At 73.4% G+C, this 165,958-nt stretch carries 158 protein-coding genes and 2 pseudogenes; 59 read left to right on the top strand and 101 right to left on the bottom strand.

From position 1 onward, the window contains the following. Window positions 1-156 precede the first annotated feature (156 nt). The gene (gene metH / locus ACIQG9_RS23430; RefSeq protein ID WP_400406023.1) at window positions 157-3,672 is read right to left on the bottom strand and encodes a methionine synthase; all 3,516 of its coding nucleotides are present in this window, start codon (window positions 3,670-3,672) and stop codon (window positions 157-159) included. Between the two features lie 259 nt (window positions 3,673-3,931). On the opposite strand from metH, the gene ACIQG9_RS23425 reads away from it, so the two are divergent. Continuing rightward, window positions 3,932-4,801, top strand: coding sequence for a PAC2 family protein (locus tag ACIQG9_RS23425; RefSeq protein ID WP_400406021.1), 870 nt, complete (start codon window positions 3,932-3,934; stop codon window positions 4,799-4,801). 233 nt (window positions 4,802-5,034) lie between these two features. Beyond that, complete coding sequence (locus ACIQG9_RS23420) at window positions 5,035-5,826, top strand: GntR family transcriptional regulator (protein WP_400406019.1); 792 nt, start codon at window positions 5,035-5,037, stop codon at window positions 5,824-5,826. A 254-nt stretch (window positions 5,827-6,080) separates the two neighbouring features. Here ACIQG9_RS23420 and ACIQG9_RS23415 read toward each other — a convergent pair whose 3' ends face one another. The 7 genes from ACIQG9_RS23415 to ACIQG9_RS23385 all read right to left on the bottom strand — a co-directional run bounded on the left by ACIQG9_RS23415 (window position 6,081) and on the right by ACIQG9_RS23385 (window position 11,912). Beyond that, entirely contained in the window at window positions 6,081-6,251 is a 171-nt protein-coding gene (locus ACIQG9_RS23415) for a serine dehydratase beta chain (protein WP_400406055.1), read from the bottom strand. A gap of 182 nt (window positions 6,252-6,433) precedes the next feature. Then, window positions 6,434-7,672 carry a cysteine--1-D-myo-inosityl 2-amino-2-deoxy-alpha-D-glucopyranoside ligase gene (mshC, locus tag ACIQG9_RS23410; RefSeq protein ID WP_400406017.1) on the bottom strand — a complete coding sequence of 413 codons (1,239 nt, stop codon included), beginning with the start codon at window positions 7,670-7,672 and terminating at the stop codon, window positions 6,434-6,436. Window positions 7,673-7,739: 67 nt separating this feature from the next. Next, window positions 7,740-8,555: an SCO1664 family protein gene (locus tag ACIQG9_RS23405; RefSeq protein ID WP_400406015.1), complete on the bottom strand. Its 816-nt coding sequence runs from the start codon at window positions 8,553-8,555 to the stop codon at window positions 7,740-7,742. Continuing rightward, entirely contained in the window at window positions 8,552-9,133 is a 582-nt protein-coding gene (locus ACIQG9_RS23400) for a DUF3090 domain-containing protein (RefSeq protein ID WP_400406013.1), read from the bottom strand. Before ACIQG9_RS23400 ends, ACIQG9_RS23405 begins: the two co-directional genes overlap by 4 nt. Window positions 9,134-9,245: 112 nt before the next feature. Further along, window positions 9,246-9,950, bottom strand: a complete 705-nt coding sequence (locus ACIQG9_RS23395; RefSeq protein WP_400406011.1) for a histidine phosphatase family protein — start codon at window positions 9,948-9,950, stop codon at window positions 9,246-9,248. 76 nt (window positions 9,951-10,026) lie between these two features. After that, window positions 10,027-10,863 (bottom strand): undecaprenyl-diphosphate phosphatase, encoded by an 837-nt coding sequence (locus ACIQG9_RS23390; protein ID WP_400406009.1) that lies wholly within the window; start codon window positions 10,861-10,863, stop codon window positions 10,027-10,029. Then, window positions 10,860-11,912, bottom strand: a complete 1,053-nt coding sequence (locus ACIQG9_RS23385) for an LLM class F420-dependent oxidoreductase (protein ID WP_400406007.1) — start codon at window positions 11,910-11,912, stop codon at window positions 10,860-10,862. Before ACIQG9_RS23385 ends, ACIQG9_RS23390 begins: the two co-directional genes overlap by 4 nt. Before the next feature lie 197 nt (window positions 11,913-12,109). Between ACIQG9_RS23385 and ACIQG9_RS23380 the strand changes: the two genes are divergently transcribed. The 6 genes from ACIQG9_RS23380 (at window position 12,110) to ACIQG9_RS23355 (ending at window position 16,884) form a co-directional block, all read left to right on the top strand. Then, window positions 12,110-13,081 carry an aldo/keto reductase gene (locus tag ACIQG9_RS23380; protein ID WP_400406005.1) on the top strand — a complete coding sequence of 324 codons (972 nt, stop codon included), beginning with the start codon at window positions 12,110-12,112 and terminating at the stop codon, window positions 13,079-13,081. Window positions 13,082-13,500: 419 nt separating this feature from the next. Beyond that, window positions 13,501-13,623: a hypothetical protein gene (locus tag ACIQG9_RS23375; RefSeq protein WP_400406003.1), complete on the top strand. Its 123-nt coding sequence runs from the start codon at window positions 13,501-13,503 to the stop codon at window positions 13,621-13,623. Between the two features lie 68 nt (window positions 13,624-13,691). After that, a complete protein-coding gene (locus ACIQG9_RS23370) occupies window positions 13,692-14,795 on the top strand; it encodes a HesA/MoeB/ThiF family protein (RefSeq protein WP_400406001.1) in 1,104 nt (367 codons plus the stop codon). Beyond that, window positions 14,792-16,006 carry a PqqD family protein gene (locus tag ACIQG9_RS23365; RefSeq protein ID WP_400405999.1) on the top strand — a complete coding sequence of 405 codons (1,215 nt, stop codon included), beginning with the start codon at window positions 14,792-14,794 and terminating at the stop codon, window positions 16,004-16,006. The genes ACIQG9_RS23370 and ACIQG9_RS23365 overlap by 4 nt, the downstream gene beginning before the upstream one ends. Further along, window positions 16,003-16,572, top strand: coding sequence for a DUF3105 domain-containing protein (locus ACIQG9_RS23360; protein WP_400405997.1), 570 nt, complete (start codon window positions 16,003-16,005; stop codon window positions 16,570-16,572). Before ACIQG9_RS23365 ends, ACIQG9_RS23360 begins: the two co-directional genes overlap by 4 nt. A gap of 120 nt (window positions 16,573-16,692) precedes the next feature. Continuing rightward, window positions 16,693-16,884 carry a DUF5703 family protein gene (locus ACIQG9_RS23355; protein ID WP_400405995.1) on the top strand — a complete coding sequence of 64 codons (192 nt, stop codon included), beginning with the start codon at window positions 16,693-16,695 and terminating at the stop codon, window positions 16,882-16,884. Between the two features lie 123 nt (window positions 16,885-17,007). Here ACIQG9_RS23355 and ACIQG9_RS23350 read toward each other — a convergent pair whose 3' ends face one another. After that, window positions 17,008-17,670 carry a hypothetical protein gene (locus ACIQG9_RS23350; RefSeq protein WP_400405993.1) on the bottom strand — a complete coding sequence of 221 codons (663 nt, stop codon included), beginning with the start codon at window positions 17,668-17,670 and terminating at the stop codon, window positions 17,008-17,010. A gap of 46 nt (window positions 17,671-17,716) precedes the next feature. After that, window positions 17,717-19,045, bottom strand: coding sequence for a M20/M25/M40 family metallo-hydrolase (locus ACIQG9_RS23345; RefSeq protein WP_400405991.1), 1,329 nt, complete (start codon window positions 19,043-19,045; stop codon window positions 17,717-17,719). Window positions 19,046-19,198: 153 nt separating this feature from the next. Between ACIQG9_RS23345 and ACIQG9_RS23340 the strand changes: the two genes are divergently transcribed. The 3 genes from ACIQG9_RS23340 to ACIQG9_RS23330 all read left to right on the top strand — a co-directional run bounded on the left by ACIQG9_RS23340 (window position 19,199) and on the right by ACIQG9_RS23330 (window position 21,133). Beyond that, a complete protein-coding gene (locus ACIQG9_RS23340) occupies window positions 19,199-19,819 on the top strand; it encodes a hemerythrin domain-containing protein (protein ID WP_400405989.1) in 621 nt (206 codons plus the stop codon). 62 nt (window positions 19,820-19,881) lie between these two features. Beyond that, a complete protein-coding gene (locus tag ACIQG9_RS23335; RefSeq protein WP_400405987.1) occupies window positions 19,882-20,877 on the top strand; it encodes a LysR family transcriptional regulator in 996 nt (331 codons plus the stop codon). 19 nt (window positions 20,878-20,896) lie between these two features. Further along, a complete protein-coding gene (locus tag ACIQG9_RS23330; protein ID WP_400405985.1) occupies window positions 20,897-21,133 on the top strand; it encodes a hypothetical protein in 237 nt (78 codons plus the stop codon). A gap of 52 nt (window positions 21,134-21,185) precedes the next feature. On the opposite strand, the gene ACIQG9_RS23325 is transcribed toward ACIQG9_RS23330, so the two are convergent. From ACIQG9_RS23325 to ACIQG9_RS23315, 3 genes are read right to left on the bottom strand one after another with little or no spacing between them, the layout of a single operon-like run. Continuing rightward, entirely contained in the window at window positions 21,186-21,536 is a 351-nt protein-coding gene (locus ACIQG9_RS23325; RefSeq protein WP_400405983.1) for a DUF3140 domain-containing protein, read from the bottom strand. Then, window positions 21,536-21,700, bottom strand: coding sequence for a hypothetical protein (locus ACIQG9_RS23320; RefSeq protein ID WP_400405981.1), 165 nt, complete (start codon window positions 21,698-21,700; stop codon window positions 21,536-21,538). The genes ACIQG9_RS23325 and ACIQG9_RS23320 overlap by 1 nt, the downstream gene beginning before the upstream one ends. A gap of 14 nt (window positions 21,701-21,714) precedes the next feature. Continuing rightward, on the bottom strand, window positions 21,715-24,267 hold the full coding sequence (locus ACIQG9_RS23315) for an ATP-dependent Clp protease ATP-binding subunit (protein ID WP_400405979.1): 2,553 nt from the start codon (window positions 24,265-24,267) through the stop codon (window positions 21,715-21,717). A gap of 122 nt (window positions 24,268-24,389) precedes the next feature. Here ACIQG9_RS23315 and ACIQG9_RS23310 point away from each other — a divergent pair, with 122 nt between their 5' ends. The 5 genes from ACIQG9_RS23310 (at window position 24,390) to ACIQG9_RS23290 (ending at window position 29,630) form a co-directional block, all read left to right on the top strand. Next, window positions 24,390-24,767, top strand: a complete 378-nt coding sequence (locus ACIQG9_RS23310) for a hypothetical protein (protein ID WP_400405977.1) — start codon at window positions 24,390-24,392, stop codon at window positions 24,765-24,767. Window positions 24,768-25,043: 276 nt separating this feature from the next. Next, entirely contained in the window at window positions 25,044-25,304 is a 261-nt protein-coding gene (locus ACIQG9_RS23305; RefSeq protein WP_400405975.1) for a hypothetical protein, read from the top strand. A 9-nt stretch (window positions 25,305-25,313) separates the two neighbouring features. After that, window positions 25,314-26,297, top strand: a complete 984-nt coding sequence (locus ACIQG9_RS23300) for a hypothetical protein (RefSeq protein ID WP_400405973.1) — start codon at window positions 25,314-25,316, stop codon at window positions 26,295-26,297. After that, the gene (locus tag ACIQG9_RS23295; RefSeq protein ID WP_400405971.1) at window positions 26,290-28,974 is read left to right on the top strand and encodes an FtsK/SpoIIIE domain-containing protein; all 2,685 of its coding nucleotides are present in this window, start codon (window positions 26,290-26,292) and stop codon (window positions 28,972-28,974) included. The genes ACIQG9_RS23300 and ACIQG9_RS23295 overlap by 8 nt, the downstream gene beginning before the upstream one ends. Further along, a complete protein-coding gene (locus tag ACIQG9_RS23290) occupies window positions 28,971-29,630 on the top strand; it encodes a hypothetical protein (protein ID WP_400405969.1) in 660 nt (219 codons plus the stop codon). Before ACIQG9_RS23295 ends, ACIQG9_RS23290 begins: the two co-directional genes overlap by 4 nt. Before the next feature lie 31 nt (window positions 29,631-29,661). On the opposite strand, the gene ACIQG9_RS23285 is transcribed toward ACIQG9_RS23290, so the two are convergent. The 13 genes from ACIQG9_RS23285 to ACIQG9_RS23225 form a co-directional block, all read right to left on the bottom strand. Then, entirely contained in the window at window positions 29,662-30,933 is a 1,272-nt protein-coding gene (locus tag ACIQG9_RS23285; protein ID WP_400405967.1) for a cupin domain-containing protein, read from the bottom strand. A gap of 8 nt (window positions 30,934-30,941) precedes the next feature. After that, window positions 30,942-31,247, bottom strand: a complete 306-nt coding sequence (locus ACIQG9_RS23280; RefSeq protein WP_400405965.1) for a hypothetical protein — start codon at window positions 31,245-31,247, stop codon at window positions 30,942-30,944. A gap of 224 nt (window positions 31,248-31,471) precedes the next feature. Further along, a complete protein-coding gene (locus tag ACIQG9_RS23275; RefSeq protein ID WP_400405963.1) occupies window positions 31,472-32,695 on the bottom strand; it encodes an ice-binding family protein in 1,224 nt (407 codons plus the stop codon). A 264-nt stretch (window positions 32,696-32,959) separates the two neighbouring features. Beyond that, complete coding sequence (locus tag ACIQG9_RS23270) at window positions 32,960-37,273, bottom strand: discoidin domain-containing protein (RefSeq protein ID WP_400405961.1); 4,314 nt, start codon at window positions 37,271-37,273, stop codon at window positions 32,960-32,962. Window positions 37,274-37,489: 216 nt separating this feature from the next. Next, a complete protein-coding gene (locus ACIQG9_RS23265) occupies window positions 37,490-40,402 on the bottom strand; it encodes a discoidin domain-containing protein (RefSeq protein WP_400405959.1) in 2,913 nt (970 codons plus the stop codon). 365 nt (window positions 40,403-40,767) lie between these two features. Further along, entirely contained in the window at window positions 40,768-42,396 is a 1,629-nt protein-coding gene (locus tag ACIQG9_RS23260; RefSeq protein ID WP_400405957.1) for a glycoside hydrolase family 13 protein, read from the bottom strand. 153 nt (window positions 42,397-42,549) lie between these two features. Beyond that, a complete protein-coding gene (locus ACIQG9_RS23255) occupies window positions 42,550-43,437 on the bottom strand; it encodes a carbohydrate ABC transporter permease (RefSeq protein ID WP_400405955.1) in 888 nt (295 codons plus the stop codon). A gap of 13 nt (window positions 43,438-43,450) precedes the next feature. Next, a complete protein-coding gene (locus ACIQG9_RS23250; RefSeq protein ID WP_400405953.1) occupies window positions 43,451-44,407 on the bottom strand; it encodes a carbohydrate ABC transporter permease in 957 nt (318 codons plus the stop codon). An 83-nt stretch (window positions 44,408-44,490) separates the two neighbouring features. Then, window positions 44,491-45,870, bottom strand: coding sequence for an ABC transporter substrate-binding protein (locus ACIQG9_RS23245; RefSeq protein WP_400405951.1), 1,380 nt, complete (start codon window positions 45,868-45,870; stop codon window positions 44,491-44,493). Between the two features lie 675 nt (window positions 45,871-46,545). Further along, window positions 46,546-47,172 carry a response regulator gene (locus ACIQG9_RS23240; protein ID WP_400405949.1) on the bottom strand — a complete coding sequence of 209 codons (627 nt, stop codon included), beginning with the start codon at window positions 47,170-47,172 and terminating at the stop codon, window positions 46,546-46,548. Further along, entirely contained in the window at window positions 47,169-48,383 is a 1,215-nt protein-coding gene (locus tag ACIQG9_RS23235) for a sensor histidine kinase (protein WP_400405947.1), read from the bottom strand. The genes ACIQG9_RS23240 and ACIQG9_RS23235 overlap by 4 nt, the downstream gene beginning before the upstream one ends. 52 nt (window positions 48,384-48,435) lie before the next feature. Further along, entirely contained in the window at window positions 48,436-48,891 is a 456-nt protein-coding gene (locus ACIQG9_RS23230) for an ABA4-like family protein (RefSeq protein WP_400405945.1), read from the bottom strand. After that, entirely contained in the window at window positions 48,888-49,817 is a 930-nt protein-coding gene (locus ACIQG9_RS23225) for a hypothetical protein (RefSeq protein WP_400405943.1), read from the bottom strand. The genes ACIQG9_RS23230 and ACIQG9_RS23225 overlap by 4 nt, the downstream gene beginning before the upstream one ends. 600 nt (window positions 49,818-50,417) lie before the next feature. On the opposite strand from ACIQG9_RS23225, the gene ACIQG9_RS23220 reads away from it, so the two are divergent. Genes ACIQG9_RS23220 through ACIQG9_RS23205 form a run of 4 tightly spaced genes read left to right on the top strand, consistent with a single transcriptional unit; the run spans window position 50,418 to window position 54,174 of the window. After that, a complete protein-coding gene (locus ACIQG9_RS23220) occupies window positions 50,418-52,811 on the top strand; it encodes a nitrate- and nitrite sensing domain-containing protein (protein WP_400405941.1) in 2,394 nt (797 codons plus the stop codon). After that, window positions 52,808-53,239 carry a roadblock/LC7 domain-containing protein gene (locus ACIQG9_RS23215; RefSeq protein ID WP_400405939.1) on the top strand — a complete coding sequence of 144 codons (432 nt, stop codon included), beginning with the start codon at window positions 52,808-52,810 and terminating at the stop codon, window positions 53,237-53,239. Before ACIQG9_RS23220 ends, ACIQG9_RS23215 begins: the two co-directional genes overlap by 4 nt. Next, window positions 53,236-53,601 carry a DUF742 domain-containing protein gene (locus tag ACIQG9_RS23210; protein WP_400405937.1) on the top strand — a complete coding sequence of 122 codons (366 nt, stop codon included), beginning with the start codon at window positions 53,236-53,238 and terminating at the stop codon, window positions 53,599-53,601. The genes ACIQG9_RS23215 and ACIQG9_RS23210 overlap by 4 nt, the downstream gene beginning before the upstream one ends. 18 nt (window positions 53,602-53,619) lie before the next feature. Beyond that, window positions 53,620-54,174 (top strand): GTP-binding protein, encoded by a 555-nt coding sequence (locus ACIQG9_RS23205; RefSeq protein WP_400405935.1) that lies wholly within the window; start codon window positions 53,620-53,622, stop codon window positions 54,172-54,174. 69 nt (window positions 54,175-54,243) lie between these two features. Here the strand turns inward: ACIQG9_RS23205 and ACIQG9_RS23200 are convergent, their stop codons facing one another. The 10 genes and pseudogenes from ACIQG9_RS23200 to ACIQG9_RS23155 form a co-directional block, all read right to left on the bottom strand. Continuing rightward, the gene (locus ACIQG9_RS23200; protein WP_400405933.1) at window positions 54,244-55,650 is read right to left on the bottom strand and encodes a tryptophanase; all 1,407 of its coding nucleotides are present in this window, start codon (window positions 55,648-55,650) and stop codon (window positions 54,244-54,246) included. A 20-nt stretch (window positions 55,651-55,670) separates the two neighbouring features. Further along, window positions 55,671-56,810: a tryptophan dimethylallyltransferase family protein gene (locus ACIQG9_RS23195; protein ID WP_400405931.1), complete on the bottom strand. Its 1,140-nt coding sequence runs from the start codon at window positions 56,808-56,810 to the stop codon at window positions 55,671-55,673. Window positions 56,811-57,106: 296 nt separating this feature from the next. Further along, the gene (locus tag ACIQG9_RS23190; RefSeq protein WP_400405929.1) at window positions 57,107-57,535 is read right to left on the bottom strand and encodes a DUF2267 domain-containing protein; all 429 of its coding nucleotides are present in this window, start codon (window positions 57,533-57,535) and stop codon (window positions 57,107-57,109) included. Window positions 57,536-57,850: 315 nt separating this feature from the next. Beyond that, window positions 57,851-57,955, bottom strand: a pseudogene (locus tag ACIQG9_RS23185) (DUF72 domain-containing protein); the annotation flags it as partial. A gap of 19 nt (window positions 57,956-57,974) precedes the next feature. Continuing rightward, window positions 57,975-58,373: a TraR/DksA family transcriptional regulator gene (locus tag ACIQG9_RS23180; protein WP_400405927.1), complete on the bottom strand. Its 399-nt coding sequence runs from the start codon at window positions 58,371-58,373 to the stop codon at window positions 57,975-57,977. A gap of 135 nt (window positions 58,374-58,508) precedes the next feature. After that, window positions 58,509-59,201, bottom strand: a complete 693-nt coding sequence (locus ACIQG9_RS23175; RefSeq protein WP_400405925.1) for a uridine kinase — start codon at window positions 59,199-59,201, stop codon at window positions 58,509-58,511. Between the two features lie 45 nt (window positions 59,202-59,246). Next, entirely contained in the window at window positions 59,247-59,855 is a 609-nt protein-coding gene (locus tag ACIQG9_RS23170) for a winged helix-turn-helix domain-containing protein (RefSeq protein ID WP_400405923.1), read from the bottom strand. Between the two features lie 280 nt (window positions 59,856-60,135). Then, window positions 60,136-60,726, bottom strand: coding sequence for a winged helix-turn-helix domain-containing protein (locus tag ACIQG9_RS23165; protein WP_400405921.1), 591 nt, complete (start codon window positions 60,724-60,726; stop codon window positions 60,136-60,138). A 52-nt stretch (window positions 60,727-60,778) separates the two neighbouring features. Further along, window positions 60,779-61,270, bottom strand: a complete 492-nt coding sequence (locus ACIQG9_RS23160; RefSeq protein WP_400405919.1) for a rhodanese-like domain-containing protein — start codon at window positions 61,268-61,270, stop codon at window positions 60,779-60,781. 53 nt (window positions 61,271-61,323) lie between these two features. Next, window positions 61,324-61,776: a cysteine dioxygenase gene (locus tag ACIQG9_RS23155; protein WP_400405917.1), complete on the bottom strand. Its 453-nt coding sequence runs from the start codon at window positions 61,774-61,776 to the stop codon at window positions 61,324-61,326. 166 nt (window positions 61,777-61,942) lie between these two features. Here ACIQG9_RS23155 and ACIQG9_RS23150 point away from each other — a divergent pair, with 166 nt between their 5' ends. Next, a complete protein-coding gene (locus tag ACIQG9_RS23150; protein ID WP_400406053.1) occupies window positions 61,943-62,866 on the top strand; it encodes a DUF3500 domain-containing protein in 924 nt (307 codons plus the stop codon). A 30-nt stretch (window positions 62,867-62,896) separates the two neighbouring features. Here the strand turns inward: ACIQG9_RS23150 and ACIQG9_RS23145 are convergent, their stop codons facing one another. From ACIQG9_RS23145 to ACIQG9_RS23125, 5 genes are all read right to left on the bottom strand, one after another. Beyond that, window positions 62,897-63,406: a methyltransferase domain-containing protein gene (locus ACIQG9_RS23145; RefSeq protein ID WP_400405916.1), complete on the bottom strand. Its 510-nt coding sequence runs from the start codon at window positions 63,404-63,406 to the stop codon at window positions 62,897-62,899. A 117-nt stretch (window positions 63,407-63,523) separates the two neighbouring features. After that, entirely contained in the window at window positions 63,524-64,027 is a 504-nt protein-coding gene (locus ACIQG9_RS23140; RefSeq protein ID WP_400405912.1) for a DUF2231 domain-containing protein, read from the bottom strand. 75 nt (window positions 64,028-64,102) lie between these two features. Continuing rightward, the gene (locus ACIQG9_RS23135; protein WP_400405908.1) at window positions 64,103-64,840 is read right to left on the bottom strand and encodes a GAF and ANTAR domain-containing protein; all 738 of its coding nucleotides are present in this window, start codon (window positions 64,838-64,840) and stop codon (window positions 64,103-64,105) included. A 173-nt stretch (window positions 64,841-65,013) separates the two neighbouring features. Next, complete coding sequence (secA2, locus tag ACIQG9_RS23130) at window positions 65,014-67,305, bottom strand: accessory Sec system translocase SecA2 (protein WP_400405904.1); 2,292 nt, start codon at window positions 67,303-67,305, stop codon at window positions 65,014-65,016. A 294-nt stretch (window positions 67,306-67,599) separates the two neighbouring features. Beyond that, window positions 67,600-68,253, bottom strand: coding sequence for a TetR/AcrR family transcriptional regulator (locus ACIQG9_RS23125; protein WP_400405899.1), 654 nt, complete (start codon window positions 68,251-68,253; stop codon window positions 67,600-67,602). Between the two features lie 130 nt (window positions 68,254-68,383). Between ACIQG9_RS23125 and ACIQG9_RS23120 the strand changes: the two genes are divergently transcribed. Both ACIQG9_RS23120 and ACIQG9_RS23115 read left to right on the top strand, forming a co-directional pair. Then, window positions 68,384-69,265, top strand: a complete 882-nt coding sequence (locus ACIQG9_RS23120) for a virginiamycin B lyase (RefSeq protein ID WP_400405894.1) — start codon at window positions 68,384-68,386, stop codon at window positions 69,263-69,265. A 268-nt stretch (window positions 69,266-69,533) separates the two neighbouring features. Next, on the top strand, window positions 69,534-70,994 hold the full coding sequence (locus ACIQG9_RS23115) for a hypothetical protein (RefSeq protein WP_400405890.1): 1,461 nt from the start codon (window positions 69,534-69,536) through the stop codon (window positions 70,992-70,994). 23 nt (window positions 70,995-71,017) lie between these two features. Here the strand turns inward: ACIQG9_RS23115 and ACIQG9_RS23110 are convergent, their stop codons facing one another. The 5 genes and pseudogenes from ACIQG9_RS23110 to ACIQG9_RS23090 all read right to left on the bottom strand — a co-directional run bounded on the left by ACIQG9_RS23110 (window position 71,018) and on the right by ACIQG9_RS23090 (window position 72,639). Beyond that, the gene (locus ACIQG9_RS23110; RefSeq protein WP_400405884.1) at window positions 71,018-71,209 is read right to left on the bottom strand and encodes a DUF397 domain-containing protein; all 192 of its coding nucleotides are present in this window, start codon (window positions 71,207-71,209) and stop codon (window positions 71,018-71,020) included. Window positions 71,210-71,287: 78 nt separating this feature from the next. Beyond that, a complete protein-coding gene (locus tag ACIQG9_RS23105) occupies window positions 71,288-71,479 on the bottom strand; it encodes a DUF397 domain-containing protein (RefSeq protein WP_400405882.1) in 192 nt (63 codons plus the stop codon). After that, window positions 71,470-71,574: pseudogene (locus tag ACIQG9_RS23100) on the bottom strand (XRE family transcriptional regulator); the annotation flags it as partial. The gene ACIQG9_RS23105 and the pseudogene ACIQG9_RS23100, both read right to left, overlap by 10 nt. Before the next feature lie 115 nt (window positions 71,575-71,689). Further along, window positions 71,690-71,881, bottom strand: a complete 192-nt coding sequence (locus tag ACIQG9_RS23095) for a DUF397 domain-containing protein (protein ID WP_400405879.1) — start codon at window positions 71,879-71,881, stop codon at window positions 71,690-71,692. Continuing rightward, window positions 71,872-72,639, bottom strand: coding sequence for a DUF5753 domain-containing protein (locus tag ACIQG9_RS23090; protein WP_400405877.1), 768 nt, complete (start codon window positions 72,637-72,639; stop codon window positions 71,872-71,874). Before ACIQG9_RS23090 ends, ACIQG9_RS23095 begins: the two co-directional genes overlap by 10 nt. A 190-nt stretch (window positions 72,640-72,829) precedes the next feature. Between ACIQG9_RS23090 and ACIQG9_RS23085 the strand changes: the two genes are divergently transcribed. The 8 genes from ACIQG9_RS23085 to ctaD all read left to right on the top strand — a co-directional run bounded on the left by ACIQG9_RS23085 (window position 72,830) and on the right by ctaD (window position 79,468). Next, window positions 72,830-73,015, top strand: coding sequence for a hypothetical protein (locus ACIQG9_RS23085; protein WP_400405874.1), 186 nt, complete (start codon window positions 72,830-72,832; stop codon window positions 73,013-73,015). Window positions 73,016-73,139: 124 nt separating this feature from the next. Next, window positions 73,140-73,307, top strand: coding sequence for a hypothetical protein (locus ACIQG9_RS23080; RefSeq protein ID WP_400405871.1), 168 nt, complete (start codon window positions 73,140-73,142; stop codon window positions 73,305-73,307). Further along, window positions 73,304-73,555, top strand: coding sequence for a flavin reductase (locus tag ACIQG9_RS23075; protein WP_400405863.1), 252 nt, complete (start codon window positions 73,304-73,306; stop codon window positions 73,553-73,555). The genes ACIQG9_RS23080 and ACIQG9_RS23075 overlap by 4 nt, the downstream gene beginning before the upstream one ends. Before the next feature lie 267 nt (window positions 73,556-73,822). Beyond that, the gene (locus tag ACIQG9_RS23070) at window positions 73,823-74,803 is read left to right on the top strand and encodes a glucosyl-3-phosphoglycerate synthase (protein WP_400406051.1); all 981 of its coding nucleotides are present in this window, start codon (window positions 73,823-73,825) and stop codon (window positions 74,801-74,803) included. Window positions 74,804-74,837: 34 nt separating this feature from the next. Next, a complete protein-coding gene (locus ACIQG9_RS23065; protein WP_400405861.1) occupies window positions 74,838-75,995 on the top strand; it encodes a glycosyltransferase in 1,158 nt (385 codons plus the stop codon). Window positions 75,996-76,080: 85 nt separating this feature from the next. Further along, window positions 76,081-76,545 (top strand): DUF4383 domain-containing protein, encoded by a 465-nt coding sequence (locus ACIQG9_RS23060; RefSeq protein WP_400405858.1) that lies wholly within the window; start codon window positions 76,081-76,083, stop codon window positions 76,543-76,545. A gap of 92 nt (window positions 76,546-76,637) precedes the next feature. Beyond that, window positions 76,638-77,366 carry an ATP-binding protein gene (locus ACIQG9_RS23055; protein WP_400405855.1) on the top strand — a complete coding sequence of 243 codons (729 nt, stop codon included), beginning with the start codon at window positions 76,638-76,640 and terminating at the stop codon, window positions 77,364-77,366. 89 nt (window positions 77,367-77,455) lie between these two features. Next, on the top strand, window positions 77,456-79,468 hold the full coding sequence (gene ctaD, locus ACIQG9_RS23050; RefSeq protein WP_400405852.1) for a cytochrome c oxidase subunit I: 2,013 nt from the start codon (window positions 77,456-77,458) through the stop codon (window positions 79,466-79,468). Between the two features lie 80 nt (window positions 79,469-79,548). Here ctaD and ACIQG9_RS23045 read toward each other — a convergent pair whose 3' ends face one another. The 4 genes from ACIQG9_RS23045 to ACIQG9_RS23030 all read right to left on the bottom strand — a co-directional run bounded on the left by ACIQG9_RS23045 (window position 79,549) and on the right by ACIQG9_RS23030 (window position 85,819). Continuing rightward, window positions 79,549-80,688, bottom strand: a complete 1,140-nt coding sequence (locus ACIQG9_RS23045; RefSeq protein WP_400405849.1) for a SigB/SigF/SigG family RNA polymerase sigma factor — start codon at window positions 80,686-80,688, stop codon at window positions 79,549-79,551. Window positions 80,689-81,001: 313 nt separating this feature from the next. Further along, window positions 81,002-82,414: a hypothetical protein gene (locus ACIQG9_RS23040; protein WP_400405846.1), complete on the bottom strand. Its 1,413-nt coding sequence runs from the start codon at window positions 82,412-82,414 to the stop codon at window positions 81,002-81,004. A 524-nt stretch (window positions 82,415-82,938) separates the two neighbouring features. Next, window positions 82,939-84,708 (bottom strand): thiamine pyrophosphate-binding protein, encoded by a 1,770-nt coding sequence (locus tag ACIQG9_RS23035; RefSeq protein WP_400405843.1) that lies wholly within the window; start codon window positions 84,706-84,708, stop codon window positions 82,939-82,941. Next, window positions 84,701-85,819, bottom strand: a complete 1,119-nt coding sequence (locus ACIQG9_RS23030) for a Vms1/Ankzf1 family peptidyl-tRNA hydrolase (protein ID WP_400405840.1) — start codon at window positions 85,817-85,819, stop codon at window positions 84,701-84,703. The genes ACIQG9_RS23035 and ACIQG9_RS23030 overlap by 8 nt, the downstream gene beginning before the upstream one ends. Before the next feature lie 139 nt (window positions 85,820-85,958). Between ACIQG9_RS23030 and ACIQG9_RS23025 the strand changes: the two genes are divergently transcribed. Beyond that, window positions 85,959-86,504, top strand: a complete 546-nt coding sequence (locus ACIQG9_RS23025) for a hypothetical protein (RefSeq protein ID WP_400406049.1) — start codon at window positions 85,959-85,961, stop codon at window positions 86,502-86,504. A gap of 57 nt (window positions 86,505-86,561) precedes the next feature. Here the strand turns inward: ACIQG9_RS23025 and ACIQG9_RS23020 are convergent, their stop codons facing one another. Further along, on the bottom strand, window positions 86,562-86,900 hold the full coding sequence (locus tag ACIQG9_RS23020) for a DUF3817 domain-containing protein (RefSeq protein ID WP_400405837.1): 339 nt from the start codon (window positions 86,898-86,900) through the stop codon (window positions 86,562-86,564). A gap of 162 nt (window positions 86,901-87,062) precedes the next feature. On the opposite strand from ACIQG9_RS23020, the gene ACIQG9_RS23015 reads away from it, so the two are divergent. Continuing rightward, the gene (locus tag ACIQG9_RS23015) at window positions 87,063-88,541 is read left to right on the top strand and encodes a glutamate--cysteine ligase (protein ID WP_400405834.1); all 1,479 of its coding nucleotides are present in this window, start codon (window positions 87,063-87,065) and stop codon (window positions 88,539-88,541) included. 154 nt (window positions 88,542-88,695) lie between these two features. On the opposite strand, the gene ACIQG9_RS23010 is transcribed toward ACIQG9_RS23015, so the two are convergent. Next, the gene (locus tag ACIQG9_RS23010) at window positions 88,696-91,248 is read right to left on the bottom strand and encodes a LuxR C-terminal-related transcriptional regulator (RefSeq protein WP_400405832.1); all 2,553 of its coding nucleotides are present in this window, start codon (window positions 91,246-91,248) and stop codon (window positions 88,696-88,698) included. An 8-nt stretch (window positions 91,249-91,256) separates the two neighbouring features. Then, on the bottom strand, window positions 91,257-92,522 hold the full coding sequence (locus ACIQG9_RS23005) for an Hsp70 family protein (protein ID WP_400405830.1): 1,266 nt from the start codon (window positions 92,520-92,522) through the stop codon (window positions 91,257-91,259). Between the two features lie 302 nt (window positions 92,523-92,824). Here ACIQG9_RS23005 and ACIQG9_RS23000 point away from each other — a divergent pair, with 302 nt between their 5' ends. The 3 genes from ACIQG9_RS23000 to ACIQG9_RS22990 all read left to right on the top strand — a co-directional run bounded on the left by ACIQG9_RS23000 (window position 92,825) and on the right by ACIQG9_RS22990 (window position 97,144). Beyond that, window positions 92,825-93,709, top strand: a complete 885-nt coding sequence (locus ACIQG9_RS23000; RefSeq protein ID WP_400405827.1) for an IniB N-terminal domain-containing protein — start codon at window positions 92,825-92,827, stop codon at window positions 93,707-93,709. A gap of 115 nt (window positions 93,710-93,824) precedes the next feature. Next, complete coding sequence (locus tag ACIQG9_RS22995) at window positions 93,825-95,678, top strand: dynamin family protein (RefSeq protein ID WP_400406047.1); 1,854 nt, start codon at window positions 93,825-93,827, stop codon at window positions 95,676-95,678. Continuing rightward, window positions 95,675-97,144 (top strand): dynamin family protein, encoded by a 1,470-nt coding sequence (locus ACIQG9_RS22990; protein ID WP_400405825.1) that lies wholly within the window; start codon window positions 95,675-95,677, stop codon window positions 97,142-97,144. Before ACIQG9_RS22995 ends, ACIQG9_RS22990 begins: the two co-directional genes overlap by 4 nt. Before the next feature lie 12 nt (window positions 97,145-97,156). On the opposite strand, the gene ACIQG9_RS22985 is transcribed toward ACIQG9_RS22990, so the two are convergent. After that, window positions 97,157-97,702, bottom strand: a complete 546-nt coding sequence (locus tag ACIQG9_RS22985) for a gluconokinase (protein WP_400405823.1) — start codon at window positions 97,700-97,702, stop codon at window positions 97,157-97,159. Then, on the bottom strand, window positions 97,692-98,921 hold the full coding sequence (gene manD, locus ACIQG9_RS22980) for a D-mannonate dehydratase ManD (protein WP_400405820.1): 1,230 nt from the start codon (window positions 98,919-98,921) through the stop codon (window positions 97,692-97,694). Before manD ends, ACIQG9_RS22985 begins: the two co-directional genes overlap by 11 nt. Window positions 98,922-99,162: 241 nt before the next feature. On the opposite strand from manD, the gene ACIQG9_RS22975 reads away from it, so the two are divergent. After that, window positions 99,163-99,921, top strand: coding sequence for a FadR/GntR family transcriptional regulator (locus ACIQG9_RS22975; protein WP_400405817.1), 759 nt, complete (start codon window positions 99,163-99,165; stop codon window positions 99,919-99,921). 88 nt (window positions 99,922-100,009) lie between these two features. Here ACIQG9_RS22975 and ACIQG9_RS22970 read toward each other — a convergent pair whose 3' ends face one another. Beyond that, the gene (locus tag ACIQG9_RS22970) at window positions 100,010-100,492 is read right to left on the bottom strand and encodes a nuclear transport factor 2 family protein (protein ID WP_400405815.1); all 483 of its coding nucleotides are present in this window, start codon (window positions 100,490-100,492) and stop codon (window positions 100,010-100,012) included. A gap of 57 nt (window positions 100,493-100,549) precedes the next feature. Here ACIQG9_RS22970 and ACIQG9_RS22965 point away from each other — a divergent pair, with 57 nt between their 5' ends. Next, window positions 100,550-101,203 carry a MarR family winged helix-turn-helix transcriptional regulator gene (locus ACIQG9_RS22965; RefSeq protein WP_400405812.1) on the top strand — a complete coding sequence of 218 codons (654 nt, stop codon included), beginning with the start codon at window positions 100,550-100,552 and terminating at the stop codon, window positions 101,201-101,203. A 55-nt stretch (window positions 101,204-101,258) separates the two neighbouring features. Further along, window positions 101,259-103,529, top strand: a complete 2,271-nt coding sequence (locus ACIQG9_RS22960) for a hypothetical protein (protein ID WP_400405810.1) — start codon at window positions 101,259-101,261, stop codon at window positions 103,527-103,529. A gap of 118 nt (window positions 103,530-103,647) precedes the next feature. Here ACIQG9_RS22960 and ACIQG9_RS22955 read toward each other — a convergent pair whose 3' ends face one another. Genes ACIQG9_RS22955 through ACIQG9_RS22945 form a run of 3 tightly spaced genes read right to left on the bottom strand, consistent with a single transcriptional unit; the run spans window position 103,648 to window position 107,005 of the window. Beyond that, window positions 103,648-105,807, bottom strand: a complete 2,160-nt coding sequence (locus ACIQG9_RS22955) for an FtsX-like permease family protein (protein ID WP_400405807.1) — start codon at window positions 105,805-105,807, stop codon at window positions 103,648-103,650. Further along, on the bottom strand, window positions 105,804-106,484 hold the full coding sequence (locus ACIQG9_RS22950) for an ABC transporter ATP-binding protein (protein ID WP_400405805.1): 681 nt from the start codon (window positions 106,482-106,484) through the stop codon (window positions 105,804-105,806). Before ACIQG9_RS22950 ends, ACIQG9_RS22955 begins: the two co-directional genes overlap by 4 nt. Further along, entirely contained in the window at window positions 106,481-107,005 is a 525-nt protein-coding gene (locus tag ACIQG9_RS22945) for a PadR family transcriptional regulator (RefSeq protein WP_400405802.1), read from the bottom strand. The genes ACIQG9_RS22950 and ACIQG9_RS22945 overlap by 4 nt, the downstream gene beginning before the upstream one ends. Window positions 107,006-107,243: 238 nt before the next feature. Between ACIQG9_RS22945 and ACIQG9_RS22940 the strand changes: the two genes are divergently transcribed. After that, complete coding sequence (locus ACIQG9_RS22940) at window positions 107,244-107,738, top strand: hypothetical protein (RefSeq protein WP_400405800.1); 495 nt, start codon at window positions 107,244-107,246, stop codon at window positions 107,736-107,738. Between the two features lie 27 nt (window positions 107,739-107,765). Here the strand turns inward: ACIQG9_RS22940 and ACIQG9_RS22935 are convergent, their stop codons facing one another. Continuing rightward, window positions 107,766-108,005 (bottom strand): hypothetical protein, encoded by a 240-nt coding sequence (locus ACIQG9_RS22935; protein ID WP_400405797.1) that lies wholly within the window; start codon window positions 108,003-108,005, stop codon window positions 107,766-107,768. A gap of 119 nt (window positions 108,006-108,124) precedes the next feature. Here ACIQG9_RS22935 and ACIQG9_RS22930 point away from each other — a divergent pair, with 119 nt between their 5' ends. After that, on the top strand, window positions 108,125-108,325 hold the full coding sequence (locus ACIQG9_RS22930) for a hypothetical protein (RefSeq protein ID WP_400405794.1): 201 nt from the start codon (window positions 108,125-108,127) through the stop codon (window positions 108,323-108,325). 143 nt (window positions 108,326-108,468) lie between these two features. On the opposite strand, the gene ACIQG9_RS22925 is transcribed toward ACIQG9_RS22930, so the two are convergent. Beyond that, entirely contained in the window at window positions 108,469-108,849 is a 381-nt protein-coding gene (locus ACIQG9_RS22925; RefSeq protein ID WP_400405792.1) for a hypothetical protein, read from the bottom strand. 527 nt (window positions 108,850-109,376) lie between these two features. Between ACIQG9_RS22925 and ACIQG9_RS22920 the strand changes: the two genes are divergently transcribed. Beyond that, complete coding sequence (locus tag ACIQG9_RS22920) at window positions 109,377-110,939, top strand: polysaccharide lyase family 1 protein (protein ID WP_400405790.1); 1,563 nt, start codon at window positions 109,377-109,379, stop codon at window positions 110,937-110,939. A 193-nt stretch (window positions 110,940-111,132) separates the two neighbouring features. Here the strand turns inward: ACIQG9_RS22920 and treZ are convergent, their stop codons facing one another. Genes treZ through glgX form a run of 3 tightly spaced genes read right to left on the bottom strand, consistent with a single transcriptional unit; the run spans window position 111,133 to window position 117,321 of the window. Next, on the bottom strand, window positions 111,133-112,866 hold the full coding sequence (treZ, locus tag ACIQG9_RS22915) for a malto-oligosyltrehalose trehalohydrolase (RefSeq protein WP_400405788.1): 1,734 nt from the start codon (window positions 112,864-112,866) through the stop codon (window positions 111,133-111,135). After that, complete coding sequence (gene treY, locus ACIQG9_RS22910; protein ID WP_400405786.1) at window positions 112,863-115,199, bottom strand: malto-oligosyltrehalose synthase; 2,337 nt, start codon at window positions 115,197-115,199, stop codon at window positions 112,863-112,865. The genes treZ and treY overlap by 4 nt, the downstream gene beginning before the upstream one ends. Window position 115,200: 1 nt before the next feature. Then, a complete protein-coding gene (gene glgX / locus ACIQG9_RS22905) occupies window positions 115,201-117,321 on the bottom strand; it encodes a glycogen debranching protein GlgX (protein ID WP_400405784.1) in 2,121 nt (706 codons plus the stop codon). Window positions 117,322-117,641: 320 nt separating this feature from the next. Between glgX and ACIQG9_RS22900 the strand changes: the two genes are divergently transcribed. Next, window positions 117,642-119,048, top strand: a complete 1,407-nt coding sequence (locus ACIQG9_RS22900; protein WP_400405782.1) for a glycosyltransferase family 4 protein — start codon at window positions 117,642-117,644, stop codon at window positions 119,046-119,048. 187 nt (window positions 119,049-119,235) lie between these two features. On the opposite strand, the gene ACIQG9_RS22895 is transcribed toward ACIQG9_RS22900, so the two are convergent. From ACIQG9_RS22895 to ACIQG9_RS22880, 4 genes are all read right to left on the bottom strand, one after another. Further along, on the bottom strand, window positions 119,236-120,519 hold the full coding sequence (locus ACIQG9_RS22895; protein ID WP_400405780.1) for a citrate synthase: 1,284 nt from the start codon (window positions 120,517-120,519) through the stop codon (window positions 119,236-119,238). Window positions 120,520-120,706: 187 nt separating this feature from the next. Then, the gene (locus ACIQG9_RS22890) at window positions 120,707-122,770 is read right to left on the bottom strand and encodes a sulfatase-like hydrolase/transferase (protein ID WP_400405778.1); all 2,064 of its coding nucleotides are present in this window, start codon (window positions 122,768-122,770) and stop codon (window positions 120,707-120,709) included. Next, entirely contained in the window at window positions 122,763-124,184 is a 1,422-nt protein-coding gene (locus tag ACIQG9_RS22885; protein ID WP_400405775.1) for a methyltransferase, read from the bottom strand. The genes ACIQG9_RS22890 and ACIQG9_RS22885 overlap by 8 nt, the downstream gene beginning before the upstream one ends. 16 nt (window positions 124,185-124,200) lie before the next feature. Next, window positions 124,201-124,434, bottom strand: coding sequence for a hypothetical protein (locus ACIQG9_RS22880; protein WP_400406059.1), 234 nt, complete (start codon window positions 124,432-124,434; stop codon window positions 124,201-124,203). 191 nt (window positions 124,435-124,625) lie between these two features. Here ACIQG9_RS22880 and ACIQG9_RS22875 point away from each other — a divergent pair, with 191 nt between their 5' ends. Next, complete coding sequence (locus ACIQG9_RS22875) at window positions 124,626-125,024, top strand: VOC family protein (RefSeq protein WP_400405772.1); 399 nt, start codon at window positions 124,626-124,628, stop codon at window positions 125,022-125,024. A gap of 111 nt (window positions 125,025-125,135) precedes the next feature. On the opposite strand, the gene ACIQG9_RS22870 is transcribed toward ACIQG9_RS22875, so the two are convergent. The 6 genes from ACIQG9_RS22870 to ACIQG9_RS22845 form a co-directional block, all read right to left on the bottom strand. Next, window positions 125,136-125,825: a helix-turn-helix domain-containing protein gene (locus ACIQG9_RS22870; protein WP_400405770.1), complete on the bottom strand. Its 690-nt coding sequence runs from the start codon at window positions 125,823-125,825 to the stop codon at window positions 125,136-125,138. 50 nt (window positions 125,826-125,875) lie between these two features. Then, window positions 125,876-127,099 carry a glycosyltransferase gene (locus tag ACIQG9_RS22865; protein ID WP_400405768.1) on the bottom strand — a complete coding sequence of 408 codons (1,224 nt, stop codon included), beginning with the start codon at window positions 127,097-127,099 and terminating at the stop codon, window positions 125,876-125,878. A gap of 3 nt (window positions 127,100-127,102) precedes the next feature. Further along, window positions 127,103-129,319 (bottom strand): ArnT family glycosyltransferase, encoded by a 2,217-nt coding sequence (locus tag ACIQG9_RS22860; RefSeq protein WP_400405765.1) that lies wholly within the window; start codon window positions 129,317-129,319, stop codon window positions 127,103-127,105. A gap of 44 nt (window positions 129,320-129,363) precedes the next feature. After that, on the bottom strand, window positions 129,364-130,878 hold the full coding sequence (locus ACIQG9_RS22855) for an ATP-binding protein (RefSeq protein WP_400405762.1): 1,515 nt from the start codon (window positions 130,876-130,878) through the stop codon (window positions 129,364-129,366). Beyond that, window positions 130,856-131,602: a response regulator transcription factor gene (locus tag ACIQG9_RS22850; protein WP_400405758.1), complete on the bottom strand. Its 747-nt coding sequence runs from the start codon at window positions 131,600-131,602 to the stop codon at window positions 130,856-130,858. The genes ACIQG9_RS22855 and ACIQG9_RS22850 overlap by 23 nt, the downstream gene beginning before the upstream one ends. 138 nt (window positions 131,603-131,740) lie before the next feature. After that, complete coding sequence (locus tag ACIQG9_RS22845) at window positions 131,741-131,974, bottom strand: hypothetical protein (protein ID WP_400405755.1); 234 nt, start codon at window positions 131,972-131,974, stop codon at window positions 131,741-131,743. Between the two features lie 188 nt (window positions 131,975-132,162). Here ACIQG9_RS22845 and ACIQG9_RS22840 point away from each other — a divergent pair, with 188 nt between their 5' ends. Both ACIQG9_RS22840 and ACIQG9_RS22835 read left to right on the top strand, forming a co-directional pair. Beyond that, window positions 132,163-133,113, top strand: coding sequence for a serine/threonine-protein kinase (locus ACIQG9_RS22840; RefSeq protein WP_400405752.1), 951 nt, complete (start codon window positions 132,163-132,165; stop codon window positions 133,111-133,113). Window positions 133,114-133,187: 74 nt separating this feature from the next. Continuing rightward, a complete protein-coding gene (locus ACIQG9_RS22835; protein WP_400405749.1) occupies window positions 133,188-133,613 on the top strand; it encodes an OsmC family protein in 426 nt (141 codons plus the stop codon). 2 nt (window positions 133,614-133,615) lie between these two features. On the opposite strand, the gene ACIQG9_RS22830 is transcribed toward ACIQG9_RS22835, so the two are convergent. Then, window positions 133,616-134,563, bottom strand: a complete 948-nt coding sequence (locus ACIQG9_RS22830; protein ID WP_400405746.1) for an endonuclease/exonuclease/phosphatase family protein — start codon at window positions 134,561-134,563, stop codon at window positions 133,616-133,618. A gap of 514 nt (window positions 134,564-135,077) precedes the next feature. On the opposite strand from ACIQG9_RS22830, the gene ACIQG9_RS22825 reads away from it, so the two are divergent. Next, entirely contained in the window at window positions 135,078-135,923 is an 846-nt protein-coding gene (locus tag ACIQG9_RS22825) for a hypothetical protein (protein WP_400405743.1), read from the top strand. A gap of 15 nt (window positions 135,924-135,938) precedes the next feature. Here ACIQG9_RS22825 and ACIQG9_RS22820 read toward each other — a convergent pair whose 3' ends face one another. The 4 genes from ACIQG9_RS22820 to ACIQG9_RS22805 all read right to left on the bottom strand — a co-directional run bounded on the left by ACIQG9_RS22820 (window position 135,939) and on the right by ACIQG9_RS22805 (window position 138,904). Beyond that, on the bottom strand, window positions 135,939-136,478 hold the full coding sequence (locus ACIQG9_RS22820; protein ID WP_400405740.1) for an ATPase: 540 nt from the start codon (window positions 136,476-136,478) through the stop codon (window positions 135,939-135,941). 153 nt (window positions 136,479-136,631) lie between these two features. After that, window positions 136,632-137,078 carry a response regulator gene (locus ACIQG9_RS22815; protein WP_400405737.1) on the bottom strand — a complete coding sequence of 149 codons (447 nt, stop codon included), beginning with the start codon at window positions 137,076-137,078 and terminating at the stop codon, window positions 136,632-136,634. A 72-nt stretch (window positions 137,079-137,150) separates the two neighbouring features. Next, window positions 137,151-137,498, bottom strand: coding sequence for an STAS domain-containing protein (locus ACIQG9_RS22810; RefSeq protein WP_400405734.1), 348 nt, complete (start codon window positions 137,496-137,498; stop codon window positions 137,151-137,153). Window positions 137,499-137,584: 86 nt separating this feature from the next. Continuing rightward, complete coding sequence (locus tag ACIQG9_RS22805) at window positions 137,585-138,904, bottom strand: PP2C family protein-serine/threonine phosphatase (protein ID WP_400405732.1); 1,320 nt, start codon at window positions 138,902-138,904, stop codon at window positions 137,585-137,587. A 212-nt stretch (window positions 138,905-139,116) separates the two neighbouring features. On the opposite strand from ACIQG9_RS22805, the gene ACIQG9_RS22800 reads away from it, so the two are divergent. Next, on the top strand, window positions 139,117-139,503 hold the full coding sequence (locus ACIQG9_RS22800) for an STAS domain-containing protein (RefSeq protein WP_400405729.1): 387 nt from the start codon (window positions 139,117-139,119) through the stop codon (window positions 139,501-139,503). 61 nt (window positions 139,504-139,564) lie between these two features. On the opposite strand, the gene ACIQG9_RS22795 is transcribed toward ACIQG9_RS22800, so the two are convergent. Then, the gene (locus tag ACIQG9_RS22795) at window positions 139,565-139,879 is read right to left on the bottom strand and encodes a hypothetical protein (RefSeq protein ID WP_400405726.1); all 315 of its coding nucleotides are present in this window, start codon (window positions 139,877-139,879) and stop codon (window positions 139,565-139,567) included. Window positions 139,880-140,065: 186 nt separating this feature from the next. Here ACIQG9_RS22795 and ACIQG9_RS22790 point away from each other — a divergent pair, with 186 nt between their 5' ends. The 3 genes from ACIQG9_RS22790 to ACIQG9_RS22780 all read left to right on the top strand — a co-directional run bounded on the left by ACIQG9_RS22790 (window position 140,066) and on the right by ACIQG9_RS22780 (window position 143,044). Beyond that, complete coding sequence (locus tag ACIQG9_RS22790) at window positions 140,066-141,034, top strand: DUF2267 domain-containing protein (protein ID WP_400405723.1); 969 nt, start codon at window positions 140,066-140,068, stop codon at window positions 141,032-141,034. 68 nt (window positions 141,035-141,102) lie between these two features. Further along, window positions 141,103-141,897 carry a spermidine synthase gene (locus ACIQG9_RS22785; RefSeq protein ID WP_400405721.1) on the top strand — a complete coding sequence of 265 codons (795 nt, stop codon included), beginning with the start codon at window positions 141,103-141,105 and terminating at the stop codon, window positions 141,895-141,897. 64 nt (window positions 141,898-141,961) lie between these two features. Further along, window positions 141,962-143,044 (top strand): AI-2E family transporter, encoded by a 1,083-nt coding sequence (locus ACIQG9_RS22780; protein ID WP_400405719.1) that lies wholly within the window; start codon window positions 141,962-141,964, stop codon window positions 143,042-143,044. 76 nt (window positions 143,045-143,120) lie between these two features. On the opposite strand, the gene ACIQG9_RS22775 is transcribed toward ACIQG9_RS22780, so the two are convergent. From ACIQG9_RS22775 to ACIQG9_RS22750, 6 genes are all read right to left on the bottom strand, one after another. After that, window positions 143,121-144,422: an NAD(P)/FAD-dependent oxidoreductase gene (locus ACIQG9_RS22775; protein WP_400405717.1), complete on the bottom strand. Its 1,302-nt coding sequence runs from the start codon at window positions 144,420-144,422 to the stop codon at window positions 143,121-143,123. A gap of 248 nt (window positions 144,423-144,670) precedes the next feature. Next, on the bottom strand, window positions 144,671-144,964 hold the full coding sequence (locus ACIQG9_RS22770; protein ID WP_400405715.1) for a DUF6510 family protein: 294 nt from the start codon (window positions 144,962-144,964) through the stop codon (window positions 144,671-144,673). Window positions 144,965-144,980: 16 nt separating this feature from the next. Continuing rightward, complete coding sequence (locus ACIQG9_RS22765) at window positions 144,981-145,742, bottom strand: ferredoxin reductase (protein WP_400405713.1); 762 nt, start codon at window positions 145,740-145,742, stop codon at window positions 144,981-144,983. Between the two features lies 1 nt (window position 145,743). Further along, on the bottom strand, window positions 145,744-146,334 hold the full coding sequence (locus ACIQG9_RS22760; protein WP_400406045.1) for a sulfite oxidase-like oxidoreductase: 591 nt from the start codon (window positions 146,332-146,334) through the stop codon (window positions 145,744-145,746). Between the two features lie 99 nt (window positions 146,335-146,433). Beyond that, complete coding sequence (locus ACIQG9_RS22755) at window positions 146,434-147,453, bottom strand: TerC/Alx family metal homeostasis membrane protein (protein ID WP_400405711.1); 1,020 nt, start codon at window positions 147,451-147,453, stop codon at window positions 146,434-146,436. A gap of 241 nt (window positions 147,454-147,694) precedes the next feature. Continuing rightward, entirely contained in the window at window positions 147,695-148,108 is a 414-nt protein-coding gene (locus ACIQG9_RS22750; RefSeq protein ID WP_400405708.1) for a DUF2267 domain-containing protein, read from the bottom strand. Between the two features lie 153 nt (window positions 148,109-148,261). On the opposite strand from ACIQG9_RS22750, the gene ACIQG9_RS22745 reads away from it, so the two are divergent. Together ACIQG9_RS22745 and ACIQG9_RS22740 are read left to right on the top strand one after the other, a co-directional pair. Next, window positions 148,262-148,534 (top strand): DUF2795 domain-containing protein, encoded by a 273-nt coding sequence (locus ACIQG9_RS22745; RefSeq protein ID WP_400405706.1) that lies wholly within the window; start codon window positions 148,262-148,264, stop codon window positions 148,532-148,534. 32 nt (window positions 148,535-148,566) lie between these two features. Next, window positions 148,567-149,223, top strand: coding sequence for a DUF1345 domain-containing protein (locus ACIQG9_RS22740; RefSeq protein WP_400405704.1), 657 nt, complete (start codon window positions 148,567-148,569; stop codon window positions 149,221-149,223). Window positions 149,224-149,410: 187 nt separating this feature from the next. Here ACIQG9_RS22740 and ACIQG9_RS22735 read toward each other — a convergent pair whose 3' ends face one another. The 5 genes from ACIQG9_RS22735 to ACIQG9_RS22715 form a co-directional block, all read right to left on the bottom strand. After that, window positions 149,411-150,076, bottom strand: a complete 666-nt coding sequence (locus ACIQG9_RS22735; protein ID WP_400405701.1) for a hypothetical protein — start codon at window positions 150,074-150,076, stop codon at window positions 149,411-149,413. A 20-nt stretch (window positions 150,077-150,096) separates the two neighbouring features. Continuing rightward, entirely contained in the window at window positions 150,097-151,068 is a 972-nt protein-coding gene (locus ACIQG9_RS22730; protein ID WP_400405698.1) for a pirin family protein, read from the bottom strand. A gap of 56 nt (window positions 151,069-151,124) precedes the next feature. Then, window positions 151,125-152,087, bottom strand: a complete 963-nt coding sequence (locus tag ACIQG9_RS22725; protein WP_400405695.1) for a hypothetical protein — start codon at window positions 152,085-152,087, stop codon at window positions 151,125-151,127. 282 nt (window positions 152,088-152,369) lie between these two features. Further along, window positions 152,370-152,963 carry a hypothetical protein gene (locus tag ACIQG9_RS22720; RefSeq protein WP_400405693.1) on the bottom strand — a complete coding sequence of 198 codons (594 nt, stop codon included), beginning with the start codon at window positions 152,961-152,963 and terminating at the stop codon, window positions 152,370-152,372. Window positions 152,964-153,642: 679 nt separating this feature from the next. After that, on the bottom strand, window positions 153,643-154,098 hold the full coding sequence (locus ACIQG9_RS22715; protein WP_400405691.1) for a MarR family winged helix-turn-helix transcriptional regulator: 456 nt from the start codon (window positions 154,096-154,098) through the stop codon (window positions 153,643-153,645). 277 nt (window positions 154,099-154,375) lie between these two features. Here ACIQG9_RS22715 and ACIQG9_RS22710 point away from each other — a divergent pair, with 277 nt between their 5' ends. Continuing rightward, complete coding sequence (locus ACIQG9_RS22710) at window positions 154,376-155,227, top strand: SDR family NAD(P)-dependent oxidoreductase (protein ID WP_400405689.1); 852 nt, start codon at window positions 154,376-154,378, stop codon at window positions 155,225-155,227. A gap of 53 nt (window positions 155,228-155,280) precedes the next feature. Here the strand turns inward: ACIQG9_RS22710 and ACIQG9_RS22705 are convergent, their stop codons facing one another. Further along, complete coding sequence (locus ACIQG9_RS22705; protein ID WP_400405686.1) at window positions 155,281-156,084, bottom strand: DedA family protein; 804 nt, start codon at window positions 156,082-156,084, stop codon at window positions 155,281-155,283. A 300-nt stretch (window positions 156,085-156,384) separates the two neighbouring features. On the opposite strand from ACIQG9_RS22705, the gene ACIQG9_RS22700 reads away from it, so the two are divergent. After that, the gene (locus ACIQG9_RS22700) at window positions 156,385-157,176 is read left to right on the top strand and encodes an alpha/beta fold hydrolase (protein WP_400405684.1); all 792 of its coding nucleotides are present in this window, start codon (window positions 156,385-156,387) and stop codon (window positions 157,174-157,176) included. A gap of 157 nt (window positions 157,177-157,333) precedes the next feature. Here ACIQG9_RS22700 and ACIQG9_RS22695 read toward each other — a convergent pair whose 3' ends face one another. The 4 genes from ACIQG9_RS22695 to ACIQG9_RS22680 form a co-directional block, all read right to left on the bottom strand. Then, window positions 157,334-157,537, bottom strand: coding sequence for a hypothetical protein (locus tag ACIQG9_RS22695; protein WP_400405681.1), 204 nt, complete (start codon window positions 157,535-157,537; stop codon window positions 157,334-157,336). Between the two features lie 2 nt (window positions 157,538-157,539). Next, the gene (locus tag ACIQG9_RS22690; RefSeq protein WP_400405679.1) at window positions 157,540-158,595 is read right to left on the bottom strand and encodes a LacI family DNA-binding transcriptional regulator; all 1,056 of its coding nucleotides are present in this window, start codon (window positions 158,593-158,595) and stop codon (window positions 157,540-157,542) included. Between the two features lie 129 nt (window positions 158,596-158,724). Continuing rightward, window positions 158,725-158,895, bottom strand: coding sequence for a zinc-binding dehydrogenase (locus tag ACIQG9_RS22685; RefSeq protein WP_400405676.1), 171 nt, complete (start codon window positions 158,893-158,895; stop codon window positions 158,725-158,727). Between the two features lie 43 nt (window positions 158,896-158,938). Continuing rightward, window positions 158,939-159,115, bottom strand: coding sequence for a hypothetical protein (locus ACIQG9_RS22680; protein WP_400405674.1), 177 nt, complete (start codon window positions 159,113-159,115; stop codon window positions 158,939-158,941). Between the two features lie 35 nt (window positions 159,116-159,150). Here ACIQG9_RS22680 and ACIQG9_RS22675 point away from each other — a divergent pair, with 35 nt between their 5' ends. Next, window positions 159,151-159,309, top strand: coding sequence for a winged helix-turn-helix transcriptional regulator (locus tag ACIQG9_RS22675; RefSeq protein WP_400405671.1), 159 nt, complete (start codon window positions 159,151-159,153; stop codon window positions 159,307-159,309). A gap of 21 nt (window positions 159,310-159,330) precedes the next feature. On the opposite strand, the gene ACIQG9_RS22670 is transcribed toward ACIQG9_RS22675, so the two are convergent. From ACIQG9_RS22670 to ACIQG9_RS22660, 3 genes are all read right to left on the bottom strand, one after another. Continuing rightward, on the bottom strand, window positions 159,331-160,179 hold the full coding sequence (locus ACIQG9_RS22670; protein WP_400405669.1) for an SAM-dependent methyltransferase: 849 nt from the start codon (window positions 160,177-160,179) through the stop codon (window positions 159,331-159,333). Window positions 160,180-160,276: 97 nt separating this feature from the next. Continuing rightward, complete coding sequence (locus tag ACIQG9_RS22665) at window positions 160,277-161,158, bottom strand: helix-turn-helix domain-containing protein (RefSeq protein WP_400406043.1); 882 nt, start codon at window positions 161,156-161,158, stop codon at window positions 160,277-160,279. Between the two features lie 140 nt (window positions 161,159-161,298). Then, window positions 161,299-161,538: a DUF397 domain-containing protein gene (locus tag ACIQG9_RS22660; RefSeq protein ID WP_400405666.1), complete on the bottom strand. Its 240-nt coding sequence runs from the start codon at window positions 161,536-161,538 to the stop codon at window positions 161,299-161,301. Between the two features lie 269 nt (window positions 161,539-161,807). On the opposite strand from ACIQG9_RS22660, the gene ACIQG9_RS22655 reads away from it, so the two are divergent. Next, window positions 161,808-162,458, top strand: coding sequence for a GGDEF domain-containing protein (locus ACIQG9_RS22655; RefSeq protein WP_400405664.1), 651 nt, complete (start codon window positions 161,808-161,810; stop codon window positions 162,456-162,458). A gap of 145 nt (window positions 162,459-162,603) precedes the next feature. Here ACIQG9_RS22655 and ACIQG9_RS22650 read toward each other — a convergent pair whose 3' ends face one another. Beyond that, the gene (locus ACIQG9_RS22650) at window positions 162,604-163,098 is read right to left on the bottom strand and encodes a type II toxin-antitoxin system PemK/MazF family toxin (protein ID WP_400405661.1); all 495 of its coding nucleotides are present in this window, start codon (window positions 163,096-163,098) and stop codon (window positions 162,604-162,606) included. A 39-nt stretch (window positions 163,099-163,137) separates the two neighbouring features. Continuing rightward, entirely contained in the window at window positions 163,138-163,875 is a 738-nt protein-coding gene (locus ACIQG9_RS22645) for a methyltransferase domain-containing protein (RefSeq protein ID WP_400405659.1), read from the bottom strand. 52 nt (window positions 163,876-163,927) lie between these two features. On the opposite strand from ACIQG9_RS22645, the gene ACIQG9_RS22640 reads away from it, so the two are divergent. Next, on the top strand, window positions 163,928-164,443 hold the full coding sequence (locus tag ACIQG9_RS22640) for an NUDIX hydrolase (protein WP_400405656.1): 516 nt from the start codon (window positions 163,928-163,930) through the stop codon (window positions 164,441-164,443). Between the two features lie 41 nt (window positions 164,444-164,484). Then, window positions 164,485-165,723, top strand: a complete 1,239-nt coding sequence (locus ACIQG9_RS22635) for a hypothetical protein (protein ID WP_400405653.1) — start codon at window positions 164,485-164,487, stop codon at window positions 165,721-165,723. The last annotated feature ends 235 nt before the right edge of the window (window positions 165,724-165,958 follow it).

The raw sequence follows: 165,958 nt of genomic DNA, 5'->3' as shown, positions 1-165,958 counted from the left end.
CCCACCCCGCGTAAACGCCGGGCGACACACCCACCCCCCCCCCCCCCCCCCCGGCCGGCCCCCCCCCCCCCCCGGGGGGGGGGGGGCCCGGCCCGGGCCCCCCCCGCCGCCCCCACACCCGAACAGCGTTCGCACAGCTCAGGGGAGGTTACGGCGTCACTTGGCGTTGAAGTAGTTCGCCTCCGGGTGGTGCACCACGATCGCGTCGGTGGCCTGCTCTGGCACGAGCTGGAACTCCTCCGACAACTGCACCCCGATCCGGTCCGCGCCGAGCAGGTCCACGATCTTCGCCCGGTCCTCCAGGTCAGGGCAGGCCGGATAGCCGAACGCGTACCGACAGCCCCGGTAGTCGTTACGCAGCAGGCCGGCCAGGTCGGCCGGATCGCCGGTGGCGACCGTGCCGCCGCCGGGCAGGGTCAGCTCGGACCGGATCCGCCGGTGCCAGTACTCGGCAAGGGCCTCGGTGAGCTGCACGGACAGGCCGTGCACCTCCAGGTAGTCGCGGTACTCGTTGGCGGCGAACATCTTCGCGGTGTACTCACTGATCGGCTGCCCGACGGTGACCAACTGCAATGCCACCACGTCCAGGCCCTCCCCCTTGGGACGGAAGAAGTCGGCCAGACACAGCCGCCGCTCCTGCCGCTGCCGGGGGAACGAGAAACGGGCCCGCTCGCTGTTGCCGTTCTCGTCCAGCACCACCAGATCGTTGCCCTCGGCGTACGCCGGGAAGTAGCCGTACACCACGGCCGCCTCCAACACCTGGTCGGAGATCAGCCGGTCCAGCCAGTACCGCAGCCGGGGCCGCCCCTCGGTCTCCACCAACTCCTCGTACGACGGGCCCTTGCCGCCCCGGGCGCCGCGCAGCCCCCACTGGCCGAGGAAGGTGGCCCGCTCGTCGAGCAGCGCCGAGTAGTCGGCCAGCGGCACCCCCTTGACCACCCGGGTGCCGAAGAACGGCGGGGTGGGCACCTCCACACCGGTGGCCACATCGGAGCGGACCGAGGCGTCGTGCAGCTCAGGCAGCGCCTCGGTGACCATCGTGCGCTGCTTCTCCCGACGGGCCCGCCGGGCGGCCAGCGCGGCCTCCCGCTCCGGGTCGACCACCGGCGCGCCACCGCGCTTGGCGGTCATCACCCGGTCCATCAGGGCCAACCCCTCGAAGGCGTCCCGGGCGTAGTGCACCTGGCCGGGGAACATCGACCGCAGGTCGTCCTCCACGTACGCGCGGGTCAACGCCGCCCCACCGAGCAGCACCGGCCACCGCTCCGCCACCCCGCGCGACGCCATCTCGGCGAGGTTCTCCTTCATGATGACGGTGCTCTTGACCAGCAGGCCGGACATCCCGATCGCGTCGGCGCGGTGCTGCTCGGCGGCGTCGAGGATCGCGTTGATCGGCTGCTTGATGCCGATGTTGACGACCTCGTAGCCGTTGTTGGACAGGATGATGTCGACCAGGTTCTTGCCGATGTCGTGCACGTCGCCACGGACGGTGGCCAGCACGATGCGGCCCTTGCCGCCGTCCTCGACGCTCTCCATGTGCGGCTCCAGGTAGGCCACCGCCGTCTTCATCACCTCGGCCGACTGGAGCACGAACGGGAGCTGCATCTGACCGGAGCCGAACAGCTCACCGACGACCTTCATCCCGTCCAGCAGGATGTCGTTGATGATGGACAGCGGGGACCGGCCCTCGGCCATCGCCGTGTCCAGGTCGGCCTCCAGGCCGTTGCGCTCACCGTCGATGATCCGCCGCTTGAGCCGCTCGTCCAACGGCAGCCCGGCCAGCTCCTCCGCGCGGGTGGCCCGCGCCGAGGCGGCGTCGACGCCCTCGAACGCCTCGATGAACCGCTGCACCGGGTCGTAGCCCTCGCGGCGGCGGTCGTAGACCAGGTCGAGAGCGACCTCACGCTGCGCGTCCGGAATCTTCGACATCGGCAGGATCTTGCTGGCGTGCACGATCGCCGAGGTCAGCCCGGCCTGTACGCACTCGTGCAGGAAAACCGAGTTGAGCACCTGCCGGGCGGCCGGGTTGAGGCCGAACGACACGTTCGAGATGCCGAGCGTGAAGTTGACCCCCGGGTAACGGGCGGCGATCTCCCGGATCGCCTCGATCGTCTCGATGCCGTCCCGGCGGGTCTCCTCCTGACCGGTGGCGATCGGGAAGGTCAGCGCGTCGATGAGGATGTCCGCCCGGTCCATCCCCCACCGGCCGGTCAGGTCGTCGATCAGCCGCGCCGCGACCCGTACCTTCCACTCCCTGGTACGGGCCTGGCCCTCCTCGTCGATGAGCAGCGCGACCACGGCCGCGCCGTGCTCGGCGATCACCGGCATCACCCGGGCGTACCGGGAGTCGGGGCCGTCGCCGTCCTCGAAGTTGACCGAGTTGACCACGCAACGCCCACCGAGCATCTCCAGCCCGGCCTCGATGACCTGCGGCTCGGTGGAGTCCAGCATGATCGGCAGGGTGGAGGCGGTGGCGAACCGGCCGGCCAGTTCCCGCATGTCCTGGGTGCCGTCCCGACCGACGTAGTCGACGCACAGGTCGAGCAGGTGCGAGCCGTCCCGGGCCTGGCTGCGGGCGACCTCCACACACGCCTGCCAGTCGCCGGCCAGCATCGACTCCCGGAACGCCTTGGAGCCGTTGGCGTTGGTCCGCTCCCCCACCATCAGCACCGAGGCGTCCTGGGCGAACGGCACCGGGTGGTAGATCGACGAGACACCGGCCTCGTGCCGGGGCTCACGCGGCGTCGGGGCGGTGCCGTGCAGCCGCTCGGCCAGCGCCCGGATGTGCTCCGGGGTGGTGCCGCAACAGCCGCCGATCAGCGCGACGCCGTACTCGGTGACGAAGCGTTCCAGGGCGTCGGCAAGCTCCACCGGGGTCAGCGGGAAGTAGGCCCCGTCGGCGGTCAGCACCGGCAGGCCCGCGTTCGGCATCACCGACAGCGGGATGCGCGAGTGCTGGGACAGGTACCGCAGGTGCTCGCCCATCTCGGCCGGGCCGGTGGAGCAGTTCAACCCGATCAGGTCCACCCCCAGCGGCTCGATGGCCGCCAGCGCCGCCCCGATCTCGCTGCCCACCAGCATGGTGCCGGTGGTCTCCACCGCCACGTGGCAGATGATCGGCACCCGCTGGCCGAGCGCGGCCATCGCCCGGTGCGAGCCGACCACGGCCGCCTTGACCTGGAGCAGGTCCTGGCAGGTCTCGATGATCAGGGCGTCCGACCCGCCGGCGATCAGGCCGGCGGCGTTCTCCTGGTACGCGTCGCGCAGCGTCGCGTACGGGGCGTGACCGAGGGTGGGCAGCTTGGTGCCGGGGCCGATGGAGCCGAGCACGAAGCGCGGCCGGTCCGCGGTGGCGTACGCGTCGGCGGCCTCCCGGGCGATCCGCGCGCCGGCCTCGGAGAGTTCCCGGATGCGGTGCGGGATGTCGTACTCACCGAGGTTGGCGAGGTTGGCGCCGAACGTGTTCGTCTCGACGCAGTCCGCCCCGGCGGCCAGGTACGCCTCGTGCACTCCACGCACCACGTCGGGCCGGGTCACGTTGAGGATCTCGTTGCAACCCTCCAGCCCTTCGAAGTCGTCGAGGCTCAGGTCGGCCGCTTGCAGCATCGTCCCCATCGCGCCATCGGCGATGAGGATCCGGTCGGCTAGCACATCCAGCAACGAAGTCCGCACGGCTTCAGGTTAGTGCGAAAATCCCGGCCACTGTTGCGCCCCGGTGCTGTCCCACAATGTGTCAGCCGAATCACCGTACCGGTTCGTGCCGGTTCGTCGGCCCGGCGCGGCGGCGGAACGGCGCGGCCGACGGGCCACGCACCGCCCCGGCACGTAGGCTGGCGGACGTGAAGGACATCAGGGACGGCACCGTGCACGGCGGGCGGGTGACCGGGCCGACGCCCGGCGCCGTCCGCGACGAGCAGGGCGAGGTGACGGCGTGACCGAGTTCGACGGGCTGCCGGTGCTGCGGTCCCCGGTGGCGATCGCCGCCTTCGAGGGCTGGAACGACGCCGCGGACGCCTCCACCGCCGCCGTGGAACACCTGGAGCAGGTCTGGCAGGCCCGCCAGATCACCGAGATCGACCCGGAGGAATTCTACGACTTCCAGGTCAGCCGCCCGACCATCACGATGTCCGACGGCGAGACCCGCCGGGTGGAGTGGCCCACCACCAAGTTCATGGTCGCCAGCCCCGAGGGCACCGACCGCGACGTGGTGCTGATCCGCGGCATCGAGCCGAGCATGCGCTGGCGCACCTTCTGCGAGCAGGTGCTGGAGCTCTGCCACAGCCTGGAGGTGGAACGGGTGGTGCTGCTCGGCGCGCTGCTGGCCGACGTGCCGTACACCCGGCCGTTGCCGATCAGCGGCAGCGCCTCCGACGCCGGGGCGGCCGAGCGCTACCAGCTCACCCCCACCCGCTACGACGGCCCCACCGGCATCGTCGGCGTGCTCCAGGACGCCTGCACCCGGGCCGAGGTCGACGCGGTGTCGTTCTGGGTGCACGTGCCGCACTACGCCAACAACCCGCCCTGCCCGAAGGCCACCCTCGCCCTGCTGCACCGGGTCGAGGACGTGCTCGACCTGCCGGTGCCGATGGCCGACCTGGCCGAGGAGGCCGCCGAGTGGGAGCAGCGGGTGCGCAGCGCCGCCGAGCAGGACGCCGAACTCGGCGAGTACGTCCGTGAGCTGGAGGAACGGGTCGGCGACGCGGGCATCACCCCGCTGACCGGTGACGAGATCGCCCAGGAGTTCGAGAAGTACCTGCGCCGCCGGGGCGGCTCCGCCGGCCCGACCGCCGGTTCCTGGTAATCCCCTGCCCCGATCACACCGGGCCCGGACGCGTCGTCGTCCCGGGCCCGGTTCCGTCCGGCCCTGACATCGACGCTCCGCCCGGCCCGACATCGACGCTCCGTCCGACCCTGACATCGACGCTCCGCCCGACCTTGACATCGACGCAAGCCGGTGGCCGTTCTGCGTGTCCGGGTGGCGGCGTCACCCGCTCTAGGGCATCCTAGGAACCTAGCTGTCAGGAGGAGGCAGGCGTGCAGATCAACCCGGGAGCCGCCGAGTTCCCGCACCGGCAGATCGCCGCGCAGCTCAAGGCCCAGGTGCGCCGGGGCGACTGGGCGCCCGGCGAGCGGCTGCCGTCCATCCCGGCCATCGCCGAGATGTTCGGCGTCGCCAAACAGACCGTGCAGCGCGCCGTCGACCAGCTACGGGTCGAGGGAATCCTGATCACCAAACCCGGCTCCGGCACGTACGTCCGGGGCACCCGACGCCGGCTCAACCGGCTCTCCCGGGGCCGGTACGGCGGCTTCCGCGGCTACCACACCGACCTGGCCGCCCGGTACCGCCAGCAGCTCGTCTCCGTCGGCCGCGCCCCCGCCCCGCCGGAGGTGGCCGACGCGTTCGGCGTCGCCGACGGCACCGAACTGCTGTGCCGCCGCCACCTGGTCCGCACCGACGAGTCGCCGGTCGAGGTGGGCGCCTCCTGGTTCCTGCCGAAGGACACCACCGGCACCTCGCTGGAACGGGCCGAGGCGTTCGGCCGCCCGCTCTACCAGGAGGCCGAGGAGGCCACCGGCCGGCGGTACACCACCGCCGCCGACACGATCAGCGCCCGCCAGCCCAGCCGGGAGGAGGCCGAGACCCTCCAGATCCGCCCGGACACCCCCGTGCTGCACCTGCTGCACGTCGCCTACGACGCCCACCGCAAGCCGATCGAGGTCGCCCAGGCCACCTGGCCCGGCCCGATGACCACGCTCACCGAGGAGTACCAGGTCCCCGGCCCCGCACCCGAACCGGATCCCGACCCCGGCCTGGTCCTCGGCTGACAGCCGGCCCGCCCGGCTCGGGCTCGGCCCGGGCTGGCTCGGCCCGGGCTGGCTCGGCCCGGGCTGGCTCGGCCCGGGCTGGCTCGGCCCGGGCTGGCTCGGCCCGGGCTGGCTCGGCTTAATTCGCCCTGTCGCTCGCCTAGTCCGTTGAGCAGAGGACTTGCAGTTCTTCCCGTGCGTGCCGTCGATCCCCGCACTGAGCGAAGCCCTTGGGACGACCACCGTCCGAGGAGCCGTATGCCACTCAGTCATATTTATGCCGGAGTGGCATACCGGATGCCAGGCACATACTGCCGCCAGGCGAGAAGCCAAGCCGGGCCAAGCCGTGTCGGGGCCGGGCCAAGCGGGGCCGGGCCAGGCCAAGCCGCCACGAACATCCGCGCCGCCCGCATCGGACCCACCGTGTGCGAACTCGACGGCCCGATACCGTGTCGGGCCAGGCCAGGGCCAGGCCAGGGCCAGGTCGGGGCCAGGCCAGGTCGGGGCCAGGCCGGGTCGGGGCCAGGCCGGGTCGGGGCCAGGCCGGGTCGGGGCCAGGCCGGGTCGGGGCCAGGCCGGGTCGGGCGCAGCCAGCCCCGCCGGCCGACCTGCGCCCGGTTCCGGTCGGTCAGAGGCGGATGCCGAGGAGGGCGTCGACCGTGTCGGCGAACAGGGCGGGCGCCCCCGGGTCGTCCCCGCCGCCGGCGAGAGCCCGGTCGGCCCAGTCGTCGGCCAGGGCGAGGGCACCGGGGGTGTCGAGGTCGTCGCCGAGCCGGGCACGTACCCCGGCCAGGAAGTCGGCCCCGGACGGCCCGGCGGGCGCGGCGGCGGCCCGCCGCCAACGGCCGAGCTGCTCCTGCGCGGCGACCAGCAGTTCGTCGGTCCAGGCCCGGTCGGCGCGGTAGTGCCCGGCCAGCAGCCCGAGCCGCACGGCCATCGGGTCGACCTGGTCGGCGCGCAGCCGGGAGACGAAGACCAGGTTGCCCTTGGACTTCGACATCTTCTCGCCGTCCAGGCCGATCATGCCGGCGTGCACGTAGTGGGCGGCGAACGGGGCCGCGCCGGTGAGCCGCTCGGCGTGCGCGGCGGAACACTCGTGGTGCGGGAAGAGCAGGTCGTTGCCGCCGCCCTGCACGTCGACCCGGTCGCCGAGCAGGTTGAGCGCGATCACCGTGCACTCGATGTGCCAACCGGGACGACCCGCGCCCAGCTCCCCGCCCGGCCAGGACGGCTCGCCGGAACGGGCGCCGCGCCACAGCAGCGGGTCGAGCGGGTCGCGCTTGCCGGCCCGGTCCGGGTCGCCGCCGCGTTCCGGGAAGACCTCCAGCATCTGTTCCCGGGTCAGGTTGGACTCGTAGCCGAACGCCGGGACCGCGCTGATGTCGAAGTAGACGTCGCCGGTGCCGTCGTCGAGCTGGTACGCCGCGCCGTCCTTGAGCAGCACCTGCACCTTGTCGGCGATGTCCGGGATCGACTCCACCGCGCCGACGTAGTACGCCGGCGGGATGATCCGCAGCGCCTCCATGTCCTCCCGGAACAGCGCCGTCTCCCGCATCGCCAGGACCTTCCAGTCCTCGCCGTCACGCGCGGCGCGCTCCAGCAGCGGATCGTCGATGTCGGTGACGTTCTGCACGTACCGGACGGTCAGGCCGGCGTCGCGCCACATCCGCTGCACCAGATCGAAGGTGATCATAGTGGCGGCGTGGCCCAGGTGGGTGGCGTCGTACGGGGTGATGCCGCAGACGTACATGGTCGCCGGCCCGGCCGGCCGGCTCGGGTGGACACCGCGCCGCGCCGAGTCGTACAAGCTCAGTGGCCCGCCGTCACCCGGCAGCCGTGGCACCTCGTGTCCCGCCCAAGACTCCATGACCGTCAGCCTAACGAGCCGTCAGGCGACCGGGAGCCGCCGCCCGGGTGATCAACGCGACAACGGCTCACATGGGCGGCCACGGCATCGCCGGCCAGTCCTCCGGCGGCAACGGGAAGCGCCCGGTCGCGCGCAACCGCTGCACCCGGGCCGCCAGCTCGGCCACCTCGCCGAGGGTGAGGTGCTCGGCCAGCTCCTCACCCAGCTCACCGGCGACCTGCCCGGCGAGGGCGTCCAACGTCTGCACCGCGTCCGGCGGGAGCTGCCGGCCGGCCCAACCCCACAGGACGGTGCGCAGCTTGCCCTCGACGTGGAAGCAGAGCCCGTGGTCGACCCCGTAGATCCGGTCGTCCGGGCCGACCAGCACGTGACCGCCCTTGCGGTCGGCGTTGTTGAGCACCGCGTCCAGCACGGCCAGCCGGGCCAGCCGGGGATCGTCGGCGTGCGCCAGGGCGTACGCGGCCCCGTCGTCGTCGCGGGCCGCGGCGACCGGGAACCAGCGCGGCGGCACCGCCTCGGCGGGCACGAAACCGACCAGCGACTCGGCGTCGTCCGGCTCGTCGATCCAGAGCTGACAGGAGCCCGGCCCGAACGGCCCGTCGCGCAGCACCGTCGGCGGGACCAGGTCCCAGCCGGTGGCCCGGGACACCAGGTAGGCCGAGACCTCCCGGCCGGCCAGGGTGCCGTCGGGGAAGTCCCACAGCGGTCGCTCGCCCCGCACCGGCTTGTAGACGCAGCGGGCCGTCCGCCCGTCCAGGGTCAGGATCCCGCGCAGGGTGGTGTTGGAGGCGTCGACCAGCCGACCCTCCAGGTCGATCTCACCGTCGCGCAGCAGGCGGAGCGCGGCGCTGGCGTCCTGGCGCCGCAACTCCGACGAGGTCACCGGTGGTAGCCGTTGTGCCGGGGGCAGAGGTGACCGGCCGGGTCGAGCGGCTGGCCGCACAGCGGGCAGGGCGGCCGGCCGGCGTTGACCACCCGGCGGGCCCGCTCGATGAACTCGCGGGTCGCCTCGGGGGTCAGTCGCACCCGCAGCCGGTCGAGATCCTCGTCCGGCTCCTCGTCCTCGTCCTCGTCGGCCTCGTCGTCGTCGCCGCCCAGCTCGACCTCGACGTCCGCCTCACCGGCGGCGATCGCCTCGATCACCACGGTGGCGGTGTCCACGTCGAAGGCGAGCCCGAGGGTGCCGACCCGGAACTCCTCGTCGACCGGAGTGTCCAGCGGCTCGTTGTCGCCGACGGCCGGCGGCGCCTCCGGCAGCTCGACACCGAACCGCCGGCGCGCCTCGGAGAGCAACTCCTCCAGCTTCTCGGCGAGCAGGGACACCTGCACCTTCTCCAGCGCGACGCTGACCAGCCGGCCGCCGCCACGCGCCTGGAGGAAGAACGTACGCTCCCCGGGCGCCCCGACCGTCCCGGCGACGAACCGCTCCGGCGGCTCGAAGGCGTGCACCTGGTGGGTCATACCCACGACCCTATCCGGCCCGTGGAAGCGTCGCGCAACGCACCGACGCCGAATCAGCCGAGGGCGAAATGCCGGCGGCCACCCGGGGCGACGACGGGCGGGACGGCCCGGTTCACCCGGCCGCCCCGGCACCCCCGCCCACGGCGGCGTCCGAGTCGACGGCCCGGGACGACCGGCGTCGCCGCCTGCGGGGTGGCGGCACCAGGCCGGACAGGTCGCCGCCGGTGTCGTTGAGCCGGACCAGGAACGGCCGCAGCGGGGTGTAACGGATCGCGGTGACCGAGGCCGGGTCGGCGACGATGCGCTGGAAGAGGTCGAGGTGCACACCGAGCGCGTCGGCCACGATGGCCTTGATCACATCGCCGTGGCTGCACGCCAGCCAGACCGCCTCCGGCCCGTGCTCGGCGGTCACCCGGGCGTCCCAGGAGCGCACCGCGGCGACCGCCCGGGCCGCCATCTGCGCCATCGACTCGCCGCCGGGGAAGACGGCGGCGCTGGGGTGCTGCTGCACCACCGGCCAGAGCGGCTCCTTGGCCAGCTTCTTCAGCGGCTGCCCCTCCCAGGCGCCGTAGCCGCACTCGATCAGGCCCTCCTCGACGACCGGCTCGGCCTGCGGCAGTGCCAGCGCGAGGGTCTGCCGGCAACGGATCAGCGGGCTGGTCACCACCGCCGCCAGCGGCAGGCCCCGCAGCCGCCCGCCGACCGCGTCCGCCTGCGCCCGACCGGTGTCGTCCAGCTCGACCGGCTGACGGCCGGCCAGCCCCCCGTCGGCGTTCGCCGTCGTCCGGCCGTGTCGCAGAAGCAGAAGGGTCGCCACGACACCACCCTAGGCGCAGCCCGCCCGCGACGGCCCCCGACACCGCGGTGTCGGGGGCCGTCGGCAGGCCGGCCCGTCAGGTGGCGCTGATCCTGCCGGTGAGCAGCAGCGACAGCACCAGCGTGCCGAGCGCCACCCGGTAGAGGACGAAGACGTACAGGGTGTGGTGGGCCACGTAGCGCAGCAGCCAGGCGATGGCGGCGTAGCCGATGGCGAAGGCGATGACCGTGGCCACCACGATCTGCGCCACGGTGGGCACCGAGGTGCCCGGCGCGGCCGGTTCGAACACGTCCCCGACGCTGAACACCCCGGACATCACCACCGCCGGGATGGCCAGCAGGAACGAGTACCGGGCGGCGGCCTCCCGGGTGAGGTTCAGCAGCAGGCCGGCGGTGAGCGTGCCGCCGGAGCGGGACACCCCGGGAATCAGCGCCATCGCCTGGGCGAAGCCCATCACCACGCCGTCGCGCATCCGGAAGTTCTCCAGGGTGCGGGTCTGCCGTCCCCAGTACTCGGCGAAGGCCAGCACGAAGGCGAAGACGATCAAGGTGGTGGAGACCACCCACAGGTTGCGCCCGGCGGTACGGATCTGGTCCTTGAACAGGAAGCCGAACAGCCCGATCGGGATCGAGCCGACGATCACGTACCAGCCCATCCGGTAGTCGAGGCTGGAACGCACCGAACGGTCCCGGATGCCGACCAGCCAGACCCGGGTGATCCGCCAGATGTCCTTGGCGAAGTAGATGAGCACGGCCGCTTCGGTGCCGAGCTGGGTGACCGCGGTGAACGACGCACCCGCGTCGCGGCCGAAGAAGAGCGCCGAGGTGATCCGCAGATGCCCCGACGAACTCACCGGGAGGAACTCGGTGAGCCCCTGGACGATGCCCAGGACGATGGCCTCGACCCAGCTCACTCGCCGACTCCGGAAAGGTCGAGGGCCTCGGCGACGGTGCGCAGGGTCCGCACCCCACTGTCCCGGTCGGCGACGAAGAGGGTGACCGACAGGGTGCTGACGCCGGCCGCCGCGTACTCCCGCATCCGCTCGGCGATGCGCTCCTTCGGGCCGAGCAGCGAGGTCCGGTCGATGAACTCCGTCGGCACCGCCGCCGCCGCGTCGCGCTGCCGCTTCGCCAGGTAGAGGTCCTGCACCTCCCGGGCGGCGTCGCCGTAGCCCATCCGGGTGGCGAGCTGGTTGTAGAAGTTCTGCTGCCGGCTGCCCATGCCGCCGACGTAGAGCGCGGCGTACCAGCGGACCAGCTCGGCGCAGGAGGCCACGTCGTCGCCGACCACCACCGGCACCGAGGGGACCACGTCGAAGCCGGCCAGCTCCTTGCCGGCCTTCGCCCGGCCGGCCCGCACCGAGGCGAGCTGCTCGTCGGCGAACTCCGGGGCGTAGAAGACGGCCAGCCAGCCGTCGGCGATCTCGCCGGCCAGCTCCAGGTTCTTCGGGCCGACGGCGGCCAGGTAGATCGGGATGTGTTCGCGCGGCGGATGGAAGCCCAGCCGCAGGGCTTTGCCGGGACCGTCGGGCAGGGGCAGCGTGTAGTGCTCGCCGTCGTACGCGACCTCCTTGCGGGCCACCGCCAGCTTGACGATGTCGACGTACTCCCGGGTGCGGGCCAGGGGCTTGCCGAACCGGACGCCGTGCCAGCCCTCGGAGACCTGCGGGCCGGAGACGCCCAGGCCGAGCCGGAACCGGCCGCCGGAGAGCGCGTCGATGGTCGCCGCGGTCATCGCGGTCATCGCCGGGGTACGGGCGGGAATCTGCATCACCGCGCTGCCCACGTCGATCCGCTCGGTCTGGCCGGCCATCCAGGCCAGCATGCTCGGGGAGTCCGAGCCGTACGCCTCCGCCGCCCACACCACCGAGTAGCCGAGCCGGTCCGCTTCCTGGGCAAGCGCCAGGTGGTCTGCCGGCGTGCTCCACGCCGTCTGGTATCCGAGGCTGAGCCCGAGTCGCACTGATCCTCCCCATCCCGCACCACAGGTCGCACCAGGTTACGCAATGGCGTGGGCCGGTCCGCTCACCGGCTCGCCACCGGCCTCCGGGCGGACAACGAGTGGCCGGGCCGTCGGTCACGGTCGGATCGGCGACGCTACGGGCAGAGATGCCGGGAGCGAGGATATCGGTTGCGCCGGGTTCGAAATAAGGTTCACCCATGCAACAGCGACCGCTCGGCCGAAGCGGGCTGGCGGTTTCCCGGCTCGCGCTCGGCACCATGACCTGGGGTCGGGACACCGACGCCGACGACGCGGCCGCCCAGCTGAAGAGTTTCCTCGACGCGGGCGGCAACCTGGTCGACACCGCCGACGTGTACGCCGACGGGGACGCCGAGTCGGTGCTCGGGTCGCTGCTGGGCACCCTGGTCCCCCGCGACGACCTGCTGATCGCCACCAAGGCCGGCCTGCGGCCGGGCAGCGGCCGGCGGCGCGACGGTTCCCGCGGTCACCTGCTGCGCACCCTGGACGCCTCGCTGCGCCGGCTCGGCACCGACCACGTCGACCTGTGGCAGGTGCACGGCTACGACCCGGACACCCCGCTGGAGGAGACCCTCGCCGCGCTGGACCACGCGGTCGCCTCGGGCCGGGTCCGCTACGTCGGCGTGTCGAACTTCTCCGGCTGGCAGACCGCCCGCGCCGCCGCCTGGCAGGCCGCCTGGCCGGGGCGCGCCCCGGTGGTCGCCGCCCAGGTCGAGTACTCGCTGCTGGAGCGGGGGGTGGAGCGGGAGGTGCTGCCGGCCTGCGCGGCGCTGGGGCTGGGCGTGCTGCCCTGGTCGCCGCTCGGCCGGGGGGTGCTGACCGGCAAGTACCGCAACGGCCGGCCGGCGGACTCGCGGGCCGCCTCGCCGCACTTCGAACGGTTCGTCGCCACCTACCTGGAGCCGCGCTGCTCCAGCATCGTGGAGGCGGTGACCATCGCCGCCGGCGGGCTGGGCGTGTCACCGATGGAGGTGGCGCTGGCCTGGATCCGGGACCGGCCGGGGGTGACCGCGCCGATCCTCGGGGCCCGCACGGTCGGGCAGTTGCTGGGCGCGTTGCAGGTGGACCGGATGACCCTGCCGGAGGAGATCACCACGGCCCTGGACGACGTGTCCGCCGGGCCGGTCGGCTACCCGGAACGCGAGGGCTGACCCGCCGGCCTCCCGACCGGCTCCCGCGCGTGCCGCCGACGGCGTCCGACCGGACGGCCGCCGGGGTGGGCCGCCGGGGTGGGCCGCCGGGCGCGTCGACAAGGTGGCGGACCGCCCCAAAGGCCACCGGAGCGCGTCAATCCCACCGATCACCCTTTACCAACTGTCACCCGCTCATAATTCGATCCACCCGCTCTGGATGATGTGCCCGAATAGGCGGCTTCGGCGGCCCTGGCGCGCTTTGGACCGTCTTTCTCTGTCCGCTTTTCGGCGGCCCCGCCCGAAAAGGGATTCGACCCGCCGGCGGTAATCCGATCCGACGCCGACAAACATTGTGACGAACCAATGACGGTGCTCTAATTATGGCGGCGTGAGCGACCCCCCGCCGCGTCGTTTCTCCTATTCCGTTGGAGGACCCTGTGGACCGTAAGATCGACGTCAAGCGCAAGCCGGCCAAGGTCGTCGTGCGCAAGCTCGAAAGGCTCGAGACCACCGTCGCCATCATCACCGACCCGGGCTGCCGCAACGACCTCTGCGGCTGATCGACACCCTCCCGACCGGGGCGCGGCCAGCCGCGCCCCGGTCGACCACCGTCCAGGAGGTCATCCACATGCAGCGGCCCCGGATCAAGGGCATCCACAAGCCGGTACGACTGAGCCCGACCCTGATCAACATCGGTGGCCGCCAGGTGGGCATCGGCGCGGAGATCGACGACGAGGACGGCACCCTCTGGTCGCTGCTCGCCCTGATGGACGGCACCCGCACCCGGGACGGGATCGTCGCCGAGCTGCTCGCCGCCCGCCCGGAGCTGGACGCCGACGAGGCGACCGACGCGATGCGGACGATCATCGACGCCGGCTACGTGGAGGACGCCGCCGCGCCGCCCCCGCCCGAGCTGAGCCCCGCCGAGGTCGACCGGTACGACCGGGCGCTGACCTACCACGCCTGGGTGGACCTCACCCCGCGCGCCTCCCGGTACGACGTGCAGGCCCGGCTCAAGGCCAGCCGGGTGACGGTGCTGGGGCTGGGCGGCTCCGGCTCGGCGGTCGCCGCGTCCCTGGTCGCCGCCGGGGTCGGCGCGGTGCACTGCGTCGACTTCGACGTGGTCGAGCCCGGCAACCTGACCCGGCAACTGCTCTACACCGAGGACGACATCGGTGCCCCGAAGGTCGCCGCCGCGGTGGCCCGGCTCCGCCGGATGAACTCCCACGTCACGGTGACCGGCGAGGAGAACAAGGTCGACTCGACCGAGGCCGTGGCCACGCTGATGCGCGACCGGGACCTGCTCGTGCTCTGCGCCGACCAGCCCCTGCACACCATCCGGGAGTGGACCAACCGGGCGGCGCTGGCCACCGGCACACCCTGGATGATCGCCCAGTACGCCGGCCCGATGGCGGTGGTCGGCCTCTTCGTACCCGGCCGGACCTGCTGCCAGGCGTGCCTGCCGAGCGTCACCGACCGGCTCCGCGAGCAGCACGGCGCCGAACCGGAGGAACTCTTCCCGTTCACCGGGCACGCGGTGATCGCCCCCACCGCGAACCTCACCGGCCACCTGGCCGCCCTCGACGCGGTCTACCACCTCGCCGGCATCCCGACCAGCACCCGGGGCCGGATGTTCCACCTGAGCCTCACCGACCTGACCTACCACTACGTGGTCAACCCCCGGCCCGGCGCCCGGTGCGACACCTGCGGCTGGCTCCAGGAGGAACGGTGAACGCGCTCGGGCTGGACAGCCGGCCACCGGTGGCCAACCTGGTGGTCCGCCAGGAGGAGGAGGACGAGTACGTCGTCGGCGACCCGGGCAGCGGAAACTTCGTCGTGGTCCCCGAGGTCGGGGCGCGACTGGTCGCGCTGTTCGCCGCCGGGCACACCATCGCCGAGGCCGCCGACGAGGTGGAACGCGAGACCGGCGAGCCGGTCGACGCGCTGGACTTCGTCGAGGTGCTCGTCGACGCGGGCATCATCGACGCGCGGGCCGGCGACGCCCCGCCACCCGCCCCGGTGCGGCACTGGTCGGTGTCCCGGATCCCGGCCCGCCTCGTCCGGCCGCTGTTCGGCCGGGTGGCCTGGACGGTCTACGTCGGCGCCCTGCTGGCGACGCTGGCGATGTTCGCCGCCGAGCCGTCCCTGCTGCCCACCTACGAGGACACCTTCATCTTCCCGGACGTGGTGCTCAGCCTGCTGATCACCAACGTCACGGTGGCCCTGCTGACGGTGGTGCACGAGGTCTGGCACGCGTTCGCCGGCGCGGCCGTCGGGGTGCCGTCCCGGCTGCGGCTGGAACGCCGGGGCGTCTTCCCCGTCCTGGAGACCGACCTGACCGGGCTCTGGGCGCTGCCGCCGGAGCGGCGCTACGGCCCCTTCCTCGCCGGCATGGCCGTCGACGGGCTGCTGCTGTTCGCCGCGGTCGCACCCCGCTTCGCCTGGTCGCGGGGCTGGCTCGAACTGCCGCCGGGGATGGTCCGGTTCCTCGCCATGGTGGTGTTCAGCCAGGCCGTCAAGCTGGCCTTCCAGACCCTGGCCTACCTGCGCACCGACATGTACCTGGTAATGGCGACCGCGACCGGCTGCCGCAATCTGCACGAGGTGACCCGGCTCAGCCTCAAACGGTGGATCCGCCGGTTGACCCCGGCCGAGGCGACCGTCCTACGCGACGCGCACGCCCGGGACCTGCGGGTGTCCCGCTGGTACCGATTGCTGTACCTGGCCGGTGTCATCTGGATGGTCTGGTTCGTCATCCATTTTCTCGTGCCGAGCGCGAAAGTGACATTGGGTTGGGCCGGCGGAGTGCTGATCGGCGCCCCGTTCGGCAGCGCCTACTGGTGGGAGGGAATTGCGTTGGCCGCATTCGCGTCACTCAACGTACTGCTTCCCGTCGGGGTAATCGTGCGTAATCGTTACCGCGCCGGAAGGCTGGCCGCATGAACCGCAGATGGCTCGGTCCGGTGGTCAGCGTCGCGGTCACCGTGCTCAGCGTGGCGACCATGTCCGGCCTCGGCGTGGGGGTGCTGCTCGGCCTTTCCGGCGGCGACGCCGCGCTCCCCTGCGACCGGCTGCCCGGCACCGCACAACCGTTCGAGGGCGACCGGCACATCGCCTACGAGGGCGCACCGCACGACGCGTACCGGTCGATGCCCCCCACCTCCGGGCCGCACTCGCCCCGGGTGATCGTGCCGGGGATCTACCGGGACGCGGTCCCGGAGGAACTCCAGGTGCACGCCCTGGAGCACGGCCACGTGCTGGTGCAGTACGCCCCCGACGTCCCGGCGGCCGACGTCGAGACGCTCGAACGCATCGGCCGCCGCCACCCGCGCGACGTGGTGGTCGCGCCCTACCCGACGCTGGGCCACGGCATCGGGCTGACCGCGTGGCAGCGGCTGCAACGCCTGGACCGCCTCGACGAGCGGGCGGTGGAGCAGTTCGTCGACCGGCTCGCCGGCCGCTACAACCACTCCTGGCAGGACGGGGCGACCGACTGCGTGCCGGACTGAGCCGGAACCGGACGGCGCGCCCACCGGGGGCGACCGCACCCGGACGGCCGCCGGCGGCGGCGGCGCGGCTCACCCGTCAGGGGGTGGCGGAGGGCCGCCCGGCTGGGCAGCATAGGTCACATGGACTACGAATACGCGCCGCTACGGTTGCCGCCGAACGTCGACCGGTTGACCGCCGCGGTGCAGCTAGCGATCCAGGCGGAGTTCTCCGGATGGGAGTTGGCCCGGGTGCAGTTGTTCCGCGACGGCACCCGCAAGGTGATGCTGCGACGCCGCCGGGTGAACCAGCCGCAGCCCGGCCTGTCGTACTGACCCGCCGCCGGGCGAACCCCCGGCGGGCCCGACCCGACCGGGGCGGCGAGCACCCGGGCGGGGCGGGACGGCGGACCGTCCCGGGGCCGCGACCGCGCGGTCGAGCCCCGGGACGGTCCCGGCCTAGTGCTGGTGACCGGCGTGGTCGTGGTCGTCCTCGTCGAGGAACGGGTGCTCGTCGAGCCGCCCGACGAGGCGGTCGTCGGCGGCCGGGGTGAACGGGCCCACCGGGTCGTCGTCGTCGAAGGACTCCAGGTCGACCGGGGTGCCGACCTCGCTGACCATCACCACGCCGTCCAGCGGCTCCAGCTCCGGCACGTCCAGCGCGCTCAGCGAGCCGTCGCCGCTCTGGAGCAGCTCCAGCACCGCCTCGCCCACCCCCTCGACCGGGGCCGGCTCGTCCTCCTCGGGGGTGCTCTCCCGGCGGGCGACCTCGGCGACCCGGAGCAGCGCCGAGACGCTGGGCACCCGGTAGTCGCGGCGCTGCCGCACCGAGATGACCCTCGGGTGCGGGTCGGTGGCCTCGACGCCCTCGGCGCCGCCGCCGAACCGCTCGTCCGCCTCGTCCGGGTCGATCGACTCGACGTCCCACGGGGTGACCTCGCCGAACGCGTCGAGCAGCCGCTCGTCGTAGGCGAAGGAGGCGTTGTTCAACGTCACGTACGCCTGCCACACGTCGTCGTCGTCGATCCGCCCCTGGGCGGCGCGTACGGCCGTCAGGTGGGCGCGGGCCGCGTCGATCACGCGCTCCAGGGCGGCGTCCAGCTCACCGTGCTGGTCGGTCATGGGGCAGTCCCTTCGACAATGGGGGGAGGTGCGGCACCGGAGCTGGTCAGCAGTTGCGGAGGAACCGGTCGAGAACCCGCACGCCGAACTGTAGTCCGTCCACCGGAACCCGCTCGTCGATGCCGTGGAACAGCGCCGAGAAGTTGAGGTCGGCCGGCAGGCGCAGCGGGGCGAACCCGAAACAGCGGATGCCGAGCTGCGAGAACGCCTTGGCGTCGGTCCCGCCGGAGAGCATGTACGGCACCGGCCGGGCCCCCGGGTCCTCGGCGCGCAACGCCGCCGACATCGCCTCGACCAGGTCGCCGTCGAAGGTGGTCTCCAGGGCCGGCTGACGCTGGACGTACTCGATGTCGATGTCCGGGCCGACCAGCTCACGCAACTGCCGTTCCAGCAGCTCGGACTGCCCGGGCAGGCTGCGGCAGTCGATGGTGGCGGTGGCCCGGCCGGGGATGACGTTGTCCTTGTAGCCGGCGGCCAACCGGGTCGGGTTGGCGGTGCTGCGGATGGTGGCGCCGATGATGTTGGCGATCGGGCCGAGCTTGGCGATGGCGGTCTCCGGGTCGTCCGGGTCCAGCTCCACGCCGAGCACGTCGGAGACCTCCTCCAGGAAGGCCCGCACGGTCGGGGTGACGGTGACCGGGAACCGGTGCCGGCCGATCCGGGCGACCGCCTCGGCCAGCGCGGTGACCGCGTTGTCGTCGTGGATGAACGAGCCGTGCCCCGGCCGGCCCTTGGCGTGCAGCCGCAGCCAGTCCAGGCCCTTCTCGGCGGTCTCGATCAGGTAGAGCCGCTGGGCGTCGCTGATCGAGTACGAGAAGCCGCCCACCTCGCCGATCGCCTCGGTGCAGCCGTCGAAGAGGTCGCGGTGCCGCTGCACCAGGAAGTGCGCGCCGTAGTCGCTGCCCGCCTCCTCGTCGGCGGTGTAGGCCAGTACGATGTCGCGCGGCGGACGGACCCCGGTGCGCTGCCAGTGCCGCACCACGGCGAGCACCATCGCGTCGAAGTCCTTCATGTCGATCGCGCCCCGGCCCCACAGGTAGCCGTCGCGGACCTCGCCGGAGAACGGGTGCACCGACCACTCGTCGGCGTCGGCGGGCACCACGTCCAGGTGGCCGTGCACCAGCAGCGCCTCCCGGCCGGGGTCGGCGCCGGGGATGCGGGCGACCAGGTTGGCCCGGCCGGGCGCCGACTCGATCAGTTCGGCGTCGACGCCGACCTCGGCGAGCTTCTCCGCGACGTACTCGGCGGCCCGGCGCTCCCCGGCGCTGGTGGCGTTGTCACCGGTGTTGGTGGTGTCGATCCGCAGCAGGTCACGGCAGAGGTCGACGACCTCTACGGTGGGGTCGGGCGGGGCGGAGGCGGCGTCGCTCGTCATCGCCTCTTTCTACCAGTCGCCGGTCCCGCCGCGAACGGCCCGGCCCGCCCCGCGTTTGGCGGTCGTCCGGTACGGGTACCGGCGCTGGCGTCCCCGCACCGCCCGTCGCACCGGCCGTCGCACCGCTGCGGCCACCCCGTCGAGGAGGGCACCATGTCCGCCGTTCCCCTGCCCCCGCTGCCGCCCGCCGCGGACGACGCCTACCGCCCGGGTGGGCGGAGCATGGCCGACCTCGCCGACGCCGAGCACCGGCACCTGCTCAGCCTGGTCGACCAGGTCACCGACCCCGACCTGACGCCGCAGCGACGGCGGGAGGTGCTGGAGGTGCTCACCGCCACGGTGGCCCGGCACCTGTCGGCCGAGGAGCAGTACCTGCTGCCCACCGTCCGCGCCGCGCTGACCGACGTCGCCGACCGGGTGGACCGGGAGATCGAGGCGGACGGGGCGTTGCTCACCGCGCTCAAGGCCCTCGCCGGTCCGGACGACCCGGCGCTGACCGAGGTGGCCGCGCGGCTGCGCCGGCACGTCACGGCGATCGCCGACCTGATCACCCCACTGCGCGAGGTGGCCAGCGACGCCGAGCTGATCCGGCTGGGCAACCGGTGGGAGATCGCCGAGGAGGCGGCGCCGACGAGGCCGCACCCGGGCACCCCGGCGACCCCGCCGTGGAACCGGATCGTGGAACCGGCGGTGGGCGTGGTGGACAAGCTGCGCGACGCGGTGACCGGCCGCCGCACCCACCTCAGCGACCTCCCCCACCGGTCGGAACACTGATCTATCGGCACCGATCCGCTCAGGGCCTTCCGTCGGCCGGCGCGTGGCCATACCGTCACCGTATGAACCTGGAGCTACGTCACCTGCGGGTGGTCTGCGCGATCGCCGAGACGGGCAGCGTGACGAAGGCCGCGTCCACCCTCGGCCTGGCCCAGCCGGCCCTGACCGCCCAGCTTCAGCGCATCGAGCGGACGCTGGGCGGCCCGCTGTTCGAACGGGACCGGCGCGGCGCCCGGCCCACCGCCCTCGGTGAGCTGGTGCTGGCCCGGGCCCGGGTGCTGCTGCCGGCGATGAAGGGCCTACAGGACGAGGCGGCCCGGCTGGCCGGGGCCGACGACGCCCTCGGCCGGTACCGGTTCGGCGGGGTGAACAGCCCGATCCTCGGCCGGCTGGTGCACCGGCTCGCCGCCGAGCAGCCGCACGCGCAGATCACCACCTACGCCTCCTGGTCGGCCGACGAGCTGGGCGCGCTGGTCGCCGGCGGCCGGCTCGACTTCGCGTTGAGCGGGGTCTGCGGCGACGCCACCCCGCCGGCCGAGTTCGGCCTGACCTGGCAGGAGGTGGCGGTGGACCCGGTGCTGGTGCTGCTGCCGGCCGCCCACCCGCTGGCCGACCGGGACGAGGTCGGCCTAGCCGACCTGCGCCACGAGCAGTGGGTGGCCGCGCCCGGCGACGGCTGCTTCGGGGACTGCTTCGCCGCCGCCTGCGCCCGCGCCGGCTTCACCCCCCGCAAGGTGTACGAGACCGACGTGCGCGGCTGCATGGACCTGGTCGACGCCGGCGAGGCGGTGGCGCTGTGCCAGGCCACCTTCCGCCCGGTCGCCGGACTGGTGACCCGCCGGCTGGCCGGCACCCCGCTGCGCTGGCGGCTGCTGCTCGGCTGGCACCCCGAGTCCCCGGCGGCCCGGGTCGCCGAGGCGGTGCTGGACGACGCCGTGGCCGCGTACACCGACTCGCTGGCCGCGCACCCCGACTACCTGGCCTGGCTGCTGCGGCACCCCGAGTTCGGCGCGCGGAACGCGGTGGCCCGACCGGCCGGTCGGGTGCGAACGGCCTGACGACGGGTATCAGCCCTGCATGACCGATCTCTATCCGGCCGCCGACCAGCGGGAACTGCTCCGTCGGGCGGCCGCCGCGCACACCGCCGCCGCCGGGGACGTCGAGACGTTCCTGCGCCGCCTGCCCGAGGTGCCCGATCCGGCCGACATCACCGAGTACGCCACCCTGCTCAGCCGGGAGGAGCAGACCCGCGTCGACCGGCAGGACGCCGCCGACGCCGCCGGCCTGCAACTGCCCAGCCTGGGCACCGAGTAACCCGACCGACCAGGGGCACCCGGGACGCCGTCCCGGGTGCCCCACGGATCGGTCAGCGTTCGACGAGCACGTCGTGGCCCAGGTCGAGCAGGGAGTGGCGCCACTCGTCGTCGGAGTTGCCCGCCCGGGGCTTCTCCTCGACCAGGGACCGGATCCGGTCGATCGCCGCCCGCATCACCTCCACGTCGGTGGGGGTGAGGTCGACCTTGCGCTTGCGCAGCACGGCCAGGATCTGCCGGCCCGGCTCGGGCAGGTCGAGATCCGGGGCCGGGCCGAACGACTCCTCCCCCGACCCGCGGGTCAGCAACCACTGCCGTAGCTGCTCGGAGGGGACGTTCACCTCGGCGTGGAAGTCCTCCCAGATCACCTCGACCTCGGGGTCGAGTCGCTGCTCGCGTGCCATCACGCCTCCTCTTCCGGTGGGGAGGACGGGGTCCGGTCCCCGTCCTCGGTGCGCTGCTTCAGGCCCTCCGGCGGCACCTTGACCCGGGTCGGGTTCGCCGTCGGGGGCGCGACGATCGGCGCGGTCCGTTCGGCGTTCTCCTCGGACTCCTCGGGTTCGGTCATCTCCGACCTCCGGGTCATCGGGGATGCGAGGTGGTGGCGGCGGTGTAGCCCCGGTCACCGGCGGACACCTCGATGACGAGTTGTCCGTCCCGGGCGTCGACGGTGACCTTCTGGCCCGGTGAGACCTCGTTCTCCAGCAGCATCCGGGAGAGCCGGTTGTCGACCTCCCGCTGGATCACCCGGCGCAGCGGGCGGGCCCCGAACTCCGGCTGGTAGCCGTGCTCGGCGAGCCAGTCGGTGCCGGCCGTGGTGAAGTCGACCTGGATGTCCTGGGCGTGCAGCCGGCGGCGGGTCTCCTCCAGCAGCAGCTCGGTGATCTGCCGTAGCTGCTCGGCCTCCAACCGCTGGAAGATGATCGTCTCGTCGATCCGGTTGAGGAACTCCGGACGGAAGCTCTCCTGGAGCCGGCGCATCAGCCGCTCCCGCAGCTCGTCGGCCTCCTGCTGGCCGCCGGGGGCGCCGACTCCGAAGCCGACCGTGCGCTGGCTGCCGGTGATCAGCTCCGAACCCAGGTTGCTCGTCATGATCAGGACGGTGTTCTTGAAGTTGACCGTGCGGCCCTGGCTGTCGGTGAGCCGCCCGTCGTCGAGCACCTGGAGCAGGATGTTGAACACGTCCGGGTGGGCCTTCTCGATCTCGTCGAGCAGCACCACCGCGTACGGGCGGCGGCGGACCGCCTCGGTGAGCTGGCCGGCCTCCTCGTACCCGACGTAGCCGGGGGGCGCGCCGACCAGGCGGGCCACGGTGTGCCGTTCCTGGAACTCGCTCATGTCGACCCGGACCATCCGGTCCGCCTCGCCGAACAGCGCCTCGGCGAGGGCGCGGGCCAGCTCGGTCTTGCCGACGCCGGTCGGGCCGAGGAAGAGGAAACTGCCCATCGGCCGGTTCGGGTCGGCCAGCCCGGTACGGGACCGCCGCACCGCCTCGGCCACCGCGCTGACCGCGTCGTCCTGGCCGACCACCTTCTGGTGCAGGTGTCCCTCCAGGCGCAGCAGCCGGTCCCGTTCCTCCTCGGTGAGCTGGCTGACCGGGATCCCGGTGGCCCGGGAGACCACCTCGGCGATCTCCTGCGGGCCGACCGAGGGGACCTGGCTGTCGCCCCCGTCGCCCTGGGCCCGACGGATCTGCTTCTCGACCTCGGCGAGCCGGTCGCGCAGCGTGGACGCCTTCTCGTACTGCTCGTCGGCGACGGCCTGCTCCTTGTCCCGCCGCACCTCGTCGAGCTGCTGCTCCAGCTCGCGGACGTCGGCGGCGGGAGTGCGGGTGCGCAGCCGGACCCGGGCGCCGGCCTGGTCGATCAGGTCGATCGCCTTGTCCGGCAGGAAACGGTCGGTGACGTACCGGTCGGACAGTTCGGCGGCGGCGACCAGCGCCTCGTCGGCGAAGCGGACCTGGTGGTGCGCCTCGTACCGGTCCCGCAGGCCGCGCAGGATGGCCACGGTGTCCTCGACGCCGGGCTCGGGCACCAGCACCGGCTGGAACCGGCGGGCCAGCGCGGCGTCCTTCTCGATGCTGCGCCGGTACTCGTCCAGCGTGGTCGCCCCGATCACCCGCAGCTCACCCCGGGCGAGGGCCGGCTTGAGCATGTTGGACGCGTCCATGCCGCCCTCGCTGCCGGCGCCGCCCGCGCCGACCAGGGTGTGGATCTCGTCCAGGAAGATGATCAGCTCGTCCCGGTGCGCCCGGATCTCGTCGATCACCTTCTTGAGCCGTTCCTCGAAGTCACCCCGGTAGCGGGTGCCGGCGACCAGGCCGGCCAGGTCGAGCTGGACGACCCGCTTGCCGATCAGGGTCTGCGGCACGTCGCCGTCGCAGATCCGCTCGGCCAGGCCCTCCACGATGGCGGTCTTGCCGACGCCGGCCTCGCCGATGAGCACCGGATTGTTCTTGGTCCGCCGGGACAGGATCTCCACCGCCTGCTCGATCTCGTCGGCGCGGCCGATCACCGGGTCGATCTGGTCGTTGCGGGCCAGGTCGGTGAGGTCCTGGCCGTACTGGTCGAGGGTGGGGGTGCCCCGGTCGGGCTTCGGGCCGGTCATCGGGCCGCGTTCGGCGCTGGCCGCCTGCAACGACTCGGGCTGGATCCGGCCGGCGGCGAGCATCCGCCCGGCCGGTGACTCCGGGTTGAGCGGCAGCGCCATCAGGATGTGCTCGGGACCGATGTAGTTGGCGCCCATCGCCCGGGAGAGCTGGTGGGCGTCGAGCAGCGCCCGCTTGGCCGCCGGGGTGAGCGAGAGGTTGGGCGGCACCTCCCCGCGTGGCGCCCCGTCGCCGCGCCCGCCGAGGGCGTTGACCAGGGCGTCCGGGTCGGCGCCGGCCCGGCGTACCAGGTCGCGCAGCGGCTCGCGCTGCAACGCCGCCCAGAGCAGGTGGTCGGTGTCCAGGTCGTTGCTGTGCTTCTGGGCGGCCCGCCGGGCGGCGTCGGCCAGCATCTCCCTGGCGTCGGCGGTCATCAGCCGGGTGATGTCGACCCGGTGGGCCGGTCGGCGTCCGCCCTCACCCCGGCCGAAGTACCGGGCCAGGAACTCGTCCCACGGGTCGGAGCCGAAGTCACCGGGTCCCATCATGTCTGTTCTCCGCTCCTCGGGCGCGGCAGGGTCGCCGGGGGCGACACCGCAGGCGCGGCACGGTCGCCGGTGGCTACCCGGCGGTCGCCGCGACAAACGCCGCGAGATGGCAGGCTGGGGGCATGGACTCTGCACCGCTGCTGATCGTCGACGGCGCCAACGTGGTCGGCTCCCGCCCGGACGGCTGGTGGCACGACCGCGCCGCCGCGGCGGCCCGCCTGCGGGACCGGCTGATCCCGCTCGCCGACCATGGACTGCCACCCGAGCTGCCACCCCCGGTCGAGGTGGTGCTGGTGGTGGAGGGCGCGGCACGGGACGTGCCGGGGGTGGCGGGGGTGCGCACGGTGAGCGCCCCCGGGTCGGGCGACGACACCATCGTCGACCTGGTCCGGGACACGCCGGACCGGCGGCTGCTGGTGGTGACGGCCGACCGGGAGCTGCGCGAGCGGGTGGGCGTCCTCGGTGCCGAGGTGCGCGGCCCGCGCTGGCTGCCCACCTGACCCGGGCCCACCGTGCACGAGCCGGGACCCGGCGCGACCGGGGCACCCCGTCGGGTCGTCGTGGGGCCGTCCCGCCTGGTCGACCCGAGGGGCCGGGAGCCGGTGGCGACAGTCCCGTCAACGGGACCGCCAGTACCTTCGGCGGGACTGGGCAACCAGCTTCGCGCACGTCAGGGCGGTAACCGGACACCCGGGCCGCAACACCGACAGGGCGGATGTTCTCTCCCCGCCAGGGATACGTTGTAATGGAGATCTCCCCGCCCCCAGGAGGTCACCGTGGCGAGCGTCGCCGAGCTGAAGGCCGCGATCGATATCGCCCTCCAACAGATCGGTGACGGGCAGACAGCCGTGCAGGCGGCCGGGGAGAAACTCTCCGAGGCGCAGCAGACCCTCGCCGGGGCACTGGAGGGCAGCGGGCACGAGACCGTCGAGGCGGCCCAGGCCTCGCTCACCCAGGCCGGCCAGGAGCTGGAGGAATGTCTCGCCGCAACCCTCGTCGCGGTGGAGCAGGCACAGCTCTACGTCGCGTCGCTGTAGCGGGCCGGCGTGTCCATCATCGAGGACGTCGGGGCGCAGGTACGCGCCGCCGCCGAGGAACTTCCGCTCGCCCCGCTCGCCCTGGCGCTGGAGAAGTTCGGCCAGGCCACCGAACGGCTGCGCTGGGTACGCCAGGAGTCGGCCAACCCGATGGGCGTACCGGAACTCGCCGCCGCCACCGAGCACGCCGAGTCCGCCGGGCACGCGCTGCGGGTGGCCCAGGAACAGCTCTCCGGCTACCTGGCCGCCATCGGGCTGGCCCCCGACGGTGCCCCACCGCCCCGGGCGACCGGGCCCGCGCCGAAGCACGACGGCCCGCCCGGCGACGCCGTCCCGCCACCGACCGCCGCGCCGCCGCCCACCGACGACGACCCGACCGTCAAGCGCTGGTGGGCGGTCCGGGTGGCCGAGCTGACCGGCGGCCGGGAGGGCCCACCGGACGAGCCGGACGAACGGGTCGCCGACTCCCGGGAACTGCTGCGCCGGGTGGTCACCGGCATCCGCTCCGGCGACCGGGACCGGCTGCACCGGGAGCTGCGCGCCGCGCACGCCGACGTGGGTCTCGGCATGGCCGCGCTCGCCCCACCGCTGCTGCGCGACCTCGCCGGGGAACTGCTCGGGCACCCGCCGCGCGCCGACGACCTGGGCCGGCTGCGCCGCGAACTGGACGGCCGGGTCCGCGACCTGCTGCCCGGCCTGCCCCCGCCAGTGCTGGACACCCTGCTCACCCGGGTCTGCCGGATGCCCCCGCCGCGCCGGGGCGAGGGGGAGCAACCGCACGCCGCCGACCCCGCCGTCACCGCCGGCGTGCTGACCGGCGTCCTGCTGGCCCGACTCGGCCGGGATCTGCCCGACGAGGAGCGCGACCCGGCGCAGCAACCGGAACCCCCGGCGGCGAGACGGACGCCGGAACCCGGCCGGGCCGAGCCCCGCCCAGCACCCGCGCGACACCCGGGTCCGGGCCGCCGGACAGACGGCGGGCACCATGGCTGACCTGCGTGCCCAGTTGGCGTCGCGGGTGCGGGGGATGCTCTCCGAGGCGCTCGGCGCCACCCGTACCCGGGTCTCCGCCGCCGAGTCGGAGCTGACCGCCGCCCGGGAACGGCTGACCCGGGTCCGGCGGGCCGCCGACGCCGTACCGCACCGGGTCGGCGCCGAACGTGACCGGCGGCTGGCCGAGATCGACCAGCGACACGCCGCGCGGATCGCCGAGCTGGCCCACCGGGCCACCGACGCCGCGCAGCGGGAGGCCCCCGGCGCGGCCGGCGCGCCGTGGGACCGGTGGCGGGCCACGCCGGCCGGTCGCGGCGAGAGCCCCGGGCCACTGCGGGTCGGTACGCTGCGCGTCCCCGGCGCGGAGCCGGTACCGGCCCTGGTCCCGTTGCTGGACGCCGGGCACGTGCACCTGCGTGGCGCGGACCGCGAGGGCGCCGACGCGGTGGTGTCGGCGCTGCTGCTGCGCGGGGTGGGCCGGGCCGACCCCGGCGGCATCCGGTTGTACGGCTACGACCCGGAGCACCTCGGCGGCGGGCTGGCCGGCTTCGCCCCGCTCGGCACCGCCGGCCTGCTCACCTTCGTCGGGCCGGGCGGGCTGGCCCGACTCCTGGACGACCTGGTGGAGCAGATCCGCCGGATCAACGAGACGGTGCTGGCCGGCGAGTACGGCTCGCTGCGCGAGCTGGCCGTGGCCACCGGCCGGCGGCCCGAGCCGTGGCGGGTGGCGGTGCTGCTCGGCGGGGACGAGCTGTCCCGGCACGAACGCGGCCAACTGGACCGGGTGGTCCGCACCGGGGCGGCCTGCGGGGTGCACCTGGTGGTACGCGACATCGACCTGCCGGACGACCCCACGGTCACCCGGGTCGTCGCCGCGCCGGACGAGGCCCGCATCGGCACGCCCCCCGGCCCACCGGTACGCCTCGACCCGCCGCCACCGGCCACCCTGGTCACCGAGACCTGCCGGGAGATCGCCTCCCGGGTCAACGCCGGTCCCCCGCCGACGCCCTTCACCGACCTGCTCCCCCCACCCGAGCAGATGTGGACCGAGGACTCGGCGCACGGGCTGACCGCGCCGATCGGCGAGGGCCCGCACGGCCGGCCGGTCCTGCTCACCCTGGGCGACTACCCGCCGCACGCGCTGATCGGTGGCCCGTCCGGCACCGGCAAGACCAACCTCATCTTCGCCTGGATCGGCGCGCTGGCCGCCCGCTACTCCCCCGCCGAGCTGGAGTTCTACCTGCTCGACTTCAAGGAGGGGGTGTCCTTCGCCCGGTTCGCGCAGGGCCGGCGCGACCCGAGCTGGCTGCCGCACATGCGACTGGTCGGGATCAACGTCAACACCGACCGGGAGTTCGGGCTGGCCCTGCTGCGCTTCCTCGCCGAGGAGCTGCGTCGCCGGGCGGACGCGGCGAAGAAGCACGAGGTCACCAAGCTGGCCGAACTGCGGGCGGTGGACCCGACCGGGCACTGGCCCCGGATCGTCGCCGTGGTCGACGAGTTCCAGGCCCTGCTCGCCGGCCGCGACGTGGTGGCCCGGGAGGCCGCCGACCTGCTGGAGGACCTGGCCCGCCGGGGCCGCTCGCAGGGCATCCACCTGGTCCTCGCCTCCCAGGACGTACGGGGCATCGAGGCGCTGTGGGGACGACCCGCCCTGGTCGCCCAGTTCACCCTGCGCATCGCGCTGCCGAAGGCGCTGCGCATCCTCGCCGAACGCAACGACGCCGCGCAGGCGCTGCCCCGGCACCACGCGGTGGTCAACGCCGAGTCCGGGATGACCGAGGGCAACCAGGTGGCCCGGATCCCGTCGGCCAGCGACTGGGAGACCTGGAGCGAGCTGCAACACCGGCTGTGGCGGATGCGCCCGGCCGACGCCGCCCCGGCCCGGCTCTTCGACGGCGACGCCGTCCCCCGGCTCACCGACGCCCCGGACTTCCGGGCCCTCGCCCCGCCGCCCGGCGACACCCCGCCACGCGGCCCGGTCGCGCTGCTCGGGGAGATCATCGACGTGCAGTCCCGGTCGGCGGCGCTGCGGCTGCCCCGCGCCCCCGGCCGCAACCTCGCGGTGCTGGGCACCCGGATCGACGAGGCGTGTGCGGTGCTCGACGCCGCCGCCCGCTCGCTGGCCCGGCAGCACCACCCCGGCACCGCCCGGTTCTCCATCGCCTGCCTCGACCCGGACGCCGACCCGGCGGCCCGCGCCCTCTACGAGGACCTGGCCGACGACGCCGCCTGGTACGACGAGGAGACCGTCGGGGAGCTGATGGCCGAGACGGCCACCGCGCTGACCCGGCCGGGCACCCCGACGACCCCGCACTACCTGCTGCTGTTCGCCGTCGACGCGGCAGCCGGGGCGCTGGCCACCGGCCCGGCCGGGCGGACCGGGCTGGACCGGCTGCGGCGGATCCTGCACGACGGGCCGGAGCGGCGCACCCACGTGCTGGCCTGGTGGCGCGGGGTGGCCCGGATGCGGGCCGACCTGGGCGGCCCGGCCGCCCGGACCGACCAGATCGGGGCCTGGGTGGCCCTGGACGTGCAGGGCGGGGAGCTGGGCTCGTCGCTCTACCCGGGCAGCGGCGGGCCGGACTGGTATCCCCGCCCGTGGCGGGGCCTCTTCTTCGACCGGGCGGTGCACCGCACCGGACAGGTGATCATCCCTTATGGTCCGTCCCGATGAACGAACCGGTCGCCAGTGACACCTACGCCGCCCACGTCCGCCGGCTCGCCGAGCTGACCGGCCGGGTCGCCGCCCAGCGCGCCGAGGCGCAGGCCTGGCACGACCAGCAGTGCGCCGCCGCCGAGCGGGCCGTGGACCAGGCGGCCGACCAGCTACGCGACGCCGAGCAGGAGGTGACCGCCGCCCGGTCGCTGCTGGACCGGGTCGACGCCGAGGTCGGTCACCTCTGGGCCGAACTGCGGTCCCGGCTCGGTGCCCGCCGGCTCGGCGACCCGCCGGGACCGGCCCGGGACGCCACCGGCGACCCGGTGCCCCTGCTGCGCGGGGTACGCGAGCTGCTGGACCGGACCGGCCAGCGCGGTGAGCTGCCGGGGGCGGTGAACCCGCTGCTGGCGCTCTGCGGGGTGGCCGGCGCGGTCGCCGCGTACGCGGTCGGGGCCGCCGCCCGCGCCCTCGGCCACCGCTACGGCGGTGACCTGGCGGTGGGGATGCCGGTGCTGGCCCTGGTGGTGACGCTGCTCGGCCCGGTGGCCGGGCTGGCCCCGGCGAAGCGGCTGGCGGACCGCCGGCACGCGCTGCTCGGCCCCCGCCCGCTGGCGATCGTGCTGATCGCCGGGCTGGTGACCACGGTGCTGCTGCTGGTGACCAGCCGCTGAGGCCGCCCCGCTCCCCGGGCGGGCCGGCCGGTCAGGCCGGGACGGCGACCGCCTCGCGGAGCAGCCGGCGGGCCAGCACCAGCCGGTCGGCGTCGTCGTCGAGGCCGGGCAGGTCACCCACCCGGAGGCCGTCGCCGGTGAGCAGGGCGCGCAGCGCCGGCGCACACTGCTCGGGCAGGGTGATCGTACGGTCGAACAGGCGCAGCGCGACCCGGCCGCCGTCGGCCGGGGCAAGCTGCCAGCGCAGCCCGGCCCGGGGGGCGATCCGGCTGTCGGGGTCGAGCGCGGCGAGCGCGGCGGCCTGGGCGAGCGGCCGGATCGGGGCGGGTCGGGCGGCGGGCCAGGCCCGGCGGCGCAGCCCGGCGGCGACCGCGACCGGGTCGGCCCGCAGCAGCCAGTCGCGCAGCGCCTCGACCGTCTCGGTCAGCTCCGGCTCGATGGCGTCGGGGTCGGCGACGTCGGTGCCGAAGGGCAGCCCGGCCCGCAGCCGAGGGTCCTCGGCGGCCAGCGCCAGCAGCTCCTCGACCAGGGCGTACCGGGTCAGCGCACGGATGCCCACGGTCAGGTGCAGGGAGCGGGACTCCTGCGCCTGGGCGCTGTGCAGCCAGCCGCGCGGCAGGTAGAGCGCGTCGCCCGGTTCGAGGACCACGTCGAGTGCGGCGGGCCCGTGGGCGGTGGCGGCAATCTCGTCGGCCCGGCCGCCCCAGGGCTGCCTCTCCAGCGGGTCGGGGAGCACCGGCGGGTGGATCCGCCAGTGCTTGCGGCCGTCGACCTGGAGCACGAAGACGTCGTGGGTGTCGTAGTGGGTGGCGAAGCCCTGGCTGCCGGCCGGGGTGAGGTAGGCGTTGACCTGCAACGGCTGTGCCAGGGCGGTGCCGAGGTCGCGGGCGAAGTCGACCAGGGCGGGCCAGAGGCGGTGTAGCCCCTGCAACACCAGGGTGGCGCCGGAGGCGTACAGCTCCAGGATCCGCTCGTCGAGGACCTGGTCGCCGATCTCGGCGCCCGCTCCGCCGCCACCGGTGAAGCGGGCGGTGGGGACGAGCTGGCCGTCCCGGGCCACCCGCAGGAACGGGGTGCGCAGGCCGCGCCGGGAGAGCAGTTCGTCGGCGTCGTCGGGGCTGAGCAGATCGGTGAAGCCGTCGGTGTTGGGCAGTTCGGCGGCCCGGGACAGCAGCGGCGCCCTACCCCAGTGGGCGGCGGCGAACTTGGCCGGCTCGACGCTGACGCAACGGGCCAGCGCCCCGACCGCGTCGGACGGGACCGCCGGGCGGCCGTGGCCGCCCGGCGGGTCGATGATCGTCATGGGTCGGCTCAGGACGCGCTGCCGTCGGCGCCACCGTCCCGGTGACCCGGGGTCGCGCCACCATCGGCCGGACCCTCCGCACCACCGTCGGCACCACCGTCCTGGTGACCCGGAGTCGCGCCACCATCGGCCGGACCCTCCGCACCACCGTCGGCACCACCGTCCTGGTGACCCGGAGTCGCGCCACCATCGGCCGGACCCTCCGCACCACCGTCGGCACCACCGTCCTGGTGACCCGGAGTCGCACCGCCGTCGGCCGGACCCTCAAGGCCACCGCCGCTGCTGGTCTGGATGTCGTCGTCATTGAGTGCCATGGGTGCTCCCTCGGGTGTGCCGCCCCGCCGTAGGTCGGGGTCGCTCGTGCAGCGGGTGGTACCCCCCACCCGATCTTCTCTAACCACACCGTAGACGGCGGGGCCCGGCACGCGGGACGGTTCGCCGGGCCCCGTCGCCGTCAGCCGGTACGCAGCTCACCCGGGAAGGGTGCGGGGAGCGGCCCGGCGGCCGGTGGTCGGCCGCCGGGCCTGCCCGATCAGGATCAGGAGGTCCTGCGTCGGTAGCGGAGAAGCAGGGCCGTGCCGGTGGCGACGGCGAGGCCGCCGACGCCCGTCAGGACGGGCACCAGCGCACTACCGCCGCTGTCACCGGTCACCGGCAACTCTGTCCGGCTTGGAGCCGGCGGGCCGGTCGGCGCTGCCGTGGGCCGGCCCGTGGGGTTTCCGGTGGGCTGGCCCGTGGGGTTTCCGGTGGGGTTTCCGGTGGGCTGGCCGGTCGGCGTCGCGGTGGGGGTCTCCGTCGGAGTGCCCGTCGGCGTCGCCGTCGGAGTACCCGTCGGAGTAGCGGTTGGCGTGCTCGTCGGTGTAGCGGTCGGCGTGCCCGTCGGCGTACCGGTTGGCGTCGCCGTCGGAGTGCCCGTCGGCGTCGCTGTCGGCGTACCGGTCGGCGTCGCTGTCGGCGTACCGGTTGGCGTGCCCGTCGGCGTCGCCGTCGGCGTACCGGTTGGCGTCGCTGTCGGAGTGCCCGTCGGAGTCGCGGTGGGCGTACCCGTCGGGGTGCCGGTTGGCGACTGGCAGACCGGGGCGTTGATGGTGTTGGTGTCGAGGGTGACCGCGCCGGTCTCGGCCAGCGCACGACCCTGGAGGGTGGCACCGGTGGTCATGGTGATCGAGGCCTGGGCCAGGATGTTGCCCATGAACCGGGTGCCGGTGCCGATCGTCGCCGAGCTGCCGACCTGCCAGTAGACGTTGCAGGGCACCGCGCCGTTGATGAACACCACGCTGCTGTTGGACGCCGTGACGAGGGTGGAGGCGATCTGGAAGATGAACACCGCCGCCGGGTCGCCCTGCGAATTCAGGGTCAGCGTGCCGGTCAGTTGCGCGGCACCGATCCGGTACACCCCGGGGATGAGCGTGGACCCGCCGAGTTCCGCCGGAAGGCTGGTGAACGGGGTCCGTCCGGCGGCGTCGTTGTACGCGGTGGTCAGGTCGTTCTTGGCCTGTAGGGCGACGGCGTCGCCGAGGTGGGTCTCACCGCCGACGACCCCCGGCGGGAAGCCCGGGGCGGTGTTGCCGGGAGAGACGCCGAGGCTCTGCGCCAGGAAGCTGGGGCCGGTGTTGGTGACGGTGGAGCCGGCCAGCACGGAGAAGTTCGCCGCTGTCCCCAGGCCGACCGGCGCTACGGCAGCGCTGGCGCCGGTTCCGCTGAAGATCAGCACGGCGCCGGCCGCGCAGGCGGCGGCGACCGCCGCGAGTGCCGGCAACACGGCGCGTCGCCGATCACGGATTGGAGTGACTGTCACGATGTGGCCCTCTCGTGGTGCGTCTCCGCAGGCGCTGCCACGACAGCGGCCCGAAGTCACACCTGGATACCGACAGGTGCAACCAGACTTTTACACACATCTAAGCCCCAAAGGATGACAAAACTACAAGACGCTCGGTGACCACGTCCGGACCTGACAGTGCCGACGGGAGGACGGACCTCCCGGCGGCACAGTCACGGCCTACCTACCGGCGTCGGACCCCGCGCATCACGGGTTGACGGTGATGGTGAAGGTCGACGTGGTGTTGCGGATGTTCTGGAAGTTGTTACTGAACCGGAGGTTGTTGAAGGTCGCCGAGCCGACGACCGGGCCCTGGCCCGCCTCGGGCAGCTCGTTGGCCCAGATGCCGAAACCGGACTTGGCATCGAAGGCGTCGCCACTCTTCTGGGCACCACTGATGGAGATGTTGGTGAAGATGGTGTCCGTCACCGCCTGGGTGGCCTGACCGCCGCTGTAGTTCGACTGGAACATGATGCCGTGGTACGTCGGATCGATGATGTCCACGTTGTTCACCCGGATGGCGCGGAACTCCTTGGACGCGGCGAACATCCAGATCGCCGGGAATGTCTGCGCGCCCCAGAAGTGACCACCGGCCCGGACGATCGAGGCGTTCTCGATCGTCGTCAATCCCGGACCGAAGCCGGCGAACGAGTAGCCGAAGTCCAGCGAGCTGACGGTGATGCCCGAGTAGGTCAGCATGTCCGCGATGTACATGTTACGGAAGACGTTGTTCTGCCCGCCGTACACCGCGACGCCCGCCGCCCGCCAGGTCAACGTGGCGGTGAGGTTCTCGAACACGTTGCCGGTGTTCGCCCCGCCGCCGCCGTCGGTGGCGGAGAAGAGCGCGAACGCGTCGTCACCGTTGGACCGACCCTCGACGTTGCTGATCAGGTTGTTGGTGCTGCCGTTGGTCATGTTCAGGCCGTCGGCGTAGGTGTTCCGGATCCGCGAGTTCTTGATCGTGATGTTGCTGACCCCGAGACCCCAGAACATGCACATCTGGTGCTCCACCCAGATGTTGTCGAACGTCATGTTCGACACCCGGGACAGGTCGAACACCTTGCCCGGACCGTCGTTGCGGCTGGTGTAGTTGCCGAAGTAGGAGAACCCGGCGAAGGTCGAGCCGTTCGCCGACGCCTCGGCCCGGAAGCCGACGTCGGTGTTCTCCTGGTTGGCCGGCGCGGCGAACCGGGTGTACCAGGGGCCGGCGCCGACGACCTGGAGCGCCTTGCCGTACACCTGGAACTTCTGCTGGGTCGGGTAGGTGCCCGCCGGCAGGTAGACGCCGACCAGGTTGGCGTCCTGCCGGGCCCGGTCCAGGGCGTTCTGCACGTCCTGGTGGGTGAAACCGGCCGGCACCGCGTACCGGGACGGGTCCGGGTTGGCCACCGGCGCGACCTGCTCGGTGTTGATGAAGTCGATCGCGTACGTGGAGGTGTTGGCGGCGTCCTTCTGAAGCTTGATCTTGCTGCCCGCCGGGACGGTGGCGTCCAGGAAGATGTTCGCCTCGTCGTAGATGTGCCGCGGGCCGCCCGCGCCCGGGGAGTTGCCCGGACCGGCCTCGGCACCGTAGAGCCACATGTACTTGGAGGTCAGCGGGATCGCCTTGTGGAACACGTTGTTGACGTAGACGTTCAGCGTCGAGTCGATCCCGCCGCCGCCCGGGGCGTCCGGGATGGAGAACCGGGTGACCAGCGTGTTGGTGCTCGCCCTGGTGGTGAACTCGACGTAGTTGCCGGTCGAGTTCAGGGTCACCGCCCGACGTCCGGACGCCTCACCGGCCAGGTCGCCGATGATCCGGTTCGGCCCGACCACCTGCGCGCCGCCGCCGACCAGACCGTCCTCGGCCTCGTACATCTCGTACGGCAGGTTCGCCCCGCGACCGACGAAGAACGGGGTGACGCTGGTGTTGTTGGCCCGCTTGAGCGGCAACTCGTTGGCGTCGTCGGCCAGCACCACCCGGACGTCGTACTTGCCGTTGACGGCGGTCCAGGTGCCCAGGTTGACCGGGGCGGTGGTCGCGCCGGCCGCGATCGCACCGGTGTACGACCCGGTCAGGGTACGCAGCACCGCGCCGTTGGCCGGGTTGACCACGGTCAGCGTGATGCCGTGGGCACCACCGGCGGAGGCGACCGTGCCCTGGTTCTTGATCGCCACCGAGAAGGTCACCGTGTTACCGGCGGCCGGGTTGCTCGGCGACCAGCTCACCGGCGAGGCGACCAGGTCGGAGCTGGCCACCGGCGCGACGACCAGCGGCGACGGGTTGGTGTAGCTGTTGTTCGCGTCGTTCTGCTCGATCACCGTGTTGGCCTCGTCGACCTTCGCGCTCAGCGGGTAGCTGCCCGCGTTGCGCGCGCCGATGTTCGCGGTGACCGTGCTGGAGGCGCCGGCCGCCAGCCCGCCGACCGCGGCGGTGCCGGCCAACGTCGTACCCAGGTAGAAGTTGACGTTGGTGGCCCCCGAGGCCGCGGTCCCGGCGTTGCGGACGGTGGCCGACAGGGTGACCGTGTCGGTCTCGACCGGCGAGGCCGGGGAGACCGTCATGCCGGTGATGGTCAGGTCCGGGTTCGGCGCGGGCACCCCGATGATCTGGAACTCCGCCACCTGCCCGGCCGGAGCACCGGAGTTGGTGGTGATCTGCAACCGGACGTCGGCGACCGTGGCGCTGACCGGAATGGTCACCGTGTTGCCGGTGGCCGGGCTGAAGCTGTAGGACTGGGCCGCCGCCAGGCTGGCGAACGTGCCGCTGCTCTGCTCCCGGCCGAGCACCTGGATGGTCTGGGTCCGCGGACCCCACGAGCTGTCCGGGTTGAGCTTCACCACGACCGAGCTGACGGTCGCGTTGGCGCCCAGCGCCACGGTCAGCACGCTCGGGAAGTTGTTCGCCTCCCAGTAGGTCGCGACGTTGTTGTCGTTCGCGTTGGTCGGCACGAAGGTGAAGACCGAGCCGGACGCGGTGACCGGCTTGCCCACCGCGAGGTTCGAGCCGCCACCACCGCTGCCGGTCCGGGTGACCGTGTTGCTGTTGCCCGACTGGTTGCCCGCCGCGTCCTTCGCCCGCACGTAGTACGACACCGTCGCCGTCGTCGGCTGGGTGTCGGTGTACGTCAGCACGTTCCCGGCGACACTGCCGCGCAGCGCGCCGTTGGCGTAGACGTCGTACCCGGTGACGCCCACGTTGTCCGAGGACGCGCCCCAGGCCAGCCGGATCTGCCCCGACCCCGGCTCGGTGAAGGACAGGGTGCCCGGCACGGTCGGCGCCTGGTTGTCCCCGCCCGGCGTGCCGGTCCGGGTGACCGTGTTGCTGTTGCCCGACTGGTTGCCCGCCGCGTCCTTCGCCCGCACGTAGTACGACACCGTCGCGGTCGCCGGCTGGGTGTCGGTGTACGTCAGCACGTTCCCGGCGACGCTGGTGCGCAGCGTCCCGTTGGCGTAGATGTCGTACCCGGTGACGCCCACGTTGTCGGTGGCGGCGTTCCAGGTCAACCGGATCTGCCCCGACCCCGGCTCGGTGTACGCCAGGTTGCCCGGCGTCGACGGCGCCTGGGTGTCACCCTCGGCCGGCCCGTAGACCTCGAACTCGGAGATCTGTCCGGCCGGCCAGCCGGTGTTGCCGGTGATGTTCAGCCGGACGTACCGGGTGGTGGTCTGGTTGAAGTCGATGGTCACGGTGTTGCCGGTGGCCGGGTTGAAGACGTACCCGGCCGACCCGACGATGGTGGAGAACGGGCCACCGCTGTTGTTGCTGCCCTGCACGCTGAGCGTCTGGGTACGGGTCTGCCACGCGGAGGACGGCGGCAGCTTCAGCACCACCCGGTTCACCGCGATGGCCGAGCCGAGGTCGGCCTGGAGCCACTGCGGGAAGGCGTTGTTGGCGCTCTCCCAGTAGGTGTTGGCGTTGCCGTCACCGGCGTTGGCCGGCCCGTAGACGTCGGCGGTGCTGCTGGCGGTCAGCGACACCACCGCGCCCGCCGCGGCGAGGTTGACCTTCGACACCGCCGCCGGGTGCACCTCCAGCTCGGCGAGCTGGGCGGCGGACGCGCCGCTGTTGGCGGTGATGTTCGCTTTCACGTACCGGGTGTGGGTGGCCGGGAACGTGATCGTCACCCGGTTGCCCGAGGCCGGGCTGAAGGTGTAGCTGGCCGAGCCGACGATGGTGCGGTACGACGTGCCGTCGGGGCTGCCCTGGATGGCCAGCGTCTGGGTCCGCTTCGACCAGCCCCTGGGCAGCTTCAGGGTGACCCGGTCGATGGTGGCGCCGCGGCCGAGGTCGACGGCGGCGGCCTGCGGGAAGGCACCACTGCCCTGCCAGTAGCTGGCCTGGTCGCCGTCCTTGAGGTAGGCGGCGGCGTGGCCGGTGCTGGCGCTGGTCGCCGCGGCGGCCCTGCCGGCGGCGAGGTTGGTCGCGGGTGGCTGGTCGGCGGGCGCGGCGGAGGCGGGCAGGGCCGGCGCGAGCGCCGTGACCATGCCGGTCACCAGGATCGCCGCGAGCGGACGCCAGGGGACGGGGTTGGTTCTCATTGCGTTCCTCCAACTTCGGGCTGGAACGTCAGAAGGGGGGTGGAGGTGCGAAAGCCCGGACGGGCGACGGAGCGGGCGGACGTTGCCCGACCCCGATTGGTGCTGATCGGGAGCTTGCGGACAGGCGCCACCGGCAGAAGGCACGTGGGGCAGCCGGCGGTGCGGAAGGGCCCCTCGCCACCAACGGGTGCGACGGGTCGGGGCCCTTCCTGGCGCCTAGGAGGCGTAGACCTCGTACTCGGAGAGCTGGGCGGCGGGCCAGCCGGTGTTGCCGGTGAAGGTCAGCCGCAGGTACCGCTGGGTGGTCGCCGGGAAGGTGACCGTGGCGGTGTTACCCGAGGCGGGGTTGAAGGAGTAGCCCGCCGACGCCTTGACCGTCGCGTACGACGCGCCGTCGGTCGACCCGAGCACCGACAGCGTCTGGGTACGGGTCTGCCACGCCGCCGCCGGCGGCAGCTTCAGCACCACCCGGGACACCGAGCGGGCCGAGCCCAGATCCACCGTGATCGACTGCGGGAAAGCGTTGTTCGCGCTCTCCCAGTAGGTGTTCGGGTTGCCGTCCACCGCGTTGCCGCCGCCGTAGACGTCGGCCACGCTGGTCACCGTCGTGGGCCGGCCGGCGGCCAGGTTGCCGTTCGCCGGCGGGGTGGTCGGCGGCGGCGTCGTGGGCGGGGGCGTGGTCGGCGGCGGCGTGGTCGGCGGCACGGTGGTGGGCGGCGGCGTGGTGCCGCTGCCGTACACCTCGAACTCGGACACCTGGCCGGCCGGCCAGCCCGTGTTGCCGGTGAAGGTCAACCGCAGGTAGCGGCGGTTCTGCGCCGGCAGGTTGATGGACACCGAGTTGCCACTGGCCGGGTTGAGGGTGTAACCGGCCGAGGCCACCGCGGTCGAGTACGACGAGCCGTCCGTCGAACCCTGCACCGAGAAGGTCTCGGTCCGGGTCTCCCAGCCCGGTGGCAGCTTCACCACCACCCGGTTGGTGTCGACCGACGCGCCGAGGTCGACGGTCAGCGACTGCGGGAAGGCGCCGTTCGCGCTCTCCCAGTAGGTGGCGGCGTTCCCGTCGTTGGCGTTCGACGCCACGTACCCCTGCGACGTGCTGGTCGCCGTGATGGACCGCCCCTGGGCCAGGTTGTCGCCCGGCGGCGGCGTGGTGGGCGGGGTCGTCGGCGGGTTGGACGGCGTGCCGGTCGGCGGCGGGCTGGTCGGCCCGCCACCCCAGATCGGTGCCGGCCACGGGCCGCAGTCCGGGGTGGCGGTGTACCAGCCCGAGTTGCCCGAGCCCTGGGTGATCTGGAAACCACTGCCGACGCAGTTGTGTATCGGCTTCGCCTGGGCGATGCCGCTGGCCCGTACGTTGGTGAAGGAGACCTGGCTGGCCGCCTGCACCTGGAGCGCGTACGTGCCGGCGCCGACGATGTTGACGTTGTTGAGGACGATGCCGTTCGTCCGGCCCTCGATCCAGTGCAGCGCCGCGTAGGAGCTGTCCAGGATGTCGGTGTCGGTGATGTTGATGGTGGGGTTCTGGAAGTCCTGGTTCAGTGCCGAGAACCAGATCGCCCCGACCCCGAAGTTCCAGTTGTAGTCGGAGTTGCCGTTGCGGATCAGGGTGTTGCGGGCGATCGTCCAGGTGCCCAGGACGGAGGTCGCCCCCTGTACGCCGGGATAGCGGTTGGCGACGTGGATGCCGCCGCCGTTGGTCAGCGAGTCGGCGGTCACGTTGTCGGTGATCTTGATGTCCCGACCGCCGTAGCTGACCAGGTGGTTCGCCAGCAGGGTCACGCCGATGGTGTTGTGCGTGAACGAGTTGTTGACGTTCGGCACGTTCTGGGCCCACATCGCCAGCGCGTCGTCCCCGGTGTTGCGGACGAACGTGTTGGTCACCGTGGAGTTGGTCACCCCGGTGTGGAAGTTCACCCCGTCCGCGGTCTGGTCCAGGATCCGGCTGTTGCGGATGGTGAAGTTGTCCATCGGACCGTCCATCCAGGCCCCGACCTTGGTGTGCTGCATCCAGACGTTGTCGATGACCGAGTCGGTCATCGCCCCACCGAACGCGTTGACCTGGTCGTCGTCGATCCGCTCCTGGATGTCGCCGATGACGGCCAGGTCGCGCACGGTCACGTTCCGGCTGGGTCCGTTCGCCTCGTGCGGCCGTACCCCGCCGGTGTAGCCGCCGCCCGGGACGTACTTGCCGTAGATGCCGGCCGCCCGGTTGCGTTGGGTCGGGTGCCGGCCGCCGAGCACCGAGTACCACGGCCCGGCGCCGCGCAGCGTCACCCGGTCGACCACGACGTGGTCCCAGAGGGTGAAGGTGCCGGCCGGGATCCAGACCGCCCGGCCCTGTGCCGCGCCCGCGTCGACCGCCGCCTGGAAGGCCGCGGTGGAGTCGGCCCCGCCGGTCGGGTCGGCGCCGAAGTCGGTGACCACGTCGATCACGTTCGCCGGCTTCGCGATCGGCCCGCCGACCAGTTCGAAGTCGGCCAGGTCGATGGTGAAGGTCGGTGACTGGGCGGTGGAGCTGACCTGCAACCGGACCTTGGTGCCGGCCGGGTAGGTCGACCCGAGCAGGGTCCGGGCCTCGTCGTAGAAGTGGTGCGGGTTGGTGTCACCGGGGTTGTTGTTGAACGGGTATCCCCCGTAGTACCAGCCGTACCTCGAGGTCACCGGCACGGCCTTGACCACGTTGCCGTTGACCCGCAGGTCGATGCTGGCGTTCCGGCCGGTGCCCGCCGGGCTGTCCGGGATGCTGTACCGGAAGGTCACCGCGTCGGCCGGCTTGGTCAGGGTGAACTCGACGTACTCACCGACCGCGTCCAGGGTCACCGCTTCCCGCCCGGAGGCTTCCGAGGGCAGTTGACCGTAGTAGCGGGTCGGGCCGATCTTCGAACCGTTGTGGGCGACGTTCTCCGCCTCCTGCTCGACGAACGGCACGGTCGCGCCGCGACCGACGATGTCGAACGGGGAGAGGCCGGCGGCCTGGGCGGGCGCCGCCGAGGTGAGGGTGAGCACACTGATCGACGCCGCGGCCATCGCGGCACTGGCGATGACTGCCAGCCCGACCCGGGCGCGGTTGGTGCGTGGTGCGGTGGCGGTGCCGGGCGTGGGCGCGCCGGCGGTGTGGATGGCCATTGGATCCCTTCCGTCAGGAAAACCAATTCCCCCGTGCGTGGAGCCGCGTGGTGCCGCGTGTCAGCAATGCGCAGGAACGCGTGGACCTCCCGTTCCGGAACCGGGTCGGTGGACCGTCCGGTGGCGACGACCGGGACAGGTCGCCGCGCCGGCGGATCCGGGGTACGGCGTGTCCGCCGACGGTGGGGTCGGCGTCCCCACCGTCGGCGGCCACCACCGTGCCGTCACGCCCGCCCCGGGTGGGCCCGGGGTCGAGTGGGACGGGCCCGGCGATCCGCTGGCCCGGGTACGCCGCCGCCGACAGCCGGTGTGCCGGGCGCACCGGTCCGTGGTGGTACGCGCGACGGCGTTCCCGCGGGCCATGACTATGCCGTTCCGGTCCGCAGCCAGACCGCCGTGTCCGGGGGCAACAGGTCCCCGTCGAGCGGCCCGCTGGCGAGCAGGTGGTGCCGGTGCGCCGGCAGCGGCACCGGCACGTCGGACAGGTTCAGCACACAGGTGAACTGGTCACCTCGGGCGAAGGCGAGCACCCCGTCCGGAGCCTCCAGCCAGCTCATCGGGCCGTCACCGAGGCCGCTCTCGGCCCGCCGGATCCGGATCGCCGCCTGGTAGAGCGCCAGCATCGACGACGGGTCCCCGGCCTGCGCCTGCGCGGTGCGCCCCTTCCACTCCGCCGGCTGCGACAGCCACGGGCCGGCCGTCGCGCCGTCGGGACTGAAGCCGAACGGGGGCGCGTCACCGGACCACGGCAACGGCACCCGGCAGCCGTCCCGGCCCGGGTCGATGTAGCCGGAGCGCGGCCACATCGGGTCGGTACGCTGCTCCGGCGGGACGTCCACCTCCCAGAGCCCGAGTTCCTCGCCCTGGTAGACGTAGGCGGCACCGGGCAGGGCCAGCGAGAGCAGGGCCGCCGCGCGGGCCCGCACGGTGCCCAGTTCGAGGTCGGTGAAGATCCCCTCCCGCTTCTTGGCGAAGCTGAAGGTGGTGTCCTCCCGGCCGTACCGGGTGACGTGTCGGGTCACGTCGTGGTTGGAGAGCACCCAGGTGGCCGGCGCCCCGACCGGGGCGTGCGCGCGCAACGTGCCGTCGATGCTCTCGCGCAGCGCCGTCGCGTCCCAGGCGCAGCCGAGGAAGTCGAAGTTGAAGGCGGCGTGCAGCTCGTCCGGCCGCAGGTAGTTGGCGAACCGCTGCCGGTCGGGCATCCACACCTCGCCGATCAGCGCCCGGTCGCCGGGGTACTCGTCGGCGATCCGCCGCCAGGCGCGGTAGATGTCGTGCACCCCGTCGCGGTCGCGGAACGGGTGTGGCCGCTCCGGCCGGGTCTCCGGCAGCGTCCCGTCCTTGACCAGCAGCCCGGCCGAGTCGATCCGGATGCCGTCCACGCCCCGGTCGAACCAGAACCGGAGGATGTCCTCGAACTCGGCCCGCACCCGGGGGTGTTCCCAGTTGAAGTCCGGCTGCTCGGCGGTGAACAGGTGCAGGTACCAGTCGCCGGGGGTGCCGTCCGGGTTGGTGGTCCGGGTCCAGGTCTCGCCGCCGAACTCGCCGACCCAGTCGGTGGGCCGCTGGTCCCCGTTCGGGCCCCGGCCGGGCCGGAACCAGAACAGGTCCCGCTCGGGCGCGCCCGGTCCGCCGGCGAGCGCCGCCTGGAACCACGGGTGCTGGTCCGAACAGTGGTTGGGCACCACGTCGACGATGGTCCGGATGCCCAGCGCGTGTGCCTCGGCGATCAACGCCTCCACCTCGGGCAGGGTGCCGAAGACGGGGTCGATGTCCCGGTAGTCGGCCACGTCGTAGCCGGCGTCGGCCATCGGCGAGGGATACCACGGGCTGAACCAGACGGCGTCGATGCCGAGCGTGGACAGGTGACCGAGCCGGGCCCGGATGCCGGCGACGTCGCCGATGCCGTCGCCGTCGCCGTCGGCGAAGCTCCGTGGATACACCTGGTAGATCACGGCTCCACGCCACCACGGACCACTGTCTGCTGTGGACACGGGCACCTGCTTTCTGGGTCAGTACGTCGGCGGTGTGCGCCGGACCTGGATGTGTGTCGGGCGAACGGTCGGGTCCGCCGGAGATTGCGCTGGTGGCCGGTGCGGTCGGCGCCGTCGTCGGGGCCGGTCCGCTCGCCGTCCGCGGGTTCGGGGCTATCCCTTGAGGCTGCCTGTGGTCAGACCGGACATGATGTTCCGCTGGAAGATCAGGAAGACGATGACGGTCGGCAGCGCGGCGATGACCGACGCGGCGATCACCACGTTCATCGGCGTACCACCCGAGAAGGCGTAGATGCCGACGCTGACCGTCCGGGTCTCGGGCGACGGCATGACCAGCTTCGGCCAGAGGAAGTCCTTCCAGACCGCCGTCACCGCGAAGATCGAGACCACGCCGAGGATGGGACGCGACATCGGCAGGATGATCGACCACAGGGTGCGCAGCGGCGTCGCCCCGTCCATCAGGGCCGCCGCCATCAGGTCCTCCGGAATCGAGTCGAAGAACCGCTTCAGCAGGAAGATGTTGAACGCGTTCGCGACCAGGGGCAGCCAGATCGCGAACGGCGAGTCGAGCAGGTTGACGTGCAGGATCGGCAGGTCGATCACGGTCACGTACTGCGGGACGATGAGGACCATCGCCGGGATCATCAGCGTCGCCAGCATCAGGGCGAGGATCACGTTGCCGAAGATCGGCCGGAGCTTGGACAGGGCGTACGCCGCGGCGGTGTCGAGGACGAGCTGGAACACCAGGGCGCCGGCCGCGTAGTAGAACGTGTTGAACAGCAGCTTGGCGAGGTCCAAGTGGTGCCACGCGTCGGCGTAGTTCTGGAGCTGGGGATCCTTCGGGAACAGCGATGGCGGGGTCTGCGCGATCTCCTGGCCGGACTTGAGCGCGCCGGTGACCATCCAGTAGAGCGGGCCGAGGAAGACGAGCGTGAAGCCCGCCACGACGAGGCCGAGCAGCGTCCAGTAGACGATCCTGCCGCGCCCCCGCCGGAGCTGGGCGTGGGAGATGAGGGTCCGGGTGCCGGAGTCCTGTGCCATTGGTCGCCCCGTCCTAGTCCTGTTTCGCGCTCAGCCGCAGGTAGGCGGCGGAGAAGCCGGCCAGCACCACCAGCATGATCACGCCCAGCGCCGCGGCGCCGTTGAGGTCGTTCTGGAAGAAGCCGTGCTGGTAGATGAGGTACGCCACCGAGGTGGCGGAGTCCTCCGCGCCGGTGCCGTTCGCCAGGATCAGCGGCTCGATGAAGAACTGCATGGTGGCGACGATCTGCAGCATCGCCAGCAGCGCGAGGATCAGCCGGGTCTGCGGGATCGTCACGTGGCGGATCCGCCGCCAGATGCCGGCCCCGTCGAGCTCGGCCGCCTCGTAGAGTTCGCCGGGGATGCCCTGCAGCGCCGCCAGGTAGATCAGCACCGCGCCGCCCATGTTCATCCAGGTCGAGGCGATCACCATCGCCGGCATGGTCATCTCGGGGGACTGCATCCACTGCGAGGTGGGCAGGTGCAGCGCCTTGAGGATCGAGTTGAACAGTCCCGCGTCGCTGGGGTCGTACCCGTAGAACTTGAACAGGAACAGCGCCGAGGCCGGCGGCAGCATCACCGGCAGGTAGACCAGGATCCGCAGGTACCCCTTGGCGTGGCGGAACTCGTTGAGCAGGATCGCCACGAAGAACGGCACCGCGTACCCGAGCAGGAGCGCGAGCACCGTGAAGTAGATCGTGTTCTTCCAGGCCGCCCAGAAGCTGGGGTCGGCGATGATGCGCTCGTAGTTGTCCCAGCCGACCCAGGTCGTGACGCCGCGCCGGGTGCGCTGGAAGCTCATGACGACGCCGCGGATCATCGGGTACCAGGAGAAGAACGCGAAGCAGAGCACCGCGCCGATCAGGAAGGCGTGCCCGGTGAGGTTGTCTCGCACCTTGCGGCCGAGGCTCGTTCGCTGCGGCCCGGTCGGGTACGGCGACGCGGGGCGACCCGGTTCCTTCTTGCTCCCCGGGACGGTGGTGATCACCAAGGCAACTCCTGCGTGGGTCGGTGACGCCGACGGTGCGGTGCGGAGGGGGTGGGGGCCGGCGGGCCGGCCCCCACCCCGGCGGATCAGCTCTCGGCGGCGAGAAGCTTGTTGACCTTCTCTTCGGCCGTCTTCAGCAGCGTGTCGATGTTCGCGTTCGGGTTCGTCAGCACCCCGGACATCGCGGCGTCGAGCACCGCGTAGATCGCCTGCGCGTTGCGGGGCTCACCCTTGATCGGCACCGGGTTGGCCTCGAAGATCGCGAAGTTGGTGGTGTCGACGTTCGCGTTCGCCTTGCGCAGCTCCAGCTCCTGCTTCTGCGCCTCGCTGCCGTTGGCGAAGAGCAGCGGCTGGGGCAGGCCCACCGGGTAGTTCTGCGGCTTGGCCCGGACGTAGTCGAACTGGCCCTTGCCCGGCGTCAGCTTCTGGTACGCGACCCACTTCAGGCCGGCCTTGACCTGCTCGGGGGTGAGGCCCTTCTTGAAGAAGTACCCCTCGCCGCCGCCGAGCGTCCCCTTCGCCGCGCCGTCCTGGCCGGGCAGCGGAGCCATCGCCCAGTCCTGGAACTTGCCCTGGAACTGGCTGACGATCGCCTGGGTGGCGTCCGGCGCGCCGACGAACATGCCGACCTTGCCCGCGCCGGCGTTGGTCAGCAGGTCGCCCCACTGGAGCAACTGGCGGGCGCCCATGCTGTTGTCGCCGTAGCGCATGTCCTTGAGGTTCTGCAGGACCTGCTTGCCCATCGCGTTGTTGAAGTCGGCCTTCTTGCCGTCCGGGGTCAGCACCTGCCCGCCCTGCGAGTAGAGCAGGGAGGTGAAGTGCCAGCCGCCGGTGTTGCCGGCGCTGTACTCCGAGTAGCCGGCGACACCGTTGCCGAGCGCGGAGATCTTCTTCGCGGCGGTGCGGACCTCGGCCCAGGTCTTGGGCGGGTTGTTCACGTCGAGCCCGGCCTGCTGGAACAGGACCTTGTTGTAGACCAGGCCCATCGAGTAGTTCTTCACCGGGACGGCGTAGAGCTTGCCGCCGTCGCTGAAGACCTCCTTGAGCGCCGGGTCGACGCTGTCCCAGGTCGAGACCGTGTCCTTGGTCGCGTACTCGCCGATGTCCATCGCCTGACCGGAGTCGAGCACCTGCTGGAGATCGGTCATGTACCCGTAGAACACGTCGGTCACCGTGCCGCCGGCGAGCCGAGCGGTGAAGTCCGGCGGGTTGTTGCACTGCTCGCCGACGCTCACGCTCTTGACGACGATGTCAGGGTTCAGCCGCTGGAACTCGGCGACATCGGCGTTCCAGTTCTGCAACAGCTCCTTCTGGGAGCCGACCGGCTGGCAGTCGACGGTGATGGTGACCTTGCCGCCGGCATCGGTCGATGCGTCGTCGTTCTTCGTGGAGCACGCCGTGAGGCTGAGCCCCAGGCCGGCCACGAGCGCTAACGCCGCGGCCTTCCGGTACTGCGGTACGGACATCTGTCCATCCCTTCGGGAACGGGAGTCTCTATGACCTTCGCTGTTCTGCGGTGATCGTCACGGCGGCGATGCCCTGCTACGGACGGGATCCGCCCTGTGACCTGGACCCGGAAGCCGGGTGGGCGCGCGGGAGTGTGAGGCAGCTCTCTTGCTCGACATGTTTCGTGGCGATGACGATACAAAGTCGAATCGCTTCCCGCAAGAACTCGACCAAAAGTCGAAAGACTGCGACCACGACACCCGGAGCGCGCCGACCCCGCCCCGCCCGCTCCCGCCCGGCGGACGGCCGGGGCGGACCGCCGGCCGGTCCGCCCCGGCCACCCGCATCGAGGCTGTTCACAGTGTTGCCGGGACGGGGTGGAGTCGGTCAGCGATCCGACCGGCCGACCGCCCGCCACCGCGCACGTTCGAAGGCGGCGGGCGCGGCGCTCCGAGCGGCGCGGCAGGGCCGCAGGCCGTCCTCGGGGTGCAGGGTCGCCGGGGCGAGGGTCCCGCACCCGGCTCGCACCACGGCGTCGCCGACGGCCGCTGCCGACCCGGCCCGGGGCGTCAGCGTGCCCAACCCGGCCGACCAGCGCACCCGGCCGGCACCCCACCTCGACCGGGCCGCCGACCGTCAACGCAACGGTGCGGCATGTTCTTGCAAGAAAACGACTGGAACTTGCAGCGCGGGGTTCAGGCCCCGTGCGCGAACAGCGCCAGGCGTACCCGGTTGGAACTGTTGGTCTTGGTCATCAGGCTGGTGATGTGGGTCTTGACCGTGGTGACGCCGATGTGGAGCCGGTCGGCGATCTCCGTGTTGGACAGCCCCTCGGCGACCAGTTCGAGCACGTCCCGCTCGCGTCCGGTGAGCGCCTGGGCCGGCCGGGGCGGCCCGACGCGGGCGTGCACGGCGCGCTGGACCAGTCGGCGCAGCACCTCCGGGCTGAACGGACTGTCCCCCGCGGCGGTCCGCCGGACGCCCGCCAGCAGGTCGGCGGGCGACGCGTCCTTGAGCAGGAACCCGTGGGCCCCGGCGGACAGCGCCGGATAGAGGTGGTCGTCGTCGCCGAACGTGGTCAGCACCAGCACGCGGGTGGCCGGACGGTCGGCGAGGATCCGGCTGGTCGCGGTGATCCCGTCGACGCCGGGCATGCGCAGGTCCATCACCACCACGTCGGGGACGAGCCGCGCGGCGAGGGAGATCGCGTCGCGGCCGTTGTCGGCCTCGCCGACGACCTCGAGGTCGGGCTGGGCGTCGCAGAGCATCCGCAGCCCCGCGCGGATGAGGTGCTGGTCGTCGACCAGCAGGACGCGGATCACGCCGACCCCGACGCGGGCGTCCGGCCGGCGGCCTCGGGTTCGCGGGCGGCCGGCGCGGGGGCACCGGCCGGCGACGCGCCGCCCGGCCCGGGGGCCGGTGCCGGGAGGACGGTGCGCACCCGCCAGCCGGCGCCGGCCGCACCGGCCTCCAACCGGCCGCCGAGGACCTCGACGCGCTCGCGCATGCCGGTGAGGCCGTGACCGCCGCCGGACGGCACGGCCGCGGGCGCCCAGCCGCCACCGGTGTCGGCGACCTCCCAGTGCACGGCCCCGTCGACCACCGCCACCGTCAGGCGCGCCAGCGCGGAGCTCCCGGCATGCTTGGCCACGTTGGTCAGCGCCTCCTGGGTCAGTCGCAACACCGCCAGCCCGCGAACCGCGTCGAGGGAACCGACCGCCGGGTCGATGTCGGCCTCCACGGTGACGCCGGCCTGGCGGGCCCGGTCGACCGCCGTGCCGAGTGCCGCCGGAAGCGCCGACGGCTCGATCGCGGTCAGCGCCGCGTCGCCGCGTACCCCGTCGGGGTCGCGCAGCACCGCGACGAGCCGGCGCAGGTCCGCCAGGGCCGCCGCCCCGGTGGCGTGCACGTCGTCGAACACCTCGCCCACCTGCGGGTCCAGGTCGGTGAGCACATGTCGGGCCACCCCGACCCGCAGCACCATCGACGCCACGTGGTGCGCGACCATGTCGTGCAACTCGCGGGCGATGGCGCTGCGTTCGTCGGCGCGGGCGGCACGGCTCTCCGACTCGCGCCGACGCTGCTGCTCCGCCGCCCGCTGCTCGGCCTGCCGGCCGAGTTCCCGGCTGGTCCGGACGACCAGGCCGAGCAGCAACGGCACGCCGACCTCCACGGTCAGCCCGAAGATGCCGGAGAGGAACCGGCCGAGCGGATCGCCGATCGAGTTGACCAGGTCGACCGTGACCAGCAGCCCGGCGGCCAGCCAGACCGTCCGGGGCCGGCGCGCCCACATGGTCAGCTCGACGAGCGCCCAGCTCGCGCCCACCTGGTTGATCGTCGTGTCGTCGATGACGCAGATCGCGACCGTCAGCAGCGCGGCCTGCCCCAGCATGTTGACCAGCGGCCGGCGGTGGAACACCAGCGCGACGGCGAACGCGACCGCCGCGAGGAGCCACTGGGTGGCCGGCTGCGAGCGCCCGGCGTGCGGGCTGAAGAGCAGGTAGCCGACACCGCTGAGGTCGAGCAGCAGCATCCGCACGAGGGAGGCCCGCGCGTCCAACAGTCGCCCCGCCCACCCCACGGGATCAGCCTAGGGGCTCAGGCGCGGAGGCAGAAGCGCCCGGCGGACGCGGCCACCTGGTCCGGACCGCCAGGTAGCCGGCCAACCCGAGCGGGCCGAGCAGGATCGTCAGCACCAGCACCGGAGCCATGACCAGCGGAGGCACCCCCCGTTCCCGGCTGTCGAGCCAGGCCCACCGGCCGACGAACAGGTCGAACGCGATCAGGTGCGCCCAGGCCGCCGCCGTGCCGTCGGCGGTGCCGAGCAGGTCACGCACGCCGTCCAACGTCGGCGACAGTACGGCCGGCAGCACGGCGCCGAGCGCCGGCAGCACCAGCATCGCGTAGATCGCCACGACCGGCAGCACGATCAGCGGCGACCTGATGATCCGGAGGGTCCGGGACCAGCGGGGCAGCAGGATCATCAGCGCCCAGAACGGTGCGGCCACCGCGAACGTCAGCGTGAACAGCGTCCCGCTCACGCGGCCAGCGCCGGGTCCGGGCCGGGACGGCGGGCCAGGACCGCGCCGGCGGCGATCCCGGTCGCGACCAGCAGGGCCGCCACGGCGGCCAGGGTGAGGGCGTCCGGACGCAGCAACGGCTGACCGCGCAACGCCTGCCAGGTGAACAGCATCGTGAGTACACCGTAGGCGCCGCCCGCGACGGTCAGCAGCCGCCCCCGGGTGCGCTCGTCCAGCCGGCCGCCGAGGAACCGGTTCGCCAGCACCGCCAGGACGGGCAGCACCTGGAGGGCGTGCAGTCCCACGAAGTGCCCGATCCGCAGGTCCCCGCCGGTGGTGCTCCAGCCGACCAGCGGCAGCCCGGCACCGCCGTCCGGCACACCCACGCTGTGCGCCCCGCCGATCCCCTCGATCCCCGGGTTCTGGCCGGGCAGCACCATCGGCACCGCCACCAGCATGCCGAGCAGGGACAGTCCGAGCGCCAGCCGGACCGCGCCCGCGGCGACCCGGTCCGGCACCGGCTGCCGCAGCACCACGATCCCGATGACGAAGTGCGCGGCGAACAGCACCATGATCGACGCGCCCATCGCCTCCCACAGGGCGGCGTTGAACGGGGTCGTCTCGTTGAAGTGGCTGGTCGTGCCGCGCAACACCTGCCCGACGATGATCACCATCTCGACCACCGACATCGCGACGATGACCGTGCCCGCCCACTCCGCGATCCGGCTGCGTCCCGGCAGCAGGGAGAGCATCCAGGCGAGGGTGGTGCCGTACAGCACGAAGGACACGGAGAACTTGAGCGGCTTGAGCCAGATCGGCACGCCGGTGAGAACGCGTGGGTCGGCGAGGACACCGACCGCGCTGACGACGGCGAGCACCGCCATCGCCGACACGAAGACCATCAGGGGGCGGTGCCAGTGTGCCGCCCGGCGCAACGTAACAGTCATGCCTGTAGATGCTGGTCACGCGGCCTGCGGACGGCGTCCGACCGTGGGTCCCGATTGCGGCCGGCGGTCGGAGCGGGGACTCCTACCCGGGGAGGAGACGCGACGCTCACACCATCGGAATCCCACCGTCCACTGTGTTCTTTGGCACATCCGCACCGCGCCCGGTCCGCCCGCACACCGGAGACGGCATCCGCCGTCCGGTGTCGCGTCGCGTTGTGTCCACATTCGCGCAATGTCAGCCCCGACAATCGGTGCGCCGGATCGTTTCCGCTCGGGCCGGAGTCGCTCCCGCCGTACCCGCCGGCCCGCGCCTCAGGCCACCCACCCCGCTGTTGACCAGTGCAAAGAATGTGCAAGTGTCGAACTGATGATTGGCGGGTAGTGCCACACCGGACAGACCGGTAGGGTTGGGCACACATCGGCGTCGGCCAGCAGCGCTTGGCCGCCGATGCCTTTGGTTTGACCATGATTGGATACAACTTGGCGCACAAACAGGCCGACCGCGGGAACGTCCACCGCGGTCCGGATGATCACGGTCAGCCAACTGCGTCGAGTCGACGCGGTCAACCGCAGTCGATAAAGCGACGCGTCATCCGGCTGGTGCTCATTCCCAGTGTCGTCGCCCTGGTCATCTGGCTCGTCGCCTCCGGATACCTCATCTTCCAGGGCTTCTACAATCGCCAGGTCGCCATCAGCGTCCGACAGGTGTCGATCCCGGCGGTCTCCGCGCTGGCCTCGATTCAGCAGGAACGGCGACTGAGCGTCAGCTACCTGACCCAGCCGTCCAGGGACCTGGACAAACTGCTCGACCAACGGCAACAGACGGATCAGCGGGTGGCCGCCCTGCGCCCCGCCGCCACCTCGGCGTTGGCCAATGCGCCGGAGTCCATCACGTCGCGCTGGGCGACGCTGACGGGCTTCCTGGAGGAACTGCCGAGCGTACGGAGCACCATCGATTCCCGGTCGGCCAGCGGGCAGACGGTCTACGATTTCTACAACAAGCTGCTCGATGCGGCGACGAGCCTGTTCGACACCCAGGCGCGAATCGTCCCCGATGTCACGGCCGCCCAGGGCGGCCTCGCGGCCACCGAGGCTTTCCGGGTCAGCGACCTGATGTCCCGGGCCGGATCCACCATTGACGGCGCCTTCGGCTCTCGTACGCTCAGCCAGCAGGACCATCTCGATTTCACCAACCTGGTGGGCGCCTACCACGCCGGCCTGACCAACGTCGCGCCCCACCTGCAGGCGGACGCCCGCCAGCGCTACGAGGCGATCATCGCGAGCGACTCCTGGAAGCAACTCGTCACCGCGGAGAACGCCCTGGTCAGCAGCGGCCCGTGGCGTGCCGGCGCACCGCGCGGGCTGGATGTCAGCAGGTCCCGCTGGGAAGCCCTCACCCGCCAGGTCTCCGACGACCTGATCGACCTGACCGTCATCCAGGCCGACCGGGTCTCGGCCCAGACGCTGCGCACCGGCAGCACCCAACTGTGGACCGCGTCGCTGGGCAGTCTGCTCGCGCTGTCCATCGTGGTCGCCGCGATTCTCTGGGCGATCCGGCAGTCGCAGATCCTCGTGGACCGGGCCCTGTCGGTCCGGCTGGCGCAACTCGGCCGGGACGCCGCCGCGGTGGTGGACCAGCGACTCCCGGCCATGATGGACCGCCTCCGCCGACGCGAGAAGGTCGACCTCGCCGTGGAGCTGCCACTGCAGGAGTACGGCACCGACGAGATCGGCCAGGTCGCCGAGGTCATCAACCGGTCGTTGCAGGCCGCGGCGGGCGCGGCGGTCGACGAGGCGAAGACCCGGGCCGCCGGCATCGCGATGCTGATGGGCGTCGCGCGCCGTCCGCAGCGCCCGCTGCAACGCGGCCTGAAGGTCATCGAGGACCTGCAGAACCGGATCGGCGACGAGAAGTTGCTGGCGGAGCTGTTCGACATCAACCATCAGCTCACCCAGACCCGCCGCTTCCTGGAGAACCTCGTCATCCTGGCCGGTGGGCAGATCGGCCGGCGTTTCCAGAACCCGGTGCCGGTACGGCGGGTGCTGTTGGCGTCGTTCGCGGAGGCGCAGCAGTACCAGCGGATCACCCTGCGCAGCGCGCCCGACGTGGCGATCGTGGGACCGGCCGTCGCGGGAACCATCCACCTGGTGGCCGAGTTGCTGGACAACGCGCTGGCGTTCTCGCCTCCCGAGACGACGGTGTGGGTCACCTGCATCGAGGTCAAGCGCGGCATCGCGGTGGAGATCGAGGACGCCGGCGTGGGCATGCGGGCCGAGGCGCTGGAACGCGCCAACGAGTTGCTGGCCACTGCGCCCACCCCCGACGTGACGGCGCTCAAGGACGGCGCGCAGGTCGGCCTGCACGTCGTGGCGGAGCTGGCCAAGCGGGACGGCATCCAGGTGAGCCTGCGGGCCTCGGCGTACGGCGGTCTGCTGGCGATCGTGCTCCTGCCCGACCGCGTCATCGCCACGGACCCGGCCATCGTCGACCTGGACCGCACCGACCCCGGTATCGTCCCGCCCGGGACGGCCGCCCTGGCCATGGCGCGCGCCGGCACCGGCGGCTCGTCGGGCGGCGGCCGGCCGGAACCGCGCCCCGCCAACGGGGCCAGGGTCGCCGGGGCCGTGGCGACCGTATCGAGCGGATCGGTCCAGGCGCCGGCCGAGCCCCACACCGCCGGGGACCGACGGCCTGACCGCATCGGGGGCAGCATGACCGAACTACCGGCGCAGCGCGGCGCGATCCGTGGTGACGCGCCCAGCCCACCGGTCGCCACCCGCCCGCCACTGCCCCATCGGCGGCCCCAACAGCACATCGTGCCCGAGCTGCGCGACGACGGCATGCCCGGCGCCTCCGACACGACGGAGGTGGGCGTGCGGTCGCCCGAGGAGGCCCGGGACCGGTTCGCGAAATACCAGAAGGGTTGGGCCGCTGGCCGGGCGGCGAACAACGGGGAACCAGCAGGCAGCGACGACCAAGGCAGGAAAGCATGACCAACTCGGCATCGCAGAACGATCTGACCTGGATCCTGGACGATCTGGTGGAGGTTCCTGACGTTGTCTACGCGGTTGTCCTGTCCACCGACGGGCTGATCGTGCAGAAATCCACGTCGCTCCCCCAGGACCCCGGCGAGTTGCTGGCCGCCGGCGCGTCGTCCCTGCACAGCATCGCCGCCGGGTTGGGCCGGCGCTTCGACAGCGGGCCGGTGCAGCAGGTCATCATCGAGTACCAGAGTCGGACCCTGTTCGTCGCCGCCGCCGGGCAGAACGCCCGGCTGGCCGTCCTGTGCGAACAGTCCGTCGACATGGGGACGGTCGCGTACGAGATGAGTCGCCTGGTGACCCGCATCGGCGACTACCTCGGCTCGGAGGCGCGGCTGGATCCCGCGCTACTCAGCGACCGACCCGGGCAGAGACCGTGACGTACGACGTATGGGACGGCGACGACGAGGCGGAGGCTGGCCGGCTCGTCCCCCTGTACATTCTCGTCAACGGGCGTACGAGCCCCCGGAACACCGACCTTGACCTGGCCACTCAGGTGATCGCCCTGCCGGCCGAGACGACCCGGTTGGAGCTGGAGTACAAGGAGATCCTCGGTCGGTGCGCCAACTGGATCTCCATCGCCGAGATCGGCGCCTACCTGCACCGCCCGCTCGCCATCACGAAGGTGATGGTCGACGTGCTGCACGAACAGGGGTTCCTGGACATCGGCTCGCCGGCGCAGGAGAAGATCGCCGACCGTCGGCTGCTGGAAACGGTTCTCGCTGGCCTCCAGAGGATCTAGACAAAGGGACTGATACACGTGGATCGGAAATCGGTGAAGGTCGTCGTGGCGGGCGGCTTCGGCACCGGCAAGACCACCCTGGTCGGATCGGTCAGCGAGATTCCGCCACTGGTCACGGAGGAGGTCCTGACCCAGGCCAGTGTCGGGGTGGACGACATCACGGGCGTCGAGGGCAAGGGGAGCACGACGGTCGCGCTGGACTTCGGGCGCATCACCATCAGCCCCGACATCGTGCTGTACCTGTTCGGCACCCCGGGCCAGGACCGGTTCTGGTTCATCTGGGACGAGCTGGCCCAGGGCGCGGTGGGCGCGATCGTGCTGGTCGACACCAGAAGGCTCGGCACCAGCTTCCCCGCCGTCGACTACTTCGAGCGGCGCGGCATCCCCTTCGTCGCCGCCGTCAACCGCTTCTACGGCGAGTGCCCGTACAGCGAGGAGGAGATCCGCGCCGCGCTGGAGCTGGATCCGAGCGTGCCGCTGCTGTGGTGCGACGCCCGGGACCGGGCGTCGAGCAAGCAGGCGCTGATCGAACTGGTCCAGCACGCCCTGTCCCGGCTGCCCGTCGACCGTTGAGCAGCCCCGCGACGGCCACGGCCCGGTGCGTCACCGGGCGCACCGGGGCCAGGCCGTCGCGGGTGCCGGTCAGCCGCCGCTGCCCGGTGCCGGGATCTGCGCCAGCCGCACCTTGAAGTGCCGCAACAGGGGTGGCGACGAGACCACCCGGTAGCCGGGGACCCGCTCCGGATCCTTCGCGATGTCGGCGAGGACCTCGGCCACGTACTCGAAGTGCGTGTCGGTGTAGACCCGGCGCGGGATGGCCAGGCGCACGAGTTCGAAGGGCGCGGGGGTCACCAGCCGGTGCTGGTCGTCCATCCCGCCCAGGTAGAGCGATCCCAGTTCGGCGCAGCGGATGCCACCGTCGAGATAGAGCTGGCAACCCAGGGCGTGCCCGGGGAACTCCCCCGGCGACAGGTGGGGCAGCAGCCGGCCGGCGTTGAGGTAGAGGGCGTGGATGCCCGCCGGCTGGACGGTGTCCACTCCGGCGTCGTTGACCAGCCGGGCCAACCGGGCGGTGGAGGCGGCCCGCGCCCGCAGGTACGCGGGGTCGACCACCTCCCGCAACCCCTGCGTGAGCCGTTCGAGGTCGTGACCGGCCAACCCGCCGTAGGTGGAGAACCCCTCGGTGGCGATCAGGTTCGCCTCGCACCGGGCATGCAGGTCGTCGTCGCGGAGCCCGATGAATCCACCGATGGCCGACAGGCCGTCCTTCTTGAGACTCACCACGCAGCCGTCGGCGAGCTGGAACGCCTGGGCGGCGATCTGCCGGGGCGTCCAGTCCCGGTAGCCCGGCTCCCGCTGGCCGACCAACCAGGCGTTCTCGGCGAACCGCGCCGCGTCCAGGAAGAACGGCACCCGGTGGCGGCGGCACAGCTCACCCACAGCCGCGAGGTTGGCCATCGACACCGGCTGCGCGCCGAGGCCGTTGTTGGTGATGGTCATCAGGACCAGCCCGACCCGGTGCCCCTCCGGCCCGGTCAGGGTGCGCTCCAGCGCGTCGAGGTCGATGTTGCCCTTGAACGGGGCCGCGCTGTCGAGATCGAACGCCTCCGGGCACGGTAGGTCGCGCGCCTCCGCGCCGGCCAGCTCGACGTTGGCGTGGGTGGTGTCGAAATGGGTGTTGCTGATGCAGATCTGGCCGGGCTTGAGCAGGCTGGTGAACAGGATGCGCTCGCCGGCCCGGCCCTGGTGGACCGGCAGGATACGCGGATATCCGGTCAGGTCGTGGACCTCGTCGCGGAACCGGAACCAGGACCGCGCCCCGGCATAGGACTCGTCGCCGAGGGCGGCGGCGGCTTCCTGCGCGGCCGAGGTGGCGCCGGTGCCGGAATCCGAGAGCAGGTCGACGGTGATCTGGTCGGCACGCAGGTTGAACGGGTTGTAACCCGCCTCCGCCAACGCCTGCTGACGTTCCGCCGCGGTGAGGAAGGGGATCGGTTCGACCACCTTGATCCGGTAGGGCGGCAGCATCTCGCGCATGTCCACGGCCACAGTTCGCTCCTTGAGGGGAATCAGGGGTGTCCTGCTGGAGAACGGCCGGCCGGGCCCGCCACCGCGGTACCGTCCGCCGTCACCCGCCGCCGCAGCGGCGGACTCACCTGGTACGCCTCGGCGGACAGGTAGACGGTGACCCCCGGTCGGGGCGCGCCCAGCCGCAGCGAGACGTGCGGGATCAGCCCGACGCCGTCGCGCAGCGGCCGGTGCGCCACCGCGTCGAGCGCCCGATCCAGCTCCGTGCTGTCGAACCCGTAGCGGGCCAGCACCGTCGCCACCCGGTCCCGGGCCTGCTCGTCGTCGTCGACGTAGCCCCGGATCGGCACGTAGATGCTGTACCCGACCGGCCGGTCCGCGCCCTCGGTGAGGGTGTAGCTGCCGACCAGTGGGAGGCCGTCGAAGCGGCTCCGGCCGCCGCCGGCCAGCGCGCAGAACTCGGCGATCGCCGTCGGGTCGGCGTCGTCGACCACGCTGGCCGCCCGGATGACGTCCCACCCGTCGGCGTCGTGGTGGGTCAGGTACAGCTTGACCCGGGCCTGCGGCCCGTCGAGCAGGTCGAGGGCGAAGAACGTCAGCCGGTCCCGGCGACCCAGTTCGCCCGGGCGGATGCCGTGGTCGAGCATCGCCTGGTACGACGTGCCCAGGCCGAGTCGGCGCAGCGCCTCGGACACCAGGGCCGGCGCCCGCTCGACGCCGTTGAGCTCCGGATTGAGGTAGACCTTGAACTCGGGTCGACGGCCGCTGCGGAACACCAGCGAGCACCAGAGCCCGAACGCGCCCTGCGGGTCCTCGGTGGCGAACAGGTCCCGCACCGAGTCCAGCCGGGACGTCGACAGGCCGGCCCGGCGCGCCTGCGTGTCGAGGAACCGCTGGGTGGCGGACATGTTGGCCGGCCCGCCGGGCGGCGTCCCCAGCGTCTCGCCCAGGATCCGCAGGGTGGGCGGCTCGGCCTCGTTGAAGGCGAGGGAGAACTCCACCGGAGTGTGATCGTCGGCGATGTTGGACGGCCAGGTGGGGGGTGCCGACAACGGGCGCGGGCCGGCGGAGCCGAGCAGGTCCCGCAGCAGTTCCAGCGGCCCGGCCGGGTCGGTCCGGGCGACCTCGCACAGGCGTCTGAGCTGACCGCCCACATGGTCGGCAAGGGACACCTCGCCCATCAGTTCCCCTCCCGATCACGCCGGCCGGACAAACGAGACCATAGGGATCATGTAGCAGCAAGGTCAACATCGGTTACAACTTGCAACTACATACCGGGGCCAAGGGTGGCAGATCACCTCGACATATCACCGTGGGTAACCTGCCGGACACGCGATTCATCGCCGGAAACTGAGTGGATATTCAGTACCGCCCGACGGGGGTCGACTCACCCCACCGCCCGGGACGGCACCCCGGGGCACCGCCACGGACCGGCCCGCCCCACCGCACCGGTGGGACGGGCCGGATGGCGTGCCGGTCAGGGAATCAGCCGCTGGAGGTCCCGGGGCATGCCCGACTTCACGTCCTGCCACTCACCCTGGGTGACGTGCCGACGCAGGGTGTCCAGCACCACCTGCGTCACCCGCGCCGGGCCGCCCGCCACGTCGTACGGGAAACCCTGCCGGACCTCGTAGAGGAAGTCGTCGCGGTTCAGCTTGATCGGCACGTTCTCCGGCTGCCAGCCGTCGAAGTAGATGCCCCGCACCAGCACCGGCAACTGCGCGGCGAACTCCGCGCACTCCTGCACCGTCATCCGGTCACGCAACAGGTGCAGGACGGTCCGCAACGCCGCGTACGACTGGTTGCGCTGCTCCCTGGGCCAGCCGTACGCCTGCTCGATGTCCTTGAGGATCTGGTTGGTCTTGTCCACCGAGGACTCGATCGCCGACATGAACGTCTCAGCCATCACGCCACCCCCCTGCGTCGGTCTCCCACCGCCGGTCGTCGTCGCGTCGCGGCGGCCCCGACGGGCCCCGCCGCCGCCGGGCCGGACTGCCGACCCGGCCGGGCCGCGCCGGCCGGTGGGTGTCCCCACCCGAGCCGACGACGTGCAACACGGCGCCCCGCCGTGGATCCGCCACCACCCGCACCGCCATCTCCGGTCACCTCCGTACCGTCCCGGGTTCACCGGCCACGTCGGCGGCCGGCACCCTCCAGACTGCGCGGCGGCGGGGTGAGCCGGCCTCGCCCGATCGGGGTGAGCCAGGCCCCGCCGGGTCGAACGGGTCCAGACCTGCTCGTACGCCTGGGCCGGCAGGTCGGCCGGGTAGACGTTGCGCTTCGCGGTCTCCGGGCGCAGGTGCCGGTAGAGCGCGGAGGCCCGGGTCGCGGCGGCCGGTCACCGGTCAGGCGGCCCGCCGCTCCCGGTTCTGCTTGCAGGCCACGCAGGCGGTGGCCGACGGGAAGATTTCCAGGCGCTCCACCGGGATCGGCGCCGAGCAGCCCTCGCAGAAGCCGTAGGTGCCCTCTTCCAGCCGGGTCAGGGCGTGCTCGAACTGGGCTCGCCGGTCGAGGATGGTACGCAGCAGGGACTGCGCGGTGTCCCGCTCGGCGGTCTTGGTGCCGCTGTCGGCCTGGTCGTCGCCGGCGGTGTCGCCGACCTCCACCAGCCGCAGCACGTGGCTCTGCGCGACGGCCTGCTCGTACTCCGCGGACAGCTCGTCGTAGCGGGCCTGCAGGGAGGTCCGGATCTGGTCGACCTCCACGGCGGAGCGGGCGGTACCGACGGTGTCGTGGACGAGCATCGCTGCCTGCCTTTCCTTGACCGGGTGTCCGGGGCGGGCACGCCCGGGACGTAGCGGCACGGGCGGCTCACCCGTGCCTTGTGAGCCGGGCGATTACCCACCCTCGCCGAGGCGCAAACCACCGATTTTTCGGGGTCAGTGACCGGTTTCGTCCCGCTCCACCAACGCCGGGTGGCGGGGGTCGTCGGCCCGGACGACCACGTCGGCGAAGGAGTCCGGGGCCACCTCGTCGGCGTACCGGGTGAAGGCCGCGAGGGTCCACTGCTCCGCCGGGTCGGTACGGCGGGCCAGCGCGGCCGGGGAGAGCGCGAGGTGCACGGTGACGTCGAACGGCAGTCCCCCACCGAGCAGGAGCGCCCCGCTGACCAGCAGCACCGCGCCGGGCGGCAGGTCGTGGTACGCCGCCCGGCTGGCCCGGTCGGTGGCGGCGTCCCAGAGCGAGGGCAGCACCCGTCCGGTGCCGCCGGGGCCGGCCGGGTCGAGGACCTCCCGGCGCAGGCCGGCCTCGTCGGTCCAGCCCTCGTAGTAGGCGTCGGGGTTGGTCCGGCCGTGTTCGTAGCGGACCGAGGCGGGGCGGAGGAAGTCCTCGGCGCGCAGGTGCAGCACCGGGCGGCCCCGGGCGCGCAGCGGGTCGACCAGGGCGGCGGCCAGCCGGTCCGGGGCGGCGGCGGGCGGGCCGTCGATGGCGACCCGCAGGCGGGCCGGCATCCCGGTCCCGTCGGTGGCGGGCGTCCCGGCCCCGCCGGGGACGGGCACGGGGGTGGCCGCGAGGATTCGTTCGGTCAGCTCGGTGACGAGCAGGTCGGGCGAGATGGGTCGGACGCGCATCCGACCATGGTGCCCCGGCCGGTGGCGGCCGGCGTGGCGGCCGGCTCAGCCGGTGCGGTCGATGGTGACCCGGGCGTCGTCGGCGAGCCGGTAGCCCACCCCGTAGACCGTGGTGACCAGCGGGACGTCGACGCCGACCTTGCCGCGCAGCCGGCGTACGTGCACGTCCACGGTGCGGACGCCGGCGTGCTCGTAGCCCCACACCGCGTTGAGCAGTTGCAGCCGGGTGAACACCCGGCGCGGGTGGGCCACCAGGTGCAGCAGCAGGTCGAACTCCAGCCGGGTCAGCGGCAGCGGCTCGCCGTCGCGCAGCACCGACCGGGACGAGGCCAGGATGTGCAGGGCCGGGATGGTGGAGGCCAGGGACCGGGCCGGGGTGCGGCCGGCCGGGACGGCGTCGGGCCGGCGCTCGGCCGGGACGCCGGTGGTGGCGACGGTGCCCTCACCGCCCTCCAGCATCTCCCGGGCGGCCTCCAGCAGCCGGCGGGCCGGCGGGGTGAGGGTCTCCTCGCAGGCCAGCGGGATGGACAGGGTCACGGTGAGCACGGGGGCGACGGTGTTCGCCGGGCGTCGCTGGCCGCCCGGGGGTCGACCGGGGACCGCAGGCTGGGACGTATGCCATCCGGCGCGCGACGATGCGGGGCTGACCGACATGGTCCTCCTTGGCTGGTCCGGGTATCTCCCCACGGCCCGGGACGCCGCTGCATCGATGCTTCCCGGCCCCCGGACGAGGGTCAAGGGGCAGCCGCGTTGCATGAATGTGACAATTGGCGAACACATCGCAGCCGAACCCTCGCTCTGCGTACGAGCCAGATGATTACAGCAGAAGCGTCGGGATGCCCCGGTACGGGGGTACCCGCCCCCGTTCACCTTGGCCGGCGCACCGTGGCGCACCCGCTGCGACCAGTCGGGTGCGCCACGGGTGGACGGCTGGTCAACGGAACCGGTCGACCCGCACCCGGGCCTCGTCGGCGAGCCGGTAGCCCACCCCGTACACGGTGGTCACCAGGGGTGCGTCCGCACCGAGCTTGGCGCGCAGCCGGCGTACGTGGACGTCCACGGTACGGGCGACGGCGTGCTCGTAGCCCCAGACGCTGGAGAGCAACTGGAGCCGGGTGAAGACCCGGTGCGGGTGCTCGGCGAGGAAGAGCAGCAGGTCGAATTCGATGCGGGTGAGCGGGATCTCCCGGTCGCGGTGCCGCACCACCCGGGAGCCGGCGAGGATCCGCAGGGTGTCCGGGTGGTCGTCGGCCGGCGTCGGCTCGCCGGTCACCGGCGCCGGCCGGGAGGCCGGTAGCGCCGACACCAGCCGGGGCCCGACCGGCTCGGCCAGCCGGACCACCCCCTCCCCCGCCTCGGCCAGCTCGCCGAGCAGGTCGACCAGGCGGGCCAGCCGGGGCGTCAGCGGCCCGGCGGTCAGGTCGAGGGTGATGGTCAGCGACGGCGCGGACCGGGGCCGGTTCGGTACCGCCCGGTCGGGACGGCCCGGCGGGTGCGGACGCGGGTTGAGGGCGACGAGGGACATGGGAGCCTCCTGTGATGGCGGTGCGTCCGCCACACCCGGTGGGGGGCGGCGGTCAGTGCGGCGTCCGGCCGGCGGTCACCGGCGGCGCGGTGGACGGGGTGCGGTGCGGCGGGGTCGGGCCGAGGGTGGGCAGGCCGGCGATCCGCCAGGCGACGAAGCCGCCGACGACGTCGGTGGCCCGGTGCAGGCCGAGGTCGTGCAGGGCGGCGGCGGCCAGCGACGAGGTGTAGCCCTCCTGGCAGATCACCACCACCGGCAGGTGGTAGCCGACCGCCTCGGGCAGCCGGGCCGGGCAGCGCGGGTCGAGCCGCCACTCCAGCACGTTGCGCTCGATGACCAGAGCGCCCGGCACGGTGCCGTGTGCGGCCCGCTGGGCGGCCGGCCGGATGTCGACCATCAGGGCACCGCCCCGGTACGCCAGGTGCGCCTGCTCCGGGTCGAGCCGGCGCAGCCGGGCGCGCGCCTCGGCGAGGATCTCGTCGATGCCACGCGATCCCGGCGGCGGCACGGGACAGCTCTCGGTACGGGTGGTGTGCTGCGGCATCGTCGCGGTCCTTCCATGGGCGAGCCGGCGGGCGGGGACAACGGGGCCGGGCGTCACCAGGAGACGCCGGCGCGGGCCACCTCGGCGACCCGCAGGTGGCCGTCGACGAGGCGGTAGTGGGTCATGTGCCGCAGCGCCGGCCGGTAGACGTGCACGCTGACCGCGGGCTGGTCGCTCCGGTTGGTCACCTGGTGCACGTGGCGGGGGCCGAACCGGCGGCCGGCACCGGTGGCGAGGCGGTGCGGACGCAACCGGCCGCCGGAGACCGTCTGCTCGGTCAGTTCACCGGCGACGACCAGGAACGCCCCGGAGGAGCCACCGTGGTCGTGCAGGTCGGTGCCCTGGCCGGGCAGCCAGCTCAACGCCCAGACCTCGTGGTCGTCGGTGGCGGTGAGCCGGGCGTACCACCGCTCGGCGCGGTCGAAGCGCAGCGGCACGGCCCAGGCGGCCGGGTCGGCGTACCGGCCGGCGACGGCGAGCAGGTCGGTGGCGTGGGTGCTGGTCATGGCTACTCCTGTGCTGGCGCGTTCACCACCACTCTAGACTGTAAAGCCTATAGGTTTAGTAGGTAATACCGGATGCTGGGACGCTGAGCCCGCTGACCGGTCCGGCCGACGCACCGCCCCGCCGCACCGGTATACAGGGACGGTGGAGGATCCCGTACCGGAACGGATGCGCACCGCCGCCGCCGCGCTGCTGGCCGCGCTCGACGCGCCGGCCCGCACCGCCGCCGGACACCCCTTCGACGACGACGGCCGGCGCTGGCTGGAGTACCGACCCCGACCCCGACCCGGGGTCTGCCTGGCCGACCTGGACCGGGCCGGTCGCAAGGCCGCGCACCGGCTGCTCGCCACCGCGCTCAGCCCCACCGCGTACGCCCAGGCGATGGCGGTGGTGGCGCTGGAGGAGGTGCTGGACCGGGCGGAGGGCTGGCGGCGCGGCCGGCACAGCGGCGACTACTGGGTGGCGCTCTACGGCGACCCGACCCACGACGACCGGTGGGCCTGGCGGATCGAGGGGCACCACCTGTCGGTGAGCATGACCGTCGTCGACGACCTGGTCTCCCCCGCCCCGGTCTTCCTCGGCGCCAACCCGGCCGCCGTGCGGCACGCCGGCCGGCCGGTCTCCCGGCCGCTCGGCGTCGAGGAGGACCTGGCCCGCGAGCTGCTGGCCGCGATCGGCCCGGCCGGCCGGGCCGCCGCCGTGGTCGCCGACGAGGCACCGGCGGACATCATCAGCGCGACCCGACCCTCGGTCGACGCGCCGCTGACCCCGCTCGGCGTGCCCCGCCGCCGGCTCGGCCCCACCGGCCGGGCGCTGCTCGACCAGTTGGTCGCGCTCTACCTGGACCGGCTCCCGGCCGAGCTGGCCGCCCGGGAGGCCGACCGGCTCGCCGGCGGCGACCCGCACTTCGCCTGGGCCGGCCCGGCCCACCCGGGCACCCGGCACTACTACCGGGTGCAGGGCGACGACCTGCTGATCGAGTACGACAACACCACCGACGACGGCAACCACGCGCACACCGTGCTGCGCCGCCCGGCGAGCGACTTCGGCGCGGACGTGCTCGCCACGCACCACGCCGACGCCCACCACTGACCCGCCGACCGGTCGGCGGACCGGTGCGGCTCAGGCCGGCTTGACGGCCTCGACCAGGAACCGGCGGGAATGGGCGACGAAGGAACCCTCGGCCCGGATCCGCTCGTGTAGCCGTTCGAGCTGCCGCCGGTACCGGTCGACGTCGAAGCCCGGCACGGTCCAGACCACCTTGCGCAGGAACCAGACCACCGCGCCGACGTCGTGGAAGACGGCTCGCAGGGTGGCCGCCTCCAGCCGGGTGACCGCCAGGCCGGCGGCCCGCGCGGCGGCGACCGCCGCAGCGGTGTGCCGGGTGGCCGGCGGTGGCAGCGGCCCCAGCACCGCCTCGCTCAGCTCCCGCATGGTGCCGGCACCGATCTGCTGGGACAGGTACCGCCCGCCCGGCCGCAGCACCCGGGCGATCTCGGTCCACCAGGTGTCCACCGGGTGCCGGCTGGTGACCAGGTCGAAGGAGGCGTCCCGGAACGGCAGCACCGGGGCGGGGCCGACCCGCACCACCCGGCCACCGACCCGGCCCAGCGTGCGCCGGGCGACCGCCACCAACCCGGCAACCAGGTTCCCGGCGGGCGGTCGGGGGGTGATCGGGTTCGTTTCCGCGAAACGGCGGTGTCCTGGGTGCCCCGACACCGCCGGTCCGGCGAAACCGCGACCGCACTGTCAGGGGGTGGGGCGGGCGATCTCGACCGTGGCGCCGGCCGGGACGGTGTCGAGGGCGTCGAAGCTGCTGGGCTCGCGGTGGGTGGTGTCGAACTGGCGCATCAGCCGGGCGCCGAGCCGGACGCCGACCGCGCCGACCGCCAGCCCGACCAGCTCGGTCGCCAGCAGTACCCCGGTGGCGCCGCGCTGCGGGGCGTCCGCCCGGATCAGGCAGGCCAGCAGGAACAGCCCGGCCATGCCGGCGTTGACCATGTTGAAGGTGACCATGGTGCGGCGGGTCGGGCTGGGCCGGACGTCCCACAGGTCGACCATGCCGGCCACGGTCGCGAGCGCGGCGGCCACCAGCGCGGCGATCGCCGTCCAGTAGCCCACCTCGCCGAGGAACGCCGGACCGCCGGCCACGTCGGCGAGGTCGAAGACGGTGGCACAGGCGAAGAGCCCGTACGGGAACGTCACCAGCATCGGTTGGACGGGTTGTCCCTGCACCCTAAGGCGGCTCTCCATCGGTTCCTCCCCAGGATCGGCTCAGCTCACGAATCCAGGGTGCTACCCGGGCGCCACTCCGGCGAAACGACACGCTCAGGACTCCCGGGGCCGGGAGACGCTGGTGACCAACCGTTCCGCCACCTCCCGCAGCGGGATGTCCAGCGAGGACGCGGCGCTGCGCAGCACCTCCAGGGCCTCGGGCGCGGGGCAGCCGCGCTGCGTCATGATCACCCCGACGGCCTGGCCGACCACGCTCTCGCCGAGCAGCGCCCCGGCCCGCTCACCGGCCCGCTCGGCCTGCCTCGCCCGGTCCCGCACGGCGGCCAGCAGCAGGCCGGCGTGCTCGGCGAGGAGCATCGCGGTGAGCTGGTGCCGGGTGGCGAACGTGCCGGCCGATCCGGCGTACAGGTTGATCGCCCCGATCACCTGCTCGTCGACGTCCACCGGGGCGGAGATCACCCCGCGTACGCCCAGGCCCCGGGCCCGCTCGGTCCAGCCCGGCCACCGGTCGTCGTCGGCCAGATCCTGCGCGATGATCATCTCGCGGCGGGCGATGGCGGTCATCGCCGGTGTCTCCCGGCCGTGGCGCAGGTCGTCCAGTTCGGCGAGCCGGGGATCGGAGGCGGCCACCCCGGCCGGCTCCCCCGCCCGCAGCGTGGTGAACCCGCACCAGGCCACCTCCGGCACGTCCCCGGCGATCCGGACCAGCTCGGCCACCGCCTCGTCGAAGTCGTCGACCGCGATCAGCCCGGCGGTCAACGCCCGCAACAGGGCGGCGGTCTCCAGCACACCGAGGGTGTCGCTCGTCGGCTCGCGCGTGTAGAGGTTCACCGGTCCACGACCCCCGTGCCCCGTCTGCCGCCCGCCACCAGCGCCGCTGCCTGTGTCATCGTCGTGATCTCTCCCCCGAGTCATGAGCCCCGGGCTACTACCCTCGCAAACCCGGATCGAAACCGCATAAGGGGTCCCCCCGGCGCCACTCGCGCCGAAGGGACCCCGATCGCTCAGCGCGCCGCGGCGAGCCGGCGGCCGACCGAGGCGATCAAGCGGTCCAGCTCCGACCCGAACGGGTTGTCGTGCACCAGGTACGTCCAGGTGGCGCTGGGCCGCACCAGCTTGGCCGCATCCGGCTCCCAGTCATCGTCGAACTCGGTCTCCTCGAAGGTGCCGATGGTCCGCGTCTCGATCTCCGGGATGAGGTTGGTGAACGCCGGTACCGCCGCCCGGTGGAACTCGTCCAGCGGGTCGAGCCGGCCCAGCGCGCGCAGGTGCACGCCCTCGCGCACCTCCGACAGCTCGGCCAGATGCTCCGCCCAGAGCCGGTCGGCGTGGTAGAGGGCGATCGACCGGGCCACCCGGGCCAGCAGGTCCTCGTCCATCTCGCCGGCCTTCTCCGACACCCGGTCCAGCAGCATCAGCGCGGCCACGTCGGAGGTCAGCAGCCGCTCCCGACGCTCGGCGAGCGCCTTCCGCTGCTGCTCGATCACCACGCTGTACCGCCAGGTGTTGCGGTGGATCTCGTGGTTGACCCCCTCGGCGACCCGCTGGGCGTGCTCCACCGCGTAGTCGACCTGATCGTCGGTCACCAGGCCGTCGGCGTTCATCCGGGGCGAGGCCGGGATGGTGTCGCCGGCGTGCCGGACCACCAGGTCGTCCTCCAGGCTGACGAAGAAGACCGAGCCGCCCGGGTCACCCTGCCGGCCGGCCCGACCGCGCAACTGGTCGTCGACCCGACGGCTGTCGTGCCGGCCGCTGCCGATCACGTACAGGCCGCCCAGCTCGGCCACCCGCTCCTGGTCGACCTGGCCGCTGCCGCCGAGCCGGATGTCGACGCCCCGGCCGGCCATCTGGGTGGAGACGGTCACCGCGCCGTACGCGCCGGCCTCGGCGATGATCGCCGCCTCCTCGTCGTCGTTCTTGGCGTTGAGCACCACGCACGGCACCCCGGCCGAGTGCAGGCCGGCGGCGAGGCTCTCGGACTCCTTCACGTCCAGCGTGCCGACCAGTACCGGGCGGCCCGCCTCGTGGCAGCGCCGGATCTCGTCGACCAGCGCCTCGTCCTTCTCGGCCCGGGTGGCGTAGATCCGGTCCGGCTCGTCCTCCCGGACGCAGGGGGTGTTCGGCGGGATCACCGCCACCTCCAGGCCGAAGAACTCGCGGAGCTGGTCGCCGACCAGCACCGCGGTCGCCGTCATGCCGCAGACCTTCGGGTAGAGGCCGATGTACGCCTGCACGGCGATGGTGCCCAGCACCTCGCCCTCGGCGGTGGCGTCCAGGCCCTCCTTCGCCTCGACCGCGGCCTGCAAGCCGTCCGGCCAGCGGCGACGCTGGGCGACCCGGCCGCGCATCTCGTCGATCAGCTCCACCGAGCCGTCCCGGACGATGTAGTCGACGTCCCGGTGCAGCAGGGCGTGCGCGTGCAGCGCCACGTTCACCGAGGAGAGCTGCCCGACATGCTCGGCGTCGTACAGGTCGATGTCGCCGAGCTTGGCCTCGACGGCGGCCAGCCCCTCGGTGGTGAAGGCGACGCTGCGGCCGTCCTCGGCGACGGTGTAGTGCTTGCCCTTGCGCAGGCCGCGCACCAGCGCGGCGGCGGCGTGCACCGGGTCCTGCTCACCGGCGACGGAGCCGGCGAGCACCATCGGCACCCGGGCCTCGTCGATCAGGATCGAGTCGGCCTCGTCGACGATCGCGGTGTGCAGCGGCGGCTGCACCCGGTCGGCCAGGTCGGTGACGAGCTGGTCGCGGAGGAAGTCGAAGCCGGCCTCGCTGACCGAGACGTAGGTGACGTCGCAGGCGTACGCCGCGCGGCGCTCGGCCGGGGTGGACGCCTCGTTGACCCAGCCCACGGTCAGCCCGAGGAGCTGGTAGACCGGCGCCATCCACTCGGCGTCGCGGCGGGCCAGGTAGTCGTTGACGGTGAGCACGTGCACCGGGCCGTTGCCCAGCCGGACGTGCCCGTAGGCGGCGACGGTGGCGGTGAGGGTCTTGCCCTCACCGGTGGCCATCTCGGCGACCTTGCCCGACAGCAGCGCCATCGCGCCGAGCAACTGCACGTCGTACGGCCGCTGGTCGAGGCCGCGTCGGGCGGCCTCCCGGCCGACCGCGCAGATCTCCACGTACTCCGTGGCCGCGCCGGCGGCCTCGATCAGCTCGGCGTCGTCGAGCGCCGACAGCTCTTCCTCACGCGCGGCGATCCGCGGCAGCAGCTTCTCCAGCGGAGCCAGGTCGACCGTCGTCCCCGGGCGCTGGAGGAACCGGCGGAACCTGCTCTTCAACCGTTGCGACACACCCATGAGCGGCAACGGTACGCGAACCAACCGGGCAATGGCGGCCCGGTGTGTCCGGCGCGGCCCCGGTGTCCGATTTCCGGCCCGTTCACCCAGCTCAGCGGGGATGCCGGTCGGTCCGCCAGCGGCCGGGCCCGGCCGGCTCGCGGCCGTCGCGGACTGGCGACCGTCGATCGATCGCCGGCGACCGGCCCGGCAGGCGGCCCGAAGGAGCGGCCGGTGCGGATGGACGGGGACCCGTCGGGCGGGGCGCGCAGCACGGGCCACTCCCCTTCGCCCCGGCGGCGGGGCGGGGCGGGGTCAGTCCGTGAAGGCGCCGGCGTGGGCGGCGGTGGCCGCGTCGCGGGCCGCCCGCTCGGGCAGGTGCGGGTGGGCGGGCGTACGGAGCAGCACCATCTCGTGGTAGAGCGGTGCGGTGGCGGCGATGAGCAACCGACGCGGGTCGGTGCGGGCGGGGATCTCGCCACGTTCGGCGGCCCGCGCGACGAGGCGGGCGCAGCGGTCGTACCGGTCGATCCAGAAGATCCGGAGGGCGTCCGCCGCCTGCGCGGACCGGAATGACGCGGCGATCAGGGCGGCGGTGACAGGTGGGTCGGCGGTCAGCGCGGCGTGGATCTCGCGGTTGACCGCGACGAGATCCCCGTCGAGGGTGCCGGTGTCGGGTGGCCGCCAGTCGTCGCCGGTCGCCTCGACGAGGACGTCGGCGAGCAGGCCGCCGACGTCCCGCCAGCGCCGGTACACGGTGGTGCGGTGCACCCCGGCGCGCTCCGCCACGGCGTCCACGCTCAGGGCATCGTAGCCGTGCTCCACCAGTTGGCTGCGGACCGCGTCGAGTACGCGTCGACGGACGTGGGCGCTGCGCCCGCCGGGTCGGCGTACCGGGACGGCGGCCTGACGGCGCGACGGCGGGGGCGGCTCGGCCGGGAAAGGCGTTGGTGGTCGTGGCTGACCCATGCCAGGATGCTATCGCTACAGCAGTAGCGTTAAGGAATCCGGGTGGCGTCGCCCGCTCCCGCCCGGCCCGACCCGATAGGAACTCATGTCGCGTACCCCGGTTCCACCCGTGTCCATTCACGAGTACCCCGTGACCGACGCCGACGGGGGTCCGTACGCGATCACCGACGGCCCGGACGGCGCGCTGTGGTTCACCCTGGTCCACAGCGGGCGGATCGGCCGCCTCGCCCCCGACCGGGAGCCCACCACCTGGCAACTCGATCCCGCCTGCGGTCCGACGATCATCACCGCCGGACCGGACCGGGCGCTCTGGTTCACCGAGTACCGGGCACACCGGATCGGGCGGATCAGCACCGCCGGCGCCGTCGACGAGTTCCCGTTGCCCACCCCGGAGTGCGGGCCGTTCGGCATCGCCGCCGGCCCCGACGGCGCGCTGTGGTTCACCGAGACCACCGCCGACCGCATCGGCCGGATCACCACCGGCGGCCAGATCACCGAGTTCCCGCTCCCGGTCACCGGAGCGTTCCCGTCCGCGATCACCGCCGGCGTCGATGGCGGGCTGTGGTTCACCATGAACCAGGCCAACGCGATCGGCCGGATCGCCACGGACGGCCGGGTAACCGTCCACCCGCTGCCCACCGAGGACGCCGCGCCGGTGGGCATCACCGCGGGCCGGGACGGCGCCCTCTGGTTCGTCGAGATCGCCGCCGGTCAGATCGGACGCATCACCCCCGCCGGCGCGATCGTGGAGTTTCCGCTGCCCGACCGCGCCGGCCGACCACACGCCATCACCGCGGACGGCGACGGCAGCCTGTGGTTCACCGAGTGGGCCGGCAACCGCGTCGGCTCGATCACGGCCGACGGCGTGATCGAGACGTACGACCTGCCGACACCGCACTGCGAGCCGCACGGCATCACCCTCGGCGCCGACGGCGCCCTGTGGGCCGCCCTGGAGAACGGGTCCCTCGCCCGCATCGCGCCCGGCACCACCACCCGTCCCCGGTCGCGTTGACCCGGGCCGCCGCCGCGAACACGCCGGCCGCACCGGTCGAGCCGGCCACGATCCGCACCTCACCGCCGTCGACCGCCCGGACCCGGCGGTGACGTCCGCATCCGGTCGGTGAGCTGCCGATCGATCTGCGGCGGAGCGCCACGACGAGTCCGACCCGCCATCGGAGGTACCTCCTTACGGTTACCCGCAGTGACGCGAGCGACGGTGAGGCGTTGGTGAACGGGAGGGTCGATCCGATTCGGGAGCGCCCACGGAAGGGATGGGGCGGATGACCGTTTCAGTGCTGGCTGGCCTGGCCATGCAGTCCGGGGCGATAGCCGCAGTGCACGTCGGCGTACGCGGGCAGTGGACGCGCCGGCCCGGAGCGCTGCTGCTCGCGGTGGCCGTGCTGTTCCACGGGACGACCGAGCTGATGCAGAGCATCTGGCCGGGGCGGAACTTCTTCCGCGCCTACGTCGACCAGCAGGACATCGACGACTGGATGCTGCTGGTGTCGGCCTCGATCCTGCTGTACTCGGCCGCATACCTGCTGGGGATCCACCTGTGGCAGAGGTTCGCGGCACAGGAACGGCTGGCGGCGCAGGCACCCGGCGACGGCCGGGGCCTGACCTCGCTGCGCCTACGGTGGCTCCTGCCGCTGACGTTGCCGCTGCTCGTCGCGACGTGGCAGGGCCGGGGCGCGTTGCAGCCGGTCGCCCCGCTACAGGCCGCCCAGGAGGGCCAGGACGAACGTGCGGGGCTGCTGGCGGCACTGGCCGGCGGGTTCCTGGTGCCGCTGATCGCCGTGATCGGCGCGACGATCATGGTGCGGTACGGGGCACGCTGGCTGGTGCCGGTCCTCGCCGTGGAGGGCCTGGCGTTGGCGGTCGCCGGCACCCGGTCCATGATCGTATTCGCGGTGCTGCTCACCCTCGTCGGCGCCGCCCTCCACGGGGTGCGCCCCACCCGCCGGCAGGTCGCCGGCATCGTCCTGGTCGTCGCCGCCTTCTGCGCGCTGATCTCGTCCACCCGGGCCGTGGCCGGCCGCGAGGTCTTCGACGCCAACCAGAAGGCCGGGGACCGGATACAGGCACTGGTCGACGGGGGGTCGTCGATCCACACCGAGCGCAGCCGAAGCGCAATCCTCGACGACCTGGTGTACCGGTTCGACGGGAACACGTTCGGGGCGGCGATCTTCAACGGGTTGCAGGGAAACACCCCTCCCGTCGGCCTGGTGACGGTCCGCCACAACCTGATGATGCTGACACCCTCGATCGTCAACTCCGACAAGGTGGCGGCAAACGACCTGAAGGTGCGGAGCGAGGAGGCGTATCTCGACGCCGAGTTCGGCCTGTCGCAGTACGTCGACTGGCTGCCCACGATCTTCGGGACGGTCGTGGCGTACGACGGTTGGCCAGGGCTGCTCCTGGTCGCGGCCGTGCTCGGCGCGCTACTCGCCACGGTGGAGGGGTGGGCGTTGGCGAAGTTCACCACGGCACGGGTGGTACTGCTGGTGGGACTGGCCCACTGCGCGCTGCTGTACGAGTCCGGGCCGCAGATGGTCCTGACGACGTTGCGGCTGACACCGGTGCTGGTGGTGGGCCTGGCGGCGGTCGGGTGGATCCGCCAACGCTGGCCCCGACGAGATCAGCCCGCCCGCCCGGCGACCAGCGGGCCGGGCGCGGTCACCCCCGAGAGCGTGCAGGTGGCGGGCCCGGCACAGGAAGCACCGGTACCCGGAGCACGGTAGCCCGGGCCCCCTTGGTGATCCGCTCAGCGGGACGTCTTCGCGAAGGCGACAAAGCCTCGCCACGCCGCCGAGCCGAAAAAGAGGGTGCCACCGTCGCGGTCCTTCGTGTCACGCACCAGGACGACACCGGGCAGATTGTCGGCGACCTCGACACAGTCGCCACCGTTGCTACCGCTCTTCGTGCTCTTACGCCACCGCGCACCGGTCATGTCCATGATGCAGCCGCTTCTCTCAGAAGATCCAAAGACCGCGAGTGGGAAGGCCCTCGCCCCGAATACGTACCCGCCCGACGCTCAGCGGAACGTCTTCGCGAAGGCGACAAAGCCCTGCCACGCTACCGGGCCGAAAAAGAGGATACCGCCGTCGCGGTCCTTCGTGTCACGCACCAGGACGACACCGGGCAGATTGTCGGCGACCTCGACACAGTTGCCGCCGTTGCCGCCGCTCTTCGTGCTCTTACGCCACCGCGCACCGGTCATGTCCATGATGCAGCCGCTTCTCTCAGGAGATCCAAAGACCGCGAGCGGGGAAGGCCCTCGCCCCGAATACGTTCCCACCGACGTTCAAGCGACGCAAGGTCGAATGCTGGTCCAGGATCTGAGCGCCGAGAGTCGCCCTCCTGACCTCGGCGACCATGGATCAGCTTCTCGGCAGACGACCCGGGCGCCGGTAGGTCCGGGTCCTTCGTGATCCGCTTAGCGGGACGCCTTCGCGAAGGCGACAAAGCCCCGCCACGCCGCCGAGTCGACAATGAGGGTGCCGCCATCGCGGTCCTTCGTGTCACGCACCAGGACGACACCAGGCAGATTGTCGGCGACCTCGACACAGTCACCACCGTTGCCGCCACTCTTCGTGCTCTTACGCCACCGCGCACCGGTCATGTCCATGATGCAGCCGCTTCCCTCAGAAGATCCAAAGACCGCGAGCGGGGAAGGCCCTCGCCCCGAATACGCTCCCACCGACGTTCAAGCGACGCAAGGTCGGATGCCTGATCCAGGATCTGAGCCCGCGCCGGACTATCGACGTGTGCCACCCGCCCGCCGTCCCGCATGTCGGCGATGGTGAACGGTCCGTCGAGTCCCGGGTAGCTCGGTGCGTCGGCAGGAACGACGTGCAATTGCACGCTCGGCAGTTCGGCACACACGAGGAGGTGCGCGAGTTGGGCTGCCATGAGCGGCCGACTGTCTCCCACGCGCCTACGTAAGGCACCCTCGTCCAGCACGGCGATCAGTAGTGGCCCGCGCTCCCGGTTGAGGATGGCCTGACGGCCGATCCGCGCATCGGCGAGTTCGTTCATGGCGTCGGAGGTCAACGTCCCGCCCGCGAGCGTCGCCCGCGCGTACGCCTCGGTCTGGAGGAGACCGGGCACCCAGGCCAGTTCGAAGGACCGCAGGGTGGCGGCCTCGCGTTCGATGTCGACCCAAGGTCGAAACCAGACTGGTTCGCGACGCTTGACAATGTCCGGCCAGAGCACATCGACGTCTCGGCCAAGCAAGTCTGCGACCGTGGCGCGGTGACGACTCTGAGGAATGTGCCCTGGGTTCGCCCACCGGGCGACGGTCTTCGGATGGACACCGATCTGACCAGCCAGGCTCTCGGCGGTGTGCCCTGCGTCGGCCAGCGCTGCGACAAATGCGTGATTCATGCTTTCTCCCCCGGAACAAAGTAACCGTCCATAAGAGGTATTGCAACGCTGTGTGATTGTTCTGCAACCCTCGGCAGGGTGGTGGTAGGACGACGCCGCTGCGGTCGAAAGAAGCGGCCGGCGCTCGCCTGTGGGCCGCCCCGGTAAGGGCGGGTGGCCCACCCTCCCAGCCCGATGGACAGGAGCGCCCATGTCTGAGGACGACAAGCCGAAGCCGAGCACCCCCACGCCGGCCCCTCCACCACCGCCCGCGCCGCCGATCGTGCCCGGTCCGATCGGGCCGCTCGTCCCGCCGTACCGGGGGCCGGGCCGGGTGACGAACGCCGTTCCGGCGGCACGCTGGGCCGTCGGCCGCAACCCGGGACCGCTGCGGTGAGCCGTCGGCCGCTCAGACCGGGCGACGTGCTGTACCTGTCCCGCGCCGCGTCGCCGCAGTTCGTCAGGCCGGTGACCGTGCGGGTTATCCGCGAGATCACCGACCGGCACCCGTACCGGGGTGGGTGTGGATCACGGCGTACGAGCTGAATGCCGTCCGGGACGCGGTCCGGCACCGCGAGTGGTACGTCCGGCGCGACGGCCTGCGCTGGCTGGCCGCGACGGCGGCGACCCGGCGGGCCACCCGTCCGCCGGCCCGGCGTGTGCCGGACCGGACGACGGTGCCGTCGTGACGGCTCCGCTGCCGGGCCGGCACACGCCGCTGCGGCCCACCTGGCTCTGCCGGGTCGACGCCCATCCCTGGCCGTGCGGCGAGGCGAAACTCGCCCTCCTCGACGTGTACGCCGACGACCGGCCGGGGCTGATGAACCTGCTGTCGACGCTGAAGGAGCAGGCGGAGGAGCACCTCACCACGCTCGACAGCGGCCGGGCCACCGACCTGACGAGCCGCTTCCTGACCTGGCCGCACCCGCCCGGCTGAGCCGCGCTCCCCCGGCCCGCCCCGGCGTCGCCCACCCGTCCCCCCGGCGCGGCGACCCGGGGCGGGTCACCGCCGCCGCCCCGGATGCCGGGTCAGCCGGCAATACAGCGTTCATCTGCCGGGAACCGGCGGGTGGATCCCGCGTGATCAAGCTGTTAGGGATTATCCGGTTAGCGCGTAGGCGCGGGCGGGAAGCCACATCCGCGTTTTCCGCCACGATCTGGGGGTGTGCCAGTGCGGGACACAGGAACAACCGTCTCACCTGTGGTGGAAGCATGGGCCACGTACCGCACCACGTCGGCGCGGGACTGGCCGACCCGGCGGCTGGTGCGGGCCAAGGGGGACAACCGGGTCAGCGTGGTGCTGCCCGCCCGCAACGAGGAGGCCACCGTCGGGGCGATCGTCTCGACGATCCGCGAACACCTGATGGACCGGGTTCCCCTGGTGGACGAGCTGATCGTGGTCGACTCCCGGTCGACCGACCGCACCGCGCAGGTGGCGCGGGCCGCCGGCGCCGAGGTGGTCGGCCAGGACGAGATGACCCGGGGACTGCCCCGGCTGACCGGCAAGGGCGACGCGCTCTGGGCCGGCCTGGCCGCCGCCGACGGCGATGTCGTCGCCTTCGTCGACGCCGACCTGCGCGAGTTCCGGCCACACTTCGTGACCGGTCTGATCGGCCCGTTGCTGACCGACCCGTCGGTCGAGTTCGTGAAGGGGTTCTACCACCGGCCGCTGGTCGGCACCACCAGCGTCGAGGCCGACGGCGGCGGTCGGGTGACGGAGCTGATGGCCCGGCCGCTGCTGAACCTGTTCTGGCCGGAGCTGGCCGGCTTCGTGCAACCCCTGGCCGGCGAGTACGCCGGCCGCCGCCAGGTGCTGGAGCAGGTGCCGTTCGTCACCGGGTACGGGGTCGAGACGGCCATGCTGATCGACCTGCTGGAACTGGTCGGCCTGGACGCGCTGGCCCAGGTCGACCTGGGTGAGCGCAAGCACCGCCACCAGGACACCGCCGCGCTGGGCCGGATGTCCGCGCAGATCATGCACACCGCCTGGTCCCGGTTGCAGCGCCGGGGCTGGGCGGCCCCGGCCACCAGCCCGGCGACGGTGCTGACCCAGTTCCGCCGGGGCGGCTCGGACGCGCTGCCCAACCTGGACCGGGAGATCGTGGTCAGCGACGTCTCGGTGCAGGAACGCCCACCCCTGGCCGAGCTGCGGCACCGGCTGCCGCGCCGACGGGTGGCCGCGTGAGAGACCCCCGTCGCGACGAGAGGAAACCCAACGGATGAGCCTCACCGTGCTGATGAACGCCGGCCCGTGGCTGTCCGTGCCGCCCCCCGGCTACGGCGGCATCGAGAACGTCATCGCCACCCTGGTGCCGGAGCTGCGCCGGCTCGGCGTGAAGGTGGTGCTGGGGACCGTCGGGTCGAGCACCCTGCCGGTCGACGAGAAGTTCTCGGTCTTCGAGGACGGGCAGTTCGCCGCGTTGCAGCGGCCGTACAACCAGGTGTGCGGGGTGTCCCAGGCCCACCTCGGCGGGGTGGTCCGGCGGCTGCACGCCCACGACGACATCGACCTGGTGCACGACCACGTGGAGGCGGTCGGGCTGGCCACCCTCGCCGCGATGGGCCCGGACGCCCCGCCGGTGCTGCACACCCTGCACTGGGACCTGGCCAAGCATCCCGAGCTGTACGGCAACCTCGACGCCGGCGCGCGGATCCGGGTCAACGGCGTCTCCGCCTCGCAACTCGCCCGCGCGCCCCGGGCGCTGCGGGAGCACTCCGTCGGGCACGTGCACCTGTCCACCCCGCTGGCGGTGGACGCGGACCGGGCGCCCCGGGCGGAGAAGGGCGACCACACGATCGTGTTGGGTCGGATCACCCCGGGCAAGGGGCAGGACGTCGGCGCCCGGCTGGCCCGGCGGACCGGGGTGCCGCTGGTGCTCGCCGGCCCGGTCGGGCCGTACCACCGGCCGGCGGACCTCGCCGCGGCCGGCGACGAGGCCCGGCAGAACCCCGACGTGCGGTACTTCCACGACCAGGTCGCCCCGCACGTCGACGGGGACCTGGTCCGCTGGGTCGGCACGGTGGCCGGCCGGGACCGCGACGACCTGCTGGCCGGGGCGAAGGCGGCACTGTTCCCGCTGCGCTGGGAGGAGCCCGGCGGGACCGCCGTGGTGGAGTCGCTGGCCCTGGGCACGCCGGTGGTGGCGACCCGGCGCGGCTGCCTGCCCGAGCTGATCGCGCACGGCCGCACCGGCCTGCTCACCGACGACGAGGAGGAGCTGGGCGAGTTGCTGCTGGCCGCCAGCCTGCTCGACCCGGACGAGTGCCGGCGGGAGGCCGCCGTCCGGTTCACCCCGGCGGTGATGGCGCAGCGCTACGTCGCCCTCTACGAGCAGGTCCGCCGGGGCGCCCGGGTGCCCCAGCTCCAGGCCGCCTGACCGGCCGGTCCGGCGTGCGGGGCCGGGCCGGGGTTTGTCCGGTCCGGCGACGGGAACCCCCGCGGCCCGGACGGAGGGAGCCGCGATGGCCGGTCCGATGGCCCACTCCCGGGCCCGGCGCAACCCCGCCGAGGGCCGCGCCCCGGTCCGCCGGGCCGCCGCCTCGGTGGGCGTGCTGTTCCTCCTCGTCGGGGTGCTCGGCTTCCTGCCGGGGATCACCAGCGACTACGGTGACCTGCGGCTGGCCGGCCACCAGTCCGGGGCGCGGCTGTTCGGGGTGTTCCAGGTCTCGGTGCTGCACAACCTGCTGCACCTCGCGTTCGGGGTGGCCGGGCTGGCGTTCGCCCGCACGGTCGCCGGGGCCCGCGCCTACCTGGTCGGCGGTGGGGCCGGCTACCTCGTGCTCTGGCTCTACGGGCTGGCCGTCGACCACCGCACCGGGGCGAACGTCATCCCGGTCAACCCGGCGGACGGCTGGCTGCACCTGGGGCTCGGCCTGGGCATGGTGACGCTGGGCCTGCTCACCGGGCGGGTCGCCGGACGTCGCTGACCCGGCACCGGGGACCGGCCCGGCCGGTTTCGCCCGGCCCGGCCCCGGGTACCTCGCGGGTCTGCCAGCACCCGAGCCGAATCGAGGGACCGATGGCCAGCCGGATCACCTGCGAGGTTCGCGACGAGTCACCCGTGACCGTCGTACGCCTCTCCGGCGCGCTCGACCTCGGCACCATGCGCTCGGTGCACACCGTGCTGGACCGCTGCCTGACCACCCAGCCGGACGCGCTGGTCGTCGACCTCGGCGGGGTGACCGTGGCCGACCGGTTGGCGTTGTCGGTCTTCGCCGCCACCGTCCGGCAGGCCGCCGACTGGCCGGCCGTGCCGGTGGTGCTCTGTGCTCCCCCGCCGGACGCCGCGGCCTGGCTGGCCGCGTCCACCACCTGCCGGGTGGTTCCGGTGCGGCGGGACTGCGCCGAGGCGACCCTGCTGGCCGGGGCGACCGTCGCGCCCCGGCTACGGGCCCGGCTGGAGCCGGTGGCGAGCGCCTGCCGGCGGGCCCGTGAGCTGGTCGGCGACGCCTGCTCCCGGTGGAACGTGCCGGAGCTGGTCGAGCCGGCGTCGCTGGTGCTCAGCGAGCTGGTCGGCAACGTGGTGCGGCACGCGCACACCCCGATGCGGGTCACCCTGACCCTGCGCCAGCCGTACCTGCGGGTGGCGGTCGCCGACGGCAGCCGGACGGCGGCCCGGCCGGTGACGCCGAGCAGCGACGCCGAGGGCGGCCGGGGGCTGCTGTTGATCCGGGAGATGGCGCAGCGCTGGGGCAGCTCCCCGCTGGCGGACGGCAAGGTGGTCTGGGCCCTCCTGCCGGCGAATTGACCGAAATTAGCTCTCTCGCCTGGTTACATGGGTAGTGGGACGGGTAGTCGCGCCCGTCCTTTCTGTCGTCACGACGGGGTGAGAGAGCCATGCCCAGACGGGTAACCACGGAGCCCGCACGAGACCGGGGCCCGGCGATCCTGGCCCCGGCCCGGTTCGGCGGCTTCCCCGGCCCGGTCCGTCCGGCACTGCCGGGCAACAAACTGACCCGGCTGCTCGGCACCACCGACGCCAAGCAGATCGGCCTGCTCTACCTGGTCACGTCGTTCGTGTTCTTCCTGGTCGGCGGCGTGCTGGCGCTGCTCGTCCGGGCCGAACTGGCCCGGCCCGGGATGCAGTTCCTCTCCCCGGAGCAGTACAACCAGGCGTTCACCATGCACGGCACGATCATGCTGCTGCTCTTCGCCACCCCGCTGGTGTTCGCGTTCGGCAACTACATCGTCCCGTTGCAGATCGGCGCCCCGGACGTGGCGTTCCCCCGGCTCAACGCCTTCGCGTACTGGCTGTACCTGTTCGGCGGCACCATGGTGGTCGCCGGCTACCTCACCCCGGGCGGGGCGGCCGACTTCGGCTGGACGGCGTACAACCCGCTCAGCGACGCGACGAACTCCCCCGGCATCGGCGCGAACATGTGGGTGGTCGGCCTGGTCGTCTCCGGCCTGGGCACCATCCTCGGCGCGGTCAACCTGATCACCACGATCCTGACCCTGCGCGCCCCCGGGATGACCATGTTCCGGATGCCGATCTTCACCTGGAACATGCTGCTCACCGCCGTACTGGTGATCCTGGTCTTCCCGCTGCTCGCCGCCGCGCTGCTGGCGCTGGGGGCGGACCGGCTGCTCGACGCCCACGTGTACGACGCGGCGACCGGCGGCCCGATGCTCTGGCAGCACCTGTTCTGGTTCTTCGGCCACCCCGAGGTCTACATCGTCGCGCTGCCGTTCTTCGGCATCATCACCGAGATCATCCCGGTCTTCAGCCGCAAGCCGATCTTCGGCTACACCGGACTGGTGCTGGCCACGATCGCGATCACCGTGCTGTCGATGACCGTCTGGGCGCACCACATGTTCGCCACCGGCCAGGTGCTGCTGCCGTTCTTCAGCTTCCTCAGCTACCTGATCGCCGTGCCGACCGGGGTGAAGTTCTTCAACTGGATCGGCACCCTGTGGAAGGGGCAGATCACCTTCGAGACGCCGATGCTCTTCGCCATCGGCTTCCTGGCCACCTTCCTGCTCGGCGGCCTGACCGGGGTGCTGCTGGCCAGCCCGCCGGTGGACTTCCACGTCACCGACTCGTACTTCGTGGTGGCGCACTTCCACTACGTGCTCTTCGGCACCATCGTGTTCGCCGCCTTCGGCGGGGTCTACTTCTGGTTCCCGAAGATGACCGGCCGGCTGCTCGACGAGCGGCTCGGGAAGCTGCACTTCTGGACCATGCTCGTCGGCTTCCACGCGACCTTCCTGGTCCAGCACTGGCTGGGCGCCGAGGGGATGCCCCGCCGGTACGCCGACTACCAGCCGGAGGACGGCTTCACCACGCTCAACACGATCTCCAGCATCGGCTCGTTCGTGCTCGGCGCGTCCACCCTGTTCTTCATCTACAACGTCTGGAAGTCCTGGCGGTACGGGGCGATGGTGACGGTGGACGACCCGTGGGGCTTCGGCAACTCGCTGGAGTGGGCCACCACCTGCCCCCCGCCGCTGCGCAACTTCGACCGGATGCCCCGGATCCGCTCGGAGCGTCCCGCCTTCGACGCCAAGTACGGCCCACTCGTCGCCGACCTCGGCCGGGACCTGCCGCAACGCACCACCCGCCCACCCCAGGAGTTCCACGAGGAGCTGCGGCACGAACGGCACTACCCCGAGTCACCGGCGGCCGAGGGCGCGCACGGCGCGCAGGACGCGGTGGACTACCACCCCGCCTCCCAGGCCGGCGCCCGCCCGGTGAACGTGCCGGAGCCGGAGGAGATCCGCCGGCCCAACTTCGAGCAGACCGACGCCCCGGACCCCCGCCCACCCCGATCGCCGGACGAGGAACGGGCCGCCCGGCCCGACGAGCGGTGGCGTCACCCGCACGGCAAGGACGACACCCAGGACCGCTGACCGGGCGTACGCCCGCAGGGCCGGCACCGTCGCGGTGCCGGCCCTGCCGTTCACGGCGGAACGGGAACGGGCGGGTGCCCTCAGGCGTCCACGGTGGCGGGCAGACCCGCGGCGACCAGCGAACGGCGTACCGCCGGCTGGACCCGGGTCAGCCGCAACGGCACCCCGGTGCGGGCGGCGGCGTCCCGGCCGGCCATCAGCGCGGCGATCCCGCCCGCGTCGACGCCGCCCGCGCCGTCCAGGTCGACCACCAGTTCGCGGGGCTGCCCGGCCACCGCCTCCAGCATCACCCGGCGAAGGTGGGCGGCGCCGTCCCGATCGATCTCGCCCGCCACCTCGACCACGGTCCGCTCGGCGGTCCGTTTGAGCGCGATCCGGTTCCGGCCGGTCTCCGCCTCGGCCGCTCCGTTCTGCCACGGCGGCGGGGCGTCGGCGAGCATCGCCTGGCGCAGCCAGGTCAGCGCCCGGGAGAGCAGCCGGGACACGTGCATCTGGGAGATGCCGAACCGGGCGGCGATCTCCGCCTGGGTCTGGTTGCCGTAGAAGCGCATGGCCAGGATCCGCCGCTCCCGCCACGGCAGCCGGTGCAGTAGCCCGCTGACCGTCACCCGGTCGTCGACCGACTCCAGGGCGTTGTCCGACTCGCCGACCAGGTCACCGAACTCGGCCGAACTCTCCCCGCCGACCGGCGCGTTGAGCGAGGCGGGACTGTAGCCGGCCGCCGACTCCAGCGCGGCCAGGATCTCCTCCTCGGGCGTCTCCAACCGGACGGCCAGCTCGGCCACGCTCGGCGCCCGGGACAGCTCGCTGGTCAGCGCCGCGGTGGCCTGCCCGACCTCCAGGATCAGGTCACGCAGCCGGCGGGGCACGTGCACCCCCCAGGTGCGGTCCCGGAAGTGCCGCTTGATCTCCCCGACGATGGTGATCGCCGCGTACGCGGTGAACGAGCCCCGCTCGGGGTCGTACCGGTCGACGGCGTTGACCAGGCCCAGCCGGGCCACCTGTTCCAGGTCCTCCAGCGGCTCGCCCCGCCCCCGGTAGCGGCGGGCCAGCCGGCCGGCGAACGGCAGGGCGAACCGGACGAGATCGTCCCGCGCCTCCTGCCGGCGCTCCGGTGGCAGGCCCTCGATCCGCGCGGCGTACGCCAGCGCGGCAGCGTCCAGGTCCTCCAGACCCCGTTCGGTCGGTGGTGGTGTGGTCGTGGTGGTCTGTCCGAACATCCGCGCCTCCCTCAGGAAGGTCCCCCGCCCGGATCGAGCCGGTGATGCGCGTGGTTCGACCACGCACCGGGCCGGAAGTTGGGTCACGTGCCGCGCCGGGATCACCGGACGCGCGGGAACGACGACACACCCGCCGCGCGGCGTGATCGGACCGTCGCGGCGAGCGGTCTTCCCGCTCCCCAGGTACTCAATCACGCGACCCCGGGTTCGCGAGGATGTTTCGGTGCGCCGGGTCCACCGGGGCGGCGCGGACGCCCCGGGTGTCCCCTTTCCGGGCGACCGCCGCCGTCCACCGCCCGGATCCGGGGGCCGGTCAGGACACGGCCAGCCCGAGCGGAGCGCCGGCCTCCCGAAGCCCGGCGAGCGCCTCGGCCACCCCCAACGGCGGGGGCGTCGGCAGGTCGTACGGTTGGCCCCGGAGCACCTCGGTGGCCCGCCGGGTCGGCACCGAGGCGACCGGGTAACCCCGGGCGGCGGACCGGTCCAGGGCCCGCCGGCGGCGGCCGAACGCCGCCACGGCCAACCACTGCGGCAGCCCGGCCAGGGCCGGCGACCGCAGCCCCGGCGACTCCGGCAGGACGTCGACCGAGCTGAACGGCTCGCTGCCGGCGAGCCACCACTCCACCTCCTCGACGCTGCGCCGGGTCGCGTTCTCGCACCAGTACGGCACCAGCCCCGCCCGCACCACCTGCCACGGGTCGAGCAACCGGCCGCACTCGACCACCAGCCGGTTGCCGGTCTTGCCGGCCCGGCGCAGCCACCGGCGGTACAGGTCCGCCGTCGCCGCGCTGAGCGCCCCCGGCCGGGGCACGTGCACCCGGTGCAGGTCGTGGCCCCGACCCCGGGCCCAGCAGCGCACCCCGGCCTCGAAGCCCGGCTCCACCCCGTGCTCGGCGTGCTCCCGGGCGGCCGAGACCTCCGGCGGCTCCCACCCGGCCCCGTCCCCGCCGGCCGCACGGAGCACCTGGCGCAGGACGGGCGAATCCGGGTGGAAGTCCACCGGTTCCAGCCCGCTGGCCGGGGAGCCGAGCTGGAAGCTGTGCCCCTGCCCGGAATCCAGCACCGGCCAGCTCCGGGCGTCGCCGATCAGCAGCAGCGGCGCCCCGGACGCCAGCAGGTCCGCCAGGAAGTGGGCGTACGCCACCGGCAGCGCCCGCCAACGCGCCAGCAGGGTGACCGTGCCGCCGGCCAGCGCGCCCCGGCTGGCCGGGCAGTGCACCTGACGGACGTGCAGGTCGGGGTTGCCGGCCAGGATCCGGGCGGCGACCGCGGCACCGTGGTCCAGCGCGGCCCGGGGCCGGTCCACCGCGCCCTGCCTCCAGTGCGCGGTCATCTCGAAGCCGGCGGGCAGCCACGGTACGCCGAGCGCCACCGCCAGGTGCGCCGACGCGGCATGCGGCGAGCCCAGCACCACCGCCGGGTACCGCCGCCGGGGGTACTGGTCGACGATCCACCGGGCCACCCGCTCGCCGTCCACCTCGACGGCCTGCTCGGCGGTGAGCGCGACCCGGCCGACCGCGCGGGCCACGGCGGCGCGGCGGACCGGCTCCGGCGCGACGGTGAACCGGGACAGCGGCGTCGGGTGGCCCAGGTCGGCGCAGTCCACACCGCGCAGCGCCCGGGCCGTCGCGGCCACCAGCACCCGTCCGGTGCTGCCCGCCGCGACGACCCGGTCGCCGGCCAGCCCGGCCCCGTCCGCCGTCAGCCCCGCACGTACCTCGGGCACCGGCTCCACCTTGCCTCGTTCGCTCACCACGCGGCCCGGCTTCCCGTCCCTCTGGGGTCTAAACGGGGCATCGGCCCCCGGCGGGCGCAATCCTCGGCCTGCTCGCGGTACGCCACGCCGGGGCACCTCGGGCGGTCACCGCCCAGCGCCACCCCCGGGGTCCCGACGCGCCCGAGGTGCGGACTCGGCGCGTAGACGTTTCCGGCCGTCGACAGGAGGCCACCGACAGTATGTGCGGACACCCGTATGCCCCTCTGGCATATTTATGCCAGAGGGGCATAACCACGTCGGGGGTGATTGCCCCCGCGCGGGGGTGACTCACGGTGAGGACCGCCACCGGAACCCTGATCGCACGGCGGCCCTGATCGCACGGTCGCCCTGATCGCACGGCCGCCCTGATCGCACGGCGGCCCCGATCGCACGGCCGCCCTGATCGCAGGGTTATTCTGATCGCACGGTCGTTCTGATCGCGCCGGCACCCCCACCGGCCCGGCGAACCCGGCCGGAGGCCGACGGTCACCCCGCTAGCCGACGTCCTCGGTCTCCGCGTCCGACCGTTCGGCAAGCATCATCCGCTCCCTGATCCGCCGGGCCGCCGCCCCGTCGGCGAAGACACCGCGCAGGTCGGCCAGGGCCGGCTCCGGCACCCCCAACGACACCGCCGGGTCCACCACCGCCTCCAGCACGCACGGGCGGTCGGCGGCGAACGCCTCGTCCCATGCCGCGCCGACCAGTTCGGGCCGGTCGACCCGAATGCCGTGCAGGCCGAGCAGCCGGGCCCAACCGGCGTACGGCACGTCGGGCCGCCGGCCGACGCGTCCGGCGGGGGCGTACCGACCGCTGGCGCCGGTGCCGGAGTGGTCCCGGTTGTTGAGCACCAGCACCACCAGCCGGGGGTCGGTCCACCCCTGCCAGCGGTGCGCCACGGTGATCAGCTCGGCGAGCCCGTTGAGCTGCATCGCGCCGTCACCGAGCAGCGCCACCACCGGCTCGGCCGGGCGGGCCAGCTTCGCCGCGACCGCGTACGGCAGGGCGCAGCCCATCGACCCCAGCGTGCCGCAGAGCTGCGCGTTGACCCCGGGCGGGAGTTGCAGGTGGCGGGCGTACCAGTAGATCACCGAGCCGAGGTCCACCGCGACCGCGCCGGTACGGGGCAGCCGGGCGGAGAGTTCGTGCAGGACCGACTGTGGATTGACCGGGTCGGCGGGCTCGGCGGCGCGGGCGGCGGCGGCCTCCCGCCACCGGTCGACCGCCCCCTCGACGGTGGCCCGCCAGTCCCGGTTCGGCTGCTCCGGGACCCGGGCGAGCAGCGCGCGCAGCGTCTCGCCCGCGTCACCGACCAGCGGCACGTCCACCGGGTAGCGGGTGCCGATCCGCCGCCCGTCGATGTCGATCTGCACGGTGCGGGTCTGCCCCGGCATCGGGAAGTAGTCCGTCCACGGATCGTTGGTGCCCACCATCAGCAGGGTGTCCGCACCGCCCATGAGCTGGGCGGCGGCGGCGGTGCCGACCTCGCCGAGCACGCCGGTGTGGAAGGACAGCCGTTCGTCGAGCACCGGCTTGCCCAGCAGCGAGGTGGCCACCCCGGCGCCGAGCCGGTCGGCGAGCGCCAGGATCTCCTCCTCGGCGCCCCGGGCACCCTGCCCGACCAGGATCGCCACCCGGCGTCCGACGGTGAGCAGGGACGCGGCGGCGGCCAGATCCGCCACGTGCGGCAGCACCCGGGCCAGCGGTTCGCCCGGCGTCGCGGTCAGTATCCCGGCCGCGTGTGGTTGCAGGTCCGGCACGGCGGCGAGCTGCAACGCCCGGGGCAACACCACGCAGGTCGGGCTGCGGGTCGCCGCGGCGGTCCGGAACGCCTGGTCGAGCAGGGCCGGCACCTGGTCCGGGGAGCGGCCGTAGCGGACGAACTGGTTGCACACGTCGCCGAAGAGCCGGCTCAGCCCGATCTCCTCGTGTGCGCCGCCCAACGGCCCGGTGATGTCCTCCCCGACGACGGCCACCACCGGCTTGCTGTCCAGCTTGGCGTCGTACAGGCCGTTGAGCAGGTGGACCGCGCTGGGGCCCTGGGTGGCGAGGCAGACCCCGATCTCGCCGGTGAACTTGGCGTGCCCGGTCGCCATGAAGGCGGCGGTCTCCCCGTGCCGGGCGGGGACGAACTCGGGGTCCCCGCCGGCGGCGTCCAGCGCCTCGACCACCGGGGCGATCGCGTCACCCGGGTAGCCGAAGGCGCGGGGCACCCGCCAGGCACGCAGCCGCTCCACCACGACCTGCGCGACGGTCCGGTCAGCCATTGCCACGTCCCGGGGTGGCCGCGTCGACGTAGCGCAGCACCGCGCCGACGCCGTCGGCCAACTCGGGGGCCTCGTCCGGCCCGAGGACGGTCAGCGCCGCGTCCGTGCCGACCAGCGCCCGGACCAGCGCGGTGTCGGCGCGGACCCGCTGCGGGTCCCGGACGGCGGCGAGTCGTCCCGGGTCGGTGGCGATGTCGGTAGGCTGCGGACCGATCCACAGCTCCCCGTTCGCCGACGGGTCGTCGACGATCAGCATGGTGTCCACCTGGTTGCGTTGCAGGGCGGCCACCACGGCGTCCAGCCCCGCGCCGACGTCCTCCTGGGTGCCGAACCGGTCCAGGGCGGCGGTGACGTGCCGGTCGGCGACCTCGGCGATGGTCTGCACGGTGACGTCGTCCATCGCGGCCGGGTCGGCGCCGCCGGCCCGGGATCCCGCGTCGGTGCGGACCACCACGTCCTGCCAGCGTTCCGGCAACTGGGCGGCGATCATCCCGGTGGCCCGGATGTCCCCGGCGACCACCACCACGTCCGCGCCGACCCGCTCGGCCAGATCGGCGGTGGCCGCGGCGGCGTCACCGGCGTTCTGGTGCCACGCCTCCATCGCGGCCCGCTGGTAGCGGGACTGCGACCAGCCGCCGGGCTGTACCCGGCGCAGCGGGAAGCTGTTCTTGCCGGCGACGTGGGCCCGCCGGGGCACCCCGCCGGCGCTGACCGCGACGGCGTCCGCGCCGGTACGGTCGGCCAGCACCCGGACCCAGGCCACCTGCTCGCCCCGCTGCGCCAACAGCGGCATGACGTGCGGCAGCGGCGTCCAGGCGGCCAGATCGCGCAGCGGCGGCGCGGCGAGGTACTCGGAGAGCACCACCCGGCCCCGGGTGGCGAACGCGGCCAGCCCGTAGTCGCCCGGCATCGGGTCGTGACCCCGGACCACCTGGTCCAGCGCCGCGATGGTCGGCTCGTCCGCGCCGTCGGCGGCGAGTTGCTCGGACAGGGCACGCCAGCGAAGATCCAGTGCCGGACGCGCGTCCTGGGTGTCCCGGGAGGCGTCCAGGTAGACCGAGCACCACGGCCCGGGACGGTCGTAGAGCGGGCGCAGGAAGGACAGCTTCATGCTCGACCCCTTTCCGGCTCGGCCGCTCGCTTACCCGCGCCGCCCGGGATGTCACCTCGCCCGGGACCCGTGACCCGGGTTCATTCACGTCGTTCGACCCAACGGACCGATACCATCAGTGAACGGAACCGGACTCTCGGTGGTGAACATGGACAGCGACCTCCGCAATCGGGTGATACGCCCGAGCCAGCGGATCCTCACCGGACGGGTCGTCCGGTTCATGGACGGCTACTCCCGCGAGGTCAGGATCGGCCAGCCGGTGCTGGTCGCGGTGGTCACCGCGGCGAGCGTGATGGGCCTGCTGGTGATGCTGGCGCGCCGGGTGCTCGCCAGCGCCGGCACCGGCGGTGCCCGCCGCAAGTGGAAGGACCTGAAGAAGGGGCCGGAATTCCTGGTCACCCCGATGCGGGTCCGGGACGACACCGGTCGGCTCTACGAGGTGGAGCTGCACGGGCACCTGCCGCAGAGCGCCGTGCACCCCTCCGACTGGGTGCAGATCACCCTCCGGCCGCAGGATCCGGACCTGCCGCCGCGCATCGAACGGATCGTCAACCTCACCACCGGGCAGCTACTCACCCCGCGTACCGCCACGGTGTGGAGCCACCTCGGCCCGCCGCTGCTGATCCAGGCCGTGCTGGGGGCGGCGCTGGTGCTGGTGATCGCCGCCGCCGCCGTGCTGACCTGACGGCCCACCGCCCACCCGGCCGGGTCCCACCGGCCCCATTGTCGGGCTCGGGCGCGGTCAGCCGACCGGGGTCAGCGGGCGGTCCGGCTCGCCGGCGGTGCGCAGCATCCCCCGGCGGGCGGCCCAGCGCTCGAAGATCAGGGTGGCGAACGGCGGCACCGCGCAGACCAGCGCGACGAAGGTGACGCCGAGGGACCAGCGGTGCAGCCGGGCGACCGCGAGCACCAGGATCCCGTACGCCACGAACAGCGCGCCGTGGATCGGCCCGAAGACCTGCACCCCGATCTCGTTGGCCGGCGGACCGTACTTGACGGCCATCCCGACCAGCAGGGCCAGCCAGGAACACGCCTCGGCGATCGCCGCCACCACGAACAACCGGGTCGTCTTCTCGCGCATCGGGCCATGGTAGCCAGCCGCCGTCGACGTCGAGCCGGTACGACCCCGGAGGCGACAGGGATCACCCGGGCCGCCGGTGGGTACGTAGAGAGTCCTTCGGGTCTTCCCCGCCGCGCCGCGACGTGCGAGGTTGGGTGGACCAACGGTGACAGGGCGGTGACCATGGGCGAGGACGTCGGAGTGCGCACCTTCAGTCGGGAGGATCGGGCCCGCTACCGCGAGAAGGTCCGCCGCTGCCTGGACGTCTTCGCCGAGATGCTGCGCGAGTCCCGGTTCGACGTCGAGCGCCCGATGACCGGCCTGGAGATCGAGCTGAACCTGGTCGACGAGGACTCCCGGCCGGCGATGCGCAACGCCGACGTGCTCTCCGCCGTCGCCGACCCCAGCTTCCAGACCGAGCTGGGCCAGTTCAACGTGGAGATCAACGTGCCGCCCCGACGGCTCGTCGGCACCGGCACCGCCGAGTTCGAGCAGCACGTACGGGCCAGCCTGAACGCCGCCGAGGCCAAGGCCCGCACGGTCGGCGCCCACATGGTGATGATCGGCATCCTGCCCACCCTGGGGCCGGAGCACCTGACCGCCGGAACGCTGTCCGCGAACCCGCGCTACGCGCTGCTCAACGAGCAGATCTTCGCCGCCCGGGGCGAGGACCTGCGGATCTCGATCAGCGGGGTGGAGCGGCTGGCCACCACCGCCGACACCATCACCCCGGAGGCGGCCTGCACCAGCACCCAGTTCCACCTCCAGGTCAGCCCCGCGCAGTTCGCCGACTACTGGAACGCCGCCCAGGCCGTCGCCGGCATCCAGGTGGCGCTGGGCGCGAACTCGCCGCTCCTCTTCGGCCGGGAGCTGTGGCGGGAGACCCGGGTGCCGCTGTTCCAGCAGGCCACCGACACCCGCTCCGAGGAGATCAAGGCCCAGGGGGTACGCCCCCGCGTGTGGTTCGGCGAGCGCTGGATCACCAGCGTCTTCGACCTGTTCGAGGAGAACGTCCGCTACTTCCCGGCGCTGCTGCCGGTCTGCGACCCGGAGGACCCGGCCGAGACGCTGGCCGCCGGCGGCGTACCGAGGCTGGCCGAGCTGCGGCTGCACAACGGCACCGTCTACCGCTGGAACCGCCCGGTCTACGACGTGTGGAAGGGCCGACCGCACCTGCGGGTGGAGAACCGGGTGCTGCCCGCCGGACCGACCGTGCTGGACACGGTCGCCAACGGGGCGTTCTACTTCGGACTGGTCCGGGCGCTGGCGGAGTCGGACCGGCCACTGTGGTCACAGATGTCGTTCAGCGCGGCGGAGGAGAACTTCACCAGCGGCGCCCGACACGGCATCGACGCGCAGGTCTTCTGGCCGGGGCTGGGCTACCTGCCGGCGACCGAACTGGTGCTGCGGCGGCTGCTGCCCCTGGCGCACCACGGGCTGGACCGGTGGGGGCTGGACCCGGCCGAGCGGGACCGGCTGCTCGGGATCATCGAGCAGCGCTGCCTGACCGGGCGCAACGGGGCGAGCTGGCAGGTGGAGACGCTGCACCGGCTGGAATCCGCCGACCACCTCGACCGGCCGGAGGCGCTGCGCGAGGTGGTGCGCCACTACGTCGACCTGATGCACAGCAACCGGCCGGTCCACGAGTGGCCGATCCCCTGACGCACCACCCTCGGCGGGTCCTGACGCTGGGGGAGCCGTTCCGGGCGGAATCCCGGGTCGGCCGGTCCGACGTCGGTCCTTCCCGCGCGGTCGGCGTGGTGCCGAGGAATCGGGTGTCGGCGTCCCGGTCGTCGGGCTTGTCACCAACTACGGCTCACGAGGCCGGCCGGTCCGGCCAGGGCTGTCCGGCGGCCTGGCGCGACCGGTCCGCCAGGATGGTCCGCAACAGGGCCAACAGCTCCGTCCGGTTGGCGCAGTCCAGCCGGGACCGCATCCGCGCGACGTGGTGCTCCACGGTCTTGGCGGAGATGAAGAGCCGGTCGCCGATCTCCCGGTAGGTCAGCCCGGCCAGCACCAGCCCGGCCACCTCCCACTCCCGGTCGCTGAGCCGGTGCGGGTCGGGACCCGCGACGGCCTCGGTCGACGCCTGCCGCTGGCCGCCCTTGGCCCCCACCGGCCGCCCCTGGAGCATCCGGGCGCAGTCCAGCAGCGTGGTCATCGCCCGCCGGTCCGGGGTGCGGATGGCCGCCTGCCCGGCGAGCCGGGCGCCGTCCCAGCACAGGCCGGTGTCGTGCAGTCCCCGGGCGGCGGCCTCCACCCGTACCGGGTCGACCACCCCGCGCAGCACCTCGACCCAGCACGCGGCGGCGGTGGCGACCACGGCGGCGTACCGGTTGTGGTCCGCGGCGGTTCGCAGGGCGGCCACGTGCTCGTCGGCGGTAGCCGGCTCCTCGGCCAGGATCGCCGCGTGCAGTCCGCTCCAGTGCAGCGGCGTGCTCCACAGGGGCGGGTCGCCGAGCCCGGCCAGCAGCAGGCGGGCCTCCCGCAGGTACGGCTCCAGCCGGCCGAGGTCGCCCAGTCGGGCGCCCGCGATGGCCAACTCCCCCAGCGGCAGCAGCGTGAACAGGTCGACCGGGTGACGGACGACGGCCTCCAGTGCGTGCCCCCACCCGCGCTGGAGCGCGCCGAGGTCGCTGGTGCGCCGGGCGATCCCCATCTCTAGCGCGGTGGCGAAGAGCAGGTCCCGCGACGCGAGCGGCCGACCGCCGCCGGTCACTGCCGCGAGGTGGTCGGCCGCGACGGCGGTGTGGCCTCGCACCATCGCGATCCAGCCCTGCAACAACCGGTGGCGTCGGGCCATCAGGGGACCGCCGGTCCCGCTGGTCGCGGCACGGTCGAGCACCCGCTCGGCGATGTCCAACTCGCCGCAGTGCACGCCGGTCAACGCGGCGAGCGCCGCCGGGCTGTCCGGCAGCAGCACCGCCCGGCCGGCCGGCTCCAGCAGCGCGGCCGCCTGCACGAGGGTGGAGAGCGCGGCCGTGGGTGGGCCGCCGATGCTGTCCCGTACCCCGTCGGCCATCAGCCGGGCGGCGCTGGCGTGCAGGGTGGGCGGCTCAGCCGCGCGGTCGTCCCCGGGTGGGTCGGCCCCGTCGGCGGGGCGACCGGACGCGAGCGCGCCGACGGCGGCGAAGGCTCCCGCCGAGGCCGCGGCCGACCACCGGTACAGCTCCACGCTGCGACCGAGCTGACCGCGGTGCGCCAGCGCCGTGGCGGCGACCATCGCGGCCTCCGCCCGGTCGGCCGGGGCGGCCGTGGCGAGCAGCCGGTCCGCCAGCCGGAGGGCGGTGTCCAGGTCACCGGCAAGGGCCGCGGCGAGGGCCTGCCGCACGGCGGCCGGCCGTCCGGCGGCCGTGGCCGCCGCGAACAGCTCCGCCGCGAGGGCCGGCTCGGCGGTCAACGCCTCCTCGGCCGCGGCCTCCAGCGTCGGTGCCGGACAGTCACCGGACACGCCGGCGGCGCGCAGCGAGCGGACCAACGGGAGCACCGGCCCGCCGCGGGCCACCTGCAACTCGGTGAGCCGCCGCCAGACCGCGGTGCGGTCGGCGGCCGGGCTCAACGAGGTCACCGCCCGCCGCACGATCGGCGCGAGCCGGCCGTCCGCGCCGAGCAGCCCGGCCGCCCGGGTCGCGGCGACCAGCTCGTCCACGTCGCCCGGCTCGCGGCCCAACAACGCCCCGAGCAGGTCCACCGGCAGCGGTACGCCGGCGGCGACGGCGAGCAGCAGCCGCCGGACGTCGGGCGCCAGGTCCTCCAGATCCGGTGCGAACTGGAGAACGACCTGCCGGGGCGGCTCGGTCGGGACCCCCGGGCCGCTCTCCTGGCGCAGGCCACGGACCAGCCGCTCGATGTCCCGGGGCACGCCGGCGGTCTGGTGCTGCACGAAGTCGACCAGGTCGGGCCGCCGGCCGATCTCCGGCACGGCGGTGAGGTAGGCGGCAGTGCGTTCCCGGGCGAACGGGGTGAGCAGGACCAGGTGCCCGTACCGCCGGAGCGCGTCGGCCAGGTCGACCAGCGCCGCCGGTCGGGGCCACGGCCGGTAGCCGACGACGACGCGGTGCCGGCGGGCGGTCACCAGGGCGCACAGCGCCCGAAGCCGGGCGTCGTCGAGCAGGTGCGCGTCGTCGACCAGCACCACGACGTCCGGGTCGACCGGGTCGGACCGGTCGGGGACGCCGTCCAGCACGGTGCTGCCCGCCAGCCGGTAGGCCCGTCCCAGCTCCTGGAGGTACGCGCTGCGGCCGTGGCCGCCCGGTCCGGTCACCCCGAGCGCGAGTGGCGTGTCCGGATCCGCGGTGACCGCGTCGAGCAGGGCCTGTGGTCCCCGCTCCAGCACCAGCCGGGGCCCGGCCACCCCATTCATGGTCATGGTGGTCGTCATTCGCGTCCACGGCCACGGGTCAGCGTGAGGCGGGACGCCCTCGGCAGGTCCAGCGGGGTGATCCGGACCGGGGGGCGGGGCGGTGGCTCGCCGGGGGTCGGCCGGTCGTGATCGGGTCCACGCGGGGCCGGGACGGCCGGCTCGGCGGCCCGGCCGGCGTCGCGGGCGGCCCCGGGCTCCGGTTCCGGCCGGCGGGGGCGCGGCGACACCACCTGGCAGGCGGCCAGCGCCGCGCCGGTGGCCGCCGTGAGCTGCGGATCGGGCTCGACCTCCACCGGCACCGGGAAGGCCGCGGCGAGCAGTTCGAGGACCAGCGGAATCCGGGTGGAGCCGCCGGCGAGCAGGACACAGTCGAGCTGCGCCGGCAGCAGCCCGGCGGAGTGGACGGTGCGGGTCAACAGCTCGACGGTCGCCTGCACGGCCGGCCGGATCATGTCCTCGAACCGTACCCGGCTCACCGGCACCCGGACCGGCCCGGTCGGCAGGGTGAGCAGCACGTCGGTCTCGGTGCCGACGGTGAGCTCCCGCTTGGCGCGGTCACACTCGGGCAACAGCCCGCGCAGCGTGTCGTGCACATCCCGCGGTTCGGCCGCGGCGAGTTCCCCGGCGAGCACGGTGCGCACGTGCTCGGCGAGCGCCTCGTCGAAGTCGGCGCCGCCGATCCAGTCCAACCCCTGGGGGAAGCCGAAGGTCTCGTAGGTGCCGCGCGGGGTACGGCGGACCAGGGCCGCCTCGAAGGTGTTGCCGCCCAGCGCGTAGACCGCCGCCGCGCTGCCCGGGAAGCCGCGCGCCGCATGGCTCTCGGCCACCGTGACCGGACGGGGAAGCAGCGTCACGTTGCCGAGGCCGAACTGCCACAGCACGCCGTGCAGCAGGTCGTGCCGGTGCCGACCCCAACCGGCGGGGTGGCTGAGCACGACGGCCTCGGCGGGCTCGCCCTCCCGGTGGCGGACCTCCTCCACCACCCAGGCGATCAGCGCCGCGGTCAGCGCCTGCGGTGGGAACGCCTCCCCGCCGAGCAGCAGGGGCACGTCGTCGCCGAGCCGGCGGACGAATCCGCGTGCCGTCCGGCTGCCGTCCCCGCCGCCGGGTTCGCCGACCACGAGCGCCCCGTCCGCCGCCAGGTGCAGCACCGACGGTACGGTCGGCGACCCGTCGGCCAGCGCGACCACCTCGGGGCGCGCCCAGGTCGCACCCCGTCGCCGGGCCACGCTGGCCGCGGTGTTGGTGCTTCCGATGTCGATCCCCAGGACGTACGGCATCCGTCTTCTTCCTTCACCGCGAGTTGGCCGGCCGGTGGCCACGGGCTGCGCACCGTGCCGCGATCCAGCCCTGACGCGGCCCTGTGGGCTCCTACGTTCGTACCAGAGATCACTCGGGCATCAGGTCCCTAAATTCCGCCGGTCCGGGACCCCCAATCCCCCTAACGTACGATCCTGTCGGCACCCTAATCCGGCGGGGCGGACTGCGGGACGATCCCCGATGACCGCTGCCGGTCCGCGGCCATAGCGTCGCCGTCGACGATCGACGGTCGCTGACGCCAACGTCCGAGGAGAACCGGCACATGGACCAGACCCTGCACGACTTCGTGCTCAACCTGCTGACCGACCCCGACGCCAAGTCGGCTTTCGACCTCGACCCGGAGGGCGCGCTCCAGGCCGCCGGGCTCACCGACCTCACCGCCGCCGACGTGCAGGACGTGGTCCCGCTGGTGGTGGACTACGCCCCGGTGCACGGGCTCACGCCGGTGGCCCCGGTGACCGGGCAGCTCGGGGTCGACCCGCTGCTGGCCGACACCACCGGCGTGGCCACCCAGCTCCAGGCCGTGCCGCAGGACCTCAGCATCAACGGCAGCTCCTACTCCGGGCTGGACGTGAAGGCCGGCGTGCTGGGCGCGATCGCCGTCGACCCGACGGGCCTCGCCGCCGGGGCCACCGTGCTGCCCGGGATCGGCCTGGGCGTCGGGCCACGCGGGATCGACACCGACCTGACCGGGGTGCACGACGTGGCACACACCCTCGACGCCGACGTGGTGGGCGGGGTGAACACCGTGGCCGACCCGGTGGTCGGCGACCTGACCGGCGGCCTCGGGCACCCGGACACCCTGCTCGACGGCACCGACGCCGGCCTGCTCGGCACCCCGGACGGCCTGCTCGGCGGCCACGGTCTGCTCGGCGGCACCCTCTCCGGCACCCAGGGTCAGGTCGCCGGCGTCGTCGACCCGCTCGGTGTCGACGACGCCCTCGGCGGGCTCGGCCTGCGCGGCGTCGGCGGGGTCCCGCAGGTCGACGTGCCGTCCACGGTGGGCGGTGTGACGCACCAGGTGGACGGTGCGCTCTCCGGCGTCACCGGCGCGGTGGGCGACGTCACCGGCGACGCCGGGGTCCACGGTCAGGGAAGCGCACCGGCCGGCGGCGGGCTGCTGGATCTCAGTGACGGTCTGTTCTGACCGGGACTGAGCGGAGGTGGGATGCCGGTTCGCCACAGGCGGTCCGGCATTCCGCCTGCTTCCCCGCGAATCTCCTCTTGATAATTGAGCCGAAACCCGCACACTTGGTGCGGTGATGGCGGGGATCTGGCTGGACGCACTCGACGAGATCGCCCGCACGTGCCGCGAACACGGCCGGGCGGACCTCCTCCAGGCCGTCCGGCAGAAGCGCGCCCAGTTGCTGGACCCCCGGCTGCGCGTCCTGGTCATCGGCGAACCCCAGCAGGGTAAGAGCCAGCTCGTCAACGCGATCGTGAACGCGCCGGTGTGCCCGGTCGGCGACGGCCGCACCACGGTCCTGCCGACCGTGGTGCAGCACGCCGAGGTCGCGTCGGCCACGGTGGTCCAGGCGGGATCCACCCCCGGGCGGCCCACCGGCACCGCCGTCCCGGCGACCGACGAGCGGACCCCGGTGCCGCTGGACCAGATCGCCGCCGGGGTGGCCGGCACGTTCGGCCGCCGACCCGGCGGCGGCCCCGGACACGTCGAGATCGGACTGCCGCGCGCCCTGCTCGGCGCCGGACTCGTCCTGGTGGACACGCCCGGCACCGACGAGGTGGCCGGACTCGGCGCCACCGGCCCGGCCGCCGCGCTCCACCGCGCCGACGCGGTGCTGCTCGTCTCCGACTCGACCCGGGAACTGTCGGTCGCCGAGCTGAACATGCTGCTGCACGTCACCCGGTCCCACCCGAACGTGGCGGTGGTGCAGACCAAGACGGACCTGGTGCCGGACTGGCGCGCGGTCGCCGAGCGCAACCGGCAGCACCTGGCCGAGGCGGGCGTGCCGGCGGCGCTGATCCCGGTCTCGGCGGCGTTGCGCCTCACCGCAGCGGTCGCCGACGACCACGGGCTCAACGCCGAGTCGGGCTTCCCACCGCTGATCGCCCGGTTGCAGCGGGATCTGGCCGGCAAGGCCGACGTGCTGGCCCGGGCCTCGGTCGGGATGATCGCCCGCACCGTGGTGGAGCAGCTCGCCGCACCGTTGCGCGCCGAACTCGACGACCAGCAGGCGGAGGAACAGTCCGGCCCGATCTCCCGACTGCACGCGGCCCAGCGTGAGGTCGACGAGTTGCGCCGCTGCTCCACCCGTTGGCAGAACACCCTCGCCGACGAGCTGGCCGACCTTTTGTCCGACATCGAGTACGACCTGCGTGACCGGACGCGGCAGATCCTGCGGACGGTCGACGACGCGTTCGACACGGCCGATCCGCTGGTCGCCTGGGACACCTTCCAGGAGTGGCTGCGGGGCAGCCTGGTCGAGGCCGCGGAGGCCAACCACGAGTGGCTGGCCCAGCGCTGCGACTGGGCGGCCCGGCGGGTCGCCGGCAACTTCGCCCGGTACGGCTACGACGTGCTGCCGCCCTGGTCGGTGACGGTGCCGGAGGATCTGGTGGACCGGCTGCCGGAGATCGAGCGGCCCACCATCGACCGGTTCACCGCGAGTCAGAAGGTGATCACCGGCATGAAGGGTTCGTACGGTGGGCTGCTGATGTTCGGCCTGGCCCTGACACTGGCCGGCATGCCGATGATCAACCCGGTCTCGATCGGCGCCGGCGCGCTCTTCGGCGGGAAGAGCATCCGGGACGAGAGCAGGCAGTTGCTCCGCCGCCGCCAGGCCACCGTCAAGACGGCGATCCAGCGACACGTCGACGACTTCTTCGTCCAGACCACCAAGGACTGCCGGGACACCGCCCGGCAGGTGCAGCGGATGCTGCGGGACCACTTCACCACGCTCACCGAGGAGTTACAGGAGGCCATCGTCCAGTCGTTCCGTACCGCGAAGCAGGCCGCCGACACCGAGGCGGCCGTCCGCGACCAGCGCCAGCGTGAGATCCGGCTGAAGATGACCAGGTTGGCCGCCGTCTACGAGCAGGCCCAGCAGCTCACCGCCCCCCGGCCCGCCCCGGCTCCGCTGGAGCCCCGGCCGTGACCGTCGGCATGCGGTTGGACGAGGCGGTCTGGGGGCTGCTGCACCAGGCCCTCCAGCTCTACCGGGACAGCCCCCGGGCGACCGGTCACCTCCGACACCAGCTCGCCCGGCTGGAGGAACCCCTGCGAATCGCGATCGCCGGCCCGTGGCGGTCCGGCAAGTCGACCGTGCTGAACGCGATCATGGGCGAGGAGGTCGCGCCGGTCGACGGCCCGGACGGCGACGGCGTCTTCACCTGGTACGAGGCCGGGCCGCAGCCGCGCGCCACCGCCTACTCGACCAGCCAACCCCCACGGGAGCTGACGGTGGTCAAGTCGGCGACCGGGATGCGGGTGGACCTGGTCGGCTGGCGGGCGGGCGAGCTGCGCAGCATCGTGGTGCAGTGGCCGACCCGGGCGCTACGGCAGGTGACCCTGATCGACACGCCCGCGATCAACGGCACCGACGAGCATGGCCGGGCGCCGGTCATGGACCGGGTGCTGCGGGACGCGGACGCGGTGCTGTACCTGACCCGCGACAGTCGCGGCACCGACCTGCGCGTGCTGGAGTCCACCCGGGAGAGCCGCGTCGGGCAGGACGCGCCGGTCAACGTGATCCTGGTGCTGTCCCGGGTCGACGAGACCGGCGGTGGACGGATCGACGCGCTGCTCACCGCCCGTCAGCTCGCCCGACGGCAGTACCGCGACCCCAGGGTGAACGCGCTCTGCGTGCACATGGTGGCGTGCAGCGGGTTGATCGGCCTGGCCGGGCGGGTGCTCAGCGAGTCGGACTTCGCCGCGCTCGCGCAGTTGGCCCGGGTGTCCCGTGCGGAGCTGGAACCGCACCTGCTCTCCGCCGACCGTTTCGTCCGCGGTGAGCTGCCGGTACGGCTGGGCGGCGAGGTACGCGCCGCGCTGCTGAACCGGCTCGGCCTGATCGGCGTCCGGCTGGCGACCACCCTCGTCCGGACCGGCTGCGACAGCCGGGGCAAGCTGGCCGCCGAACTCATCCGGCGCAGCGGCCTGACCGAGCTGCGCGAGTCGGTGAACCGCTTCTTCGTCGACCGGCACGACACCCTCAAGGCCCGCTCGGCGCTGGCCGCGGTGGAAGCGCTCATCGAGGCCGAACCGGGGCCGGGCACCGACGAACTGCTCAGCGCGGTGGAGCAGATCCTCGCCGGTGCGCACGAGTTCCGGGAGCTGCGCCTGCTCGCGGCGCTCCGGGCCGCCGGCCTCGGGTTCGACGCCGAACTGGCCACGGAGGCACGCCGACTGGTCGGCGGGGACGGGGTCGGCCTGGCCACCCGACTCGGCGTGGCGCACGACGCGACCGTCCAGCGACTCTGGGAGGTCGCCGCCGACGCCCAGTGGCGGTGGCAGAACCACGCGGAGGATCCGCTGCTCCGGCTGGCCCAGCGGCGGGGCGCGCAGGTGGTCGTCCGGAGCTGCGAGGGGATGCTCGCCGAACTCGCCGAGGGGGGCCGGTGAACGCGGGACCGCCTACCGGTCGCCGGGTGCCGCCGCGAAGGGCAGTCCGAGCCGCGCGACCGCCGCGCTGACCAGCTCGTCCGGCGGCAGCGTGATCTCCACGACGACGCCGGGCTCGTCCGGGCCCAACTGCTCCAGGGTCGCCCGTTGGGAGTCGAGCAGGCTGGCCGGCATGTAGTGTCCGGCGCGACCACCCATCCGGTCCCGGATCAACTCGGCCGCCCCGGTGAGGTGGACGAACTCCAACTCCGGCGGGCCCTGCCGCAGTACGTCCCGGTAGGACCGTTTGAGCGCCGAGCAGGCCAGCACCGTGGACACCCCCTCGGCGTGCCGGGCGGCCATCCACCCGGCGAGGTCGCGCAGCCACGGCCACCGGGCGGCGTCGTCCAGCGGCACGCCCGCGCGCATCCGCGCCACATTGGCCTCGGGGTGGAACTCGTCCGCCTCGGCGAACCGGAGCCCGGTCAGCTCGCTGATCCCCCGGGCCACGGTCGTCTTGCCCGCGCCCGACACGCCCATCACCACGACGTGCCGGGTCGGGCGCCGGTCACCAGTCATGGACGGTGCCGTCGGAGAGCCGGTTGAACGGCAGGTAGGCCGGCACGTAGGGGAACCGCGCGGCGGCCTCCTCGTCGAGTTCCACCCCGAGACCGGGCTGCTCCCCCGGGTGCAGGTGGCCGTCGGCGAAGGTGAACGACTGCCGGAACACCTCGTTGGTCAACGCGCCGTGCCGCATGTACTCCTGGATGCCGAAGTTGTGGATGGCCAGGTCGAGGTGGAGCGCGGCGGCCATGCCGACCGGTGAGATGTCGGTCGGGCCGTGGATGCCGGACTTGATCTGGTACTGGGCGGCGAAGTCGAGCAGCTTGCGCATGGCCGTGATGCCCCCGGTGTGGGTGACGGCGGACCGCACGTAGTCGATGAGCTGTTCCCGGATCAGCGTCTGGTAGTCCCAGACGGTGTTGAAGACCTCGCCGATGGCCAGCGGGGTGGTGGTGTGCTGGCGGACCAGCCGCAGCGCCTCCTGGTTCTCCGCCGGGGTGCAGTCCTCCAACCAGAACAGGTCGTACGGTTCGAGGGCCTTGCCGAGCTTCGCGGCCTGGATCGGGGTCATCCGGTGGTGGCCGTCGTGCAGCAGCGGCAGCTCGGGGCCGAACTCGTTGCGGACCGCCTCGAAGACGCCGGGCAGGTGGCGCAGGTACGCCCGGGTGTCCCAGTCCTCCTCGGCGGGCAGTGGGGTGCGCTGCGCGGGTTCGTAGTCGTACCGCTTGCCGTCGACGCTGGGCTGCGCGGCGACCCCGTACACGGCGTTGATGCCCGGCACGGCGGTCTGCACCCGGATCGACCGGTAGCCGAGTTCCAGGTGCCGGCGGATGGAGTCGAACAGCTCGGGGATGTCCCGGCCGGAGGCGTGGCCGTAGGCCATGATCCCGGTCCGCGACGCGCCGCCGAGAAGCTGGTAGAGCGGCATCCCGGCGGCCTTGGCCTTGATGTCCCAGAGGGCGACGTCGACGGCGGCGATGGCGGCCATGGTGACCGGTCCCCGCCGCCAGTACGCCGACCGGTAGAGGAACTGCCAGGTGTCCTCGACGCGGTGCGGGTCCCGCCCGATCAGCAGCGGCACGACGTGGTCGGCCAGGTAGGACGCGACGGAGAGTTCCCGCCCGTTGAGGGTGCCGTCGCCCAGCCCGGTGAGGCCCTCGTCGGTGGTGAGTTTGAGGGTGACGAAGTTGCGGTCGGGGCTGGAGACGACGACGTCCGCTGCGACGATCTTCACGCGGGCACCTTTCTCGGAGGGGTCGGCGAAGGGCGCTGCCGGGCTGCGGGTCGTCCGGCAGGGACGGCCCGTCGCGGCGCGGCGGAGCCCCCGGTCGCCGTGTCCGGTGACGGCGAGGGCCCCGAGCGTGGCCGCCCGGCGGATGGGGCACCACATCGGTGTAAGTCCGCTCGGCGACGGATGCTAGGCCGAAAAAGCTGATTAATTCAAGGGGTGATCATCCACTGATACGATCCGGTCCGTGGATCAGTCCGTCCCGGCGGTCGCACCGACCCAGCCCGCCCGTGCCGAGTCCGGGCTGCACGCCCGCGTCCTCGACCGCCTCGGCACCGCCATCTGCGGCGGCGAGGTGCCCGCCGGCTCCGTCCTCAACATCGAGGAGCTGGTCGAGCGGTACGCGGTGTCCCGGTCGGTGATCCGCGAGGTCCTCCGGGTGCTCGCGGCGCTGGGCCTCGTCGAGACCCGCCGCCGGGTCGGGGTCATGATCCGACCGGCCCAGGCGTGGAACGTCTTCGACCGGCAGGTGATCCGGTGGCGGCTCGCCTCCGCCGGCCGGATGGGGCAGTTGCGCGCGATCACCGAGCTGCGGACCGCGGTCGAGCCGCACGCCGCCTGGCTGGCCGCCGGTCGGGTCGACCACGACGAGGCGAGCGAGCTGGTCGGGCTCGCCGCCAGGATGTGGGCGGCCGGGCAGGCCGGCGACGAGGAACGCTTCCTCAGCCTGGACATCGAGTTCCACCGGCGGGTGCTCGCCGCCTCCGGCAACGAGATGTTCGTCAAGCTCCAGGAACTCGTCGCCGAGGTGCTCACCGGCCGGTACCACTTCGACCTCATGCCGCACCACCCCGACGAGCAGGCCCTCCGGCTGCACGCCGACGTCGCCCAGGCGATCCAGCGGCGCGACGGCGAGCGGGCCCGCGCCGCCATGGTGCAGATCATGGCGCAGGCGTCCGACGAGATGCGGTCGATGTGGGAGCAGACCGGCGAGCCCACCCGGTGAGCTGACCCGTCCCGCTCAACGGCGGTCGGTGCCTCGACCGACCGCCAGGGCAGTACGCCCAGCGGATCGCTGACTGACGAGACACGCCTCAGGCGGGCAGGGTCGTGGCCCGCACTGCGTCGACCAGCGGGTCAAGGTGGCCCCTGACCCGCGCCGAGGTGAGGTGGTCGAGGTAGTCGTGTGAGCTGACGATCTCGCCGTTGCGGACCCGGAGCACGAAGATCCCCGGTGTGGCAAAGCGCTCGCCGGTCTCGCCCAGCGTGCCCTGGTATGCGAATTGCCCGATGACAACCTCGGGATCCACGGTCTCGTGAACGATGATGTCGGCAGGCCGGCGAACGAGACGGGGTGTTGCGCCGCTCGCCGCCTGGAAGTGCCTCCGAAGCTCCTCGCGGCTGCGCAGGGCAGGACCGCGCAGCGGGTCGAACGGATGCACGACGTAGGTCTCCTCGGCGTACAACTCGGGCAGGGCCTCCCAGCGGTTGTCCGCGACGCCGTGGATGAGCGCGAGAAAGACCTCTCGTGGGCTGCGGGGTGGTGGCACCGGCCTGCGCTGCGTGGTGTTCGTCATGGCCAGGAAAGTAGTAATCCGAAAAACTATCCGCAAGGAAACTACTTTGGAGGCCACATGCGGGATTCGGTTGACCAACACGTCGCGCTCTGGTCGAAGGAACTCGAGTGGTTGGACCCGGTCAAGGAGGAGATCGTCGTCCGGCTGGCCATGCTGGCCCGGCACACCGCCCAGGCGCGGCGGACGTCCCTCGCGGCCGACGCGCTCACGCACTGGCAGTTCAAGGTGCTGCTGACGCTGCGCCGGCACGGTCCGCCGTACACCGCCAGCCCCTCCCAACTCGCCAGCATGCTGGGGCTGACCCGTGGCGCGACGTCGGCACGCCTCGGGCCGCTGGAACAGGCCGGGCTGATCAGCCGGACCAACGACGCGATCGACCGCCGCCGGGTCGAGGTGCGGCTCACCCCCGCCGGGTACGACGCGTTTGAGCAGCAGGCGAGCACCGAGGAACGCGGCGAGACCGCGCTGCTCTCGGTGCTCACCGAGGAGGAGAGGAGGACCCTGGCCGACCTGCTCCGCAAGCTGGTCGTCGCGGTGGAGTCGGGCCCGGCCCGGGCCGGGCCGGCCGAGGGCAGCCCCACGGGCCGCCACGACCCGGGGTGGTCGACCCCGCAGCCCACGGCCCCGCCGCGCGCCCGTACCGCCACCCGCGACCCCCGGCTGCCGTCGCCGGTGGCCGGGGCCGCCGAGTCGTCGCGCGGCCCCCGCTGACGCGGATCAGGCCGATTCGGCAACGGGTCCCCCACTGATCTGTGACCCTGACCGGGTGGGCACAGCACCTGACGGCGAGACCGTCGAGTTGCGGGTGCACGGGGTGTCCGGCGCCGCGGCGGAGGTCATCCTGGATCATCCGATCGTGGTGCGCGTCGCCGGGGACCGGCACGCCGGCTTCTACCGACCCCGACCGGGGACCGGCGCGGCCGGCGGGGCCACCTCGGGGGTCGCCGTCGAGGCGTACCGGTGGGGTGCCCTGACGGCCGGCGCGGCGGTACGGAGCGCCCTGATGCTGCTGCTGTTGCCGTTCATGCTGGGCAACCTCACGATCTGGCTGCGCCCGACGTCGACCGACCGGTACGGCCTGCTCGGCGCGCTGTGCCGGCTGCTCGCCGGCACCCTCACCGCCGCCTTCGTGCTCTCGATGATCGGCGTCACGCTGAACCTCGTCGGCTGGCAGTGCGTGCCGTACCACCAGTGCCGGGCCGGCCGCCCCTACCTGTCCTGGCTCGTCGCGCTGCCGATGGGGCCCCGACTGGCTCTGCTCGCGCTCATCCCACTGCTCGCGCTGCGGGTGATCTGGGCGATCGGCGCCCATTCGGCGCGGGCCTTCGAGGGCTTCACCCCCTCGGGGCCGCGCCCGGAGCACGCCGAGACGGCCCACAGTCTCAGTGCCCCCGGGTTCTGGGACGACGAACGGACCACCGCCTGGCTGCGCCAGATCCACCTCGGGATCGGGGCCGGCACGCTCAACGCCAGCCTGCTCGTCGCCGTCTCGGGCCGGCACGGTCCGGTGGGTCCGCTGCTGTTCGACGCCGCGGTCGGGCTGGTGGGACTCTGCGCGGCGCTGCTCTGGCTACCCACGCCGACCAGCGGCGCGCAGGCGCGCCGTGGCCAGCGCCTGCTGTTGGCGACCACCGTCGTGCTGACGGTACTCAGCGTCGGCTACGCGGCGCTCACCCGGGACGTCCAGCTCGTCGTCGGGCAGTTGCCCGGCTACGAGGGCACCACCGCCGGCCTGGTCGCGGCGCAGGGCATCCTGCTCGTCGCCCTCGCCGTCGTCACGTTCCTCCGCCAGCGGGCGGCCCTGCCCGAGGGGGGCCGTCCCTTCCTGCGCGGCCTCGGCACACCCATCGTCGCGGCGGCGTCGGTGAGCGTGGCGGCGGCCTTCACCGCCACCCTGGTCTTCCGGGTCGCCGACGAACTCGATCGGGGGTCCATCCCCGACCCGATCCGGCCGAACCCGCCGGGCGTCGGCCCCCTGGACCCGCCGGTCGCCTACTGGTGGGCCGCGCTCGCCGGGCTCGCCGCGCTGCTGATCCTCGCCGTGTCCGCCGCCGCCACCCTGCTGCTGAGCCGACGCCGGCGACACCGCCTCGCCGAACGCATCATCGAGCAGGACTACCCGCAGGCGCCACCACCCGCCGCGCCCCGGGTGAGCGCGGTCCGGAAGACCATCGCCCGGTCCCACATCACCGAGGACCTGGGCCCGATGCTGATCGCGTTCTTCGTGATCTCTTCACTGGGCCTGGCCACCCTGGTCCTCGACCTGTTCGGGGTCGGTCCCACCGAGGCGGCGGCCAGGTTCACCCGGCACCACAGCGCGGACGCGCTGCTCGCCGCCTACGTCACCGACGCCGGGATCTGGATCGTCAGCCTGCTCGTGATCGGCCTGATGATCATTGGCTACCGCTCGTACCGGTCGACCGAGACCCGCCGCCTCGTGGCCGTCCTGTGGGACCTGGGCACCTTCTGGCCGCGCGCCGTCCACCCGTTCGCACCCCCCTGCTACGCCGCCCGGGCGGTGCCCGAACTGGCCAAGCGGGTAGCCGCGCTGACCGCGCAGGGCCCGGTGGTCATCTCCGGGCACAGCCACGGCTCGGTCCTCACCGCGGCCACCATCCTGCAACTGCCCCCGACCGTGCTGTGCCGGGTCGCGCTGCTCACCCACGGCTCGCCGCTGCACCGCCTCTACGCCCGTCTCTATCCGGCCTACCTCGGCGGGCAGACGCTGTGTGCGCTGGGCGAACGGCTCGACTGGCGGTGGCGCAACCTCTGGCGGGCCACCGACCCGATCGGCGGCCCGATCTTCGACGACCGGCACCGGGGCGCCCCACCACCGTGCGGCACCCCGGCGGCCGAGTCGGTCGACGTCCGGCTCCGCGACCCCCGCGACGTGACCGTCGACCCGGCGGACACCGTGCCACCACCGGTCGAGCGGCACTGGCCGTACCACACCCAGGCGGAGTACCAGGCAGCCGTACGGGAACTCGTCGACCTGACCGGCCACGCCCAGGGCGGGTCGGCGAACGACGCCCCGTGACCGGGCGCGGGGTGTCAGCCGGTGCCGCTGCCCGCCGCGTCGAGGCGATAGCGTCGGAGCCGATGGGTACCCCGCCGAGCCGTGCTCCCGGCCGGCGGCGACCGGCGCGCCGTGCAGGTCATTCGCTGCGGGCGGTCTCCGGGCCGGTGACCCGCTCCAGCAACGGCAGGGTGGAGGCGATGATGCCGAGGCAGGCGGCCAGGCCGACGACGACGATCGCGTAGAACTCCACGCCCGGGGCGGTGAGCGGGTAGTCCATCTGCGCCTTGAGGAACAGTTGGGCGGCGAGCAGACCCATGCCGATCGCGACCACGGCGACGGCGAGCATCGGTACGGCGCTTTCCAGAGCGACCACGCGCCGCAGGATCCCCACCTGCGCGCCGCTGAGCCGGAGCAGGCTGAACGGACGCCTCCGTTCGCTGAGGCCGCCGACCACGCTGACCGCGAGGCTGCATCCGGCCAGCGCCAGGCTCGCGACGATGACGACGTTGGCGAGCTGCTTCCAGCCACGCAGCGTGTCGGCGAAGTCCGACTCGAACTCGCCGGGGACGTTCGGGGCCACCCAGAACTTCGGGAAGGCGAGCGAGAGGACCGTGCGGGACCGCTCGACGGCGGCGGTCGACCCGTCCGTGCCGACGACGACCGACGCCACCGGCAACCGCCGAAGCTCATCGAGGGAGTTGGGCGCGGCGGGCCACACCCTGGTGGCCGACGCCGACCCGTGGAAGGGGACGAGGCTGTACGGCACGGTGGCCACGGTGACGCCGTCGGCGCACCGGCCGTACGCCGTCGGGATGTCGGCGCAGGCGATCACGCCGGCGTCGCCGCCCCGGTCCGGATTCGCGCGGATCACCGTGGCGCTCCCGACGCCCGGGATCGCGCGCAGCTCGGCCAGCAGCGTGTCGGGCACCGTGGGCGGATCCTCGTAGAAGGCGGTGGACACGGTGCCGGCATCCGTCGAGCCGACCGGTGCCGGGCCACGGTGGGCGATGATCGTGGTGATCACGCCGAGCGCCACGCTCGTGACGAAGAGCGCGAGCATGATGCCGCTGATCGCCCGGAACCCGGCCCTGGGGTTGTCGGCCAGGCGGCGGGCGGCGATGAGCGTGGCCGGGCGGCTCGCGTGCCGGGCCATGACGCGGGCGCCGACCATGGTGAGCCAGGGTCCGGCGAGAACCAGGCCGGTCATGATGAGCAGCAGCCCGGACAGGAACGCCGCCGTCTGGCCGTCGGAGGTGTCGGGTCTGCGGCCGATGAAGTACGTCAGCTCGGCGACGCCCAGCCCCAGCGGGATCAGCCGGTACGCGCGCGGCGGACGTGGGGTGACCCGCCGCGTGACGCCGAGCGGGGAGATCCGGACGCTCCGCAGCGAGACCCACGCCGCCAGCGCCGCCCCGGCCGGCACACCCAGCGCGACCACCAGCACGTCCAACGGTCTCAGGGACATGTCGCCGGGAAAGAACGGCATACCGGTGAACGGGATCGCGGCGAGCTGGCCACGGAACGCGAGGAACAGCACGAAGCCGAGGGCGGTACCGGCAACGGCCGCCGCCGCCGCCTCGACCGCCGCGACCACCGAGATCTGCCTGGGTGTCGCGCCGACCAGGCGCATCGCCGCGAACCGCTGCTCCCGGCGGGCGGCGCTGAGCCGGGTGGCCGTGCCGATGAAGATCAGCACCGGGAACAGCAGCCCACCGGCTATCACGCCGAGGATGAGGTCCACCACGGTCTCCGGGAGCGCGGGAACGGTGTCGCCGACGCTGGTGAGCTGCCTGGCGTTCGGCAGCCCGGCGACCTCGTCGGGGGTGTTGCCGACGATGACGAGCAGGGTGTCCGGTGAGGTCAGCGCGGCCGGACCGACCGGGCCGAGGTTCCGTCCGGGGTAACGGTCGCCGAGCTGGGCGGCGGGGGCCACGGCCAGCAGCTCGGTGAGCGCCGGCGAGACGTAGTACTCCCCCGGGCCCGGCGTCCTCGGAATGCCGACCGGGGTCGGCGAGTCCGCTCCGGTGGCGGCGACGTCGACCCGGACGATCTGCCTGCCCTGGAAGTAGTCCTCGCGCGTCGACCACCACAGCGGAGCCGGGCCGCCTCCGCCGGCCGCCGACGCGCCGGGATAGAGCGACGCGTACCGGGTGAGCTGCGAGTTGACGGCGTTGACCCCGGCCAGGGTGGTCAGCAGCAGCCCGGCACCGACCGCGACCGCGGCGGCGATGATGATCAGGCGGGTGAGCGCCTCCCGGCCGCCGGCCACGGCGAGGCGTAGTCCGAAACCGATCATGGCGCGATCCGGTCCGGCGCGTTGACGCGCCCGTCGCGGACGATGACCTCACGGTCGGCGTACGCGGCGACCCGGGGTTCGTGGGTGACCAGGATGACCGTGGTGCCCTGCTCGCGCGCCGCCGCGACCAGCAGGTCCATGACCTCCTCGCCGGTGAGCGAGTCGAGCGCGCCGGTCGGCTCGTCGGCGAAGAGCACCTGCGGCCCGGCGACCAGGCCACGGGCGAGGGCGACCCGCTGGGCCTGCCCGCCGGACAACTCGCCCGAGCGGCGCTGCTCCATCCCGGCGAGGCCGAGCCGCTCGAACCAGCCGTACGCCGTGCGCAGTGCCTCGGTCCGGCGGACCCCGCTCAGCAGCAGCGGCAGGGCGACGTTCTCCGCGACGGTGAGCTCGGGGACGAGCTGTCCGAACTGGAACACGAACCCGAAGCGGTCCCGGCGCAGGCTGCTGCGCTGGGTCTCGGTCATGGAGTCGACCCGGGCCCCGCCGAACAGGACCTCGCCGGAGTCCGGCACGAGGATGCCGGCCAGGCAGTGCAGCAGCGTCGACTTGCCCGAACCGCTGGGGCCCATGATGGCGAGGATCTCGCCCTCGTCCACGGCGATGCTGGCGCCCCGCAGCGCCGGGGTCCGGTCGAACGAGAACACCACGTCGCGTGCTTCGATCGCGATGGTCACGGCCGCACCGTCTTCCGCAGGGCGTCCAGCCGGGCCCCGGTCATCTCGATCCACCGCAGATCCGCCTCCAGGTGGTAGAGGCCGTGGTCGGCGAGCAGCGCGTCGACGAGGCCGCCGGTGCGCTTGATCTCGGTGAGCTCGCGCATCCGCCTGAGGTGCGCGCCGCGCTGGGTGTCGAGGTAGTCGCCGGCGGGACGGTCCAGCATCAGCGCGAGCACCACCTTGGCGAAGAGCACGGTCTGCAGGTGCGGCTCCGGCTCGACCGGCTGGGTCAGCCACTGCTCGACCTCGGTCGCGCCGAGGTCGGTGATGATGTAGCGCTTACGGTCGGGACCGTCGCCGGGGCCCACCTCGCTGATCACCACCTTGCCGTCGCGGGCCAGGCGGCTGAGGGTCGAGTAGACCTGGCCGAACGGCAGCGGCTTGCCGCGGCCGAAGAAGGCGTCGTACTCGCGCTTCAGGTCGTACCCGTGGCTGGGCTCCCGTTCGAGCAGGCCGAGGAGGGTTAGCGGAACACTCATGCGGAGCAGACTACACTGAGGGTATACCTCGCGTATATACCTCCGGGTCACCGCCGGACGCCGTGACGGCGGGCGACCCTCGGTGGTGGATAGGGAAACGCCCGATTCATCGGCGCCGGGCCGGCCCTAGCGTCAAGGCATGACCGCCGAGTGTTCGTCATCACGCGGCACGACCGCCCGGCCGGCGAGGACGGCCTGGTCAACGCGGCGGACCCAGGACCCAGGAAGGACCACCACCATGCGTCGGTCGATCGTGCCCGTACTCTGCGCGGCCCTGCTACTTCCCCTCGGTGGCTGCGACGGCGCGGACCCCACCGCGCCGGACGCCGCGGTCGACGCCGTCGGCGGCGGCAACGACGTGCGGCCCCAGTGCCCGTTCACCGCCGCCCAGGTGTCCGAGATCATCGGGCAGCCGATGACCGACCAGGGGAACTGCCTCTTCGGTGACGGCAAGGGAGTGGCCAGCCTCACCGTCACGACGGCGTCCCAGACCGCGGGCGCGGTGACCTACGACTACCAACGCCAGCAGGCCCCGAAGATCTACCGCGAGGTCAAGGACATCGACAAGGGCGAGAAGGCGTACCTCGCGGTCAAGGACATCGAGGCGGAGGCGGTGGTGGTGAGCGCGGCCGGCAGCTACACGCTGATCCTGAGCAGCTTCGAGCGGCTGAGTGCCGACCCCGGCGCGTACGAGCGGACGCTGCGCACGCTGCTCGACACGCTCCCGCTGTGAACCGGGCGCCGACGACCCGACCCGGCGCTAGAAGCTGCTGACCAGCTTGACGAAGGCTTCGTCGATCTTCGCCGGGTCGCGGGCGTCGAACGCCTTGCCCGCGGAGGCTTTGGCGATCCGGTCCAGGGTCGCGAAATCGGACTGCTCGTCGAACGCGATGCAGAAGATCTTGACTGGCCGGTCCGGATCCAGCGCGACATCCTGGAGCAGCCGGGCGAGCCTGTTGTCCTTGTTGTACTCGTTCTTGCCGTCGGTCAGCACCACCACCGCGTTGATCCGGGACTGGTCATAGTGGTCGCCCCACGGCGGCGGCCAGCGGGCCGGACGCGTCCCTGGGTTGGCGGGCCATCCGGCGGGTACGGCCCGCGCTGCTCGGCACGCTCGTCGTGCTCGGCCTCGCCGTGCCGGTGGTCGGCCGGCTACCGGCCATCGTCGGGTTGGGGGTGCTGGCGCTGGTCTGCGTCGCGCTGGTGCTGGTCGGGCTGCGCGGCGACGATTCGCTTCGCCGTCAGGTGCGCCGGACCGCGCTCGAAGAACAGCTCGCCGCCGAGCACGACCAGTCCGAATGGCGTCGCCGCAACCTGTGACGCACCGCGCCAGAACTCCCCGCCGCCTGACGGAATCCGACTGCGGCGGCATATCACTCCGCGGGTGGTCCGGCCCCACGTGCGGTCGACCGGGTGACGGGTAGCTGTCCACCGTCGGGCGGGACCGACAGGACTGACCCGGGTCAGTCCTCCGGTGTGGCGATCTCGGAGCACAGGGCTCGCAGTGCGGCGTCGTACTGTCGGCGCTCGAACCGGAACGGCCCGAAGTCCGCATAGTCCCGGGCCGGCCGGTGGGGCTGTGCGAAGGCATCCCACGTCACCCACCGCTGGGTGACCACGATGCGGGCCAGGAAAGGCCAGCATCCCCACTCGCCGCACTCGCAGCCCAGCAGCGGGGTCCTCGGCCCCGTCGCGCCGGTGGACCGGCCGTGAAAATGCTCGTCGAGCGGACCGAACCGGAAGAACGCGGGTATCAGTCCGCCGTAGGCGTCGCCTGCGGGCCGCATCCCCGCGGCAAGCTCGAAACCGTCCACCAGCCCGGTCAGCAACGTTCCGTCGACCACCGGAACGACCTCGGGGACGTCGCGGTCACCGTGCGTCCGCACCAGGAACCGGGCCGCACTCACCCGGGGCGACCCGCGCATCAGGCCGGACCGTCCGATCTCACCACAACGGCCCACCCCAGCCGGACGTCGTCGGCTCGCCCGGCCGTCCGCGACCGCCGAAGAAAGCGTGTTCCTGGCCTGGGAACGTAACGCGGACGCCAACGCCTGTCAATGCCTCGCAGGGGCCGAGCCACCTCGGGCGCTGCAACAATCCTGCACACGGTGGTCCATTGACATCGTCTCGACCGGGCCGCACCTTTGTTAAGGAATACGCTTTCCTGAAACGCCGGCGGAGCGGACGGCCCGCCGGAGGTGACCGGGGCGGTTCGGCCGCGGCGGACCCGCCGACCGATCCACCGACGAGTAACACCCACCAGCGGGGCGGCCAGCGACCTGCCCCGGTGACCGGGGCAGGTCGGCAGCATCGACGGCCCGCCGACATCACCACGGCAGCAGTTTCCAGCATTCGAGAAGGTGAGGCGAGGATGAGACGACCAGTTGCCCGGCGAGTCCAGGCGGCGCTGGCCACAGCGGCCGTCGGGGCCGCGATCTGTGCGGCCCTGCCGACGTACCAGGCGTCGGCAGCGGCCGGCAGCGCCACCGGCTACGCGACCCAGAACGGTGGGACCACCGGCGGTGCGGGTGGGCAGACCGTGCGGGCCAGCACGGGGACCGCGATCCACACGGCCCTGTGCGGCCGGGCCAGCAGCAGCACCCCGATCATCATCGAGGTCGAGGGCACCATCAACCACGGCAACACGGCCAAGGTCTCGGGCAGTAGCTGCAACACCGCCGCCGGCGTGATCGAACTCAAGCAGATCAGCAACGTCACCATCATCGGGGTCGGCGGCGGCGCCGTCTTCGACCAGTTGGGCATCCACATCCGGGAGTCCAGCAACATCATCATCCGGAACGTTACCGTCCGGAACGTCAAGAAGTCGGGCTCGCCCACGTCCAACGGTGGTGACGCCATCGGCATGGAGAGCACCGTCCGCAACATCTGGGTCGATCACACCACCCTGGTGGCCTCGGGCGGGGAGGCCGAGGGGTTCGACGGCCTCTTCGACATGAAGGACAACACCCAGTACGTCACCCTGTCGTACAGCATCCTGCGCAACTCCGGCCGGGGTGGCCTCATCGGGTCCAGTGAGAGCGACCGCTCGAACGGCTTCGTCACGTTCCACCACAACCTGTACGAGAACATCGACTCCCGTACGCCCCTGCTGCGTGGCGGCATCGCGCACATCTACAACAACTCCTACGTGAGCCTCAACGAGTCCGGTATCAACTCCCGGGCCGGGGCCAGGGCCAAGGTGGAGAACAACTACTTCAAGAACTCCAAGGACGTGCTGGGCACGTTCTACACCAGCGAGGCCGGCTACTGGCAGGTCAGCGGCAACACCTTCGACAACGTGACCTGGTCCAGCCCCGGCAGCGAGAACAACCCCGCCGGCCCCAACCCGCAGTCCAACACCACCGTCAGCATCCCGTACTCCTACAGCCTCGACGGGGCGAGCTGCGTGCCGGACATCGTCCGCCAGACGGCAGGCGCCAACACGGGCCTGCGGGAGTCGAACGGTAGCTGCTCGCCGCAGACCCCGGCACCGACCACCCCGACGCCGGGGCCGACCACTCCCACCCCCGGGCCGACCACCCCGACGCCGACGCCGACCAGCCCCGGCGGGACCAACCTCAGCATCGGGGCCGGCTCCGACGGCTCCAGCAAGGCCAGCGGGACGAGCTACGGCGACGTGCGGGACGGCAACCTGAGCACCTACTGGTCGCCGGCCGGTTCGACCGGTGACATCTCGATCAAGTGGGGTTCCGCCACCGGCGTTTCCTCGATCAACATCCGGGAGGCGGCGGGTTCCGCCGGCAGCATCGGGTCCTGGCAGGTCATCAACGGCGACACCGGCGCCGTCCTGACCTCCGGCAGCCGGGCGGGCGTCATCACCTTCCCCCGGACCGCGCTCAGCAAGATCACCTTCAGGATCGCCAGCGCGACCGGCACGCCGAAGGTCGCCGAGTTCGAGACCTACGCCCAGTAGCGGCCGGGTCGTCGCGGGCGGGTGTCTCCCCAGAGCTGTCGGGTCGGCCGCGACCCACCCGACATCGACGCCCTGACCACCGCCCGCCACTGCCGCCAGGAACGGGTGGGGGCCGTCAGCTCCGACGGCCTCCACATCCGTCGGCCGGCCTGCCGTCCGGGGCCCGCGTTCGGCTCGGCGGCGCGCGGGACGCTCAGAGCGCCACGATCGCCGCCGTCTCCGCCGGTAGCTCGATCCGGTCCCGCATCACCGTGACCCCCTCCCCCGTGGCCAGCAGCACCCGGCGGGCCACCCCGGGCAGGGTGATCCGTTGCGGCCGACCGGCGAGGTTGACCACCACCAGGCACTCACCTCGGCGCAGCACCAGGAACTGGTCGCCGTGGCGCACCTCCACCCGGTCCAGCCGCGGGTCGGACAGGTCCGGCCGGCTCTTGCGCAACGCGATCAGCCGCCGGTGGAACTCGTACATCTCGCGGTGTTCGGGCTTGTCCAGCTCGGCCCAGTCGAGCCGGGAACGCAGGAAGGTCTGCGGGTCCTGCGGGTCCGGCACGTCGCCGGGCGGCCAGCCGTGCGCGGCGAACTCCCGCCGCCGGCCGGTCGCCACGGCGGCGGCCAGCGCCGGCTCCGGGTGGCTGGTGAAGAACTGCCACGGCGTGCTGGCGGCCCACTCCTCCCCCATGAACAGCATCGGCGTGAACGGCGCGGTCATCAGCAGCGTCGCCCCCACCCGCAGCAGCGCCGGGGAGAGGCTGGCCGAGATCCGGTCACCGGTGGCCCGGTTGCCGATCTGGTCGTGGTTCTGCAGGTACGCCACGAACCGGTGCCCCGGCGTACGCTGCCGGTCCACCGGCCGGCCGTGACTGCGGTCGCGGAAACCGGACCAGGTGCCGGCGTGGAAGAACGCCCCGGTCAGCACGTCGGTCAGGCAGTCCAGCGAGCCGAAGTCGCCGTAGTAGCCCTGCCGCTCCCCGGTGAGCAGGGTGTGCAGGGCGTGGTGCGCGTCGTCGTTCCACTGGGCGTGCAGGCCGTGGCCGCCCGCCTCGCGTGGGGTGACCAGCGTCGGATCGTTGAGGTCGGACTCGGCGATCAGCGACAGGGGCCGGCCCAGGTGGGTGGCGAGGGCGTCCACCTCGACCGCCACCTGCTCCAGGAAGGGGGTGGCCCGGGAGTCGGGCATGGCGTGCACGGCGTCCAGCCGCAGGCCGTCGACGTGGTAGTCACGCAGCCACATCAGCACCGAGTCGATGATGTAGCGGCGTACCCCGTCGGAGTGCGGGCCGTCCAGGTTGACCGTGCGGCCCCAGGTGTTGCGCTGCTCGGTCAGGTACGGCGCGAACCTCGGCGCGTAGGCCCCGGAGGGCCCGAAATGGTTGTAGACGACGTCGAGGATCACCCCCAGCCCCTTGGCGTGGGCCGCGTCGACCAGGCGTTTGAGGCCGTCCGGCCCGCCGTAGGGCTGGTGCGGGGCATACCAGCAGACCCCGTCGTAGCCCCAGTTGTGCTCGCCGTTGAAGGCGTTGACCGGGAGCAGCTCGATCAGGTCGACGCCGAGGTCGACCAGGTGGTCGAGCCGGCCGATCACCGCGTCGAAGGTGCCCTCCGGGGTGAACGTGCCGACGTGCAGCTCGTAGAGGATGCTGCCCGGCAGTTGCCGGCCGGTCCAGCCCTGGTCGGTCCAGTCGAAGGCGGTGTGGTCGTAGCGCCGGCTCGGCCCGTGCACCCCGTCGGGCTGCCAGGCGGAGCGGGGGTCGGGCAGGGCCCGGTCGTCGTCGTCGAGGACGAACGCGTAGTCGGTGCCGGGGCCGGCGTCGGGGACCTCGACCCGCCACCAGCCGTCCGGGCCGGGGCGCATCTCCCGGTCGGCGACGCCGGTCAGGCGCAGCCGGACCCGGGCGACATCGGGTGCCCACACCGTGAACTCGGTCATCGGGCAGCCTCCACGGAGTCGGTGGGAGCCAGCAGTGCGACGGGGTAGGTGCTCAAGAGATCATGAATCGGCAGCTCAGACCCACTGTAGACCCGACCGGTGAACAGGTCCGTAACACTGTTGCCGGGAATCGACAGGGTGGTGCCGCGCCAGCCGCCGTCGCGGGCCAGCCGCACCGGCAGCCGGGTGGCCACCGCGACCGCGCCGCCCCGGTCGAAGGCGACCGCGTGCGCGCCGGCCGGCCCGTGCGCGGCCACCGGCCGGTAGCCGGTGAACAGCTCCGGGTGGTCGCGGCGCAGCCGCAGGGTGCGGGAGACCACCAGCAGCTTGGCCGCGCCGTCGGCGGCCACCTCGGGCCGCCAGCCGCCGTCGAGGCGGGCCAGCAGCTCCCGGCGTACGGCGAAGTCGACCGGGCGGCGGTTGTCCGGATCGACCAGGGAGTTGTCCCACAGTTCGGTGCCCTGGTAGGTGTCGGGCACCCCGGGCATGGCGAGCTGGACGAGCTTCTGCCCGAGCGAGTTGGACCAGCCGGCCGGGGTGATCGCGGCGGCGAACGCGGTGATCGAGGCGCGCAGCTCGGGGTCGTCGTACATCCGGTCGACCAGGGCGTGCAGGGCGTGCTCGAAGGCCGGGTCGGGGTCGGCCCAGCTCGTCGAACGGGACGCCTCCCGGGCGGCCTTCTCGACGTACCCGTGCAGCCGCTCCCGCTCGATCGGCCAGGCCCCCACGGTGGTCTGCCAGAGCAGGTGGGCGAAGGCCGGGTCGGCCAGCGGCGCGCGGGACATCCAGTCGGCGACCTGCCCGGCCCACCGGGCGGGCAGCTCGGCGAGCACGGCGAGCCGGGCCCGGACGTCCTCGCCGCGCTTGGTGTCGTGGGTGGCGAGGGTGGTCATGCCGGCCGGCCAACGGACCTGGCGGGCGGTGGCGAAGCGGTGGAACTCCGCCGGTGGCACGCCGAACTGGGCGGGTGAGCCGCCGACCTCGTTGAGCGCGACGAACCGGGTCCACCCGTAGTAGCCGGTGTCCTCCACCCCCTTGGCCATCACCGCGCCGGTGAGCTGCGGGAACCGCTGGGCCAGCTCGTGCTCCGGCTGGCGCAGCAGGGCGGTCACCGCGTCCAGGGTGGTGGTGAGGTCGGGCCGGCGGCGGCCCGCCTCCGCGCGGGCGGCGGCCAGGTGCCGGGCCCCCTGCGGCGGGTAGCCGCGGTAGACCGGGAAGCAGGCGGCCAGCTCGGCCAGGGCCGCCCGGGTGGCCGCCGGGTCCAGGTCGGGGGCGAGCGCGGCGAGCCGGTTCAGCTCGGCTGCGAGCAGCCGGGTGGCGGCCTCGTACCTGGTGGCGTGGGTGAGGTCCGGCCAGGAGGTGTGCCCGCCGGTCAGCCGGGCGTCCAGGGCGGTGAAGTCGCTCTCGGCGGCGGGGTCGACGAAGAGACCGCAGACCGCGGCCAGGGCCTCGTAGCCGGTGGTGCCCTGCACCGGCCAGTCCGGCAGCTCCTCGCCGTACGCCAGGATCTTCTCCACCACCAGCCAGGCGTGCGGGGCGGCGGCCCGCAACCGGGCCAGGTATGCGGCGGGGTCGCGCAGGCCGTCGGGGTGGTCGACCCGGATGCCGTCGACCTCCCCGGCGGCCACCCAGCGCAGGATCTCGGCGTGCGTGGCGGTGAAGACCGCCGGGTCCTCCACCCGCAGGCCGGCCAGGTCGGACACGGCGAAGAACCGGCGGTACGTCAGCTCGGCGTCGCCGCGCCGCCAGGAGACCAGCTCGTAGTGCTGCCGGTCGTGCACCTCGCGGGGGCTGCCGCCGGCGGTGCCGTCGGCGATCGGGAAGCGGTGCTCGTGGTAGCGCAGCTCCCCGTCGACCACCGTGAGGTCGTCCGGTGCGTCGGGGCTGTCGGCGAGCACCGGCAGCAGCAGCCGGCCCCGGTCCCAGTCGATGTCGAACCAGTCGGCGTGGGCCGAGTCGCGGCCCCGGCGCAGCACGTCCCACCAGGCGGGGTTGACGGCCGGCTGGGCCACGCCGGCGTGGTTGGGCACGATGTCGACGACCAGGCCGAGCCCGGCCGCGCGCAGCGCCCGGACGAGTCGCTGCCGGCCGGCCTCGCCGCCCAGCTCCGGGTTGACCGCGCGATGGTCGACCACGTCGTAGCCGTGTGCCGAGCCGGGGGCGGCGGTGAGCAGGGGCGCGCTGTAGAGGTGGCTGACGCCGAGGTCGGTGAGCCAGTCGGCCAGGTCGGCGGTGCGGTCCAGGTCGAAGCCGGGGCGGACCTGGACGCGGTAGGTCGACCCGACCCGCGTCGTCGGTGCCGCCGTCGAGTCGGGCCGGGGGGTGTCGGGCATGTCAGACCGTCCTCTCCAGGACCACCAGGGAGCGGTCGGGCACGCAGACGGCGCCGCCCGCCTCGACCGTGGTCGTCTTCTCCGGATCGGGCTCCGCCGTGCTGATCACCAGGTCCCACCGCTGGCCGAACTCCACCCCGGGGAGGGTGAAGTCCAGCGGCGCGTCGTGGGCGTTGAAGCAGAGCAGGAAGGAGGTGTCCCGGTGGCGCTGGCCGTACTGGCCGCGCTCGGGGATGCCGTCGCCGTTGACGAAGAGGGCCACCGCGCGGCCGAAGTCGTTGCCCCAGTCCTCGCCGGTCATCTCCCGGCCGTCCGGGGTGTACCAGGCCAGGTCGGGCAGGCCGGAGCCGGCCGCGCGCCCGCCGACGGGCAGGCCGGTGAAGAACCGTCGGCGGCGGAAGACCTGGTGCCGGTTGCGGAAGTCGGTGAGCCGGCGGACGAACGCCAGCAGGTCGGCGTCGGCCCGCTCCCAGTCGATCCAGGCCAGCTCGTTGTCCTGGCAGTAGGCGTTGTTGTTGCCGTGCTGGGTGCGGCCCAGTTCGTCGCCGTGGCCGATCATCGGCACGCCCTGGGAGAGCATCAGGGTGGCCAGGAAGTTGCGGCGCTGGCGGGCCCGCAGGGCGCGGACGCCGGGGTCGTCGGTCTCCCCCTCCACGCCGCAGTTCCAGGACCGGTTGTGGCCCTCGCCGTCCCGGTTGGACTCGCCGTTGGCCTCGTTGTGCTTGTCGTGGTACGACACCAGGTCGTTGAGGGTGAACCCGTCGTGGCAGGTGACGAAGTTGATGCTGTGGAACGGGCGGCGACCGTCGTCCTGGTAGAGGTCGGCCGACCCGGAGATGCGGGAGGCGAACTCGGCCAGGGTGGCCGGTTCGCCGCGCCAGAAGTCGCGCACCGTGTCACGGTACTTGCCGTTCCACTCCGTCCACAGGGGTGGGAAGTTGCCGACCTGGTAGCCGCCGGGGCCGACGTCCCACGGCTCGGCGATCAGCTTGACCTGGCTGACCACCGGATCCTGCTGCACCACCTCGAAGAAGGTGGAGAGCCGGTCGACCTCGTAGAACTCCCGGGCCAGGGTGGCCGCGAGGTCGAAGCGGAAGCCGTCGACGTGCATCTCGGTCACCCAGTACCGCAGCGAGTCCATGATGAGCTGGAGCGAGTGCGGGCTGCGCACGTTGAGGCTGTTGCCGGTGCCGGTGTAGTCGACGAAGTGCCGGCGGTCGGACTCGGACAGCCGGTAGTAGCTGGGCGCGTCGACGCCCTTGAAGCTCAACGTCGGGCCGAGGTGGTTGCCCTCGGCGGTGTGGTTGTAGACCACGTCGAGGATGACCTCGATGCCGGCGGCGTGCAGCGCCCTGACCATGCCCCGGAACTCCTGCACCTGCTGGCCGAGGCGGCCGAGCGCGGAGTAGCCGTGGTGCGGGGCGAAGAAGCCGATGGTGTTGTAGCCCCAGTAGTTGCGCAGGCCGAGGTCGGCCAGCCGGTGGTCGTGCACGAACTCGTGCACCGGCATCAGCTCGACCGCGGTGACGCCGAGCTGCCGGAAGTAGTCGATCATCACCGGGGAGGCGATCGCCGCGTAGGTGCCGCGCAGCTCCTCGGGGATGTCCGGGTGGCGCATGGTCAGCCCGCGCACGTGGGTCTCGTAGATCACCGAGTGGTGGTACGGGGTGCGCGGCGGCTTGTCGTTGCCCCAGTCGAAGTACGGGTTCACCACCACCGACTTGGGCATGAACGGGGCCGAGTCGGTCTCCGACATCCGGTCCGGGTCGCCGCCCCACTCGTAGTCGTAGACCGCCGGGTCCCAGGTGACCTCCCCGTCGACCGCCTTGGCGTACGGGTCGAGCAGCAGCTTGTGCGGGTTGCAGCGCAGGCCGTTGGCCGGGTCGTACGGGCCGTGCACCCGGTAGCCGTACCGCTGGCCCGGCTCGATCCCGGGGAGGTACGCGTGCCAGACGTACGCGTCGACCTCACGCAGCTCGATCCGGCGCTCGGCGCCGGTGTCCCACTCGTCGAAGAGGCAGAGCTCGATCCTCTCGGCGACCTCGGAGAAGATCGCGAAGTTGGTGCCCATCCCGTCGTAGGTGGCGCCCAGGGGATAGCGCTCACCCGGCCAGACCTGCATGTCGCTCCTTCGGCCCATGATCGTGAGCGACCGGCCGGGTCGGGGACCGCCGGGCGCACGGCGTCAATGCCCCGCCGCCGGCCCGGCCAACCCACCCGTTCGGACCGCGTCCGATATCCGCCCGACCGAGCCGCGACGGACTCCCGGGTGTCGTCCGTCACGATAGGCCGTTTCGAGATGCGCCGGGCCGCGTGATGCCCTTTCCTTGATACGGACGCACCCGCGCGGGCGCGCCCCACTCGGGCCCCCCGGCCACCCCACCCCCTCTTTCCGCCGCCACCGTTGCCGGCGCGACCTCGCGTGCATGGACGGAGATTGATGTGACCACCCTGCGGGCCAGCGACCAGCTCGCTACCGCTGCGGACCGGACCTGCCGGCCCGCCCCCACCTTCCGGCCCCAGATCCCCCAGCAGGGCGGCGGCTCCGGCGTGCCCCCGCGCACCCGACGCATCCTGATGCTCTCCTGGGAGTACCCGCCGGTGCTGGTGGGCGGCCTCGGCCGGCACGTGCACGCGCTGTCGACGGCCCTGGCCGCCGCCGGGCACGAGGTCACCGTGGTCACAAGGCACACCGAGGGCGCGCCGCTGGAGGAGTACGCCGACGGCGTCCGGGTGGTCCGGGCCGCCGAGGACCCGGTGACCTTCCCGCTGGCCACCGACTCCCTGCTGGCCTGGACGATGGCGTTCAACCACACCCTCACCCGGGCCGCCCTGCGGGCAACCGAGTCCGGCTCCTACGACGTGATCCACGCCCACGACTGGCTGGTCGCGCACACCGCGATGACGCTGCGCGAGCACCTGGACCTGCCGCTGGTCAGCACCATCCACGCCACCGAGGCCGGCCGGCACCAGGGCTGGCTGCCCGAGGAGATGAACCGCACCATCCACGGCGTCGAGCAGTGGCTGGCCACCGAGTCCGGTCGGGTGATCGTCTGCTCCGGGTACATGCGCGACGAGGTGGGCGCGCTGTTCGGGGTGCCGGCCGGCCGGGTCGACGTGGTCCCCAACGGGGTGGAGCCGCACCGCTGGAAGGTGCCGACGTCGGCGGTCGCCGCGGCCCGGGCCCGGTTCGCCGGGGACGGACCGCTGGTCACCTTCGCCGGCCGGCTGGTCTACGAGAAGGGCGTGCAGCACCTGCTCGCCGGGCTGCCCCGGCTGCGCGAGCGGCACCCCGGACTGCGCGCGGTGATCGTCGGCGACGGGCCGTACCGGGCGGCGTTGGAGGCCGAGGTGCACCGGCTCGGGCTCGACGGCACGGTGGCCATGCCCGGTTTCCTCGGCGGCACCGACCTGCCGGCCGTGATGGCCGCCTCGGACTGCTTCGCGGTGCCCAGCATCTACGAGCCGTTCGGCATGGTCGCCCTGGAGGGGGCGGCGGCCGGAGCGCCGCTCGCCGTGGCCCGCACCGGCGGGCTGGCCGAGATCGTCGAGCCGGGCGTCACCGGCGAGAGCTTCGCCCCGCAGGACCCCGCCGGGCTGACCGAGGCGGTCGACGCGCTGCTGTCGGACCGGGAGCGGGCCCGGGCGCTCGCCCGCCGGGCCCGGATCATGGTGCACGAGCGGTACGGCTGGGCGGCCATCGCCCAGCGGACCGCGACGGCGTACGCCTCGGCGATCGCCGGGGACGGGGCGTTCACCGCGCACCGCGCCGAGCAGCGGATGGCCACCGGCCGGGTCACCGCCCCGATCCCGGCGGGCAACCTGCTGGCCGCCGCCGGCCTGCGCTGAGCCACCTCCGGCCCGGCCGGGCTGGGTGATCGACTTTTTGTCGGCGAGGTTGCGGTATCGGGGACACCGGGACACCGCCATCTCGCCGGCAAGGAGTCGATCATGCCGGCGGAAGACGGCAGGAGAACGACGAAGGCCGCCGACCCCGTCGGGTCGGCGGCCTTCGCGCGGGTGGCGGACCGGAGGGTCAGCGCTCCGAGATCGCGGTGAAGTCGCGCTCGGGGGCACCGGTGTAGATCTGCCGCGGCCGGCCGATCTTCGTCTCCGGGTCGTTGATCATCTCGCGCCACTGGGCGATCCAGCCGGGCAGCCGGCCCAGCGCGAACAGCACCGTGAACATCTTCGTCGGGAAGCCCATGGCCTTGTAGATCAGGCCGGTGTAGAAGTCCACGTTCGGGTAGAGCCGGCGGGAGACGAAGAAGTCGTCGGCGAGGGCGATCTCCTCCAGCTCCATCGCGATGTCGAGCAGCGGGTCCGGCTTGGCCATCCGGCCGAGCACGTCCTGGGCGGCCTTCTTCACGATTGCGGCGCGCGGGTCGTAGTTCTTGTAGACCCGGTGCCCGAAGCCCATCAGCTTCACGCCGTCCTGCTTGTCCTTGACCTTCCGGACGAAGGAACGGACGTCACCGCCGTCGGCGTCGATCTTCTCCAGCATCTCCAGTACGGCCTGGTTGGCACCGCCGTGCAGCGGCCCGAACAGGGCGTTCACCCCGGCGGAGACCGAGGCGAAGAGGTTGGCGTTGCTGGAGCCGACCAGCCGGACGGTGGAGGTGGAGCAGTTCTGCTCGTGGTCGGCGTGCAGGATGAACAGCATGTCCAGCACCCGGGCCACCACCGGGTCGACCTCGTACGGCTCGGCGGGCACGCCGAAGGTCATCCGCAGGAAGTTGTCCACGTAGCCGAGCGAGTTGTCCGGGTACAGCAGCGGCTGCCCGATGGACTTCTTGTAGGCGTACGAGGCGATGGTGGGGACCTTCGCCATCAGCCGGACCGTGGACATCTCCACGTGCGCGGAGTCGAACGGGTCCAGGCTGTCCTGGTAGAAGGTGGAGATGGCGCTGACCGCCGAGGACAGCACCGCCATCGGGTGGGCGTCACGGGGGAACCCGTCGAAGAAGCGGCGCATCTCCTCGTGCAGCAGGGAGTGCCGCCGGATCCGCTCGCTGAACTCGGTGAGCTGCTGCTGGGTCGGCAGCTCACCGTAGATGAGCAGGTAGGTGACCTCCAGGAAGGAGGACTTCTCGGCCAACTGCTCGATCGGGTAGCCGCGGTACCGCAGGATGCCCGCGTCACCGTCGATGTAGGTGATCGCGGAAGAGCAGGACGCGGTGTTGACGAAACCGGGGTCGTAGGTGGTCATCCCGGTTTCCTTCAGCAACTTGCTGACCCCGATGCCCGCGGGGCCGTCGACCGCGCCCTGCACCGGCATAGAAAGCTGCCCACCGGGGTGGTCGAGCTTGACTTCCGTCATGTGGTTCCTCGCTTCGCCGGCGAATCTTCGTTGAATTGCCTTCGCTTTTACCGTAATCGCGGTCGCGGGGATACCGCCCGCCGTGGTTCGGCGGTGAGGTATGCGTCACCCGATTCCCGACCCGGCAGCGGGGAAACCCCGTCCGGCGAGGGCGACCCCGGCGATGACGGACGCCGGGGACGAAGGCTCAGGAGAGCGTCAGACGGCGCAGCGAGCCGTCGGCGCCCACCCGGTACACGTCGAGCCGGTTCCCGCCGGCCCGGAACAGGTGGTCGTCGGGGAGGAAGGCGGCGAAGCGGCGGCCCCCCTTGTCCTCCGGCACCACCGGGACGACCGCGCCGACCCGGCCGTTGACCGCGACCGCGAGCAGCGTGCCGTCGAGCACCTGCCGGGGCACCGTGCCCCAGACCAGGGCGGGCAGCTCCCCGGCGGCGGGATCGACGTCACCGAACGCGGCGAGGTTCGCCACCGTGGCCGGGCCGCCGGCCGGTTTCTCCCCGACCGTCGTGCCGACCAGCGGATGGGGCGCCGGCGGGGCGGGCCGGGCCGGCACCCCACCCGGGAAGGCGACCCGCTGACCGGGCCGGTCGTAGAAGTACTTCTCGGTACGCCCGCGCGGGGCCTGCTTCGCCGACCGGCCGTCCAGCCGCCACGGGATCCGCACGTGCACCTCGTCGGCGATGGTCGGGAGCAGGTCGACGTGTTCCCAGTTGCGGTCGTCGACCCGGCCGGTCCGCTGGCCGGGCTCCTTGACGAACATCGGCACCCAGGCCACCTCGCCGGCGGCGTGGTCGATCGCGTCCATCCCCCGGCCCTGCCAGTCCCGGGTGAAGCTGACCCCGTGGTCGGCGGTGAGCAGCACCAGCGACTTGTCGTAGAGGCCGCTGGCGCGCAGCGTACGCAGCGTCTCACCGACGAGCCGGTCGGTGTACTCAAGCTGGGCCAGGTGCCGGGCCCGGGCCAGGTCGACCCAGCCGGCACCGTCGTTGGGCAGGTCCTCCGGGGCGTCGTAGCGCGCCCCGGACGGCAGGTACGCCCACGGCGGGTGCGGCATGAGCAGGTGCAGGAAGTGCAGGGTGGGGCGGTTCGCGGGACGCAGCCCGGCCAGGAAGCTGGTGAACCGGGCGGGCTGGTTGTCGTCCAGGCTGTCCCAGCGGAACTTCGGGTCGGCCGGGGCCGGCTCGGCGGCGTCCAGGCCGGCCTCGGCGGCGGTCCGCTCCCGGTAGGACTCCTCCGGGTCGACCCGGCTGTCCACCGGCGCGGCGATCCGGCCGAGCAGCTTGCCGCTCTCCCGTACCAGCACGCCGAGCCCCTGCGGCGGAGTGGCCGGCTGGTCGCAGCGGCTGGGCGGGCAGAGCCGGGTGATGCTCTCCTCGGCGCGGACGTCGTACAGGCCGCCGAGGGCGGTGAAGAGGTTGTCCGGGTACTGGGAGTAGTGCGGCGCGACGGGTTCGGCCGGGTAGCGGCCGGTCAGCATCGCCGGCAGCGCGTACGGGGTCCAGCCGCTGACCCCGGTGGCGTTGCGGTACCAGGTCGAGCCGGCGGCCAGCTCGGCGAAGTGCGGATAGCGGGCCGCGTCGATCCGCCCGTCCGGACCGAGCAGCGAGACCAGCGGCAGCTCGTCGAGGACGATCATCACGACCGGCGGATGCTCCCCCGGCCCGGCCACCCCGGCGGCCCCGCCGTGCGCACCCGGCAGCACCACGGCGGAGGCGGGTGAGGCGAACAGGAACAGCACGACGAAGACGCCGGGTCCGAGCGCGGCCACCCGCAGCACCCGGCCGGTGACCCGCCAGCGCCGGCGCGCCGCCGCCCCGGCCGCGCCGGCCACGATCGCGGCCACCAGCAGGGGTACGCCCCGCAGCGGCGTGGTGTGCCGGCCGACCTGCACGGCCAGCGCGGCCAGCAGCAGCCCGACGACGGCGAGGTGGGTGCCGGCCCGGAACCGGGCACCGGCCAGCCGGCTCGCCACCCCGCACAGCACCACCACGAGACCGGGCGCCAGCGCGATCAGCGCGACCAGGACGAGGATGTCACCGGTGGTGGCCCGGTGGAACAGGAAGAAGTCGGGGCTGCGCCCGAGGACGTCGAGCAACGGCTGGGTGACCACCAGCCCGACCAGGGCCACTGCCTCCAGTGCCCGGCGCAGCTCGGTCCGCCGGCCGGACGGGGTGACCTCGCCGGCCGACGCGGGGGCCGGGCCGGACGGCGGCCGGAGGCCGGGTGGGGCGGTGAGCGTCTGGTCAGCCACCCACCACCGCCTGGTAGAGCGTGCGGGTCCCGGACGGCAGGTCCCGTTGCCGCTCCACCCGGCACCGCGCCGCCAGCAGCCGCTCGAACTCGTCGCGCCGGTAGTCGGGGAAGATCCCGGCCGGCTTGTTCGCCAGCAGCCGCCGCGCCATCGCGTCCTCGGGGTGGACGAACTCCACCACCAGCCGGCCACCGGGCCGGGCGTAGGCGACGAGCTGGTCCACCACCTCGGGCAGCGGCACGTTGCGGCCGATCGCCAGGTGGTGCACCACGGCGAGGGCGAGCACCACGTCGGCCTGCGCGCGGGCGGCGAAGCCAGCCCGCTCGACGCCCCGCCAGCCGCCGCCGGGCGACGGGTCGGCGAGGTCCATCACCAGCGGCAGGATCCGCCGGTCGCCTTCGGCGCGCAGCGTCCGGTAGAGGGTGTCGACCACGGCCGGGTCCTGCTCGACGGCGACCACCGCGGCGGCGTGCCGGGCGGCGATGCGGGCGTACCGGCCGTCGTTGGCGCCGAGGTCGAGCACGAGCCGCGCGGAGCCGCAGGCGGCCACCGCCTCGGCGACGAAGCTCTCCTTGCCGGCCCGGTCCGCGGCGGTGTAGCCGCAGGTGCGCTGGTAGTCGAGCCAGTGGCCGCCGTCGACCCGCCGGTCCAGCCGGCGGACCAGCCTCTCCAGCCGCCGTACGGTGGCCAGCGCCAGCCGCCGGGAGTAGCCGGCGTCGCGGAGCTGGGCGGCGACGGCGCTGCTGCTGGCCTCGGCGTGGCGCGCCTGCATCGCCCCGTGCAGGTGCACGTGCGTCGGTACGCCGGGCAGCAGCCGCCGGACGCCACGGAACAGCGGGCGTAGCTGGTCCGCTTCGATGCCGTCGACCCGGGCCCGCAGCCAGGGCTGGAAGTCCAGGCCGAGGTGGGCCTGCAGCAGCAGCGGGTAGAGCAGGGTCTGACAGAACTGCCGGTAGCCGGCCCAGGGCTCGCCCTCGCCGCACGGCGCGAACGAGCCGATGTCGATGAAGACCGGCGTCGCGCCCCGCCACTGGAGGTTGTACGCCGACCCGTCCCTGGTGGTGAAGCCGGCTTCCAGGGCCCGGCGCAGGATCTCCAGGTGCAGCAGGGCGGCGTCGCGCAGCATGCCGAACGACCACTCGTACGGGTGGGAGACGAAGGGGAGGCGGTCGTGCCGCAGCACGGTCGTCCACCCGGTGTCGGGCAGCGTCGCCGGGTCGACCGGTTCGGTGCCGCAGAGCTTCCCCTCGGCGAGCAGCGCGGCGAAGAGGTCGCTGGCGGCGAGGGCCTGCCAGTCGGCGGTGGCCTGCGGCCCGAGGCCACGCAACACCTGGTCGCCGAGGTGGAAGACCCGGCTGGCGGGGTCACGGAAGGAGCCGGGCTCCACCCGGATCCGAAGGTCGGCGGTGGTCATCCGTGGGCGCCGGCCGTCAGGTGTCGGTGGGCTGTCGCCGCGGGCGGGCAGCCGGGGCGGTCGCGGGAGGTTCGGTGGGCTGCCGGTGGGTGGGGGCGGACTCGGCCGCACCGGTGGGCTGCCGGCGGAGCCGGGCGGCCAGCCGCCGCCAGTAGAGCTTGGCGGCGACCGCCGCGCCTGCCGCCCCGCCGACCATCGCCTGCACGATCAGGCTGCCGGACCCCGCGTCCAGGTAGGCCAGGTGCGTCACCGGCCGCTCCCTTCCCTCGCCGTCATGGATCCGGCAGCACAGGTAAGCACCAATGCGTCATTTGACGTTTAATGCCGGATTGCTCCCTGACACCGTACGTCGTCCGGAGCGACCGCGCGGCGACATGAACCACCCCGCTCCCGTCCGTTCCGTTCAAGACCCCACGGCGGGCACCCGGCTAGCGTGGCCCCATGACGCCTCGCTTCGATCTCGTCGGCACGGTGGTCGCCGACATGGCCCGCAGCCTCGACTTCTACCGCCGGCTCGGCCTGGACATCCCCGCCGACGCCGATCGCGAGGTGCACGTCGAGGTCACCCTGCCCGGTGGGATCCGGCTCGCCTGGGACGACGTGTCGGTGGTGCGCGGCTTCCACCCCGGGTGGACGCCGCCGAGCGGCAGCCCCCGGACCAGCCTGGCGTTCCGGTGCGCCGACCCCGCCGAGGTGGACCGGTACTGGACCGCCCTGACCGACGCCGGCTACCACGGCGAACTGCCGCCCTGGGACGCCGTCTGGGGCCAGCGGTACGCGGTCCTGCACGACCCCGACGGCAACGGCGTCGACCTGTACGCCCCGCTGCCCCCGAGCTGACCCGGATTCGTCCACGTCATCAGCTCCGAAGGGACCGGCACGGGCACCATCGGGCCGGGCCGTACGCCCGGAAGGCTCGCGTGCCGACCCGCGTCGGGCACCCGGAGGTGGTCAGCGGGCGAGCAGGACGGTCGGCGGAACACCCGCCAGGTCGCGGACGTCCCGGGTGAGGTGCGCCTGGTCGGCGTAGCCGGCCCGGACGGCCACCTCGGCCAGCCCGACGCCGCCGTGGGCCAGCGCGAGCGCCCGGCGCAGCCGCAGGATCCGGGCGAGGGTCTTCGGGCCGTACCCGAAGAGGGCCTGGCTGCGCCGGTGCAGGGCGCGCGGGCCGAGGCCGACCTCGGCGGCGGTCGCGGTGATCGTGGCCCCGGCGGCGAGCAGGGCGGCGACCCGGACGGCGAGCGGATCGGGGCCGCCCCCGGCGGCCAGCCGGTCGGCGGCCACCGCCGCCAGGGCGGTGGCGGTGGGCGACGGGCCGAGCCGCTCGGCGAGCGTGGCCGCGGCGCGGCCCCAGAGCGCGTCGAGCGGCACCCGCCGGTCGCGCAGTTCGTCGGCGGGGACACCGAAGACGGCGGGCCCGACGCCGGGCGGCAGCCGGACCCCGCGCCACCGCTCCCCCGCAGCCGAGCGGCTCAGGTGCGCCCTGCGGTCCGGCCCGGCCACCAGCAGCCCGGCCCGGCTGGACCAGAGCAGGTCCAGGCAGCCGTCGGGCAGCACCCGGGTCGGCGGGGCGTCCGGCCCGGCCTCGCTGGCCCAGAGCACCGCACCGGTGATCACTGCGGCTGGTCGTTCCCGATACACCACCCCACCCTGCCACGCCGCCGGTGCCGGGCCGGTCAGCCGCGGCCCGGTCAGCTCCGGCGATGGTGCATCGCGAACCGGAGCAGCAGGAACCGCAGCGCCGTCGCGGCCAGGTTGGCCGCCACCAGGACGACCAGCTCGACCGGCCGGGACGGGGTGCCCGCCGCGTGCAGGGCGGCCAGCGACCCGCTGGTCAACGCCAGCCCGAGGCCGAAGGCGAGCAGCCCCTGCAGGTGGTGCCGGCCGGCGTCGCGGCGGCCGGTGATGCCGAACGTGAGCCGCCGGTTCGCGGCGGTGTTCCCGACCGCCGTCACCAGCAGCGCCAGCAGGTTCGCCGGCTGCGCGCCGAGCACCCCCCGGGACGCCACGAAGAGCAGCAGGTACGCCACCGTGCTGGCCACCCCGACCAGGGCGAACCGGGCGAGCTGGCCGGGCAGCCCGACCGGCACCTGCGCCGGCGGGACGGCCAGCGGTGCCCGGCCCCACTGCTCCCGCAGCGTCGCCAGCGGCAGCGCCCCGGTGAGCAGCGCCCGCCCCAGCCGGCCGATGCCCCGCAGGTCGGCCAGCGCGGTGGCCACGACGTCCACCCGACTGTCCGGGTCGTCCACCCAGTCCACCGGCACCTCGTGGATGCGCAGCCCGGCACGCTGGGCGAGCACCAGCAGCTCGGTGTCGAAGAACCAGCCGGTGTCCTGCACCAGCGGCAGCAACTCCCGGGCCACGTCGGCGCGGATCGCCTTGAAGCCGCACTGCGCGTCGGAGAACCGGGCCGCGAGGGTGCCCCGCAGCAGCAGGTTGTACGCCCGGGAGATCACCTCCCGCTTGGCGCCCCGCACCACCCGGGAGGTGCGCGCCAGCCGGGTCCCGATGGCCAGGTCGGAGTGGCCGGAGATGAGGGGGGCGACCAGCGGCAGCAGCGCCGCCAGGTCGGTGGACAGGTCCACGTCCATGTACGCCAGCACCGGGGCGTCCGAGGCCGACCAGGCGGCTTGCAGCGCCCGCCCCCGGCCCTTGGCGTCCAGGTGTCGCACCTCGACGTGCGGCAGCTCCACGGCGAGCGCCTCGGCCACGGCGAGGGTGCCGTCGACGCTGGCGTTGTCCGCCACGGTGATCCGGAACGGGTACGGGACGTGGGCGCTGAGGTGGGCGTGCAGCCGCCGGACGCAGGGGCCGAGGTCGGCCTCCTCGTTGTAGACCGGCACCACCACGTCCAGCACGGCGGTCGGCGCGCCGGCCCGGGTCTCGACCGCCGGCCGGGGGCTGGTGTACGTCATGCCTCAGCCCTGCTTTCCGCTGCTCAGGTCGTAGACGGTGACCCCGTCCACGGTCTTCGACGGGAAGGCTCCGGCGACCCAAGAGGCGATCTCCTGGGAGGCGGAGCTGCCGCCGTTGGCCCGGAACCCGCCACCGCCGACGAAGTAGTGGATCTTTCCCTCGGCCACGTACCGCTGGAACTGGGCCAGCGTCGGCGACGGGTCGCTGCCGTTGAAACCGCCGATCGGCATCACCGGCTCACCGGTGGCGAGCTGGTAGCCGGAGGCGTTGTTCGAGCCGACGGTCGCCGCGACCCAGGTGTACCGGTCGGCGTCGGCCGTCAGCAGCGCCGTCAGCTCGGCGCTCGGCTCGCGGGAGTCGAGCAGCCCACCCATGCCGCCACCGTTGGTCGACCGGCCGCCGCCGGCCCGCCGGCCGTCCTGGCCGGTGCCGCCGTTCTGGCCGGTGCCGCCGGCCTGGGCGCCGCCCGGGAAGCCGGGGAACTGCCCCGGACCGCCGCCCTGGTTGCCGCCGGGGAGGCCGGGGAACTGGCCGTTCTGGCCCGTGCCGCCGTTCTGGTTGCCGCCCGGGAAGCCCGGGAAGCCCGGGAACTGGCCGCCACCGGGGAACTCCATGCCGCCGCCCAGCCGGCCGCCGGGCCCGCCGCGCCCCGGACCGAAACCGCCCTGCACGAACGGGCCGGCGCTCGGGATGGACCCGGTGTGCGGGGTGGCGGCGGTCTGCGCCGCGTACGCCGCCGGCCCGGCCAGCGCCGCCGACGCGCCGAGCGCCAGCACCACCGGCACCAGCCGGCGGGGCAGCCGACGGACGAGGACGACCAGCACCGCCACGGCGAGGCCGGCGACCAGCACGACCGTGCGCAGCCAGGGGTGGAACTCGGCGCTGCGGCCGAGCAGCCGCCAGGACCACCAGGCGGTGACCGCGAGGGTCACCGCCAGGGTGCTGGTGGCGGCCAGCCCACGCCACCGGGCGGCCCGGCGTTCCCGCCAGAGCAGGACCGTGCCGATGCCGACGAGCGCGCCGACCGCCGGGGCCAGGGCCACCGTGTAGTACGCGTGGAAGATGCCGGACATGAAGCTGAAGATCAGCCCGGTGACCAGCAGCCAGCCGCCCCAGAGCAACAGACCGGCGCGACGGCGGTCGGTGCGGGCCGCCCGACCGGCCAGCAGCAGGCCGGCGACGAGCAGGATCAGCGCGGCCGGCAGCAGCCAGGAGATCTGACCGCCGACCTCGGTGTCGAACATCCGCAGCCAGCCGGACTGGCCGGAGAACGGCCCGCCACCGCCGCCGCCCATCCGGGCACCGCCGCCGACGCTGCCCTCCTCGTCGCCGGTGATCCGGCCGAGACCGTTGTAGCCGAGGGTCAGCTCCAGGATGCTGTTGTGCTGCGAGCCGCCGATGTACGGCCGGGCGCTCGCCGGCACCAGCTCCACCGTCGCCACCCACCAACCGGCGGCGACGACCAGCCCCACGCCGGCCAACAGGAGCTGACGGACCCGCCGCCAGAGGCCGGTCGGGGCGGCCAGCAGGTACACCCCGGCGAACACCGGGACCACCAGGAACGCCTGGAGCATCTTGGTGAGGAAACCGAGGCCGACCAGCACGCCGACCAGCACGATCCACCGGGTGCCGGCCGTCTCCACCGCCCGCACCGTGGCGTACGCGCCGAGCACCAGCAGGAAGACCAGCAGCGCGTCCGGGTTGTTGAACCGGAACATCAGCGTGGCCACCGGGGTGAGCGCCAGGACCGTCCCGGCGATCAGCCCGGCGGCCGGGCCGTACCAGCGGCGGACGGTGGCGAACAGGACGCCGACCGAGGCGACCCCGAGCAGCGCCTGCGGCACCAGGATGGACCAACCGCTCAGCCCGAAGATCCGTACCGACAGGGCCATCAGCCACAGCGACGCCGGGGTCTTGTCCACGGTGATCGAGTTGGCCGCGTCGGAGGAGCCGTAGAAGAACGCCTGCCAGCTCTCCGCACCGGCCTGCACCGCCGCCGAGTAGAACGAGTTCGCCCAGCCGGAGGCGCCCAGGCCCCACAGGTAGAGCAGGCCGGTGCCGAGCAGCAGCACCGCCAGGGCGGGTCTGACCCAGCGCGGATCGCGGCGGGGCGGGGCGGGCGGCTCACCGGCGGGGGCGGGCTCCGGCGCGGCCGGCGGTTCGGTCACGGCGTCCGGCCGGCTCGCCGGCGCGGTCAGCAGGCTCTCGGTTCTGTCCATCCGGCAAGCCTGGGCGAGCCGGTTGGGCCGACCCCATGACCGGGCTATGCGTCGGCTGTGGAATCCGGCAGGCGGACCGTGAAGACGGTCCGTCCCGGTCCGCTCGTCAACTCGACGGCGCCGTGGTGGGCCTCCACCACGGCGGCCACGATGGCCAGTCCGAGGCCGGTGCTGCCGTGCTCCCGGGACCGGGAGCTGTCGCCCCGGGCGAACCGCTCGAAGACCTCGTCGCGCAGCTCCGGTGGCACGCCGGGGCCGTCGTCGGCGACGCTGATCTCCACCGCGCCGGGCACCGGGGCGATCCGGGTGGTGACGGTGGTGCCCGGCGGGGTGTGCACCCGCGCGTTGGCGAGCAGGTTCGCCACCACCTGGTGCAGCCGGACGGTGTCCCCGGGCACCTCGAGGGCCTCGTCGGGCAGGTCGAGCTGCCAACGGTGTTCGGGGCCGGCGACGTGGGCGTCGCTGACCGCGTCCACGACCAGTGCGGTGAGGTCGACCGGGGACGTCGCCAGCGGACGCCCGGAGTCCAGCCGGGCCAGCAGCAGCAGGTCGTCGACGAGGCTGGTCATCCGGGTGCTGGCGGACTCCACCCGGCGCAGCGCGTGCGCCACGTCCGGTGGCACCCGGTCCCGACCGCGCCGGGCCACCTCGGCGTAGCCCCGGATCGCGGCGAGCGGGGTGCGCAGCTCGTGCGAGGCGTCGGCGACGAACTGGCGTACCCGGGTCTCGCTGGCCTGCCGGGCGGCGAGCGCGGCGGCGACATGGCCGAGCATCCGGTTCAGCGCCGCCCCCACCTGCCCGACCTCGGTACGCGGGTCGGTGTCGGCGGCGGGCACCCGCACCGACAGCGCCACCTCCCCCCGGTCCAGCGGCAGCTCGGCGACCCGTCCGGCGGTGGCCGCCACCCGGTTCAGCGGGCGCAGCGTGGCCCGGACGATCAGCGCGCCCAGGCTGCCGGCGATGAGCAGGCCGGCGGCGGCGACGCCCGCCTGGGCGACGACCATCCACCACACCGTCTCCTCCACCCCGGCCAGCGGGATGGCGAAGACCAGGACGTCACCGTCGGGCACCTGACGGGCCACCGCCCGGTAGTTTCCCCGGCCGCCGAGGTCGACGGTGCGCGGGGTGCGGTCGGTGGGCAGCCTGGTCAGCGGGGCGACCTCGGCGGCGGTGAGCCCGGCGGTCGGGCCGGAGTTGGTCCGGATGCGCGCCGACGTCTCACCCTGCGGGGTGACCTTGACCCCGATCGAACCGGTCGGGAACGTCGGCGGCGGCTCGGGCTGCACCTGCCGGTCCGTCGTCTGGTCGGGGGGCCACTGCTGGTCCGGTGCCCGTTCCCAGGGCAGCCGGCTGTCGTGGCGGCGGTTGTCCATGGCGAGTTGGTTGTCGACCTGGTTGATCAGGAAGTGCCGCAGCGCGACCGTGGTCAGCCCGCCGATGCCGACGCTGACCAGGGCGAGCAGCGCCACCACGGCGAGCACCAGCCGGCGGCGCAGCGACCAGCCGGCCAGCCGGCGCCGCAGCCGGCTCGCCAGGTCACTCCGCGGGCTTGAGGACATAGCCGGCACCCCGCAGGGTGTGGATCATCGGCGACCGGCCGACGTCGATCTTCTTGCGCAGGTACGAGATGTACAGCTCGACCACGTTGGCCTGCCCGCCGAAGTCGTAGTTCCACACCCGGTCGAGGATCTGCGCCTTGCTCAGCACCCGGCGCGGGTTGCGCATCAGGTAGCGCAGCAGTTCGAACTCGGTGGCGGTCAGGGTGACCAGGTCGCCGCCCCGGCGTACCTCGTGGCTGTCCTCGTCCAGGCTGAGGTCGCCGACGGTGAGCACGGCCTCCTCCCGGGTGGCCACCGCGAAGCCGGACCGGCGGAGCAGGGCACGCAGCCGGGCGATGACCTCCTCCAGGCTGAACGGCTTGGTGACGTAGTCGTCGCCGCCGACGGTCAGCCCGGCGATCCGCTCCTCGACGGCGTCCCGGGCGGTCAGGAAGAGCACCGGCACGGTCGGGGTCTGCTCGCGCAGCCGGCGCAGCACCTGGAAGCCGTCCAGGTCGGGGAGCATCACGTCGAGCACCACCGCGTCGGGCTGGAACTGCCGGGCGGCGCTGAGCGCCGCCATGCCGTTGCCCGCGCTGCGCACCTGCCAGCCCTCGTAGCGCAGCGCCATCGAGAGCAGGTCGGTGAGCGTGGACTCGTCGTCGACCACCAGCACCCGGACGGGCTCGCCGTCGGGGCGGCGAAGCTCGATCCGGTTCTGCGCGGTCTGCCCGTCGGTCACCATGCCCCCATCGTTGGTCCGGTTGCTGGCGTCGGCCTGTGCGCATTCTGTGTGCCGGCTGTGCGCGCGGCGGGCCCCGCTCGCACCGTACCGGCCCCGGCGTCGGCGCGCGGGCCGAACCGGGCGGGATGTCGCGGACGGCTACTCGCCCGCGCCGATCGGGTAGGTGTGGACGAAGGACATCGTCCAGACCCCGTCACCGGCCGGCTGGGCCCGCTGGTAGAGGTGGTCGGGGCCGCCGCCACCGGCCGCCGGCGCCGCGTCCGGGTGGCGCAGCACCCAGCGGGCGGGGGGCTCACCAGCCGGTCCGGCCGGCAGCGCGCGGACCAGGTCGTGGGCCGGCCCGCCGACGAAGCGTACGGTCACCTGGCTCATCCAGCCCTCCCGTCCCGGCGGTTCGGCGTCGCGGCCCGCCACCCTGGCCGCAAGCTACCGCACCGGGCGGCCACCCCGGGGGCGCTCGGCCCGACCGGGTCGCGGTTTGCCCTGATGGGAGGCCGGGTACCGCTCGGAAGCGCCGACGCCACTGCCGGCGACGCGCAGGAACAGACAGGAGCGGGTCGATGAGGAGGCTGGCCGGGCGTTACCAGCTCGAACAGCGCATCGGCATGGGCGGGATGTCCGAGGTGTGGCGGGCCCACGACAGCGTGCTCGACCGGCCGGTGGCGGTGAAGCTGATGTCCCCCGGGCACCGGGGCGAGGAGACCTCGGTGGAGCGGATCCGGGCGGAGGCCCGCTCGGCCGCCCGGCTGGTGCATCCCAACGTCGCCAGCGTGCACGACTTCGGCACCTCCCACGGGCTGCCCGGGCGGGAGACGCCGTACCTCGTGATGGAGTTGGTGGAGGGGGAGACCCTCGCCGAGCACCTGCGCGCCGGGCCACTCGACTGGCGGATCGCGGTGCGGGTCTGCGCCGAGGTGGCCGCTGCGCTGTCCGCCGCGCACGCGCACGGCATCGTCCACCGCGACGTCAAGCCGGCCAACGTGATGCTCACCCCGTGCGGGGTGAAGGTGCTCGACTTCGGCATCGCCACCCCGGCCGGCGCACCCGACCACAGCCCGGACGGCATGGTGGTGGGGACCCCGGCGTACCTCGCGCCGGAGCAGTTCGACCGGCAGCCGGCCACCCCCGCCGCCGACATGTACGCGCTGGGCGTGCTGCTCTACTACTGCCTCACCGGGCGGCTGCCGTACCCGGCGGGGACCACGGCCACCGAGTTGGTCGGTGCCCGACGCCGGGTCGCGCCGGAGCCGCTGCCGCCGGTGCCGGGGCTGCCGGCGGAGGTGGCGGACCTGTGCCGGCGCTGCCTCGACGACGACCCGGCGCAGCGGCCGACCAGCCTGATGGCGGCGCTGCTGTTGGCCGAGGTGGTCGACGCCCGGGTCTACGTGCCGATGCTGACGTCGGTGCCCCGGCCGCGCAGCGCCCCGGTGTCGCCGTGGACCGAGCGGGCCGCGACCGAGGCGACCGAGGCGGTGGCCCCCGACGACTGGTCCCGTACCGGATCGGCCTGAGCCCGCCGGGCCGGACGCGGCGTTTCACCCGTTCGAGGCCGGGAACGCGGCCGGTGAGGGACGGGAGGAACGCGATGCCGGATCCGAGTTCCTGGCTGCATGAGGCCAGCGCGACCGCCGCGGGTGGTCACGTACGCACCGACGACGGCGGGTTGTCCACCGCGCTGGCGTCGCCACTGGCGCCGCACTGCACCGGGCTGACGCCGGAGCAGTTGCTCGCCGCCGCCTTCGCCTCCTGTCTGCACCACGCGGCGGTCGAGGCGGCCGGGGAGATCACCGACGAGGCGCACACGGTACGGGTGACCGCCGAGGCGAAGCTGGGCCGCGACGACGACGGCCGGTACCGGGCCGACGTGCACGCCAGTATCTCGTCGGTGGGGCTGAGCCGGGACCAACTGGCCGACCTGGTCGCGTACGCCGACCGGCTCTGGCCCTTCTCCAGCGGCGACAACAGCCGGCACCGGCTGACGGTCAGCGCGGCGGAGAACGGCCGGCACTGACCTCACCAGCGGAAGCCGGCGGTCACCGCCCGGTGGTCGGTGTCCGGGGTGTGCAGCACCCCGGCCGTGGTGGGGGTGAGCCCCCGGTAGAGCACGTGGTCGGGGCGGGTCACCGGCACCGCCGCCGGCCAGGTGAAGCCGAACCCCTGCCCCGCCTCGGCCTGCGCGTCGTGCAGCAGGTCGGTCAACGGGGTGAAGACCCGGTCGGTGCTGGCGGTGTTCAGGTCGCCGAGCACCACCATCCGGTCGGCGGGGTCGGCGCGGACCGTACGGGCCAGGGTCCGGACGGTCTCGTCGCGGGTGGCGGTCTGCCCGGCCCGCGCCGAACCGAGGTGGACGACGTAGACCACCAGGTCGCCACCCGGGGTGGCGACCACCGCGCGGAGGGCGCGGGTCCAGCCGAGGCCGGTGTCCACGCCGGCCGACTCCCGGATCGGGTACCGGCTCCACAGCGCGACGGTGGAGACCGCCGCCCGGTGCGGGTACCCGCGCAGCCCCGAGGCGACCCGGTCGGCGTCGTCGACCTCCTGGAGCGCGATGAGGTCCGCCCCGGAGTCGACCAGCGGGGTCACCGTGGCGGTCGGATCGGGGTTGCCGGCGCGCAGGTTCTGGCTGGCCACCCGGATGCCGGCCGGGCCCGCACCGTTGGCCGGGGGCAGCCAGGCGTCGCCGTAGAGCAGCGCCCAGGCGACCGCGGGCAGCAGCACCGCCACGAGTGCGCGCCGGGAGCGGCGCAGCAGGGCGGCGAGGGCGAGCACCGGCACCGCGAGGCCGAGCAGCGGGGTGGCGCTGTCGAGCAGGCTGCCGAGGCCGTGCACGTTGGGCACCGCCCGGTGACCGGCCAGCAGCGCGGCGAGCAGCACCGCGAGGATGACCAACGACAGGCCGCGCCGGTCGGCGGGCCGGCCGGCGTCGTCGCGGACGGGCTCGTCGATCATGTGCGCGGTCACCGTCCGGATGGTACCGAGCCGGGGCGCGGGCCGGGGGGCGGCCCCCCCCCCCCCCGGGGGGGGCCCCCCCCCCCGGGCCCCCCCCCCCGGGCGGCCCCCCCCCCCCCCCCCCCACCCCCCCCGGGGGGGCCCCCCGGGGCCCCCGCCCGGCGGCGGCCGCCGGGCCGGGCGTGCTCTAGCGGGGGGCCGGCCCCCTGCGGGTGGGCCCCGCGCGGGGGCGGGGGGGGGGGCCCGATCCCCGGAGCCCGGGGATCGGCCGCCCGGCCGGGGCCACCCTCAGCGGTACGAACACCGCCGCCTCCTCCGAACGACCGAGGGTCGGACGCCGGGCGACCTCGACGGATCGCCGGCCGCTATCCACCGGTAAAACCGGAATAGGTGACAAGTATGACTTGCTACTTTGGCGTCTTTAATGGCGTGGCGTGGACAATATCCGGGCGGATAGCGGCGAATTGTGGCGCATGCCACCAATGACACCGGTGGCAGGCGTCCGCAGGCTCTCTAACCTCGGCGGGTGCATCCCGACGAGACCGCTGAGCAGCAGCCGACCGCAACCCGTCCGGATCCCCCTTCGGCCGAGGCGACATCGGGTGAACGGAGGATCGGCCGGCACCGGGCACCGGAGCGCCCCCGACGCGGGACCCGCGCCGCGCTCACCTCGACCCCCGCCCGGGTCGCCCTCGCCGGCGGCGTGACCTGCTGCCTCGGCCTGCTCGCGTTCGCCGGGGCGCAGGGCGACCGCCAGCCCCAGCCGGTCGGGGAGGTGCTGGCCGACCGGGCCGCCGACGACCGGCGGGCCGACCGCTCGCTGGAGCGGGCCGCCTCGCCGCTCGCCGTACCGGTCACCCCGGTCCCCGCCACCCCCGGCCCGGCGGCCACCCGCCGCACGGCCCCGAAGCCGACCAAGCCGACCCGGCCGGCGCGGCCCCGCCCGGTCGCCGGACTCACCCAGGCCCAGATGGACAACGCCAAGGTGATCGTCGACGTCGGCGTCGAGCTGGGCGTGCCCCGGCGTGGCCTGGTGGTCGCCGTGGCCACCGCCATACAGGAGAGCGACCTGTACAACCTGGCCAGCGACGTGCTGCCCGAGTCGTACGACCACCCGCACCAGGGCAGCGGCTCCGACCACGACTCGGTCGGCCTGTTCCAGCAACGACCCAGCAGCGGTTGGGGCACCGTGGCCGAGCTGATGCGCCCCGCCTACGCGGCGCGGGCGTTCTACTCGGCGCTGGCCGAGGTGCCCGGCTGGCGGGACCTGAGCCTCACCGCCGCCGCGCAGGCCGTGCAGGTCTCCGCCTTCCCCGACGCGTACGCCCCGCACGAGGGGCGCGCCACCACCGTGGTCGGGGCGCTGACCTGAGCCACTGCCGGCCGCTCAGGCCACCCGGGTGCCCGGCTCCGGCCGTTCGACCGCCACCTCGTTGACCCCGGTCGCCACCCGGGTGGCCGGGACACCGGCGGCAGCCGCGGTCGGGGTGTCGGCCGGCACCGGCTCCACGGTCGCCCCGGTCAGCACCTGGTCCACCCGGACCGCCCGCCGGCGCCGCTCGTGCAGCGCGGCCTCGAACTCGCGGCGGGCCCGCACCGCCTCGGCGTACACCCGCTCGCGTACCTGCCGGGCCTCCTCGCGTGCGGCGTCCAACTCGCTGCGCGCCTGCGCCAGGATCGCCGCCGCCTCGCGTTCGACCGCCGACGCCGCCCGCCGGGCCGTCGCCCGGTCGTCCCGGGCCGGCTCCTGGTGGTCCACCAGCCCGCAGAGCAGGGTGGCCTCCTGCCGGATCTGGTCCCACTCCCGACCGGCGCCGGCGGCCACCTCGGCCCGCGCGGCGAGCCGGATCAACCGGACTCCCAGCTCGTCCAGGCAGGAATCGACCTGCCGCCGGTCGTAGCCGGTCTCCACCACGGAGAATCTCATTCTGCCGCCCCCCAGGAAGCTGGTACGTCTGTCCCCAGCTCGATCCTCACGGCTGCCGGCGACCGCCGAGGGGGTTCGGGAAAAATGTTCAGCAACTGCACGACCGCCGAGGCGGGACGGCCACGGCGGTCGGCGCGGGACGGTGACCGCCGGTCAGGTGCGCTTCGGCAGCACGACGACCCGGCCGAAGAACTCGTCGATGCGACGCACCACGTCGTTGAAGTCGTCCAGGTCGATCGGCTTGGTCACGTAGGCGTTGGCCTGCAACGTGTAGCTCCCGACGATGTCGGTGTCCGCGTTCGAGGTGGTGAGCACCACGATCGGGATGGTGCGCAGGTCCTCGTCCTGCTTGACCTCGCCGAGCACCTGGCGGCCGTCCATCCGGGGCATGTTGAGGTCCAGCAGGATCACGTCGGGGCGGCGGGCCTCGACGTGCCGGCCCTCCTGCCGGAGAAACTCCATCGCCTCCTGACCGTCGCTGACCACGTTGATGACCTTCTCGATCTCGGAGTCCTCCAGGGCCTCCTCGATCATCAGGACGTCACCCGGGTCATCGTCGACCACCAGGATGCGGACGGGGTTCGTGGCGCCTCGGTCCATGGGTCCAACCTGTCTGTGTCGGCGATCGGGGTCGACGGTCTCGGTCACCCGCTGGCGGGGAAATTTAGCCCATCAGGGGGTGGACTGCGACCTCGGGTCCGCCGGCTCCGGCCGGTACCGCAGCACGTCCGCCAGGCCGGTCACCTGAAGCACCCGGTCCACCCGGCCGGTCGCCCCGACCAGGCGCAACCACCCGCCGTCGGCGGCGGCGAGGTTGTCCCCCCGGACGAACGCCGCGATGCCGGTGGAGTCGCAGAAGGTCAGTTCGGTGAGGTCCAGCAACAGGCGGCGTTCACCGTCGGCCACCAGCCGGTCGATCTCGGTGTTGAGTTCGCCGGCGGTGCTCATGTCCAGCTCGCCGACGAGCCGCAGGCACCTGCCGGCACCATCCCGCTCGGCGTGCGTGACGGTGAAGGTCAACGTCGTCCCTCTCGCTCCGACCGCAGGCCGACCCTTGCAGTGGAGCAAGTATACGCAGCGTTGACCGGTAAGGCCGCACCGCCGCGTCAGCGCCGGGCCCGGGGACCGGTGACGACCGGGACTCCGGATCCCTCGGCGGACCGACCCATCGCGGGAACGGCGTGCAGGTGCCGAGGCGGACGTCCACCCGGGCCGGTGGCCCGCAGGGCGAGCACCGCGATGTCGTCGTGGTCGCCGTGCGCCAGCCAGTCGCAGGTGACCTGCTCGACCCGCTCGGCGAGCGCCGGAGCGGGCACCCGGTGGCAGGCCGAGACCGCGTCGACCAGGCGATCCTGGCCGAACTGCTCGTCACCGCACCGACCGCCGCGGGCCTCGGTCACCCCGTCGCTGTAGAGCAGGCAGGTCTCGCCCGCCGCCAGCCGTACGGTGACCTCGCTGATCCGTGGGTCGGACACCACGCCGAGCAGCATCCCCCGCAGCGGGACCGTCTCGACGTCCCCGGAGTTGCGCAGCACGAGCGGCGGCAGGTGCCCGCCGCCGGCCATGGTCAACGACAGGCCACCGTCGCGTTGTGGGCGCACCACGCCGAGCACCATGGTGGCGAAACGACCCTGACCGTCCGCCGGGGTGGTCTCCAGCAGGGCGTCGTTGAGCAGTTGCACCAGCCGGCCCGGGTTCGACTCGACCCGGTGCAACGCCTGCAGGCACTGGCGTAGCTGCCCGGTGAAGACCGCCGCCGCCACGCCCTTGCCGGAGACGTCGCCGAGGAAGAACACCGAGCCGCCGTCGGCGAGCCGGTACGCGCCGTAGAAGTCGCCGCCGATGCGCAGGGCCGCCTGGGCCGGGCGGTACGCCGTACCCCACTGGACGCCGGGGGCCGTGGCCGGTTCGACCGGCAGCAGGCTGGCCTGGAGGGTGTCGGCCACCTCGGCCTGGTCGCGGTCGAGGACGGCGGAGCGGGCCCGCTCGGCGAGCAGCGCGTCGGCCCGGGAGGCGCTGTCGGTGACGTCCTCGACGTACAGGCAGCCACCCGAGCCGGCCAGGCGCATTCGACGGATCCGCAGCCGCCGGTCGTGGTGGCCGAACCCGTCGGTGGCGGCGTCGGTCAGCGCGGGAATCCCGGCGGCGGCCAGGGGGCGGCCGGCTGCCACCTCGGGCAGCAGCCGCTCCGCTACCGGGCTCAGGTGGCGCACCACGCCGTCGGCATCACAGACCACGAGTCCCTCGCGGAAGTACCCGACGACCTCGGACCAGTCGGGCCCGGGGTGGCCGCGGTCGGGGGCCGGCGGCGGCAGCGCGGACGCTCCCCCGCTCACCGGGTCGGCGGACGACGGCACCCGTACGGCGCTCGGCGTGGCGATCCTGCCGTCGCCCGGGTCGGAGCCCCTGACGTCGGCGGCAGTCACCAGCTAAGCCCCACTCCTCGTCTCGACACCGCGATCCCGCGGAAATGGCCCATGTGTTCCATCTGTACACCTCACCCTACGCCGATACGGCGGTAGCGCCACCGCACCGCCGCCGTCGCCGGTGCTGCCGGTACCCGGCGGGGTGTCCCGGAGGTTGTTACGATCCCGAGAAGTTCTGCCCGACCGGCAGCCCTGCGGAAAGGCGTGATGTGGTGCCCTATGGAAGGAATCCCGAGGCGACCCCGCTGAGCCTGTCGGTCGACCATTCGGATCCCGACGCTCCCGTCATCTCGATCGGTGGCGACCTGGCCTTCACCACCTGCGGGCCGGTGCGCAAGGAGGTCGAGCGGGCGCTGGCCGACCGGCCACCGACGCTCGTCCTCGACTTCGCCGGCCTGATCTTCATCGACAGCACCGGGCTCTCGGTGATCGTGCACGCCTGGCGGGAGGGTCACCAGGCCGGGACGGCGATCCGGCTGCGCTCCACGCCACGGTTCCTGGACACCATCCTGGACATGACGGGCGTCACCGGCCTGCTGGCCCGCCCGCTGCCCGAGCGACCCGGCGTCGGCACGGCCGGGCACTCCGCCTCCGCCTGATTCCGGGCCTGCCGGGGTGGCCCCCGACCCTGGGACCAGGGGCCGGGGGCCGGAGAAAGGTCTAGGCGGTGACGACCGGTTGCAGTCGCGGACCGGTCGACCGCAGCTCGGCGGGGGACGGCGGTTCGGCATCCTCCGGAGAACCGGAATCGGGCCCCTGGAACAGATACCGGACGAACTCCCCACCCGCCTCGTTGTCGTCTGATCCGGGCCACTGGCCGGCGCAGTCCACGCCCACCACCTCACGGCCCGAGCCGTCGGCCTCCTCCACCAGGGCCCACAGGCTCACCGGGTAGCACCGGGTCTGCTCCGGGGCGACCTGCCACCGCGAGTACCAGCCGGGGCGGGCCGGGACGATCTCGACGATCCTCTTCATGTCGACCTTCCCTTCCGCGTGCGTCGGAAGACCTCCGGTCGCCCCGATCGTGCGGCGCGGACGGGTGAGCGCCCCTCACCCCCCGGGAATGAACCCGCCGGTCCGCCCCGGCCCGTTACCTCCCGCCGGACGGCGGGAACGCGGTCGGGGAACGGAGCCGAACCCGACAGGGAGTGAGGTGCCATCATGCGCAAGCAGATGGAGGGCGACAACCAGCGCCGCCGCGCGCTGGCCCGCCAAGCCCGCGAGCAGGGCCGACAGCCGAGTGAGACGGGCACCAGCCTGAGCGCGTCCAAGCAGCTCACCAGCCTCGACCGGGGTCGCCGCTCCGGTCCCCCGCCGGCCGGGCGGCACAAGCCGGACGGCACCCGGGGCGGACCGGCCCCGCCGGCCACGGCCACCACCCGGCCCCTGCCGGATCCGGGCCAGGGCACACCGGGCGTGGGACCCGTCGGCTACCGCGCGCTGGTCGACGACGTGGGTCGCCGGGCCGGGGTCGACTTCTTCGAGGCCAAGGTGGCCGCCGAGGCGACCGTGCTGACGCTGGCCTGGGCCCTGGACGAGGCGGAGCGCGACCGGCTGCTCGCGGCGGTGCCGGTGAAGCTGCACGACGTGCTGCCGGTCGACGACATCGGGCGGCACCGGGATCTGCCGGGCTTCCTGGCCGAGGTGGGCCGGCGCAGCCGCCTCACCCCGGAGCAGGCCCGCTACCAGGCGGAGGCGACCCTCGCCGCGCTGGCCGACCACGCCGGCGACCTGGTGGACTCGCTGGACGTTCCGGACGGCCTGCGGGACCTGCTCGCACCGCCGGCGGCCGGCGGCGGGCTGGTCGGCGCGCGCGGCGGCACCGCGCCGCTGACCGAGCAGGCTCTGCGCGACGCGCTCGACGACCTGCCGTACTGGTCCAGCGACCGGCGTTCGCTGGTGCGGACCATCGAGCTGCCGCCGGGCAACCTGGACCGGGTGTTGGACCGGCTCGACCAGCTCCGGGTGGAGACCGGCCGGGGGCCGCAGATCGGCCGCCCGGACCCGGACAACGCGGTGCTGACCGTCCGCACCCGGCAGGCCGGCACGGTCACCGGGCAGGACGTGGACCTGGCGCACCGGGTCGACGCCGCGATCGACGAGGCCGGCGCCGGAATGGCCTCGGGCTGACCGGGTCCGCCGGCACCGCCGGCGGGCCCCGCGCCCGCCGGCACCGGCCGGCCCGCTAGCGTGCCGGCATGGACCGCGCCGCCGACGCCGACCGGCTGGACCTGGTCGTCGACCCGGCCCGTCGCACCGGGCGCACCCTGCTGGCCGCCGGCGTCGCCCAGTCGTACGTGGACGTGGCCGACCCGCGTCACCTGCACTTCGAGTACGTCCGCCGGATGGCCACCGTGGTCGACCTGGCGGCCCCCGCTGGCCGACCGCTAGACGTGCTGCACCTGGGCGGGGGCGCGTTGACGCTGCCCCGGTACGTCGCGGCGACCCGTCCGGGCTCGGCGCAGCGGGTGGTGGAGCGGGACCCGGCGGTGGTGGAACTGGTCGGTCGGGGTCTGCCCCCGGTGCCGCCCGAGGTGCGGGTCGAGGTGGCCGACGCCCGGGACGCGGTCACCGGAGCGCCGCCGGGGGCGTACGACCTGGTCCTGGCCGACATCTACCGGGCGGCCCGGATGCCGGCGCACGTGGCCGGCGTGGAGTTCGTCGCCGAGGTGGCGCGGACCCTGCGCCCGGACGGGATCTACCTGGTCAACGTCACCGACCTGCCGCCGCTGGTGTTCACCCGGACGCAGGTGGCCACCCTGCGCGCGGTCCTCGCCGACGTGTGCCTGGTCGCCGACCGGCGGATGCTGCGCGGGCGGCGGTACGGCAACCTGGTCCTCGCCGCCGCCGCCACGCCGGGCCGGCTGCCGGTACGCCGGCTGGCCGCCCGGGCCGCCGCCGACCGAGTGCCGGGCGGGGTGCTGCACGGCAGCGACCTGGACGGGTTCGTCGGCGGTGCCCGACCGGCCAGCGACGCCACTCTCGGCGGCTGACGGATTCCCGCCGGCCGGGTGGCCCGGCGGGTTTCCCGGCCGCCGACCCGGGTAGCCGCGCCGGATGAGTGCCGCCGATGACCGGTGCACCGCCCGCCGGGCGCTGATCGTGATCGGCCTGGTGCTGGCCACCGTGGTCGGGTTGGCGCTGCTCTGGGCGACCCGCCGGGTACTGGTCTGGATCCTGGTCGCCGCGTTTCTCGCGGTGGCGCTGAAGCCTCTCGTGGACCGGGTGGAGCGCCGCCTGGTGCGACACCGGGCGGTGGCCACCCTGCTGGTCTTCCTCGCCGTGTTCGCGGTGCTCGCGGTGGTCGGCGCGGTGATCCTGGTGCCGCTGGTCAACGAGCTGGGCCGGTTCGTCGACCGGGCCCCGGAGCTGTTGCGGCAGACCCGCGCCGGTCAGGGACCGGTCGGTGCGCTGCTCGACCGGTTCGGCCTGCTGGAGTACGCCCGCCGCCACTCCGACCAGGTCCGCCGGTACGGCGGTGATCTGCGCCAGCCGGCGGTGGGCCTGGTCCGTGGGGTGCTGCAGACCCTGGCGGGGCTGGTCACCGTCATGGTGCTGGCGTACCTGATGGTGCTGGAGGCGCCCCGGATCGTCCGGGCCACCCTGGGCACGGTCGGCGACGCCACGGCCGGACGACTGCGCCGGATCGGTCGGGAGACCTCCCGGACCATCACCGGCTACCTCAGCGGCAACCTGTTGATCAGCGTGATCTGCGGGATCGGGACGTACGTCATCCTGGTCCTGGCCGGGGTGCCGTTCGCGGCGGTGATCGCGCTGCTGGTCGCGGTCGCCGACCTGATCCCGCTGGTCGGCGCGACGCTCGGGGCGATCATCGCGGCCGGGGCCGGTTTCCTGCGCTCCCCCACTGCGGGGATCGTGGTGCTGGTCTTCTTCGTCGTCTACCAGCAGGTGGAGAACCACCTGCTGCAACCGGTGATCATGTCCCGCGCGGTCCGGCTCAACCCGCTGACCGTGCTGGTCAGCGTGCTGATCGCGGCCGAGCTGGCCGGGCTGGTCGGGGCGCTGCTGGCCATCCCGGCGGCCGGGATCGTCCAGCTCCTGCTGCGTGAGTTCGTGCCGGGCCGTCGGCGGGCCCCGACCGGGCCCACCGGCACCGACGGCCCGGCGTCCGCCGGCTGACCGGCGGTCGGGCGGGTGCCGGCTGACCGGCGGTCGGGCGGGTGCCGGCTGACCGGCGGTCGGGCGGGTGCCGCGGTCAGCGGTTCCGCGCCGGCACCTCGGGCGAGGAACTCTCCAGCGGGACGGCGTTGGCCGGCACCAGACCCAACTGGGTGGCCGACCGGGCCAGGGTGGCGTCGAGCACCCAGTCGGCGCTGACCCGTGCCCGGTTGCCGGGCATCGCCAGCAGGTGGTACCCACGGGTGACCGCCTTGGCCGGCAACCCGGACAGCGACAGCTTGAACGGGTTCGCCGCGGCGTCCCGGCCGCCGAGGTCGACCACCCAGCCCAGGTCGTGGTGCTTGTACGCCCGGCGACCGCCGTGGCCGTAGGAGGCGGCGATGTTGTGCGCGGCGAGCTTGCCCTGCCGCTGCGCGTGCTGGGCGGTCATCGCGCAGATCTGGCCGGGGTGGGCCAGGTCCGGCACGGCGGCGGCGTCGCCGCAGGCGTACACCTCGGGGAAGCCGGGGACGTTGAGGTACTCGTCCACCACCAGCCGGCCCTTCTCGGTGCGCAGGCCCAGCTCGGCGACGAACGGGTCGGGACGGACCCCGACGCACCAGACCAGCGTGCAGGTCGGGACGTACTCGCCGTCGGTGAGCTTCACCCCGTCGGCGGTGGCCTCGGCGACCGAGGTGCCCATCCGGACGTCGACCCCCCGGCGGCGCAGCACCCGGTCGGCGGTCTGCGACATCCGTTGGTCCAGCTCCGGCAGCACCCGGGGGGCCACGTCGAGCAGCTTCCAGCGGGGGCGGACCGTCAGCCGGGGCCGCTGCGCCCGGAGCGCGTCGGTGAAGAGCTGGCCGTGCGCGGCGACCTCGGTGCCGGTGTAGCCCGCGCCGACCACCACGAAGGTGGCCCGCGCCTGCTGCTCGGCCGGGTCCTCGGCCTGCTCGGCCAGCTCGATCTGGCGGACCACGTGGTCGTGCAGGAAGACCGCCTCGGGCAGGCCACGGAAGCCGTGGGCGTACTCGGTGACACCCGGGATGGGCAGCAGCTTGTTGACGCTGCCCACGGAGAGCACCAGCCGGTCGTAGGCGAGCTGACCCCGGTCCCCCTCGGGCTGGGTGAAGCCGATCCACCGGTTCTGCAGGTCGACCCGGTCGGCCTCACCGACGACCACCCGCACCCCGGGCAGGGTGCCGGTCAGCGGCACCGAGATCCGGGCCGGCTCGACCACCCCGGCGGCCACCTCGGGCAGCAGCGGCAGGTAGAGGAAGTAGTCGGTCGAGTTCAGCACCACGATCTCGGCCCGGTCGCCGGCCAACCGGCTCAACGTCTTCGCCGCGTGGTAACCGGCGAAACCGGCCCCCACGATCACCACACGAGGTTTCGTCATGCCCGCTGCCGTTCCCGCCCCGGGGCGGGACAAACGTGTCGGGATCAGGCATCCTCCGGGTGGTTCGCGCGGGCGGCCGGGCACCCGAGCGGTCAGGCGGGCGCGAAACACTCCCGCCCCGGCACCGCCGCGTTGTCCCACCGGAAACCCTGGTCGCGGGCGCGGAGGAAGCCTGCGGGAGGACCGGACCGCGGCCGTCGGAGCCGACCAGCACCACGGGTCCGACCGGCCGAGGCGTGCCGCGACGCTCAGACCGGACGCGGAAGGGGCTGCTGCGCCGGCATCGGCACCTGGAGGTAGGTGGCGCCGCGCAGGTCCAGCCAGGCCCGGTCGGGGGCGCGGACCAGCCGCAGCATCACCTCGGTGCAGGCCGGGCAGCGGCCGACCAGCCCGGGGGCGTGGGAGTAGACCCGCAGGCCGGCCATCGGCCCGACCGTCCCGCAGGACGCGCACCGCCCGGTCGCCGTGCTGAGGTCGACGGCGAACAGCTCGCGCAGCGGCCCGTCGAGCATGTTGCCGTCCACGTACGACATCTCGGTCATCGGCTCTCCTCGCCGGTCAGCCGGTCGGTCCGAACCGTTCGGTCCGTACCCGCCGGGTCTGGTGGCCCAGCCCCACCAGCAGGTCCGCGACGGTCTCCACGAAACCCGTCGGGCCGCACACGTAGCAGAGCGGCTCCCCGTCGGCCGGCCAGCCGTGGGTGGTCAGGTCGGCCAGGCCGATCCGGTGCGGCTCGCCCCGCCACCCGTCGGGCGCCTCGCGGGTGTACACGTACGTCACGTCCAGACCCAGGTCGTCGCGGGCGCGGGCGCGCAGCTCGTCGGTGTAGAAGCCGTCCGCCGGGGTGCGCACCGAGTAGATCAGCCGGAACGGCGTACGGCTGCCGGCGGCCCGGCGGGCCCGCACCATCGCCATCAGCGGCACCACCCCGGAGCCGCCCGCGACCAGCAGCACCGGCGCGGTCTCCTCGGGCCGCCAGACGAACCAACCGCCGACCGGCCCGCGCACCTCCACCGGGTCGCCCTCGGCCCAGGTGTCGATCAGGTACGGCGACACCTCGCCGTCGGGCACCTGCTGCACGGTCAACGCGATCCGGTCCCCGTCGGCCGGGCCGGCCAGCGAGTACGACCGGGCCGCCTGGTAGCCGTCCGGCGCGGTGAGCCGGACGTCCACGTGCTGGCCGGGCAGGTGGCCCGGCCAACCGGGGGCCTCCAGGACCAGGGTCTGCGCGGTGGGCGTCTCGACCCGCCGGTGCACCAGCCGGGCCACCCGCCAACCCAGCGGCGCGGCGACCCGGGCACCGGTCGTGGACGCGGTCACCTCAGTCGCCCTGATAGCGCTGCTCGCGCCACGGGTCGCCGTAGTCGTGGTAGCCGGCGGTCTCCCAGAAACCCGGCTGGTCGTCGGCGAGCAGCCGGATCCCCCGCACCCACTTCGCCGACTTCCAGAAGTAGAGGTGCGGCACCAGCAGCCGGGCCGGGCCGCCGTGCTCGGCGGGGAGCGGCCCGCCGTCGTAGCCGTGCACCACCCAGGCCCGCCCGCCGCGCAGGTCGTCCAGCGGCAGGTTGGTCGAGTAGCCGCCGTACGAGTGGGCCAGCGCGTAGCGTGACCCGGTGTCCACCCCGTCGAGCAGGGTGTCCAGCGAGACGCCCTGCCAGGTGGTGCCGAGCTTGGACCACCGGGTGACACAGTGGATGTCCACCATCGGCGTCTCCTGCGGCAGGCCCATCAGCTCGTCCCAGGACCAGCGGAACTCGGTGCCCGTCTCGGTGGACAGGACGAACTCCCAGGTGTCCAGGGACACCTTGGGGGTCGGCCCGGCGGAGAGCACCGGGAAGTCCTCGGTCAGGTACTGCCCCGGCGGCAGGGCCGCGCCGGTCGTCCGGCGGCGGCCCTGGAAGCCCGGTGACACGATGCCCACCCGTCAGTCGTACCACCCGCCGGGTGCGGGCGGGAGCGTTCGGGCAGACCCACCGGTGGTGCCGGCGGTCAGCGCCGGCACCACCGACGGTCAGCGCCGGTCGGTGACCACCTCGGCCTCGCCGGGCTCCCGGTCCCGGGTGGCCCGCAGACTGGTGAGGGTGACCACCACCAGCACGCCGATGATGACGCCGAGCGAGGCGAGCGTCGGGATCTCCGGCACCCCGGACCAGATGCCGTGCGCCCAGTGCAGACCCAGCTTGACGCCGATGAAGGCCAGGATGATCGCCAGGCCGTAGCTGAGGTGGACGAGGCGGCTCAGCGCGGCGTGCAGCACGAAGTACAGCGCGCGCAGACCGAGCAGGGCGAAGGCGTTGGTGGCGAAGACCAGGTACGGGTCCTCGGTGATGCCGTAGACGGCGGGCACCGAGTCGACCGCGAAGACGATGTCGGTGGCGAGCACCGCGACCACCACGAGGGCGAGCGGGGTGAGCGCCCGGCGGCCGTGCTGCCTGATGGTCATCCTCGTGCCGTGGTACTCGTCGACCACCGGCATGAACTTCCGCAGCAGCCGCACCGACCGCATCGTGTTGATGTCGACCTCCTGCTCGTGCCCGGAGAGGGCGTCGCGCAGCAGCTTGACCGCGGTGGCGATCAGGATGACGGCGAAGAGCAGGAAGGCGAAGTCGAGGGTCTGCAACGCGGCGGCGCCGAGGGCGATGAAGATCGCGCGGAGCACCAGCGCGCCGGCGATGCCGTAGAGCAGCACCCGCTGGGCGAGCACGGCCGGCACCGCGAACGCCGCCAGCAGCAGCATGAAGACGAAGAGGTTGTCGACCGAGAGCGACTTCTCGACCAGGTAGCCGGTCAGGTACTCCACGCCCTGCTGGGAACCGAAGCGGGACCAGAGCCAGCCGCCGAAGGCCAGTGGCAGCGCGATGTAGAACGCCGACCAGCCCAGCGCCTCCTTGATCGACACCTCGTGTGGCCGGCGGGTGACCAGGAAGTCGAGCACCAGCAGGGCGAGCACACCGGCGATGGTGACCGCCCAGAGGGTGGGTGTGCCGACCGACGACAACTCACCGGCGGACAGGTACGACGGATCGGTCATGGAGCCTCCTCGAACACCGTGCCATGTTCGAGGTCTCCTTCACCCACGTTCGGTGTGGGCAACCACCCGAGGCGTGCCCGGGGCACGCCGTACTGACCGGCATGGTTCGTGGGAAGTACTCCCCTCGTACGGTCCAGGTTAGGCCAGGCTCAGACCACTCGCCAAGTCGGGCGCGCCCGCGTCGTCGGCTGTGGTTGCCCTGGTCAACGGCTGGGTGCCGGCCGGTCGGGTGCGCCGCGGATCAGGTCCGGCGCAGCACGGTCGCGCCCGGCGTCAGCGCCGGCTCCACCATGTCCCGGTAGTCGCGGGGAAGCTGGATCACCACGTCGTCGAACTCGCCGCCGCTGACCGCCTCACGCAACGTGACGAAGACCGCCCGCACCACGTCCCGGGCGGCCGGCTCGTCCAGGTCGGCCCGCTGCCCCACCCGGGCCACGAACTCCGCGGCGCCGAACCGGTCGGCGGCCTCGGTGCTCGGGCTCGGTCGCAGCGCCAGCCGCAGCGGGGCGGGTAGCTGGGTCGCGAGGTCGAGCACCTCGCCACCGGTCAACCGCTCGGCGAGGGTCGCCAGGGTCGCGTGGGTCAGCGCCACGGCCCGTTCCGGGTCGGTCCGGGTACGCCGGGCCACCTGGTCGACGAAGGTGTCGTAGTTCATGCGGGACTCCCTACGGCGTCGGGCCGCTGGGATACCCGGCGCGGCGGTCGGGAAACGACGCCGATTTTCCCGCCTGGCGGGCGCGTGACCGCCACCCGGACGGGTATCCGCCGCCGGTCGTGACCGGATCGAACCGGCGAGGGAGCGCACGCCATGGCGAGTTACACCGACGTCCTGCAGTACCTGTCCAGCCTGGACTACCCGGCGGAGAAGGACGCCGTGGTACGTGAGGCGGAACGGGAGGGCGCCCCGCCGGACGTGCTGCGGGCGTTGCGCGCCCTGCCGCCGGTGGACTACGCCAACGGCACCGAGGTGGCCCGCTCCGCCGGCATCGACGCCGCCCCGGAGGTCGGGCCGGCGCAGCGCGCCACGCAGGCCCGGGACAAGCGGCACCAGCGGGTCTCGCAGCACCTACGCGGCCTCTGACCCGCCCCGCGACGGGCGGCGAGGTGCCGGGGGTGATCAGACGGGCGCCGGACGGACACACCCCGGCGTCCGTGCAGCTCGTCGTGATGGGCGTGGCCGGCCTGCTGCTCGGCGGCATCTTCGCCGTGCTCGTCTCGCCGGCGCTGGCACCGCTGGTGGGCTGGGACGCGGCGGCGCTGAGCTGGCTGGCACTGGTGTGGCGGACGCTCTGGCCGGCGGACGCCCGGCGCACTGCCGCCCTGGCCGTGCACCAGGACTCCAACCGGGCCACCCGGGACGTCCTGCTGCTGACCGCCTGCCTGGCCAGCCTGCTGGCGGTGGCCGTCGTGCTGACCACCGCGCGCACCGTGTCACCCGAACCGCTCCGGGAAGCCTACGGCGGGCTGGGCATCGTCAGCGTGCTGCTGTCGTGGTTCGTCGTGCACACCGTCTTCACCACCCGGTACGCCCGGCTGTACTACACCGGTCCCGACGGCGGCATCAACTTCAACCAGTCGGAACCGCCCTGCTACGCCGACTTCGCGTACGTGGCGCTCACCGTCGGGGCCACCTTCCAGGTCTCCGACACCAACCTGACCAGTCACGTCATGCGCCGGACGGTGCTCCGGCACGCACTGCTGTCGTACCTGTTCGGGGCGATCATCATCGCCGCGACGGTGAACCTGCTGGCCGGACTGGTCGCCCCGTGACAAGCCCGGAAAAAGGCGCGCGCCCCGGGTCACGAACCGCGACCTGGGGCGCCACGCGTACCTGTTCACCGGCGAACCGCCGGGTGGTCACCCGAACCGGGTGGGCATCGCTGCCACGATCATCATACGACGCGCCATCACCCGTACGGACGATTTTCCGGGATACTGTGGGCCAGCACACGGCGCGTCAGGTGGTCACCTCGGCGTACCGCTGCTCCAGGTCCACCCGGGCCAGTGCGCCGACCAGCCAGGCCAGCCGCTCCGACTCGCCCCCACCGGCCAGCGCGGCCAGGTCCTCGGCGGAGCGTCCCAGTCCGAGCCGGCGGGCCGCTGCCAGCGCCCGCCGGTCGGCGACCGGCGCCACCTCCCGCCACAACGCCTGGGTCTCCCGCAGGAACAGGTCGGCCACCTGGTCGTCCACCCCGGGCAGCGCGGTGAGCAGCGTCCGCTCCCGAGCCGGGTCGTGGCCGGCGGTCGCCCGCAACCGGCGCAGGTCGCCCCGGTACCGGTCCACCACCGTACGGGCCAGGTCGCCCAGCAGGTCGGCGAGCGCGTCCACGTCGCCACGCTGGCCGGCCTCCCGCAGCACCCGTACCCGGTCGGCGTGCAGTGACCGGGCCAGCCGCGCCGCGCTGTCCCATCCCTGCGCCGGCAGCGCGTGCGCGCTGTCCAGGGCCCGCCGGTAGTCGCCCCGCCGGGCCAGCAGCACCGCCAGGCAGAGCAACTGGAACAGGCTCGACGGATTGTTGGTCACCCGGAAGCCGTACTGCTCGGCGAAGCCGCGCCCGTCGCCGGCGAGCCGGCGGGCCAGACGTTTCCGGTCCTCGGTACGGGAGATCACACTACGGGTCATGCCCCGCGACTACCCGCCGCTCAACCGGTTAGGCCGCCCCGCCGGTCCCGGGCCTTCAACCGGGTGGTCGGCATCGCCGGCGCGGGCAGCGGTGGTGCCGCGTCGTCGGCGACCGTCCCGAACCGGCGGCCCGCCATCCAGTCCTCCCGGGCGGCGGCCACCTCCTCGTGCGAGCGGCCGACGAAGTTCCACCACATGACCAGGGGCTCGTCGAACGGCTCGCCGCCGAGCAGCATCAGCCGGGTGCCCGCAGCGGCGGCCAGTTCCAGCCGGTCCCGACCGTCACCCAGGTACAGCAGCGCGCCGGGTTCCAGCGACAGCGCGTCCACCCGAGCCTGGCCGGACATCGCCAGCAGGGCGTACTCGAAGTCGGGCCGCAGCGGCAGCGTCACCGGCGCCGGCCCGCGCGCCTCGAGCTGCGCACCGAGCAGCGGGGTATGCGACACGGCCGGGGACCGTTCGCCGCCCAGCTCACCGACGAGCAGGGTGTGGTCCCAGTCGCCGTCGCGCCAGCGGGGCAGTTCGGCGTGGTGGGCGAAGTCCGCCGCGCCGGCCCGCGCCGGGTCGGGCAGCGCCACCCAGAGCTGCACGCCGTGCATCAGCGGCGGGTGCGTCGCGGGCGACCGCTCGGAGTGGGCGATGCCGTGCCCGGAGGTCATCACGTTGAGCTGGCCCGGCCGGATCGGCTGGACGTTGCCCAGGCTGTCCCGGTGCACGATCTCGCCGTCGAGCAGCCAGGTGACCGTCTGCAGCCCGGTGTGCGGGTGCGGCGGCACCTCCATGCCCGGCCGCCCGGCGACGTCGTCCGGGCCGAAGTGGTCCACGAAGCACCAGGCCCCGACCATCCGCCGGGGGCGCTGCGGCAGCAGCCGGCGCACCGTCGTGTAGCGGCCCAACGGCACGTCATGTCCGGGCAGCAGCACACTGCCCGGATCCACGGGGACGACGCCGGGCGGTCGGGTCTGTGCCGGCAACGATTCGGTACGGTCCACCGCTCGACTCTATGCCGGCGCGGTGCCACGGACTCAGCCCTCGGCGACGGTGAGACTCAGCTTTCCGCGACGGTGACCGTGCCGGCGCCGGCGACGAGGTCGAGGTAGACGCGGTCGACGGACCGGTCCCAGTTCGGCGAGCTGAGCGTCGCCCCGGCGGCGATACCGGTGTGCCGGTCGTCGTACAGCACGACGCTGCCCGCGCCGGAGCCGGCCCGGACCCGTACCGGTGGGGCACCCGGAGCCCGTACGGTGAACTGGTTGACGCCACCGGTCATCCGGACGGTGAGGGTGCCGGACGTCGACGGCAGCCGCAGGCCCACCCGGGCCGCACCGCCCACCAGTTCCACCCCGGCCAGACGCCCGTGGGTGAGGTCGAGGACATGCTCGCTGACCCCGCCGACCAGACGCAGCCGCCAGGGCAGTCGCGAGTTGAGCAGCACGTCGACGGCGTTCCGGCCCGCCTTGTCGCCCCGCACCACGCGGAGCTGCACCCGATCGCCGAGCACCTCCGGACGGGGCACCACACCGGCGTCGGCCGGGCTGCTGATCCGGTACAACTCGTCGCCGAGATCCTCGGTGCCCAGCCGGAACGAGGTCACCCCGTCCATCAACTCGAAGGTGGCCCGCCGCAACCCACCGACCGGCGCGGTCGCGGGCTGCCCGGCGGCGACCTCGGCGGCACCCGGCTCGGCGGCACCCGGCTCGGCGGCCACCGTCACCGGCGGCACCCCGCCCCGGCCACCGGAGAAAACCAGCCCCAACCGGTCCGGGTTCGCCATGGTCACGACCACCGCGATCGCACCGAGCGCGACCACCAGCACCGCGGCGGCGGCCAGCGGGCGGGCCCCACGCGGCCACGACGACCGGTACGGCGTACCGCCAGCCGGCTCCCCGGTCACCTCGACCACCGGCCGTGGCGCGGGCGGGGCCGGCTCCCCGGTCACCTCGACGATCGGCACGAAGGCCGGTCGCTGCTCCCCGGTCGTCGGACGGTGCTCCTGGTCCGGCTCCGCCATCGTGCTCCCCTTCCACAGTCCCCCGCACAGCGGTACGTACCCGAGGCCGGATCGGATCACTCCGCCCGCCGGCACCCTTGCCCGGCGCCCTGCCCTGGGCTACGCGGCCAGCTTCCGCCCTGGGCCTTCGCGGCCAGCTTCCGCCCTCGGCGGTGGCTCGGCTGCGGCCAACTTCTGCCCTGGGGCGGTGGCGCGGCCTGCGGAGTGGGGAGACGCCAGCGGCCGGCACCCCCGTGGGGTGCCGGCCAGCATGACGGTGTGACAGGTCGGTGGTGCGGTGGGTCAGCCGTTCCAGTGCTCGGCGACGAGGTCGGCGGCCTGCTGCTCCCACTGCGCGTACGCGTCCGGGTACGCCGACACCTGCACCGTCTGGGCGGCCTCGGTCAACGGCATGTCCCGCCAACCGTCGACCTGCTTCAGACCCTTCTGGAATGCCATGGTCGAGTAGATCGGGTCGGTGATCTGTTCCGGGGTGCCCCAGCCGGAGGAGGGGCGCTGCTGGAACAGACCCAGCGAGTCGTGGTCGTTACGGTCACCGAGGTGACCCAGGTTCTCCAACTTCGACTCCTGCAAGGCGGTGCCGACAGAGATCACCGCGGCCCGCTCGTCCAGGCCCGACTTCTTCGTCGCGGCGACGATCGCCTTCACGTTCGCGGTCTGCTCGTCGTTCAGGTCGATCCGCGACTGGGCACCCTGCGTGCCATGCGGGACCAACTTCGCGGCGTCGGGCTTGTCGGCCTGCACCGCCACGGCGACAGGCTTGGCATCGACCACGGGCGCGGTGGTGGTGTGGTTCAGCGGACCGGCGGCGAGACCACCAGCGAAAGCCAGACCAGCAATACCGAGCACACTCTTACGCAGAATCGTCGTGTTCATCGAGGGCTCCTTCACAGGGGACGACACCCACCACCGGCCCGAAGGCCGACAGTGCCCGACAGGAAAGAGGGGGCCGGGCACCAGGGGCGTAAGCACCACAACAGGGCACTCAGGAAACAACACGGGGAAAAGACTCAGAAGATCACCGGCTGGGGACCACACGCACCAGCGGGCTCGCTGGGGGGCACACGGCGAGCGGGGGCTCGCCTTGCCGGGACCATGCACAACGACCCGCCAGCCACCGACATTCCCGCCGGCCCGGGGCCGCTGCTGCGGTCGTACCGAGGTGTAACCACCGGGGGCCCGCCACCATTCCACCGCCAGCGTGCCGCCGGTCACCCGGAACCCCGCGCGGCGCGCCCGACACCGGACATTCCGGCACGCCTCGCCGCGAGTACGGAGGGCTCCACATCCCTCGATGGATCCTCGCGCTGAGTCAGCCGCACGCAGGTGGCGACTACGCTCGAAGCGGATATACCGCTGTGTCATATTTATGCCGGAGTGGCATACCGGTGCCGTCGCCATCCAGTGCCCGTCGCCATCCGGAGTCCGGGGGCTCGCCGCGCCGGTCGGTCCGTGCGGTCATCCGTCGCCCGTTGGAACGGACACGGACATCGGGATCGGGATCGGGATCGGGTGGGTCTTCTACGGCCCCGCAGCCCCGCTGACATCTCGATGGTCATTCGGACGTGAGGCGCCCGAGAAGTTCGACGAGTCGGGCGAGGTCCTGCGTCGACCAGTCCCGCGTGCGGGCGTAGAACTCCCTGCCGCGCCCCTCGAGCGTCGCCGCGACCCGTTGCCGGCCGCTTGAACTCAACTCGACGATGATGCTGCGCCGGTCGTCCGGTGCCGGCACACTGTCGAGCAGGCCGAGGGATCGCATCTTGCCGACCAGGGTGCTGGTGGAGCTGCGGTCCATCCCGACGGCCTCGGCGATCTCGCTGGGCCGCGCCGGCCCGAAGGCGTACAGCCAGCGCGCGATGTGGAACGCGGCCGGTTGCAGTTGCGGGTGGAAGTGCACGGCGCTGCGCTCGCTCAACGCCCGGGTCGCGCTGATCAGCGCGTTGATCCGCTCACCTAGAGCCAACTCGATCTCGTGCCGACCTTCGTCACCGGACGGCGGGATAGTTTGCATATGCCCATCATACTGGCTACGGTAGTGGGCATATACAAACCATCTACGCGCCGCGAGGGGTCGGCCCCGCGAACGCCTCGGCGGCCGTCTCCCCGGCGCGTCCTCGCCACTCACCGCTGACCCGCATCGGGTTTGCACTGCTTGTCACCGAGGCCGCGCTCGGCGCGCCCGCCTATCTCGCCCGTCCTGCGGCCAGCGCCCACCCGCCACGGCACGACATCCCACGCCGGTCCGTCGCCAAACGTCCCCGGCCCGCAACCCCTGGAAGAAGGGCCTCGTGAAACCCACGATCGTCATCACCGGCGCCACCAACGGACTCGGCCGCCTCGCCGCCATCGAACTCGCGCGACGCGGCGCCCGTATCGCGATCACCGCCCGCAGCCCCGAAAAGGCCGAGCAGGTCCGCCGGGAGATCGGCGCCCACCGTACAGACGTGTTCCTCGGCGATTTCACCCGACTCGACAACGTGCGACGCATCGGCCACGAGATCGCCAACCGCTACGAACGCATCGACGTCCTGGTCAACAACGCCGGCATCCACGCCTTCGCGCAACGCACCACCCCCGACGGGTATCCCGAGATGGTCGCCGTCAACTATCTCGCCCCCTGGCTGCTGACCCAGGCACTGCTGCCGGCCCTGCACCAGGCGCCCGCCGCGCGGATCGTCAACGTCGCCTCCGAAGCGTCCCGCCGTCACGGAACCCTGCGACTCCCGCAGGACCTCACCGAGGCGGCTCCGTTCACCGCACGCGGATCAGCCGAGCACTACGGCAGGACCAAACTGCTCGACATCATGTTCACGATGGAGCTCGCCCGCCGCCTGGCCGGCACCACCATCACGGCGAACTGCCTCAACCCCGGCTTCAACACCACCGGCCTCGGCCGCGAACTCCGCATCGCCGCCAGCCTGGAGAAGATCCTCACCCGGCTCAGGATCGGCAACCCCGCGCGCGGCGCCGGCCTCATCGTCGCCCTCGCCTCCGACCCCGAGTTCGCCGCCCGCACCGGCGGCTACTACACCGTCCGCGGCACCCGCCAGATCCAGCCCACGCCACCCGGGAACGACCCGACCCTGCAGGCCAGGCTCTGGCGCGAAACCCAGGAACTCCTCCAGCCGGCAGCGAGCTGAACGTCGGGGACGACACACCCGAGCCACCGGTGGTGCCGTCCGGCGGGACGGCGTCAGTCGGTGTCGCGTCCCCACGAGCCGCCCCGGTAGACGGTCCCCCGGTACGCCGGGCCGCCGTCCCCGGTGCCCACCGGGCCGGGCGGATCGCCGGCCGGGGCGTCACCGGAGGCGTCGGCGCGGGCGGCCGAGGAGGCGGCGCGGGCCCGGCGTACCCGGTTGACCACGAACCAGCCGGCGACCGCCACGCAGACGACGATGACCAGCTTCTGGAACGACCCGACGTACGACTCGACGACGTGCCAGTTCTCGCCGAGGAGGTAGCCGGCCATCACGAAGGTGGTGTTCCAGATCAGGCTGCCCAGTGTGGTGAAGAGCAGGAAGGTGGTGATCGGCATCCGCTCCACGCCGGCCGGGATGGAGATCAGGCTGCGGAAGATCGGGATCATCCGGCCGAAGAACACCGCCTTGACGCCGTGCTTGAGGAACCACGCCTCGGTGCGGTCGACGTCGCTGAGCTTCACCAACGGCAGCCGGGCCGCGATGGCGCGCATCCGGTCGCGGCCCAGCGCGGCGCCGATGCCGTAGAGCACCCAGGCGCCGACCACGGAGCCGAGCGTGGTCCAGAGGATGGCACCGACCAGGCTCATCCGACCCTGGGCGGCGGCGAAGCCGGCCAACGGCAGGATCACCTCGCTGGGGATCGGTGGGAACAGGTTCTCCAGCGCCACGGCCAGCCCCGCGCCCGGCCCTCCGAGCCGCTCCACCAGACCGGTGACGAATCCGACCGGGCCTTCCGACGAGGGCTCGGAAGCGGACACGACCGCGCGGGAGTTGAGCGCCAGAGTGCGTGGGATCATGCGACAAAGTTACGAGGCGGTCGGCGGATCGACCACGCAACGGTGCCCACTCCGGCCCAGAACGGGGACCCGCCCACCACCAACGACCCGGCCGCCAGCACCAGCGGCACGCAGGGGTGGACCATGACGTCCCGGTCGTCGCCGGGGAGGCCGGGCGGGCCGGCGAGCCGTACCCACCGGGCGAGATCGGTCGGGCCACGCTGGACCGATCGGCTTCGCGCCGGGAGCGACGAGTAGGACGTCCCGGGACGGTCTCTGTCGGAGAGCGGGCCGCCGGGCCCGCACGGAGGGGTGGGCATGATGGGTGACGCGCCGACCGAGGGCACGGTCCGATCCGCCGACGGCACCACGATCGCGTACGAGCGCAGCGGCGACGGCCCTGCGGTGATCCTGGTGGATGCGGCGGGCGGCTTCCGCGACTTCGGACCGATGCGGTCGCTGGCCGCGCTGCTGGCACCGACGTGCACGGTGATCTGCTTCGACCGGCGCGGGCGGGGGGCCAGCACCGACACCGCGCCGTACACGGTGGACCGGGAGGTGGACGACCTGCGCGCCCTGGTCGCCGTGGCCGGCGGCGCGGCCGGCCTGTACGGGTTCTCCTCCGGCGCGGTGCTGGCCCTGCTCGCGGCGGCGCGCGGGGTGCCGGTGACCCGGTTGGCGCCGCTGGACCTGACCGGCGAACCCGATCCGGACCCCGGCCTCGCCGCCGAGGTGGCCGCGCTGGTCGCCGCCGGCCGGCGGGGCGACGCGGTGGCCCTGTTCCAGTCCCGCATCGGGGTGCCGGAGGAGCTGACCGCCGGCCTGCGACACAGCCCGTTCTGGCCGGCGCTGGAGTCGTCGGCACACACCCTGGTCCACGACCTGGCCCTCACCCGGGCGCTCTCCCCCGCCGAGTTGGCCACGGTCACCGTACCGACGCTGGTGGCGCAGAGTGCGAACAGTGACGCCCGGCTGCGCGGCTGGGCGCGCGGTGTCGCCGGGGCGCTGCCGGACGGACGGCATCTCAGCCTGGCCGGCGACTGGCACCAGGTCACCGTCGAGGAGCTGGCACCGGTGCTGGCCGGGTTCCTCACCGACCGGCGGGACGGCTGACCACCGGGCCGGACCGGCGGGCGGCCCGGCCCGGTGGATCGACGACAGCGCCCGGCGGCTCCGGCGGTGGATCGCCCGGCCCGGCGTCCGGCCCTCCGGCCCGGTCGGCCCGGCAGCCCGGCAGCCCGGTCGGCCCGGCACCCGGGTGGACGGGCGGTCAGGGGCGGCAGGCCGGCGCCGACACGGGAGCCGGTTCCATCAGGTCGGCGAGCCGGCGCAGCACCCCGGCGGTGGCGAGCCGGGTGGGGGCCAGGCGGGGGCGCCGGACCCGGTCGGGGCGGATCGGGGCATCGGGCCGGGCCGAGTTGACGTGGTGGTGGACCGCGTCGAGGGCCAGCATGAAGCCGGTGGGCTGTTCCATGGTCAACTCCTCTGGAGGGGGCGGGTGGAGGTACGCACGACGAGTTCGGTGGGGAGCAGCACGTGCCCGGCGGCGGCGTCGGCCGGCGGGTCGAGCAGCAACTCGGTGGCGATCCGGCCCTTTTCCTCGGCCGGTTGCCGGACGGTGGTGAGGCCGGCGACGGCGGCGTCGGCGACGTCATCGAAGCCGGTGACGGAGACCTCCGCGGCCCGGCCGCCGAGCGTGTCGAGGACGCCGAGGGCGAGCACGTCGGAGCACGCCAGCACGGCCGTGGGCGGGTCGTCGCCGGTGAACACGCCGGCTACGGCCGCGGCGGCGGCGGCGCGGCTGTTGCCGGTGGCGTTGAGCACCGTGATGTCGGTCCAGCCGACTCCGACGGCCGCCAACGCGTCGGCGAACCCGGTCAGCCGTCCCCGGGTGGTCGGGTGCGGGGCGTCGCCGGGCCCGGCCAGCCGCAGCGGGCCGGGCGGGGCGTCGGGCAGCGTGCTCTCGCCCAGCAGGGCCACCCGGCGGTGGCCGAGACCGGCCACGTGGTCGGCGACGGACCGGGCCGCGGCCCGTTCGTCGATGCCGACGTACCGGTCGTCGCCGGCGTCGGGACGGGGGGCGGTGGTGACGAAGGGCAGCCCCCGGCGGCGGATGATGTCGAGCACCCAGGACTCTTCGGGAGCGCAGTAGACGCAGAAACCGTCGACCGAGGCGTTCTCCACCGCGCTGCGGGCCTGCGCGGTCTCGGCCGGCAGCGGGACGAGCAGCAGGCTGGTGCCGCGTTTCTCGGCCGCGCTGGCGACGCCGGCCAGGAACCGCACCGCGAACGGGTCGGTGAAGGCGTACGACAGCTTGGAGGTGAACAGCACCCCGGTCGTGCCGACGAAGCCCCGGCGCAGCGAGCGGGCGGTCGGATCGGGCCCGGGGTAGTCGAGCTGCCGGGCCGCCTCGAAGATGCGGGCCCGCAGTGCGCTGGAGAGCTGGTCGGGGCGGCTGTAGGCGTTGGAGACGGTGCTCCGGGAGACGCCCACGGCGCTCGCCACGTCCTGCAGGGTCGGTTTGGGGCTCACCCGCACCTCCTCTGGATCGATTCAGTCTGTATCGATCCAGAGATTATCGGGCCACGCCGGGACCGTCAATGCCCGACCCCGTCCCGGGCCGACGGGCGACCGGCCCGCCGGCCCGCTCGGGCAGCCCGGTCAGGGCACCAGCACCAGCCGGCCCCGTACCCCACCGGCGGCCAGCCGCTCGTGGGCCCGGGCGACCTCCTCCAGGGGCAGCGTGTCGGCCACCTCCGGGGTCAACCGCCCGGCGTCGACCAACGCCGCCAGCTCGGCCAGCCGGGGACCGTCCGCGTACACCTCCTGCACGACCACCCGGGTGCCCCGGTCAGGGCCAACGAACGGTCGGCGGTCAGCGCGGCCATCGGCAGGGTCGCCGCCAGCACCGGGGAGACCGTACGCGGCGCGGGCGCACCGCGTCCTCGCCGAGCACCACCTGTTCGGCCTGCGCGCCGGGGGCGGAGAGCACGTCCCGCAGCCCGATCACCGGGTCACCCACGGCGAACCGGCGGACGATCACAGCTCTCATGCCGTCGACGCTAGGAGCGCTACCCTGCACCGGGAGTGACGGCGTCGGTGCCGGTCCGGGTGGACTACACGCTCACCCCGCTGGGCGAGAGCCTGCTGCCCGTGCAACGGGCCATCAAGACCTGGGCCGAGACGCACATCGAGCAGGTGTACGCCGCCCGCGCCCGCTACGACGACAGCGGGCCGGCGGCCTGAACCGGGCGGCCCCGGGCGCGGTCAGCGCTTGCGGGCCACCCCGCCGTACATGCTCACCTCGGCCGCCGTGGGGCGCGGCTGCGGCTCGGCGCCGGCCCGCCACTCGGCCACCGAGGTGATCCCGGGTTCGACCAGCTCCAGGCCGTCGAAGAAACGGACGAAGTCGTCCCGGCCGCGCAGGCTGATCACGCCGTGCTCGCCGCCCCGGCTCGCCGCCCTGGCCCCCTCGGCCACCTCGGCCGGCAGGTAGTCGTAGGTGGCGTGCGAGGCGGCCAGGTAACTGCCCGGCGGCAGCTCGGCCAGCAGCCGGCGGACCACAGCGTACGGGTCGTCGGAATCCGGTACGAAGTGCAGGATGGCCACCAGCATCAGCGCCACCGGCTGCGACAGGTCGATGGTGCGCCGCAGGTCGGGGTGGTGCAGGATCTTCTCCGGGTCGCGCAGGTCGGCGTCGATGTAGGCGGTGGCGCCCTCGTCCGAACTGGTCAGCAGCGCCCGGGCGTGGGCCAGCACGATCGGGTCGTTGTCGACGTAGACCACCCGGGACTGCGGGGCCACGGTCTGGGCCACCTCGTGGGTGTTGTTCGCCGTCGGGATGCCGGTGCCGATGTCGAGGAACTGCCGGATGCCGGCCTCACGGGCGAGCTGGGCGACCGCGCGCTGGAGGAAGCGCCGGTTCTCCAGCGCGGCGGTGCGGATGGTCGGGAAGGCCATCGCCATCGCGTCGCCGGACTCCCGGTCGGCCTGGAAGTTGTCCTTGCCGCCGAGCCAGTAGTTGTAGCGGCGGGCCGGATGCGCGACCGAGGTGTCGATGCGGTCGCTGGGGTGGATGGTGCCCCTCGGGGCATCGGTGGTCACAGTCGCCTCCATGACTCTGCGCCATCAACCGCCGATGGCGTCCGTCCACTGTCTCCGGTCGTGACCATGGTAGAGCCCGCCGGGGCAGGACCGGCGAGCCGGGCGGCCGTCACTGTGGGTAGAACTCGTCGCGCAACCGGGTGAGGATCTCCGGGGTGCGTTCCGGCGGGGCGGCCTCGACACAGAGCCGTTCCATCGCCACCGCGTAGTAGTCGAGATCCTCGCGCTTGTCCAGGTAGAGGGCGCTGGTGAGCTGCTCGATGTAGACGATGTCCGGCAGGTCGTCGTCGCCGAAGCGCAGGATGGTGAACGCGCCGCCGGCCGCGGCGTGGCCACCGGCGTCGAACGGGATGATCTGCAACCGGACGTGCGGCGAGCGGGTCGCCGCGATCAGCGCGGTCAACTGCCCCCGCATCACCTCGGGACCGCCGATCGGCCGGCGCAGGGCGGCCTCGTCGACCACCGCCCAGAGCTGCGGCGGATCGGCGCGGTGCAGCAACTGCTGGCGCTGCATGCGCAGCTCCACCCGCCGGTCGAGCTCCTCCGCCGGGGCTCCCCGGTGCCCGAGCACGACCACCGCGCGGGCGTACTCCCGGGTCTGGAGCAGGCCGGGGACGAACTGCACCTCGTAGCTGCGGATCAACGCGGCGGCGGCCTCCAGACCCAGGTAGGACTGGAACCAACTGGGCAGCACGTCGCCGTAGCGATGCCACCAGCCGGGGCTGTTGGCGTCGCGGGCCAGCTTGAGCAACGCCGCGCGCTCGTCGGCGGCGGTGACGCCGTAGAGGGTGAGCAGATCGGCGACGTCGCGTTCCTTGAAGCCGACCCGGCCCAGCTCCATCCGGCTGATCTTCGACTCCGAGGATCGGATCTCCCAGCCGGCGCCCTCCCGCGTGACACCGCTGGCCTCCCGCAGCCGACGAAGCTGCGCCCCGAGCAGCATGCGCAGCACGGTGGGACCGGTGGCCGGTCCCCCCTCGGCGGTAACCATCGTCACGTGCCCGCCTTCCGCCGCATGCCGATGCCGGTCGCAGGCCCCCCGCCCGACCGACGAGTAAGCATGCCATGGACCGTCGGTGAGGTGAACTCCCCCGGACGGCCGATCGGTCCCGTGTACGGGATCGACCGCATCTAGTTGATCAGATGGTCGAAGTCGCCGTCCCGTGCCCCGAGGACGAACGCCGCGATCTCGTCCACCGTGTAGATCAGGGCCGGACCCTCGGGGTGGCGCGAGTTGCGCATCGCGATGCCGGCCCCGCCGGGAAGCTCCGCCAACTCGACACAGTTGCCGCTGGGGTTGCTCCGCCGACTCTTCTCCCACCTCAGCGTGGGCAGTTGGGTGGTGGGAACGCCGTTCTCAGGCTGGTGCATGGGGCGTCTTTCTGTGAGGAGCGGATCCACTGTCGCGAGTGGAGGGTGCGGCGGCGAGAGGGGTTTCGCGACACCGGATCCGGCCGTGCTGCACGTGCATCTGCTATTGCATCTGCATCGGACAGCGAGCATGATAACGCACGTGCACGGTACTTATCCGTTCACTTTGGGTTACCCCACCCGGGCTGTCACCTGGGTGAATGACGACCCGGCCCGGCGCATCCGCCGACGCCGTCCGGGTCGTGCGCCGACACCGCGAGGGAGGGCTCGTGCCGGATCCGTTGACTGTGGCGTCCGGCGTCTCCGCGGCAGGGGCACTGGTGTCGGTGTGGCAGCTACGCCGCCGCGCCCTGCGCGCCGAGGCGGAGATCGAGCAGCTCCAGGCCGAACTGGCCGCCGAGCGGCACGCCGCCAGCCACGACCCGCTCACCGGGCTGCCCAACCGCCGGGCCTTCTACCGGCTGGCCGCCGCCCTGCTCACCGATGCCGGCGGGCAGCCGCTGATCGCGGTGGTCCTCGACCTCAACGACTTCAAGCTGGTCAATGACCGCTACGGGCACGCCGCCGGCGACCAGGTGCTGATCTGCGTGGCCCAGCGACTGGCCGCCTTCGCCGGGGACAACCTGGTGGCCCGGCTCGGCGGCGACGAGTTCGCCGGCCTGCTCGCCAGTCCGTCGGTGGACCGGCGGTGGATCGACCACGCCACCCGCCGGCTCGGCGAGGCGCTGGCCGCCCCCATCGCGCTGACCGGGTGCACCGTCCGGGTCACCGCCTCGGTCGGTCTCGCCCCGGTCACCGGCCCCACCCAACTGGCCGACGCGCTGTGCCGGGCGGACGCCGCGATGTACCGGGCGAAGGGCGTCACCGGCAGCAGCTCGCCCCGGCAACTCCTCGACGCGGCCCGGCTCGCCGAGTGCTGAACCGGCTCACCGGCTGCCGACCCGGGCCGGGTCAGTGAGCCGACCCGGCCGGGCGGCGAAAAGACGCGCCGACGGGGTCTCGCGGTGCTGGACGCGCCGACGGACGGGCTGGACCCCGCCGTCGCCCCGGGCGTGACCCGTGCGGTCAGCGCCAGCCGTAGCCGGCGCGCAGCGCCTGGCCGACCCGGTCGAAGCGACCCCGGTCGAGCACCGCGCCCTCCCGCCGGATGCTGTCCTCCCGCATGGTGAGCACCCGGTCCAGGCGTACCCAGCTCGGGCGGGCGTCACGGTCCCAGTCGCCCGGGCCCAGCGCCAGCCAGTGCCGCTGGCCGTCGCGCTCGCTCTGGCTGGAGAGCATCAACCCGAACAGGGTACGGCTGGCCCGGCCCACCACCAGCACCGGACGATCCTTGCCCTGCCGGGGGTCGTCCTCGTACGGCACCCAGGTCCAGACGATCTCCCCCGGGTCGGCCTGACCGTCGGGCTCCGGCGCGTACGACAACTCCCGGCGTTGCAGGGCGCTGACCTGCCGCCGCCGGGCGGGCTGGGCCGGGACCGGCCCGGCGGTGCCACGCTGGGTGCCGACCACGCCGGTGACCCGGCCGAGTCGGGCCGCCACGTTCCTCAACAGACCTGCCACGCCGGGCAGCCTACCGCCACCGCACGCCGACCCGCCCGGTCAGTCCGGCCGGCGGGCCAGGACCAGCGTCGTACGCAGGTCCAGGGTGACCGTCCCGCCGAAGCCGTCGACGGCGGCGCCGATCGCCGCGAGCACCCGTTCCCGCAGCTCCGGCGGACGTCGTAGCTGCGGCGAGAAGGTGCCGACCAGCCGTTGGTACGCCGCCGTGGTCAACGGCACCGCCCGGCGGAAGGGCACCGACCGGACGTCGGCGAAGAGCCCACTGCCGGCGATGTCGGCGTGGAACCAGTCCTCCGGCGGGTCGTGGTGCGGCACCGGGTCGACCGACTCGAACGCCGCCCGGATCGCCGTCGCCTGCGCCGGGTCGACGTAGTCGTAGCGGTGGGCGAAGACGGCCAGGGTGCCACCGGGGACGAGCGCGTCGTGGGCGCCCCGGTTGCGGGTCGCCGGGTCGAGCCAGTGCCAGGCCAACGCGCAGGCCAGCATCGGCACCCCGGCGGGCGGGGCCGTCCACTCCTCGAACCGGGCCACCACCACCTCGGCCTCGGGGAACCGGGCGGCCAGCACCGCCGCCATCCGCGCGTCCGGCTCGACGCAGGTCAGCCGGGTGCCCAGGCCGGCCAGCAGGCCGGTGGCCAGCCCGGTGCCCGCGCCGACCTCGACCAGCCGGGCCGGCGGCCCGCCGTGGTAGGCGAGGATGGCCTCGGCGAGCGCGACCGGGTAACCCGGCCGGGCCGCGTCGTAGTCGGCCGCCACCGCACCGAAGATCTCCGTCACGACCACATCGTCGCACCGTCACCGACCGGACGGTGCCCGTCAAGGGAGACCCATGAGCGAGCTGCCCCGGGACCTGCCGGTGATCGAACGCACCGCCGTCCGGCTGGTGGTACGCGACCGGGACGACCGGATCCTGCTGTTCCACACCCGCGACCCCGAGCATCCCCGGCTGGGCACCTGGTGGGAGCTACCCGGCGGCGGCGTCGACCCCGGCGAGACCCACGTCCAGACCGCGCTGCGCGAGCTGCGCGAGGAGACCGGCTTCGTGGTCACCGCCGGGCAGCTCGGCCCGGCGTCCTGGCGGCGACGGGCCAGCTTCATCCACCGCCGGTTGCGGCACGTCCAGGACGAGGTGGTGATGACGGTACGGCTCGACGCCGCCGCACCGGACGTCGACGGCGCCGACCGGCTCGACTACGAGGTGGAGGACTACTTCGGATTCCGCTGGTGGTCGGTCGGGGAGATCGTCGCCAGCACCGAACGTTTCTACCCGGGCCGGCTGCCCGAGCTGCTCACCGGCTTCCTGGCCGGCGAGGACATCGACGAACCGTTCGAACTCTGGTCCTGATCGGGGTGCCGACGGCACCGACGGTGGGCACAGTGGAAGGCATGACGACGATCCCGCACGCCCCGCTGGCCCGGTACGCCGCCCGGATGCACGCCGACATCGGCGACCGGCACCACGTCGCCTCCCCGCTCGGTGCCTGGCTGCTGCTCGCGCTCGCCGCGCCGGCCGCGACCGGTCCGGTCCGGGCGGAGTTCGACGACGTCCTCGGCACCGACCCGGACGCCGCCGCCGCGACCGCCGCCGCGCTGCTGGACCGGCCGCACCCGCTGGTGCCCACGGCCACCGCCTGCTGGCACCGCCCCGGCGACGACACCGGGAAGCTGGCCGGCTGGCGGGACACCCTGCCCCGGAGCACCGCGGCCGGACCGCTGCCCGACCAGGCGGGCCTGGACGCCTGGGCGCGGGAACACAGCCTCGGGCTGATCGACCGGTTCCCGCTGACCGTCTCCCCCCGGGTGGTGCTGGCGCTGGCCAGCGCCCTGGCCACCCGGATCTCCTGGGCCGACCCGTTCGACCTGGTGCCCGGCGCGGCGCTCGGCGCGGACAGCGCCTGGGCCGGGCGGCTGAGCCGGGCGTTGCGCACCCCGGAGCACGGGCACCGGGCCTGGATCGCCTCGACCGGGTCGGCCGGCGACGTCGCCGTGCACGCCGCACCGGCGGTGGAGCGCGACGGTGCCGGGCTGCTGGTGGTCTCGGTCGCCGCCGACCCCGGGGTCCGGCCGGCCGACGTGCTCGCCGCCGGATACGAGCTGGCCGGCACGGCGGTGGACGGCGAGCCGGCCCGGCGGTCGCTGTTCGACCTGCCACTGGGCGACGGACCGCTGTGGACGCTGCGCGAGGAACGGGTACCCACCCACGCCCGGGACGGCCGGGAGGAGCGGCACCACGCCGTGCTGCCCTGCTGGTCGGCGCGGGACGAACACGATCTGACCGCCCCCGGGCTGGGCTTCCCGGCGGTCTCCCGGGCGCTGGGCGCGCTGCTCGGCGCGGCGGAGCTGGGGGTCGAGGCGCGGCAGGCGGCGGTGGCCCGCTACGGCCGGTACGGCTTCGAGGCGGCTGCGGTGACCGGGGCGTTCGCCCTGGCCAGTCTCCCGCCGGAGGGGATCCGCCGGACCGCCGCGCTGCGCTTCGGACACCCGTACGCGGTGGTCGCGGTGGCCACCGACCACCGCGACGGTGGCACCGGGCCGTGGCACGGCGTGCCGGTCTTCTCCGCCTGGGTGGCCGAGCCGGAGGAGCCGGCGGGCAGCGACCTCGCCGACCCGCCGGAGCCGGCCTGACCGGTCGGGCCGGACGCGGACCGACCGCGACGGGCGGCACCGGGGCGGCACGTCCTCGGGGATCCGTCGCGGTCGGGGTCCTGGGCCGTGGGGGGGGGGGGGGGGCGGGGCCCCCCCCCCCCCCCCCCCCCCCCCCCCCCCCGCCGGTAGGGGAGGCGGACCGGAGCAGGCGGGTGAGGGTGGTGGTGGCGGAGCGGACGGAGACCTGTTGGCCGATGATGGCGCGGAGGGCGGT

This window comes from Micromonospora sp. NPDC092111, assembly GCF_044755745.1.
Classification (GTDB): domain Bacteria; phylum Actinomycetota; class Actinomycetes; order Mycobacteriales; family Micromonosporaceae; genus Micromonospora.
The sequence above is the reverse complement of the archived record's forward strand: the minus strand, read 5'-3'. Positions and strand labels throughout refer to the sequence as shown.

Coding starts and splice junctions, on each gene's coding strand:
- mshC (WP_400406017.1), bottom strand. CDS start 7,672: ATGGAGTCTTGGGCGGGACACGAGGTGCCACGGCTGCCGGGTGACGGC.
- ACIQG9_RS23400 (WP_400406013.1), bottom strand. CDS start 9,133: ATGACCCACCAGGTGCACGCCTTCGAGCCGCCGGAGCGGTTCGTCGCC.
- ACIQG9_RS23380 (WP_400406005.1), top strand. CDS start 12,110: ATGCAACAGCGACCGCTCGGCCGAAGCGGGCTGGCGGTTTCCCGGCTC.
- ACIQG9_RS23370 (WP_400406001.1), top strand. CDS start 13,692: ATGCAGCGGCCCCGGATCAAGGGCATCCACAAGCCGGTACGACTGAGC.
- ACIQG9_RS23360 (WP_400405997.1), top strand. CDS start 16,003: ATGAACCGCAGATGGCTCGGTCCGGTGGTCAGCGTCGCGGTCACCGTG.
- ACIQG9_RS23355 (WP_400405995.1), top strand. CDS start 16,693: ATGGACTACGAATACGCGCCGCTACGGTTGCCGCCGAACGTCGACCGG.
- ACIQG9_RS23350 (WP_400405993.1), bottom strand. CDS start 17,670: ATGACCGACCAGCACGGTGAGCTGGACGCCGCCCTGGAGCGCGTGATC.
- ACIQG9_RS23345 (WP_400405991.1), bottom strand. CDS start 19,045: ATGACGAGCGACGCCGCCTCCGCCCCGCCCGACCCCACCGTAGAGGTC.
- ACIQG9_RS23340 (WP_400405989.1), top strand. CDS start 19,199: ATGTCCGCCGTTCCCCTGCCCCCGCTGCCGCCCGCCGCGGACGACGCC.
- ACIQG9_RS23335 (WP_400405987.1), top strand. CDS start 19,882: ATGAACCTGGAGCTACGTCACCTGCGGGTGGTCTGCGCGATCGCCGAG.
- ACIQG9_RS23330 (WP_400405985.1), top strand. CDS start 20,897: ATGACCGATCTCTATCCGGCCGCCGACCAGCGGGAACTGCTCCGTCGG.
- ACIQG9_RS23325 (WP_400405983.1), bottom strand. CDS start 21,536: ATGGCACGCGAGCAGCGACTCGACCCCGAGGTCGAGGTGATCTGGGAG.
- ACIQG9_RS23320 (WP_400405981.1), bottom strand. CDS start 21,700: ATGACCGAACCCGAGGAGTCCGAGGAGAACGCCGAACGGACCGCGCCG.
- ACIQG9_RS23315 (WP_400405979.1), bottom strand. CDS start 24,267: ATGATGGGACCCGGTGACTTCGGCTCCGACCCGTGGGACGAGTTCCTG.
- ACIQG9_RS23310 (WP_400405977.1), top strand. CDS start 24,390: ATGGACTCTGCACCGCTGCTGATCGTCGACGGCGCCAACGTGGTCGGC.
- ACIQG9_RS23295 (WP_400405971.1), top strand. CDS start 26,290: ATGGCTGACCTGCGTGCCCAGTTGGCGTCGCGGGTGCGGGGGATGCTC.
- ACIQG9_RS23290 (WP_400405969.1), top strand. CDS start 28,971: ATGAACGAACCGGTCGCCAGTGACACCTACGCCGCCCACGTCCGCCGG.
- ACIQG9_RS23285 (WP_400405967.1), bottom strand. CDS start 30,933: ATGACGATCATCGACCCGCCGGGCGGCCACGGCCGCCCGGCGGTCCCG.
- ACIQG9_RS23280 (WP_400405965.1), bottom strand. CDS start 31,247: ATGGCACTCAATGACGACGACATCCAGACCAGCAGCGGCGGTGGCCTT.
- ACIQG9_RS23270 (WP_400405961.1), bottom strand. CDS start 37,273: ATGAGAACCAACCCCGTCCCCTGGCGTCCGCTCGCGGCGATCCTGGTG.
- ACIQG9_RS23265 (WP_400405959.1), bottom strand. CDS start 40,402: ATGGCCATCCACACCGCCGGCGCGCCCACGCCCGGCACCGCCACCGCA.
- ACIQG9_RS23255 (WP_400405955.1), bottom strand. CDS start 43,437: ATGGCACAGGACTCCGGCACCCGGACCCTCATCTCCCACGCCCAGCTC.
- ACIQG9_RS23245 (WP_400405951.1), bottom strand. CDS start 45,870: ATGTCCGTACCGCAGTACCGGAAGGCCGCGGCGTTAGCGCTCGTGGCC.
- ACIQG9_RS23235 (WP_400405947.1), bottom strand. CDS start 48,383: ATGCTGCTGCTCGACCTCAGCGGTGTCGGCTACCTGCTCTTCAGCCCG.
- ACIQG9_RS23225 (WP_400405943.1), bottom strand. CDS start 49,817: ATGACTGTTACGTTGCGCCGGGCGGCACACTGGCACCGCCCCCTGATG.
- ACIQG9_RS23215 (WP_400405939.1), top strand. CDS start 52,808: ATGACCAACTCGGCATCGCAGAACGATCTGACCTGGATCCTGGACGAT.
- ACIQG9_RS23195 (WP_400405931.1), bottom strand. CDS start 56,810: ATGGGCGAGGTGTCCCTTGCCGACCATGTGGGCGGTCAGCTCAGACGC.
- ACIQG9_RS23190 (WP_400405929.1), bottom strand. CDS start 57,535: ATGGCTGAGACGTTCATGTCGGCGATCGAGTCCTCGGTGGACAAGACC.
- ACIQG9_RS23180 (WP_400405927.1), bottom strand. CDS start 58,373: ATGCTCGTCCACGACACCGTCGGTACCGCCCGCTCCGCCGTGGAGGTC.
- ACIQG9_RS23175 (WP_400405925.1), bottom strand. CDS start 59,201: ATGCGCGTCCGACCCATCTCGCCCGACCTGCTCGTCACCGAGCTGACC.
- ACIQG9_RS23170 (WP_400405923.1), bottom strand. CDS start 59,855: ATGTCGGTCAGCCCCGCATCGTCGCGCGCCGGATGGCATACGTCCCAG.
- ACIQG9_RS23165 (WP_400405921.1), bottom strand. CDS start 60,726: ATGTCCCTCGTCGCCCTCAACCCGCGTCCGCACCCGCCGGGCCGTCCC.
- ACIQG9_RS23160 (WP_400405919.1), bottom strand. CDS start 61,270: ATGCCGCAGCACACCACCCGTACCGAGAGCTGTCCCGTGCCGCCGCCG.
- ACIQG9_RS23155 (WP_400405917.1), bottom strand. CDS start 61,776: ATGACCAGCACCCACGCCACCGACCTGCTCGCCGTCGCCGGCCGGTAC.
- ACIQG9_RS23150 (WP_400406053.1), top strand. CDS start 61,943: ATGCGCACCGCCGCCGCCGCGCTGCTGGCCGCGCTCGACGCGCCGGCC.
- ACIQG9_RS23140 (WP_400405912.1), bottom strand. CDS start 64,027: ATGGAGAGCCGCCTTAGGGTGCAGGGACAACCCGTCCAACCGATGCTG.
- secA2 (WP_400405904.1), bottom strand. CDS start 67,305: ATGGGTGTGTCGCAACGGTTGAAGAGCAGGTTCCGCCGGTTCCTCCAG.
- ACIQG9_RS23125 (WP_400405899.1), bottom strand. CDS start 68,253: ATGGGTCAGCCACGACCACCAACGCCTTTCCCGGCCGAGCCGCCCCCG.
- ACIQG9_RS23115 (WP_400405890.1), top strand. CDS start 69,534: ATGACCGTTTCAGTGCTGGCTGGCCTGGCCATGCAGTCCGGGGCGATA.
- ACIQG9_RS23110 (WP_400405884.1), bottom strand. CDS start 71,209: ATGGACATGACCGGTGCGCGGTGGCGTAAGAGCACGAAGAGCGGTAGC.
- ACIQG9_RS23105 (WP_400405882.1), bottom strand. CDS start 71,479: ATGGACATGACCGGTGCGCGGTGGCGTAAGAGCACGAAGAGCGGCGGC.
- ACIQG9_RS23095 (WP_400405879.1), bottom strand. CDS start 71,881: ATGGACATGACCGGTGCGCGGTGGCGTAAGAGCACGAAGAGTGGCGGC.
- ACIQG9_RS23090 (WP_400405877.1), bottom strand. CDS start 72,639: ATGAATCACGCATTTGTCGCAGCGCTGGCCGACGCAGGGCACACCGCC.
- ACIQG9_RS23085 (WP_400405874.1), top strand. CDS start 72,830: ATGTCTGAGGACGACAAGCCGAAGCCGAGCACCCCCACGCCGGCCCCT.
- ACIQG9_RS23065 (WP_400405861.1), top strand. CDS start 74,838: ATGAGCCTCACCGTGCTGATGAACGCCGGCCCGTGGCTGTCCGTGCCG.
- ACIQG9_RS23060 (WP_400405858.1), top strand. CDS start 76,081: ATGGCCGGTCCGATGGCCCACTCCCGGGCCCGGCGCAACCCCGCCGAG.
- ACIQG9_RS23055 (WP_400405855.1), top strand. CDS start 76,638: ATGGCCAGCCGGATCACCTGCGAGGTTCGCGACGAGTCACCCGTGACC.
- ctaD (WP_400405852.1), top strand. CDS start 77,456: ATGCCCAGACGGGTAACCACGGAGCCCGCACGAGACCGGGGCCCGGCG.
- ACIQG9_RS23045 (WP_400405849.1), bottom strand. CDS start 80,688: ATGTTCGGACAGACCACCACGACCACACCACCACCGACCGAACGGGGT.
- ACIQG9_RS23035 (WP_400405843.1), bottom strand. CDS start 84,708: ATGGCTGACCGGACCGTCGCGCAGGTCGTGGTGGAGCGGCTGCGTGCC.
- ACIQG9_RS23030 (WP_400405840.1), bottom strand. CDS start 85,819: ATGAAGCTGTCCTTCCTGCGCCCGCTCTACGACCGTCCCGGGCCGTGG.
- ACIQG9_RS23020 (WP_400405837.1), bottom strand. CDS start 86,900: ATGCGCGAGAAGACGACCCGGTTGTTCGTGGTGGCGGCGATCGCCGAG.
- ACIQG9_RS23015 (WP_400405834.1), top strand. CDS start 87,063: ATGGGCGAGGACGTCGGAGTGCGCACCTTCAGTCGGGAGGATCGGGCC.
- ACIQG9_RS23010 (WP_400405832.1), bottom strand. CDS start 91,248: ATGACCATGAATGGGGTGGCCGGGCCCCGGCTGGTGCTGGAGCGGGGA.
- ACIQG9_RS23005 (WP_400405830.1), bottom strand. CDS start 92,522: ATGCCGTACGTCCTGGGGATCGACATCGGAAGCACCAACACCGCGGCC.
- ACIQG9_RS23000 (WP_400405827.1), top strand. CDS start 92,825: ATGGACCAGACCCTGCACGACTTCGTGCTCAACCTGCTGACCGACCCC.
- ACIQG9_RS22995 (WP_400406047.1), top strand. CDS start 93,825: ATGGCGGGGATCTGGCTGGACGCACTCGACGAGATCGCCCGCACGTGC.
- ACIQG9_RS22985 (WP_400405823.1), bottom strand. CDS start 97,702: ATGACTGGTGACCGGCGCCCGACCCGGCACGTCGTGGTGATGGGCGTG.
- ACIQG9_RS22970 (WP_400405815.1), bottom strand. CDS start 100,492: ATGACGAACACCACGCAGCGCAGGCCGGTGCCACCACCCCGCAGCCCA.
- ACIQG9_RS22965 (WP_400405812.1), top strand. CDS start 100,550: ATGCGGGATTCGGTTGACCAACACGTCGCGCTCTGGTCGAAGGAACTC.
- ACIQG9_RS22955 (WP_400405807.1), bottom strand. CDS start 105,807: ATGATCGGTTTCGGACTACGCCTCGCCGTGGCCGGCGGCCGGGAGGCG.
- ACIQG9_RS22945 (WP_400405802.1), bottom strand. CDS start 107,005: ATGAGTGTTCCGCTAACCCTCCTCGGCCTGCTCGAACGGGAGCCCAGC.
- ACIQG9_RS22940 (WP_400405800.1), top strand. CDS start 107,244: ATGCGTCGGTCGATCGTGCCCGTACTCTGCGCGGCCCTGCTACTTCCC.
- ACIQG9_RS22920 (WP_400405790.1), top strand. CDS start 109,377: ATGAGACGACCAGTTGCCCGGCGAGTCCAGGCGGCGCTGGCCACAGCG.
- treZ (WP_400405788.1), bottom strand. CDS start 112,866: ATGACCGAGTTCACGGTGTGGGCACCCGATGTCGCCCGGGTCCGGCTG.
- treY (WP_400405786.1), bottom strand. CDS start 115,199: ATGCCCGACACCCCCCGGCCCGACTCGACGGCGGCACCGACGACGCGG.
- glgX (WP_400405784.1), bottom strand. CDS start 117,321: ATGCAGGTCTGGCCGGGTGAGCGCTATCCCCTGGGCGCCACCTACGAC.
- ACIQG9_RS22895 (WP_400405780.1), bottom strand. CDS start 120,519: ATGACGGAAGTCAAGCTCGACCACCCCGGTGGGCAGCTTTCTATGCCG.
- ACIQG9_RS22885 (WP_400405775.1), bottom strand. CDS start 124,184: ATGACCACCGCCGACCTTCGGATCCGGGTGGAGCCCGGCTCCTTCCGT.
- ACIQG9_RS22875 (WP_400405772.1), top strand. CDS start 124,626: ATGACGCCTCGCTTCGATCTCGTCGGCACGGTGGTCGCCGACATGGCC.
- ACIQG9_RS22865 (WP_400405768.1), bottom strand. CDS start 127,099: ATGACGTACACCAGCCCCCGGCCGGCGGTCGAGACCCGGGCCGGCGCG.
- ACIQG9_RS22860 (WP_400405765.1), bottom strand. CDS start 129,319: ATGGACAGAACCGAGAGCCTGCTGACCGCGCCGGCGAGCCGGCCGGAC.
- ACIQG9_RS22855 (WP_400405762.1), bottom strand. CDS start 130,878: ATGTCCTCAAGCCCGCGGAGTGACCTGGCGAGCCGGCTGCGGCGCCGG.
- ACIQG9_RS22850 (WP_400405758.1), bottom strand. CDS start 131,602: ATGGTGACCGACGGGCAGACCGCGCAGAACCGGATCGAGCTTCGCCGC.
- ACIQG9_RS22845 (WP_400405755.1), bottom strand. CDS start 131,974: ATGAGCCAGGTGACCGTACGCTTCGTCGGCGGGCCGGCCCACGACCTG.
- ACIQG9_RS22840 (WP_400405752.1), top strand. CDS start 132,163: ATGAGGAGGCTGGCCGGGCGTTACCAGCTCGAACAGCGCATCGGCATG.
- ACIQG9_RS22835 (WP_400405749.1), top strand. CDS start 133,188: ATGCCGGATCCGAGTTCCTGGCTGCATGAGGCCAGCGCGACCGCCGCG.
- ACIQG9_RS22820 (WP_400405740.1), bottom strand. CDS start 136,478: ATGAGATTCTCCGTGGTGGAGACCGGCTACGACCGGCGGCAGGTCGAT.
- ACIQG9_RS22815 (WP_400405737.1), bottom strand. CDS start 137,078: ATGGACCGAGGCGCCACGAACCCCGTCCGCATCCTGGTGGTCGACGAT.
- ACIQG9_RS22795 (WP_400405726.1), bottom strand. CDS start 139,879: ATGAAGAGGATCGTCGAGATCGTCCCGGCCCGCCCCGGCTGGTACTCG.
- ACIQG9_RS22790 (WP_400405723.1), top strand. CDS start 140,066: ATGCGCAAGCAGATGGAGGGCGACAACCAGCGCCGCCGCGCGCTGGCC.
- ACIQG9_RS22785 (WP_400405721.1), top strand. CDS start 141,103: ATGGACCGCGCCGCCGACGCCGACCGGCTGGACCTGGTCGTCGACCCG.
- ACIQG9_RS22780 (WP_400405719.1), top strand. CDS start 141,962: ATGAGTGCCGCCGATGACCGGTGCACCGCCCGCCGGGCGCTGATCGTG.
- ACIQG9_RS22775 (WP_400405717.1), bottom strand. CDS start 144,422: ATGACGAAACCTCGTGTGGTGATCGTGGGGGCCGGTTTCGCCGGTTAC.
- ACIQG9_RS22770 (WP_400405715.1), bottom strand. CDS start 144,964: ATGACCGAGATGTCGTACGTGGACGGCAACATGCTCGACGGGCCGCTG.
- ACIQG9_RS22755 (WP_400405711.1), bottom strand. CDS start 147,453: ATGACCGATCCGTCGTACCTGTCCGCCGGTGAGTTGTCGTCGGTCGGC.
- ACIQG9_RS22750 (WP_400405708.1), bottom strand. CDS start 148,108: ATGAACTACGACACCTTCGTCGACCAGGTGGCCCGGCGTACCCGGACC.
- ACIQG9_RS22745 (WP_400405706.1), top strand. CDS start 148,262: ATGGCGAGTTACACCGACGTCCTGCAGTACCTGTCCAGCCTGGACTAC.
- ACIQG9_RS22735 (WP_400405701.1), bottom strand. CDS start 150,076: ATGACCCGTAGTGTGATCTCCCGTACCGAGGACCGGAAACGTCTGGCC.
- ACIQG9_RS22725 (WP_400405695.1), bottom strand. CDS start 152,087: ATGGCGGAGCCGGACCAGGAGCACCGTCCGACGACCGGGGAGCAGCGA.
- ACIQG9_RS22720 (WP_400405693.1), bottom strand. CDS start 152,963: ATGAACACGACGATTCTGCGTAAGAGTGTGCTCGGTATTGCTGGTCTG.
- ACIQG9_RS22715 (WP_400405691.1), bottom strand. CDS start 154,098: ATGCAAACTATCCCGCCGTCCGGTGACGAAGGTCGGCACGAGATCGAG.
- ACIQG9_RS22705 (WP_400405686.1), bottom strand. CDS start 156,084: ATGATCCCACGCACTCTGGCGCTCAACTCCCGCGCGGTCGTGTCCGCT.
- ACIQG9_RS22700 (WP_400405684.1), top strand. CDS start 156,385: ATGGGTGACGCGCCGACCGAGGGCACGGTCCGATCCGCCGACGGCACC.
- ACIQG9_RS22695 (WP_400405681.1), bottom strand. CDS start 157,537: ATGGAACAGCCCACCGGCTTCATGCTGGCCCTCGACGCGGTCCACCAC.
- ACIQG9_RS22680 (WP_400405674.1), bottom strand. CDS start 159,115: ATGAGAGCTGTGATCGTCCGCCGGTTCGCCGTGGGTGACCCGGTGATC.
- ACIQG9_RS22670 (WP_400405669.1), bottom strand. CDS start 160,179: ATGGAGGCGACTGTGACCACCGATGCCCCGAGGGGCACCATCCACCCC.
- ACIQG9_RS22665 (WP_400406043.1), bottom strand. CDS start 161,158: ATGGTTACCGCCGAGGGGGGACCGGCCACCGGTCCCACCGTGCTGCGC.
- ACIQG9_RS22660 (WP_400405666.1), bottom strand. CDS start 161,538: ATGCACCAGCCTGAGAACGGCGTTCCCACCACCCAACTGCCCACGCTG.
- ACIQG9_RS22640 (WP_400405656.1), top strand. CDS start 163,928: ATGAGCGAGCTGCCCCGGGACCTGCCGGTGATCGAACGCACCGCCGTC.
- ACIQG9_RS22635 (WP_400405653.1), top strand. CDS start 164,485: ATGACGACGATCCCGCACGCCCCGCTGGCCCGGTACGCCGCCCGGATG.